This is a genomic window from Isoptericola nanjingensis (assembly GCF_050311635.1).
GTDB lineage: Bacteria > Actinomycetota > Actinomycetes > Actinomycetales > Cellulomonadaceae > Isoptericola > Isoptericola nanjingensis.
The window spans coordinates 283,210-445,564 of the sequence record NZ_JBNOZL010000004.1 but is presented as its reverse complement, the minus strand read 5'-3'; the positions used below and the strand labels follow the sequence as shown (position 1 = coordinate 445,564).

The following is a 162,355-nucleotide window of genomic DNA, read 5'->3' as shown; positions in this document are numbered from 1 at the left end:
TCAGCGTCGACCTCCCGGTCCCGGCCGACACCACCCCCGGTGACCTCACCGTCGTCGCCACCGACTCCTCCGGCGCCACGGCCGAGGCCCCGCTCGAGGTCACCGAGGCGCCGACCATCGTCGTCGACCCGGGCACGGTCCCGGCGGGCGGCACCACCACCGTCACCGGGGAGGGCTTCACCCCCGGCGAGGACATCACCGTCCAGCTCACCGACGCGGACGGCGACCCGGTCGGCGAGCCCGTCACCACCACCGCCGGGGACGACGGCGCCATCAGCGTCGACCTCCCGGTCCCGGCCGACACCACCCCCGGTGACCTCACCGTCGTCGCCACCGACTCCTCCGGCGCCGCCGCCGAGGCCCCGCTCGAGGTCACCGCGGCCCCGACGATCGCCGCCGACCCCGGCACGATCACGGCGGGCGACGCCACCACCGTGTCCGGCGACGGGTTCACGCACGGAGGCGAGGTGAGCGTCCAGCTCACCGACGCCGACGGCGACCCGGTCGGCAGCCCCGTCACCACCACCGCCGACGACGACGGCGCCATCAGCGTCGACCTCCCGGTCCCGGCCGACACCGCCCCAGGTGACCTCACCGTCGTCGCGACCGACTCCTCCGGGGCGGCGGCGGAGGCCCCGCTCGTCGTGCACGCTCCCGAGCGGCCGACGCTCACCGCCGACCCCGGCAGCGTCCCGGCCGGCGGCACGACGACCGTGTCCGGCGGCGGCTTCGTCCCGGGCGACGCGGTCACGGTGCAGCTCGAGGACGCCGCGGGCGCGCCGGTGGGCGACGCGATCGACGTCGTCGTCGGTCCGGACGGCACCTTCACGGTCGTCCTCCCCGTGCCGGACGACGCCACCCCCGGCAACCACACGGTCGTCGCGACGACCTCCGACGGCGGCACGGTGGAGGCGGACCTGATCGTCACCGTGGGCGCGCCGCAGGAGCCGATCATCGACGTCGACCCGGGCTCCGCCGCCCCCGGCGACACCGTGACGGTCACCTGCGACGGGTTCGGCGGCGGCACCGTGAGCGTCCAGCTCGTGGGGCCGGACGGGGAGCCGGTCGGCGACCCCGTCGAGTGCGTGCCCGGTGACGACGGGAGCGGCACGGTCGAGCTGCCGGTGCCGGACGACGCCGAGCCCGGCGACCACACCGTGGTCGGCACGGGCCCCGACGGCACGACCGCCGAGGCGCCGCTGACCGTCACGGATCCCGGGACCGCACCCGGCGAGCGCGAGCTGCGCGCCTGGTTCTCCGAGGACGTGGTCGGCCGTGGCGACGTCCAGACGTTCCAGGCCTCCGGGTTCGACCCGGGCGAGCAGGTACGGGCCGTCGTCGCGTCCGAGCCGGTGAACCTGCCGGTCACGGTGGCGGACGCCGACGGGGTCGCGACCTGGACGTTCGACGTCCCGGCGGACTTCGAGCTCGGCATCCACACCGGCACCGCCACGAGCGTCGAGGCGGGCGACTCCGCCGCGGCGACGTTCCGCGTGGTCCTCACGGACGCCGGGCTCGACCCCGAGTCCGGCGGCGCCCCCGGCGCGCCGGACGCCGGACCCACCACGCCAGGTGCCGGCACCCTGCCCCGCACGGGCCCAGGGGACCTGCTCGCGCTGAGCCTGCTCGCGCTGCTGCTCCTCACTGCGGGTGCGGCGACCGTGGCGACGACGCGGCGACGGGCGACGCCGAAGGGCTGACCGCCCGCGGGCACGACGACGCCCCGTCACCTCCCAGGAGGTGGCGGGGCGTCGTCGTGCGTGTCGTGGGTCCGCTCAGCCCACGCGGTGCAGCCAGCGCACGGGAGCGCCGGCGCCGGCGTAGCGGAAGGGCTCGAGCTCGTCGTCCCAGGCGGTGCCCAGGGCGAGGTCGAGCGCATCGCGCACGCCGCGGCCGTCGTGCGCGGACTCCATCGCGGCCCGGACACGATCCTCCGGGACGACGACGTTGCCGTGCACGTCGGTCATGGCGTGGAAGATGCCGAGGTCGGGCGTGTGCGACCACCGTGCGCCGTCGGCGCCGTGGCTCGCCTCCTCCGTCACCTCGTAGCGCAGGTGGTCCCAGCCCCGCAGGGCAGAGGCCAGCCGGGCACCCGTTCCCTGGGCGCCCTGCCACGAGTACTCGGCACGGTAAAGTCCGCGCCCCGCCGGCTGGGCAGTCCAGTCCAGCGACACGCGTCCCCCGAGCACGTTGCCCGCCGCCCACTCGAGGTGAGGGCAGAGCGCACGGGGTGCCGAGTGCACGAACAGCACACCGCGAGTGATCGCACCAGCCATGTTGTCCTCCCTGGTTCCGAGGTCCGTCTTCCCCTACGTCCTCGAACCGGTGGGCCTGCTGGTCGGCGAACTCTGACGGTGTGTCGTCTTGACACATCCTGCCCGATGGCGGGCGAGGGTGCGAGAGGAAACGCAGACTTCATGCTTCCTCTTGAGCACCCCTTGAGGAACTCAGAGGCGCTCGCGCAGCTCCCGCATGGCCTTCTTGCGCGCCGTGCGCTCGAGGCGGTCCAGGTAGAGCTTGCCGTCCAGGTGGTCGCACTCGTGCTGGAGGCAGCGCGCCATGAGGCCGGTGCCCTCGACCACGAGCTCGTTGCCGTCGACGTCCATGCCGACGACGCGGGCGTACCACGCACGGGTGGTGGGGTACCAGAGCCCCGGCACCGACAGGCAGCCCTCGTCGCCGTCCTGGGTCTCCTCCGAGAGGTCCACGATGCGCGGGTTGAGCACGTAGCCGATCTCGTCGTCGACGTTCCAGGAGAACGCCCGCAGGCTCACGCCGATCTGGTTGGCCGCGAGGCCCGCCCGGCCGTCGGCGTCGACGGTCTCGACGAGGTCCTCCACGAGGGAGCGGACTCGATCGTCCACGGTGGTGATCTCGTCGCAGGGTGTGCGCAGCACGGGGTCGGGCAGCACCCGGATCTCTCGCATCGCCATGGCCCGCATTCTCCCACGTCGTGAGCCGGTGGAGGCGCCGAATATCACGGTTTGATAACGTGCCGAGCGATGCTACGACCGATGACCGAGTCAACCACGCCCCCCGCCCCCGCACCGGGGCGGGCAGCCGCCCCCGCTGCGGGACGCCCGCGCCTCGCCGCCCTCGACGGGATGCGGTTCGTCGCGGCCATGGCCGTGCTCGCCTACCACTATCTCGCCGTCAACCACTCGGCCTGGGGCCCGCGCACCGACGAGGCGTTCCCGAACCTCCAGCCCGTCGCCGTCTTCGGGTCCTTCGGGGTCCAGCTCTTCTTCGTGGTCAGCGGGTTCGTCATCCTCATGTCCGCCTGGGGCCGCGACGTCCGGTCCTTCACCGCCTCGCGCGTGGGCCGCCTCTTCCCGGCGTACTGGCTGTCCGTGGCCGCCGTCGTGCTGCTGCTCGTGGTCGTCGCACCCGGCCACAAGGAGGTCGGCATCCCCGAGACGGCGGCGAACCTCACGATGGTCCAGCGCGCGTTCGGGGTGCAGGACATCGAGACCGTCTACTGGACCCTGTGGGCCGAGCTGCGCTTCTACGTCCTCGTCGGCGTGCTGCTCGCCTTCGGGATGACCCGCAACCGGCTCGTGGCCTTCGCCGCCGTGTGGCCCGTGCTCGCGGCCGTGGCGGTCCAGTCGGGCAGCACGCTCTGGATCACCGTGCTGGTGGGCACCGACGCCCCGCTGTTCGCCGGGGGCATGATGCTCTACCTGCTGACCAAGGAGCGCCGCTCGCTGGTGCTGTGGCTCGTGCTCGCGCTCAACATCGCCCTGGCCGGCGTGATCTCCGGCCACAGCCAGGCGTTGCGGATCGCCCACAGCACCGACGTCACCATCAGCCCCCAGACCTCCTGGGTCGCCATCCTGGTCTGCTTCGCCCTGGTCGCGCTGGTGTCGCTCACCCGCCTCAACCGGCTGTCGTGGAAGTGGCTCACCCTCGTCGGCGCCCTGACGTACCCGCTGTACCTGCTGCACTCCTCGTGGGGCCAGTGGCTCATCGGCAAGGCGAGCCCGCACGCGCCGGCGGCCGTGACGTTCGCCGTCGTCACCGTCGTCATGCTCGCCGCCGCCTACCTCGTGCACCGGTTCGTGGAGCGGCCGTTCGGCCCGCGCCTGAAGCGTGCCGTCGCGCGCGACCTCGAGCGCGCCGGACGCGCCCTCGGCCACGCGCCGGCCAGGACGACCCGCGCTCAGGCCCCCGAGGCGGAACCGGTCTCGTCCAGGTAGGCCTCCAGCACGTCGCGCAGCACCAGCGCCTGGTTGTGCTCCCTGTCGCGCGCCGAGAACACCAGCGTCAGGCGCCGGTCCCCCGCGCCCAGCCCCGCCAGCTCCGGAACCTCCGGGTTGTCCACGAGCTCGGCGCGGTAGCGGCGTTCGAACTCCTCGAACCGGTCCGGGTCGTGGTGGAACCAGGTGCGCAGGTCCGTCGACGGCGCGACCTCCTTGCACCAGCGGTCGAGGTGGGCGTGCTCCTGGGAGATCCCGCGCGGCCAGAGCCGGTCCACGAGGACCCGCGCGCCGTCGTCCGGGGCCGGCTCCTCGTACACGCGCTTGACGGTGATGGTCACTCACCCATGACACCGCGGCACGGGGGCCACCGCACGCCCCGGCCACCGCGCCGGTATGCTCGCCGCGCGCCCCGTTAGCTCAGCTGGTCAGAGCAGTCGACTCATAATCGATCGGTCGCCGGTTCAAGCCCGGCACGGGGCACTCCGAGACGGCGACGCCGGCAACAGAGCGACGAAGGTGGATGTGTGAGTATCAGCTCGGGTGGGGCCACCCTCGAGGACGGTGGCAGCACGTGGATCGTCTGGGGTGAGGTCGACGTCGCCGTCGCCCAGGACGTCGGCGACACGCTCAAGGCGTCCCTGGACGGACGACCCAAGACGATCGACCTCCGCCGGGTCACCTTCCTCGACTCGTCCGGCCTGCGGCTCCTCCTGCTCGGAGGGACCGCCGAGGAGGGGCCGCTGCTCGTCGGCGCCCCGGCCGCCGTCCGCGACGTCATCACCCTCACCGGTCTCGAGCACACGGTCCGGTTCGCCGAGCCCGACAGCACGCCGACCTCCGGCGACGACGACTCCTGACCCATCCCGCCGCCCTCACCCCGGCGGCCGCCTGACCTCGCGCTGACCTCTGGAGGAGAACCCTTGGACGACACCGTCATCCCGTCCGTCGTGTCCGGCGTGCCGATGGCACCGCCGCCACCGGGGTACGCCCCGGTCGCGGAATGGGTCCTCGCCGACTCCGAGGAGCTCAGCCGGCTGCGGTCCGCCCTCGCCCGCATCGTCGGCCCCTCGGGCGACGGTGCCACCGCGATGCACGACACCGCGGAGAAGATCGTCCTGATCGCCTCCGAGCTGGCGACGAACGCCCTTCTGCACGGTCTTCCGCCGACCGTCGTCCGCCTGCTGCGTGACGAGCGCACCTGGCTCCTCGACGTCGTCGACCACGACGTCGCCGGGGTGCCGGCCGTCGACGGCGACCGCCCCCCGGGCCACGGCGGGCTCGGCCTCCTCATCGCCGAGCGCCTGTCGGCGCGCGTGGGGTGGTACACCTCCGGCCCGGCAAAGCACGTGTGGGCGTCCTTCCCGTTGAACCACCCCGGCTGACCTGCGAAGAGGCGGTGACGAGGCGCACTCGAGCCGCTATCCTCCAGGGCCATGCTCCGCGTGCTGCCGATGCTGGCCTACCTCGCGCTCGTCGTCTACGCCCTCGTCGACGTCGTCCAGTCCGACGAGGAGGACGGCGGCGGCATCCAGAAGGGCTTCTGGATCCTCATCGTCCTGCTGCTCCCGTTCGCCGGGTCGATCGCGTGGCTCGTCGTGAGCCGCAGGGTCCGCGCGAACCGCGGGCCCGCGCCGCGGACCGGGTACCCCGCCGGGCCCGTGCCGCCGGCGCAGTACCCGGGGCGTCGGCGCACGTGGGAGACGGACGAGACCGCCGCCGCCGAGCCCGACGACGACCCGGAGATGCGCTGGCTGCTGGAGCAGGCGCGGCTCAAGCACGAGCGCGAGCAGGCCGCGCGGGACGCACCCCGTCCGGTCGACGACGAAGGACGCACCGCAGCGGGCTGATCACACCGGGAGCGGGACGACCGCCCTCGCTCAGCCCGCCCAGCGCTGGAAGGCGTCGTCGAGCATCGGCACGGCCGTCGCCGCCAGGGCCGCCACGTCCGCCTCGGGCGCCGGCCGCGACTCGACGACCACCAGCCACCCCTCGGGGACACCAGGGACCGCGCACCGCACATCCACACCGGGCACCTCCGGCGCGGTCGAGTGGACGTCGCACGGCGACACCTCCGGAGGCAGCGCGATCGACCCGGGCGGGTAGGTGAGCACGGTGACGGAGATCCCGGGCGCCGAGTAGGTCGCCGACGAGTTCTCCTCCCCGACGACGACGTCGTACGGCTCGAGGTCCGGGACGTCGAGCACGTACGGACGGGTCAGCGCAGCCTGCGCCTCCTGCCACGACGCCTGCTCGGCCGCGCGGTGCGAGAGCCACCCGGCGACACCGAGCACGACGAGGACGAGCACGCCCGCGAGCCTCCAGGCCCGTGGCAGCGCCAGTGCGGCCACCGCGCCGGCGAGCAGGGCGGCCACCGCGCCCACGAGGACGGGCGGCGCCGGAGCGAACAGCGACGGAGCGAGCGAGTGCACGGCCCACGCCACGGTCGCGACGACCGGCGCGAGTCCGCCCACTCCCCCGGCGCTCGGGCTCGCCGACCGCATCACGGCCCGGCAGACCCAGGAGGCCAGGCCGACCGGCACCGCCAGCAGCAGGAGGCCCGCTCCCCCGACGCCGGTGCTCAGCGCCGCCACCACGAAGACGTAGTACACGAACGGGAGCGACAGGGCGGTCGTCGCCACGACGACCAGCAGGCGTGTCGCCGGTGCCGGGGGCGACGGGGTCGCCACCGTGCTCCCTGTCCCCGTCTGCGGCCGCGTCGGCGTCATGCGCACATCCTGCCGGGCTGCCGCCACCGCGACCAACGGTTCGGCCGTCGTGGTTCGCCGACGACCCGCGGACGGCGGCCGGATCGATACGGTGGCGCCATGTGGTTCCGCCGCTCCCCTCTGCCCGACGACGTCCGTCGCACGCTCCCCCTGGCCCGGGGGGAGCGCGTCCTCGCGTCCGCGCAGCTCCCCGACGACCGGTGGGCCGTGGCGACGACGGCGGACCTCGTCGTCGTCGGACTGGGCGTCGGCGAGGTCGTGACGCGGCGCCCGTGGTGCGACGTCGACCGCGGCGTGTTCGACCCCGAGCGGTCCGAGCTGGCGATCGAGTGGGTGGACGCCGCCCCGGACACCGTGCTGCGGCTCGTGGACGCGGAGCGCACGTCGTTCCCCCAGGCCCTGCGGGAACGCGTCCAGTGGTCGGTCGTGCTGGCCGAGACGGTGGCGGTGCCCGGCGGCGACGTGAAGGTCGCCGTCCGGCGGACGGCGGACGGCGAGCTCTTCTCGCAGGCGATCGCCGGGCAAGGCGTCGATCTCGACGACCCGCGGGTCGCCCGAGTGGTGGACGCCACGGAGTCCAGGGTCCGGGGAGCGTCCGGACTACCCGTGTGAGCCTGGTAGTGTTCTTCCCGGTTCGAAGGCCACCGGCCGGACGACCACGCGATCCCGCGTAGCTCAGCTGGCAGAGCATCCGACTGTTAATCGGACGGTCGTTGGTTCAAGTCCAACCGCGGGAGCATCGAGAAAGGCCCCTGACCTGCAGTGCAGGACAGGGGCCTTCGTCGTGCCCGGTCAGAGGGTCAGCAGGCGCTCCATCAGGTGCGGGGTGAGCGGCGCGTCGGTGGCGAGGACCACGCGGGTGCGCGCTCCGGGCACGTCGGGGTATCCGGCGTACCGGCCGCGCAGGTCGCACACCGTCTGGCCGCGGCCGGGGCCGGCGGTGGCGTCGACGACGACCGGGACGCGCGGCGCGAGCGTCGGCGTCACGCCGCCGGTCGCGATCGCGGCGGCCAGCGGGTCGTGCAGGGCCGAGCAGCGGCGGCCGAGCGTGTCCACGTGGAACCCGAAGTACAGGTCGAGCACCTCCCCCAGCCACGGGGCCAGCGCCGTGCCCGCCTCGAGCAGCGCCTTGCGGTCGGACTCCTCGAGCACGTCGGCCATCGTGACGTCGAGCGGCACGAGGGTGACGTCCCAGTCGGCCGCGAGCACCTCGGCGGCCGCCTCCGGGTCCTTCGCGATGTTCGCCTCGGCGACCGGCGTCACGTTCCCCGGGTGCAGGGCCGCCCCGCCCATGATCGTCAGGTCCCGGACACGCGCCGGGAGCGTCGGGTCGGCGCGGAGCGCGAGGGCGAGGTTGGTGAGCGGACCGACGGCGACGACGCGCAGGGCGCCGGAGTGCTCGTGCGACAGGCGGAGCAGCAGCTCGACCGCCGACTCCCCCGCGACCTCCCGCCCGGACGGCGGCAGCGCGACGTCACCCACGCCGTTGCGGCCGTGCACCGACGGCGCGCCGCCGTCGTAGCTGCCCGCCAGCGGGTCATGGGCCCCCACGGCGACAGGGACGTCGGGCCGGCCCGCGAGCGCCAGCAGGTCGAGCGTGTTGACGGCGCCCTGCCGGGCGTCGATGTTGCCGCTGACGCTCCCGACACCGACCAGGTCGGCCTCGGGCGAGGCGAGCAGGTAGGCGAGCGCGAGCGAGTCGTCGACACCGGTGTCGCAGTCGAGGTACAGCGGGGTGGCGGAGAGGCCGGGCAGGGTCACGGGGCGTCCTTCGAGATCGTGGGGATACGCCCCCAGTCTCTCGCAGTCGACCGGCGGGTACCGGGAATACCCGCCACGGCCTGCGGGCTTGTGCCTCACGTGCCCACGACCGGTCATGTCTCTGTCGGCCTGCGCTCCGAGCGCGGCCCCATTCTGCTGTCGCTGATGCTCTCGACGGCGCTCGTCGCGCTCGACGCCACGATCATCGCCACGGCGTCGGCGACCATCGCGCGAGAGCTGGGCGGGTTCGACCAGCTGCCCTGGCTGTTCTCCACGTACCTGCTCGCCCAGGCCGTGAGCACCCCGGTGTTCGGGCGGCTGGCCGACGTGCTCGGCCGCAAGCGGCTGATGCTCGTCGGTGTCGCGCTGTTCTTCGCGGGGTCGGTGCTCGCCGGCGCGGCCCCGACGATGGGCGTGCTGATCGCCGGGCGTGTGGTGCAGGGGCTCGGCGCGGGGGCCGTCATGCCGGTGTCGATGACGATCGCCGCGGACATCTACACGCTGGAGGAGCGGGCGAAGACCCAGGGCTACCTCGCGTCCGTGTGGGCGATCTCCGCCGTCGTCGGGCCGACGCTCGGCGGCGTGTTCTCCCAGTTCACGAGCTGGCGCTGGATCTTCTGGGTGAACATCCCGCTGTGCGCGCTCGCCGCCTGGATGCTGGCCCGCCGGTACCACGAGGCCCCGCGCACCGGCGAGCGCGAGCCGATCGACTACCTCGGCGCCGCGCTCCTCGCGGGCGGCAGCACGATGCTGCTGCTCGGCCTCCTCGAGGGCGGCACGCGGTGGGGCTGGGGCTCGCTGCCGTCGGTCGTGGTCTTCTCCGTCGCGGTGCTGCTGCTCGCCGCGTTCGGCGTGCAGGCGCGCCGCACGAGGCACCCGATCGTGGACCTCGCCATCCTGCGCCGCCGGGTGGTGGGCGTGTCGACCGCGGTCTCGCTGCTCGTGGGCGTCGTCGTGCTCGGCCTGTCGACGTACGTGCCGATCTACGCCCAGGGCGTGCTGGGCACCGGACCGCTCGTCGCGGGCTTCGCGCTCGCCGCGATGACCGTGGGCTGGCCGCTCTCCGCGTCCAACGCGGGCCGCCTCTACCTGCGCATCGGCTTCCGGTACACGGCGATGATCGGTACGTCGCTCGTCGTGGTGGGCACGGCGCTCACGCTGCTGCTCGCGTCCGGCTCGTCGGTGGTCGCCGTCGCGGGCGCGTGCTTCGTCATCGGCGCGGGCATGGGCCTGACCGCCGTACCCACGCTCATCGCCGCGCAGTCGCAGGCGTCGTTCACCGAGCGCGGCGCGGTGACGGGCACCAACATGTTCGCGCGCTCTCTCGGCTCCGCCGTGGGCGTCGCCGTCTGCGGCGCGATCGTCAACGCGCGCACGACCCTCGGCCCGGACGGCACGCCGGTGGGCCCGGGCCTGATGTCCGCGATCCACCTCGTCTTCGTGCTCCTGGTGGCCGTGGCCGTGGTGCTGGTGGTGCTCGCCGCGCTCATGCCCGCCGACCTGCAGTCGGCCCGCGAGCGCCGCGCCCGCGCCGAGGCCGCCGCCTGACCCCTCGCGGCAGGGCGGGAGGAGTCCACCCCCGTGCCGCGGACGCCGCGGCCGGAACGGCACCGAAAACGCCTGGAGGGGACGCGGCGGCCGCTGCTAGCCTGCCGGAGGCCGTGCGAGTCGGAGCAAGGAGGTGGTACCGGTGAACGTATCGACACAGGTGCTCCTCCGCGGAGTCATGGTCGGGCGATAGGTCGTCCGGGAGCGCCGTTCGCTCAGCACTCCCGAGAGGCACGACCATGAACGTCACACCCAGCTCGACACCGGGCTCGACACCGGGCGCCGCGCTGGCCTTCACCGCCGAGCAGCAGCTCGACGACGGCGTCCTCGAGCGCCGCTTCACCCTCGACGGCATCCCCGGCATCCTCTGGACGCCGCCGTCCGCCACGTCGTCGGACCCCGCTCCCCTGATCCTGCTCGGCCAGCCCGGCGGACTCGGCACGGACCGGATGTACCCCCGGCTGGTGGGTCGCGCCCGGCACGCCGCGTCCGACGGCATCGCGACGGTCGCCCTGGAGGGACCCGGCAGCGGCGGCCGGCCGCCGCTCCCCGGCGCCGACCAGGCGCGAGCGGACCTGCGGACGGCCCTCACGGCCGGCGAGCCGGTCTCCGACGACGTCGTCGACCGGCTCGTCCTCCCGCTGGTCGACCAGGCTGTCCCGGAATGGCGGCGCGCTCTCGACGCGCTCCTCGCCCTGCCCGAGCTCGGCGGGCCCGTCGGGTACTCGGGCGGCGTGATCGCCGTCGGCGTCCGGCTGGCGGTGGTCGAGCCCCGCGTCGTCGCGGCCGGGCTCTTCGCCGGGAGCTACGTGCCCCGGGCCACGTTCGAGGAGGCGCGACGCGTCACGATCCCCGTGCACGTGCTGCTGCAGTGGGACGACGAGGGCAACGACCGCCAGGCGGCCCTGGACCTGTTCGACGCCTTCGGCTCGACGGAGAAGACGCTGCAGGCCAACCTGGGCGGCCACACCGGCGTCCCGGCGTACGCCGGCGAGGACGCGGGGCGGTTCTTCGCGCGGCACCTGAGGTGATGTCCGGGCTCCCGTCCGCCGGCCGCTACGGTCGGCGGACGGGAGTCCTGTCGGCGCGGAGGCCGCAGACCGTGCTCGAGACCGACCGGCTGCTCCTTCGCCCGTGGCGCGTCGCGGAGGCGATCGTCCAGCGCCAGCTGTGGGAAGAGCGCGTCCCGCCGCACCGACGCCTCGACGAGGCGGGCCGGCCCACGCTCGACCAGATGACGGCGTCGCGACGGAGGCCGCGGGTGCTGGCCGAGGTGGGCTTCGTGGCGTCCGGCCGCGCGGAGCCGGACGCCGTCCACGGCGACTCGCTGTTCCTGACGAGGAGCCTGTGACCGTCCAGGGAGGACGTCAGGACTCGCTGCGCTCCCGCAGCGTGCGTCGCTGCTGCTCGATGGCGAGCAGGTCGGTGAACGCCTGCTGGTAGGCCGCCGGGTCCTTCTCCTGGTCGAGCCGCTGCAGGCGGCTCTTCGCGTCCGCGATCCGGCGCGTGAGGCCGAGGTCCACGAGGGCGCGCACGACGTCGGCCACGTACGCCCCGATGACCGCCTCGCGGTCCTCGGGCACGGGCGCGACCGCGAGCTCCGTGACCAGCGGCACGACCGTCTCGGGCGCCTGCTCGGTCACGGTCTCCACCCACCGGCCACCGCCCACCTCACGGCCGGCCGCGACTCCGCCCGCGGCGCGCACGGCGTCGTGCACCGCGCGCCAGGCGGGGACGCCGAACGCGTCCTCCCCGAGCTCGTCGAACGACGCCGGCACGTGCTGCGGGTACTGCAGGACGACGATCAGCGCCTGTCGCTCCAGCCGGGCCACCGGGTCGCGCGGGTCGGGCGCGGCGAGGACGGGCGTCGCTGGGACCGCCTCGGGCTCGGGGCGCGCGTCCCGGCGCTGGTCCTGGCGCTGGTCCTGGCGCGAGCCGCGCGACGGCGCGGTGGCGGCCCGGGCGACCTCCCGGCGGACGTCCTCCGTGTCGATGCCGATCCAGCGCGCGAGGGAGCGTGAGTACCCGAGCTGCATCGACCGGTCGCGGATCCCGGCGACCAGCGGCGCGGCCGCGCGCAGCGCCCCCACGCGCCCCTCGACCGTGTCGAGGTCGAACGTGTCGAGCGTGGTGCGGATGACGAACTCGAAGAGCGGCTGGCGCCCGTCGACCAGCGCCCGCACGGCCTCGGGGCCGCGGGCCATGCGCAGCTCGCACGGGTCCATGCCGCCGGGCTCGACGGCGACGAAGGTCTGGGCGTGGAACCGCTGGTCCTCGCCGAACGCGCGCACGGCGGCCTTCTGCCCGGCGGCGTCGCCGTCGAACGTGAAGATCACCTCGCCGCCCAGCGAGGCCCCCGACGCGAGCTGCAGGCCGCCGCCGGCCGTGGTGTCACCGAGCAGCCGGCGCACCACCTTGGCGTGGTCGCCGCCGAACGCGGTGCCGCAGGTCGCCACCGCCGAGTCCACCCCGGACAGGTGGGCGGCCATGACGTCCGTGTAGCCCTCGACGATCACGACGCGCTTGCCCTGCGCGATCGACTTCTTGGCCAGGTCGATCCCGTACAGGACCTGGGACTTCTTGTAGAGCGACGTCTCGGGGGTGTTGAGGTACTTCGGCCCCTGGTCGTCGTCGTACAGGCGGCGCGCGCCGAAGCCGATCACCGCTCCCGTGACGTCGCGGATGGGCCACACGAGGCGGCCGCGGAACCGGTCGTAGATGCCGCGCTGGCCCTGGCTGACCAGCCCGGACGCGACGAGCTCCGGCTGCGTGAAGCCCCGTCCCTGCAGGTGGCGCAGCAGCGCGTCCCAGCCGGTCGGGGCGTAGCCCACGCCGAAGTGCTCGGCGTCGGCGCGGTCGAAGCTGCGCTCGGCGAGGAACGCCCGCCCGGCCTGCGCCCCCGGGCCGAAGAGCTGCTCGGAGTAGAACTCTGCGGCCACCTTGTGCGCCTCGATCAGGCGCTGCCGCCTGCCCGGCTCCTCGCGCGGGCCGCGGTCGGCGGCGGCGCCGGTGCGGGAGTCCTCGTAGCGCAGCTGCACGCCCGCGCGGTCGGCGAGGAACTCGACGGCGTCGGTGAACCCCATCCCGTCGATCTTCTGGACGAACGAGATGACGTCGCCGCCCTCGCCGCAGCCGAAGCAGTGCCAGCGCCCGACGCCCGGCCGGACGTGGAACGACGGCGTGCGCTCGTCGTGGAAGGGGCACAGACCCTTGAGGGAGCCGACGCCGGCGGGCTTGAGGGTGACGTGGGCGGAGACGATCTCCTCGATCCGTGCGCGTTCGCGTACAGCCTCCACGTCCTCGCGCTTGATCAGTCCCGCCACGGCCCTGAGTCTATGCGCGCCCGGCGGCGACCAGGTCGGAGATCCCCGGGGCCGGGCGGGCGGCGGGACCGAGGGCCGCCGCGAGCGCTGCGCGGGAGGCGGCGCACCGGCGGGCGTAGGCGGCCGGCGGCGTCCCGAGGGCGCGCGCGAAGTCGGCGCTCAGGTGCGCCTGGTCGTAGTAGCCGACGGCGGCGGCGACCTCGGCGAGAGGGCGGCCGGGGTCGGCGGCGACCAGGTCCGCGGCGAGGTGGACCCGGTGGCGCTGCAGCACCCACTTGGGGCTGACGCCGACCCAGTCGGCGAAGAGCCGCTGCAGCGAGCGGGGCGTGGTGCCCACCAGGTCCGCGAGGTCCGCGACCCCGGCGTCCGGACCCAGCTCCCCCGCGACCACCGCGCCGAGCACGCGGGCGACGCGGTCGAGGGCGAGCGCCGACCGCGGCGTCCGGCACCCGGCGGCCGCGGCCCGCAGCACCGGGGTGACGGCCGCGACCGCCGCGGCGTCGTCGCCCGCCCGCGCGGCGTCCACCGCCCGGCGGCCGGCGGCCTCGACGTCGTGCGCGGTCGGTCCGCGCGTGCCCGACAGCGCGGCGGCGGCCGGCGCGACGAGGCCCGCGCGCAGGACGTCCGGACCTCCGAGCAGCACCCGCAGCGCGCCCGGGCGCAGCTTGGTGCCCAGCACCGCGCCCGATCCCCGCAGCGTCCGCGAGAACAGTCCGCCGGGGATCCCGTGCACGGCGAACCCGTCGACCTCGGCCACCACGTTGGCGTTGGGGTGCGGGATCACGACCTGCGTGAACTCGGCCCCGGGCGGCAGGTCCCAGCGGACCACCCAGTGCCGCTCCACCAGGTCCGCCAGGTCGGGCGCCGGGTCGAGGCGCACGAGCGTGAACCCGCCGCGGGCCGCGGCCGGGTCGACCAGCCCGCGGGTGGTCGCCGTCGGGCGCTGTTCGAACACCTGTCGCATTCCTCCAAGACTGCACCCACCCGCCGACACCAGCATGGGAACGCACGCCGGGACCGCCCGGACGCACGCTGGAGGGAGAGCCATGGACCTGTCACCGCTGCACCCGAACCTCACGGTCGCCGACCCGCGCGCCGCCATCGACTTCTACGTCGCCGGCCTGGGCGCCGAGGTGATCGACACCATCACCGCGGGCGACGCGATCATCCACTCCGACCTGCGGATCTCCACCGCCGCCGGCTCGTCCACGTTCACCGTCGCCGCCGCGTTCCCGGCCGAGGGGGCGGTGGCGCCCGAGCCGGACGGCCCGACCACCGGCTCGTTCACGCTGAACGTGGACGACGCCGACGCCGCGCACGCCCGTGCGGTCGCCGCGGGCGCGACGAGCACGCAGGAGCCCGGCGACTGGTTCCCGGGCTTCCGGCAGGCGGCCGTGCGCTGCCCGGCCGGGCACCGGTGGTTCTTCGCCCAGGTGGCCGACGACGTCACGTCCGAGGACGTCCAGCGCGCCAGCGACGCGTGGATGGCCGAGCAGTCCTGACGACCGACGGAGTCAGTCCTGCCGCACGAGCCGCTCGTGCCACTGCAGGGCCGAGACGTCGGTGAGCGACGCGACCTGGTCGACGACGACGCGCAGCCGCGCATCGTCGTCGGCCGCGGCGCGCCAGTCGGCGGCGAACGGCGTCTCCAGGACGTCGGGGGCGCGGTCGGCCAGGACGTGGACGAGCTCGCCGACGATCTCGCGCTGGGCGCCGTACACCGGCTCGGACTCGCGCGGCGCCATGACGTAGGCGACCGCGACGCCCTTGAGCGCCAGGATCTCGTCCGCCGTCTCCTGCGGCACGACGAGCCGCGCCACGTAGCGGGTGAGCGGGCCGTCGCCGAACACCTCGCGCGTCGCGTCCTGGGCCGCCCCGCTGAACCGGCCGATGAGCTGGCTGGTCGCGTCCTTGAGCCGGGCGAGCGCCCGGCGGGAGCCGTCGAAGTCCGTCACCAGGTAGCCGGTGTCGCGCAGCCGGCACAGCGCCGCGTCGATCGCGTCGGGCTCGTGCCAGCTCCCGTACCAGGCGCGCACGTGCGCGGCGACGCGCGCCCGCTCGTCCGCGTCGTCGAGCACCCGCAGGTCGAGCCGGCCGCCCACGACCGCGTCCTCGACGTCGTGCACCGAATAGCTGATGTCGTCGGCGAGGTCCATGACCTGCGCCTCCATGCACCGCACCCGGCTGCCGAGCGCCCCGCGCCGCAGCCACTTGAAGACCGGCCGGTCGTCCGGGTAGACGCCGAACTTCGGCGTCGGGGCGCCGTCCGGGCGCGCGGGGCCGGTGCCGAACGCCCAGGGATACTTCACGCTGGCGTCCAGGCTCGCGCGCGTGAGGTTGAGGCCCCGCGGCGAGCCGTCGCCGGCGAAGATCTTGGGTTCCAGCCGCGTGAGCAGCCGCAACGTCTGCGCGTTGCCCTCGAAGCCGCCGATGCCCTCCGCGACCTCGGCGAGCGCCCGCTCGCCGTTGTGCCCGAACGGCGGGTGGCCGAGGTCGTGCGTGAGGCACGCGGTGTCCACGAGGTCCGGGTCGCAGCCGAGCGCGCGCCCCATCTCCCGCCCCACCTGGGCCACCTCGAGCGAGTGCGTCAGCCGCGTGCGCACGAAGTCGTCGCTGCCGGGCCCCAGCACCTGCGTCTTCGCACCCAGACGACGCAAACCCGAGGAGTGCACGACGCGGGCGCGGTCGCGCTCGAACGCCGTCCGGTGCTTCGACTTGGGCGGCTCGGGGTACCAGCGCTCGGTGTCCTGGTCCGTGTACGAGCCGAGCCACTCCTCGCCCGTGTCCGGGCGCGCCGCCGGACCCAGCACGTCGGCGTCGAATGCGCCCTGCTCGAACGTCTGCACGGGGGCAGCCTAGCGAGCCCCGCCGACGCCCCGACTCACGACGCCGCGACGACCCGACCGCGGTAGACCGCCGTCCGCAGCTCCTGCTCCCACTCCGCGTACCGGGGCATGCCCCGCTCGCGCGCGACGGCGAGCTCGGTCTCGACGTCGTAGGGCACGCGCACGTGCTGGACGCCGAACGGCGCAGGGTCCGGAGAGTCCGGCACGCCCTCGAGGATCACGTACACCGGGGTCGGGTCGTCCAGCGGGTTGCCCACGCTCCCGGTGTTGAACAGCGTGCGGCCGTGCCGCGTCTGGAGGTACGCGTCGTGCACGTCGCCGTACCCCACGACCGCGGGCTCCGGCCCCGGCCCGGTGAGGTTTGTCGCGGCGAACATGCCTGCGAACTCCTCCGGCGTGTGGTGGAAGTGCACGCGCGTGTGCACGCTCGTGGCCGACGCGTGGAACAGCCGCACGCGGCGTCCCGACAGCAGCAAGTCATGGCTCAAGGGCTTGTCGCCGAGCCACGCGAGCTGGTCCGGTCGCAGCTCGTCGCGCCACCACACCATCTCCGCCGGCGCATCGTCCTCGAGGTGCGGCAGGAAGTCGTCCCAGTTGCCGCGGACGTCCGCCTCGCACACCTCGCGCAGGAGGTCGACGACGGCGCTGCCCCGCGGCCCCTTGCCCGCGTCGTCGCCGAGGTTGACCACCCGGGTGATGCCGCGGGCCCCGACGTCTGCGAGCACGGCCTCCAGCGCGCCGAGGTTGCCGTGGACGTCGGAGATGACGGCGATGCGGTCCAGGTCACGGTCCAGGTCGTGGGGCACGCTCCGATGCTGCCACGACCGCCCGCGCGGACCATGCACCTGTGCACGTTCTGAGCGCTCAGAGGGTGCACAGGTGCATGGTCGCCGTCAGGCGAGGCGGACGACGGCGACGCCCGGCCCGTCGCCGTCGACGGCCAGGCCGTCCGCTGTCGCGCGCACGGGGAGGCCGCCGTACAGCACCTCCGGCTCCGCGCCGGGCGCGAGCAGGTGTCCCGGCAGGCGCACGCCCGGCCACGGCGCCCGGGCCAGCACCACGAGCACGCGCTCGTGAGGCGTCTCGCGCAGGTAGGCCACGGCGTCGTCGTGCACGGCGGCCCAGCGCAGGCCGCCGTCGCGCAGGGCGCCGGACGACGAGCGCAGCGCGGACAGGCTCCGGTAGACGTCCAGCGTCGCGGCGTCCCACCGCGGGCCGCCGCCGCGCGCGGCCTGGTCCCACGCCATCGTGGTGCGGGCGTGCTCCCCGTTCGTGCCGGTGGCGCCCACCTCGTCGCCCGCGAACACGACCGGCGCGCCCGGGTAGGTGAACAGCAGCGTCGCCGCGACCTCGACCAGCTCCCGCGAGCCGACGATCGAGCGCAGCCGCGGCGTGTCGTGCGAGCCCAGCATGTTCCACTGCGTGGCTGCCACCTGCCAGGGCACCAGGGCCGCGACCTCGCGCATCGTCTCCACCATGGCGGCCGCCGGACGGCGCGGCACCGGCACGGGAAGGTCGAGGAAGGACACGTCCGAGCCCTCGGGCACCAGCCACGACCAGGCCGGGCGCGTGAACCCCGCGTAGTTCATGGTCGCGTGCCACCCGTCGCCGGCGAGGTCCCCGGCGGCGTCGTGGAAGTGCTCGGCGACCAGCGCGCCGTCGGGACGCTCCGCGAGGATGCGCTCGCGCAGCGCCCGCGCGACGGCGTGCGTGCGGTCCGCGCTCCCCCGCCGCCCGGTCATGTTGGCCACGTCCACGCGCCACCCGTCGAGGGCGAACGGCTCGCGCAGGTACCGGGCGATCACGGCGTCCTCCCCGGTGACCATGCGCCGCCACGTCTCGTCGGCCGCCCAGTCGAGCTTGGGCAGCGACCCGTGCCCGAGCCAGCCGACGTACGGGTCCCCGCCGTCCGGCCGCACGACGTCGGGCCCGCCGTCGTCCCACAGGTACAGCCCGCGCTCGGGCGAGGCCGGGTCCTCGAGCGCCCGGGCGAACCACTCGTGCCCGTCTCCGGTGTGGTTGGTCGTCACGTCGCCCATGAGGCGCATCCCGCGGTCGTGCACGGCCCGGGCCAGGCGCGCGTACGCGGCGTCGCCGCCGAGCAGCGGGTCGACGTGGTCGAAGGTCGCCGCGTCGTAGCGGTGGTTCGACCGGCCCGGGAAGACCGGCGTCAGGTAGAGGGTGCGCACGCCGAGCGCCTGGAGGTGGTCGAGGTGCAGGGCGACGCCGTCGAGGTCGCCGCCGAAGAGCTGCGTGCCGGCCAGCGGCCCGGAGCCGGCGGGCTCGTCGTCCCACGCGGCGGGCACGGCCCATCCCGGGACGTCCCGGCCGTCGGCCGCTGCGGAGCGCGCGAAGCGGTCGGGGAAGACCTGATAGGCGAGCCCGTCACGCAGCCACCCGGGCGCCGGCGCGTGGGTGGTGAGGCGGAAGCTCGCGGCGTCGGGCACCTCGCGGTCGTGCACCCCGCGCCCGTCGAGCCACCGGTAGCCGCCCGGCACGTCGAGGAAGAAGCGGTACGAGGTCACCGGGTGGTGCACGACGACGTCGGCCGCGTACCAGTCCTCGTGCGCGTCGCCGCCGTCGCGGCGGGCGGGCAGCAGGCGGGGCTCGCCGTCGCGCACGGTCCGGATGCGGACGTCGCGCACGCCCGCCCCCTTCGGCACCCGCACGCGCACGGTGACCTCGTCGCCGAGCGCCGGCGTCGCGGTCGGGGCGAACAGCGCGGAGCCGTCGTGGTGGGGCGCGTCCAGGAGGGCGCGGACGGCGCCCGGGGCGGTGCTCGGAGCGGTGGTCGGGGTGGCGTGCGTGGTCATGTCGTCCTCTCGTCGGTCCGGCGGGCTGCCCGCCCGACCGACGCGGGACGACGGTCAGTGGCGGCGGCGCCCGATCGCCCACCCGGCGGCGAGCGCGATGGCGATCCCGACGACCTGACCGCCGAGGATCACCCTGTTGAGGTCCAGCACCGGCTGGTAGCGCGTTCCCTCGGCCGAGACCACGAAGACGCCCAGCGGCTTGACGCGCAGCCCGTAGCCGCCGCCTCCGCCGCCGCCCTCGCCGTGCCCCTCGCCGTGGGCCTCGCCCTGCAGCTCGCCCTTGGCGTCGCCCTGCGCCTCGCCCGACGCGTCGCCGCGCGCGGACCCGCTGCCGCGCGGCGCGTCGGCGGCCTCCGTCGTGGCGGTGGACTCGTCGGAGGCGGCGTCGGCCCCGCCCGAGCCGACGCTGAACGACCGGCGCCAGCCCGGGGCGCTGCCGTCGCCCTTGCCCTGGCCGGTGCCGCGGCCGGAGCCGCTGCCCGACCCGGTGCCGGCGCCGTTCGCGGACCCGTTGCCCGCGCCGCCGCCGGAGCCGGTGCCGATGCCGCCCCACACCTTGGCGACGGGGATGATCAGCTGGCCCTGGTGCTCGTAGGGCTCGCCGTACGCACGGCGCACGGAGAACGAGTCGTCGGCGGCGTCGGTGAGCCGCGCGAGGTCCGGGGAGTAGGAGCGCGAGTCGTCGGTCATGACGCCCAGGCTAGGACCGTGCTGTGACGGCCGCCACAAGGATCGCGGGTGGATCGCAGGTCGATCCGCGCGAACCTCGCGGCGGCCGCCCGTCAGCCCTTGACGGAGCCCGCCGTCAGGCCGCCCACGATGTACTTCTGCAGGAAGAGGAACAGCGCGAGCACGGGGATCGCCGACAGGACGGCACCCGCCGCGAAGAGGCCCCAGTTGGCCTCGAGCAGCGACGACACCCAGCCGTACAGCCCCACCGCGAGCGTCCAGTTCGACTCCGACTGGAGCACCACCCGGGCGATGATGAACTCGCCGAACGTGCTGATGAAGCTCAGCAGCGCCACGACGGCGAGGATCGGCGTCACGAGGCGCAGGATGATCGTCCAGTACACCTGGGCGTGCGAGGCGCCGTCGATCTTGGCCGCCTCGTCGAGCTCCCGCGGCACGGTGTTGAAGAACCCGTACATGAGGAACGTGTTCACGCCCAGCGCGCCACCGAGGTAGACGCAGATCAGCGCGAGCTTGGAGTTCAGGCCCAGCGCCGGGACGACCTCGCCGAGGGAGATGAGCAGCAGGAAGATCGCGACGAACGCGAGCATCTGCGGGAACATCTGGATGATCAGCAGCGACGTGAGGCCGAGGCGGCGTCCGGCGAACCGGAAGCGCGAGAACGCGTACGCCGCGGCCGCACCCATGAGCACCGTGCCCACGGCCGTCGCGACGCCGATGACGAGCGTGTTGCCCATCCACGTCCAGAACCTGGTGTCGCCCAGCTCGGCGTAGTTCACGCCGCTGACCTGCGCGAACAGCTCGTTCGACCCGGTGAGGGTGCCGGTGGGCGACAGCGAGGCGGACACCACGTAGACGATCGGGAAGACGGCGTACAGCACCGCCAGCACTCCGACGACGTGCCGCCAGCCCAGCTCCCGGGCCCAGCGGCCCGGCTTCATGCGGTGCCGCAGCACCTGCTGCCCCGTGCCCGGCGCCGCGGTCCCACGGCGCGAGCCCGCGCGGTCGGTCGACGTCGTCATCAGCTCAGCTCCTCGAGCTTGCGGGTCTGGCGGAACGCGATGGCGGAGATGACCCCGACCACCACGAAGATCACGATGGACAGCGCGCTCGCGAGGCCGTAGTCGCGCGGCGCCGAGCCGTCGAGCCCGGACACGTTGTAGACCATCGAGATGAGGATGTCCGTGTGCCCGAGCGGCACCGACGCGTCGTCGAACCGCGGCCCGCCGCCCGTCAGCATCTTGATCAGGGTGAAGTTGTTGAAGTTGAAGGCGAAGCTCGAGATGAGCAGCGGGGCCGTGGCCACCAGCAGCAGCGGCATCGTGATCGAGCGCCACGTGCGCCACTTGCCCGCGCCGTCGATGCGGGCCGCCTCGTACACGTCGCCCGGCAGCGACTGCAGCGCCCCCGTGCAGATGAGGAACATGTACGGGAAGCCGAGCCAGAGGTTGACCCCGAGCACCGACAGCTTCGCCAGCCACGGGTCCGTGAGCCACGGGATCGCGGCCCCGCCGAGCAGCACCTGGTTGATCACGCCGAAGCTCTTGTTGAGCATGCCGGACCACAGCAGGGCCGCGAGGAACCCCGGCATCGCGTACGGCAGGATCATCAGGGTCCGGTAGACCTTGCGCCCCCGCAGGCGCGGGTCGTTGAAGACCATCGCGAGGAACATGCCCAGCGCGAACGTCGTCACCACGGACAGCACCGCGAACGCGAACGTCCACAGCAGGATCTTGACGAAGGGGCCCGCGTACCGCTCGTCGCCGAACGCCGTCGCGAAGTTCTCGAAGCCCACCGTGACCCGCCAGCCGACGGGCAGCGTCTCGCCGTCGGCGGACTCGAACTGCCCGTCGTCGTTCGGCGTGTACACCACGCCGGTCGACGTGTCGGTCATCGTGTCGGCGGCCTCGTCGTACTCCAGCACCGGCTGGAAGACGTAGCCCGTCCGGGCGTCCTGGGTGCGCACCGAGCCGTCGGCGGCGTCGTCGGACACCGGCACCCGCAGCGTGGTGACCTCGTCCTGCCGTTGCAGCACGGTCGCGCGGTCGAGCACCGTCCAGCCCGGCACCTCGGTCACCGCGCCGGCGTCGATCGTCGCGTCAGGAGCGGCCACGAGCGGCTCCTCGGCGGTGCCGACCTCCGCGGCGCCGTCCTCGACGACGGCGAAGCCGAGCTCGCCGTCCCCGTCCTCGACGACCGTCAGCGGCAGGGCGGGCGAGCCCTCGACGCGACGCTCGTTCTGCACCAGGAGGGCGTCGACCGCCTGCTCCTTGGTGGAGTTGTGGCCGTCGCCGTAGTTGGTGAACGCCACGTAGCCGGTGTAGCCGACGACGTACACCTGGTAGACGAGCAGGAACGCCAGCCCCGGCAGGATGTACTTCAGCGGCAGCGCGCGCTTGGTGAAGTACACCCAGTTCGCGGCGACGAGCAGCGCCACCATGGCCGCGAGGATCCCCCACGACCCGGCACGCCACGCGGCGAGGACGCCGAAGACGCCGAGCGCGTCCACGAGCGCGATGAGCACGAGCTTGACGGCGAAGCCGGCTCCGGAGAACGTCCCGGAGCCGGCCTCGGCGCCCTTGTAGCGGGCACGCGACATCAGCCGAGCGCACCCTCGATGTCGGAGACCATCTTGTTCCAGGCCTTGACCGGGTCGTCGGCCTTGCCCGAGATGATGCTCGCCTCGGTGACACCCCAGAAGGACCAGACCGAGCCCATCTCCGGGATGGACGGCATCGGCACGGCGGAGGCGCCGACCTCGCGGAAGCCCGCGACCAGCGGGTCCTCGGACGCCGCGTCAGCGGCCTCGACCAGCGCCGGCGGGCGACCGCCGGCCTCGAACAGCGCCGTCTGCGCCTCCGGCGTCGACATGTAGTTGACGAGGAAGTCGTTCGCGAGCAGGGCGTTCTTGCTCTGCGCGCTCACGTAGAAGCCCTGGACGCCGACGAACGGCTGCGCGGGCTGGTCGCCCGGCGCCGGGATCGGGTCGACGGCGAGGTCGAGGTCCTTGAACTGCTCGAGCATCCACGGACCGCCGATGACGAACGGCGACTGGCCCTTGGCGAACGCCTCGACCGCGATGTCGTACGAGATGTCGATGCTGAGGTTGCCCTCGTCGCCCTGCTCGCCGAGCCACGTGGCGAACGCCTCGCCGTTCTCGCCGCCGAGGGCGAGCTCCGGCCGGTACGAGCCGTCGTCGTTCTGCTCGAAGACCGGCGCGCCGAACGACGTCTGGAACGGGTAGTACGTGTAGGGGTCGCCCTTGTCGCCGTCCGACTGGATGAGGAACGGGAACTTGGTGCCGGCCTTCTTCCCCGCGGCGACCATGTCGTCGTAGGTCTTCGGCGCCTCGGGCGCGAGCTCCGTGTTGCGGATGAGCGCGATGTTCTCGATCGCGTACGGCAGGCCGTAGACCTGGCCGTCCTGCGTGAACGCCTGCACCGACACCGGGATGAAGTCGCCCGCCTTGTCGCCGAGCTCGATCGGCGCGACGACGCCGTTCGCGGTGAACTCGCCGAGCCAGTCGTGGGCGCCGACGGTGATGTCGGGGCCCTCGCCCGTGGGGACCTGCGCGAGGAAGTCGGCGCGGATGTCCTCGAAGTTCTTCTGGACGATCTCGACGTCGACGCCGGACTCCGCCTCGTACGCCTCGGCGGCCGTCGTCACCGCGGCCTCGCGTGTCTCGTCGACCCAGACCGTCAGCGAGCCCGAGGCCGAGGGCTTGGCGCTCGCGTCCGCGTCCGCGCTCGAGTCGCCGCTCGGCTCGCCGCTGCCGCACGCCGTCAGGGCCAGGGTGGTGGCCAGGGCCGAGGCGAGAAGGATGCTCCTTCGCATCGTGGTTACTCCCAGCTGTCATCGGTGGACGGCCCACGCGACGCGCTCGTCGCGGGGCCCTTGATGCCCACAACGTACGGACCGTTGCAGCGGTATGCAAGATCTTGCGATAACTTTTCAGCAACGCGCGGCAACAAGGAGGCGACGCGCAGGCGACCGGCGGCCGACCCGCCGGCGTCCCACCCCAGGACGAGGAGGTCCCGTGTCCCCTACGATTCCTCGGGTGCGAACCCGACTGAGCGACCTGGCGGAGCAGGCAGGCGTGTCGACGGCCACCGTGTCCCGCGTGCTCAACGGCAAGCCGGGCGTGGCCAGCTCCACCCGGCAGGCCGTGCTCGCCGCGCTCGACGTCCTCGGGTACGAGCGCCCCTCGGTGCTGCGCGGCCGTTCCGCGGGCCTCGTCGGCCTCATCGTCCCCGAGCTCACCAACCCGGTCTTCCCGGCCTTCGCGCAGGCGATCGAGTCGATCCTCGCGCAGCGCGGTTACACGCCGTTGCTGTGCACGCAGGCGCCGGGCGGCACCACCGAGGACGAGTACGTCAGCACCCTGGTGGACCACTCCGTCGACGGCATCGTCTTCGTCTCCGGCCTGCACGCGGACACCCGCGCGGACCACACCCGCTACTCGATGCTGCGCAGCCAGGGCGTGCCGATCGTGCTGGTCAACGGCTACGCGCCGGGGATCGACGCGCCGTTCGTCTCGCCCGACGACGCCGCGAGCGTGGACGTCGCGGTGCAGCACCTGGTCACCCTGGGCCACCGCACGATCGGCCTCGCGATCGGCCCCGAGCGGTACGTCCCCTCGCGGCGCAAGCTCGCCGCGTTCCTCGCCGCGCTCGTGCGGCACGGCCTGGCCGACGACGAGGCCGCAGCCCGGGAGCACGTGCGTTCCAGCCTGTACACGCTCGAGGGCGGGCAGGCCGCGGCCGCCGAGCTCCTCGACGCCGGGCACACGGCCGTCGTCTGCGCCTCCGACCTCATGGCGCTCGGCGCCGTGCGGGCCGCGCGGTCGCGCGGGCTGTCGGTGCCCGACGACGTCTCGGTCGTCGGGTACGACGACGCGCCGCTCATCGCGTTCACCGAGCCGCCTCTGACCACCGTCCGGCAGCCCGTCGAGGCCATGGCGAGGGCCACCGTGAGCGCGCTCCTCACCGAGATCCAGGGCGAGCGGGCCACGCGCACCGAGCTGCTGTTCGCGCCGGAGCTGGTCGTGCGGGGCTCCACGGGGGCCGCGCCGAAGGGCTGAGGGGTCGCATTTTCGGGGTCGTTGCTGCAACTCTTGCAGCAACGCTTACACTCGACGGTCTGACACGGATCGACCGACCGTGCCGACCCCGACCCCGATCAGGTGAGGAAGCCAGCGATGACCTCCACCCAGCCCGCACCCGTCCCGACGTCGACCGACGACACAGGTGACGACACGGGCGGCCTGCTCCGCACCGGCGCCGTCGTCCACGCCGGGAGCGGCGACGCGCGGCAGTGGTGGCGCGACGCCGTGATCTACCAGGTCTACCCGCGCTCGTTCGCCGACGCGAACGGCGACGGCATCGGCGACATCCCCGGCGTGACGGCGCGGCTGGACCACCTCGAGACGCTCGGCGTCGACGCCGTCTGGCTGTCCCCGTTCTACCGCTCCCCGCAGAACGACGCGGGCTACGACGTCGCCGACTACCGCGACGTCGACCCCCTGTTCGGCACCCTCGCCGACTTCGACGACCTGCTCGCCGGCGCCCACGCCCGCGGCATCCGCGTGATCGTCGACCTCGTGCCGAACCACACCTCCGACCAGCACGCCTGGTTCCAGGAGGCGCTGACCGCCGCCCCCGGCTCCCCCGAGCGCGCGCGGTACATGTTCCGCGACGGCCGCGGCGCCGACGGCTCGCAGGAGCCGAACAACTGGCAGTCGATCTTCGGCGGCCCCGCCTGGACGCGCGTCACCGGGCCCGACGGCGCGCCAGGGCAGTGGTACCTGCACCTGTTCGACTCGACGCAGCCCGACCTCGACTGGACCAACCCCGAGGTGCGCTCCGAGTTCGAGGACGTGCTGCGCTTCTGGCTCGACCGGGGCGTGGACGGGTTCCGCGTCGACGTCGCGCACGGCATGATCAAGGCCGACGGCCTGCCCGACTGGGACGGCCACGTGGAGATGGTCGCCGGCTCGGCCGACGACGCCGCCGACGACGACGCGGCCGTGACCGATCCCGGCGCCCCCGAGGACGGCTCCACGGGCGCCGGCAACCAGGGCCCGATGTTCGACCAGGACGGCGTGCACGAGATCTACCGCGCCTGGCACCGGGTGCTCGCCGAGTACGACGGCGAGCGCTGCCTCGTCGCCGAGGCGTGGGTCGAGCCGCTCAGCCGCCTCGCCCGCTACGTGCGCCCGGACGAGATGCACCAGGCGTTCAACTTCTCGTTCCTCACCACCGGCTGGGACGCCGCCGCCCTGCGCACCGTCGTCGAGGCGTCGTACCGGGCGAACGACGAGGTCGGCGCGCCCACCACCTGGGTGCTGTCCAACCACGACGTCGTGCGGCACCCGTCGCGGCTCGGCTCCGCCGACCCGTCCCTCAAGGTCAACGGCGTCTTCGCCACCGACCCGCAGCCCGACGAGGAGCTCGGCCTGCGCCGCGCCCGCGCCGCCAGCCTGCTCATGCTCGGCCTGCCCGGGTCCGCCTACCTCTTCCAGGGCGAGGAGCTCGGCCTGCCCGAGCACACCTCCCTGCCGAACGAGGTCCGCCAGGACCCGGGGCACTTCCGCACCGGCGGCGCCGAGGCGGGCCGCGACGGCTGCCGCGTGCCGCTGCCGTGGGCGGCCGACGCCCCCGGCTACGGCTTCGGGCCCGCCGGCGAGCCGTGGCTGCCGCAGCCCGCGTCGTTCGCGCGCTACGCCGCCGACGCGCAGTACGGCGTCGCGGGCTCGACGTTCGAGACGTACCGCGCCGCGCTCGCGCTGCGCAAGGCCGAGGGCCTGGGCCAGGGCGCGCTCGCGTGGCTGGACGCCTGGGCCGACTCGACGCACGTCGTCGCGCTGCGCAACCAGGACGTCGTCGTGCTGGCGAACCTCGGCGCCGAGCCGGTGCTCCTGCCCCGCGGCGCCGAGGTGCTGCTCGCCTCCGGCCCGGTCATGACCGACCGCTCCGCCGACCCGCAGACGCGCGTCCCCGCCGACACCACGGTCTGGCTCCGCGCCTGACCGCGAGATAGAGAGCCCTGATCCGCGAGATAGAGAGGTCCCCTCGCCGAGATAGAGAGGGTGCGAACCGCGGCGACCACGGTTCGCACCCTCTCTATCTCGGCGAGGGGACCTCTCTATCTCGCGGGGTCAGCCGCCGCTGACGCTCAGCTCGGCCTCGCGCAGCTTGGCCTCGAACTCGGCGTCGAGCTCGCGGGAGTCGAGCCAGCCGTACGGCAGGTGCGGCTGCTTCGGCGAGCCGGCGCGGCCGCGTGGCCCCTCGGCGTCCTCGCCCGGGTAGCCCTGCTCGAGGTCGAGGGCGTCGAGGCGCTCGCGCAGCTCGGCCAGCGTGGAGACCATCGCGAGCGCGTGCCGCGCCTCTCCCCCGACGACGTAGCCCTTGAGATACCAGGCCATGTGCTTGCGCAGGTCGCGCATCCCCTTGCCCTCGTCGCCGTCGAAGTAGTCGATCATCAGCTCGCCGTGGCGGTAGATCGTGTCGGCGACCTCGCGCAGGCCGGGGCGCACCCGCGTCGTCGTGCCGTGGAACGCGGCGGCGAGGTCGGCGAAGAGCCACGGCCGGCCCTGGCAGCCGCGCCCGACGACGACGCCGTCGGCCCCGGTCTCGCGGACCATGCGCAGCGCGTCCTCGGCGGACCAGATGTCGCCGTTGCCGAGCACGGGGACGCTGCGCACCTCCTCCTTGAGCCGCGCGATCGCGGTCCAGTCGGCGGTGCCCGAGTAGTACTCGGCGGCGGTGCGCGCGTGCAGGGCCACCGCGGCGACGCCGAGCGACTCCGCGATGCGACCGGCCTCGAGGTACGTGAGGTGGTCGTCGTCGATGCCCTTGCGCATCTTCACGGTGACCGGGACGCCGTGCGGCTCCGCCGCCTCGACGGCCGCCCGCACGATGTCGGTGAAGAGCTGCCGCTTCCACGGGAGCGCCGAGCCGCCGCCCTTGCGCGTCACCTTGGGCACGGGGCAGCCGAAGTTGAGGTCGACGTGGTCGGCCCGGTCCTCGCCGGCGATGATCCGCACCGCGGCGCCGACGGTGGCCGGGTCGACGCCGTAGACCTGGGCGGAGCGAGGCGTCTCGTCGTCGCCGAAGGTCACGATCCGCAGCGACTCGACGTTCCGCTCCACGAGGGCGCGGCTGGTCACCATCTCCGCCACGTAGAGCCCAGGGTCGTGGCCCTGCGACGCGCCGGCCTCGCGGCACAGGGTGCGGAACGCGCGGTTGGTGACGCCGGCCATCGGCGCCAGCACCACCGGGGTGTCCACGGTGATCGGCCCGATCTGCAGCGGCGGCAGGACGCGCTCGGCGGCGGGCTCGCCCGTGCCGAGGTCGCCGGACGCGGGCGTGCTGACGGGATCGAGGGTGGAAGTCACGTCCCCCATTGTCGCAAACCACCGCCGCGCCCCCGCGGTCAGGTTCGTCACCCCCCTCGGGGCCGGCCCCGCAGGGGTGGTCAGAGCCAGCCGTTGTCCTGCGCGATCCGCACGGCCTCGGACCGCGTCCGCGCGCCGGTCTTGCCCATCGCCGCCGACAGGTAGTTGCGCACGGTGCCCTCGGAGAGGAACGCCTCCGCCGCCACCTGCGCGACCGTGCCGCCGTCGGCCGCGAGCGCCAGCACGTGCCGCTCGCGCTCGGTGAGCGGGCTCGCCCCCACGGCCAGGGACGCGACGGCGAGGTCGGGGTCGACGGCGCGCAGCCCGGCGTGCACGCGGCGGACGGCGTCGGCGAGCTGGTCGGCGGGCGTGTCCTTGACGACGAACCCGCTCGCGCCGGCGTCGAGCGCGCGGCGCAGGTAGCCGGGCCGGCCGAACGTGGTCACGACGAGCGAGCGGCACTCCGGCAGCTCACGGCGCAGCGCCGCCGCGGCCGCGATGCCGTCGAGGCCGGGCATCTCGACGTCGAGCAGGGCGACGTCGGCGGCGGACGCCCGCGCGGCGTCGAGCACCTCGTCGCCGCGCCCCACCTGGGCCACGACCTCCAGGTCGGTCTCGAGGTCGAGCAGGGCAGCGAGGGCTCCGCGCACGAGTGCCTGGTCGTCGGCGAGCAGCAGTCGGATCACGGGACGATCCTGGCATCGCCCGGCCCTGGTCCGGGACGGACCGTGACGGCGAGACGGAACCCTCCGAGCGGGCTCGGCCCGGTCTCGAGCACGGCGCCGGCGTCCCGAGCCCGCGCCGTGAGTCCCGTCAGCCCGTTCCCGCCGTCCGTGCGGCCCTCCGGACCGCCACCGCCGTCGTCGTCGACGGCCAGGCGGTCCGCCGCGACGGTCACCACGACCCGGGCGGCCCCGGAGTGCCGCAGCACGTTGGTGGTGCCCTCGCGCAGCACCCACGCGAAGAGCTCGCGGTGCTCGGCGGGGACGCCGTCGACGGCGCCCGGGAGGTCCGCCTCGATCCCCGCCGCGTCGAGCGCGGAGCGGGCCGTGGCCAGCTCGCCGGCGAGGGTCACCTGCCGAGACCCGGCGACCATGCCGCGCACGTCCGCGAGCGCCCCGCGTGCCAGGTCCTGGATGTCGGCCACCTCGCTCGTGGCACGTTCCTCGGGCGCCGTGGCCGGACGGTCGGCGGCGGCGGCGCGCAGCAGCTTCGCCGCGAGCTCCGCCTTGACGGAGATGACCGTGAGCGAGTGGCCGAGGACGTCGTGCATGTCCCGGGCGATGCGCTCGCGCTCGCGGGCGACGGCCAGGTCGGCGAGCTCCTGCTGGGCGGCGATCAGCCGTCGGTTGCGGTCGATGACCTGCATGAACCCGTAGACGGCAGCGCTCGCCAGGACGACGGCGAGGGCGTTGCCGTCCTCCGTCGCCCAGCCGGGCAGCACGCGTGGCAGCACGAGCATGACCACGATGCTCGCCGCCACGATCCACAGGGCGGCACGCCCTCCGAGGGAGTAGATCGCGGTGACGCACACGAAGACGAGGCCCACGAGGCCGTGCTCCTGTGCGGCGAGGCACGACAGGCCGACGCACGCGACCTGCACCACGACCAGCACGACGGCGGTGCGGCGTGGCACCCGACCACGGCGCTGCAGCGTGAGGACGGTCCCGGCGAAGATGACGGCCACGCCGAGCACGCCGAGCACGCCGACGACGCGCAGGGCGAGGGGCCCGGCGTCGAGCGCCGCCGTGAACGGCTCCGCCAGGAAGACGACCCAGACGACCGACACGAACAGGCCGACGCGCCGCCTCGTCCAGGGCGGCACGCCCGGGGACGCGGGGCCGGACGCGAGACCGCGCGCGGGCTCGGCGGGCGGCACGGTGGGGGATGTCGAGGTCACGTCCCCCACCGTGCCACGGCCGCCCGGCGCGGCGGCGGAGCGCGTGCTCACACCCGCGCCGTGTCCTTGCGGAACCGCCAGGCGGCGCCGACGGAGAAGATCGCCGCCCAGGCGAGGACGTTCACGACGGCCGTGACGCCGAGGTCGCCGCCGAGGGGCGCGTGCACCAGCTCGGCCAGCCCGTACGTCGGGAAGAACTGCGCCACGGTGGCCCACCAGCCGTCGCCCAGCGGCACGAACAGGCCGCCGGCGAAGGAGAGGAGCGCGAGCAGCGGGCCGAGGATCTGCATGACGTTCTCCGCGGGCAGCAGGTACCCCATGAACAGGCCGAAGGCGGCGAAGACCAGCGAGCCCACCCAGGCGAGCACGGCGCACAGTACCCAGGCGCCTGCCGCCATCTGTGCCCCGGTGAACGCGGCCACCACGAGGGTGAGCAGGACGGAGGCGGCGCCCAGCACCATCGACCCGGCGAGCTTGACCGCGACGTAGGCGGCGGGCCGCAGCGGCGTCAGGCGCAGCTGCCGGGTCCAGCCCTGCGCTCGCTCCACGGACACGCTCGCCCCGCCGCCCGTCGCGGTGACCATCGCCCCGTACAGCGCCATCGACACGGCGATCCAGGCGGTGACGTTGCCGTGGCCCGTGCTCTGGTCCTGGTAGTCGCCCTGCAGCCCGAAGACGAGGAAGAGGACGGGCGGCATGACCATGGAGAAGATGAGGGTGCGCCGGTTGCGCAGCGAGCGCCGCAGCTCGACGGCGAGGTAGGCGCGCACCGCGGTCGAGGTGCGGAGGCGCGGTCGCGACGCCGGGGCGGCAGCGGTGCCCGAGGTCGTGCCCAAGGTCGTGCCCCGGGTCGAGGTGGCGCTCATCGGTGGGCTCCGTCCGTGGTCGTGGCTGCGGTGGCGGTGAGGGCGACGAACGCGTCCTCGAGGTTCTCGGACGCGACCTCGAGGTCGCGCGCGGGGGTCTGCGTCAGCAGGAAGCGGGCGACGACGTCGGAGTCGGGGGTGCGCACCACGAGCCGGGCGCCGCGGTGGTCGATGGCGTCCACGGCGGGCATCGCTCGCAGGCGCGCGGCGACGGCGGCGCGCTCGCCCTCGTCGTCGATCCGCGCGCTCACCGTGCGGCCGGACGCGAGGCTCCGCACCTCGGCGGTGGAGCCGTCGGCGACGACCCGGCCCTGGCTGACCAGCACGACGCGGTCCGCGTACGTGTCGGCCTCCTCCAGGTAGTGGGTGGCGAACACGACGGTGCGGCCGGCGGCCGCGTCGGCGCGGATGGCGGCCCAGAACTCGCGGCGGCCCTCCACGTCCATGCCGGTCGTGGGCTCGTCGAGGAGGAGCAGGTCGGGCTCGCTGACCAGCGCCATCGCGAACCGGAGGCGCTGCTGCTGGCCGCCGGAGCACTTGCCCACCATGCGGTCGGCGAGGTCGGCGCGCTCCAGGTACGGCAGGGGCGAGCCGGTGCGGCCGAACAGCGCGGCGGTGAGGGCGACGGTCTCCCCCACGGTGATGTCGCGCAGCAGCCCGCCGGTCTGCATGACGGCGGCCACGCGCCCGGCGGCGATCGCGTCGGCCGGGTCGGCGCCGAACACCTGCACGGTGCCGGAGGTCGGGGCGCTCAGGCCGAGGACCATGTCGATCGTGCTGGTCTTGCCGGCGCCGTTGGGGCCGAGGAAGGCCACCACCTCGCCGGGGGCGATCTCCAGGTCGATGCCGTCGACCGCCCGGACAGGTCCGGAGGGCGACGGGAACTCCTTGCGCAGCCCGCGCAGGCTCAGCGCGGGGGTGCTCGCGGTGTGCGAGCCGGTCGTCGAGGTCATGCCTCGATCGTCGTCGCGTGGCGCCCTGACCTGCAGGGTCGCGTGTCACGACGTGGCCATGACATCTGTCATGGCCACGTCGCGACGGGAGCGTCAGCCGAAGTTCACGCCCTGGGCCAGGGGCAGCTCGGTGGAGTAGTTCACGGTGTTGGTCACGCGGCGCATGTACTGCTTCCACGAGTCGGAGCCGGACTCGCGGCCGCCGCCGGTGGACTTCTCGCCGCCGAACGCGCCGCCGATCTCCGCCCCGGAGGTGCCGATGTTGACGTTGACGATGCCGCAGTCGGAGCCGACCTCGGACAGGAACGTCTCCGCCTCGCGGACGTCGAGCGTGAAGATCGCGCTGCTCAGCCCCTGCGGGACGTCGTTGTGCAGCGCGATGGCCTCCTCGAGCGTCTCGTAGGTGAGCACGTAGAGGATCGGCGCGAACGTCTCCCGGCGCACGACGCCCGTCTGCCCCGGCATCCGCACCAGCGCGGGGGAGACGTACGCGGCGCCCGGTGCGCCGTCGACGTCCACCGCCGCTCCCCCGACGACGACCGTACCGCCGTCGGCCCGGGCCTCGTCGAGGGCGGCGAGCATCCGGTCGCGGGCGCCCGCGTCGGTGAGCGGCCCGACGAGCGTGCCGTCGGCGCGCGGGTCGCCGATCGGGAGCCCGGCGTAGACGGGCTCGAGGCGGGCGACGAGGTCGTCGACCACCGACGAGTGCACGATGAGCCGCCGCAGGGAGGTGCACCGCTGCCCGGCGGTGCCGGCCGCGGCGAAGACGATGCCGCGCACCGCGAGGTCGAGGTCCGCGGACGGCGCGACGACCGCCGCGTTGTTCCCGCCGAGCTCCAGCAGGTACCGGCCGCCGCGCCCGGCGACGACCGGCGCCACCTGCTGGCCCATGCGCTCCGAGCCGGTGGCCGACAGCAGCGCGACGCGCCGGTCCGCGACGAGCGCCTCGCCCGCGTCCCGGGCACCGAGCACCACCTGGCTCACCGCCTCCGGGAAGCCCGCCTCCGCCAGCGCGCGGCGCAGCAGCGCATTCGACGCGAGCGCGCTCAGCGGCGTCTTCTCGCTCGGCTTCCACACCACGGTGTCGCCGCAGACCAGCGCGACCGCGGTGTTCCACGACCACACCGCGACCGGGAAGTTGAACGCGCTCACGACGCCCACGACGCCGAGCGGGTGCCACTGCTCCATGAGGCGGTGGCCGGGGCGCTCGGACGGCATCGTGCGCCCGCCGAGGGACCGCGACAGGCCCACGGCGTAGTCGCAGACGTCGATCATCTCCTGCACCTCACCGAGCGCCTCGGAGGTGATCTTGCCGGCCTCGATGGTCACGAGCTCGGCCAGGTCCGCCTTGTGCTCGGTGAGCAGCTCGCCGAGTCGCCGCACGACGCCGCCGCGCACCGGGCCGGGCACGGAGCGCCAGGTGCGGAACGCCTCCGCGGCGGCGGTGATCGCGGCATCGACGTCGGCCGCTCCCGCCTCCGGGAGGGTCAGCAGCGCCTCGCCGGCCAGCGGCGAGACGACGGGCAGCCCGCCCCCGGCGGGGGCGGCGGGGACGTCGGCCCCAATGCGGGACAGGGCCGCGAGCGCGGCGTCGCGCAGCTCGGCCGTGAGCGTGCTGGAGGTCTGGGTAGTCATGCCTGGGCTCCCTGCTGGGTGGAGGAGTTCTCACGGTGGGTGGGGTCGACGCCGAGGCGGTGGGCCGCGCGGTCGCGCGACGCCGCCACCTGCGCGGCGTACAGGTCGAAGGGGTCGAACAGCTCGCGGCCGACGGCGCCGGCCATCCAGTCGGCGTCGCGCTCCTCGCCGGCCTGGCTGGCGTCCTTGGAGCCCTCCTCGGTGAGGTTCGACTGGAAGATCCCGGCGGCGGAGCGGGGCAGGAAGTCCTCGTAGACGATCGGCTCGCGGGTCACGGTCCCGCCGTCGCCGACCTCGTAGGTGAAGTACGCCAGGCCCTGCCGGGCGAGCCCGGCCTCGGTGTCCGGGAAGGTGCGGCGCCACACGTCGGGCGTCGCGCCCTCCACGACGGCGGCGTCGTACCGCGCCCGCCCCTCGCGGGTCAGCGCGATCCCGCGCGCCTCGACCTCGCCGAACCGCACGCGCAGGGAGTCCTGCACGACCTCGCCGTCCGGGGTGCGGAACGTCCTCGGCTCCGCCAGCGCGCGGAACGACGTCTGCCGCAGCAGCACGTCCGGCCCCTCCCACAGCGGCGGGCCCTGGATGGCGTCGATCATCGTGATGCCGCGCGCCTCCATGCGGGCGTACAGGTCGTCGATGTCGAGCACGCGCGGCGTGAGGTGGTTGATGTGGGTGGACGGCACGCCGCCGATGTCCGCCGCCACGGCGGACACGGCCTCCAGCTCCCGGTACCAGGCCTGGTCGACCGGCTCGCGCCCCAGCTCGAACGCGGCGGTGGCCAGGCGCAGGAACTCCGCGGCGTCGGCGGCGGACAGGCCGCCGTCGGCCTCCGCCCGGTCCGCGAGCGCCAGCAGCTCGGGCCCGAACAGCGACCGCCTCGTCAGGAAGGTGTCGAGCCGCGCCTGGAGGTCGGCGCTGAAGAACCGCCGGTCGGACGGCACCAGCATGGACGTGAAGACGCGGAACGGGTTGCGGGCCAGCTCGGCGCGGTCGATCGGTCGGAACGCCGTCGAGATGACGGGCACGGAGGACGACGACGCGTCGCGCAGGTCGTAGAACCCCACCGGGTGCATCCCCATCGCGCCGAAGATCCGGGCGACCTGCTGCAGCTCCGCGGGGGTGCCGACGCGGATCGCACCGTGCCGTTCGGCGGTGACGCGGTCGATGGAGCCCAGCCGCTCGGCGTCGGCGCCACGGGCGCGCACGACGTCGGCGTTGACGTCGTGGGACACCTCGAGCAGCGTCGTGTAGGCGGGCACCTCCCGCCCGTACATGTCGGAGAGCGAGCGCGCGAACGCGGCGCGGAGCTGCCACGGCTCGAAGTAGTCGGTCGTCACGGTGCGTGCGTCCTCTCTCAGATGATGTTCGCCTCGGTGCGCGACCGTCGCGCCCCGAACCGCCCGGCGTCGAACGCGGACACGTCGACCCCGCGTGCCGCGGGCGTCCCCGCCCGGCCGAGGTACAGGTCGGTCACGGCCTCGCCCACGGCGGGCGCCTGCAGGAAGCCGTGCCCGGAGAAGCCGCAGGCGTACAGGAGGCGCGCGCCGCCGGGGCCGGTCGGCGCCTCGCCGATCAGCGCGTCGTGGTCGGGGGTGAGCTCGTACAGCCCGGCCCAGCCGCCGGTCAGCGGGGCGTCGGCGAGCGCCGGGGTGGCGCGCGCGGCGAGCCCGCGCAGCCACGGCTCCCACGCCGGGTCGTAGGCGGTGTCGAAGCCGACCGGGGTGTCCGGCTCCGAGGCACCCAGCAGCAGCCTGCCGCGGGCGTCCGCGTTGTGCAGGTAGAACGTGGTGCCGAAATCGATGGTGAACGGCAGCGTCGGCGGCGCCGGCTCGAGGGGCGCGGTGAACGCGATCTGGCGCCGCACGGGCTCGACGGGCAGGTCGGCGTCCACGAGGGCGCCCACCGCACGCGACCAGGCGCCGGCACACACGACGACGGTGGCGGCAGTGACGGATCCGCGCGGCGTCACCGCGGTGAGCCGACCGCCGGGCGCGGGGTCGACGGCGGTCACCGGCGCGCCGCTGACCACGCGCGCCCCGAGCCGTCGGGCGCCGTCCGCGTAGCCGGCGACGACGGCCGCCGGGTGCGCCCAGCCGTCCCGGGGCGCGAACGCGGCGCCCGCGTAGGCGGTCGCGGACAGGTAGGGGTTGAGGCGGCGGGCCTCGGCGACGGTGAGCAGGCGGCTGTCGACGCCGAGGTCGTTCTGCATCGCCACCGACCGGCCGAACAGCGCGACGTCGTCGTCGGTGGGCAGCGCGAACAGGTATCCCGTCTGCCGCAGCCCGATGTCACCGCCGGGCCGGCGCCGGAAGTCCTCGAACGGCTCGAGGCTGCGGTGGCCCAGCGCCACGTTCGCCGGGTCGGAGAACTGCGCGCGCACGCCCCCGATCGGCTTGCCCGAGCTCCCGCCGCCGAGCTCCCCGGACTCGAGGAGCACGACGTGGGATCCCGCCTCCGCGAGGTGGAACGCGACGGACGTCCCCATCACCCCGCCGCCGACCACGACCACGTCCGCGCGCGACGGCACCGCCTGGGACCGCTCCACCCGACCTCCTCGTCGACGCCTCCGGCGCGCGCGTCACCGCGCCGCCGTGCCTGCGCCCATCGTGGACCCCGAGGAGCGTCCAGGACCATCGAAGATTCGTCGTCGGAACCGTCCAGGATCTCTGCACGGTTGTAGCCTGGCCAGATGGACACCGGTGCGGCCGAACCGCCGGGACGCGACCTGCCGTGGTCGGGCCTGCGCGCGCTGCGCGCGCTCGCCGACCACCGCACGATGACCTCCGCCGCGGCGGCGCTGGGCTACACGACCGGCGCCGTCTCGCACCAGCTGGCGGCGCTCGCCCGGGCGGTGGGCACCGAGGTCGTCCGGCCGCACGGCCGCGGGGTCGCGCTCACCGAGGCGGGGCTCGCGCTCGCCGAGCGTGCCGAAGCCCTCCTGGCGGCCCAGCGCGACGCCGTCGACTCGGCCCGCGCGGCGAGCGGCGACGCGTCGGGCACCGTGCGCGTCGGCGCCTTCGCGACGGTGGCGGCCAGCCTCCTGCCCCAGCTCGTCGCGCGCGTGGCCGAGTCGCACCCGCGAATCACCCTGGTCGGGATCGAGCTCACCGTCGACGACGTGGCGGGTGCGGTGCGCCGCGGCGACGTCGACCTCGGACTCGGCCTGGACTATCCCGGCGCACCCATCCCCCGGCTCCCGGGAACCACCCTCCGACCTCTGCGGACCGAGCGTTTCGAGCTCGTGTCCACGCCCTCGTCGGACCTGCCCGCCCGCCTCCACCTCGCCGACCTCGCGGACATGCCCTGGATCCTGCCCCCGCTGCCGACCCACTACGGCGCGGCGGTGCGGGGCGCCTGCCGTGCGGCCGGGTTCGAGCCCCGCGCCGCGCACGAGGTGAACGACACCTCCACGACGTTGGCCCTGGTGGCGCAGGGGCTCGGCGTGACGCTCGCCACGCCGGTCATGCTCACGCTGCGCCCCGCCCACGACCTGCGCACGACCACCCTGTTCGACCTCGTGGAGCGCGAGATCGTGCTGCTCGAGCCGTCGACGGCGCCTCGCCGTCCCGCGGTCGAGGCGGTGGCCCGCACCATCGAGGCCGTGGTGCACGGGACGGGCCGGTTCACGACCGGCTTGTGACGGGCATCACGGGCGAAGCCGACAACGCGCGTGTATCGGGAATGCGTGCCAACATCGTCGCGATCGCGTCGCCGCACGGGTGGCGCGAAGAGACTGGAGGTCCCCATGCCCGCATGGCTCATCCTCGTTCTGGTCGGCGTCGTCCTCGTGATCCTCGGGGTCGCGACGAGCATCGGCCAGTTCCTGATCTGGCTCGGCGTCATCGTCCTGGTCGCGAGCCTCGTGCTCGGGCTGGTGCGGCGAAGCCGTACCTGAGCGAGCAGCGTCAGGGGGACGCACGAAGGGGCTCGGGTCCGCTGCGGCGGACCCGAGCCCCTTCGGACGTTCCGGCGGGCTCCCGTCAGAACGCGGCGAGGTGCTCCGCGAGGTAGGCGGTGACCTTGGCGAGCGCCACGCGCTCCTGCGCCATGGTGTCGCGGTGGCGGATCGTCACGGCGTCGTCGTCGAGCGTGTCGAAGTCGACGGTGACGCAGAACGGCGTGCCGATCTCGTCCTGGCGACGGTAGCGGCGGCCGATGGCGCCGGCGTCGTCGAAGTCGACGTTCCAGTTCTGGCGCAGCTCCGCGGCGAGGTCGCGGGCCTTGGGCGACAGGGCCTCGTTGCGGCTCAGCGGCAGGACGGCGGCCTTGACCGGCGCGAGGCGGGGGTCGAGGCGCAGCACGGTGCGCTTGTCGACGCCGCCCTTGGTGTTCGGCGCCTCGTCCTCGGCGTACGCCTCGACGAGGAACGCCATGAGGGAACGGGTCAGGCCCGCGGCCGGCTCGATGACGTACGGCAGCCAGCGCTCGTTCGTCGACTGGTCGAAGAACGACAGGTCCTTGCCGGAGTGCTCCGAGTGGGTCTTGAGGTCGAAGTCGGTGCGGTTCGCGATGCCCTCGAGCTCGCCCCACTCGCTGCCGGTGAAGCCGAAGCGGTACTCGATGTCCACCGTGCGGGTGGAGTAGTGCGAGAGCTTCTCGGCCGGGTGCTCGTACAGGCGCAGGTTCTCCGGGTCGATGCCCAGGTCCGTGTACCAGGACATGCGCGTGTCGATCCAGTACTGGTGCCACTCGGCGTCGGTGCCCGGAGCGACGAAGAACTCCATCTCCATCTGCTCGAACTCGCGCGTGCGGAAGATGAAGTTGCCCGGCGTGATCTCGTTGCGGAACGACTTGCCGATCTGCGCGATGCCGAACGGCGGCTTCTTGCGCGACGCCGCGGCCACGTTGGAGAAGTTCACGAAGATGCCCTGCGCCGTCTCCGGGCGCAGGTAGTGCACGCCGGACTCGTCCTCGACGGGGCCGAGGTACGTCTTGAGCATCATGTTGAAGTCGCGGGGCTCGGTCCACTGACCGCGGGTGCCGCAGTTCGGGCAGGCGATCTCGGCGAGGCCGCCCTCGGGGGCGCGGCCCTTCTTCTCCTCGAACTCCTCGATCATGTGGTCCTCGCGGAACCGTTTGTGGCACGAGAGGCACTCGGTCAGGGGGTCGTTGAACGCGCCGAGGTGGCCGGACGCGTGCCACACCGGGGTGGGCAGGATGACGGCGGAGTCGAGGCCCACGACGTCGTCGCGGCGCGTCATCGCGCGCCACCACTGCTGCTTGATGTTCTCCTTCAGCTCCACGCCGAGGGGCCCGTAGTCCCACGCGGAGCGCGTACCGCCGTAGATCTCGCCGGACTGGAACACGAAACCTCGCCGCTTGGCGAGGGAGACGACGGCGTCGAGCTTGGCGCTGGGGGACGGTGCTGCCACGGATCACTCCTGGGTGTCGGGCCGCCACGTGGCTCGTGGGGCCGGTGCGGGGAACGCCGCCCGGTCGGCACGTCGGGGCCCGACGTCGACCGGCTGCGGTGGCCCCCAGCCTACCGGGGCCGCTCACCGGCCCCGGGCGCCTCAGGCCCCCGCCTCGTCCACGGAGCGCGGCGGCGCACCCGGACCGGCGGCGACCATCCCGGCCGGCACCAGCCACGCGGTGCACTCGGCGACGAACCGGCCCGCGAGCACACCCGGGTCCCGGGCCCACACCTCCTGCGCCTCCTCGGCGCCGCACCTCATGACCGCGAACCCGCGCACCCGCTCGTCGGCCCCGTCGGCCGGACCCGCCGCGAGCAGCAGGCCGACGGCGTGCAGGTCGGCGACGGCGGCCAGGTGGGCGTCCTGCACCTGCATCTCCTCGTCCGCGGGCAGCGGTGCCCAGTCGTCCGGGCGCACCAGCCGGACCAGCACCAGCTCGTCGAACCGCATCAGACCCTCCCGCCCCGGCCGCCCCGGCGCGGCCGCTGCCGTCAGGGTACGGATCCCGCCGAGGTCGTCGCGAGGGCGAAAGGGACGCCGTCGGGCGCGCGACCTTGAGTTGACAACCGTTCTCAACTTCCTGAGAATCGTTCTCATGCTTCGCCGACGCGCGGCCCTCGCCGCCCTGCCCGTCCTCGCCCTGCCCGCCGTGCTGGCGGGCTGCTCCACCGACGACGGCGCCGCCGACGGCACGCTCGAGGTGCTGGCCTCGTTCTACCCGCTGCAGTACGTGGCCGAGCAGGTGGGCGGCGACCTCGTCACGGTCTCCAACCTCACCCCGCCGGCCGCGGAGCCGCACGACCTCGAGCTCTCCCCCGCCCAGGTGCGGGAGATCGGGACGGCGGACCTCGTCGTGTACTCCTCCGGCTTCCAGACGGCGGTCGACGAGGCCGTCGCGACACAGGCGCCGGAGCACGTCGTCGACACCAGCGACGTCGTGACGCTCGAGAAGCACCCCGGCACGCCGACCGACGAGGACGCCGCGGCGGACCACCTCGAGGAGGAGCTGGACGAGCACGCCGACGAGGGCGGCGACGGGCACGACCACGCCGCCGAGGGCGCCATGGACCCGCACTTCTGGCTCGATCCGACGCGGGTGATCGACGTCGGCCACGCCGTCGCCGCGTCGCTCGGCGAGGCGGACCCGGAGCACGCCGCCACGTACGCCGAGAACGCCCGCGCCCTGGAGAAGTCGCTCAAGGACCTGGACGGCGAGTTCGACGCCGGCCTGCAGGAGTGCGCGTCGCGCACGCTCGTCACGTCGCACGAGGCGTTCGGCTACCTCGCGGAGCGCTACGACCTGCAGCAGGTGGGAATCGTCGGCCTCGACCCGGAGGCGGAGCCCTCCCCCGCGCGCCTGCGCGAGGTCGGTGCCATCGTCGAGGAGAACGACGTCAGCACGATCTTCACCGAGACGCTGACCAGCCCCAAGGTGGCCGAGACCCTGGCGAACGACATCGGCGTCACGACCGCCGTCCTCGACCCGCTCGAGGGGCTGTCGGAGGACGCGGCCGAGGCCGGGGACGACTACGTCTCGGTCATGCAGGACAACCTGGCCGCGCTCACCGAAGGGCTCCAGTGCTCATGACCACGCTCGCCACCGACTCCCCGGGCGCCGCGACTCCCCCGCCGCCGCGCGACGCCGCCGTCCCCGCGATCGAGGCCCGTGACGTGCACGTGCGCCTCGGCGCCAGCCCGGTGCTGCGCGGCGTGGACCTCACGGTCCGGCGCGGCGAGGTCGTCGCCCTGCTGGGGGCGAACGGCTCCGGCAAGTCGACGCTGGTGCGCACGCTGGTCGGCGTCCTGCCGACGACGGCGGGCAGCGTGCACCTCTTCGGCCACGCGCTCGGGGACGACGTGCCGTGGTCGCGCGTCGGGTACGTCCCGCAGCGGGTCAGCGCGGCCGCCGGCGTCCCGTCCACGGCCGCGGAGGTCGTGGCCTCGGGCCTGCTGCACGGCCGGCGCCTGCGGCTGCCGCGCGGCTGGCGCGCCCAGGTCCACGAGGCCCTCGAGCTGGTCGGCCTCGCCGACCGCGCCCGCTACGCCACGCACCAGCTCTCGGGCGGCCAGCAGCAGCGCGTCCTCATCGCCCGCGCCCTGGTCCGCAAGCCCGAGCTGCTCGTGCTCGACGAGCCCGTCGCGGGCGTCGACCGGCCCAGCCAGGAGGCCTTCGCCGCCACCATGACCAGGCTCGTGGCCGACGGCATGACCGTGCTGGTCGTCCTGCACGAGCTCGGCGAGCTCGCGCCGCTCGTGCAGCGCTGCGTCGTGCTGCGGCACGGCCGCGTGGTGCACGACGGCGCCCCGCCGACGCCGCAGCCCGGCCACGGCGGCGAGGCCCACGACCACGTGCACCCGCACGCGCACCCCCGCACCGTGCAGCACCCCGAGAACGTGCGCCTGGCGGAGGGGCCCTTCGACCGGCCCGACGACACCGAGGACGAGGTGGCACCGTGAGCGGCCTGTGGGAGATGATCACCGACCCGTTCATGCAGCGCGCGCTCGTCGCTGCCCTGCTGGTCGGCGTCAGCGCGCCCGTCGTCGGCACCTACCTGGTGCAGAAGCGCCTCGCCCTGCTGGGCGACGGCATCGGGCACGTCGCGCTCACCGGCGTCGCGCTCGGCTGGCTGGTCGGCGCGGCGATGGGCCTGGTGCCCGACGACGTCCTCGCCGTCCCCGGCGCGGTGGTCGCCGCCGTCGCGGGCTCCGTCCTCATCGAGGTGGTGCGCCGCCGCGGCCGCACGTCGGGCGACCTGGCGCTCGCCATCCTGTTCTACGGCGGCATCGCCGGCGGCGTCCTGCTCATCGGCCTCGCCGGCGGCTCGTCCGGCAGCCTCATGGCGTACCTGTTCGGCTCCATCTCGTCGGTCACGCTGTCCGACGTCTGGGTCACCGTGGCCCTGTGCGGCCTCATCCTGCTCATCGGCCTCGGGCTGCGCGCGGCCCTGTTCTCGGTGAGCCACGACGAGGAGTTCGCCCAGTCCTCGGGGCTGCCCGTCTGGGCGCTGAACATGGCGGTGGCCGTCCTCGCCGCGCTGACCGTGACCGTCGCGATGCGCGTCGTCGGGCTGCTGCTCGTCTCGGCGCTGATGATCGTGCCGGTCGCGATCGGCCAGCTCGTCACCCGGTCGTTCCGCCGCACGATGCTGGTCGCGTCCGTCGTCGGCGTGGCCGTGTGCGTGACCGGCCTGTCCATCACCTACTGGCACAACGTCTCGCCCGGCGCGCTGATCGTCGTGCTGGCGATCGGCGTCTACGCGGTGGTCGCGGCGCTGCACCCGGTCCTCGCCCGACGCCAGGCCCCCGTCGACCCGCATCCCGACATCCCCGACGACGTCGCCGTCTCCCCGGCCGGAGCCGGCCGGGCCGCCCCTCAGGAGGAGTGCACGCCGTGAACGACACGACCCCGACCGTCCGCACCGCCGCGCCGCCGCGGATGACGCGGCAGCGGGCGGCCGTCACGGACGCCCTCGGCGACACCGACGAGTTCCGCAGCGCGCAGCAGCTGCACGAGCTGCTGCGCGCCCGCGGCGACGCCGTCGGGCTCGCCACCGTGTACCGGACGCTGCAGGCCCTGGCCGACGGCGGCGACGTCGACGTCCTGCGCAGCGAGGACGGCGAGAGCCTGTACCGCCGCTGCGCCCGCCGCGAGCACCACCACCACCTGGTGTGCCGGTCGTGCGGTCGCGCGGTCGAGATCGACGGGCCGACGGTCGAGCAGTGGGCCGCATCGGTCGGCGCCGCGCACGGCTTCGCCGACATCGAGCACACCGTGGAGCTGTGGGGCACCTGCTCCACCTGCCGGGCGACGGACGACCGGTTGGTCGAATGAGGGCAGGCATACCTCAGTCGGGCACAATGTTCCCGTGCACCTGACCACTCCCACGCTCGCCGCGGCCGCCGAGGAACCCACCGGCGTCTTCACGATCGCCGGGGTGCCGTTCTGGGTCGTGTACGCGGCGGCGTTCGGGATCGTGCTCGTCCGCGCGCAGGCCACCTACTGGGCCGGGCGCGGCGTGGCCCGCGGCACGTCCCGCGGACGGGTCGCCGACGCGCTGGCCCGCCCGGGCGCGGCGGCGGTCATCGAGCGCGTGAACCGCTGGGGCCCGCCCGCGGTGACGCTGTCGTTCTTCACCGTCGGGGTGCAGACCCTCGTCAACCTCGCCGCGGGCTACCTCCGCATGCCTTTCGGGCGCTACCTCGCGGCCCTGCTCGCCGGTTGCGCCGTGTGGGCCGGCATCTGGACGACGGTCGGCACCGCCGCCGTCAACGCCGCGATCGCCGTGGGCCTGCGCCACCCCGTGACGCTCGTCGCGGTCGGCCTCGGCGCGGTGGCCCTGGTCTCCTGGGTGGTCTACCGGCTGACCCGGCGTACCGCCACCGACCAGACGGCCGCCCCCGCGACCGAGGACGCGTCGTGAGCGCGACGACCGCCGCCGTCACGCCCGCCGCCCGGCCCGCGGCGGCTCTCGTCGCCCGCCGTGCCCGCGGCCGTCTGCTGCTGATCGTGGCCGCCCTCGGGGTGCTCGCCCTCGTCGTGCTGGCGAGCCTCGCGCTGGGCGTGCGCGACATCGACGTCGCGACCGTCTGGCAGGCGCTCACCCACCCGGTCGCGGGGAACGTCGACCACGACGTCGTGCGCGACCAGCGCGTGCCCCGGACGCTGATCGGGCTCGCCGCCGGCGCGGCGCTCGGCATCGCGGGCACCCTCGTGCAGGGCGTCACGCGCAACCCGATCGCCGACCCGGGCCTGCTCGGCCTCAACTCGGGGGCGTCGCTCGCCGTCGTGATCGCCGTGTCGATGCTGGGCGTGGCCTCCCCGCTCGGCTTCGTCTGGTTCGCGTTCGCGGGCACCGCCGCCGCCGCGCTGCTGGTCTTCTCCATCGGCGCGGGCCAGCCGGTCAAGCTCGCCCTCGTCGGAGCGACCGTCACCGCGCTCATCACACCCCTGATCACCCTGGTGCTGCTGCGCGACCCCGAGGCCTTCAACATGTACCGCTTCTGGGCGGTGGGCTCCCTCACCGGGCGCGGCACCGAGACGCTGTCGGTGCTGTGGCCCTTCGTCGTCGTCGGCATCGTGCTCGCGGGGGCGCTCGCGCACCGGCTCTCCATGCTCGCGCTCGGCGACGACGTCGCCTCCGCGCTCGGTCAGCGCGTGGGGGTGACGCGGGGCCTCACGGCGGTCGCCGTCATCCTGCTCGCCGGCACGGCGACGGCGCTGGCCGGCCCGATCGCCCTCGTCGGGCTGGCGGTGCCGCATGCCGCCCGCCGCCTGGTCGGCACCGACTACCGCTGGATCGTGCCGCTGACGGCCGTCCTCGGCCCCGTCATGCTGCTGGGGGCCGACGTCATCGGGCGGCTCGTGCTGCCGCACTCCGAGCTCGAGGCCGGCGTCGTCGCCGCCGCGATCGGCGCCCCCGTGCTCGTGGCCGTGGCCCGCGGCCGGACCGTGGCGGGGGTGTGAGATGACCGCCGACCTCGTCGCCCGCCCCGCGGACCCCGACGCCCCCGGCGCCCCCGCCGACCCCGTCGTCGCCCTGCGCCGCCGCCGCCGACGGCGGCTCACCCTCGTGGTCGCGTCGCTCCTCGTCCTGCTCGTGGCGTTCGCGACCCTCGCCCTCACGCTCGGCGAGGCGTCGCTCGCGCCCGGCCGCGCCCTGGCGGCGCTGTTCGGCGTCGGCTCGGACGGCGACCTGTTCGTCGTGCAGCGCCTGCGGCTGCCCCGCATCGAGACCGCGATCCTCGCGGGCGCGTCCTTCGGGCTGGCGGGCGCCATGTTCCAGACGACGCTGCGCAACCCGCTCGCCAGCCCCGACATCCTCGGCATCGCGAGCGGCGCCAGCCTCGGCGCCGTCACGGCGATGCTCGTCCTCGGCCTCACCGGGCTCGCCGTGTCCGGGGCGGCGTTCGTCGGCGCCCTGCTCGTCGCGCTCGCCATCTGGCTGTTCGCGTGGCGCCAGGGCCTGCACTCGATCCGCTTCGTCCTGGTGGGCGTCGGCTTCGCCTACCTGTGCTCGTCGCTGCTCGCCTGGCTGCTGGCGAGCGTCGAGATCCGTGCCGCCCAGTCGGCGCTCGTGTGGACGGTCGGGAGCGTGGCCGACGTGCGCGGCGCGGACCTCGTGACGTTCGCCGCGGCCGCCCTGGTGCTCGGCGCCGGGATCGCCGCCGTCTCGCGGTGGCAGGGGCCGCTCGCGCTCGGCGACGACAACGCGCGCGCCCTCGGCGTCCCCGTCGACGCCGCCCGCGTGACGTCGCTGCTGCTGGCCGTCGGCCTGGTGGGGGTCGCGACGTCGTTCGTCGGCCCGCTCGCCTTCGTGGCCCTCGTGGCCCCCGCGATCGCGCGCCGCCTGCTGTCCGACGGCGGGGCGGCGCTCGCCGTCTCGGTGCTCACCGGCGCCGTCCTCGTGCTCGCGGCGGACGTCGTGGGCCAGCACCTGCTGTTCGGACTCGAGGCGCCCACCGGCATCGTGACCGGCCTCATCGGCGCCCCCTACCTCCTGTGGCTCCTGGCCACCGATCGAAGGAAGAGGCTCGCATGACCGACGTGCACCGGCACCCCGCGCCGCCCGCGCGTCCCGACGCGACGCCGGACCCGTCCCAGGGCACGACGGGGAAGGCGGCGGACGTCACGCTGCGCGCCCACGGCGTGAGCCTCGGCTACGACGGGCGCCGCGTGATCGACGGTCTCGACCTGGAGCTCCCCGCCGGCCGCGTGACGGCGATCGTGGGCCCCAACGCCTGCGGCAAGTCGACGCTGCTGCGCGGCCTGGCCCGGCTGCACCCGCTCGACGGCGGCCGCGTGACGCTGGGTGGCGAGGACGTCGGCGGGCTGTCGCGCAAGGAGCTGGCGAAGCGGGTCGGTGTGCTGCCGCAGTCGTCGATCGCCCCCGACGGCGTCCGCGTCGCGGAGCTCGTGGGCCGCGGCCGGTACCCCCACCAGGGCTGGTTCGGCCGGCACAGCTCCACCGACGACGGCGCGGTGCTGCGCGCCCTCGAGGCCACCGGGGTCGCCGACCTCGCCGACCGGCCCGTCGCCGAGCTGTCGGGGGGCCAGCGCCAACGCGTGTGGATCGCGATGGTGCTGGCGCAGGAGACCGACGTCGTCCTGCTCGACGAGCCCACGACCTACCTCGACCTCGCCCACCAGGTCGACCTGCTCGACCTGCTGACCGAGCTGAACCGCACCCGCGGCACCACCGTCGTCATGGTGCTGCACGAGCTCAACCTCGCCGCCCGCTACGCCGACCACCTGGTGGTGATGAGCGGTGGGCAGGTCGTGGCCGAGGGACGCCCCGGCGACGTCCTCACCGCCGCGTCGGTGCGCGCGGCGTTCGGCCTGCGGGCGCAGGTCGTGCCGGACCCGGTGTCGGGAACGCCACTCGTCGTGCCCCTCGGACGGACGCACGACGGCACCACAAGATAGGTTAGGCTCGCCTCACCTACTGTTCCTCTCGCGCCGCCGGCGCGAGCACACCGAGGAGAACCCGTGCGTCTTCGCCGACCTCTCACCGCTGCCGCCGCCCTCGCGGCGACGGCCGCCCTGACCCTCGCCGGCTGCGCGTCCGACGACGCCCCGGAGAGCGACCAGTCGGCCGCCTCGGGCAACGTCCGGTCCGAGCCCACCGACGAGTTCCCGATCACGATCGAGCACGCGCTCGGCGAGACGGTGATCGAGAAGGCGCCGCAGCGCGTCGCCACCTGGGGCTGGGGCTCCACCGAGGCCGCCATCGCGGCGGGCGTCTACCCGGTCGCGGTCGCCGAGCAGATCTACACCGTCGGCGAGGACGCGCTGCTGCCGTGGGTCGAGGACGCCTACGACGAGGAGGGCGTGGACAAGCCCGCCATCCTGTCCGACCCCGAGGGCGGCGCGACGGTGCCCTACGAGGAGTTCGTCGAGGCGAAGCCCGACCTCATCGTGGCGCCCTACTCCGGGCTCACCCAGGAGCAGTACGACGTGCTGAGCGACATCGCCCCCGTCGTCGCCTACCCCGACGCCCCGTGGACCACGACGTGGCAGGACACGATCACGCTCACGGCCCAGGCGCTCGGTCGCTCGGACGCCGGCACCCAGGTGCTCGGCGACATCGACGACTTCGTCGCCGATAAGGCTGCCGAGCACCCCGAGTTCAACGGCAAGACGTTCGCGGCGATCTACGACGACCCGACGAAGGGCATCGTCTCCGTGTACACGCCGAACGACCCGCGGACCGTGTTCCTCGAGGGCCTGGGCGTGAAGAACGCGCCCTCGGTCACGGAGCTCGACACGTCGAACGGCAGCTTCTACTACGACCTGTCCTACGAGGAGCTCGACAAGCTCGACTCGGACTTCGTCATCTCCTACTCGGCCAGCGAGGAGGCGGCCCAGGCCTTCGACGACAACAAGGACCTCCAGGCGCTCCCCGCGGTCAAGGACGGGAAGGTCGTGAAGGTCGTCGGCACCGCGGAGGTGTCGGCCGTGTCGCCGCCCACCGCCCTGTCGGTGTACTGGGAGAACGGCCTGCCGGCCCTCGTCGACTCCATGGCCGAGGTGCTCGGCGACTGACCGCCGGCCACGCATGCCACGAACCCCCGTCCGGTCCTCGCGACCGGGCGGGGGTTCGTGCTGAGATCAGTCGGCGTCGGGGGTGTCGACGGCGCCGCCGTAGCGACGGTCGCGGCGGGCGAACTCCTCCACCGCGCGCCAGAGGTGCCGCCGGTCGACGTCCGGCCACGGCTCCGGCAGGAAGACCATCTCCGCGTACGCCGCCTGCCAGATCATGAAGTTCGAGGTGCGCTGCTCCCCCGACGAGCGCAGGAACAGGTCGACGTCCGGCAGGTCCGGCTCGTCGAGGTACTTCTGGATCGTCTTCTCGGAGACGCGCGCCGGGTTGAGCTTCCCGGCGGCGGCGTCACGGGCGATCGCCGCCGCGGCGTCGGCGATCTCCGCCCGCCCGCCGTAGTTGACGCACATCGTCAGGGTGCAGCGGTCGTTCTCCTTGGTCATCTCCTCGGCGACCTGCAGCTCCTTGATCACCGACCCCCACAGCTTCGGCCGACGCCCCGCCCAGCGGATGCGCACGCCCCACGACGACATCTCGTCGCGGCGCCGCCGGATGACGTCGCGGTTGAAGTTCATGAGGAACTTGACCTCGTCCGGCGACCGCTTCCAGTTCTCGGTGCTGAACGCGTACGCGGAGACGTGCTTGACGCCGATCTGCACCGCGCCGGCCACGACGTCGAGCAGCGACTTCTCCCCCTGCTTGTGCCCCTCCACGCGAGGCAGCCCGCGCGCGTTGGCCCACCGGCCGTTGCCGTCCATGACGATCGCCACATGGTTCGGCACGAACTGCGCCGGGATTCTCGGCGGCGTCGCCCCCGAGGGGTGCGGGTAGGGCTCGGCGTACTCGCCGGACGAACGGGGCATCGGGCCTCTCTCTCGATCGGTGCGCGGGGGTCGGGCGCGCGGGGTCAGGCGCGCTCGATCATGCGGAGCGAGCGCAGGGTGCGCTCCAGGTAGTACTGGGAGTAGGCCGCGACGAGGCCCGAGGCCTCGGTGCGGTGGCGCGCCTCGGAGGCGTCCGCCGTCTCCCAGTCCCCGCCGAGCAGCGCGCCGAGCAGCGAGAACGTCTCCGGCGCGGGGGCGGTGGAGCCGGGCGGGCGGCAGCGGGAGCACACCGCCCCGCCCTGGCCCACGGAGAACGCGTGGTGCGGCCCCGGCTCGCCGCAGCGGGCGCAGTCGGTGAACGACGGCGCCCAGCCGGCCACGGCGAGCCCGCGCAGCAGGTACGAGTCGAGCACCAGCCCCGGCGCGTGGGCGCGCTCGGCGAGCGCGCGGAGCGCGCCGGCGAGCAGCCAGTACTGCTGCACGGCGGGTTCGTGCTCCGCGGCGACCAGGCGGTCGGCGGCCTCGAGCATCGCCGCGCCGGACGTGTACAGCGCGTAGTCCTCGCAGATCGCGCGGGCGTACGGCCCGATCGTCTCGACCTGCGTCACGGTGTCGAGGTTGCGGCCGGAGTGCAGCTGCACGTCCACGGCCATGAACGGCTCCAGCCGGGCCCCGAAACGCGACGACGTGCGCCGGACCCCGCGACCGACCCCCCGCACCTTGCCGTGCTCGCGGGTGAGGAACGTGACGATCCGGTCGGCCTCGCCCAGCTTGTGGGTGCGCAGCACGATCGCGTCGTCTCGGTACAGGGGCACGGGCTCATTCTCTCAGTCCCCACCCACGAAAGCTGTCAGGACCAGCGCCACGCAGACATGGCGCTGGTCCTGACAGCTCGCGGGACAGGTCAGCCGCGGGCGGCGCGGTTCACGGCCGACACGATCGCCTTGAGGGACGCCGTCGTGATGGACGGGTCGATGCCGACGCCCCACAGGACGTCGTCGCCCACCTGGCACTCGACATAGGCCGCCGCGGTGGCGTCGCCGCCCTCCGACAGCGCGTGCTCCGCGTAGTCGAGCACCCGCACGTCCACGCCGACCTTCGAGATCGCGTCCACGAACGCCGCGAGCGGGCCGTTGCCGGTGCCCTCCAGCGTGTGCTCCACGCCCTGGTCGAGGACGTCGACGGCGAGCGCGGTCGCGCCGCCCTCGGCCGAGGTCGACCGGGTCTCCCGCAGGCGGAGGCGACCCCAGGGCTCGAGACCGCGGGCGTCGTGCTCCTCGACGGGCAGGTACTCGTCGCTGAACATCCGCCAGATGTCGGAGCCCGTGACCTCGCTGCCCTCGGTGTCGGTGTAGTGCTGCACCACGCCGGAGAACTCGATCTGCAGGCGGCGCGGCAGGTCCAGCGAGTGCTCGGTGGACAGCAGATACGCGATACCGCCCTTGCCGGACTGCGAGTTCACGCGGATCACTGCCTCGTACGACCGGCCCACGTCCTTCGGGTCGATCGGCAGGTACGGGACGCCCCAGGTGAGCTCGTCGACCGGCTTGCCCTCCTCCTCCGCGCGGGCACCCATGTGCTCGAAGCCCTTCTTGATCGCGTCCTGGTGGGACCCGGAGAACGCGGTGAAGACCAGGTCGCCCACGTACGGGTGCCGTTCGTGCACCGGGATCTGGTTGCAGTGCTCCACGGTGCGGCGGATGCCGTCGATGTCGGAGAAGTCGATCTGCGGGTCGACGCCCTGGCCGAACAGGTTCATGCCGAGCGTCACCAGGTCGACGTTGCCCGTGCGCTCGCCGTTGCCGAACAGGCAGCCCTCGATGCGGTCGGCGCCGGCCTGGTAGCCGAGCTCGGCGGCGGCGACGGCCGTGCCGCGGTCGTTGTGCGGGTGCAGCGACAGCACGACGTGCTCGCGGAAGGCCAGGTTCCGGTTCATCCACTCGATCGAGTCCGCGTAGACGTTCGGGGTGGCCATCTCGACCGTCGCCGGCAGGTTGATGATCACCGGACGCTCGGCCGTGGGCTCCAGCACCTCCAGCACCTCGTTGCAGATGCGGGCGGCGAACTCGAGCTCGGTGCCGGTGTACGACTCGGGCGAGTACTCGTAGTACACCGTCGTCTCGGGGATGGTCTCCTCGAGCTTGCGGCACAGGCGCGCGCCCTGCAGGGCGATGTCGACGATGCCGTCCATGTCGCTGCGGAAGACGACCTCGCGCTGCAGGATCGACGTCGAGTTGTAGATGTGCACGATCGCCTGCTTGGCGCCCCGGATCGCGTCGTAGGTGCGCTCGATGAGGTGGTCGCGGCACTGCGTCAGCACCTGGATGACCACGTCGTCGGGGATGCGGCCGGTGTCGATGAGCTGGCGCACGAAGTCGAAGTCCGTCTGCGACGCGGACGGGAAGCCGACCTCGATCTCCTTGTAGCCCATCTGCACGAGCAGGTCGAACATCCGCAGCTTGCGCTCGGCGTCCATCGGCTCGATCAGCGCCTGGTTGCCGTCGCGCAGGTCGACGGCGCACCAGCGGGGGGCCTTCGTGATGCGCTTGTCGGGCCACGTCCGGTCCGGCAGGTCGACGACGATCTGCTCGTGGAACGGGAGGTAGCGCGTGTACGGCATCCCGGAGGGGCGCTGGGGGTTGGCGCCGGCGATGCCCTGGGGGTGATGGTTCTGCATGGTGTCGCGTCCTTCGGTGGGGGCTCGGTGACCCACGTCCCGGGTGGGGTCGTCGGTCATGACCTGTCGGCCGGCGCGCCACAACCTCCGCGACGGGGGTCCGGCCTTAGAAGGCCCCGCCGCGGCACCGAAGGAGAAGGCTCACCGTGCGCTGCACGCTGCCACCGTACACCTTCGTCAGAGCGTCGCCTGAGGCGTCCAGGATCCGACCGGACGCCCGCCTTGCCGCAGCGTATTGACCTAGCGCCGGGAGCGCAGCGCGGCGTCCACGGCCGGGTCGCCGAGGGCCCCGAGCCAGTCCAGGAGCGCCGGGTAGGTCGACGGGTTCGCGGCCACGTACGAGCGCAGGTGGGGTGCCTCCGCCGAGATCCGCGCGAGGTCCGCGAGCGGCGTCGACGGGTCCATCGCCTGGGCCACGGACCAGCCCGGCGCCTGGACGGGTGCCGTCCGTGCGGGTGCCGCCTGCACGGGCGGGAGCACCTGCGTGGAGTCCGGCGCCCGGGCGGCCCGCACGGGCGCGATCTGCTGGGTGGCGTCGAGCGGCCGGGCCTCGGGGCGTGTCGCGACCGGGGCGGACCGGGGCGCCCTGCCCACGGGCTCCGCTGCAGGAGCGACCGGGTACGCCCCGGTGCTGGACGACACCTCGGCGGCCTCGGGGCGGCCCGCCGTCGCGGACTCGACCCGGGGCTGGGCCGGGGTCTCGGACACGGCGTCGGACGCAGCGACCGACGGTGCGTCCTCCGACGGCCCGGACGGGGCGGGCTCGGGCGTCTCGGGCTCCGACGCGACGAGCGCGCGGACGGACGGCGGCACGAGCAGGACGGCGAGCGCGACGGCCGGCAGGCCGAACGCCACCAGCAGCTCCTCGACGTTGGACTGCGTGCCGAGGCCGGCGCGCGCGACGACGATCACCAGGCCGAGCACCACGACGACGCACGTGGCGCCGACGGCGGTGGCGTGCCCGGCGCGCGGGTCGCGCGCGAGCGCGCGCCGCGCGGCGACCGCCACCCCGACCATCAGCACGCCCACGACGAGCCTCAGGACGCGCCCCACGCTCACGCCGTCCGCCACGACCAGCAGCAGCGCGACGAGGGCGACGAACGCGGCGACCAGCGCGACGAGGCCCAGCGCCCGCAGCGCGACGGCCACCCAGCGCGCCGCGCGCACGTCGTCGGGCTCGTCGGCCGTGGCCGCGGCGTCGTCGACGATGCGCCGCGCCGTGATCCCCGCGACCACCGGCAGGAGCAGGAGGCCGAGCCGCTGCTCGTGGACGCTCTCGAACCACGGGTCCACGTTGCCCCCGGCGAAGAGCACGAGCTCGAGCGCGACGGCGCCGCCCAGGGCCAGGAGCACGTAGCCGGAGGCGAGGTCGCCCGAGCGCAGGTACGTGCCGACCGTGAACCACAGCACGCCCAGCACCACGAGGGCGTTGAGGAGGCCGACCACGGACACGACCCACGGAGCGCCCTGCACGAGCGCCGCGACCGGGGTCGCGAGCGTGCCGAGCGCGACCACCCCGGCGACGACCGCCGGGGCGTGCGCCCAGCGGGACGCGGCCGCGAGCGCGGCGCCCGCGAGGCCGACCGCGAGCCCCGCTCCGACCCCGCCCGCGGCGTCCGCCGGGGCGAGGGCGTCCAGCACCAGGTACACGACCGCGACGACCGCGTAGGGCACGCAGGCGAGCGCGACCGTGCGCCGTGAGGTCAGGACGTCCCACGACGACGGGCCGACGCCGCCACGCCGCAGGTACGGGGCGGCGATCGCGAGGAGCGCGAGGACGGTCGCGAGCACGATCTCGAGCCGGTCGCTGCCGCGGTGGGCGTGGTCCCACGGCAGCGGGAGGGCGACGAGCAGCGCGAACGCGGCCACCACGTCGCGCACGAGCTCGCGGACCGTCACACCGCCGAACGGTGAGCGCTCCTGCTCGGGTGCGTCGAGGGTGTCGGGATCGGTCATGCGTGCGTCTCCAGGGCTGGGCTCCGAGGGGGACCGGGTCATCGTGCCCCCGCCCCCGTTTCTACCCGACGCCGACGCTCTGCGTCGTCTCCCGCGCGGACGGGTCGGTCACACCGTCACCGTTCCCGCACGCCCTGCTCAGATGCCGAGCTGGTAGACGCCCCAGTACGCGAGGGTGCCCAGGAGGGCGAGCGACCCGGCCAGGGTGCACCAGAACGTCAGCACGGCGGGCCAGCCACGTGCCACGACGACGACGTCGCCCCCCGCGCGGCGCTCCGCCCGCGCGTCGGCCACCCGCCGGATCACCAGCGCGGCCGCGACGGCGGTCGCGACCCCGAGCAGGCGCACGACGATCCAGCCGCCCTGCACGACGAGGTCGTCGCGCTGGTAGTCGAGCGCGAGGCGCGCCACCGCCAGGAGGTACACCACCAGCGCGACCATCGTCGCCACCGACCCGACGCCGAGGCCCAGCAGCGACGACCGGAGACCGCGGGCGAGGCGCGGCGCGGCGAACGACGACCGGCGCAGGACGGCGCGCCGCACCAGGGCGTGGACGCCCCACACCAGGGGGCCGACCAGCAGCAGGCCGGCGCCCGCGATCACGGCGCCCACGACGATGTCCCCGTTGCCCCACCACCGCGGCTGCGGGACGGCCGAGGCGACGTAGAGCTGGTTCGGCGTGTCCCCGGCGACCCGAGGCGGCGCGTCGGCCGTGCCGGGCATGCCCTGGATCCAGGTGGCGACGTCGCGCGCGAAGTCGGGGTGCAGGTGCATCCCGCCGTCGAGCGGCACGTTGATCCCGTGGTTGGCCCCGGCGTAGTAGCGCACCGTCACGGGGGCGTCGTCGCCGTTCACCGCGGTGTCGGCGATGACCTGCCGCGCGCCCTGCTCGACCGGCATCGACGGGTCGGCGGTGCCGTAGACCACGAGGACGGGGGCGGTCTGCTGCTCGAGCCACGGGCGCACGTCGAAGTCGGCGTACTCGAAGCCGCCGCCCGGCAGCTGCATCCCGACCGCGCGCGGGATGGCGCGGAACACCTGCTGGGGCACGCCGGTGTTGCGCAGGTAGCTGTCGACCGCGAACGCGGCCTGCTGCCGCGGCGGCACCACCGGCGCCGAGACGAGGACCGTGTACGCGATGGTCGGGTCCTGCGCCTGCATGACGGGCACGATCCAGGTGCCCTCCGACTCGCCGTAGACGCCGACCTGCTCGGGGTCGACGCCGTCGATCGTGCGCAGCAGGTCGACCGAGTGCTGGTAGTCCGCGGCCATCGCCACGTAGTCGCGGTCCCGGGTGGTGTACGTGTCCAGGCGCTTGTCGGGCACCAGTGTCACGACGCCCGCGCTCGCGAGGGCGGTGGCCGACTCGGTGAAGGCCTCCGTGGACTTGCCCGTGCCCGCGCCGTGCACGTACACGACGCCGGGCCGGTCGGCCAGCAGCTCGCCGTCGTCGCCCAGCGGCTGGCGCAGGAGGCCGCCGACGACGGTGCCGTCGAGCGGGATCGTCACGGCCGTCTCCCGGACCTCGAACTCGCCGACCTCGCCGATGTCCGCGCCGGGGGCGACACCGCCGATCGAGGTGTCGTCCGTCGCCGGGACGAGGTGGTCCGTGACCGGCACCGGGTCCCACTGCGGGCCGGCCACGGCCCCGGTCAGTGCCAGGCCCACCAGGATCGCCGCTGTCGTCGCAATAGTCCGGAACACCACGCAGCGATGCTACTCGGCGCTGTCCCCGCGCACGGCAAGGAATTCCCCCGCGACCTCGGGGGACGTCCCCCGTGAGGCCGGCGGACCCCCGCCCGCGACGTCAGAACCCGAGGCGCTGCAGCTGCTTGGGGTCGCGTTGCCAGTCCTTGGCCACCTTGACGTGCAGGTCGAGGTACACGCGCGTGCCGAGCAGCTTCTCGATGCCCTTGCGGGCGTTGGTGCCGACCTCGCGCAGCCGCGACCCGCCCTTGCCGATGACGATCGCCTTCTGGCTGTCACGCTCCACGAACAGGTTGACGCGGACGTCCAGCAGCGGCGGCTTCCCCTTGTCCGGGTCACCGCTGCCCTCCCGCTCGAGGATCTCCTCGACGACGACGGCCAGCGAGTGCGGCAGCTCGTCGCGGACGCCCTCGAGCGCGGCCTCGCGCACCAGCTCGGCGACCATGACCTGCTCGGGCTCGTCGGTGAGCTCGCCGCCCGGGTAGAGCTCGGGCCCGGCGGGCAGGTGCGCGACGAGGACGTCGGTCAGCTCGTCCACCTGGTAGCCGTCGCGGGCGGACACGGGCACGATCGCCGACCAGTCCCGGTCGACCGACCGCGCGAGCTCGTCGACCGCCAGGAGGTGCTCGGCGAGACGCCCGCGGTCCACGAGGTCGGACTTCGTCACGACGGCGACGACGGGAACCGCCCGGCGGCCCTCCATCAGGGGGGCGAGCTGCGAGGCGATGTACCGGTCGCCGGGGCCGATCTTCTGGTCGGCCGGCAGGCAGAACGCGATGACGTCGACCTCGCCGAGCGTGTCCTGCACGAGCGCGTTGAGCCGCTCGCCGAGGAGCGTGCGCGGACGGTGCAGGCCCGGCGTGTCGACGAGCACGAGCTGCGCGTCGTCGCGGTGCACGATGCCGCGGATCGTGTGCCGCGTGGTCTGGGGACGCGCGGACATGATCGCGACCTTCTCCCCCACCAGCGCGTTGGTCAGCGTCGACTTGCCGACGTTGGGCCGCCCCACGAGGCAGGCGAAGCCGGAGCGGTGGGCGTCCCCCTCGTCGTGCGGGGTGACGACGGAGGGATGGTGGCTCTCGGAGGTCATGCGTGTGCTTCCTTATGGTCTGGCGGCGTGGCGTGCTCGCCACCCGCTGCTGGGTCGTCCTCGTCGTGCGAGGTGGGGGTCGTGCGGCGCACCCGGAGGGTGGCGAGCTGCTTGCGGCGGCCCTCGACGCGGTCGGCCACGAGGTGCAGCCCCCCGACGTCGGCCGTCGCGCCCGTCAGCGGCACCTTGCCGAGGGCCTTGGCGATCAGGCCGCCCGCGGTGTCCACGTCGTCGTCGTCGAGCCGCAGGTCGAACAGCTCGCCGAGCTCGTCGACGGGCATCCGCGCGGAGACGAGGAACGTGCCGTCGCCCAGGTCCTCCGGCTCGAGCTCCGGGGCCGTGTCGTGCTCATCGGTCAGCTCGCCGACGAGCTCCTCGATGACGTCCTCGACGGTGACGAGCCCGGCGATGCCGCCGTACTCGTCGACGACGACGGCGATGTGGGAGCGGGAGGCCTGCATCTCGCGGAGCAGCTCGTCCGCGGGCTTCGACTCCGGCACGAAGACGGCGTCGCGGGCGACCTCGACGACCGGCCGTTCCGCGGCCGCGGACTCGTTCTCGAGCACGCGGGCGACGTCCTTGAGATAGGCGACGCCCAGAAGGTCGTCCACCTCCTCCCCGACGACGGGCACGCGCGAGTACCCCGAGCGGAGGAAGAGGCGCATCGCCTTCCGCAGCGGCGTCGCCGCCGTGACCGTCACCATGTCGGTGCGCGGCACCATGACCTCGCGGGTCAGCGTGCCGCCCAGCTCGACGACCGAGCGGATGAGCTCGCGCTCGGCGTCCTCGATCGCCTCGTTGTCCCGGACCCGCTCGGCGACCTCGCGCAGCGCGTCCTCGCCCGGGTCGTGCTCGCCGTCGCGCTCGGGGGCGCGCCCCGCGGCGCGCTCCGAGGTGCGGTCGGTGAGCCAGGCGGCGGCGCGGTGCACGGCGGACAGCGGGCCGGCGAGCGCGACGAGCACGGACAGCGGCCGGCGCAGGCCGAGAGCGCGCGGGCTGAGCCGCACGAAGACGACGCCGGCCACCAGGCCCACCACGCCGGCGGCGAGGAGCACCTGCCACCAGGTGTCGAACCAGTCGGCGATCATCAGCGTCGCCGCCGCGAGCGCGACGGTCTCGGCGAACACCCGCACCAGCGCGAACGCCGCCACCGCCGCGGGCGGGTCGACGACGAGGCCCTGCACCGCGCGCAGCCGGGTCAACCGTGTGCGGCGGGCCGTGGCCGTGAGGTCCTCCGCCGTCTCCGCCTCGATCACCGCGTCGGCGACCGACGTGCGCGTGATCCGCAGCACCGCGGCCTCGCCGGCGGACAGCATCCCCGCGAGGGCCAGGGCGACCAGCGCCACGAGCGCCAGCAGCAGCTCCGGTCCGTCCATCAGGCCACCGTCCGGTCCGTCGTCGCGCTCACCGGCCGGCGAGGAAGGTGAGCAGGAGGCGGCGCTGCAGCGCGAACATCTCCTTCTCCTCCTCCGGCTCGGCGTGGTCGTAGCCGAGCAGGTGCAGGATGCCGTGCGTGGTGAGCAGCAGCAGCTCCTCGGCCGTGGAGTGCCCCGCGACCTTCGCCTGCTGGGCCGCCACCTCCGGGCAGAGCACGACGTCGCCGAGGGTGCCCGGCGGCGTCTCCTCGCCCTCGCGCCCCGGCCGCAGCTCGTCCATCGGGAAGGAGAGCACGTCGGTGGGGCCCGGCTCGTCCATCCACTGCACGTGCAGCTCGGTCATCACGGTCGTGTCGACGAACATGATCGACAGCTCGCTGCGGGGGTGCACGTGCAGGGTGTCCAGCACGAACCGGCCGAGCGCGGCGAACTCCGCCTCGTCGACCTCGACGCCGGACTCGTTTGCCACTTCGATGCTCACTGTCGGCGTGCCCCTCGCTCGTGCGGGCCGCGGCCCTGCCGTCCCTGTCCCTGCCTGCCCTGGTCCGGGCGCGCCGTCGCGACGTCCCAGCGGGCGTACGCGTCGATGATGTCGCTCACCAGCCGGTGCCGCACGACGTCCGCCGAGGTCAGCCGGCAGAACTCGACGTCGTCGACGCCCGTGAGGATGTCCTCCACCACGCGCAGGCCCGACGTCGTCCCGCCGGGGAGGTCGACCTGCGTGGCGTCGCCCGTGATGACCATCGTGGAGCCGAACCCCAGGCGCGTGAGGAACATCTTCATCTGCTCGGCGGAGGTGTTCTGCGCCTCGTCGAGGATGATGAAGGAGTCGTTGAGCGAGCGGCCCCGCATGTAGGCCAGGGGCGCCACCTCGATCGTCCCGGCCTCGATGAGCCGCGGGATGGCGTCGGGGTCCATCATGTCGTGCAGCGCGTCGTACAGCGGGCGCAGGTACGGGTCGATCTTGTCGCTCAGCGACCCGGGCAGGTAGCCGAGCTTCTCCCCCGCCTCGACGGCCGGGCGCGTGAGCACGATGCGGTTGACGCGCTTGGCCTGCAGCGCCTGCACGGCCTTGGCCATCGCGAGGTAGGTCTTGCCGGTGCCCGCGGGCCCGATGCCGAACGTGATCGTGTTGGCGTCGATCGCCTCGACGTAGCGCTTCTGGCCCACCGTCTTCGGGCGGATCGTGCGACCGCGGTTGGAGAGGATGTTGAAGGTCAGGACCTCGGCCGGGCGCTGCACGGACGCCGCCGTGAGCATCTGCACCGACCGCGCGACAACCTCGGGCGTGAGCGGGGTGCCCGACTCCACCACCTCGACCAGCTCGTCGAGGAGGCGGGAGACCAGGGCGACGTCGCCGGCCGGGCCGCTGACGACGATCTCGTTGCCGCGGGCGTGCACGTCGACGCCGGGGAAGCCGTCCTCGACGGCCCGCAGCACGGAGTCCCTGCTGCCCAGCAGCGCCACCATCGGCACGTGCGGCGGCACCACGATGCGGTGCTCGGTGGACCGTTCGCCGTGCGCGCCAGGCGCGCCGGGGGCGGTGTGGGGTGTCGATGTCATGGGCCGGCTGCCGCCGGGGCCCTCCTTCGGAAGACGGTGCGAGGGACGTGCGAGGAACGGCTGAGGACTCGAGTCTATCGAGCGGCGGTCGACGGGGCAGCCGAATTCAGGCGGGCGTCCAGCCCAGCTGCGCGCCGGCGAGCACGTGGCCGTGCACGTGGAACACGCTCTGCCCGGCGCGCGGGCCGGAGTTGAAGACGAAGCGGTACTGGCCGTCCGCGAGGTCGCCGGCCACCCGGTCGGCCATGGCGACCACCTCGGCCAGCAGCTCGGGGTCCGCCTGGGCGAGCGTCGCGACGTCGCCGTGGTGCTCCCTCGGCACCACCAGCACGTGCACGGGCGCCTTCGGGTCGATGTCGCGGAACGCGATCACACGGTCGGTGGTGGCGACCACGTCCGCCGGCAGGTCGCCGGCGACGATCTTGCAGAACAGGCAGTCGGTGCTGGGCGCGCTCGTCATGCCCCGGACGTTACCGCGCACCGGGTCCGCGTGCCGTCGGTCCGGTCAGACCCAGCGCCCGAGCCGCTCGCTGAGCAGCGCGACGGCGACCGGCCCCGCCGTGGAGGTGCGCAGCACGTGCGGCCCGAGCCGAGCGGTCACGGCGCCCGCCTCCTCGAGCGCGGCGACCTCCGCGTCGGAGATCCCGCCCTCCGGCCCGACGACGACGAGCAGGGCCGGGGTCTCGACCGGCTCGGCAGCCGATGCCGGGAGCGCGACGTCCGCGAGCGCCGTCGTGGCGTCCTCGTGCAGCACGACGGCGGCCCCGCCGCCGGCGACGACCTCGCGCACGCGCGCGGCGAGCTGGCGGGAGGTGACGGGCTCCGCCACCGGCGGCAGGCAGGCGCGCCGCGCCTGCTTCACCGCGGACCGCACGGTCGCCACCCACTTGGCACGCGACTTCGCCGCCCGCTGCCCGCGCCACACGACGACGGACCGGTCGGCCTGCCACGGCACCACCGCGTCGACGCCGACCTCGACCGCGGCCTCGACGGCCAGCTCGTCGCGGTCCCCCTTCGCCAGGGCCTGGACCAGGGTCAGCACGACGCCGGGGGCCGGCTCGGAGACGACCTCGTCGACGCGCAGCCGCACCACGCCGTCCGCGACGGCGTCGACCACGCACCGCAGCCGCGTGCCCGCGCCGTCGACCACGTCCAGCCGCTCGCCCGGGCCGCGCCGCTGGACGACGCCCGCGTGCCGGCCCTCGGCGCCGTCCAGCACGTAGACGTCACCCGGGCCGAGCGCGCCCAGCGCGCCGCCGTCGGCGAGGAACACCGGCGCGCTCACGCCGTCCCGCCTGCCCGCGGGGCCCCCGGTGCAGCGCCCACGTCAGCGACCGCTCAGCTTGTCCCGGAGCCGGGAGAACACGCCCGGGTGGGCGGCGGAGAGGCGGGGCTCGGGCCGCTCCTCGCCGCGCAGCGTGGCCAACGAGCGCAGCAGCTCGGTCTGCTCGTCGTCCAGGGCGGTCGGCACCTGGACCTCGACGTGCACGTTGAGGTCGCCGCGCCCCCCGGCGTGCAGGTGCCCGACGCCCAGGCCCTTGAGGGTGACGACCTGGCCCGGCTGGGTACCCGGCCGCAGGTCGATCTCCTGCTCGCCGTCCAGCGTCTCGAGGTCGAGCACGGTGCCGAGCGCGGCCGCCGTCATCGGCACCTGGAGGGTGCAGTGCAGGTCGTCGCCGCGGCGCACGAACGTGTCGTGCGGCTTCTCGCGGATCTCGACGTACAGGTCGCCGGCGGGGCCGCCACCGGGGCCGACCTCGCCCTGCGCGGTGAGCTTGATGCGCGTGCCGGTGTCGACGCCGGCGGGCACGTTGACCGTCAGCGTGCGGCGCGAGCGCACCCGCCCCTCGCCCGAGCAGTCGGCGCACGGCTCGGGGATGACGGTGCCGAAGCCCTGGCAGGCGGCGCACGGCGCGGTCGTCATGACCTGGCCGAGGAAGGAGCGCGCCACGCGCTGCACGTTGCCGCGCCCGTGGCAGACGTCGCAGGTCTTGAGGTCGGTGCCGGGGCGGCAGCCGTTGCCGCCGCAGGTGCCGCACACGACGGCGGTGTCGACCTGGAGCTCGCGCTTGGCGCCGAACGCCGCCTCGGCCAGGTCGATGTCCATCCGCACGAGGGCGTCCTGGCCACGGCGGGCGCGCGGCACGGGCCCGGCGGGCTGGCCGCCGCCGCCGAAGAACGTCTCGAAGATGTCCTGGAAGCCGAAGCCGTTGCCGAAGCCGGCGCCCGCGCCGCCCGACGGAGAGCTCGGGTCCACGCCCATGTCGTACTGCTGGCGCTTGTCCGGGTTGGACAGCACCTCGTAGGCGCGGGCGACGTCCTTGAAACGTTCCTCGCCGGCCTCGCCGGCGACGTCGGGGTGCAGCTCGCGGGCGAGCTTGCGGTACGACTTCTTGATCTGCTCGGCCGAGGCGTCGCGGGGGACGCCCAGGATCTCGTAGTAGTCGGTCACAGGTCTCTCTTCGGTGACGTGTCGGTGACGTGCACGGTCAGGTCGGCGGGTTCAAGGATGCCGCGGGGCGGTCAGCCTGGCAGCACCCGGGACAGGTAGCGGGCGACGGCGCGGACGGAGGCGATCGTGCCCGGATAGTCCATCCGGGTGGGACCGATGGACCCCAGGATCGCCACGGTGTCGCCGTCGCCGCCGTAGCCGGAGGCGACGACGGAGGTCTCGGCGAGGCCGTCGAGACGGTTCTCGTGCCCGATGCGGACGCCGACCCCGCCGCCGACCCGGGTGACCGGCTCGGCCGCCAGCTCCGTGAGGAGCCCGAGCAGCACGACCTGCTCCTCGAGCGCCTCCAGGACGGGACTCAGCCCCTGCTCGAACCGCATGTCGGCCCGGGCGAGGTTGGCGGTGCCCGCGAGCACGATGCGGTCCTCGCGCTGCGCGCCGAGCGTGTCGACCACGAGGTCGGCGATGCCGCGGGCCAGGGGGGCCAGGGCGGCGTCCACCCCGGACACCACGCGCGCGAAGGCGGTGGGCAGGTCCGCGAGCCCCTTGCCCGCCGCGGCGGCGTTGAGGCGCGCGCGCAGCTCGCTCAGCGTGCCCTCGTCGAGGGCGCCGGGGTCGGGCTCCGGCCCCGCCGGGGCGTCCACGGCGACGACCGCGGGCTCCGCACCGGGGCCCACGCCGACGTCGAGGAAGCGCTGCTCCACCCGGCCGGCGTCGCTGATCACCACGACCAGCAACCGCGCGCCCCCCACGGGGACGAGCTCGAGGTGCCGGAGCCCCGCGAGCCGCAGCGACGGGTACTGGACCACCGCGACCTGCCCCGTGAGCTGGGCGATGAGGCGCCCGGCACGGCCGAGCACGTCGTCCATGTCGATCGCCTCGGACAGGAACGTCTCGATCGCCCGGCGCTGCGGGCTGGTGAGCGGACGCACCTCCGCGAGCCGGTCGACGAAGAGGCGGTACCCCTTGTCGGTCGGGACACGACCGGCCGACGTGTGCGGCTGGGCGATGTACCCGGCCTCCTCCAGCGCCGCCATGTCGTTGCGGATCGTGGCGGGCGAGACCCCGAGGCCGTGCCGCTCCGTGAGCACGCGCGACCCCACGGGCTCGCGCGTGTGGACGTAGTCCTCCACGATCGCGCGGAGCACGGCCAGGCGACGTTCCTCGCTCACGGTCCTCCTCGGGTCGGGTCCTTAGCACTCTCGTGTCCCGAGTGCCATCCTACGCGGGCTCGCCGGAGGTCCGGGGGACCCGGCCCCGACACGCCGGGCCCACGGACGTCGCCCCGGCTGAGGTACCCCGCGGCCGTCTGAGGTACCCCGCCCCCGGAAGATCCGGCACCTGACCGATCCGCGCCGGTACCTCACGAACCGAGGGTGGAACCACCGGAGGCCGCCCGGCCCCGGCGAAGGAGACCGGTGATGAACGAGTTCCTGTACTACGACGAGTTCCGCGCCCGCCAGGTGGACCTCGAGGAGGCGGTGCGTCACGAGGCGGCGGCACGGAGTGCCGCCCGGGAGGCGCGCCGCGCACACCGCCGCACGGCCGTCCGGCGCCGCCGGGCGGCCCGCCGCCCGTGGGAGCTGCCCGCGGGCCTCGTGCGGCCCTGGCCCCAGTGACCGCGACGTCGGGCGCCGAGCCGGCCGTCACGAGCGCGGCGGCACCCCGTCCGGCCTGGCACGATGGCGACGTGCCCACCGGAACCGCCCCCTCGCCGCTCGTCGGCCGCGCCGCCGAGCTGACCTCCCTGCGCGAGGCGTACGCGGACGCCCGCGGCGGCTCCGGCGGCGTGGTCGTCGTCGGCGGCGAGGCGGGCATCGGCAAGACCCGTCTCGTGGCGGAGTTCCTCGCAGAGGTCCGCGACGACGGGGCGGCGCCGCTCGTGCTGCACGGGCAGTGCGCCGACTCCGGCTCGGGCCCCCTCCCCTACGCCGCGCTCACCGGCGTCCTGTCCGACGTCGTCGACACGCTCGGCCCGGAGGCGACCCTCGCCGCGGCCGGTCCCGCCGCGGACGCGCTCGGGCTCCTCGCCCCCCGGCTCGTGGACGTGCGGCGCGACGTCGACACCGGCCGCCTGCCCGAGGTCCTGGCCGACCTCACGACCGCGCTCGCCGTCGAGCGCCCGGTCGTGCTCGTCCTCGAGGACCTGCACTGGTCCGACGACGTGACCCGTACGGTGCTCGCCCGGCTCGCACGCACCGCGCCGACCACCACCCTGCTCGTGATCGCCACCTACCGCAGCGACGACGTCGGGCGACGCCACCCCCTGCGCACCACCCTGGCCGAGCTGGAGCGGGCCCGGCTCGCGACGCGCGTCGACGTGCCGCGCCTCGACGCCGCCGAGGCGACGCGCCTGTTCTCGTCGCTCGTCTCGAGACGCCCCGACGCTCCGGACCTCCCTGGCACGGTGCTCGGCGAGCTCGTCGAGCGCAGCGAGGGCGTGCCGTTCTACGCCGAGGAGCTGGCGGACTTCGCCGGCGATGCCCTGCCCGACTCGCTGCGCGAGCTGCTGCTCCTGCGCTACTCGTCCCTGAGCGACCCCGCCCAGCGCTTCTGCCGCACCGTCGCCGCCGCGGGCCAGCGGGCCCCGCACGAGCTCCTCGTCGCCATGCTCGGCGCGGGAGGCCTGGACGAGGCCGAGCCCGCCGCCCGGGAGGCGGTCGACGCGCACGTGCTCGTGGCGGACGCCGACGGCTACCGCTTCCGCCACGCGCTCATCCAGGAGTCGGTCGACGCCGAGCTGCTGCCCGGCGAGTCGCGCCGGCTGCACGCGGCGTGCGCGAGCGCGCTGGAGGACGGCGAACGCACGCTCGCGCGGGTCGCGGCCGCGGCCGACCACTGGTGGCGGGCCCGCCTGCCCGACCGCGCGCTCGCCTCGGCGGTCGAGGTCATCGCGGTGCCCGAGACCTCCGGGGAGGCCTCCTCCGCCGTGGTCGCCGCCGCGGGCGAGCGAGCGCTCGAGCTCTGGGAGCTGGTGCCCGACGCCGAGGGGGTCGCCGGGCTGCACCGCGCCGCCCTCCTGCGCCACGTGTCCGTCGCCCTCCAGGACTCCGCGCAGATCGAGCGCGCGGCGGGACTGGCCCGCGAGGCGGTGGAGGAGTGGCCCGTGGACGACCCCGCCGGGCGGGCGCAGGCGCTGTCGACCCTCGCCCACATCCTCGGCAAGGCCGGCGACCCGGGTTCGGACCGGATGCTCGACGAGGCGCTCGCGCTCCTGCCGGCGGACGACCCCGCGGGCCGGGCCCCGTTGCTCCGGCTCAAGGCGCGGAACGCGATGATGGACCACCGCCACGACGAGGCGGTCGCGGCCGCCGGCGAGGCGCTCGCCGCCGCGACGTCGGTCGGCGACCGCCAGAACGCCTCGCTCGCCCTCAACCTCCGGGCGATGAGCCGCCTGGACCGCGGGGACCTCGACGCCCTGGACGAGCTCGAGCGGTCCCACGAGGTGGCGGGCGACGACTGGCGGGCCCAGTGCCACTACTACACCAACGCGTCCGACACCCGGCTCAAGCTCGGCCAGTTCGCCGAGGCGGAGCACCTCGCCGAGTCGGGGGCGCAGCTCGCCCGCGCCCTCGGCGCCGGGTGGGCCACCCGCGCGATGCTCGAGGGCAACGTGGCGGAGGCGTGGATCGGGTCCGGCCGGTGGTCCGACGCCGAGGCGTGGTACGCACGCTCCGTCCCGCTCGTCGACCCCAGCGACTACGCCGTGTACCTGGGCGAACGGTGGACGTGGCTCACGATGTGGCGCGGTGACGTCGACACCGCCCAGGCGCGGGCGCGGGTGCACCGCGCGACCTGGCAACGCTTCGGCCGGGTGGAGGAACAGATCCGGGCGCGGGTCTCGGCGACGCTCGCCGAGCTCGCCCTCCTGCGCGACGACCTGGACGACGCGCTCGACCTCGTCCGGATCGCCGTCGACCCCGACGCCCTGGGCCCGTTCTACCGGCTCACGACGCTCGCCGTGGCCGCGCGGGTGCTCGACCGCGCCCGGAGGTCAGGGCGGCAGGTCGACGTCGCGCCGTACCGCGCGGCGCTGGCGACGTGCACCGTGTGGCCGACCTACCCGACGTGGGCGGCGCTGTTCGCCGCCGAGCTCGGCGACGGGTCGTGGGAGGCGGTCGTCGCGGCCGACGGGCCCGCGCACCTGCGGCCGTACGCCCTGTACCGCGACGGCGCGTCCCTGCTCGAGGCCGGCGACCGCACCACCGCGCGCGAGCGGCTGGACGCCGCCGTCGAGGCGGCCGACGCGATCGGCTGCGGCCTCGTGGGCGACCAGGCGCGCGCGCTGCTCGACGGCGCGGGCCTCGCCCGTGGCGCCGCCCGCGCACGGCGGCCCGACCGCGCGCTCACCGACCGCGAGCGCCAGGTGCTCGCTCTCGTCGCCGAGGGCCTCACGAACGGGCAGATCGCCGAGCGGTTGTTCATCAGCCGCAAGACGGCGTCGGTGCACGTCTCCGCCATCCTGCGCAAGCTCGGCGTGTCCAGCCGCACCGAGGCGGCGCTGCTGGCGCGCGAGGACCCCTCCTGACGTCGCCCGACGCACCTGTACACATGCCCTGAGCAGTCGTGTACGCGAGGCCGTGCGCCCTCCTCCCTAGCCGTGACACCACACCCCGGCTGGAGGACATCATGGATCCGCACGTGTACGACATGCTCTTCGAGCGCCGTCAGGAGGAGCTCGAGCGCGAGGTCGCGCTGCGCCGCCTGGCGCACGAGCTCCGCGCCTCGCGCCGCGCGCTCCAGGACGCCGTCGCGGACGCGGAGCCGTCGGGACCGGCCGCGCCGGTGGAGCCCCGGCGTCGTCCCGCGATGGCACCGCTGCACCGACCGCGCCACGCGTGAGCGGAGCACGCAGCAGCGTCACCCGACACGCCCACCCGCACCCCTGCCGCGCGCCGTCCGGTCCCGACCGGGCGGCGCGCGGCGCGTGTCGGGCGCCGCTCCCCCGGGGTCGCGACCGTAGGCTCACGGCCGTGCACGACCGCTACGGCTCCGACGTCCTGTCCTCCTCCGGCTCCCGCTCCCCGGGAGCGCCGGACGGCTCCGCGCACCATCGCCGCCGACCGGTGACCCGGCCCCGCGCGGCAGACCACGGCCTCGTGGTCGAGGAGGTCACGACGGGCTGGGTGGGCGCCGTGGTGCGCGTGGAGAAGTCGGGCGGCATCCACCTCGTGGTGCTGGAGGACCGGCGCGGGCGCACGCGGTCCTTCCCGCTGGGCCCGGGCTTCTGGGTGGACGGGCAGCCGGTGGAGCTGACGGCTCCCGTGACCTCCCGCGCCCCCGCGCGGCCCACCCGGACGGCGTCTGGCTCGGTGGCGGTGCACGACCAGCGCGCGCGGGTGGCCCGCGGGTCGCGCATCTGGGTCGAGGGCAAGCACGACGCCGAGCTGGTCGAGAAGGTGTGGGGCGACGACCTGCGCGTCGAGGGCGTCGTGGTCGAGCTGCTCGACGGCGTGGACAACCTCGCGGACGCCCTCGACGAGTTCGCCCCGACGCCGGAGCGGCGGGTGGGCGTGCTGGTCGACCACCTGGTGCCCGGGTCGAAGGAGCGGCGCCTCGCCGACGACGCCCTCCGGCGGGTGCCGCGCGGGACGGTCCTGGTGCTGGGCCACCCGTACGTCGACGTGTGGCAGGCCGTGAAGGCGGAGCGGCTGGGTCTGACGTCGTGGCCCACCATCGAGCGGGGCACGGAGTGGAAGCGTGGCATCCTGCGCGAGCTGGGCTGGCCGGCGTCGTCGACCGAGGACGTCGGCCGCGCGTGGCAGCGGATCCTCGCGACCGTGCGGGACTACCGCGACCTCGACCCGGCCCTGCTGGGCCGGGTCGAGGAGCTGATCGACTTCGTCACGGCGTGACCGCGGCTCCCGCGGCGCTCAGCGGGTGCGGATGCCGTCCCGCTCCGCGTAGGCGTTGACCTTCTCCGACACCGAGATGACGGCGACGAAGAACTCCAGCGTGATGCGGGCGAGCGCCAGGTACACGAGCGCGATGATCCACCCGAACACGAGGTAGAGGATCCCGCCCCAGATCGACTGGGAGAACGTGGCGACGAGGCCCGACAGCCACGCCAGCGCGACCAGCACCGTCACGATGATGTAGACGACCTTCACCACGCTGGGCGTGATGTACCGGCTGAAGGAGTAGTCGAACAGCGCGCTGAGGAAGCCGCTGCCCTCGCCGTGGGGCGTGATCGGTCCCGCCGACCGGTCCGGCGGGTACTCGGAGCCCGGGTAGAGGCCCGGGTCCGGCATCTGCCCCTCGTACGGCTGCTGCGGCTGCGCGTAGGGCTGGTCGCCGTAGGGCGGCTCACCGCCGTGCGGGGGCGGGCCGGCGGGCGGCTGGTGCCCGTACGGCGGCTGCGGGGCGGGCTGACCGGGCGGCGGCTGGTACCCCGGCTGACGCGGCGGCTCCTGGGGGTCGCCGGGCTGCTGCGGCGTGTTCTCGCTCATCGTTCCTCCTGAGTGGGTCCGGGCGACGCACCCGGCGGGGTCGGCGCCTTCGCCCACTCTGGCCGCCCCCGAACGCCTCCGCCACCGCACGTGACCACCGCAGATGCGCGAAGATGGCTCCATGAGCACCCCGCCGTACGGACCGCCGCCGCAGCAGCCACCGGCGGGTCCGCCCCCGGGCCAGCCGCCCTACGGCGGCCCGCCGCCGGGCCAGCCGCCGTACGGCGGCCAGCCCCCGTACGGGTACGGGCCGCAGCCTCTCTCGCCGTCGGACGAGCGCACCTGGGCGATGGTCGCGCACCTCGGGCCGCCGATCCTGGCGCTCCTGAGCGCGGGGATCCTGCCCTTCCTCGTGCCGCTGCTGATCTGGCTGTTCCTGCGCGACCGGAGCGCCTACGTCGCCGACCAGGCCAAGGAGTCCCTGAACTTCCAGCTCACCCTGCTGATCGCGTACATCGTCGGGCTGATCCTGCTCATCGCCCTGGTCGGGATCGTCATCCTCATCGCGGCGTGGGTCACGTCGATCGTGTTCGCGATCCTCGCCGCCGTCGCCGTGAACCGCCACGAGGCGTACCGCTACCCGCTCAACATCCGCATGATCTCCTGACCCGCCCGGCTCACCGTTGTGGGCGCAACGATCAGGGGGTGAGCTCGCGGACGACGGAGTCCGCGAGGAGGCGGCCGCGGCGGGTGAGGACGACGCGACCGCGCACGGCGGCGACGCCGTCGACCAGGCCGCGCGCGACGAGCCCGGCGACCGCCGAGCGGCGCGACGGGTCGAGTGCCGCGATCTCCAGGCCCTCGCGCACGCGCACGCCGAGCAGCACCCGCTCCAGCCGGGCCTCGGCGGGTGTGAGCAGCTCGCGGCCGGCGCCCGGCGACGCGCCGGACTCCAGGAGGGCGGCGTAGCGACGCGGGTGCTTGACGTTCCACCAGCGCACACCCGCGTGCTCGATCCCCTCGATGCCCTCGATGCCGGCGACGGCATCGGCACCGCCCGCCGGGCCCGCGACGTACGAGTGCGCGCCGGGACCGATCCCCCACCAGTCGTCGCCGCGCCAGTAGGCGAGGTTGTGCCGGCACGCGTGCTCCGGCCCGCGCGCCCAGTTGCTCACCTCGTACCAGCCGAGGCCCGCCTCCGTCAGCAGGTCGTCGGCCAGCTCGTACTTGGCGGCCTGGTCGTCCTCGTCGGGCAGCGCGAGCTCGCCCCGGCGCACCTGGGCGTGCATCTTCGTGCCCGGCTCGACGACGAGCGCGTACGCCGACACGTGGTCGACGCCGGTGGCGAGCACCGCCTCGAGGGACGTCCGCCAGTCGTCGACGGACTCGCCCGGCGTGCCGTAGATGAGGTCGAGGGAGACGTCGAGCCCGGCGTCGCGCGCCCAGGTCACGACGTCGGGCACGCGGCGCGGGTCGTGGGTGCGCTCGAGCGTCGCGAGCACGTGCGGCACCGCGGACTGCATCCCGAACGAGACCCGTGTGAACCCGGCGTCCGCGAGCAGCCGCAGCGACTCGGGCGTCACCGAGTCCGGGTTGGCCTCGGTGGTGACCTCGGCCCCGTCCGCGAGCCCCCACGTGTCGTCGACGCCGCGCAGGATCCGCGCGAGGTCCGCGGCGGGCAGCATGGTGGGCGTGCCGCCGCCGAAGAACACCGTGGACACGGGGCGCGACCCCAGGCCCGCGTCGTCGAGCACGCGGGCCGCGAGGTCGACCTCGCGCAGCGCGGTCGTGGCGTACGCCGCCTGGTTCGCGCCGCCGCCCAGCTCGGACGCCGTGTACGTGTTGAAGTCGCAGTAGCCGCAGCGCACCGAGCAGAACGGCACGTGGACGTACACGCCGAACGGCCGGCCGGCGCCGTCCGGAGCGGATGGCGAGGGCCGCACCCACCCCGGCAGCGCGCCGTCGTCGGGCACGGGCGTGCCCTCAGGCAGCGCGGGCACTACTTCTTCTTGTCCTTGGCGTCCTTGCCGCCGCCGCCGTCGGAGGAGAGCGCGGCGATGAAGGCGTCCTTCGGGACCTCGACGGACCCGATGTTCTTCATGCGCTTCTTGCCCTCCTTCTGCTTCTCCAGCAGCTTGCGCTTACGGCTGATGTCTCCGCCGTAGCACTTGGCGAGCACGTCCTTGCGCATCGCGCGCACCGTCTCGCGGGCGATCACCCGGGCGCCGACGGCGGCCTGGATCGGCACCTCGAACTGCTGGCGCGGGATGATCTCCTTGAGCTTCGCCGTCATCATGACGCCGTAGTCGTAGGCCTTGTCCTTGTGCACGATGGCGCTGAACGCGTCCACCTGCTCGCCCTGCAGCAGGATGTCGACCTTCACGAGGTCGGCCGCCTGGTCGCCCGAGGGCTCGTAGTCCAGCGAGGCGTAGCCGCGGGTGCGGGACTTCAGGTGGTCGAAGAAGTCGAAGACGATCTCCGCGAGCGGCAGCGTGAAGCGCAGCTCGACGCGGTCCTCCGACAGGTAGTCCATGCCGAGCATCTGCCCGCGGCGGTCGTTGCACAGGCCCATGACCGTGCCCACGAACTCGCTCGGAGCGAGGATGGTCGCGCGCACCACCGGCTCGCGGACCTCCTTGATCTTGCCGCCCGGGAACTCCGACGGGTTGGTCACCTTCACCTCGGTGCCGTCGTCGAGCGTCACGTCGTAGACGACGTTCGGGGCGGTGGAGATGAGGTCGAGGTCGAACTCGCGCTCGAGCCGCTCGCGGACGATCTCCAGGTGAAGCAGGCCGAGGAAGCCGACGCGGAAGCCGAAACCGAGCGCGACCGACGTCTCCGGCTCGTAGTTGAGCGCGGCGTCGTTGAGCTTGAGCTTGTCGAGGGCGTCGCGGAGCGCCGGGTAGTCCGTGCCGTCCACCGGGTACAGGCCGGAGAACACCATCGGCTTCGGGTCGCTGTACCCGCCGAGCGCCTCCTCGGCAGGCTTCGCCATGTTCGTGACCGTGTCGCCGACCTTCGACTGGCGCACGTCCTTCACGCCCGTGATGAGGTAGCCGACCTCGCCGACCCCGAGCCCCTTGGTGGGGTTGGCCTCGGGCGAGATGACGCCGATCTCGAGCAGCTCGTGCGTGGCGCGCGTCGACATCATCGCGATGCGCTCGCGCGGGTTGAGGTTGCCGTCCACGACGCGCACGTACGTGACGACGCCGCGGTAGGTGTCGTACACGGAGTCGAAGATCATCGCGCGGGCCGGGGCGTCGGCGTCGCCGACGGGGGCCGGGACCCGCTCGACGATGCGGTCGAGCAGCGCCTCGACGCCCTCGCCGGTCTTGCCGGAGACCTTGAGGACGTCCTCGGGGTCGCCGCCGACCAGGCCCGCGAGCTCCTCGGCGTACTTCTCCGGCTGCGCCGCCGGCAGGTCGATCTTGTTGAGGACCGGGATGATCTCGAGGTCGTTCTCCATCGCCAGGTACAGGTTGGCGAGGGTCTGCGCCTCGATGCCCTGCGCCGCGTCGACCAGCAGGACGGCGCCCTCGCAGGCCGCGAGCGAGCGGGAGACCTCGTAGGTGAAGTCGACGTGCCCCGGCGTGTCGATCATGTTGAGCGCGTGGGGCTGCTCGCCCAGCTGCCACGGCATGCGCACGGCCTGCGACTTGATGGTGATGCCGCGCTCGCGCTCGATGTCCATCCGGTCGAGGTACTGCGCCCGCATGGCCCGCGGCTCGACGACGCCGGTGAGCTGCAGCATGCGGTCGGCGAGCGTCGACTTGCCGTGGTCGATGTGCGCGATGATGCAGAAGTTGCGGATGAGCTCGGGCGCCGTGGCGTTCGGCTCGATGCGCGCACGCAGCGCGGGTCCGGGGATGGGCAACGCGATTCGCTCCGTCAGGGTCGCTGGATGGGTGTCGTCGGTGGTGACGAGGCCCGGCCATTGTCCCATGAGGTTGTCCGCCGCGGTCCCGGGCACGTCCCGCGTGCGGGCGTCGCGCCCCGCTGCGTACGGTCGGGGTCCACCGACCGACGTGACGGGAGGAGCCCCGACATGACCGACACCGCACTGACCGGCAAGCGCGTCCTGGCGATCGTGACGAGCTACGGCGTCGAGCAGGACGAGCTCGTTGTCCCGCTCGAGCACCTGCGCGCCGCGGGCGCGGAGGTGGTGGTCGCCTCGAACGAGCCGGGCGACGTCCGCACCCTCGTCGGCGACAAGGACCCCGGGCGGGCCGTGCGCGCCGACACGACGTACGACGCCGTCGACCCCGACGGCGTCGACCTCCTGCTGGTGCCCGGCGGCACGATCAACGCGGACACCCTGCGCCTGCAGGAGGCCGCGATCGGGCTCGTCACGACGTTCGCGCACTCCGGCAGGCCCGTCGCCGCCATCTGCCACGGCCCGTGGGCGGTGGTCGAGGCCGGGTGCGTCGGCGGCGCGACACTCACCTCCTACCCGTCCCTCGCGACCGACGTGCGCAACGCCGGCGGCCGCTGGGTGGACCGGTCCGTGGTGCGCGACGACGGCGCGGGCTTCCCGCTCGTGACCTCCCGGACCCCCGACGACCTGGACGACTTCCTCGGCGAGGTCGACGCCGTCCTGGGCTCCTGAGACACGCCTCCCGGACTGGCCGGTCCTGGCGCTAGCCTCGCGCCATGCCGACCCTGCCCGCCGCGCAGCCCCGCCCCGACGTCGACCCGCGCACGGGGCGCCGCACCGACGGCGGCCCCGAGCCCGACCGCCTGGCCCTGCTGGCCCGGCTCCAGGACGAGTTCGCCTCCGGGGTGGCCGACGTCGCGCCCGACGCCCTCGTCCCGGCCTGCGGCGACTGGCGCGCGGCCGAGCTGGTGCTGCACCTCGCGGGCGTGCACCACTGGGCGGCAGGCATGGCCGTGGGCGACCCGTCGCGCGACGAGGACCTGGCCGCGCCCGACCTCACGGGCCCGGGCTCGCGCGGGGCTCTCGCCGGGCTCTACGCCCGGCACGCCGCCGACCTGCGTACGACGCTCGACGCCGCCGGCCCGGAGGGTGCCGCGCAGACGCTGCTCGGCGACGGCCCCGCGTCGTTCTGGTGGCGGCGACAGCTGCACGAGACGCTGGTGCACCTGCACGACCTGCGCGCCGCGCGGCGGGGGTCCGGACCGGACGCGCTGGGCGCGGTCGCCGTCGCGCCCGAGGTCTGGGGCGACGGCGTCGACGAGATCGTGGCGATGTTCCAGCCGCGACAGGTGCGGCTCGGCCGGATGGCGCCGCTCGCCGACCGGCTCCGCGTGGTCGCCTCCGACCTCGGCTGGTCCTGGACGCTCGGTGCCTCCGCGGCCTCCGCCGACGACCGGGTGGACGCGACGCTCGCGGCGCCGGCGCAGCGGCTCGACCTGCTGCTGTGGGGTCGGCTCACGCTCGCGGAGGCCGGCGCCGTCGTCGAGGGCGACCTGGACGCGGCGCAGCGCGTGCTCGCCGAGCCGCTCGTGCCCTGACGGTCCCGTCCGATGAGTCGCGGCGGGCCGGTCGGTCCACCCGGCATGACAGACGAGACCGCCACGCCCCCCGCAGCCACCGACCTCACCACGGCCACCGCCACCACCGCGCGCGGCGACCGCGTCACCTACGACCTGCGCGGCTCCGGCCCCGCCGTCGTCTTCGTCGCCGGCGCCGGGCCGTTCCGCGCCGTCGACCCGGTGACGACCCGCACGGCCGAGCTCCTGGCGCAGGCGGGCGTCACGACCGTCGTCTTCGACCGGCTCGGCCGCGGCGACTCCCCCGCCTCCGGGCGTCTCGACCTGGACCGCGAGCTGGACGCCGTCGCGGCCGTGCTCGACGCCGCGGGCGGGGCCGCCGTGCTCTGCGGGCACTCGTCCGGCTGCTCGATCTCGCTGCGCGCCGCCGCCGCGGGCCTGCCTGTCCTGGGGCTCGCGCTGTGGGAGGCGCCGCTGGAGTCCGGCGCCGACGCGACCGCGGCGTGGGCCGGGGAGTTCGTGCGCCGGCTCGACGCCGGCGACCTCGAGGGCGCCACCGAGCAGTACATGAAGGACATGCCGCCGGAGTGGCTCGCCGGGGCGAAGGCCTCGCCGGACTGGCCCGCGATCGCGGCGTCCGCCGTCTCGCAGCGCGCCGACGCGCTGTCGCTCGTCTGGGCGACGCGGGCGCTGGAGGACGGCGGGCTCGCGGGCCTGGCGACGCCCCTGCTGGCCATGACCGGGGAGCGGACGTTCCCCGGGATGCCGGAGGCCGCGCGCGACCTGGCCGCCGCGGTGCCGGACGGGACCGCCGAGACGGTGGCCGGCGCCGACCACTCGTGGGAGCCCGAGGCGATGGCCGACCGGCTGGCGCGGTTCGTGCTCGAGTGACCCGCACGTAGGCTGTCCGCCGTGGCGAACCGATGGCTGAACCTGCTGGTGGACGTGCTGCGCTCGGCGACCCGCCCGTCGTCGCGCGGCTCCGCGCGGCCCACCTCCACCGCCCGTCCCTCGAGCCCCCGCCCCACGTCGACCCGGCGCGGCACGACGACGCCCGCCCGGGCCGCCGGCTACCCCGGCGACTACACGGGCACGGTGCGCCCGGCGTACTCCCCGAACATGGACGGCGAGCCCGACCCGGGCGAGGTCGTCTGGACGTGGGTGCCGTACGAGGAGGACCACAGCCAGGGCAAGGACCGGCCGGTGCTGCTCGTGGGCCGCGACGGCCCGTGGTTGCTGGCCCTGCAGCTCACCAGCAAGGACCACGACCGCGACGCCGCGCAGGAGGCCCGGCACGGGCGCCTCTGGATGGACGTCGGCACCGGGGCGTGGGACTCGCGGAAGCGCCCGAGCGAGGTGCGCCTCAACCGTGTGATCCGCGTGGACCCGCAGGCCGTGCGCCGCGAGGGCGCCGTCATGGACCGCCGGACGTTCGACCGGGTCGCCCGGGCGATGGCGGACGCGCGCCGCTGATCCGGTGTCCGGCCCGACCTGGGCGGATGCCCGGGCGGATCTCACAGACCGGCACCGCGCACGCGGTTCTGCCGGGCTGGACCCCTCTGCTATCGTTGATGTTTGCGTGTCCGCCCAGGTCGGCGGGCACAGCCGCAGTTCCTCTCCACGGGTTCCCCACCCCAGTCCCGGAGCTGTGGCCGCCCTCTACGACCTATCCGCTCGCCGGCAGGCGAACACACCAGGAAGTCCACACGTGGCAAACATCAAGTCCCAGATCAAGCGCATCAAGACGAACGAGAAGGCGCGCCTGCGCAACAAGGCCGTCAAGTCTGAGCTGAAGACCTACGTGCGCAAGGTGCGCGAGGCCGTCGCCGCGGGCGACAAGGAGGCCGCGACCACCGCGCTGCAGGCCGCGTCCCGCAAGCTCGACAAGGCCGTCTCGAAGGGCGTCATCCACGCCAACCAGGCCGCGAACCGCAAGTCGGCCATCGCGAAGCAGGTCGAGGCTCTCTGAGTCGCCTGTAGTCGTCGCGCTCCGTCCGCCTGACGCCTCTCACGTCGGGGCGGACCAGCAAGGCTCCGAAGGGCGCCGCACCCACCGGGTGCGGCGCCCTTCGCGCGTCCCGCGGCCCTGCGGCGGGCCTGCAGGCGCGGTGAGCGGGAGACGGGCCCGCCTCGCACGAGCTCCGGGGCCGAACGCCCGCTCACCGCGGGGCGGGGTCAGCCGCGGCGGGAGCGGGCGATCGTCAGCACGGCCTTCTCGACGGCGTAGACCGGGTCGCGGCCGCCGCCCTTCACGTCGGCATCGGCCTGGGCGACGGCGCCGATGGCGGTCGCGAGCCCCTCGGGGGTCCAGCGGGAGAGGTCCCGCTGGGCGTTGCGCACCTGCCAGTCCTGCAGCCCCAGCTGCCGCGCGGTGGCCGCGCCGCCGCGGATGGCCGCGACCCGCGCCAGGGTGCGCAGGCGCAGCGCGAGGGCGGCGACGATCGGCACCGGGTCGGCGCCCGTCGCGAGGGCGTGGCGCAGGAGGGCGACCGCACCCCCCGTGTCCCCCGCGACCGCCGCGTCCGCGACCTTGAAGCCCGTCGCCTCGACCCGCCCGCCGTAGTACCGGTCGACGACGGCCTCGCTGATGGTGCCGGTCGTGTCCGCGACGAGCTGCGAGCAGGCGGACGCGAGCTCGCGCAGGTCCGTGCCCAGCGCGTCGACGAGCGCCCGGACCGCCGCCGCGTCCGCCCGGCGGCGGGCGGCGCGGAACTCGGCCGTCACGAACTGGACCTTGTCGGCGTCCTTGGAGATCGGCTCGCACTCGAGCACGGGGGCGCCGCTGGCGACGATCGCGTCGAGCATCTTCTTGCCCCGCTGCCCGCCCCCGTGCACCACCACGACGACCGTCTCCGGGTCGGGCGCCGCGACGTACGCGACCACGTCCGCGACGAGGTCCTCGGTGGCCGCCTCGGCACCCCGCACGACGACGACGCTCGGCTCGCCGAACAGCGACGGGCTCGCCGCGACGGCCAGCTGGCCCGCGGCGTACGTGCCGCCGTCGAGCTCGGCCTTCTCGGTGGTGGCGTCGCGCTCGCGCGCCAGGCCGACGACGCCGTCCACCGCCCGCTCGGCGAGCAGTCCCTCCGGCCCGCGCACCAGGAGGACCGGCGCCAGCGTGGGGTCGTCCCACGACCGGCTGTTCGCCGACGGCCTCCCCTTCCGGGCGGGACGGGGCTGTCGGGACGTGGAGGCTGCGGGCACGCCCCCAGCCTGCCACGAACCGCCGACTCCCCTGCTCACCCGCGCACGACCTCCCGTCCCCGTCCCACGCCGTACCCGGTCGGTCTCCGGTGGCCCCCGTCAGCCGCACGCCAGACCGATCTCCTGCCCTCGGACGACGAGCGCCGCGGTGCCGCACTCGTCGGTCCGCACCAGCGCGGACCCCACGGACGCGTAGAGGGCGAGCGCGTCGTCGGTCGGGTGCCCGTAGGTGTTGTCGGCGCCGACGCTCACCAGCGTGACGCGCGGCGACAGGTGACCCGCGAGCGCAGCGGACTGCGACCGCGACCCGTGGTGGGCCATCTTCACCACGTCGACGTCGGCAGCTCTCCCGGTCGCGGCGAGGGCGGCGGCGAGGGCGTCCTGCGCGCCCTCCTCCAGGTCGCCGAGCGCGACGACGTCGAGCCCGCCGGCCGTGCGCAGCTCGAGGGCCACGCTGGCGTCGTTCACGCCGTCGCCCTCGTCCCCGACGCCCGACCCGGCGGCGTGGGAGCCCTCGGCGCGGGGCCCGCCCGACGCCGCCAGCACCCGCCACGTCGCCGAGCCTGCCGTCCCGGCGTCGCCGGCGTCCGCCGCACGGACCGGCACGCCGGCGGCCCCGAGGCTGGACCGCACGGCGGACGCCTGACCCTCCGGCGCGTCCAGCGGCGAGACGAGCGCTGCCGTGACCGAGCGGCCGCGCAGCACGGCGGCGAGCCCGCCCACGTGGTCGGCGTGGAAGTGGCTGAGCACGAGCAGGTCCACGGTCGTGACGCCGAGCCGGTCGAGGCACCGGCCGGCCGCCTCGCCGTCGGGGCCGACGTCCACCACCACCGCCGACGACGGGCCGGTCCGCACCGCGAGCGAGTCGCCCTGTCCGACGTCGCAGGCGGCCACCTGCCAGTCGTCCGGCACGGCATGGCCGGCGCCGGCGAGCCGGGGCACCGCGACCACGAGGACCGCCAGCAGCGCGGCGCCGGCCAGCCCGGCGACCGTGGCCGCCCGCGCGCGGCCGTGCCGCAGCGCGGCCCGCCGGACCTGCCGCCGCGCCCGGCGCACGGCGCGCGGGGCGGCCTCCCGCCACTCGCGCCGCCAGCCCTGGCCGGGCGGCCGACGCAGCACGAGCGCGAGGGCCGCGACCGTGAGGAGCGTCAGCGCCGCCACCCCGAGCGGCCCGGCGGGCCAGGGCAGGCGGCCGCCCGGCACGGCGGCGAAGGACTGGGCCACGCCCGCGATCCACCCCGTCGACAGGCCCGCCAGCCACGCGACGGGCAGGGCGACCCCGGGCGCCCACGGGGCGATCAGCGTGGCCACGAGCCCGAGCACGGTGGCCGGCACCAGGGCGGGGGTCGCGAGCAGGTTCGCCGGCACGGACATCAGCGGCACGTGCGGGTCGAGCAGGAGCAGCACCGGCCCGCACGCGGCCTGGGCGGCCCACGGGACCGCGAGCGCGAACGCGAGCGGACGGCCGGTCCACGGCGCGAGCCGGCGGGCGAGCGGTCCAGCCAGGAGCACGAGGCCGGCCGTCGCCGCGCACGACAGGACGAAGCCGTAGGACCGCGCGAGCCACGGGTCGACGACGAGCAGCACCGTCGCCGCCGCGGCGAGGGCCGGCGCGCCCGAGGACGGCCGTCCCAGCGCCAGCGCGAGGAGCGCGGCTGCGCACGTCCACGCAGCCCGGAGCACGCTGGGTTCGGGCCGGACGAGCAGGACGAACGCCGTCGCGGCGACCGCGACGACGCCGACGCGCACGGCGCGCGGGGCCCGCGCCAGCGCGCACAGGGCGGTGAGCGCGGCGACCACGATCGCGAAGTGCCCCCCGGAGACCGCGGTGACGTGGGTGAGGCTCGTGACCCGCATCGCCTCGTCGACGGCGTCGGGCACGCGGCTCGTGTCGCCGACGGCGACGCCCGGCACCAGCCCACGGGCCTGGGCGGACAGGGGGTCGGTGACGTCCAGGAGCGCCGACCGCATCGTGTGCGTCGCCCGCAGCAGGGCCGTCGGCGGCGCACGCTCGGCCGCGGGCCCCGACGCCGTCAGCCTGGCGAGCGGGCCGTCACCCGCGTCGACGGGGCGCAGCACCCCGGAGACCGCGACGGTCGCCCCGTAGCGTGGGGCCGCTCCGTCCGCGGTGACCTCGACGAGCCCCGCGGCGGACGACGCGATCCCGCGCGCGTTCACCTGCCGCACGGCCACCTGCCAGCGCTCGCCGTCGCCGAACGCGGCGGGCCGCGGCTCCGACACGACGCGACCGACCAGCTCGGCGTGCGCGCCCTGCCCGACCAGCGACCGCAGGGGCGCCTGCCGTGCCACCTGGGCGTGCGCCCCGAGCGACACCGCAGCGAGGCAGGCCAGCGCGACGACGACGTGCAGACCGGCGGACCTCACGCCGCCCCGCCGGCGCCGGCCCGCCCCAGTGGGCTCGGCCTCGCTCCGCCCGGGGCTCCGCGACCGCCACGGGTCCGACGGCGCCCACCGGGCGGGACGCGCCGCGACGACCGCAGCCCCTGCGACGACAGCGGCGAGGGCCGCCCCCACAGCCACCGTCCGGGCCCAGCCCAGCATCGGCCCCGTGAACGCCCAGGCGGCGGCCCACGACACCAGGGCGGCCGGCACGAGACGCAGGTCGACACGCCGCGTCGGTGGCGACGCCAGGTCGGTCCGTCGCGCGGCCGGCCCGGTCGCCGGGACGGATGCCGGCAACGGGACCGCGTCGGCAGACCCGCCGGTGGCGTCCGACCGGACGGGCGGCGTCACAGCGTGACCAGGTCGCGGACCTGTCCGAGGACGGACGGTCCGATCCCGGACACCTCGTCGAGCTCGTCGACGCTGGTGAACGGCCCGTTCTCGTCGCGCCACGCGACGATCCGCTCGGCCAGCGCGGGGCCGATGCCGGGCAGCTCCTCGAGGTCCGCCGCCCCCGCGGAGTTGAGGTTCACGGCACCACCCGCCGACGCGTCGGACCCGCCTCCGGTCCCGTCCTCGCCGGCGCCGTCGGGCGCGCCTCCTGCCGACGCGACCTGCTCCCCTGGCCTCGGCACGCGGATCTGCTCGCCGTCGACGACCGCCCGCGCCAGGTTGAGCGCGGCGGCGTCGGCGCGGCGGGTCGTGCCGCCAGCGGCCGCCACGGCGTCCGCCACCCGGGCGCCCGACGGGACCGTGACCAGGCCGGGCTCGCGCACCTCGCCCACGACGTGGACGACCACGGTGCCCGGCGCCGGCGTCTCGGGAGTCGCGGGCACGCCTCCCCCGTCGAGGTCACCCGACCCTGCTGTGTCGGCTGCCGCGCCTGCTGCCCCGTCGGTCCCGGTGGTCGGGCCGGCGGACGGTTGCGACGGACCGGCGGAGGCGCCGGACGGCGCGCTCGCATCGGCGAGGGTGATCACGTCGTCGGGCCGTGCGGTCGCGACCACCGCGGCGACGACGGCCACGAGCAGGACGGCGACGGAGGCCACGACGGCCGCCCGCAGCCCGATCGACCAGCGGCGCGGACCTCCGCCGTCGTCGTGCCCGTCGACGGGGTGCCCGTGCGCCGCCGTGTACGCGGCGGCGACGTGCCGCGCCGATCGGCGGGCGCGCAGGCGGTCGGCGAGCTCGTCCTCGTCGCCCGTCACGCCCCACGACGCCGGGCCGACCGGAGACTCGCCGACGGGGCCCGCCCACGCGTCGTGACCAGGGTCGTGACCAGCGTCGTGACCGCGGTCACCGCCGGCGCCCTCGCGCAGGGCGTGCCAGGCACGCAGCCGTGCGGCGGCCTCGCCGAGAGCCCGGTCCGGCTCCGGCTCGGAGCTGCCCCGCCAGTCGTCGCCCGCCTCCGGAGCACGGGTGGGAGGCGGCGGGGTGCCAGGCGGCGCGACGGCGGCCGGTGGCGGGGCGTCGGCTCCGTCATTGTCGTGGGGCAGCGTGGTGGTCACGCCGCGACGCTAGGGTCACCGACCTCCAGGCGGCCGCCGCACGCGGTGACCTGTGGACGGCATGCGCCTGGGGGCAGCCTCCTCAGCGCACGGCGCCGCAGGGGCGTCCGCCCAGCTCGGCGACGACGACGGCGAGAGCGCCCGTCCCGACGTGCGCGCCGAGCACCGCGCTCACCGGCGTCACGACCGGCTCGGCCCCGGTCTCCGCGGCCAGCCGCGCCGCGAGCTCGTCGGCCCGGTCGGGCACGCCCAGGTGGTGCACGGCCACGCCCGGTCGCTCGCACGTCTCGGCGCGCCGCACCGCGACCTCCACCAGCCGGTCGGTCGCCGCCCGACGCGTCCGGACGCGCTGCGTCATCTCGATCGCACCGTCGCGCATGCCGAGGATGGGCCGCACGCCGAGGGCCGTACCGAGCGCGGCCGCCGGGGCGGACAGCCGCCCGCCGCGGCGCAAGTGGTCGAGCGAGTCGACGAGGAACACGGTCGTGCTCGACCCCGCGACCTGCCGCGCGCGGGCGGCGACCGTCGCGGCGTCGTGGCCCTCGGCGGCGCACCGTGCCGCCTCCAGCGCCGCGAACCCGAGGGCCATCGCGACCGTCCGGGAGTCGACCGCCTGCACCGGGATCATGGCGCGCTGCCCGGCGCTCGCGGCGACCTCGACGGTGCCGGACAGCGCCCCCGACAGGTGGACGCCCACGACCGCCCGCGCGCCGTCGGCGGCGAGGTCGCGGTAGACGCCGGCGAACTCGGCCGGCGTGGGCTGCGAGGTGCTCAGCCGCTCGCCGGCGGCGATGCGCGCGGCCACCTCCTCGGGTGTGACGTCCACGCCCTCGCGCCACGACTCCTCCCCCGCCACGACGAGCAGCGGGACGACGACGGGCGCGAAGACGCCGTCGTCCGTGGCGGGCAGGCAGGCGGTCGAGTCGGTGACGACGCGGACCGCGCCACGCTCGAGAGGGAGATCGGAGGGCATCGGCGGGAGTCTACCGACGCCGCCCGGGACGACCCGGGCGGCGCGGCCGTCACTCGTGGTCGTGCGCCTCGTCGTCGTGCGCCTCGTGGTCGTGCTCGTCGGTGCCGCTCGCCTCCACGTCGCCCGAGACGCCGGAGATCTCGTTCGGCGCGACGTCCAGCTGGACGGACTTCCAGACCTCGCCGGACTCCACGTCCACCGCGTGCACGGACTTCGTCGCCGGGTCGGTGACGTACACGGACCCGTCCAGCGCGAGCACCGCGGGGCGCGGCTCCTGCCACTCGGCGGGCTCCTCCCAGGCGTCGATCACCGGGATCGAGGTCGTGAGCTTTCCGCTCTCCGGGTCGATGACGTGCAGCGAGCCGTCGGTACCCAGCACGAGCGCCTCGCCGCCGGCACCGCGGGCCAGGGACCGGAACGTGTAGCTCGAGGGCAGGTCGACCAGCGACAGGTCCCCGCTGCGCGTGTCGACGAGCGAGACGCGCGTGGGCCGCTCCAGCTCGGCGTCGGGGTCGGTCTTGTAGTCGCCGAGCACGACGGGCGACTCCTCGGAGCCGGCCTGGTTGCCGATGCGGCCGTAGGCGTCGGGCGCCTGCACCTTGGTGAGCTTGCCGTCCGCGTAGACGAGGACGCCGTCCTCGCAGCCCACGACGACGGCCTCGTCGGCCGCGACCGCCTCGCCGTGCACGCCCGGGCAGTCGTCGCTCGCCGCGATCTCCTGGTCGTCGGCGTCCAGGACGCGCACGCCGGAGCGCGACTCCTCGGTGCCCTCGGTGACGAGGAGCGAGTCGTCCCCGAGCTCGACCGCGACGCCGTGGTGCGCCGACGGCGTCGTGAGCTCCCGCGCGGGGGCCTCGCCCTCGGCGACGTGGGCGGAGTCGAGCACGCGGACCTGGCCGGTCCCGTCGTCGAACAGGACCGTGCGGCCGCCGTGCACGACGACGTGGCCGGGCTCCTCGGCGGCGTAGGTGACGTCGGTGAGGCGCGGCTCGGACGTCCAGTAGTGGTGGTGGTCGCCGTGCGCCTCCGCCCATGCGCCGAGGTCCAGGGCGCGGAACCCGCCGGTGGTGGAGGCCAGCAGGTGGCGGCCGTCGCCGGCGGGGTTGAGGCGCGTGAAGCCCTCGAGCGGCAGGTCGGCGACCTGCTCCAGCGTCTGAGCGTCGAGGACGACCACGCCGCCGTCGTAGGTGAGCGCGATGCGTGCGGTCGCGGCGGCGGCCTCGGTGGCCTGGGCGGTCTCCGCGCTGGAGGGCTCGGCGGAGGACCCCGCCGACCCGGCGCCGTCGGCCGGGTCCGCGGACGCGCAGCCCGCCAGCGCGAGCGGGACCGCGAGGGCGAGGAGGCCCGCGGCGGACTGTCGGCCCCGGCGGGCGGGGCGGGTGGTGCGGGTGAGGGCAGGCATGCGTCTCTCTCCAGGTCGGGGCAGCACGAAGAAGCCACATGAGAACGATTCCCATGTGCCCGAGTAGTGAAGCAGATGTGAGAACCGTTCTCAACCTCGTGCGTGCTCCTCGTCGCGCACCCGCTCCCCTGCCGCGCTAGCGTGCGGGCCATGGCCGAGGGGACACCGCCCACCGACGACGCCGACCTCGCCGCACTGCGAGCGGCCGCGGCGCAGGCCGCCGCCGAGGCGGCGGAGGCGAAGGCAGCGGCCGCCCAGGCGGCGCTCGAAGCGGCGGAGGCCGCCGCCGCACCCGCCCCCGATACGAGTCGCCCGGTCGCGACCGACGCCGAGCCTGCGGGCGACGCCAAGCCTGCGGACGACGCCGAGCCCGCGGCACCGCCGTCGTACGCCGACGAGGTGCGCGCGGGCTACGCCTCCGACGCCCCGACGCTGCCGCTCGGGGCCCTGCTGTCCGGCCCGCTGGGCGGCGACCCGGTGCCGGACGCGACGGTGCAGGTGGGCTTCCCGCTCGCGACGCTCAACCGCCACGGGCTGGTCGCGGGCGCCACGGGCACCGGCAAGACGAAGACCCTGCAGGGCATGGCGGAGGGCCTGTCGGCGCAGGGCGTCCCGGTGTTCCTCGCCGACATCAAGGGCGACCTGTCCGGGCTGGCCGTCGAAGGGCCGGACAGCCCGAAGGTCGCCGAGCGGGCGGCGAGCATCGGCCAGACCTGGGCGCCGACGTCGTACCCCGTGGAGTTCTACTCGCTCGGCGGGCTGGGCACGGGCGTGCCGATCCGCACGACCGTCACCGACTTCGGCCCGCTGCTGCTGAGCAAGGTGCTCGGCCTCAACGCGACGCAGTCCTCCAGCATGGAGCTGATCTTCCACTGGGCCGACACGCAGCAGCTCGCCCTGCTCGACCTCAAGGACCTGCAGGCCACCATCGCCTACCTCACCTCCGACGAGGGCAAGCAGGAGCTCAAGGGCATCGGCGGCGTCTCCGCCGCCACGGCCGGCGTCATCCTGCGCGAGATCGTGGGGCTGCAGGCGCAGGGCGGCGACGTGTTCTTCGGTGAGCCGGCGTTCGAGACCGCCGACCTGCTGCGCACGTCCGCGGACGGGCGCGGGCTGATCTCCGCCCTCGAGCTGCCCGGCGTGCAGGACCGCCCTGCGCTGTTCTCCACGTTCCTCATGTGGCTGCTGGCGGAGCTGTTCCAGGAGCTGCCCGAGGTGGGCGACCCGGACAAGCCGCGCCTCGTCTTCTTCTTCGACGAGGCGCACCTGCTGTTCACGGGCGCCTCCAAGGACTTCCTCCAGCAGGTGGTCCAGACGGTGCGCCTCATCCGCAGCAAGGGCGTCGGCGTCTTCTTCGTCACCCAGTCCCCCAAGGACGTGCCCGCCGACGTGCTCGCCCAGCTCGGCAACCGCGTGCAGCACGCGCTGCGCGCCTTCACGCCCGACGACGCGAAGGCCCTGCGGGCAGCGGCCCGCACCTTCCCCACCTCGCCGTACGACCTCGAGCGGCTGCTGCAGTCGCTCGGCACCGGCGAGGCCGTCGTCACCCTGCTCGACGAGAAGGGCGCCCCCACCCCGGTCGCGTGGACGCGCGTGCGCGCACCCCAGGCCTCGATGGACCCGGCGCCGCAGCAGGTCCTGGACGCGGCCGTCGCGGCGTCGCCCGGGCAGGCGCGCTACGGCGCCGCCGTCGACCGCGAGTCCGCGTACGAGCTGCTGCAGGCCCGCGCCGCGCAGGACGCCGCCACCCGCGAGGCGACCGAGCGCGCCGCCGAGCTCGAGAAGGAGGCCGCACGGTCGCGCAAGCAGGCGGAGGCCGACGCCCGGAAGGCGCAGCAGGCCCCGCGGTCGGGCTCGACGTCGCGCGGCAGCTCGCGCAGCCCGATGGACGCCATCCTCACCACCGTGGGCACGACCCTGGCCCGCGAGATCACCCGCACCGTCTTCGGCACCCGCCGCCGGCGCTGACCGTCCGGGTCGGCGGTCAGTCGGCCGTCAGGGGCGCGGCGTGCCAGATGCGGTCGAGGTAGTCGCGCACGGAGCGGTCCGAGGAGAAGAAGCCCGAGCGCGCCACGTTGAGCACGGCCGACCGGCTCCAGGCGTCCGGGTCCGCGTACGCGCGCTCCACCCGCTCCTGCGCGTCGAGGTACGCCTGGTAGTCCGCGAGCACCATGAAGCGGTCCTCGGTGAGCAGGTTGGACACGATCGGCTCGAAGACCGAGGCGTCGCCGCCGGAGAACGTGCCGCGCGCGACGAGGTCCAGGGCCCGGCGCAGCGACGAGTTCTCCTCGTAGTACGTCGAGGGCCGGTAGCCGGCCTCCGCGACGGCGCTCGCCTCCGGCTCCGTCAGGCCGAACAGGAAGAAGTTCTCGTCGCCGACGAGCTTCCGGATCTCGACGTTCGCGCCGTCGTCGGTGCCGATGGTGAGCGCGCCGTTGAGCGCGAACTTCATGTTCCCGGTGCCGGACGCCTCCTTGCCGGCCAGCGAGATCTGCTCCGACAGGTCGGCCGCCGGGATCAGGGTCTCGGCGACCGTGACGTTGTAGTTCGCCGGGAACGCGATGCGCAGCACCCGGGACACGTCGGGGTGGGCCGCGACCACGGCGCCCACGTGGTTGATGAGCGCGATGATCTCCTTCGCCATCACGTAGCCGGGGGCGGCCTTCGCGCCGAAGACGACGGTGCGCGGCGTCACGTCGCCGAGCTCCAGCTCCCCGGACGTGATGCGGTCGTAGAGCGTCACGACGTGCAGCAGCTTGAGCAGCTGGCGCTTGTACTCGTGCAGCCGCTTGACCATGACGTCGAGCATCGTGCCCGGGTCGATCGTGATGCCGTCGCGCGCCGCGAGGAAGGAGACCAGCCGGTCCTTGTTCGCGGCCTTGACCTCCCGGAACCGGCGGCGGAACTCGGCGTCGTCGGCGAAGGGCTCGAGCTCGCGCAGCCGGTCGAGGTCGGTGACCCAGCCGTCGCCGATGGCCTCCGTGACGAGCCCCGACAGCCCCGGGTTCGCCAGCTTCACGAACCGGCGCGGGGTGACGCCGTTGGTGACGTTCGTGAACTTCTCCGGCCAGAAGTCGGCGAAGTCGGCGAGCACCTTGTCGCGCAGCAGCTGCGAGTGCAGCTCGGCGACCCCGTTCACCTTCGACCCCCCGACCGTCGCGAGGAACGCCATCCGCACCGACCGCTCGGGGTGCTCGGCGATGATCGACATGCGCCGCACCAGCAGCTCGTTCCCGCCCGAGCGCTCGCGCACCTGGGCGAGGAACTCGTCGTTGATGCGGTAGATGATCTCCAGGTGCCGGGGCAGCAGCCGCCCGACCAGCTCGACCGGCCATACCTCCAACGCCTCCGGCAGCAGCGTGTGGCACGTGTAGGCGAAGCAGCGCTGCGTCACCTGCCAGGCGTCGTCCCACTCGAAGCCGCGCTCGTCCACCAGGATCCGCATGAGCTCCGGGATCGCGATGACGGGGTGGGTGTCGTTGAGCTGGAAGACGATGCGCTCGGGCAGGTCGTGCAGGTCGAAGTCCGGCGGCAGCAGCTGGTCGAGGAAGTCGCGGATCGAGCAGGCCACGAAGAAGTACTGCTGCTGCAGCCGCAGCTCCTTGCCCTGCGGCGTGGAGTCCTCCGGGTAGAGCACCTTGGAGATGTTCTCGGCGAACGTCTGGGAGCGCACGGCCTCGGCGTAGTCGCCGTAGTTGAAGATCTTGAGGTCGAACGCGTGGGTGGCGCGCGCGCTCCACAGCCGGAGCGTGTTGACGCGCCCGTTCCGGTAGCCCGGCACCATCGAGTTGTACGGGACGCCCAGCACCTGCCAGCCCGGCACCCAGCGCGAGCGCTCGCGGCCGTCGTCGTCCGTGTACCTCTCCGTGTGCCCGCCGAAGCCGACCGTGACCTCGTGCTCGGGGTGGGCGAACTCCCACGGGTCGCCGTTGTCGAGCCAGGTGTCCGGCTCCTCCACCTGGCGGCCGTCCGAGAACGTCTGCCGGAAGATGCCGTACTCGTACCGGATGCCGTACCCGATCGCGGGCACGCTCATCGTCGCCAGCGAGTCGACGAAGCAGGCCGCCAGCCGGCCGAGCCCGCCGTTGCCGAGGCCGGGCTCCACCTCCACCTCGCGCAGCTCGTCGAGGTCGAGCCCCAGGCTCGCGAGCGCCTCGGCGGCGACCTCCTCCAGCCCGGTCGCGATGAGCGCGTTGTCGAGCTGGCGGCCCAGGAGGTACTCCGCCGACAGGTAGGCCACCGCCTTCGCCTGCGTGCGGTACTGGCTCACCGTGGTCTGCATCCACCGCGACATCAGGTAGTGCCGCACCGTGCGCGCGAGCGCGAGGTACCGGTCGTTGTCCGTCGCCCGTTCCAGGATCGTGCCCTGGCTGAAGTTCAGCTCGTGCAGGTACTCGCGCACGAACCCCTCGACGGTCGGCTCCGGGCTGGTGATCAGAGGCGTGGTCTCGGTCACGTCACGACAGTACACAGCCCGGGTGCGGTCGGCTCGGCCCGACACCGACCCGTCCGTCACTCCCCCACGAGCGTCACCAGCCGCGACCGGCCGGTCGCGTCCTTGATCGCCTGCAGCACGACGTCGGCGTGCGGCTCCAGCGCGCTGACCTTGTCCAGCGGCGCGCCCACGACGAGCTGGAAGCCCAGCCCGCGCCACGCGCCCACGGCACGGCCGGCGAACCGGGCGTCGGCCTTGATGAACGCCTCGTCGAGGAAGACCGGCGCGTACCGGGGGCGCTCCGCCCCGGCGTCGCCGAGCTGGTAGCGCAGGGCGGCGCCGACGATGAACGCGACGAGCTCCTGCGACTCGCCACCGGACTTGCCGGCGATGTGGTCGTAGACGCTCACGTGGTTGCCCTCGAGGTCCACGCACTCGGCGCTGACCCGCACGTGCTCGCGCACGTCCACCAGGCGCCGGCGCTCGGGGCTGTCGGGACGGATGCGGTCGATCAGCCTGCGCATCCGCTCGTACCGACGCTCGTGCTCGGCGAGGGGGACGTCGCCCGCCGGGGCGGTGGCGAGCTCGCGCAGCCGGCGCCGGAACGAGACGACGTCGGAGGCCTCGACCGGGGTCGCGGTGATGCGCAGCCGGTGCGCGTCGTCGCGGAACGGGAGCGTGGCGAGGATCGCGTTGACGGGCTCCATGCGGTCACGGATCTCCGCCACCGCCTGCGCGATGCCGTTGTTGAGCCGCGTGAGCTGGTCGCCGGACATCTGGCGCAGGTGCGCCGACCACCTGTCGCGCAGCCGGTACAGCTGCTGGTACTCCAGCTCCTCGTAGATCCGCAGGAAGTCGGCGTACGCGCCGTCGGGGTCGGCGCTGCGGTTCGGGTCGGGCCAGGTGTCGTTGAACCGCTCGAAGAGGGCGGCGAGGGCCGCGCGTGCGGCACGCTCCGTCTCCTGCGCCGACTCGCGCTGATGGTGCAGCTCGCGCACGACGGCGGCCACGGCCGTGGTGAGGTCCGAAAGGCCGCTGCCCGAGGTGCCCGCCACCCCCGACCAGCCGACCTGCGCCATCAGACCGGCCAGGCGCCGCTCCTGCTCCGGCGTGGGCTCGACGCCCTCGTCGTCGGCGCGCTCGACGGCGTCCGCGACCTGGTCCACCTGGTCGCTGAGCTGCTCCCACGCCGCGCCGAGCTCGGTGACGCGCTGCTGCGCAGCGGCCCGCTCCCGGTACAGCTCGTCGACGCGGGCGCGCAGGGCGTCCTCGTCCGCCTTGAGCGCGCGCAGCACGTCCGAGCCCGCGACCAGCGCCTCGTGCCGCTCCTGCCGCTCGCCGAGCCGGGCCTCCGCCCCGCGCACGTCGAGGTCGTCCCAGGCGGCCCGCAGCGCGTGGCTGTACGCGACGAAGTGGTCGGCCTCGCCCTTCTGCCGCAGCCGGGCGCCAGCGAGCGCCTCCGAGGCCTGGCGCAGCTCCTGGTGCGCCGCGGCGATCTGCTCCGCGAGCTGCTCGAGGCGCCGGTGGTTGCTGAACCCCAGCACGGACGCCCGGCCCTGGCCGCCGTGCGCGCCCCGGCGCCCCTCCGACGTCTGCCCGGACCGGGCGAGCGCCAGGTCGTGCCGGGCGAGCTCCGTGGGGTCGTCCACGCACACGTAGGCGAACCGCTCCGCGAGGCGCCCCGCGAGCCAGCCGCCGAACGGCCCGGCCTTGACCTCCAGCCTCCCCGGGAGGAGGGTCCGGTCAGCTTCCTCGTGCAGCGCCTGCCCGGTGGGCACTCCCTCGAACCGCACGCGCACCGGCGAGCGGACGGCGTCGATCGCGGCGCGGAACGCGTCCAGGCGCGTCTCGTCGACGAGGACCGTGACGGCGAAGCCTCCGAGCGCCAGGCCGATCGCGTCGCGCCACGGCTCGTACTCCCCGCGCACCTCGAGCAGCTCGCCCACGAACGGCACGTCGTCGGGGCGCAGGCCGGCGGCCCGTGCGAGCGCCTCGCGCGCCTCGTGCAGCTCGCGCGGCACGTTGCCGCGGCGCGCCTTGAGGGACGCCTCCTCGCGCTCGAGCTCGGCCAGGGCACGCATCGCCTCCTTCTCGCGCGCGGAGGCCTCGACCACCGCCTCCGACAGCGCGTCCGTGTGGGTGTCGCGCTCGTCGAGGTACCGGCGGGCGTCGGCGTGCAGGGCGTCCAGCTCCCGGCGCGACGAGGCCTCCCGCTCCAGCGGCGCCAGGTGGCCGTCCAGCTCGGCGCGGGCGCGCCGGGTCTCGGCCAGCCGCTGCTCGGCCGCGCGCACGTCGCGCTCCGCGGCCTCGATGGCGTCGCCCCCGTTGCGGCGCTGGTCGGCGCGCACCTGCTCCAGCTCGCCCTGGGCGGCGGCGAGCCGTTCCTCGGCCACGGCGACCCGCTCGGCCGCTGCCTTGTGCTGGGCCCGGTTCTCCGCCTCGCCCGCACGCAGCAGGTCGAGCTGGGTGCGGTCGCGCCACGCCGTGAACGGCGTGACCGCCCCGGGCTCGCCTCCACCAGCGCCGCCGTCGGGCCCGAGGGCGTCCACGAGCCGCGCGGACGCGACGGCGTCGTCGACCGCCGCGCGGTGCTCCAGCATCGGGCGCAGCACGTCCACCTGCCGCTGCGCCGTGTCCATCTCGGCGCGCACCTCGCTGAGCTCGTCGAAGTGCTCGACGGCGCGCTCGGCCACGCGGATCGTCTCGGGCTCCTCGAGCACCATCGCCTTGTAGAGCGAGTCGACCGTGGTGATCTGCTGGCCGGCCTGGATGCGGCCGAGCAGCTGCATCGCCTTCTCGCCGTCGCCCGCCGCGCCGATGCCCAGCGCGGCGTGCAGGCGCGTGGCGAACGCCTTGTCCGTGTCGAACGACGTCAGCCCCGCCGCGGTGAGCCCCGCCTTGCCGAAGCGCTGGGCCGCGAGCGGCTCGAGGTCGCGCAGGCTGAAGTCCGCGTCGACGACGGCGCGCACGGCCACCGTCTCGTCCGTGCGCTGCGCACCGCGCGGCACGTACCAGGCGCGCAGCGCCGTGAACCGCTCGCCCGCCTGGGACGACCAGGTCATCGCGATCGCCGACCAGGTGTCCGACGTCTCGCCGCGCAGCACGCGGTCCTTGGCGCGCGCCGACCCTGCGGTGCGCTCCTCGTCGAGCTTGCCGCGCGCGTAGGAGACGACGTTGCGCTGCTCCTGCCCGCGCGCCCGCCCGCTGGTGGCCGTGTTCGACGCGCCGTTGAACGGCGTCGTGTGGCTCATCATGAGCGCGATGTACGCGTCGAGCAGGGTCGACTTGCCGGAGCCGGACGCGCCCGTGAGCAGCGTCGTCGTGCCCGCGAACCGCACCTCGTGGTAGCCGTGGTAGCCACCCCAGCTCACCAGCTGCATCGAGCGCGCGGTCCACTGCCGACCGTCCGACGCCGTCGGGATCAGCCCGAACAGCGACTGCTGCATGCGGGGCGCGACGACCTGCTCCGCCGGGTCGCTCGTGATCGTCATGCGCGCGACTCCTCGTCCTCGTCGACCGGCTCGGTCTCGTCGTCGTGGTCGGCGGCCGTGGGCGGCTCGGCCGACGGCGAGCGCAACCATGCGGTCAGCTCTCGCAGGCGCTCCACCGGGAGCAGGATCTCCACGACCGGCTGCACGCGGTAGCGGCCCTCGGCGACCTCGTCGAGCACGTGCTCGCGCACGAGGGTGGCGATCGCGTTGTCGACCTCGCGCCGGCGCGCGGCCAGGTTCGTCTCGTCCGCGGCGAGGAAGCCGAGCGCGTAGTCGACCAGCTCCTCGGCGTCGACGTGCGCCGCGCGCTCCCCCGCGCCCTGCTCCTGCCGGAACCGGTTGCGCGCGAACAGCATGAGCAGCGTCTCGACCCGCTTGTACGGCTCGTCCTTGAGGAGCACCGGGATGCTCAGCCCGGCCTCCCGGACCTGCCGTTTGTACGCGATCTCGTAGTCGCGATCGACGACGAGCTCCACGAACAGGTCGTGGCAGCGCGAGGCGAGCACGTTCTGGTGCGCGAGCAGCGCCTTCCACTCGCCTGGGTGCGCGGCCGCCGACAGGTACCGCCGCTGCAGCACCAGCGCCAGCGCGCGACGGGCCTCGTACGGGAGCACGCCCGTGTCACCGGCGAACAGCGCCGCGTCGTCGTCGGCCAGCGCGGGCACCTCGACGAAGGGCGCGCCGCCCGCCGCGGCGTCGGTCTCGGCCGCGTGCTCCGCAGGCGCCGTCGTGGTGTCGGTCATGCGTCCTCCTCGTCAGTCCGGTCGTCGGGCGCGTCGTCGGGCACGTCGTCGGGTACGGCGATGCCCACCCGCGGCAGCACCAGGTCGCGCGTGCTGCCGTCGGCGCGCACGGCCGTCACGCGGCGCAGCCGGGCCGCCGGCACGTCGCCGATGCCGTCGTCGTCACCGAGGGCCTCGTCGAGCGCGTCCGGCGACGCCAGCTCCAGGTAGCCCAGCAGCTCGACGGGGCGGCGCAGCTCGGTCGGTCCGGCGGCGAACACCTCGTCCGCCGTGGCGACCCCGCGCTCGCGCAGCACCCGGGCGGCGTGGGCGCCGGTCTCCTCGTAGCGCGGGCCGCCCATACCGCGCAGTCCGCCCAGGACCTCACCGGGCGCGGCCCCGGCGTCGTGACCCGGGTCGTCGAGATCGGCGAGCGCGTCCGGCGGCGTGTCGGGACGCAGGTCGTGCAGCTGGGCGCGGAAGCGACCGAGGCGCGCCCTCTCCAGCCAGCGCAGCGGCTCCACGCGCGCGGCCCGGCCCGACGTCGGGAACCACTCCGCCATGGCCGCGGTCGCCTCGCGCAGCGCGCCGTCCAGCTCGCGGTCCCGCAGGGGGTTGTGCACCGTGAGCTGCTGCGTGATGGTGCGGGAGGCGCGCGCCTGCGCGTCGAGCACGCCGTCGACGGCGGCCAGGAGCTGGGAGTACAGCGCGCGCACGGACTCCCGGCGGTCGGCCGGCAGGTCTGCCGCGAACGGGTGTGCGAGCACCGCCCGGACCCGCTCGTCGACCTGACCGAGCAGCTGCGGGTCGCGCAGCAGCTCCATCGCCCCGGAGAAGGCGCGCCCCTCGGGCGTGCGCTCCATGAGCGAGTCGGAGGCCTCCAGGTAGGCGCCGAGCACCTCGCCGGTGGTCCGTTCGTCCTGGCGCAGGCTGGTGACGATGCTGCGCTGCAGCTCGGCGATCGACTCCGCCACGCGGGCGAAGTCGGCGGGCAGCTCGCGCACCAGCGCGGCCACGTTGTCGAACTGCTCGACCAGCCGGTCCGTGGGCGCCTGCACCACGGCGCCGCCGGCGTCGAGCCGGGCCAGCTCGGCCTCCGCCTCGGCGATCTCGTCGCGGGCGCGGGCGACCTGCTCCCGCAGCGCCCGCTGCTGCGACTCGCGGTCGGGCCGGGCGTCGCGCGCGAGCCCGTCCAGGGCCACGAGCAGCGTGCGGATGCGCGACTCGCTCACGAGGGCCCGCGCCCCCTGCGTGCGGTCGACGAACGCGAGCGCCTCCGCCGCGTGCGAGCTGACCTGGTACTGCTCGACACCGTCGTCGTCGAGCGCCCGCACCAGCCAGCGGCCCGCCACCCAGCGCGAGCACAGCGCGCGGGCCGCGTCGTCGGGCACCTCGTGGCCGGCGGCCCGCGCCTCGGCGAGCAGGTCCTCGACCTCCACGTGCATCTGCTCGGTCGGCACGGTGGCCCGACCGGGTGTGAAGATCAGCGACAGCAGGGCGACGACCAGCGGCCCCTCCTTGCGGTGCAGGAGGGCGAGCGAGGGCGTGCCGAAGGCGCCCCGGCTGCGTGCCAGGGCGCCCTCGAGGCGGACGGTCGCCAACTCAGACGACGATGTTGACGAGCTTCGGCGCGCGCACGATCACCTTGCGCACCGGCGCGCCGTCGATGGCGCGGACCACGTTCGGCTCCGCCAGGGCGGCGGCCTCCAGATCGGCGTCCGAGATGGACGGCGCCACCTCGAGGCGGCCGCGCACCTTGCCCTTGACCTGCACGACGCACGTCACCGTGTCCTCGACGAGGTACTGCTCGTCGGCGGTCGGGAACGGCTCGCGCGCCAGCGAGCCGTCGTGACCGAGCCGCTGCCACAGCTCCTCCGCGATGTGCGGGGCGATGGGCGCGACCATCAGCACCAGCGGCTCGACCGCCGCGCGCGGCACCCGGTCCAGGGAGGTGAGGTGGTTGTTGTACGTGATGAGCTTCGCGATCGCCGTGTTGGGCCGCATGTGCTCCATCTCGACCCGCACGTCCGCGATCGCCCGGTGCATCGCGCGCAGCGTGGCGGTGTCGGGCTCGTCGTCGGTGGCGACGAGCCCGCCCGTCTCCTCGTCCACGACGTTGCGCCACAGCCGCTGCAGGAAGCGCTGCGAGCCGACGACGGCGCGCGTCTCCCAGGGACGCGACAGGTCCAGCGGGCCCATCGACATCTCGTACACGCGGAACGTGTCGGCGCCGTACTGCTCGTACATCTCGTCCGGCGTGACGACGTTCTTCAGGGACTTGCCCATCTTCCCGTACTCGCGGTTCACGGGCTCGCCGCGGTACGTGAAGCCGGCCTGCTCGTCGCCCTCGACCTCTCCGGCGGGCACGTAGGCGCCGCGGGCGTCGGTGTAGGCGTACGCCTGGATGTACCCCTGGTTGAACAGCTTGCCGAACGGCTCCAGCGAGGACACGTAGCCCAGGTCCAGCAGCACCTTGTGCCAGAAGCGCGCGTACAGCAGGTGCAGCACCGCGTGCTCGACGCCGCCGACGTACAGGTCGACGCCACCGGCGGGACCGGACGTCGCGTTGTGCTTCGGGCCCATCCAGTACGACTCGAGCTCCGGTTCGACGACCGCGGTGCCCTTCGCGGGGCCGTCGGTCGAGTCCGTGGGGTCCAGGTAGCGCAGGTAGTACCAGCACGACCCGGCCCAGTTGGGCATCGTGTTGGTGTCGCGGCGGTACCGCTTCGGCCCGTCGCCCAGGTCCAGGGTGACGTGCACCCACTCGTCGTTGCGACCCAGCGGGGCCTCGGGCGACGAGTCGGCGTCGTCGGGCTCGAAGGTGCGCGGCGCGTAGTCCGGGACGTCGGGCAGGTCGACGGGCAGCAGGTCGGCCGGGATCGCGACCGGTCGGTCGTTCTCGTCCCACAGGATCGGGAACGGCTCGCCCCAGTAGCGCTGCCGGCTGAACAGCCAGTCGCGCAGGCGGTACGTGGTCGTCCCCTCGCCGGCGCCGCGGGCGCTCAGCCACTCGACGATCTTCTCCTTGGCCTCCGCCACACCCAGGCCGTCCAGGCTGATCTCGTCGTTGGACGAGTTCACCGCCACGCCGTCACCCGTGTACGCGCCGGCGAAGTCGTCCGGCAGGCCGTCCGCGGGCTCGACGGTGCGGATGACGGGCAGCTCGAACGCCTCGGCGAAGTCGAAGTCGCGCTGGTCGCCGCCGGGCACCGCCATGATCGCGCCGGTGCCGTAGCCCATCAGCACGTAGTCGGCGGTGAACACCGGGACCGTCGCGCCGCTGACGGGGTTGATCGCCAGGTGCCCGGTGAAGACGCCGGTCTTCTTGCCGGCGTCGGCCTGCCGCTCGACGGCGGTCTTCGCGGCGGCCTCGCGCCGGTACGCGGCGACGGCCTCGACGGGCGTCGCGTGCCCGCCGGTCCAGACGTCGCGCGTGCCGTCGGGCCACGCGGCGGGGACCTCGTCCAGCAGCGGGTGCTCGGGCGCCACGACCATGAAGGTCGCGCCGAACAGCGTGTCCGGGCGGGTGGTGAACACCTCGACCTGCGCGCCCGCGCCGGCCGCGTCGTAGTCGGCGGTGCCGACGACGTCGAACCGGACGTTCGCGCCGGTGGAGCGGCCGATCCAGTTGCGCTGCATCGACTTGACCTTCTCCGGCCAGTCGATGAGCTCCAGGTCGTCGGTCAGACGGTCCGCGTAGGCGGTGATCCGCATCTTCCACTGCCGCAGGGACTTCTGGAAGACGGGCATGTTGCCACGCTCGGAGCGGCCGTCGGCCGTGACCTCCTCGTTGGCGAGCACCGTGCCCAGGCCGGGCGCCCAGTTCACGGGCGACTCGTCGACGTAGGCCAGGCGCTGCGCGTCCAGCACGTCGCGCCGCTCGTCGTCGGACAGCGCGTCCCACGACCTGCCGTCGGGCAGCGCGCGCTCGCCCGACGCGTACTCGGCCTCCAGCTCGGAGATGCGTCGCGCACGGCCCTTGCCGCCGTCGGCCTCGGCGTCGTACCACGAGTCGAAGATCTGCAGGAAGATCCACTGCGTCCAGCGCACGTACTCGGGGTCGATCGTCGCGAACGTGCGCCGCGAGTCGTGCGCCAGGCCCATGCGGCGCAGCTGGCGCTTCATGGTGACGATGTTCTGCTCGGTGGTGGTGCGCGGGTGCTGACCCGTCTGCACCGCGTACTGCTCGGCGGGCAGGCCGAACGCGTCGTAGCCCAGCGCGTGCAGCACGTTGTCGCCGCACATCATGCGGAAGCGGCCGACGACGTCGGTGGCGATGTAGCCCAGCGGGTGCCCGACGTGCAGCCCCGCCCCGGAGGGGTACGGGAACATGTCCATGATGAAGAACGGCTGGCCCGTGCCGTGCGCGCCGTCGCCGTCCGTGAGCGCACCGTTCGGGTTGGCCGCCCAGAAGGTGCCCCGCTCCTCCCAGAGGTCCTGCCAGCGCTCCTCGATCTGCTGCGCGAGGGCCGGCGTGTAGCGGTGGGTGGGCTCGTGGGAAGGCGCGGTCGGCGCCTCGGATCGGGAGGGTGCGGTGTCGGGCGTGCTCACCCGGCGAGTCTACCGGCCGGGGCCGCAGGCCCCGGCCCTGTTTTCACACCCCGAACGACTCGACGAGCGGCCCTCCGACGGCCAGCAGCAGCCAGCCGACGGCGACGACGTACCCGATGATCAGGACCAGTCCGCGGTTGCGCACGACGGCGCGTCGCAGCCCGTCGCTCGCGGGCAGGTGGCGCTCCTGCACGGCGTGCACGACCTGGAACCACAGCAGCGGCCACACGATCGTCCAGACGACCATGCAGGCCGGGCACAGCCGGACCAGCGCGTAGAAGCTCGACCACATGAGGAAGAAGATCAGCAGCTGGGCGAGCACCGTCACCGCGAGCAGCGACCGGTGGTACCACCGCGGCAGCCGGGCGCCCGCGAGCAGCACCACGCCGGTCGTGATCACCACGGGGAACGCCGCGACCCCGATGTAGGGGTTCGGGAAGCCGAGCAGCGTGCCCTGCCAGGACGCCATCGCGACGCCGCAGTCGAGGAAGACGTTGAAGCTGCAGCTCGTCACCCGGTTCGGGTCCAGCAGCTTGAGGTACTCCTCGATCGCCAGCCACGACGCCGCCCCGAAGCCGACCCCGCCCAGCACGGTCAGCAGCACGCCGTACGTGCGGGCGGTCAGGCCGCGCGGGCCGGGCACGAGCGCAGCCTCCCCCGCGGCGTCGTCGGGGGTGTCGTGGGTCTCGTCGCGCACGCTCGGGCTCACGGGCGCGACCGTACCGCACGTTCCTGGGGGCCCGGCCCGCCGGCGGCCGCCGCCACGCAGGTCAGCCCGAGTGCGCCACGCGCTGACGGCCGAACGCCAGCACCATCGCCAGGCCCACCAGGGTGAGCGCGAGCCCCACCCATGCCGGCGCGAGGTACCCGTAGCCGGCGGCGATGACGAGGCCCCCGAAGAAGGCGCCGCTCGCGTTGCCGATGTTGAGGGCGGAGTGGCACAGGGCCGCGCCGAGGGACTGCGCCCGCGGCGAGAGGTCCATCAGTCGCGTCTGCATCGCCAGGCCGAGGGTCTGCGAGGTGACGGCCAGCAGGAACAGCCCGACGACGGCGGGCACGGGCGACGTCCCGACCAGCGCGAACAGCACCAGCGACAGCGCGGTCGCGACGAACCCGCCGATCACGGTGCGCAGCACGTTGCGGTCCACCAGCCTGCCGCCGAGCAGCGTGCCGACGGTCATGCCGACGCCGAAGACCGCGAGCACCCACGGCACCGCGCTCTCGGACATCCCCGCCACCTTGGTGACGGTCGGCGCGACGTAGGTGTAGACGGCGAACAGGCCGCCGAACCCGATGGCGCCGGCCGCGAACGAGATCCACAGCGGGCCGTTGCGCAGGGTGGACAGCTCCTGCCGGACGCTGGAGTCCACCGGCCCGTGCTCGGGGACGAAGCGCCAGACCCCCAGCAGCGTCACGGCGCCCAGGGCCCCCATGACGACGAACGCGACGCGCCAGCCCATGTTCTGCCCCACGGCCGTGGACAGCGGCACCCCGACGACGTTCGCGATCGTCAGGCCGGTCATCATCATCGAGACGGCGTGGCCGCGGCGCCCCGGCCCGGCCACCGCGGCGCCGACCGCCGCCCCGACGCCGAAGAACGCGCCGTGCGGCAACCCGGCGAGGAACCGCCCCACGACGAGGCTCTCGATCCCTGGCGCGGCCGCCGACAGCACGTTGGCCACCGTGTAGAAGCCCATGAGGCACAGCAGCAGCCGCTTGCGGGACATGCGCGCGGCGGCGACGGTCAGCAGTGGCGCGCCGACCACGACGCCGACGGCGTACGCGGTGATCGCGTACCCGACGACCGGGTCGCTGACGCCGAGGTCGGCGCCGATCTGCGGCAGCAGGCCCATCGTGGCGAACTCGGTGGTGCCGATCGTGAACCCGCCGACGGCGAGCGCGAACAGCGCGGCCCCGACGTGCTCGGGGCCGGGTGCGCGGCCGGTGCGGGCCGTGGCGCCGCTCGCGGGCGTGGTCGTCGAGGTCACTCGCCTCTCCTCGGGAGTCGGGTCGGGCACCGGGATGCTCGAATCGTTTCGAGACGAGGCGTCGACGACGGTGCGCCGTCCAGCGCTCACGTCGTCGGGGAACCGGGACAGCCTACGCGCGCACCACCCAGATGCGCGACGCCGCCAGCAGCCCGAGGTCGACGCCGACCTCGCGCCCGTCCGCCTCCCACGCCACGCCGACCGTCCCGGCGAACTCCCGCCGCGACGTCAGCCGCACCGGCAGGTCCAGGTCGATGCCGAGGTCCGCGAGGTACCGCAGCGCCTCGGGGTCGGCGTCGGAGATCCGGGCGACCACTCCCCCGGCCCCGGCCTCGAGGTCCACCAGCGGCACCGCCTCCGGGCGCACCACGCGCCCGTCGGCGAACGGGATCGGGTCGCCGTGCGGGTCGCGCTCCGGGTGGCCGAGCCGCGCGGAGATGCGCTCGACGAGCCGGTCGGACACCGCGTGCTCCAGCACCTCGGCCTCGTCGTGCACCTCGTCCCACGCGTAGCCGAGGTCGCGCACCAGCCACGTCTCCAGCAGCCGGTGCCGCCGCACCATCACGAGCGCGTAGCGCCGCCCCAGCTCGGTGAGCCAGACCCCGCCGTAGGGCTCGTGGCCCAGCAGACCCTGCGTCGTGAGGCGGCGCACCGTCTCGGAAACGGTGGACGGCCCCACGCCCAGCCGGTCCGCCAGCAGCCCCGTGGTGACCTTCTCGTCCGACCACTCCTGCGCCGACCAGACCGCCTTGAGGTAGTCCTGGGCGACGGGGGTGAGCTCGTCCGGGTCGACGGCCTGCGGGGGCGATGCGGGGGTGGGTGAGGTGGGTTCGGGCACGGTCCGAGCCTATCCGGGCGCCCGTCCCTACGGCCCGGGCGCCTCGTCGGCCGGCGGCACGACGTCGGGCACCGGCTCGCGCTCCCCCACCGTCGCCGTGCCGTCGGGCGTGACGCTCACGACCTGCACGTCCATCATCCGCCGCGTCGCGGGGTCGAACCGCAGCACCGTCATCTCGGCCGTGCCGTGCAGCGGCCCGACCGTCGGCTGGTTCGGCGCCGCGCCGGCGGTGGACCCGTTGACGTACCGGACGCCCTGCCCCACCTGCTCCGGCCCGGACCTGCTGTGCGTGTGTCCGGACACCTGGAACGGCACGCACCCCGTCTCGAGGGCGTCGAGGCCCACGGACGGCGTGTGGATCAGCAGCAGGTCGACGCCGTCGCGGTCCTCGCACGCGGTCGCGGCGAGGTCCTCCGACTGCTGCTCCGGCGTCCGCTCCCGCGCGACGTTCGTGCCCACGCCGACGCGCGTCTCGAGCGCGTCCCGGTCTCCGAGGATCCGCACCCCCTCGACGTCGAGCACCTGGCCGTCCAGGATCTTCTGGCCGTGCGCCGCCTCCTGGTCGGACGTGACCTGCGAGTCGTGGTTGCCGTCCGACACCACCATCGGCACGCCGCGCGGCACGGCGGAGGCGAACGAGTCGACGCAGACCTTCTCCACCGAGGTGCCGTTCATGGTGGTGTCGCCCGCGTTGAGCACGACGTCGGCCCCGGAGCGTTCGATCGTCGTGCGGATCAGCGGCGTCATCCCCGTGTTGCAGTGCAGGTCGGAGATGACGACGAAGGTGACCGGCTCGTCCTCCGGACCGCCGCTGGGCAGGGCCCGGGGCGGCGCGACCGGCGCGGTGGGCTCGGCGGGGCCGGGGGACGCGAACTGGGTGCCCGCCGCGGTCGCGGACGCGGCCGCCTCCGACGCGAGCCGGGCGTCCCACGCGGCCGACAGGTCGTCGTCCGCGCTCGCGTAGAACTCCTCGTTGTCCTCGTACAGCTTGACGAGCTGCCCGCCGTACGTGTCGATGACGCCGGCGAGGCGCCCGGTGATCCGCGCGCCCTCGAGCGCCGTCCCGGCGAACACCGGCGACGCGGGCTGACCCTGGGCGGTGCTGCCCGCCGCGCCGGACGACACCGTCGTCACGACGAGGGCCACGACCGCCACCCCCGCCGTGATCTCGCCCGTCCGGGGAGCCATCGCGTCGGCGAGCTCGCGCCGTCGCCCCGGCCCCAGCAGCCAGCGCACCCCGAACCCGACCGCGACCAGCGCCGCGGCGGCGCCCAGCGAGCGCCACAGGGCGTTCTCCACCAGCGCGAGGGCGACGCTGCGTACCGCGACGTCCGGGCTGGAGAAGAACTGCAGGTAGCTCTCGAGATCCTGGCTGAGGGCCGTGAGCGTGTTGGCCGCGCCGACCGTCGTCAGGTCCGCGGGGATCTCCTTGACCACCACGTCCACGCCGAGCCCGAGCGGGAGCGGCGAGTCGATCTCCAGCGTGCCGAGCGGGCCGAGGTCGACCACGACGAGGCTGTCGTTGGTCACGGAGTAGACGGCCTCGTGGGGACCGAAGCCGAGCTCCGCGGTCGCCGTGCTCACCCCGAAGACGAGGCACGCGACGGCTGCGGTGACCCCGGCGAGGGTCCAGCGCACCCAGCGCTGCGGCGTCCTGCGCGCGCGGCGCCCCCGCCCGCCCGGCGGCCTCTCGTCCGTGTCCACGGCCGCGGCGGGCGGGGCGTCCGCGGTGGCAGCGGCCGAGGTGTCCGCAGAGGTGTCCGCAGGGGTGTTCGCCGGGGTGGGCTCGTCGTGCTGGTCGCTCATCGCCTCCACCCTCGCCGAACGACGACGGCGGCGCCACCGTCCTCGCCGGTGGCGCCGCCGTCGCGGGTGTGACGCCGCCCTCACGGACGGCGTCGGGCGTCAGGCGCGCTCGCGCAGCATCGTCAGCGCGATCCCCGCGGCGACGAGGACCGCGACGAAGCCGATCGCGGACGTCACGACGACGCCGCTGCCGAACGCCGCGTGCGCCGAGCCCAGGAGGGCCTGCGCCTGGCCGGCCGGCAGGTCGGCCGCCACGCTCGCCGCGCCACCGAGCGTCTCCGCCGCGGACGCCGCGTCCGCGGCGGGCACGCCCGACGGCACGACGACGTTCGCGTGGTACGACCCGGTGAGGATCCCGCCGAGGACGGCGGTGCCCAGCACCGCGCCGACCTCGTACGCGGTCTCGGAGATCGCCGAGGCCGCGCCCGCCTTGGCCGCGGGGACCGTCGAGACGATGAGGTCGTTCGACACGGTCTCGGCCGAGCCGACGCCGATCGCCAGGACGACGAACGCGAGCCCGAGCCAGCCGGCCTCCCCGCGCCCGGCGACGAGCGCGGTGACGAGGTAGCCGACCGCGGACAGGGCCAACCCGGCGGCGACGACGTGCGAGGGCCGCACGCGACGCACGACCTTCACCACGGCCAGCCCCGCGACGACCATCGCGACGGTGCCCGGCAGGAGCACCAGGCCCGCCTGCACCGGCGAGAGCCCGATGACGAGCTGCAGGTCCTGCGACACGAAGAACAGGAAGCCGACCAGCGAGAACACCGACAGCAGGTTCACCAGCACGCTGCCGGTGAACGCGGGCACGGCGAACAGCCGCACGTCGAGCATCGGGTTCCGGCGGCGCAGCTGGCGCCGCACGAAGAGCACGCCCATGAGCAGCCCGACGGCGACCGCGGCGATCCCGAGGGACGGCAGCGCGCCCTTGGCGAGCGTCTTGATGCCGAACACCACCGGGGTCATCGCGGCCATGACCAGGACGATCGACACCGGGTCGATCGGGCCCGGCGCGGGGTCGCGCGACTCCGGCACGAAGACCGGGGCGAGCACGAGCAGCAGGGCCAGCACCGGCACCGCGAGGAGGAACACGGAGCCCCACCAGAAGTGCTCGAGCAGCAGCCCCCCGACGATCGGCCCCACGGCCGAGCCCGCGGCGAAGCCCGCGGCCCAGATCGCGATGGCGAGGCGACGCTCGTCGCGATCGGTGAACACGTTGCGCAGCAGCGAGAGCGTGGACGGCATGAGCATCGCGCCGAAGAAGCCGAGGCCCGCGCGGGCGGCGATCAGGGCGCCCGCAGTCGGCGCGAAGGCCGCCACCGCGGACACGAGGGCGAAGCCGACGGCCCCGATCAGGAGCAGGCGGCGACGTCCGACGCGGTCCGCGACGGAGCCCATCGGCACGAGGAGCCCCGCGAGCACGAGCGGGTACACGTCGACGATCCACAGCAGCTGCGTGCCGCCGGGGGCCAGCGCCTCCGAGATCTGCGGCAGGGCGAAGCTGAGGACCGTGTTGTCGATCGAGACGAGCAGCACCGGCAGCATCAGCACGGCGAGGGCCGCCCAGCGGCGCGCGGCCCCGGCGGGGCGCGCGGGGGCGAGGCGGCTCGTGTCCGTGGCTGAGGAGGTGGGGTGCGTCGTCACCTGGGTCTGAGCCATGAGGTGCCTTTCACACACTGCGGACGGCCGGGGCGACATGGTGATGCCGAACTTCCGCACCGTCCAGCCGGTACAGTAACACCTCACCACTAGGCTGTCGACATGCCTCCTGCTCCCGCCGCCCGAGCCAAGGTCCTGCGCGCGTTCGCCGAGCTCCTCGTCGAGTCCGGGGAGCGCGCCGCGACGCTCGACGCGGTGGCCGAGCGGGCCGGCGTGTCCAAGGGCGGCCTGCTCTACCACTTCCCCTCCAAGGACGCCCTCGTCGAGGGTCTGCTCGACCACCTGGCCGTCCTCACCGCCGCCGACGTCGACGCCATGCGCACCGCCCCCGAGGGCGCGACGGACTACCTGCTGCGCACCTCGACCGTCATCGGTGGCGAGTTCGAGGTCGTCTACCTCGCCGCGTCGCGCGTCGCGCAGGGCGCGTCCCCGCGCGCCCGCGCCGTCCTCGACGACGCCCAGACCGCCTGGACGGCCGCCGTCCAGGACGAGCTGGGGGACCCCGTCCTCGCGCGCGCCGTCTCCCTGATGGGCGAGGGCCTGTACACCCTCGCCTCCGTCGGCGCGACAGGCCCGGACGACCGCGAGATCGACGAGCTGCTGACCCTCGTGCGCGAGATCGCCGCCGTGCGCGCCCCCGCCGGGGGCGCTCCGGCGTGACCCGGCGGCTCAGCCCGTCCTGCGCTCCGCCGTCTTCTTCGCGGGCGCCTTCTTGGCCGGGGCCTTCTTCGCGGGAGCCTTCTTCGCCGCCGGCTTCTTCGCCGGAGCCTTCTTCGCCGGGGCCTTCTTCGCGGGAGCCTTCTCCTCGGCCTCGCCCTTCGACCCGCCCTTCGACCCCGAGACGCTCCGGCGCAGCGCCTCCATGAGGTCGATGACGTCGGCGTCCTCCTTCTCGGGCTGCTCGCCGAACGTCTCGGACGTGTCGAGCGCGTCGCCCTGCTCGATCTTGGCGTCGATGAGCTGGCGCAGCTGCACCTGGTACTCGTCCTCGTACTCCTCGGGCGCGAAGTCGGCCTCGTAGCTCGCCACGAGCTGGCCGGACATCGCCAGCTCCTTGTCGGACACCGTCACGGACCCGTCCAGCGAGGGGAACGCGGCCTCGCGCACCTCGTCCGCCCACAGCAGGGTCTGCATGACCAGCACCTCGTCGCGCACGCGCATCGCCGCCAGCCGGGTGCGCTGGCGCAGCGCGAACTTCACGATCGCCGTGCGGTCCGTCTCCTCCAGCGTGCGGCGCAGCAGCACGTACGCCTTGGGGCTCTTCGAGTCCGGCTCCAGGTAGTAGGTGCGGTCGAGCATGATCGGGTCGATCTGGTCGCTCGGCACGAACTCGACGACCTCGATCTCCCGGTTCGCCTCCGCCGGCAGCGCCGCGAAGTCGTCCTTGGTGAGCACCACGGTGCGCTCGCCGTCGTCGTAGGCGCGGTCGATGTGCTGGTACGGCACCTCCTCGCCGTCCAGCTCGCACACGCGCCGGTAGCGGATGCGCCCGCCGTCCTCGTCGTGCACCTGGTGCAGCGGCACGTCGTGGTCCTCGGTCGCGCTGTACAGCTTGACCGGCACGTTGACGAGGCCGAACGTCACGGCACCCTTCCAGATCGCCCTCATGTGACCATCGTCACGCGACCTGCGGTGACGCGCCAGGGCACACCGCCCCGCGCCCGGCACCGGCCCTCCCCGCGTGACCGCGCGCCGCCCGGCATAGCGTGGCGAGGAGGACGGCTCGACACGCACCCGAGGCCCAGATCGACGGGGATCGACGGGGATCGACGAGGAATCGAGGACTGACCATGTTCCGGAGACGCCCAGGACGGGCGGCGGCCCTCGCGCTCGCCGCCGCGGCGCTGGTCGCCGTCGCGGCGGCACCCGCGACCGTCGCGACCGCGGCCCCGCCGCACCACCGCACGCTGCCCGACCGGGTCGAGCTGCCCGACGGGTTCCTCCCCGAGGGCATCGCCACCGGCGTCGGCCCGTGGGCCTGGTTCGGGTCCCGCGCCGACGGCGACATCTACCGCGCGAACCTCGTGACGGGCGAGGGCGAGGTCGTGAGCGAGGGCCCCGGCACGCCGTCGGTCGGCCTCAAGATCGACCGGCACGGCCGCCTCTTCGTCGCGGGCGGCCCGTCGGGCTCCGCGCGCATCGTCGACGCCCGCTCGGGCGAGGTCCTCGCCGACTACGCGCTCAGCACCGCGCCCAGCTTCGTCAACGACGTCGTGCTCACCCGCGACGCCGCCTGGTTCACCGACTCGCAGCAGGCCGTGCTGTACCGGCTGCCGCTCGGCCGGCACGGAGCGCTGCCCGAGTCCGCCGAGACCGTGCCGCTCTCCGGCGCGTGGGAGCAGGTCGAGGGGTTCAACGCCAACGGCATCACCGCCACGCCCGACGGCCGCGGGCTGCTCGTGGTGAACTCGACGACCGGCGCCCTCCACCGCGTCGATCCCGCGACGGGTGAGACGACGGTCGTGGACCTCGCGTCGCGGGACGGCCACGCCTCGCTCACGAACGGTGACGGGATGCTGCTGGTGGGCCGCACCCTGTACGTCGTGCGCAACCAGCTGAACCTCGTGGCCGTGGTCCGCCTGGACCGCAGCGGGACGCGCGGCACGGTGACCGGCGAGCTCACGGACGAGGGCTTCGACGTCCCGACCACGGTGGCCGCCTTCGCGGGCGGGCTGTACCTCCCGAACGCCCGGTTCACGACGCCCCAGGAGCCGACGACCGAGTTCTGGGTGACGCGCGTCGAGCCCCGGCAGCACCACGGACGCTGAGCGCCCGCACCGAGCCTTGTCCCCTCCGTGGCCCGGCGGCATCCTGTCCCCATGACGGCAGACGACCTCTCCTCCGGTCTCCCCCATCCTGCGGCGGCCCGGGCGGACATCGCACGGCTCCTCGGCGCCGGTCTCGGGGTCCTGGCCCCGTTCACGTGCCTGACGGTCCTCGGCTCGTGGTCCCTCGCCGTCGGACTGGTGGCACTGGCGGTCGGCCGCGTCGTGATCGGGCGACGGACGACCGCGGCCAGCCCGTTGCGCGCGGGAGCGACCTGGATGCTCGTCTGCTGGGCGGGGGTCGCGGTGGTCCTGACGGCGCTCTTCCTCGCGATCCCGGTCGACCCGGGGAGCGACTGAGCGGCCGTCAGCCGACCAGGCCGAGGACCCCGACGACGCCGACGAGCAGGGCGAGCAGCATCGACACGCCCACCAGCACGGCGTGCACGGTGAAGAACCGGGTGGGCCGGCCGGCGGCGTCGTGGGCGCGGGGGTCCTTCGTCACGCGGCGCCAGAAGGACGGCCACACGGCCAGGTTCCACAGGGCGGCGACGAGCAGGACGACGGACCAGACGACGGGGATCTCCACGGCGTCGAGTATCAGCCACGGTCCGGCCAGCGAAGAAACCGGCGACGAAACCCTCAGGCCAGCAGGCCGCCCTGCAGCGCGAGGAGCACCGCCCGGGTGCGGTCCTTCGCGCCGAGCTTGAGCAGCACGTTCGACACGTGGTTCTTCACGGTGCCCTCCGCCAGGTACAGGGCGTCCGCGATCTCACGGTTCGACCACCCCTGCGCCATGAGGCGCAGCACCTCCCGCTCCCGCCCGGTGAGCTCCGCCGGGACGACGTCGGCCGGCGCCGGCCCCGAGCGGACCGCCCGCAGCAGCCGCGCCGTCACCGCGGGCTGCACCAGGGTGTCGCCCGCGGCCAGGGTCCGCACCGCGTCCGCGAGCTGCTCCAGCGTCACGTCCTTGAGCAGGTAGCCCCGCGCCCCCGCCTGCAGCGCGCGCAGCACGAGCGCGTCGTCGTCGAACGTCGTCAGGACGAGGACGGCGACCTCCGGCCCGTCGTCGCGCAGCGTCTCCAGCGCCCAGATCCCGTCACGGCCGGGCATCCGCAGGTCGAGCAGCAGCACGTCGGGCTCGTGCTCCCGGACCGCGTCGACCGCCGTCGCGCCGTCCTCCGCCTCCGCGACCACGTCGATGCCGCCCGCGATCTCCAGCAGGCTGCGGATGCCGTGCCGCACCAGCGTCTGGTCGTCGGCGAGCACGAGGCGCACGCGGCCTCGTCCCCCGTCGGACGCCGGGTCCGCCGTCACGACGCCACCCGCGCGGCGAGGCGCGCCCGCACCGTGAACCCCGCCGACGCGTCGAAGGTCGCGCCGCCGCCCAGCGCCTCGGCCCGCTCGACGATGCCCGCGAGCCCGTGCCCGATCTTGACCGGCCCCGAGGTGAGGCCGTCGTCGCGGGCGACCAGGGTGAGCGCGCCGTCGTCGTCCGCCGCGACCTCGATCCGCAGCACAGTCGCCATCTCCGCGTGCCGCACGGCGTTGGTCACGACCTCCTGGGTGACGCGGACCAGCGCGGCCGTCTGCTCCTCGTCCGCGACGACGTCGTCGGCGACGTGCACCTCGACCCGGGGCGACGGGACGGCCGCGGCGACGGCGTCCAGGGCGTCGCGCAGGTCGGGCGCGCGACGCCGCAGCTCGCCCACGGTGGCGCGGACGTCGCCGAGCAGCTCGCGTGCCACGGTGCGGGCGCGCTCCACGTGCGCCGCCCCGCGCTCGCCCGGCAGGTGGGCGGCCGACTCCAGCTCGAGGGTGAGCACGGTGAGCTGGTGCCCGATGAGGTCGTGCAGCTCGCGGGAGATGCGCAGCCGCTCGGACGCCCGGGTGGCCTCTTCGCCGAGCACGGCCGCGGCGGCGAGCTCGGCGTGCGCGACGGTGAGCTCGGTGCGCATCCGCTGCTCGCGCTGCAGCGCGACGCTGATCGCCGCGCTCGCCACCTGGAGCAGCAGGTAGAGCCCCAGGGAGAGCAGGATCTCGAATGCGCGGACCTCGCCGGGAACGAGCAGGTACGACAGGAGCAGCGAACCCGTGTTCACGGCGATCACGGCGACCGTCGCGCCCACCGGTGCGACGTACGTGCTCACGGCCGCGCCGAACACCAGCAGGATCGGCAGCCACCCGATCCCCGGCACCGTGACCACGAGCGCGCCGGCCAGGAGCGTCTGGGCCGCGAGCGCCGCGAGGGTGCGTCGGGTGCGCGGAGGGCCGAGGACCGCGACCACCGTGGTGGCGAACCAGGCGGCGGCGAGCAGGACCCAGGCGAGGAGCGGCACGAGCATCCGGTCCGGGTCCGCCACGAAGGGCACGGGCACGACGATCGCCAGGCAGACGACGAGGGTCGTCAGCCCGGACGTCTCCTCGGGTCCCAGCCGGCGCACGGCACCCACGCTATCCGGCGAGGCGGGACGCCGAGGAGTGCCGGAAGTCATGGGCGCGGGTCGTGACCGGCGGCACGCGCGACGGCGCCGGACGCGTCCGTAGCGTCGCCGCCATGACCGCACTCGTGGCGCAGCACCTGCGCAAGACCTACCGCACCCGGGGTCGCGGCCGCCCGCCGGTGGTCGCCCTCGACGACGTGAGCCTGTCCGTGGGGCCCGGCGAGGTGGCCGGCGTGCTCGGCCGCAACGGCGCCGGCAAGTCCACCACCGTGGAGCTCCTGGCCGGCGCCCGGGCCCCGGACTCCGGGCGGGTGCGGGTGCTCGGCCTCGACCCGCGGGCCGACCGGGGGCGGGTGCGCGCCGTCCTCGGCGTCCAGCTCCAGGGGGCGTATCTCCAGGGCGCCCTGACCGTCCGCGAGCTCGTGCGCCTGTACCGGTCCTTCTACCCGCGCGGCCTGGACCCCGACCTGCTCGTCGAGCGCGTCGGCCTGGGCGCCTCGCGCGACGTGCGCTTCGAGAAGCTGTCGGGCGGGCAGCAGCAGCGGGTCTCGGTCGCGCTGGCCCTCGTGGGCGCGCCGCGGGCCGTCGTCCTGGACGAGCTCACCACCGGCCTCGACCCCGAGGCACGGCGCAGCATGTGGTCGCTGGTCGAGGACCTGCGGGCCGACGGCGTCACGGTGCTGCTCGTCAGCCACCTCATGGAGGAGGTGGAGCGGCTGTGCGACCACGTGACGATCCTCGACGCCGGCCGCGTCGTCGCGCGCGGCACCGTGCCCGAGCTGATCGACCGGGCCGGCCTGCGGCCCGCCGTCACCCTGCGCACCGACGACGCCGGCGCCGCCGACCTCGTGGCCCGGCTGCCCGCCGTCGAGCACGTCGAGACGACCGGCCCGCGGCTCGTCGTCGCCGCCGCTGCGGCCGCCGGGGCAGACGACGACCCGGCGCGCGGCGACCTGCTGCAGGAGGTGAGCGCGGCCCTGGCCGCCGCGGGCGTCGTCGCGACCGAGACGCAGCTGCGCCGCCCCACCCTCGACGACGCGTTCCTCGCCCTCACCGGAAGCCCCCTGGAGGCATCATGACCACCGCCCGCCACCCCTCGACCCCCCAGGTGCTGGAGCTGCCCGAGCCGGGCCCTCCGCCACGCGCTGTGCGGCCGGGCGCGGGGGCGTGGCGCGCGCTCACGGTCGCCGAGGCGCGGATGGTGGCCCGCGACACCGCCGGGCTCGTGATCCCGCTCGGCATGCCGCTGCTCATCCTCGTGATGAACGGGCTGATGCCGGGCCTGGACCAGGTCGTCCCCGGGACGGGTGGGCGCACCGCGCTGGACGTCTACGTGATCCCGCTGACGGTGACGATGGTCGTCGCGACCGTCGGGGTGATCAACATGCCGAGCTTCCTCGCCTATTACCGCCGCAGCGGGATCCTCAAGCGGCTCGGCGTCACCCCCGCCTCCCCGGCGATGGTGCTCGGTGCGCAGGCGCTCGTCGGGGTGGCGCAGATCCTGCTGGGCATCGCCATCGCGCTCGCCGTCGCGTTCGTGTGGCTGGGGGCGTCGCCGCCGGCCGACCCGTGGGTGGCGGCGGGCGTCCTGGCGCTGACGATCGCCGCGATGTACGCGGTCGGGATGCTCGTGGCGGCCGTCGCGCCGACGCCGGGTTCCGCGGTGGCGATCGGCCTCGTCGCGTTCTTCGGTCTCGCGGCGCTCGGCGGCATGTTCGGGCCGCGCCAGAACCTGCCCGACGTGCTCACGACGCTCGGCGGCTGGCTCCCCTTCGGGGCTGCCGTGGACGGACTGAGCGCGGCGTGGGCCGGCGCCGGCGTGCCCGCGTCCGCGCTCGTCGGCCTCGGCGTGAGCATGGTCGCGGCGGGGGGTGCCGCAGCCGTGTGGTTCCGCTGGGAGTAAGGCGGGTCGAGCCTGTCAGAGGCCGACGGCGTCCAGCTTCGCCGTGAGCTCGGCGTCGGTGGGCTCGACGAAGAACTCGCCGTCGGGGAAGACGACCACGGGGATGTTCTTGCGGCCGCTGATCGCCTCGGCGTCGTCGGCGCGCAGGGGGTCGGCGACGAGGTCCACGTTCACGTACTCGACGCCGCGGGTGTCGAGCACGCGCTTGGCGCGGCGGCAGTCGCCGCACCACGTGGCCCCGTACATCGTGAGGGTCGCGGGGCGGCGGAGGTCGGTCGTGGTGTCGTCGGTCATGCGCAGCACCATACCCCCATGGGGTTAGTGCACGGAGAATCCGCCGTCCACGAACAGTGACTGACCCGTCACATAGGCGGACGCCGGGCCGGCGAGGAAGACGGCGGCACCGGCGAAGTCGTCGGGCAGCCCGTTGCGGCCGACCATCGTGCGGGCCGCGAGCGCCTCGACCCGCGCCGGGTCGGACTGCAGCCGGGCGTTCAGCGGCGTGAGGACGAAGCCGGGCACCAGCGTGTTGGCGGTGACGCCGCGGGACGACCAGGCCTCGGCCTGCGAGCGGGCCAGCGACTCCAGGCCGCCCTTGGACACCCCGTAGACGCCGGACTGCACGAACGCGCGGTGCGCCTGCTGGGACGACACGTGGATCAGCCGGCCGTACCCGCGCTCGGCCATGCCCGGACCGAACCGTTGTCCGAGCAGGTACGGCGCCTCGAGGTTGACCGCCATGGTCGCGTCCCAGGTCGCGTCGTCCGTCTCGCCGAGCGGCGGGCGCAGGTTGATGCCCGCGGAGCTCACGACGACGTCGGGCTCGCCGAAGACGGCGGCGGCCTCCTCGGCCGCTGCGCGCACGCCGTCGCGGGTGCTCAGGTCGGCGCTCACCCGGTCGGCGGTGCCACCGTCCTCGCGCAGCTCCGCGACGGTGGCGTCCAGCTCCGCCTCCCGGCGCGCCACGACGACGACCCGGGCGCCCGCCCGGGCGAGTGCCCCCGCGATCGCCCGGCCGATACCGGAGCTGCCGCCGGTCACCAGGGCGGTCCGGCCGTCGAGGGAGAACAGGGAGGAGAGGTACGCGTCGCTCACGCGGAGAACCCTGCCACGCGCGTCCCGTCGCTGTGACGGGCGCTCGGGGCGCGCACCGGTGCACGGGTCGGACGGCGGGCTGCGGCACGCGTGGGCCTCGCCCCGCACGGGCACCAGGTCACGTTGCCGATAGCCTCGGGCGATGGTCGACGACGAGGTCCGGGTCGTGGTGCGCAAGTACGACGGCAGCCTGCACTGGCACTACCCCATGACGCGGCTGGGCGAGGACGAGTTCGGGGTCTGGCTCGGCGCGTCGGCAGGAACCGTCTACCGCAGGGGCGAGCCCGGGCACGAGACCGCCGTCGTGGCGGTCGAGGACGACCGGGTCATGCTCGTCCCCCACGACGCGTGGTGGACCGCCGAGTTCCAGGCGGCCCCGGCCCACCTGGACGCGTACTGCGACGTCGCCACGCCCTCCACCTGGACGCGCACGGACGAGACGTCGGGCGAGGTGACCATGGTCGACCTGGACCTCGACGTGTGCCGCGTCCGCGACGACATGTCGGTCTTCGTGGACGACGAGGACGAGTTCGCCGTCCACCAGGTGCGGTACGGCTACCCGGCCGACGTCGTCCGGCGGGCGGAAGCGGCGGCCGCGTGGCTGACCACCGCCCTGCGCGGCGGCGTCGAGCCGTTCGGCGACCACTACCGCACCTGGCTCGACCGGCTCGCCGCGACCAGGCAGCAGGAATCGGGCAGCCCGTCGGCGCTGTGATGAAGCCGCAATTCCGAGGATTCCGCACCGTCGCGCCGAGCTCGTCCAGGAGTCAGTGCGCGCGGGTGGGATCCGAGTCGTCCCACGAGTCCGCCGCAACGCAATTCAGGTGCTCGACGTGGCACACGGCGCGCGTGCCACGTGGCGGCTCCGTCCGGGAACTTGACGTGCGGGAGGAACCGCCCGAGGCGCGCACATCGTCACCTCGCGCGACGATGGCGCCATGGCCCGCACGTCGTCGAGCAAGCCGCAGACCGTCGTGGTCGGCGACCGCCGCCTGCAGCTGACGAACCTGGACAAGGTCTACTACCCCGCCACCGGGACGACGAAGGGCGAGGTGCTGCAGTACCTCGCCCAGGTGGCGCCGGCGCTGCTGCGGCACGCGGCGTACCGCCCGGCGACGCGTAAGCGGTGGCCGGACGGCGTCGCCGGGCAGATGTTCTTCCAGAAGAACCTGGACGCGTCGACGCCGTCGTGGGTGCCGCGGCGCTCGATCAAGCACCGCACGTCGACCAACGACTACGTGCTGGTCAACGACCTCGCCACGCTGACGTGGCTGGGGCAGACGGCGACGCTCGAGATCCACGTGCCGCAGTGGCGGTTCGGGCGTACGGGCACGCCGATGCCGCCCGACCGGCTGGTCCTCGACCTGGACCCCGGGCCGGGCGCGGGCCTCGCCGAGTGCGCGGAGGTGGCGCGGCTGGCGCGCGACGTCCTGCGCGGCATGGACCTCGACCCGCTGCCCGTGACCAGCGGGTCGAAGGGCATCCACCTGTACGCCGCGCTCTTCGGGCACGACGACTCCCTCACCGCGGACGCCGTCTCCGCGGTGGCGCACGAGCTCGCGCGGCACCTGGAGTCCGAGCACCCGGACCTCGTCGTCAGCGACATGAAGAAGTCGCTGCGCGCGGGCAAGGTGCTCGTCGACTGGTCGCAGAACAACGGCGCCAAGACGACCATCGCGCCGTACTCGCTGCGCGGGCGCGACGAGCCCACCGTCGCCGCTCCGCGCACCTGGGACGAGCTCGACGACCCGCGTCTGCGCCACCTCACCTTCACGGAGGTGGTCGAGCGGCTGGAACGCGACGGCGACCTCCTGGAGCCCCTGGCGGCCGGGCACCTGGCCCAGCTCGAGCCGACGCCCGAGCGCATGGCGACGTTCGAGCGCACCCCGGCCGAGCGGCTCGAGACCTACCGCGCCAAGCGCGACCCGGAGAAGACACCGGAGCCCTTCGGCCCCGAGGACCCGGACGCCCACGACGGCGCGCCGACCTTCGTCATCCAGGAGCACCACGCCCGCCGCCTGCACTGGGACTTCCGGCTGGAGCACGAGGGCGTCCTCGTGAGCTGGGCCCTGCCGAAGGGGGAGCCCACCGACCCGAAGCAGAACCACCTGGCTGTGCAGACCGAGGACCACCCGCTCGCGTACGGGTCGTTCGAGGGCAGCATCCCCGCGGGCGAGTACGGCGGCGGGGAGGTGACGATCTGGGACGCCGGCACCTACGACCTGGAGAAGTGGCGCGAGGACGAGGTGATCGCCGTCCTGCACAGCGAGCGCCGCGGCTCCCGCCGGCTCGCCCTCATCCGCACCGGCGGGCGTGGCGGCGACGACCAGAACTCGTGGCTGATCCACCGCACCAAGACGCAGCCCGGCGACGAGGACGCCGGGACCGAGGCTCGCGACGACGACGCCCGCCCGAGCCCGCCGGCGGCCCGGCCTCGCGCGGCTGCCGACGACGCGCCGGCCGAGACGCCGCGCCCGATGCTCGCGACGACGGCGCCGCCGGGCGAGCTGGCCCGGCTCGACCCGGACGACTGGGCGTTCGAGGTGAAGTGGGACGGCTTCCGCGCCGTCGTGGAGGTGCTCGCCGGCGCGGACGGCGACGACGAGCACGCGGTGCGTCTCACGTCCCGCTCCGGCCAGGACCTGACGGTGACGTTCCCGGAGCTGCGGGCGGTCGCCGACATGGTGTCCGACGACGATCTGCCGCTGGCGCTGGACGGCGAGATCGTCGCCCTCGACGGGGACGGGCGCCCGTCGTTCCGCCGCCTGCAGCAGCGAGCCAACCTCACCCGGCCGCGCGACGTCGAGAAGGCGCGCCGCGCGGTCGGGGTCGACCTGGTGCTGTTCGACGCGCTCGTCGTCGGCGGGCGCGCGGTCACCGACCGGCCGTACACCGAGCGCCGCGCGGAGCTGGCGCGGGTCGTGACGCCGCGCCGCCCGGTGCACGTGCCGGACGCCCTGGACGGCACGCTCGACGAGGCACTGGAGACCAGCCGCCTCATGCGGCTCGAGGGGGTGGTGGCCAAGCGACGCCGGTCGCCGTACACGCCGGGCCGCCGCTCGCGCGACTGGCTCAAGATCAAGCACGCCCGCACCCAGGAGGTGGTGGTCGTCGGCTGGCGCCCCCTGCACGCGGGGACGGGCCGCGAGGACGCGCGGGTGGCCGGGTCGCTGCTGCTGGCGGTGCCGGACGACGGCGGGGTGCTGCGCTACGTGGGCAAGGTCGGCACGGGCTTCAAGGAGGCGGAGCGGCGGGAGGTCGTGCGGCACCTGCACCCCGTGGACGACGCGCCGCTCGACGGCGTGCCGCGCACCGAGGCGGTGCACGCGCGGTGGGCCGCGCCCGAGCGCGTGGCCGAGGTGACCTACGGCGACTGGACGAGCGACCCCGCCGACCTCGGAACGCACGGTGGCGACGAGGGCGGCGGCGCGGACGACGAGGGACCGCGGCTGCGGCACTCGGTGTGGCGCGGGTGGCGCGACGACAAGCGCCCGGACGACGTCGGCGTCGAGAGCTGAGCCGTCAGCGCACCGTCTGCCCGCGCAGCGCGTGCGCGACAGCGGCCGCCCGCGACTCGACGCCGAGCTTGGCGTACACGTGCGCGAGGTGGGTCTTCACGGTCGCCTCGGAGATGAACAGCCGGCGCCCGAGCTCCCGGTTGCTCAGCCCCTGCGCGAGCAGCGTGAGCAGCTCCGCCTCCCGCGGGGTGAGCGCGCTGCCGGGGTTCTGCGCCTGCTGCATGAGCCGGGACGCGACCGGCGGGGACAGCACGCTGCGCCCGACGACGGCGCCGCGCACGGCGGAGAAGATCTCGGCCGGCGGGGCGTCCTTGAGGACGTAGCCGATGGCGCCCGCGTCGACGACGCGCACCACGTCGGCGTCGGTGTCGTAGGCGCTGAACACGAGGACGGGCAGGTCGGGGTGGGCGGCCCGGATACGGCGGGTGGCGGCGACGCCGTCCTCCCCCGCGCCCAGCTCGAGGTCCATGACGACGAGCGCGGGCGCGAGGCGCCCTACGGCGTCGAGTGCCTCGTCGGCGGTGCCCGCCTCCCCGACCACGCTGATGTCCGGCTGCGAGTCGAGCAGCGCGCGCAGCCCGGCGCGCACCACGTGGTGGTCGTCCACGAGCAGCACGGTGATCGGGTCGCTCATGCGTCCTCCTGGTCCTTCGGCCAGGCCGTCCCGGCGTCGGCGACGACGGGCAGCTGCACCCCGACGACGGTCCCCTCGCCCGGCGAGCTCTCCACCGTGATCGTGCCACCGAGCTGCGCCACCCGCTGCCGCATGGCGCGGAGCCCGAACCCGCCCTGCCGTCCGGGAGCCCCCGCGCCGGCGGTCCGCGCCAGGACCTGCGCGACGTCGAAGCCGCGGCCGTCGTCGAACACGTCGAGCGCGACGGCGTCGGGAAGGTACGTGAGGGTGAGGCCGAGCCGCGCGGCGCCGGCGTGCCGGTCCACGTTCGCCACGGCGCTCTGGGCGATGCGCGCGAGGGCGTGCGCCGTCTCGGCGCCGACCCGCACGGGCTCGCCCACCACGGTGAGCTCGGCGTCCGGGACGTGGCGGCGCGCCGCCGTCCGGATCGCGGCCGCGACGTCCGCCGGGGCCACGCCGCCCGCCGCCGGGGGCGGGTCCACGAGGTCGTGCACGAGGTCGCGCGTCTGCCCGAGGCTGGCGCGCACGGCGACGGCGGCCTGCCGGGCGTCGTCGCGCGCGGCGCCGGGGTCGGCGTCCCAGCGCTGGTCGGCGGCCTCGAGCCGCAGCACCGCGGAGGACAGGGACTGGGCCACGGTGTCGTGGATCTCGCGCGCCACGCGCTCGCGCTCGGCCAGGACGGCGACCTCGCGCTGCAAGCGGACCCGCTCCCCCGCCTGCCGCACGATCGCGTCGTACGCGAGGCTGAGCAGCACCGCCACCACGAGCGGCGCGACGGCGGCCGCCCAGTCGCTGCGCCCGGACAGGCCGAAGAGCGCGACGCCCGTCACCACGGCGACGGCGCCCACCAGGACGTGCGCGGCGGGCACGGGCACCAGCGTGCGGCAGACGAAGAACAGCGGGATCGCCGACCAGGCGAAGCTCGGCGCCACCAGCACGAGGGCGCCCCACGCCAGGAGCAGGACGCCCAGCACCAGGTCGACCGCGACGCGGCGGGCCGTCGGTCCGGTCTGCCGCGCGAGCACCACCAGCGCCGCGTACGCGGCGGCGACCACCGCGACGAGCACGACGACCAGCCACCACCGGCCGTCGAGGCCGTGGTTGGTGAGGTAGCGCGCGGCGGACGTCGCGACGAGCGCGGCGAACGCGAGGTGCACGCCGCGGGTGAGGGATCCGGGCACGACGAGCACGCTAACCGGGCGGGGTTGATCCGCACCTCATCCGTTCGGATGAGCCGACGCGCCCCGGAAGTGCCGATGCGCCGTCGCGGCGGGGGCGGCGAGCGAGGGCGCATGACCTCGCCCGCGGCCTCGCCCACGGCCTCGTGCCTGGCACGGCCTGCGTCAGGCCCGGCGCTCCTGGGCCGCGGCCCGGCTCGTGCCGAGGTGCGCGCCGGCCAGGCGGGCGGCGGCCTCGCCGTCCCCGTCACGGACGGCGTCGAGGAGCTCGCGGTGCTCGTCGGCGATCGCCTGCAGGTCGAGGTGCTGCCCGAGCAGCCAGCGCACGCGGCTGGCGATCACGAGGTGCAGCTCGAGGAGCACCGGGTTCCCGGCGGCCTCGACGACGCGCTCGTGGAAGTCGGCGCCGGCGCGCCGGGCCGTGGGGCCGTCGCCCGCGCGGGCGGCGGCGTCCTCCCGCTGCCACGCCTCGGTGAGGGCCTCGAGCTGCTCCGGCGACCGGCGCGTCGCCGCGAGCCGGAAGTGCAGGGGATCCGTCGCCTCGCGCACCTCGTGCAGGTGGTCGACGTCGGCGTCGCTGAACTCGCGGACCACGGCCCAGGTGCGCGGGCGCGGGGTGACGAGCCCCTCCGCGACGAGCGTGCGCAGCGCGTCCCGCACGGGGATGCGGCTCACGCCCAGCTCGGCGGCCAGGTCGCGCTCGACCAGGCGGCTCCCCGGCTCCCGGGAGCCGTCCACGATCTGCTCGCGGACGACGCGCGCCACCCGCACGGACTCGGGCTCGAAGGGGGCCGAGAGCTCGGAGGACATGCGCACATCTTGCCAGCCAGCCGGAGGCGAATATGGCATACCATCGCCCCGCTCGACGCGGCGCCCGACGGCTCCGACCAGAGCGACGAGTTCACCATCCCCGGACGGCCGCAGGCGGTCGCCCCCTTCGAGGAGGAAGCCCCATGACCAGCGCCCCCACCACCGTCACCGTGCTGCGCGACGTGCGGCCCTGGGGCGGCGAGCGCTCCGACCTGCACGTGAGGGACGGCGTCATCACCGCCGTCGTGCCGCACGACGCCGCTGCGCCGGCCGCCGGCGAGGCGGACGGGGCGGTCGACGGGGGCGGCCTGCTCGCGCTGCCCGGTCTGGTCAACGCGCACGCGCACGTCGACAAGTCGTGGTGGGGCAAGCCGTGGGTGAGCTACGGCGGCGAGCCGGGCGTCCGGGCGCGCATCGCGCACGAGCGCGCGCACCGCGACGAGCTCGGCATCCCCGGCGTCGACGTCACCCTGGCGGTGCTCCGCGAGTCGGTCCGCACGGGCACGACGGCGGTGCGCACGCACGTGGACGTCGACCTCGGTGTGGGTCTGCGGGGCATCGAGGTGGTGCGCGAGGCTGTCGCGGCGCTGGGCGGCGCCGTCCACGCGGAGATCGTGGCGTTCCCGCAGGACGGCGTGCTGCGTCGCCCCGGAGTCCTGGAGCTGCTGGACCGGGCGGCCGCCGCGGGCGCCGAGCACGTCGGCGGCCTGGACCCCGCGTCGATCGACCGCGACCCGGTGGGCCAGCTCGACGGGCTGTTCGAGATCGCGGAGCGGCGCGGCGTCGGGATCGACGTGCACCTGCACGACGGCGGGGAGCTGGGCGCGTTCCAGGTCGAGCTGATGGTCGACCGCACCCTGCGGGCCGGGCTCCAGGGCAGGGTCAACGTCGCGCACGGCTTCGCGGTCGGTCAGCTGCCCGGGTCGCGCCGGGCCGACCTCCTCGCGGCGATGGCCGAGGCCGGCATCACCATGACGACGGTGGCGCCGATCGGCGCCGCTCCCCTGCCGCTGCTGGCGCTGCGCGAGGCCGGCGTCCCGGTCGGCCTCGGCACCGACGGCATCCGCGACCTGTGGTCCCCGTACGGGACGGGCGACCTGCTCGCGCTCACCACGCAGCTCGCGCGCCTGTCGGGCCTGCGGTACGACGAGGAGCTCGTCACCGCGGCGCGCGTCGCGTCCTCGGACGCCGCCCGGTTCGTCGGCCGCGAGGTGCACGACCTCGTGGTCGGCGCCCCGGCCGACGTGGTGCTCGTCGACGCCGAGAACGTGCCTGACGCCGTGGTGCGCGCGCCGCGCCGGGCGCTCGTCGTCGCGGGCGGCCGGGTGGTCGCCCGCGACGGCGAGGTGCTCGTCTGACCGCCTGCGTCAGGCGGCCGCCGCCTGCCCGGTGAGGTCGTCGGCCGTGGCCACGACCACCCCGTACAGGTCGGCGACGGTCGCGAGGGCCCCGCGGTGCAGCTGCGCCGCGGGGGCCTCGCCCGCCGCGCTCGCCAGCGACCGGGTCGCGCAGGCGTCGGCGACCACGGTGGGCCGCAGGCCGCGCAGGAACGCGCCCTGGGCCGTGAACGTCACGCACATGTGGGTCATGAACCCCACCACCACGACGTCGTCGTGCCCGGCCGCGGCGACGAGGTCGCCCAGCTCGGTGCGGACGAAGGAGTCCGGGGCCGTCTTGGTGACCACCGCCTCCCCGGGCCTCGGGGCGACGCGCGGGTGGATCTGCCCGAGCTCGGTGGCCAGGTCGTAGGGCGATCCCGCGCCGCCGTCGTGCTGCACGTGGACCACCGTGGCGCCCGCCGCGCGGGCGCGGGCCAGGAGGTCCGCGGCGGCGTCGAGCGCGGGCTCCCAGCCCTCCAGCTCCATCGCGCCCCGCGTGTACGTGGTCTGGTAGTCGACGAGGATCACGGTCGACGCGGCGAGCGAGGCCGGGGTCGGGTCGAGGCCGCTGAGGTCGCGGAGCGTGGTGCTGGTCATGAAGGTCCCTCCGGGAGGTCGGTCGGTCGCCGCCGGGCGGCGCCCCTCCACGCTACGAACGGGGTTACCGTGTCGGCAATGACATGCAACCCGCAGATTCGGACATCCCCATGATCGAGCGCCTCGTGGTGGTCACGCTGTTCGACGGCGTCGACCTGCTCGACGTCACCGGGCCCGCCGAGGTCTTCTCGCTCGTACGGCGGGAGACCGACGAGCCGCCGGGCTACGCCGTCGTCCTCGCCGCCGCGACGCTCGACCCCGTGACCACGTCGGCCGGTGTCCGGGTGCTGCCCGACGCCACGTTCGACGACCTCGCCGGGCGCGCCGTCGACACCGTCGTCGTGCCCGGAGCGGTCGAGCTCGACGACGACCGGCGGGTGCGCGCCGTCGTCGACCCCACCGTCGTACGGCGCGTCCGGGAGCTGGCGCCGCGCACCCGGCGCCTCGCGTCCGTCTGCGTGGGCGCGCACGTGCTCGCCGACGCCGGCCTCCTGGACGGCGTGCGCGCCACCACGCACTGGTCCACCGCAGGGCAGCTCGCCGACGAGCACCCCGAGGTGCACGTCGACCCGGACCCGATCTTCGTCCGCGACGGCGGCATCTGGACGGGCGCGGGCCTCACCGCATGCCTCGACCTCACGCTCGCGCTGGTCGCGGACGACCTCGGCCAGGAGGTCGCGATGCGCGTGGCCCGGCAGCTGGTGATGTACCTCAAGCGGCCGGGAGGGCAGAGCCAGTTCTCCGTCGCGACCGACCCCCGCGCGACCACGCGGCGCGTGGACGACCTGCGCCAGCACGTCCTGCGGAACGTGGCGTCCCCGCTGACGGTCGCCGGGCTCGCCGAGCGCGCGCACCTGAGCGAACGGCAGCTGACCCGGCTGTTCAAGAGCGAGCTGGGCACCACGCCCGCGGCCTACGTCGAGTCGATCCGCGTCGAGGCGGCGCGCCAGCGGCTGGAGACCACGGACGACACCCTGGAGCGCGTCGCGACCGCGTGCGGGTTCGGCACGACCGACACCCTGGCCCGCGCGTTCCGGCGCCGGCTCGACACCACGCCCGCGCGGTACCGCGAGCGCTTCCGGGTCACGGCCTGACGCCTCGGGCGGCGGGCGGGAGCGACGAGCGGGCGACATCGGGGCCGGGGCGCGGGAAGTCTCGCGGCCCGTCGTCTGTTGTGCCGGGCATGCGAGCCATCACCTACTCCCGCTTCGGCGGCGCCGACGTCCTCGAGCTCACCGACCAGCCCGACCCGCGCCCCGGGGCGGACGTCGTCGTCGTGCGCGTGCGCGCCGCGTCCGTCAACCCCGTCGACTGGAAGGTCCGCCAGGGCTACCTGGACGGGCTGTTCGACACGCAGTTCCCCGTCGTCCCCGGCTGGGACGTCGCGGGCGTCGTGGAGCAGGTGGGCCTCGACACCCCCGAGTTCGAGGTCGGCGACGAGGTGTACGGGTACGTCCGCAAGGACTGGGTGCACGGCGGCACGTTCGCCGAGCTGGTCGCCGCGCCCGTGCGGACGCTGGCGCGCAAGCCCGCGTCGCTGAGCTTCGAGGAGGCGGCCGCGGTGCCGCTCGCGGGGCTCACGGCCTACCAGACCATCCTGCGGTCCGGGGTGCGGGAGGGCCAGACCGTGCTGGTGCACGCGGCCGCAGGCGGCGTCGGCTCCTTCGCCGTGCAGATCGCGCGCGGCCTCGGCGCCCGCGTGATCGGCACCGCGAGCGAGGCCAACCACGACTTCCTGCGCGGCCTCGGCGCCGAGCCCGTCACCTACGGCGACGGGCTGGCCGACCGCGTCCGCGCCCTCGCCCCGGAGGGCGTCGACGTCGCGCTCGACTACGTGGGTGGCGACGCCGTCGCGACCAGCGCCGCGCTGCTCGCGCCGGGCGGGACGGTCACGTCCATCACGGACGCGACGGCGCGCACGGAGCACGGCGGGCACTACGTGTGGGTGCGCCCGTCGAGCGCCGACCTGGAGGCCCTCGGCGCGCTGATCGACGCCGGCAAGGTCGCCGTGGAGGTGGGCCAGGTCTTCGATCTCGCCGACGCCGCCGACGCCCACCGTGCCAGCGAGAGCGGCCACGGGCGCGGCAAGATCGTGGTGCGCGTCTGACGGCGCCTCCCACCGCGCGTCCTCCCGTCCTCCCTACCGTCCTCCCCACCGTGGTGGTGCAGGCCCGGGCCGCACGCGGCACCCTGGGCACATGACGCCCTTCGCCCCCGCCGTGTACGCCGACCGCCGTCGCCGCGCCGCCGCCCAGGCGGCCGCCGCCGGTCTCGCCGGGGTGCTGGTGACCCCCGGCCCCGACCTGCGCTACTTCCTCGGCTACACCCCCGCCGCGGACACGGAGCGGCTCACGCTGCTCGCCATCCCCGCGTCCGACGACGGCGGGGGCGACGCCGTCGCCGTCGTGCCGAAGCTCGAGGCCCACGACCTCGAGGTCGGCGCCGTCGGCGGCATCGAGGCGGTCACCTGGTCGGACGGCGAGGACGAGCACGAGGTCGCCGGCCGGCTCCTACGCCCGGACGGCCGGTACGCGATCAGCGACGCGGCGTGGGCGCTGCACGTGCTGGGCCTGCAGCGCGCCCTGCCCGCGTCGTCGTACGCCGCCGTCACGAACGCCCTGCCGATGCTGCGCGCCGCCAAGTCGCCCGAGGAGGTGGCCCGGCTCGCCGCTGCGGGCGCCGGGGCGGACGCCGTGTTCGCCGAGATCGTCACCCGCCGGTTCGCCGGCCGCGCCGAGCGCGAGGTGTCCGACGACCTGGACGCCCTGCTGCGCTCCCACGGGCACGAGCAGGTCGACTTCACGCTCGTGTGCGCGGGCGAGAACGGCGCCGACCCGCACCACGAGGCCGGCGACCGGGTGATCCGCGAGGGCGACATGGTGGTCATGGACTTCGGCGGGCTCGCCGACGGCTACGGCTCCGACACCACCCGCACGGTGCACGTCGGCGCGCCCACCGCGCGCGAGCAGGAGGTGCACGACGTCGTGCGCGCGGCGCAGCAGGCGGGCGTCGACGCCGTGCGTCCCGGCGCGACCTGCCAGGACGTCGATCGCGCCTCCCGCACCGTCATCGCCGACGCCGGGTTCGGCGAGTTCTTCGTGCACCGCACGGGTCACGGCATCGGCCTGACGACGCACGAGCCGCCGTACATGGTGGAGGGCGAGAGCACCCCGATCGAGGCCGGGATGTGCTTCTCCGTCGAGCCGGGGATCTACCTGCCGGGCGAGTTCGGCGTGCGCATCGAGGACATCGTCGTCGCGTTCCCCGCCGGGGCGCCCGGTCTGGCCGACACTCCCGATGCCGGCGTGCGGCTCAACACCTCGCCGCACGAGGTGGTCGTCGTCGAGTAGCCGGGTCGACCGGCAGGTCAGCTGGGCGAGGCCTTGCCGTGCCGCCAGTAGCCGACGAAGTCGACCGCCGCGTTCGGCCACTGCCGGTCGTTCACCAGGTGCCGCCGCACGCCGGCCGCGAGCGCCTGCTCGCCGGCGACGAGCGCATACCCGGCGCCCGCCGGCAGGTCGGCCCCGCGGACGACGTCGAGAGCGGCACGGCCGGGCACCTCGCCGAGGGCCGGGTCGTCGGCGGCGGCACGGTCGCGCTCGACCCACCGCAGGTCCACGCCGTCCGGGACGCGGAAGTCCTGCCGGTCGTCGGCGGTGGGCACCTCGACGACGGCGACGCCACGCGCGTCGTCGGGCAGCGCCTCGCAGATACCGGCGACGGCGGGCAGCCCGCTCTCGTCGGCGACGAGCAGCCGCCAGTCGCACGCTGCCTGCCGGTGGTGGTAGGTGCCCTGGTCGAGGATGCCGACCCGGTCCCCCGGGCGGGCGGACAGCGCGAAGCCCGCACCCGGGCCGAGGGGCTCGTGGCCGCCGTCCGGCCCCGCGGGCGCCGCGTCGTCGTGGCCGTGCAGCACGAAGTCGACGTCGATCTCGTGCAGCTCGGGCCGCGCCGCGCGGATCGTGTAGTTGCGCACCAGCGGGCGGCGGGCGCGAGGGGTCGCGAGGTACTGGGCGTACCAGCCGAGGTTCGACGTGCGCGTGGGGAGCTTCAGCGCGTCCTGGCCGGGGCGCGGCAGGAAGAGTCGGAACCACTGGTCATCGCCCACGAGAGTGAGGCGGTCGATGTCGCCGATGCCGAGCGTGACTCGTTGCAGGTGCGGGCTCAGTCGCTTCGTCGTGACGACCTCGGCGACGAGGACGTGCGGGTCGACCGGCTTCGACAGCGTTCGGGTGCTCACGTCGGTAAGGTTAGGCGAACCTCACCTCGTTGACCAGCTTCTGTCCGATGTCGCGGACGGCCTCGTGCCCGAGACTGGGACCGTGCAGCCCCGCCTCCGGTCGCGCGCGCTCCCCGCGCTCCCTGCGCTCGTCACGCTCCTCGCCCTCGCCGCCTGCACGCCGTCGACGCCCGCGCCGACCGCGGCGCCGAGCGCGATGACGAGCGCGGCGCCGTCCGCGACCCCCGAGGAGCCGCTCCGGGTCGAGGTGACGGCCGGCGACGTGACGCTGGAGGTGTCGGTCCCCGACGCGACTCCCGACGACCCGGGCGTGCACGTCACCCCCGACGAGCAGGCCGGCACGGCGACCGTGACCCTCGAACGGCCCGCGGTCGGCGATGCCGACCCGCCGACGATCACGCTGGTCTCGCGCGGCGCGTTCGAGACCCGCGTCGACGGCAGCGTCACGGTGCGCAGCGACGGCACGGCGATCGGCGGGCTGTCCGCCCCGCGGGGCGCTCGCCTGACGGCGGTCGACGGCTCGCGCCTGGAGGTCCGCGCGACGGGCGGCACGGACGACGAGGACGCCGGCGGCGCCGCGACCACCCTGGGCACCTCGGCGGTGGCGAGCACGGACTGGGGCGACCGCGAGGGCGGCCGGTCCCTCGCCGTCGTGCCGACGGGCTGGGCGCGCGAGGCCGGGCAGGCCGGCACGGACCTGGTCTGGGCCGAGCTGGTGGCGGCGGACCCGGAGGTCGACACCGCGACGATGCGCGACCAGCTCGAGTGCCACGCGATCGGCGCGCCGGACAAGGACTCGTGGAACCTGGAGCCGTGGCGGCCGGACGTCGGGCTGGTCGCGACCATGGCCGCGCGCTGCAACCCGACCTCCTGACCCCTTGACATATTCCGATATAGGCATAGGTTGGGCTCATGGCACGCGCAGCGACGACGACGGATGCGTTCAACGCGGTGGCCGAGCCCCGGCGCCGCGAGATCCTCGACGCGCTGGCGCAGCAGGAACGGGGCGTCGGCGAGCTCGCCGAGCTGCTCCACGTCGCCCAGCCCGTGGTCTCCAAGCACCTCAAGGTGCTGCGGGAGGTCGGGCTGGTCGAGGTCCGCGACGACGGCCGTCGTCGCCTCTACCGCGCGGACGCCCGGCCCCTGCAGGAGATCCACGCATGGGTCGGCCGGTACGAGCGGCTGTGGGAGGAGCGGTTCGAGCTCATCGACGAGCTGCTCGACACCCTGGACGACCCGCCGGGCACCCGCCCGGACCAGCCCCCGGAGCCCCGAGGAGATCGATCATGACCAGCACCACCACCGGCACCGCCGTCCTGACGCTGCCGAACGACACCGACATCCAGGTCGTGCGCCGGTTCGCCGCCCCCGCGGCCGACGTCTGGCGCGTGTTCACCGAGCCCGAGCTGATCGCGCGTTGGTGGGCCGGCAAGCGGGGCACCGTGACGAGCATCGAGATCGACCCGCGCCCCGGCGGCACCTACCGCTACGCGATGGAGGCCGACGGCGGGTTCGAGGTCGCGTTCCACGGCGAGTTCACCGAGGTGGTCCCGCCGGAGCGCCTGGTGCACACCGAGGTCTTCGAGGGCATGCCCGACGGCGACGCCGCGGCGACCATGAACACCTACACCTTCACGGAGGAGGACGGCGCCACCACTCTCACGCTCGTCACGCGCGCGCCGAGCAAGGAGGTCCGCGACGCGATCGTCGAGTCCGGCATGGAGGGCGGGCTGCAGGAGGGCTTCGACCTCGTCGACGAGCTCGCCGCGTCCCTCGCCTCCCGCTGACCCGAACGCCGAACAGGCGGTTGCACCGGTATGCGACCGGATCGAGGCCCGTACCGGTGGCAACCGCCTGTTCGACGCGGCGTGAGGTCAGACGGCGGTGTAGCCGCCGTCGATCAGCCAGTACGCGCCCGTGACGAACGACGCGTCGTCCGAGAGCAGGAACCGTACGACGCGCGCGACCTCCTCGGGCTCGCCGAGGCGGCCGAGCGGGTGCTTGGCGACGAGCGCCTCGCGGGCCTCGGCGGGAAGGCTCGACTCGACCAGCGGCGTCTTGATGTACGCCGGGCCGACCGCGTTGATGCGCAGCCCCTGCGGGCCGTACTCGGCGGCGGCGTTCTTCGTGATGCCGACGACGCCGTGCTTGGCGGCCGTGTAGGCGCCGTTGCCGAGCGCAGCGACGGTGCCGTGGATCGACGCCATGTTGACGATCGCGCTCTCGCCGGCGCCCCGCTCGAGCATCGCCGGGATCTGCGCCCGCATCCCGTAGAGCACGCCGTTGAGGTTGATGTCGATGACCCGGTCCCAGTCGTCCAGGTCGGTCTCCCCCGCCGGCGCCTGCTGGCCGCCGATGCCCGCGTTGTTCACGGCGTAGTTGAGCCCGCCGAACGTGGCCTTCGCGAACTCGACGGCCCGGGCGGAGTCCTCCTTCACCGCGGTGTTCTGCTCGAACGCCGCGGCCTCGCCGCCGGCGGCGACGATCTCGTCGGCCACGCGCTGCGCGGCGTCCAACCGGATGTCGGTCACCACGACCCGGGCGCCGTGCGCCGCGAGCTCCTTGCTCACCGCCTCGCCGATGCCCGAACCGCCGCCCGTCACGAGCGCCACCCGACCCGCGAGACTGCTGCCTGCCGCCATGTCCGTACTCCTTCGCACCACGCCCCGACGGGCAGGGACGCGGTCTGCGTGACGACGGCCCGGACGGGACGAACGACCGCCCCGTCACCTTCGTGAGGGAAAGGGCGCTGACCCTTCGACCGTAAGCCCGCGCGCCGGGCGCCGAGGCCCGCTCTCCCCCGAGAGTGACGCACTAGACGCCGGAGGCCTTCCGCGCCGTCCGGCGCACGGCGGCCTCGACGTCGGCGACGACGCCGGCCTCCTCGTCCGCGGTCAGCCCGGTGACGTGCGCGTCGGGCGTCGCGCGGAGCCACGCCAGGGTGTCGCGCGCCGTCTCCTCGACCGGTCGCGGCGCCAGGCCGGCCTCAGTCGCGGGCGCGGCGTCGTGCGCGGGCATCCCCGCGTACTCGGGCCGCGGCAGCCACAGCGGCAGCGACCGCTCCCCCGACCACGGCCGGACGCCCGCCGCCTCCAGGGCGGCGTCGTCCGCCCACACCCAGCGCGGCGCGGCGCCGACACCGCGCGCCACCGCGGCGAGCAGGTCGCCCACCGCGGTCACCGGCCCGACGGCGTCGAAGGTCCCCTCGGCGCGGCGCTCGGCCAGGTCCACCACCCAGGCTGCGAGGTCACGCACGTCGATCACCTGCACGGGGTCCGCGGGGTCGCCCGGCGACAGCACGTCGGCGGCGCCAGCCGGCACCCGACCCAGGCGCGCCGGCCAGTACGCGAACCGTCCGCTCGGGTCGCCCGGGCCCACGATGAGGCCGGGGCGCACGACGACGGCGGTGGCCGCGCCGTCGCGGACGGCGTTCTCGCACGCGACCTTCATCGCGCCGTAGGCCTCCGGGTCCCCCGCCCCGTCGACGTCGTCCGGCTGAGGCTCGCGCAGCCGCCCGACGCCGGGACCGCCCGGATCGGCGTCGTCCGCGTACACGTTGACCGTCGAGACGAACACCCAGTGCGCATCGGGCAGCGCCGCGACCGCGCGTCGCACGTGCGACGGGGTGCGCGACACGTCCACGACGGCGTCGAACCCCTCCGCCGCGAGGTCCTCCCGGAACGGTTCCGCGCGGTCCAGCGGCACATGCCGCACGCCCTCCGGCACCGTCCCAGACCGGCCGCGGTTCGCGGCCACCACCTCGTGCCCGCGCGCCGCGGCGTCCGCCGCGACCGCCCTCGACAGGAACACCGAACCACCCAGCACGAGGAGCTTCATGGCCCCACCCTGGCGCACCCCGACGCCGCCCGCCCCCGCCTTCCGCCCGCGGCAGAACGTCCGGGGACGCCGACGCGCTACCGTCCGTGCCATGACCGACGCGCTGCCCGACGGGCTGCCCCCATCCGTGCCCGTCCGCGCGGCGTTCGACGTGCTCGTGCGCTCCTCCCCCGCGGCGCTCGTGCACCACGCCGTGCGCTCCACCCTGCTGGCGGCCGACCTCGGGCGGCGGCTGGCCCTCCCCCTCGACGACGAGGTGCTCGCCGTCGCGGGTCTCCTGCACGACACCGGCCTGACCGCCGGCTTCGACGCGCACGCCGAGCCGTTCGAGGTCGCGGGCGGGAACGTGGCGTGGGCGGTCGCCGCGGGCGCGGGCTGGTCGGTCGACCGTCGCGACCGCGTGGCGCGCGCGGTCGTCGACCACATGCTCGACGACGACGACGTCCCGGCGGACGAGCGCCCGGAGGGGTACCTGCTCGCCCGGTCCACCGGCGCCGACGTCAGCGGCCGCGGCCTCGAGCACTGGCACGCGACGCTCCGCGCCGACCTGGAGGCCCGCTGGCCGCGGCTCGACTTCCGCGACACGTTCAGCGCCTGCCTCCGGGACCAGGCCGCGCGCAAGCCCGCGTCGGTCGTGGCCGCCTACGTCGCCGCGGGCGGGGCCGACCGGGTGCGCTGAGCGCCGCCGGGCGCCCGCCGCGACCTCACCGTCCGGACGCAGCCGCGGCACCACAGCCCGGCCGCCGGCACCCGCGATCACCAGCGCTGCGCGACGTCCTCCGCCCCACCGTCGAGGCCGTCGACGTCGAGGCGTGCGCCGTCGTCGGTCGTGATCCGGCCCGACCAGGTGCCGGAGCGCTGGTGGGTGGACGACGCCACGATGCCCGGCTGGGTGCGGCTCACGCGGTCGTGGGAGCTCGTCGTGGATCTTGCGGAGACGGCCGTCGACGAGCAGCCCGTTCTCGGTGGTCGCGCCGGCGCGCGTCGACGTCCCGCCGAGCTGAGCGGCGGGCGAGGCTGGCGCCGCCTGCTAGCGTCCGGGCGTGCCCGACTCCCCCGCCCCCGCCGTCACCTTCCGCCTCGCGACCCGCGACGACCTGCCGCGCGTCGTCGAGCTCATCGCCGACGACGCCGTCGCCGCCGCCCGGACCGGCGTGTTCGGCCCCGCGCACGTCGCGGGATTCGAGGCGGTCGACGCCAGCCCGAACGACGAGCTGGTCGTCGCCGAGCTGGACGGCGCGGTGGTGGGCTGCATGCAGCTGACGTTCGTGCCCGGCATCTCGCGCAACGGCGCGACGCGGCTCCTCGTCGAGGCGGTGCGCGTCGACGCCGCGCTGCGGGGTCAGGGCCTCGGCCGGGCGCTCATGGCGCACGCCCACGAGCGTGGCCGCGAGCGCGGCTGCGTCCTGGCCCAGCTCACGTCGGACAAGCAGCGCCCGGACGCACACCGGTTCTACCGGTCGCTCGGCTACGCGCAGTCGCACGAGGGCTTCAAGCTGCCCCTGTGACGTCGGGACCGGCGGCGTCCGCCGCGCCGGACGCCGCCGGGCGGCGCACGTCCCGGATGCCGACCATGCTCACCAGGCCGCCGAGCACGAGCAGCCCCGCGGTGACCAGCAGCGCGCGGTGGAACGACGCGACGTCGAGCACCCCGCCGAGGATGACGCCGGCGAACGCGACGGTCAGCAGCCCGGCCACGCGCGAGACGGCGTTGTTCACCGCGGAGGCGATGCCGGCGTCCGCGGGCGGCGCCGCCCCGAGGATCGCCGCCGTCAGCGGAGCGACCGTGATGGACAGGCCCAGGCCGAACACGAGCAGGCCCGGCAGCACCTGCGTGACGTAGTGCGCGCTCGCGTCCATCGTGAGGAGCAGCAGGTAGCCGGCGCCCGCGACCACCGGCCCGATCGTCATGAACCACCGAGCCCCGTACCGGGCGGCGAGGGTGCCGAAGCGCGTCGACAGCGCGAGCATCGCGAGGGTCGACGGCAGCTGCGCGACCCCGGCGGCGGTGGCCGAGTAGCCCGCCACCTGCTGCAGGAACAGGCCGAGCACGAACCCGCCGAGCGAGAGCGCCCCGTAGACGGCGAACGTCGCGACGTTGCCCCACGCGAAGTTGCGCGCGGCGAACAGGCGGGGCGGCATCATCGGGTCGCGCGCCCGCCGCTCGTAGACCACGAACGCGACCAGGAGCACCGCGCCGACGGCGACGGCGGCCCACGTCCGCTCGATGAGCCCGTACACGCCCGCCGCGAGGCCGGTCGCGGCGAGCACGGCGCCCGGCACGTCGAGCCGGCGCCCGGTGGTCTGGTGCACCTCGGGCACGGGCCGCAGCAGCACCAGCGTGACGACGACGACCGGCAGGTTGATCCAGAACACCCAGCGCCAGGACAACAGGTCGACCAGGCCGCCGCCGACGAACGGGCCCACGATCATCGCCGTCCCGGTCCACGCCGTCCATCGTCCGATGGCGCGGCCCTGCGCCTCACCCTCGAACGTCGAGATGATGAGCGCCAGCGAGCTCGGCACCAGCAGCGCCCCGGCCACCCCCTGCAGCAGGCGGGCGCCCACGAGGACCGGGCCGGTCGGCGCGAGCGCGCACAGCACCGACGCCGCGGCGAACCCCACCAGCCCCGCGACGAGCACCCGGCGCCGCCCGTACAGGTCCGACAGGGACCCCGCGAGCAGGATGAGCGAACCGAGCGTGACGAGGTAGCCGTCCACCACCCACTGCTGCAGGCTGAGCCGCGCCTCCCCCGAGCCGCCGAGCTCGTCGCCGATGGCGGGCAGGGCCACGTTCACGACCGTGCCGTCGAGGAACGACACGAACGAGGCCAGGATCGCGACCACCAGGACGCGGCTGCGCAGCCGCGCCTGCGTCGCGTCGGGCACGGACGGTGTGCTCACCGGTTCACGGTACGGCGCAATGCCGGTGACGCGCCCGCTGCGGCGCGCTACCGTCACCGACGTGAGCAGCGACGCGAGACCAGAGTTCCGGCGCACCGCCATCACCGACGTCCCCGCCTCGCGGCGCCTCGGCGCCGAGGCGTTCGGCGTCCCGTCCACGCCCGCACCCGACCCCGACCCGGCGGCCTGGCCCCTGCCGAACATCCGGCCCTGGGTCGCGACGGACGCGGGAGAGGTCGTCGCCGGGCTGGGCGTCCGGTCGTTCACGTCGTGGTTCCACGGCGCCCGGCTGCCCACCGCAGGCTTCGCGGGCGTCACCGTCGTCGCGGAGCACCGGGGCTCCGGGCTGCTCCGCCCGCTGATGGAGGCCGCGCTCGCCGAGGCCCGCGCGCTCGGCGACGTCGTCTCGACGCTCTACCCGTCGTCGGCGGGCATCTACCGCGGGCTGGGCTACGAGGTGGTCGGCGCCTTCGAGGACGTGCAGATCCCGATGGCGGCGCTCGCGGCCGTGCCCCGGCCCGCCGAGGGCGTGCGTGCCCGGCGCGCCACCGCCGCCGACGTCCCCGCCGTCCGGCGGGTGTACGAGCAGTGGGCGTCCGCGCAGAACGGGCCGCTCTCGCGCGACGAGACGCCGTTCACCATGGAGGCCGACGAGATGGTCGGGCCCGACGCCGAGTACACCGGCGTCAGCCTCGCGGTGCGCGGCGCGGGGGCGGACGAGGAGGTGCTGGGCTTCGCGAGCTGGTCGCGCGGTCAGGGCTACGACCGCACCAACACCATCGAGGTCGACGACCTCGTCGCGCTCGTCCCCGACGCTGCCCGCGTCCTGTGGCGTGTGCTCGCCTCGTTCACGTCGGTCGCGGGCGGGGTGCAGGTCTGCACGTCGGGCGGCTGGTCCGGCATCGACGTGTCGCGTCTCGTGCTGCCCGACCACGCGGCCACCTCCGCGCCGCGCCCGTACATGCTGCGCCTGCTCGACGTGCCCGGCGCGCTCGGCGCCTCCCGCGTGGCCCCGGTGACGGCCCGCGTCCCGTTCGCCGTCGTCGACCCGCGGACGCCGGACCTCGAGGGCGCGTGGACCCTCGAGGCGGCCGACGGCGCGGTGCGCGTCTCGCCCGACGACGCCGCGACCGCCGGCGACCGCCTGACGTTCACGTCCGCCGGGCTGGCCGCGACGTGGGCGGGCGCGCAGTCGACGGCGAACGCCCGGCTCGCGGGCGGCGTCTCGGGACCCGACGCGCACGACGCCCTCTGGGACGCCCTGTGGGGCGGTCGCCAGGTGCACGTGCGCGACTACTTCTGAGGCGCTCTGCCGTGCCCGGCCGCGCTCCCGCCTCCGCCACCGTGGCCCGCGCGCTCGCACCCCGGCTCGCGCTGCTCCTGCTGGCGGTCCTCGTCGCGCGCGTCGGGCGGCTGGCCGAGCACCGGCTCCCGGACCCGGTCGGCGACGCGCTCGGCGGCGTGCTGGCCGCGGCCCTCGTCGCCGTCCTCGTCCTGGTCGTCCGCCCCGGGATGCACCCGCTCGCGGCGGGCCTGACCGGGTTCGGTCTCTGCGCGGCGGTCGAGCTGCTGGGGCTGACCCCGCTGCCCGGGGCGCTCGCCGAGCGGTGGCCCGCCCTCGCCCCGGTGCTCGACCCTGCCTTCTCCCCGACGGCCCTGCTCTGGTCCGCGGTGGGCGCCGCCGTCGGCGGGACGGCGGGCGTCGCCCTCGTGCGCGCCGTCTCCCGGCGCGGGCGCGCGAGGACTAGCCGCCATACCTAGAGGTAGGTATGGTGACCGCATGAGCACGTCGACCGATGCGCGCGACCGCCTCGTCGCCGCCGCGCAGGAGATGTTCGCCGCCCAGGGCGTGGGCGCCACCAGCCCCCGCCAGGTCCTGGCAGCCAGCGGCGTGGGGCAGGGCAGCCTGTACCACCACTTCCCGACGAAGCACGACCTCGCCGCAGCCGCCGTCGGCGCCACCGTCGAGAGCGCGCTCACCGCGGCGCGCCGCGACCTGGAGGGCACGGCGCCGGCCCTCGACCGCGTCGTCGCCTACGTCGAGCGCCCCCGCGACGCCCTGGCCGGCTGCAAGGTCGGCCGTCTCACCAGCGACCAGGCCGTCATGGACGACGACGGCCTGCGCGACGTCGTCACCGCCTACTTCGTCCGCCTGCTCGACGTCGTCGCCACGACCCTGCGCGAGGCGGGCCTGCCCGACGACGCCGCCCGCGACCGCGCGCACGCCGCCGTCGCGATCGTGCAGGGCGGCTACGTGCTCGCCCGCGCCACCGGCGACCCCGACGCGATGCAGGCCGCCGTGCGCGGCTTCGTGACGCTCCTGACCGACCTTCCCGACGACCGGCACACCGACCCCACCCAGGAGACCATGTGACCTTCCGCGAGCGCCTGCGCGCCCTGCCGACCTTCCCGCCCGGGCTGCCGCCGTTCGGCGTCGACCTGGACGACCTCGCCACCGCCCCCGCCACGCCGCAGGAGCTCTTCGCGCAGTGGTTCGACGACGCGCTCGCCGCGGGTGTCGGCGCCCCGCACGCGGCGACCCTGTCGACGGCGGACGCCGAGGGCCACGTGCACGCGCGCACCCTCGTGATCAAGGACGTCACCGCCGACGGCTGGTGGTTCGCCGGCCATGCGACCAGCCCCAAGGGCCGCGACCTGGCCGAGAACGCGCACGCGGCGCTCACGGTGTTCTGGCGCGAGCTCGGCCGGCAGGTCCGCGTCACCGGACACGCCGCCTCCGCCGGCCCCGAGGCAGGAGCGGCGGACTTCCACGCCCGCCCGGACGGCTCGCGCGCGGCCGGGCTCGTCGGCCACCAGAGCGAGCCGCTGGGCTCCCGCCAGGAGTACTGGGACGCCTTCGCCCGCCGCCTCGGGGACACCCGCGAGGACCCGGCCGTCGTCGCCCCCTCCTGGACCGCCTGGGTGCTGGCCCCCGCCACCGTGGAGTTCTGGGCGGCGAGCGACGACAAGGGCCAGTCCCGCCTCCGCTACCGCACCGACCCGAGCACGACGGAGAACGACCCCACCTGGACCAAGGAGCTGTTGTGGCCGTGACGACCCCTGACACCGCCCGCGCGCACGCCCTGGCCGACGCGGACGCCGCGCTCGCCGCCCTGATCGACGTCGTCCGCACCCTGCCCGAGGGCGCGGGCGCCCACCCGTCGCCCCTGGACGGGTGGAGCCGTGGGCACGTGCTCTCGCACGTGGCGAACGTCGGCGCCGCGCTCGCCCGGCAGGCGGAGCACGCCGCGCGCGGCGAGAAGATCGCGCCCTACGACGGCGGACAGGCCGGCCGCGACGCCGCCATCGAGGCGGGCGCGGGCCGCACGGCGGCCGAGCACGCGGCGGCGCTCGAGGCCTCGCGCGCCCGTCTCGCCGCGGCATGGCCCGCGCCGGGCGACGCCCTCTGGTCCGCGCGGGTCGCCTACCGCGACGGGGTGCTGACTGACGCCCTGCTCGCCTGGTGGCGCGAGGCGCGCATCCACTCCGTCGACGCGACCGCCGGCCTCGGCGACCGCGCCCTCGGGTACGACGCGTGGGACGACGCGTTCTGCGCGCACCTGCGGGAGTTCCTCGCGGTGCGGCTCCCGGCGGACGGCGGTGGGCTCGAGCTCGTCGGCGACGCGCGCGACGTCGCCGCGTGGCTCGCCGGGCGCACGCCCGAGGGGGCTGTCTCGGCGCTCCGGGACGGCGTCGCCGTGCCGCTGCCCGCGCTCGGCCCGTGGCCGTCGTCGGCGGCGCCGAAGCCCTGACCTGCGGCGGCGCCCAGCGGTCGGTGTGACCCACGTCACTGCAGGTCAGGGGCTCGTGTGAGGTTGCTCTCATTCTTTGTGACAGTTTTCACGCGCGGCGTATGGTGAGCCGGTGACTTCGAGTGCTACGACTGCTGGGGCCCCCACAGGGGCCGACGTCGACGTCGTCCTCATCGGCGGCGGAATCATGAGCGCCACGCTCGGCACGCTGCTCCAGCAGCTCGAGCCGTCGTGGTCCATCCGGATCTACGAGCGCCTGGACGACGTGGCGCAGGAGTCCTCGAACCCGTGGAACAACGCGGGCACCGGGCACGCCGCGCTCTGCGAGCTCAACTACACGCCCGAGCGCAAGGACGGCTCGATCGACATCACCAAGGCGGTGGCGATCAACGAGCAGTTCGAGATCTCGCGCGAGCTCTGGCAGCACCTGCTCGCCACCGGCCGCCTCAAGGACGACTCGTTCCTCAGCAACACCCCGCACATGACGTTCGTGCGCGGCGAGAAGAACGTGGACTACCTGCGCCGCCGGTACGAGACCCTGCGCGTGCACCCCCTCTTCCGCGACCTCGAGTACAGCACCGACCGCGCGACCGTCGGCCGCTGGGCGCCGCTCCTGACCACCGAGCGCGACGCCGACGAGCCGATCGCCGCGACCCGCGCGACGTCGGGCACCGACGTCGACTTCGGCAACCTCACGCGCCAGCTCGTGGACGGGCTCGTCGCGAACGGGGCCGAGCTCAAGCTGCAGCACGAGGTCAAGAGCCTCAAGCGCACCAAGGACGGCCGCTGGCGCCTGCGCGTCAAGGACCGCTCGTGGAACGCGCGGAACCGCACCAGCACCGTCACCGCGAAGTTCGTCTTCGTCGGCGCCGGCGGTGGCGCGCTCCCCCTGCTCCAGTCGGCCGGCATCCCCGAGATCAAGGGCTTCGGCGGTTTCCCGATCTCGGGCGAGTTCCTGCGCACCGACAACCCGGAGCTCGTCGCCCAGCACCAGGCCAAGGTGTACGGCAAGGCCGACGTCGGCGCCCCGCCGATGTCCGTGCCGCACCTCGACACCCGCGTGGTCGACGGCAAGACGTATCTCATGTTCGGCCCCTACGCCGGCTTCAGCCCCAAGTACCTCAAGAAGGGCAAGTACCTGGGCCTGATCACGTCGCTGCGCGCCAACAACGTCACGTCGATGCTCGGCGCGGGCCTCAAGAACCTCGACCTCACGCAGTACCTCGTCGGCCAGCTCATGGCCGCGCCCGAGACCAAGTTCCAGGCGCTGCAGCAGTTCATGCCGACCGCCCACCCCAAGGACTGGGAGAAGCTGACGGCCGGGCAGCGCGTGCAGGTCATCAAGCGCGACGCCGACGGCAAGGGCGTGCTGCAGTTCGGCACCGAGATCGTCACGGGAGCCGAGGGCTCCATCGCCGGCCTGCTGGGCGCCTCGCCGGGCGCCTCGACCGCGGCCTCCGCGATGGTCGACCTGCTCGAGCGGTGCTTCCCGTTCCGGTTCACCAAGTGGCGTCCCGAGCTCGCCTCGGTCATGCCCAGCCTGGACGGCGTGCCCGCCGACGCCAGCACGATCGACGCGACGCCGGTCCCCGACTCGCCGTCGTACCTGCACGCCGACGGCGTCCTGGACGCCGCGGTCTACGAGTCGCAGGCGGACTCCCGCTTCTGAGCTCGACCCTCCTCGGCGGCGTCAGAGAGCCTGGACGATCTTGTCCACCTGCTCCCTGGCGTCGCCGAAGAGCATCCGGGTGTTCTCGCGGAAGAACAGCGGGTTCTGCACGCCCGCGTAGCCGGTGGCGAGGGACCGCTTGAACACCACGACGTCGCGCGCCTTCCACGCCTCGATGACGGGCATGCCCGCGATGGGTGACGACGGGTCGTCCTGCGCCGCCGGGTTCACCGTGTCGTTCGCGCCGATGACGAGCACGACGTCGGTGCCGGGCAGGTCGGGGTTGACCTCGTCCATCTCGAGCACCAGGTCGTAGGGCACGCGCGTCTCGGCCAGCAGCACGTTCATGTGGCCCGGCAGCCGCCCCGCCACGGGGTGCACGCCGAACCGGACGGTCACGCCGCGCGCCCGCAGCCGCTCGGCGAGGTCCGCCACCGGGTGCTGCGCCTTCGCCACCGCCATGCCGTACCCGGGCACGACGACGACCGAGCGCGCCGCGGTGAGCAGTCCCGCCACCTCGTCCGGCGACGTCTCGCGCACCTCCCCCGCCTCCTGCGTGCCGGTGCCGGGGCCACCGGTCGCGCCCGAGCCGAAGCCGCCGAGCACGACGGACCAGAACGACCGGTTCATCGCCTGGCACATGAGGTAGCTGAGGATCGCGCCGGACGCCCCGACCAGGGCACCCGTGATGATGAGCAGGTCGTTGCCGAGCGTGAAGCCCGCCGCCGCCGCGGCCCAGCCGGAGTACGAGTTGAGCATCGACACGACGACCGGCATGTCCCCGCCGCCGATCGCGGCGACGAGGTGCCAGCCGAGCGCCAGCGCGACGAGCGTCATGAGCAGCAGCGGCAGGACCGCGGCCCCGACGTCGTCCGCGGTGACGAACCAGGCCAGCAGGCCGGCGGACGCGACGAGCGCCAGCAGGTTGAGCGCGTGCCGGCCGGGCAGCGTGAGCGGCGCCGAGGGCAGCCGCCCGGAGAGCTTGCCGAACGCCACGACCGAGCCCGTGAACGTCACCGCGCCGATGAGCACGCCGAGGAACACCTCGACGCGGTGCACGGTGTCGCCGCCCGCCGACACGGCACCCACCGGCTCCGCGAGGAACGAGCCGTAGCCCACCAGCACCGCCGAGAGCCCCACGAACGAGTGCAGCAGGGCGATGAGCTCCGGCATCTGCGTCATCTCGACGCGCCGCGCCCGCCACGACCCCACCGCCGCGCCCACGACCAGCACCAGCAGGATCAGCCCCGCCGTCACGGGCCACGGGCGCTGCGACCGGTCGAGCGCCAGCGCGATCGTCGCGGCGATCGCCAGCCCCATGCCGAGCATCCCGAGCACCGTGCCGCGCCGTGCGGACTCCTGCGCGGACAGCCCCGCCAAGGACAGCACGAACAGCAGCCCCGCGATCACGTACGCGGCCTGCGCGACCGACGTCACCGTCATGACGCCTCCCCGCCCGGGGTCTCACGACGGAACATGCCCAGCATCCTGCGGGTCACGAGGAACCCGCCGAACACGTTGACGCTCGCGAGCGCGGCGGCCACGACGGCGAGCGTCGTGACGAGCGGCGACGGGTCGCCGATCTGCAGCAGCGCGCCGACCATGATGATGCCGCTGATGGCGTTGGTCTGGGCCATGAGCGGCGTGTGCAGCGCGTGCGTGACGTTCGAGATCACGTAGAAGCCCACCACCACCGCGAGCGCGAACACCGTGTAGTGCCCGACGGCGTCCGGCGGCGAGGCGGCGATCAGCAGGCCGGCGGCCACGGCACCGAGCGCGCCCAGCACCGTGCGGCGCATCCCGCGGCGACGGCGCTCGGCCCCGGGGTCGGCGGCAGCAGCCTCGGGCGGCGAGGGCGCCGGGGCCGGTGGCGGCGCCGCGGACACCGCGACGGGCGGGGGCGGCCACGTCACCGCGCCCTCGTGGGTCACCGTCATGCCGCGGACCACCGGGTCGTCGAGGTCGAGCACCACCCGGCCGTCCTTCCCCGGCGTGAGCAGCGTGATCAGGTTGACGACGACCGTGCCGAGCAGCCGCGAGCTGTGCTGCGGCAGCCGCGCGGCCAGGTCCGTGTAGCCGAGCACGACGACCCCGCGGCCGGTGACCACCCGCTCCCCCGGCACCGTGGCCTCGCAGTTGCCGCCACCGGGCGCGGCGAGGTCCACGACCACCGAGCCGGGTCGCATCGCGTCGAGCATCGCGCGGGTGATCGTGGTGGGCGCCGCGCCGCGCACGAGGGCGGTCGTGACGACGACGTCCGCCCGCGCGGACTGCTCCGCGTACGCGCGCAGGGCCGCGGCCTCCTGGTCGGCGCTCTGCGCGCTCGCGTACCCGTCGGCGCTGACCTGCTGGACGGCGTCGTCGGCCCGCACGACGCGCGCGCCGAGCGACTCGATCTGCTCGGCCGCCTCGGGCCGCACGTCGAACGCGTGCACCTCGGCGCCGAGGCTCACCGCGGTGCCGATCGCGGCCAGGCCGGCCACGCCGGCGCCGATGACGAACACCCGCGCGGGCGGGGTGCTGCCCGCGGCCGTCACCTGACCGGTGAACATGCCGCCGAACTCCTCGGCCGCCTCGACCACCGCGCGGTAGCCGGCCACGTTGGACAGCGCCGACAGGACGTCCAGGGCCTGCGCGCGCGAGATGCGCGGCACCGCGTCGAGGGCCAGCGCCGTCACGCCGCGGGCGGCGAGCGCAGCCAGCAGGTCGGGGCTCGTCGGCGGGGCGAGCTGCGCGACGAGCGTCGCGCCCGGCCGCATCAGGTCGAGCTCGGCGAGGCCCGGCGCGTGCAGCGTGACCACGACGTCGGCCGCCCACACGTCGGCGCGGTCCGCGACACGGGCCCCCGCCGCCACGTAGTCGTGCGCGGGCAGGCGTGCGCCGTCCCCGACCCCGGGCTCCACGACGACGTCGTGCCCGAGGTCGACGAGGCGCCGCACCGCGTCCGGGGTGACGGCGACGAGGCGCGGGTCCGCCCCGGCGGTGCGGGGGGCTCCGATGCGCACGGCCGCCTCCCTCAGCGGACCGTGTCGTTCGGGGTGCCGAGCGAGCTGCGCAGGCTGCCCCACGCCGTCCAGCGGTCGACCTCGACCACGGCGGTCACGCGCGCGCGGTCCCGCACGCCGTACGCGTCGCCGGTGTAGAGGCGCGCGATGCGGTCGGTGTCGGCGAGGTCGACGTCGTCGCGCCACGCGGTGACGCGGCCGAGCAGGGTGGCATGCGTGTACCAGTCGTCGTCCAGCACGGTGAGGCTGACGTGCGGGTTCGCGCGCAGGTGCTGCACCCGCTTGCGCGTCGCGTCGAGGTTCACCAGCACGTGCCAGCCGCCCGCGCCGTCCTCCTCGAGCAGGTACCACGTCGCCGCGGTGACGGGGCTGCCGTCAGGGCGGACGACGCCGATCACGGCGGGCTGGGGACGGCGCAGCAGGTCGAGCACGGGGGCCGGGAACGGCGGACGGGGCATCGCTGACTCCTCGCATACTCCGGTGGTGCGTGGCACGTGTCGGTCGCTCGGCGCCGACGCTACGCCCTGGACGTGCGCCGATGCACGCGATCTCGTCGTGTCGCACCCCCGCTAGGGTGATCGGCAAGCGCTTGCCCGATTCCGGCCGTCCGCTCCCTCCGAAAGGACCCGCATGACCCGCACCGTCCATCTCGCCGGCGACTCCACCGCCGGCCCGAAGAGCCGCGCCGCCGCGCCCGAGACCGGCTGGGGCATGGCCCTGCCGTACTACCTCGACGACGCCGTCGCCGTCGCCAACCACGCGCGCAACGGCCGCAGCTCGCGCAGCTTCGTCGCCCAGGGCCGGCTCGACGCCGTGGCCCGCGACCTGCGGGCGGGCGACGTCCTGGTGATCCAGTTCGGCCACAACGACGCGAAGGTCGAGGACCCCGAGCGGTACACCGAGCCGTGGACGTCGTACACCGAGCACCTCGCCCGGTTCGTCGACGTCGCGCGCGCCGCCGGCGCGCGGCCGGTGCTCGCGACGTCGGTCGAACGACGCCGGTTCGACGACGCGGGCCGGGCCGTGCCCGCCCACGGCGAGTACCCCGGCGCGATGCGCGCCCTCGCCGCGCGCGAGGACGTGCCGCTCGTGGACGTCCAGCGCGACTCGCTCGCGCTGTGGCACGACCTCGGGCCGGAGCGCACGCTGCACCTCTTCTTCCACGCCGACGACGGGCGCCGCGACGACACGCACTTCAACCCTCCCGGCGCGGGAGCCGTCGCCCGGCTCGTCGCGACCGGTCTCCTCACCGCGGGCGTCCTCGGGAGCCACGAGGTACGGCGGCTGGACGAGGACGTGCCCGACGCGTGGTTCCGCTGGCTCGACGACGAGCCCGCCTGAGCTCGGGGTTCCCGACAGCCCGGACGGCGGGTAGGGTGTGGAACAGGCTGGAACCGGTTCCAGCCGATCGTCCACCCCCGACGCAGCCCCGGGAGGCCCGCGTGGTCACGCTCCGCGACGTCGCTCGCGCGGCGGGCGTCTCGCTCGCCACCGCGTCGCGCGCGATGAGCGACGCGCCGCACGTGTCGGCGGTCAACCGCGCCCAGGTGGCCCGGGCCGCGGAGTCGCTCGGCTACCGGCCCCACCCCGCAGCCCGCGCGCTGACCACCGGCAGCACGGGCACGGTCGGCCTGGTCGTGCCCGACCTCGCCAACCCGTTCTTCGCGGCTGTCGCCAAGGGCGTGCAGGCGCGGGCCCGGGAGACGGGTCGCGAGGTCCTCGTCGCCGACACCGACGAGGACGTCACCGTCGAGCCCGACGTCATCACCCGGCTCGGCGACCGGGTCGACGGGCTCGTGCTCTGCTCGCCACGCCTGCCCGCCGACCGGCTCGGGCCGCTGCTGGCGGCCGCGGACGGCCCGGTCGCGCTGGTCAACCGCGAGGCGCCCGACGCGCCGTCGGTCTCCTTCGACATCGCCGACGGGGTGCGCCGGGCGCTCGACCACCTGCGCGCCCTGGGGCACGACGTCGTCGCCTATGCCGGCGGCCCGCGCTCCTCGTGGTCGGACGCCGAGCGCCGGACGGCGCTGGCCAGGCTCTCGACGGGCACGACCGGCGACGCCGTGCTGGACCTCGGCAGCTTCCGGCCGACGCACGGGGGCGGCGTCCAGGCCGCGGACCTCGCGCTCGCCGCCGGCGCCACGGCGGTGCTGTGCTTCAACGACCTCGTCGCCCTCGGCGTCCTGGCCCGGCTGCACGCGCGCGGGGTCGCCACGCCCGCCGACGTGTCCGTCGTCGGGTTCGACGACGTCGCCGCCGCGTCGCTCGTGACTCCCGCCCTGACCACCGTCGCCGTCCCGCTGGCCCGGGCCGGACGGGTCGCCGTCGACCTGCTGGCCGGCGGCTCCCCCGAGCCCGAGCACCGCCGGCTGTCCGTCGAGCTCGTCGTGCGCGCGTCCACCGCGCCGGCGTCTCCCGCCCCCGCCGTCACCGACTCCCGTCCCCTCTCCACCGATCCCGAGGTCGCGATCCGATGAGCACCGCCCCGCACCACCCGCTGCTGCCGCTCGCGGCGACCCCCACGCCGGGCGCGCCGGCCGATCCGCCGCTGCCGGACGTCGTCGACCTCGCCGACGTCGCGCTGCTGCTGCGGCCGGCCGACGACGTCGCCGTCACGACGCGCCAGGTGCCCGCAGGCACCACCGTGCGCCTGCCCGACGGCACCGAGGCGACCACCCGCTCCACCCTGCCCCGGGGGCACAAGCTCGCCGTCCGCCCCGTGGCGGCCGGCACGGAGGTGCGCAAGTACGGGCAGTCCATCGGCCGCGCGACGAGGGACGTCGCGCCGGGCGACCACGTGCACACGCACAACCTGGGCATGGACGACGGCGCGCGCGAGTACGAGTTCGGCACCGCGCGCACCACGCTCCCCGAGCCCACGACGCGCCGCACGTTCCAGGGCTACCGCCGCTCGGACGGCCGCTGGGGCACCCGCAACTACGTCGGCATCCTCACGTCCGTGAACTGCTCGGCGTCCACCGCCCGGATGATCGCGGACCAGTTCCGCGGCCCGGTGCTCGACGCCTACCCCCACGTCGACGGCGTCGTCGCGCTCACGCACGACACCGGCTGCGGCCTGGTCCCGACGTCGGAAGGCGCGCAGGTCACCCTGCGCACGCTGCGCGGGTACGCGTCCCACGCGAACATGGCCGGGCTGCTCGTCGTCGGGCTCGGCTGCGAGATGCTGCCCGCCGCCTCCGTGCTCGACGGCCTGGAGCTGCGCGACGACCTGCCCGTGCGCACGCTCACCATCCAGGACACCGGCGGCATCCGCGCCACCGTGCGCGCGGGCGTCGCCGCCGTCACCGAGATGCTGCCCGCGATCGACGCGCTGCGACGCGAGGAGGCCCCCGCGTCCGAGCTCGTGCTGGGCCTCAACTGCGGCGGCTCCGACGGGTTCTCGGGGATCACGGCCAACCCCGCGCTCGGCCACGCCTCCGACCTGCTCGTCGCGCAGGGCGGCACGTCGATCCTCGCCGAGACGCCCGAGGTGTTCGGCGCCGAGCACCTGCTGCTGCGCCGCGCCGTGTCGCGGGAGGTGGGCCAGCGCCTGCTCGACCGGCTCGACTGGTGGCAGGGCTACGCGGCGGCCGGCGGCGGCACGCTCGACAACAACCCGTCCCCCGGCAACAAGGCCGGCGGTCTCACGACCATCCTCGAGAAGTCGCTCGGCGCCGTCGCCAAGGCGGGCGCGGCCGACCTCGTCGCCGTCCACGAGTACGCCGAGCCCGTCACCGAGCGCGGCATGACCTTCATGGACACGCCCGGCTACGACCCGGTGTCCGTGACGGGCATCGTCGCGGGCGGCGCGAACGTCGTCGTCTTCACGACCGGGCGAGGCTCCGTCCTGGGCTGCAAGCCGTCGCCGTCGATCAAGGTCGCGACGAACTCCGACACCTACCGCCGCATGAGCGAGGACATGGACCTCGACGCCGGCCGGATCGTCGAGACCGGGCTGAGCGTCGAGGAGGTGGGCGAGGAGCTGTTCGAGAAGATCCTCGCCGTCGCGTCCGGGGAGCAGACCGTCTCGGAGGAGCTCGACCTGGGCGCCGACGAGTTCGTGCCCTGGCAGCTCGGCGCGGTCACCTGACGGGCACCCGAACCCGGCAGGCCCACCGGGCTCAGGCCTCGATCCCGCGCAGCAGGCGGCGCAGCACGGCCCACGCCTGGTCGAGCGCGCGGTCGCGGTCGGGCGAGGCGGCCACCCAGAGGGCCGCCTCGTTCATGGCTCCGGACAGCAGGGCGGACGTGGCGGGCACGTCGGCGGCGCGCACCCGTCCGGCGTCCGCGAGCTCGCCGAGCACCTCGTCGAGCAACCGCCCCGAGCTCGCGGCGTCGTCCTCGCGCCAGCGCGCCCAGCCGAGCACGGCCGGCCCGTCGACGAGCACGACCTGCCGGGCGTCGTCGGCGACGACCGCCGACAGGAAGGCGCGGCAGCCCGCCTCGAGGCTCTCCCACAGGTCACCGAGGCCGTCGGTCGCGCGCTCGATCTCCGCGCCGACCGCCGCGGTCACGTCTGCGTGCACGGCGGCGAACAGCCCGGCGCGGCTGCCGTAGTGGTGGTACACGGCGCCCCGCGTCACGCCGCACGCCGCGGCGACCTCCTCGACCGCCACGGCGGCGTACCCCCGCTCCGCGTACAGCCCGCGCGCGGCGGCGAGGATCGCGGCCGCCGTCGCCTCGCTCTCCGCCCTCGTTCTCCTCGGCATGGTTGACAGGTTACCGACACCGTGAATGTATAGATACGTACATGCCGTACGTAAACCCTCCGGGAGTCGTCATGATCACCAGCCTGTACCCCGTCCTCGCCGTCTCGGACGTCCCGGGAGCCGCGCGCTTCTACGCCGACCTGCTCGGCATGACGCCGACGTTCTCCTCGGACTGGTACGTCAGCCTGCGCTCCGGCACGGCGGAGCTCGCCGTCGTCGACGCGGACCACGAGACGATCCCCGAGCCCGCCCGCGGCGCCCGCGCGGCCGGCGTCCTCGTCACTGCCGAGGTGGACGACGTCGACGCCGTGCACGCCCGCGTCCTCGCCGCGGGCGCGCACGACGTGCTGCTGCCGCTGCGCGACGAGGAGTTCGGCCAGCGGCACTTCATCGTGGCCGGGCCCGACGGCGTGCTCGTCGACGTCGTCACCCCGATCCCGCCGTCCGCCGAGTTCGCCGCCCTCTACGCCGGGGCCGGCGCCGAGGCCCAGGGCGCCTAGACCCGTTCCCGCACCAGCGCCAGCCCCTCACCCGCCAGCGCGTCGCAGAACACCCTCCGGCCCGCCAGCACCATGACGAGCGCGAGGGTGCTGCCGCGCACCACGGGGCCGTCGCCGTGCGCGAACGGGCCGTCGGTCGCCTCGAGGCGCAGGCCGCGCGCGACGCTCCGGCCGGGGACCGTGAAGTCGCGCGCGGCGAAGAAGCGCGCCACCTCGGTGGTCGCGGCGACCGGCGGCAAGCGCGGGATGCCGAGCGGCGTGCGGACGTCCTGCCCGTGCACGACGACCTCGCCCAGCCACGCGGCCGTGTGCCCGCTCGGCGCGACCGTGCTGGTCGCGACGGCGCGGAAGCGCTCGAGCGTCTCGACGGGCGTCGCGCCGCGGTGCTCCGCCAGGCGCCGCGCATTGTGCAGGTCGGCGTCGAACCGCGCCCCGACGATGCTGCGCAGCCACGCCCACCGGCCGGTGCTCGCGCCCGCCGTGAGATGCGCGACGACGTCCTCCACGGTCCAGTCCCCGCACAGCGAAGGCCCGGCCCACGCCGCGTCGTCGAGCTCCCCGAGCTCGTCCGCGAGCGCCTCGCGCTCGGCACGGATCATGGACCAGGTCCCGGCGCGCGGGGTGCTCGTCGTCACGTGGGCAGCCAACCACGGGACACCGACGGCGCGGTTAGGCTCGACGGTGCCCACGACGACGCCGAAGACCTGGAGGACTGCGCCCGTGTCGGGTTCGATGAGTGACGGGGCGCGCGTGGCGTTCCTGGACGTGGACGGCACCTACGCGGACCACGGCGCGGTGCCGCCCGCGCACGAGGAGGCCGTCCGCGCCGCGCGGCGCGCCGGCCACCGGGTGCTGCTGTGCACGGGCCGCCCGGAGTCGATGCTGCCGCCGTCGCTCCTGGCGGCGGGCTTCGACGGCGTCGTGGCGACGGCGGGCGCGTTCGTCCGGCTCGACGGCGAGGTCGTGGCCGACCTCCGCTTCCCCGACGACCTCGCGACGCGCGTGCGCCACGTGCTCGACGCCCACGACGTCGCGTACCTGCTGGAGACCCCCGACGCGGTGTACGGGCCGGTCGGCCTCGACGCCCGGCTCGCGGTCCGCGGGGACGCGGCACCCCACGAGATCCTCGACGTGCTGCGGATGCCCGGCGACCTCGCGGGCGTCCGGTACGCCAAGATCAGCTACTTCGACTCGCGCGTGCCGATCGCGGCGCTGCGCACCGAGCTCGGCCCCGAGGTCGGCATCCTCCCCTCGTCCTACGCGGACACGGGCGACAACGCCGGGGAGATCCACCTGGCCGGGGTGCACAAGGCCGTCGGGATGGCGGCCGTGATGGAGCACCTGGGGCTCACCGCCGCGCAGGCGGTCGGCGTCGGCGACGGGCACAACGACGTCGAGATGCTCCAGTACGCCGGCACGGCCGTCGCGGTCGAGGGCGCACCGGCCGCCGTCCTGGCCGAGGCGGACTTCGTGGTGCCCGGGCCCGCGCGAGGCGGCGTCGCGGAGGCGTTCGCCCGGCTGGGGATGATCGACGGCGCCGCCTGACGCGCCACGCCCCCGACGCGCGGCGACCGCGGGTACGGTGAGGGCGGCTGGCCCGCGACGACGCGGACCCGCGTGCCGACCGACGGACGGAGCCCCTGATGGCCGACCTGGACGCCCTCACGACGACCCACCTCGACAAGGCCCGCGCCGCCGAGAACGGTCGCAGCGCGGAGATCGTCGTGCACGACGGCCCGCTGCGGCAGACGATCCTGGCGCTGGTCGAGGGGATCGAGCTGGGCGAGCACAACTCGCCGCCCGCGGCCTCGGTCCTGGTGCTGCACGGGCGCGTGCGGGTGACCGCGCTCGACGGGAACGACGAGGTCCACGCCGGGCAGCTGCGCGTGCTGACCCACGAGCGGCACGCCGTCAGCGCGCTGGAGGACTCGGTCTTCCTCCTCACGACGGTGACCAGCATCCCCAAGCCCTGAGCGCCCGCCCTCCCGCGCGTCCCACGTCGTGAGACCCGGGGGTGACGTGAGCAACCGGTTTCTGGCAGCCTCGGTCCCGAACGGTGTGAATCGTCTCAACCGGAACGGAGCAACGATGCTGCCGACACTCCGCACGACCGCAGCCACCACCACGCTCGCCACCGCCGTGGGCGCGCTCTGCGCGCTCGCCCTCGCCTCCCCCGCCGTCGCCGCCGGCGACCCGCCCGCCCCCGCGGTGCCGACGTCCGCCGCGGACGCGTCGCCCGGCGGCCGGGCGGTGATCAGCACACCCACCGCCGACGGCAACCGCGTGAGCTGGCGCCTCCTGGCGTCCGACGGCGGCGACGCCGCGTTCCATGTCTACCGCGACGGCGTCCGGGTGCCCGGGCCCGCCGTGACCGGCGCGACGTCGTTCCTCGACCGCGGCGCGCCCGCCGACGCCCGCTACGCCGTCCTCGCCGTCGGGGACGGGGCCGCGCGTGCCGCGGCCGCACGGTCCGACGACCCCTCCGCCGAGGGAGCCGCCGGGCAGGTCGCCGGCGAGTCCCTCACGCTCGCGCCCGTCGCGGGCGCCGAGGCGAGCTCGCTCGACGTCCCGCTGGACGTGCCGCCCGCCGGCAGCGGCTACACCTACTCCGCGAACGACGCGTCGGTGGGCGACCTCGACGGCGACGGCGAGTACGAGATCGTCCTGAAGTGGGACCCGAGCAACGCCAAGGACAACTCGCAGTCCGGCGTCACGGGCAACGTCTACCTCGACGCCTACGAGCTCGATGGCGAGCGGCTGTGGCGCGTCGACCTCGGCCGCAATATCCGCGCCGGGGCGCACTACACGCAGTTCCAGGTGTACGACTACGACGGCGACGGCGCCGCGGAGGTCGCCGTGAGGACCGGCGACGGCACCGTCTCGGGCACCGGCCAGGTGATCGGGGACGGCGACGCCGACCACCGAAACTCCAGCGGCTACGTGCTGAGCGGGCCCGAGTTCCTCTCGGTCTTCCGGGGCACCGACGGCGCCGAGCTCGACACCGTCGACTTCCGCCCCGCCCGCGGCAACGTCGGCGACTGGGGCGACACGTACGGCAACCGGGTGGACCGCTTCCTCGCGGGCACGGCGTACCTCGACGGGTCCCGGCCGAGCATCGTCATGGGGCGCGGCTACTACGCCAGGACGGCCGTCTCCGCGTGGGACTTCCGCGACGGGGCGCTCACCCGCCGCTGGACGTTCGACTCGAGCTCGTCGACCAACGGGCCCGATTGGACGGGCCGCGGCAACCATCAGCTGTCGATCGCGGACGTGGACGACGACGGCCGCGACGAGATCCTCTACGGGTCGATGGCGATCGACGACAACGGGAACGGGCTGTGGCAGAACGGCACCCACCACGGCGACGCGTACCACGTGAGCGACCTGGTGCCCTCGAACCCCGGGCTGGAGGTGTTCAAGCCGTCGGAGTCGGGCACCGACCCGGCCCACTGGGTGGCCGACGCCGCCACCGGCAGGATCCTCTCCAGCGCCCCCGCCGCCGGGGCCGACAACGGGCGCGGAGTGGCCGCGGACATCACCGCGGACAACCCCGGCGCCGAGGTCTGGTCGTCCAAGGTCTCCGGCCTGCGCAGCGCGACGGACGGCTCGGAGGTCGGCCGCAAGCCAGGCTCCACCAACTTCGTGATCTGGTGGGACGGCGACGGGCAGCGCGAGCTGCTGGACGACACCCACATCGACAAGTACGGCGCCAGCGGCGACACCCGCCTCCTCACGGGCGAGGGGGTCGCCTCGAACAACGGCACCAAGGCGACGCCGGCGCTCCAGGCCGACATCCTCGGCGACTGGCGCGAAGAGGTCGTCTTCCGCACGACCGACTCCAGCGCGCTGCGGATCTACTCCACGGACATCCCGACCGCCATAGCGCACCCGTCCCTCATGGAGGACCGGCAGTACCGGCTGGCCGTCGCGTGGCAGAACACGGCGTACAACCAGCCGCCGCACCCCAGCTTCGCCACGGTGGACTGACGACCGTCCCCGCACGGTCGGCCCGCGCCGGGCTCAGCCCTGGCGCGGGCCGACCCACACCTGCTGCACGTTGACGAACTCCTTGATGCCGTGCGGGCCGAGCTCGCGCCCGTACCCGGAGCGCTTCACCCCGCCGCTGGGCAGCCGGGGGTCGGTCTTGACGATGCCGTTCACCGAGACCTGACCGGCCGCGATGTGGCGGGCCATCGCCTCGCCGCGCTCCGGCGTGGTCCAGACGCTCGCCGCCAGGCCGTACTCGGTCCGGTTCGCGGTCTCGAGCGCCTCGTCGGCGTCGGCGGCCCGCAGCACCGCCATGACCGGACCGAACGTCTCCTCGCAGGCGGCGATCATGTCGTCGGTGACGTCGTCGAGCAGGGTGGGCGGGTAGAAGAAGCCCGGGCCGTCGGGCAGCTCGCCCCCGAGAAGCAGGCGCGCCCCCGCCTGCACCGTCTGCGTGACCTGGCGGTGCAGGTTCTCGCGCAGGTCCGCGCGGGCGATCGGCCCCACCTGCGTGGCGGGGTCGCGCGGGTCGCCCACCTTCAGCGCGGCGAGCCGGTCCCGGAGCCGGTCGACCAGCGCGTCGTGCACGGCGTCCTCGACGATGATCCGCTTCGCGGCGATGCACGACTGGCCCGCGTTGATGATGCGCGACAGGGCGATGGTGTCGGCCGCGGCGTCCAGGTCGGCGTCGGCGAGGACCACGCACGGGTCGGAGCCGCCCAGCTCCAGCACGGCGGGCTTGATCTCGGCGGCCGCGACGCTCGCCACGGCCGACCCCCCGCGCGACGACCCGGTGAACGACACCGCCTGCACGCGCCGGTCGCGGATGACGCCGGCGACGTCCGCGGTCTCCAGCGGCAGGTTGAGGAACACGCCCTGCGGCGCGCCCGACGCCGACAGCGCCCGAGCGAACACGTCGCCGATCGCCTCCGCGCAGCCCGGCACGTGCGGGTCGTGCTTGAGCACGGCCGTGTTGCCCGCCATGAGGGCGGGCGCCGCGAAGCGCAGGGCCAGCCAGAACGGCGCGTTCCACGGCAGCACGCCGAGCACCGTGCCGAGCGGCAGGTGCTGCACGTAGCTGCGCGTCGCGTCGGAGGCGATGTCCTCGGTCGCCAGGTACGCCGCCGCGTGCTCGGCGTAGTGCTCCGCGCACCAGGCCGCCTTCTCCACCTCGCCGAGCGCCTCGGAGATCGGCTTGCCCATCTCCTGCGTCATGAGGGGCGCCAGCTCGTCGGCCCGCGCGCGCAGGTCCGCCGCCACCGCGTGCAGCACCTCGGCGCGCCCGTCGAGCCCCCGGTCCCGCCACGCGGACCGTGCCGCCTCGGCGGCCGCCAGGGTGATGTCCACCTCGCCCGGCGTCGCCGCCGGGACCTCGCGGACCACCTCGCCCGTGCTCGGATCGGTCGCGATCAGCATCATGCGGTCTCCTCCTCGGTGGCGTCCGTGGTCGTGTCCTGCACGAGCGCGAGGGGCTCGGCCTCCGCCCTCCCCGCGGCGTGCTCGGGCTTGCAGGTGAAGTCCTCGGCCAGGGTGAAGAACGACTCGCACCCGTCGGCCGTCACCCGGACCGTGTCGGAGATGCCGACGGTCTTGTCGCCGTCGACGCCCCACATCCACGGGATGATGTGGAACGTCATCCCCTCCCGGAGCACGCGCGGGTCGCCCTGGTTGAGGCTGACGATGTAGCCCTCGTCCCAGCTGGGCGGGAACGCGATGCCGATCGAGTAACCCGACCGGGTCACCAGCCGTGCGCCGACGCCGTTGTCCGAGATGATGTTCCGCACGATGTTGTCGGCGTCGGACACGGTGAGCCCGGGCCGGATGGCCGCCTTGACCTCCGCGAGCGCCAGCTTCATCCGCTCCTGCGCCACCAGCATGCTGCGCGACAGGTCGTCGAGCACCACGGTCCGCATCATCGCCGTGTGGTACCGCCGGAAGCAGCCGCCGACCTCGAGGAAGACGTGCTCCCCGGGCTGCACGGTGCGGCCCTCCCATGTCGCGTGCCCGATCATGCTGCGCGGCCCGGAGGTGACGTACGGCATCACGGCCGGGAACTCCCCGCCCGAGCGGAACATCGCCGACGCGATCTCGGCCGCGATCTCGTTCTCCGTCACCCCCGCGGCGACCGCCTCGATGCCCGCCGCCATCCCGACCTCCGTGGCGCGCGCGGCCCGCCGCATGACGGCGATCTCGGCGACCGACTTGGTCACGCGCCCCTCCTCCACGATGCCGAAGCAGTCGAGCAGGCGGCCGTCGGTGAACGAGTTGTGGATGTAGTCCTGGTGGTAGGCCGGGAAGTAGTAGCTGTTGCGCTCGTACCCGACGTCCTTCGTGTCGAGGCCGAACTCGCGCAGGGACTGCACCAGGCTCTGGATGGCGTCGCCCGTGTCCGGATAGGGACGGGTCAGCTCCACCCACGTGCGGGCGTGCACGTTCGACTCCTCCATGGCGCGCGTGATCATGAACGGCTCGTCCTCGAGCGGCACGACCAGCGCCTGGAAGAAGGAGTACCCCGTGGTCTGGTAGTCCGTGAGGTACATGAGGTTCTCGGGGTCGGTGATGACCACCGCGTCCAGCATCCGCTCCGCCATGCGGCGGCGCAGATCGCCGAGGCGCCTCGCGTACTCCTCGAACGGGAACGTCATGTCGTCGCGCTGCCGCATGCCGGCCTCCTTCAGCTGCTGTCGCACGCCCCCGGGCGGGGCGCTAGAGGGTGTCGCGCACCGCCCCCGCGAGGATCTCCAGGCCCTCGTCGAGGTCGTCGTCGGGGATGGTCAGGGGCGGGATGAGCTTGAGCACGCGGCCGCCGCTGCCGCACGGGCCGATGAGCAGCCCCCGGGCGAAGCACGCGGCCGCGACCGTCTTGGCGAACGCGCCGTCGACGACGTCGAGGCCCTGGATCATGCCGCGGCCGCGCACGGTGAACCCGCGGTCGGGGACCCCGTCGGCGAGCCCGTCCAGCACCGACACCATCCGCTCGGCCTTGGCGTGCACCTGGGTCATGAGCTCGTCGTCGTCGAAGTACGTCAGCGCCTCGCGCCCGGCCACGAACGACAGGCCCTGGCCGCGGAAGGTGCCGGTGTGCTCCCCCGGCGCCCAGTGCGCGTCCAGCTCGGGCCGGTTGAGGTTCATCGCCAGGGGCGTCCCGTAGCCGCCGATCCCCTTGGCGAGGCACACGACGTCGGGGTCGAGCCCCATGCCGTCGAAGCTGAAGTAGCTGCCGGTGCGGCCGCAGCCCACCTGGATCTCGTCGATGACGAACAGCGCCCCGACGTCGCGGGCGAGGCGCTGCACGGCGTGCAGCCACTCGGCGCTCGCCACGTTGACGCCGCCCTCGGCCTGGATCGTCTCGACGACGAACGCCGCCGGGGGCAGCAGCCCGCTCGACACGTCGGCGAGCTGCGCCCGGTAGGCCTCGAGCGACGCGAGACCGCCCCCGGGAGCGGTCTCGAAGGGCAGCCGGTGCACGTTCTCCAGGGGCACTCCGGCGGCCCGGCGGAAGACGTCGTTGCCCGTGAGCGCGAGCGACCCGAGGGTCATGCCGTGGAACCCGTGCGTGAAGGCGACCACCTCGCGCCGCCCGGTGACCTTGCGGGCGAGCTTGAGCGCCGCCTCGACGGCGTTGCTGCCGGTGGGGCCCATGAACTGCAGCCTCATCGTCATGCCGCGCGGCTCCAGCACCGTGGAGACGAACTTCGTGATGAAGTCGCGTTTCGTGGTGGTCGCCATGTCGAGGCTGTGCGCGACGCCGTCGGCCTCGAGGAACTCGATCATCGCGCGTTTCATGCGCGGGTTGTTGTGCCCGAAGTTCAGCACGCCCGCGCCGGCGAAGAAGTCGACGTAGCTACGGCCGACCTCGTCCACCTGCCGCGCGTTCGACGCCGAGGCGAACACCGTGGGGTACGTGCGGCTGTACCCCCGGATCTCGGATTCCCACTTCTCGAAGACCTCCATCAACCAGATGTAGGTGCCCGAGGCCCGCCCCGTCAAGCAACTCGCGGGACGACCTTCGTGACGTTCTGATGTCGCGGGCCCGGGCCGAACGTCGCGCGGTAGGCGGCGGGCGAGACGCCCAGCGCCCGCGCGAAGTGCTGGCGCAGCGACGCCCCGGTGCCGAACCCGGCCCGGCGCGCGACGGCGTCCACGGCGAGATCGGTGCGTTCCAGCAGGTCGCGCGCGCGCAGCAGGCGCTGCTGCAGCAGCCACGCCCCGGGCGAGACGCCGACCTCCCGGCGGAACCGGCGCGTGAAGGTCCGCGTGCTCATCGACGCGTGCCGGGCGAGGTCGTCCAGCGAGAGCGGCTCGTCGAGGTGCTCGAGCGCCCACGACCGCGCGGGGCCGGTGTGGTCGCCTGCCGGCTCGGGCACGGGGGCGTCCACGTACTGCGCCTGGCCGCCGTCGCGGAAGGGCGGCACGACGGTGCGCCGCGCGACGTCGTTCGCGACCGACGCGCCGTGGTCGGAGCGGATCAGGTGCAGGCACAGGTCGATCCCGGCCGCCTCGCCGGCCGACGTGAAGACGCGGCCGTCCTCGGTGAACAGCACGTCCGGGTGCAGGTCCACCCTCGGGAACGCCTGCCGGAACCGGTCCGCCGACAGCCAGTGCGTCGTCGCGCGTCGCCCGTCGAGCAGCCCGGCGCGTGCGAGCGCGAACGCCCCGGTGCAGATGGACGCGACCCGCGCGTCCGGGCGGACGGTCGCCAGCAGGTCGGGGGTGACGCCGTCGTCCTCGTCGACGTCGTCCAGCGCGTGCGACGCCGGCACGACGACGGTGTCGGCGAGCGCGAGCACGTCCGGGCCGTGCGGGACGTCGATCGTGAAGTCCGCGTCGGTCCGCACGGGTCCCCGTGCAGCCGCGCACGTGCGCACGTCGTAGAGCCGCTCGCCGCCGGCGTCGCGCGCGACGCCGAAGAGCTGGTGCACCGCGCCGAGCTCGAGCGGCATCACGCCGTCGCGCACCAGCACCGCGACGAGGTGCCGGCGGGGTGCGCGCGTCCGTCTGGCAGGCATGGCCTGATCCTTGCACATCGTGGCCTCCCGGCCACTGGTCGCCCGGTGGCCTGCCCGGCACCCTGGAGGGACGGGCGGCCGACCGGCGCCCGACCCCGACGGGAAGGACGGTCCGATGCGGGTGTTGTGGGTGCTGGCCCATCCGGAACCGCGGTCGCTCACGGCGCGGCTGCGGGACGAGGGGGTCCGCGCGCTGCGCGGGGCCGGGCACGAGGTGGTCGAGTCCGACCTGTACGCGATGGGCTGGAACCCCGTGGTGACGGCCGCCGACTTCGGCGACGCCGTGGGCGACGGCGACCGGCTCGACGTCGCGGGCGCCTCGGAGCGCGCGCTGCGCGGCGGCACGCTCGCGCCCGACATCCGGGCCGAGCACGACAAGCTCGCCCGGGCCGACACCGTCGTCGTGCAGTTCCCCCTGTGGTGGCACGGCACGCCCGCGATCCTCAAGGGCTGGCTCGACCGGGTGCTGGTGCAGGGCTACGCGTACAACGTGCGCGACCGCGCCGGCCGCACCCGCCGGTACGGCGACGGCGGGCTGGCCGGGCGCCGCGCGCTCGCCGTGGTCACCGTCGGGGCGGGCACCGGGCTCGGCCCGCGCGGCCTGCACGGCGACCTCGCGGAGGTGCTGTTCCCGCTGCTGCACGGCACGTTCTGGTACACGGGCATGCAGGTGGCCGAGCCGGTGCTCGTGCCCGGCGCGAGCCGCCTGGACGACGCCGGCTTCGCCGCGGCCTCGGACGGCCTGCGCCGCCGGCTGCTCGCGCTGCCGGACGGGCCTCTCGTGCCCTACCGGCGCCAGGACGGCGGGGACTACGACGGGCACGGGGAGCTGCGCGACGCGGTGGCGCCCGGCGGCCGCGGGCTGGGCGTGCACCTGCGCGCGTGAGGCGTCGGCTCAGGTCCGCCCGCGCCGGGGCGGCACGAGGTTCGCGAGCGAGGAGTACCGCGGCACCCAGCGCGCGAGGGTGGCCGCGGACGCGCCGCCGAGCATGGCGGTGGCCCACACCCCGGCGGCGAGCGAGCCCAGCGCCGCCCCCGCCGACAGGATCAGCGGGCCGAGCGCGTCGCCCGTGTCCTGGAAGAGCCGCCACACGCTGAGGAACGTGGGCCGCACCGCGGCGGGCGCGACGTCGGCGCCCAGCGTCATGACGATGCCCGAGCCCATGCCGTTGCCCACACCGAGCAGGGCGGCGACCACGGCGAGCGCTCCCGCGGTGTGCGCGAACGGCAGCACCGCCAGCCCCACCGCCATCGTGAGCATGGACGGGACCGCCACCCACAGCCGCCCGAACCGGTCCATCACCTTGCCCGCCGGGTAGAACAGCAGCATGTCCAGGGCGCCCGAGACGCCGAAGACGAGCGACGTCACCTCGGCGTCGAGCCCCAGGTGCTCGCCCCACAGCGGGATGACGGTCTGGCGTGCGCCGCGCACGGCGCTCACCAGCAGGATGGCGACGCCGAGGGTCGCGAACAGCTGCCGGTGCTCGCGCGCGACCGCGGCGATGGACACGCGCTGCCGGCCGGCGGGCCGCGGCAACGGGGCGTCGGCCCGCGGCTCCGGCCGCACCAGGGCGATGACCAGCACCGCCACCAGGGCCGAGCCGGTGCCCAGCCAGAACGCGCCGTGCAGCGACGTCGCGGCGATCACGGCGGCGCCGGCGAACGGCCCCAGGAACAGGCCGATGCGGTGCACCCCGGCGAGCGTCGACATGACGCGCGCCCGCCGCAGCGGCGGCGTGATCTCCGTCAGGTACGCCTGCCGGGCGAGGTTGAACACGGCGTTCGCCGCGCCGAGGGCGAGCACGCCCAGCGCCAGGCCCCACAGCGCCGAGGACAGCGCGATCGTCGTGAACGCCACGACGGCGACGCTGCCGGCGACCAGCATCGCCACCCGGTCGCCGAGGCGCTGGGAGAGGGCGCCGGCCGGCAGGTCGAACGCGATCTTGCCGAGCGGCAGCAGCGCGGCCACGAGCCCGGCGACCGTGAGGGTCGCGCCGCGGCCGGTGGCGGTGACCGCCACGACCGGCAGCAGCGCGCCGATGCCGATCTCCAGCACCAGGGTGGGGAGGAACGCCCCGAGGACGACGCTACGGAAGGGGAAGAGGGGCGGGGACGGCACGCCCCCTTCCTATCGCACGGGACCTGTCCGAGGCCCGTCCGTTCACGGACGTCTCGTCACGCGCGCCGCGTCGTGAGGAGCAGCGCCGGCAGGCTGAGCTCCTCCCCCGCGGTGCGCGCGGCGATCTCGGCGTCCGAGACCACCGTGGCCGACCACGCGGGCCCCTCGAACGCCGCGCGCAGCCGGGCGCCGGTCGTGCCCCAGCCCAGCCCGGCGTCCACGGACATCGCGAGCACGGCGACGAGCGCGTCGGGCCGGCAGATCGCCTCCAGCCCCGCCACGTAGGCCGCGCGCCCGGCGTCGTCCAGGGTGTGCAGCAGCCCCGAGTCGAGGACGGTCCGCGGCCGGAGGTCCAGGCGGTCGAGCCGGCGGGCGTCCGCGACCTCGAAGCGCACCTCGCCCGGCGGGTCGAGGATCGACTCCGCGGCCCGCTCCCGCGCGCGGGAGATCGCGTGCGCCGCGGCGTCCACGCCCACCACCCGGTGGCCCGCCCGAGCGACGGCGAGAGCCAGCACGCCCGTGCCGCACCCGACGTCGAGGACCGGGTCCGCGAGCACCGACCGGCGCACGAGCGCCAGGAGCGCGGGCTGCGGACGGCCGATCTCCCACGGCGGCGGGGCGTCGGCAGCGTACAGGGCGTCGAAATCGTGCACCTGGCGGGCCATGGAGCACCTCCCGCTGCCCATTCTGCGCCCCACGGCTCCTGGGCGGCGCCTCCCGCGCGACCGCTACCCGACGAGGACGGCGAACGGCAACGCCGCGACGAGCGCGCCGCCGGCGAGCACGACGGTGTCGGTGCGGGTCCACGGCGCCGGCTCCGCCCAGGTGCGGTGGTGGGCGGAGGCGAAGCCGCGGGCGTCCATCGCGACGGCCATGGCGGCCGCGTCGCGCAGGGTGGCGGCCAGGACCGCGAACGTCACGGACGCCGCGTGCCGGGCCCGCGAGAGCGGGCCCCGGCCGGGCCCGACGCCGCGCGACCGGCGGGCTCGCGACGCCTGCTCCCACACCGCACCGAGCCGCTCGAACCGCTGCAGCGCCGCGGCGACGCCGACGACGGAGCGCGCCGGCAGGCGCAGCCGCTGGCCGAGCTGGTCGGCCAGCCCGCTCGGGTCGACGAGCGGGGCGAGCGCCACGCCCGGCAGCGCGAGCACCGCGATGCGGGCCCCCGCGACGCCGGCCTCCACCGGGTCGCGGCCGCCGAGCAGCCAGGTGGACCACGCCACCGACGCGATGGCGACGACGACCGCGAGGTACCGGGCCGGCGACCCGGCCCCGCGCGGCAGGAGCAGCAGCCCGAACGCCAGGCAGGCGCCCAGCGCGACGCCGGCGCTCGCGACGTCCCGGACGCCCAGGGAGGCGACCAGCCCGAGCAGCCCGAGCGCCACGAGCACGAGGGCGTTCACGCGCCCCAGCACACCGGTCATGCCGCCACCGCCTGTCGCTCGCGTGCCGGGCCGCCGAGCTGCACCTGGTGCCCGGCGAGGGCGACGAGGTGCGCGTCGTGGGTGCTGGCCGCGACGGTGGCGCCATGCCGGGCGGCGGCGGTGGCCCACCCCGCCACCGCCGCCCAGGTCCCCCGGTCCTGGCCGACGGTCGGCTCGTCCAGCAGCACGAGCCCCGGCCGGTGCGCGAGCGCGGCCGCCAGCGCGAGCCGCCGCTGCTCGCCGCCGGACAGCCGGAACGGGTGCGCGTCGGCGAGATGGTCCAGGCGCAGCAGCGCGAGCACCTCGTCCACGTCCACCCGGACGCCGAGGCGTCGGCCGGTGAGCTCCACCTCGTCCCGCACGCGCAGGGCGAGCAGGCCGTGCTCCGGGTGCTGCGGCACCCAGCCGCACGACCGCGCGAGGTCTCGCGAGCGGGCCGTACGCCCCGGAGCTCCCCGCACCACGCCGGCGGTCGGCCGCAGGTGCCCCGCGAGGGTGGCGACGAGCGTGGACTTCCCCGCCCCCGAGGGCCCCGTGACGGCCGTGAGGAGCCCCGCAGGCAGCCGCGCGGCCACGCCGTCGAGCGCCCGCGTGGTGGTACGGCCGCGCAGGCCGCGCGTCGTCAGGTCGACCTCGAGGGAGTCGACCGAGACCTCCGGCCCGGCGCCGTCCGGCGCGACCAGCGCGGCCGGGACGGGCAGCGGATCGGGCGCCGCCACCCCGGGCAGCCAGACGCCGGCGCGCGTCAGGTCACCGCGCGGGCCGGCCGCGCCGTCGCTCAGCGCGGCGGGCGCGACGTCGTGCGTGACCCGGCCCGCCGGCCCGAGCACCACGACGCGGTCCAGGTGCTCGAGCCACGGCCCGACGTGGTGGTCGACCACCACGAGGGAGGTGCCCGTGCCCTCCAGCGCGCCGACGACGGCGGCGCGGACCTCGGCCGCGGCGGCGGGGTCGAGCATCGCGGTCGGCTCGTCCAGGAGCAGCAGGCCCGGGGCGCTCGCCAGCGCCCCTGCGAGCGCGAGCCGCTGCAGCTCGCCGCCCGAGAGGGCCGAAGTCGGCCTGTCGGGCGGGTACCGCAGCCCGACCCGGTCGAGAGCCTCCCGGGCCCGACGCCAGATCTCGTCCCGCGGCAGGCCGGAGTTCTCGGGGCCGAAGGCGGCGTCCCGGCCGATCCGGGCCGCGACGACCGCGGAGCCCGGGTCCTGCGGCACGAGCCCCACCCCGCCGTCCACGTGGACGGTGCCGGACAGGTCGCCGGGCAGCGGGTCCCCCAGGACCCCCGCGAGGGCGTGCAGCACGGTCGACTTGCCCGCCCCGCTCGGCCCGACCAGGCCGATGCGCTCCCCCGCGCCGACGGTGAGGTCGAGGCCCTCGATCGTCGGGACCCGGCGCCCGGTGGGCCGCCAGCTCAGCCCCCGCACGCGCGCCCGGACGTCGTCGCGCGCCACGCCGTCAGGCCCGGGCGCGATCGGCGGCACGACCGACGCCGCGGTCGGCGAGGTCGCGCCCCGGCCCGAACGCGTCGAGCACGCCGGCCCGCGCGAGGGAGCGCACGAGCGCCGCGCCTCCCAGGCCCGCGAGCAGCGCGCCGGACAGCGCGAAGAGGCCCAGGTACGCCAGCCGGAAGCCCCACGCCCAGTCCGGGTAGTAGGCGAACCACTCGTAGACGGCGCCGCACGCGCCCGCCGCCGCACCCGCCAGGGCCGCGACGGCGGTGCCGAACCGGCGATAGAGGAACAGGGCGAGCACGAGCTCGGCGCCGAACCCCTGGACGACGCCGGAGACGATCGCCGAGAAGCCCCAGCCGGCGCCGAGCAGCGCCTCGACGCTCGCGGCGACGACCTCGGTGAGCAGCGCCGCGCCCGGGCGGCGGACGATGAGGCCGCCCAGCACGCCGCCGAGCAGCCAGCCGCCCCCGAGCAGCCCGGTGGCCGGCGGGAAGGCGACCGCCAGCCCGGCGGAGAGCAGGTGGTAGAGCTGGGTCCAGCCCCAGAAGACGACACCGACGGCCACGCCGAGCATGGCCACGGTGACGAGGTCGACGGTCCGGTACCGCGGGGACGCGCTGCGCAGAGAGATGGGCGCGGACATTCCAGGTAACTCCCTTCGCCGGTGCTAACCGGAGCAGGTTCCAAGGGTCTGCGGCTGTGCCCGCACTCTCAGCGCCCCTTCGACGGCGCTCCCCTGTCATGGGTGTCTTCAGATGTGACGGCCGACGACGCGGCCGCAGGTCCGACCCTAGGCGACGTCGGCGTCCGCGCAAGACCGTCCCGCACCGTGAAACCCCTGGTCACGCAAGAAGGCCCGGAACCATGAGGTTCCGGGCCTTCTCGTCGGGGTGGAGCTGAGGGGACTCGAACCCCTGACCCCCTGCATGCCATGCAGGTGCGCTACCAGCTGCGCCACAGCCCCGAGAACCGACTCTCGCGACCGCGGACGGCCAGGCGATTCGTCTGATTCGGTGTGTTCCTCCGGGCTTGCGCCCCTCGGAACGTCGATATCTTAGGCAGACTTCGGGCCAGGTTCCAAATTCCAGTCCGGTCCCGCCTGCCAGCGGTCCAGGGGGTACCCCGCGCCCACGTTGTGCGCCACGAGGCGCCATGCCGGCACGGCGCCCTCCCCGGCACGGTGCAGGTGCGACCAGTGCACGTTGTGCATGCCCGCCAGCCCGCGCCATGTGGTCGGGTCGAGCCCGAGCAGCGCCGTCACCGCCAGCGAGATGGCGGCCCCGTGCGACACGAGGACGAGCGTCGCGTCGTCGGCCAGGTCCGCGGCGTGCTCGGCCACGGCCTCGGCCATGCGCTGCGCGACCGCCGCCTTCGTCTCGGCCCCCGCCCCCACGGGCTCGGCACCGAGGCGCCAGGCTGCGTACTCCTCGGGCCAGCGCTCCTGCAGCTCGGCGCCCGTGAGGCCCTCCCAGGCGCCGAAGCCGCGCTCGCGCAGGCGCTCGTCCGTCACCAGGGGCTCCCCGCCGAGCGCGTCCGCGTACGCGGACGCCGTCTCGACGGCGCGGCCCAGGTCGGACGACACGATGCGCGTCGCGCGGTGCGACGACGCGAGCGCGGAGCCGCCCTCCGCCGCCTGCCAGCGTCCGACCTCGTCGAGCGGGATGTCGATCTGCCCCTGCAGCCGCAGGGAGGCGTTGTAGGCGGTGCGGGCGTGCCGCAGCAGGACGACGGTGCCGGCCGTCACCGCTCGTCGCCCGCGAGACGGATCGCGCCGTCGCCCCCGCCGTCGCCGTACTCGGCGGCGGCCGCCGCGCCGTCGCCGCCGCGGGCGTCCTCCGGCAGCTCGACCGCCGGGCAGTCCTTCCACAGGCGCTCGAGCGCGTAGTACACGCGGTCCTCGGCGTGCTGCACGTGGACGACGACCTCGCCGAAGTCGAGCAGCACCCATCGCGCCTGCGCCTTGCCCTCGCGGCGGATCGGCTTGGACCCGGCGAGGAACATCGCCTCTTCGACGGCGTCCACGATGGCCGAGACCTGCCGCTCGTTCGTGCCCGAGGCGATGAGGAACACGTCGGTGAGCACCAGCTGGTCGCTCACGTCCAGCGCGATGATCTCCTGCGCCTTGCGGTCCGAGGCGGCCCGAGCGGCGACGATCGCCAGCTCGACGGCGCGGGGGCTGGCGGTCATGCAGCGGCTCCGGGGTGCTCGTACGGGAGGACGACGCTCGCGGGTGCGGCGCCGTCGGTCGTGAAGTCCTGGGCGCCGTTGTCGCCGAGCAGCAGCTTCCAGACCAGGAGCCCCAGCACGAACGCGACGACCACGAGGACGATGTAGTGCAGCCAGGTGTAGGACGCCTCGGGCTCGTCCCAGTCCTCGTCGTCGTCCTCGTCGTCCAGCGGCGCGGCCGAGCGCGCGCGGACGGGCTGCTCCGACGCGACCAGCGCGTCGAACGGGGACGCGGCGGGTCGCTCCGGCGCGGCCGCCGGCAGGGCGGCCCCCGCCGTGGGGCGCGACGGCGGCACGGACGCGGGCCGCTCCGTGGTCGGGCTGGCCCAGGGCAGCGGGGGCGCCGCCGACGTGGGTGCGGCGGTCGGCGCCGGGCTCGGGGCCGCCTGGGCGGGCGGCGCCGACGCCGGGGCCGACGTGGTGCCGAACGGCGAGGAGGTGCCCGTCGTCGCGAACGGGGAACGGCGGGCGGGGCCGTCGGGGCGCGGCGCCACCGTCGCCGGCGGGCTGGCCGCCGGGGCCGCTGGCGCGGCGCTCGACGGGGCGGCCACCGGGGGCAGGCCGTACCCGGTGGCGGAGCCCGCCGGGGCGGCGCCCTGGTCACGGCGGGTCGAGGGGCGCGCGGGCGGCGCGGCCGGGGCGCTGGACGGCGCCGCGGGGCGCACCGGGGGCGTCGGGGCGACGGCGCGGGACATCTCGCCGGTCGGTCGCTGGATCGGGGCCAGCCGACCGGTCTCGTCCAGCCCGCGCACCCCGGCGGAGGTGGACGGCGGCCGCACCATCGGCGCGGGCGCGGGGGCGGGCGCCGGGCTCTGCTCGCGGAGGGAGCGGCGGGACGGCGCCCCGGCCGCCGGCGCGGAGAACCGCGGCGCCGGCGCCGGCCCGGCGGGCGGGGCGAACGGCGACCTCGCCGCGGAGGGCGCGCCGTGCTCGGGCCCGGACGGCGCCGGCGGAACGGCGCTCGCCTGCGCGGCGGCGGCCGCCTGCTCCCGCTCGCGGATCTCGCGGCGGGTCAGCGGGCGGGACGGGTTGTTGTCACTCATCGAGACCTCGATACAGACCGTGCTTGGCGATGTACTGGACCACGCCGTCCGGCACCAGGTACCACACCGGTTGGCCGGCCTGCGCCCTGCGACGGCAGTCGCTCGACGAGATCGCCAGCGCCGGGACCTCCAGCGTCGTGACCCCGTCGTGGGGCAGGCCGTCCACCATGAGCTGGTGCCCCGGCCGCGTGACAGCCACGAAGTGTGCCATCTCCCACAGGAGCGCGGCATCCTTCCAGGTCAGGATCTGCTCGATCGCGTCGGCGCCGCTGATGAAGAACAGGTCGGCGTCGGGGCGTTGCGCGTGCAGGTCCCGCAGCGTGTCGACGGTGTAGGTGAGGCCCGGACGGTCGATGTCGACCCGGCTCACCGTGAACCGGGGGTTCGACGCCGTCGCGATCACCGTCATGAGGTAGCGGTGCTCGGCCGGGGACACCCGCTGGTGCTGCTTGAAGGTCGGCTTGCCCGTGGGCACGAAGACGACCTCGTCGAGGTCGAGCAGCGCCGCCGCCTCGCTGGCGGCGACCAGGTGCCCGTGGTGGATGGGGTCGAAGGTGCCGCCCATCACGCCCAGGCGCGGACGGCGCGGCTGCGACGACGGCTCGTTCACGCTGACCGGACGGGGCCGTCAGTGGTGGCGGTTGGACACGTTGCGGAAGGCGTACGTCACCACGAGCGCGGCGACCAGGCCGCCGAACGCGAGCAGACCCATCGCGATCGGGGAGATGGTCTCGGCGTGCTCGGCGGCCTCCTGGGCCACCTGGACGGCGGTGTGCAGCACGGGTTCCTCCTGTGCGTGGTGTGCGGCGGGTTGCGGTCGGGGGTCAGTCTCTCACGCGGGCCGGACGTGCCCGTCGCCGTGCACGACCCACTTGGTGGTCGTGAGCTCGGCCAGGCCCATGGGCCCGCGCGCGTGCAGCTTCTGCGTGGAGATGCCGATCTCGGCGCCGAGGCCCAGCTCGCCGCCGTCGGTGAAGCGCGTCGAGGCGTTCACCATCACGGCGGCCGAGTCGACCTCGGCGACGAAGCGCTCGGAGGCGGCCAGGTCCCGGGTGAGGATCGCCTCCGTGTGCCCCGACGACCAGGTGCGGATGTGCTCGATCGCGTCGTCGAGCGAGTCGACGACGCGCACGGCGAGCTCCAGGGCGAGGTACTCGGTGGCCCAGTCGGCGTCGGTCGCGGGGAGCACCTCGACCGACTCGGGCGCCAGGGCGACCGTGCGCGCGTCGCCGTGCAGCACCACGCCCGCCCCGCCGAGCGCCGCGAGCGCCGCGGGGAGGAACGCCTCCGCGGCGTCCGCGTGCACCAGCAGCGTCTCCGCCGCGTTGCACACCCCGACCCGCTGCGTCTTGGCGTTCATGACGATCTCGACGGCGTTCGCGACGTCGGCCGTGGCGTCCACGTACACGTGCACGTTGCCGACCCCGGTCTCGATGACCGGCACGGTCGACGACTCGACGACCGTGCGGATGAGGTCGGCCCCGCCGCGCGGGACGAGCACGTCCACGAGCCCGCGGGCCTGCATGAGCGCGACGCCGCCCGGGCGCCCGTAGGCGTCGATGGTCTGCACGAGATCGGCGGGCAGGCCCTGGGCCTCCAGCGCACGACGCAGCACGTCGACGATCACCGCGTTGGACGACGCCGCCGCGCTGCCGCCGCGCAGGATCACGGCGTTGCCGGACTTCAGCGCCAGGCCCGCGGCGTCGACCGTGACGTTCGGCCGCGCCTCGTAGATCATGCCGACCACGCCCATCGGCACGCGCAGCTGGCGCAGGCGCAGCCCGTTCGGCAGCGTCTGGCCGCGCACCACCTCGCCGACCGGGTCGGGCAGTCCGGCGAGCTCGCGCAGCGCGCCGGCGATGGCGCCGATCCGCGCCGGCGTGAGCGCCAGCCGGTCGAGCAGCCCGTCGCTCAGGCCGCGCTCCCGCCCGCGGGCGAGGTCGTCGGCGTTCGCCGTCACGATCTCGTCGGCCGCCGCCTCGAGCGCGTCGGCCAGCGCGTGCAGCGCGGCGTCCTTCGTGGCCCTGGTGGCGGTCGCGAGCGTCCGCGACGCGACCTGGGACCGCCGGGCGACGTCGCGGACGGC

General features: G+C 74.9%; 153 protein-coding genes, 3 tRNA genes, 1 pseudogene and 1 riboswitch (1 of these 158 cut by a window edge). Of the genes and pseudogenes, 66 read left to right on the top strand and 91 right to left on the bottom strand.

The window, feature by feature from the left end:
- Positions 1 to 1,700: hypothetical protein (locus tag ACQP6G_RS10220; RefSeq protein WP_429764194.1), on the top strand; the 1,700-nt coding region annotated here is incomplete at its 5' end.
- A 75-nt stretch (positions 1,701 to 1,775) separates the two neighbouring features.
- Here the strand turns inward: ACQP6G_RS10220 and ACQP6G_RS10215 are convergent.
- On the bottom strand, positions 1,776 to 2,276 hold the full coding sequence (locus ACQP6G_RS10215; protein ID WP_429764193.1) for a DUF3145 domain-containing protein: 501 nt from the start codon (positions 2,274 to 2,276) through the stop codon (positions 1,776 to 1,778).
- A gap of 171 nt (positions 2,277 to 2,447) precedes the next feature.
- Positions 2,448 to 2,933, bottom strand: coding sequence for a peptide deformylase (gene def, locus ACQP6G_RS10210; RefSeq protein WP_429764192.1), 486 nt, complete (start codon positions 2,931 to 2,933; stop codon positions 2,448 to 2,450).
- An 81-nt stretch (positions 2,934 to 3,014) separates the two neighbouring features.
- Between def and ACQP6G_RS10205 the strand changes: the two genes are divergently transcribed.
- Entirely contained in the window at positions 3,015 to 4,196 is a 1,182-nt protein-coding gene (locus ACQP6G_RS10205) for an acyltransferase family protein (RefSeq protein WP_429764191.1), read from the top strand.
- On the opposite strand, the gene ACQP6G_RS10200 is transcribed toward ACQP6G_RS10205, so the two are convergent.
- Positions 4,160 to 4,537, bottom strand: coding sequence for a DUF488 domain-containing protein (locus tag ACQP6G_RS10200; protein ID WP_429764190.1), 378 nt, complete (start codon positions 4,535 to 4,537; stop codon positions 4,160 to 4,162). The genes ACQP6G_RS10205 and ACQP6G_RS10200 overlap by 37 nt on opposite strands.
- Positions 4,538 to 4,605: 68 nt before the next feature.
- Between ACQP6G_RS10200 and ACQP6G_RS10195 the strand changes: the two genes are divergently transcribed.
- The 4 genes from ACQP6G_RS10195 (at position 4,606) to ACQP6G_RS10180 (ending at position 6,046) form a co-directional block, all read left to right on the top strand.
- Positions 4,606 to 4,679, top strand: a tRNA-Ile gene (locus ACQP6G_RS10195).
- A gap of 44 nt (positions 4,680 to 4,723) precedes the next feature.
- The gene (locus tag ACQP6G_RS10190; protein WP_429764189.1) at positions 4,724 to 5,056 is read left to right on the top strand and encodes an STAS domain-containing protein; all 333 of its coding nucleotides are present in this window, start codon (positions 4,724 to 4,726) and stop codon (positions 5,054 to 5,056) included.
- Positions 5,057 to 5,119: 63 nt separating this feature from the next.
- Entirely contained in the window at positions 5,120 to 5,581 is a 462-nt protein-coding gene (locus ACQP6G_RS10185; protein WP_429764188.1) for an ATP-binding protein, read from the top strand.
- 51 nt (positions 5,582 to 5,632) lie between these two features.
- Positions 5,633 to 6,046, top strand: a complete 414-nt coding sequence (locus tag ACQP6G_RS10180) for a PLD nuclease N-terminal domain-containing protein (protein WP_429764187.1) — start codon at positions 5,633 to 5,635, stop codon at positions 6,044 to 6,046.
- A gap of 30 nt (positions 6,047 to 6,076) precedes the next feature.
- Here ACQP6G_RS10180 and ACQP6G_RS10175 read toward each other — a convergent pair whose 3' ends face one another.
- Positions 6,077 to 6,925 carry a hypothetical protein gene (locus ACQP6G_RS10175; RefSeq protein WP_429764186.1) on the bottom strand — a complete coding sequence of 283 codons (849 nt, stop codon included), beginning with the start codon at positions 6,923 to 6,925 and terminating at the stop codon, positions 6,077 to 6,079.
- Positions 6,926 to 7,024: 99 nt separating this feature from the next.
- On the opposite strand from ACQP6G_RS10175, the gene ACQP6G_RS10170 reads away from it, so the two are divergent.
- Positions 7,025 to 7,537: a hypothetical protein gene (locus ACQP6G_RS10170; protein ID WP_429764185.1), complete on the top strand. Its 513-nt coding sequence runs from the start codon at positions 7,025 to 7,027 to the stop codon at positions 7,535 to 7,537.
- A 52-nt stretch (positions 7,538 to 7,589) separates the two neighbouring features.
- Positions 7,590 to 7,662, top strand: a tRNA-Asn gene (locus tag ACQP6G_RS10165).
- A 55-nt stretch (positions 7,663 to 7,717) separates the two neighbouring features.
- Here ACQP6G_RS10165 and ACQP6G_RS10160 read toward each other — a convergent pair.
- Positions 7,718 to 8,686 (bottom strand): nucleoside hydrolase, encoded by a 969-nt coding sequence (locus ACQP6G_RS10160; protein ID WP_429764184.1) that lies wholly within the window; start codon positions 8,684 to 8,686, stop codon positions 7,718 to 7,720.
- A 165-nt stretch (positions 8,687 to 8,851) separates the two neighbouring features.
- On the opposite strand from ACQP6G_RS10160, the gene ACQP6G_RS10155 reads away from it, so the two are divergent.
- The 3 genes from ACQP6G_RS10155 (at position 8,852) to ACQP6G_RS10145 (ending at position 11,585) form a co-directional block, all read left to right on the top strand.
- Positions 8,852 to 10,234: an MDR family MFS transporter gene (locus tag ACQP6G_RS10155; protein ID WP_429764183.1), complete on the top strand. Its 1,383-nt coding sequence runs from the start codon at positions 8,852 to 8,854 to the stop codon at positions 10,232 to 10,234.
- Between the two features lie 239 nt (positions 10,235 to 10,473).
- Positions 10,474 to 11,265, top strand: a complete 792-nt coding sequence (locus ACQP6G_RS10150; protein ID WP_429764182.1) for an alpha/beta hydrolase — start codon at positions 10,474 to 10,476, stop codon at positions 11,263 to 11,265.
- A 71-nt stretch (positions 11,266 to 11,336) separates the two neighbouring features.
- Positions 11,337 to 11,585 (top strand): hypothetical protein, encoded by a 249-nt coding sequence (locus ACQP6G_RS10145; protein ID WP_429764181.1) that lies wholly within the window; start codon positions 11,337 to 11,339, stop codon positions 11,583 to 11,585.
- A 16-nt stretch (positions 11,586 to 11,601) separates the two neighbouring features.
- Here the strand turns inward: ACQP6G_RS10145 and dnaG are convergent, their stop codons facing one another.
- Together dnaG and ACQP6G_RS10135 are read right to left on the bottom strand one after the other, a co-directional pair.
- Entirely contained in the window at positions 11,602 to 13,557 is a 1,956-nt protein-coding gene (gene dnaG / locus ACQP6G_RS10140) for a DNA primase (protein ID WP_429764180.1), read from the bottom strand.
- A 10-nt stretch (positions 13,558 to 13,567) separates the two neighbouring features.
- Positions 13,568 to 14,512: a helix-turn-helix domain-containing protein gene (locus tag ACQP6G_RS10135; RefSeq protein ID WP_429764179.1), complete on the bottom strand. Its 945-nt coding sequence runs from the start codon at positions 14,510 to 14,512 to the stop codon at positions 13,568 to 13,570.
- Positions 14,513 to 14,603: 91 nt separating this feature from the next.
- On the opposite strand from ACQP6G_RS10135, the gene ACQP6G_RS10130 reads away from it, so the two are divergent.
- On the top strand, positions 14,604 to 15,059 hold the full coding sequence (locus tag ACQP6G_RS10130; RefSeq protein WP_429764178.1) for a VOC family protein: 456 nt from the start codon (positions 14,604 to 14,606) through the stop codon (positions 15,057 to 15,059).
- Between the two features lie 12 nt (positions 15,060 to 15,071).
- Here the strand turns inward: ACQP6G_RS10130 and ACQP6G_RS10125 are convergent, their stop codons facing one another.
- The 7 genes from ACQP6G_RS10125 to ACQP6G_RS10095 all read right to left on the bottom strand — a co-directional run bounded on the left by ACQP6G_RS10125 (position 15,072) and on the right by ACQP6G_RS10095 (position 23,740).
- Positions 15,072 to 16,364 (bottom strand): deoxyguanosinetriphosphate triphosphohydrolase, encoded by a 1,293-nt coding sequence (locus ACQP6G_RS10125; RefSeq protein ID WP_429764295.1) that lies wholly within the window; start codon positions 16,362 to 16,364, stop codon positions 15,072 to 15,074.
- Positions 16,365 to 16,438: 74 nt separating this feature from the next.
- Positions 16,439 to 17,209 carry a metallophosphoesterase family protein gene (locus ACQP6G_RS10120; protein ID WP_429764177.1) on the bottom strand — a complete coding sequence of 257 codons (771 nt, stop codon included), beginning with the start codon at positions 17,207 to 17,209 and terminating at the stop codon, positions 16,439 to 16,441.
- A gap of 87 nt (positions 17,210 to 17,296) precedes the next feature.
- Positions 17,297 to 19,216, bottom strand: a complete 1,920-nt coding sequence (locus ACQP6G_RS10115) for a glycoside hydrolase family 13 protein (protein ID WP_429764176.1) — start codon at positions 19,214 to 19,216, stop codon at positions 17,297 to 17,299.
- A 54-nt stretch (positions 19,217 to 19,270) separates the two neighbouring features.
- Positions 19,271 to 19,906, bottom strand: coding sequence for a hypothetical protein (locus tag ACQP6G_RS10110; protein ID WP_429764175.1), 636 nt, complete (start codon positions 19,904 to 19,906; stop codon positions 19,271 to 19,273).
- A gap of 92 nt (positions 19,907 to 19,998) precedes the next feature.
- Positions 19,999 to 20,928, bottom strand: a complete 930-nt coding sequence (locus ACQP6G_RS10105; RefSeq protein ID WP_429764174.1) for a sugar ABC transporter permease — start codon at positions 20,926 to 20,928, stop codon at positions 19,999 to 20,001.
- A complete protein-coding gene (locus ACQP6G_RS10100; RefSeq protein ID WP_429764173.1) occupies positions 20,928 to 22,505 on the bottom strand; it encodes an ABC transporter permease subunit in 1,578 nt (525 codons plus the stop codon). The genes ACQP6G_RS10105 and ACQP6G_RS10100 overlap by 1 nt, the downstream gene beginning before the upstream one ends.
- Positions 22,505 to 23,740: a sugar ABC transporter substrate-binding protein gene (locus ACQP6G_RS10095; protein ID WP_429764172.1), complete on the bottom strand. Its 1,236-nt coding sequence runs from the start codon at positions 23,738 to 23,740 to the stop codon at positions 22,505 to 22,507. Before ACQP6G_RS10095 ends, ACQP6G_RS10100 begins: the two co-directional genes overlap by 1 nt.
- Before the next feature lie 223 nt (positions 23,741 to 23,963).
- Between ACQP6G_RS10095 and ACQP6G_RS10090 the strand changes: the two genes are divergently transcribed.
- Positions 23,964 to 24,986, top strand: coding sequence for a LacI family DNA-binding transcriptional regulator (locus tag ACQP6G_RS10090; RefSeq protein WP_429764171.1), 1,023 nt, complete (start codon positions 23,964 to 23,966; stop codon positions 24,984 to 24,986).
- A 117-nt stretch (positions 24,987 to 25,103) separates the two neighbouring features.
- Positions 25,104 to 26,933: a glycoside hydrolase family 13 protein gene (locus ACQP6G_RS10085; protein ID WP_429764170.1), complete on the top strand. Its 1,830-nt coding sequence runs from the start codon at positions 25,104 to 25,106 to the stop codon at positions 26,931 to 26,933.
- Between the two features lie 129 nt (positions 26,934 to 27,062).
- Here ACQP6G_RS10085 and dusB read toward each other — a convergent pair whose 3' ends face one another.
- The 8 genes from dusB to ACQP6G_RS10045 form a co-directional block, all read right to left on the bottom strand.
- On the bottom strand, positions 27,063 to 28,310 hold the full coding sequence (gene dusB / locus ACQP6G_RS10080; RefSeq protein ID WP_429764169.1) for a tRNA dihydrouridine synthase DusB: 1,248 nt from the start codon (positions 28,308 to 28,310) through the stop codon (positions 27,063 to 27,065).
- A gap of 71 nt (positions 28,311 to 28,381) precedes the next feature.
- Positions 28,382 to 28,987, bottom strand: coding sequence for a response regulator transcription factor (locus tag ACQP6G_RS10075; protein ID WP_429764168.1), 606 nt, complete (start codon positions 28,985 to 28,987; stop codon positions 28,382 to 28,384).
- Positions 28,984 to 30,201: a sensor histidine kinase gene (locus ACQP6G_RS10070; protein ID WP_429764167.1), complete on the bottom strand. Its 1,218-nt coding sequence runs from the start codon at positions 30,199 to 30,201 to the stop codon at positions 28,984 to 28,986. Before ACQP6G_RS10070 ends, ACQP6G_RS10075 begins: the two co-directional genes overlap by 4 nt.
- A gap of 47 nt (positions 30,202 to 30,248) precedes the next feature.
- Entirely contained in the window at positions 30,249 to 31,067 is an 819-nt protein-coding gene (locus ACQP6G_RS10065) for an ABC transporter permease (protein ID WP_429764166.1), read from the bottom strand.
- Positions 31,064 to 32,020: an ABC transporter ATP-binding protein gene (locus ACQP6G_RS10060; RefSeq protein WP_429764165.1), complete on the bottom strand. Its 957-nt coding sequence runs from the start codon at positions 32,018 to 32,020 to the stop codon at positions 31,064 to 31,066. The genes ACQP6G_RS10065 and ACQP6G_RS10060 overlap by 4 nt, the downstream gene beginning before the upstream one ends.
- Positions 32,021 to 32,113: 93 nt before the next feature.
- Positions 32,114 to 33,655, bottom strand: a complete 1,542-nt coding sequence (amaB, locus tag ACQP6G_RS10055; protein WP_429764164.1) for an L-piperidine-6-carboxylate dehydrogenase — start codon at positions 33,653 to 33,655, stop codon at positions 32,114 to 32,116.
- Positions 33,652 to 34,992: a 2-oxoadipate dioxygenase/decarboxylase gene (gene hglS / locus ACQP6G_RS10050; protein ID WP_429764163.1), complete on the bottom strand. Its 1,341-nt coding sequence runs from the start codon at positions 34,990 to 34,992 to the stop codon at positions 33,652 to 33,654. The genes amaB and hglS overlap by 4 nt, the downstream gene beginning before the upstream one ends.
- Before the next feature lie 17 nt (positions 34,993 to 35,009).
- The gene (locus ACQP6G_RS10045; RefSeq protein ID WP_429764162.1) at positions 35,010 to 36,200 is read right to left on the bottom strand and encodes an NAD(P)/FAD-dependent oxidoreductase; all 1,191 of its coding nucleotides are present in this window, start codon (positions 36,198 to 36,200) and stop codon (positions 35,010 to 35,012) included.
- A gap of 144 nt (positions 36,201 to 36,344) precedes the next feature.
- On the opposite strand from ACQP6G_RS10045, the gene ACQP6G_RS10040 reads away from it, so the two are divergent.
- Entirely contained in the window at positions 36,345 to 37,295 is a 951-nt protein-coding gene (locus tag ACQP6G_RS10040) for a LysR family transcriptional regulator (RefSeq protein WP_429764161.1), read from the top strand.
- 105 nt (positions 37,296 to 37,400) lie between these two features.
- Positions 37,401 to 37,550 carry a hypothetical protein gene (locus tag ACQP6G_RS10035; protein ID WP_429764160.1) on the top strand — a complete coding sequence of 50 codons (150 nt, stop codon included), beginning with the start codon at positions 37,401 to 37,403 and terminating at the stop codon, positions 37,548 to 37,550.
- Between the two features lie 85 nt (positions 37,551 to 37,635).
- Here ACQP6G_RS10035 and ACQP6G_RS10030 read toward each other — a convergent pair whose 3' ends face one another.
- A complete protein-coding gene (locus tag ACQP6G_RS10030; RefSeq protein ID WP_429764159.1) occupies positions 37,636 to 39,027 on the bottom strand; it encodes a glycine--tRNA ligase in 1,392 nt (463 codons plus the stop codon).
- A 141-nt stretch (positions 39,028 to 39,168) separates the two neighbouring features.
- Complete coding sequence (locus ACQP6G_RS10025; protein WP_429764158.1) at positions 39,169 to 39,519, bottom strand: YciI family protein; 351 nt, start codon at positions 39,517 to 39,519, stop codon at positions 39,169 to 39,171.
- A 145-nt stretch (positions 39,520 to 39,664) separates the two neighbouring features.
- On the opposite strand from ACQP6G_RS10025, the gene ACQP6G_RS10020 reads away from it, so the two are divergent.
- The 9 genes from ACQP6G_RS10020 to ACQP6G_RS09980 all read left to right on the top strand — a co-directional run bounded on the left by ACQP6G_RS10020 (position 39,665) and on the right by ACQP6G_RS09980 (position 47,611).
- Positions 39,665 to 40,657 carry a metal ABC transporter solute-binding protein, Zn/Mn family gene (locus tag ACQP6G_RS10020; protein WP_429764157.1) on the top strand — a complete coding sequence of 331 codons (993 nt, stop codon included), beginning with the start codon at positions 39,665 to 39,667 and terminating at the stop codon, positions 40,655 to 40,657.
- Positions 40,654 to 41,526, top strand: a complete 873-nt coding sequence (locus tag ACQP6G_RS10015) for a metal ABC transporter ATP-binding protein (RefSeq protein WP_429764156.1) — start codon at positions 40,654 to 40,656, stop codon at positions 41,524 to 41,526. The genes ACQP6G_RS10020 and ACQP6G_RS10015 overlap by 4 nt, the downstream gene beginning before the upstream one ends.
- Before the next feature lie 14 nt (positions 41,527 to 41,540).
- Positions 41,541 to 42,464 carry a metal ABC transporter permease gene (locus ACQP6G_RS10010; protein WP_429764294.1) on the top strand — a complete coding sequence of 308 codons (924 nt, stop codon included), beginning with the start codon at positions 41,541 to 41,543 and terminating at the stop codon, positions 42,462 to 42,464.
- A 41-nt stretch (positions 42,465 to 42,505) separates the two neighbouring features.
- Entirely contained in the window at positions 42,506 to 42,901 is a 396-nt protein-coding gene (locus ACQP6G_RS10005; RefSeq protein ID WP_429764293.1) for a Fur family transcriptional regulator, read from the top strand.
- A 34-nt stretch (positions 42,902 to 42,935) separates the two neighbouring features.
- Positions 42,936 to 43,490: a DedA family protein gene (locus tag ACQP6G_RS10000; protein WP_429764155.1), complete on the top strand. Its 555-nt coding sequence runs from the start codon at positions 42,936 to 42,938 to the stop codon at positions 43,488 to 43,490.
- On the top strand, positions 43,487 to 44,533 hold the full coding sequence (locus tag ACQP6G_RS09995; RefSeq protein WP_429764154.1) for a FecCD family ABC transporter permease: 1,047 nt from the start codon (positions 43,487 to 43,489) through the stop codon (positions 44,531 to 44,533). The genes ACQP6G_RS10000 and ACQP6G_RS09995 overlap by 4 nt, the downstream gene beginning before the upstream one ends.
- A 1-nt stretch (position 44,534) precedes the next feature.
- Positions 44,535 to 45,608 carry a FecCD family ABC transporter permease gene (locus ACQP6G_RS09990; RefSeq protein WP_429764153.1) on the top strand — a complete coding sequence of 358 codons (1,074 nt, stop codon included), beginning with the start codon at positions 44,535 to 44,537 and terminating at the stop codon, positions 45,606 to 45,608.
- Positions 45,605 to 46,492 carry an ABC transporter ATP-binding protein gene (locus tag ACQP6G_RS09985; protein ID WP_429764152.1) on the top strand — a complete coding sequence of 296 codons (888 nt, stop codon included), beginning with the start codon at positions 45,605 to 45,607 and terminating at the stop codon, positions 46,490 to 46,492. Before ACQP6G_RS09990 ends, ACQP6G_RS09985 begins: the two co-directional genes overlap by 4 nt.
- 63 nt (positions 46,493 to 46,555) lie before the next feature.
- On the top strand, positions 46,556 to 47,611 hold the full coding sequence (locus ACQP6G_RS09980) for an iron-siderophore ABC transporter substrate-binding protein (protein ID WP_429764151.1): 1,056 nt from the start codon (positions 46,556 to 46,558) through the stop codon (positions 47,609 to 47,611).
- A gap of 66 nt (positions 47,612 to 47,677) precedes the next feature.
- Here ACQP6G_RS09980 and ACQP6G_RS09975 read toward each other — a convergent pair whose 3' ends face one another.
- The 13 genes from ACQP6G_RS09975 to ACQP6G_RS09915 all read right to left on the bottom strand — a co-directional run bounded on the left by ACQP6G_RS09975 (position 47,678) and on the right by ACQP6G_RS09915 (position 62,426).
- The gene (locus ACQP6G_RS09975; RefSeq protein ID WP_429764150.1) at positions 47,678 to 48,472 is read right to left on the bottom strand and encodes an isoprenyl transferase; all 795 of its coding nucleotides are present in this window, start codon (positions 48,470 to 48,472) and stop codon (positions 47,678 to 47,680) included.
- 44 nt (positions 48,473 to 48,516) lie between these two features.
- Positions 48,517 to 49,248, bottom strand: a complete 732-nt coding sequence (recO, locus tag ACQP6G_RS09970) for a DNA repair protein RecO (protein WP_429764149.1) — start codon at positions 49,246 to 49,248, stop codon at positions 48,517 to 48,519.
- Positions 49,249 to 49,337: 89 nt separating this feature from the next.
- Positions 49,338 to 51,110, bottom strand: a complete 1,773-nt coding sequence (gene leuA, locus ACQP6G_RS09965) for a 2-isopropylmalate synthase (RefSeq protein ID WP_429764148.1) — start codon at positions 51,108 to 51,110, stop codon at positions 49,338 to 49,340.
- 240 nt (positions 51,111 to 51,350) lie between these two features.
- A complete protein-coding gene (locus tag ACQP6G_RS09960; RefSeq protein WP_429764147.1) occupies positions 51,351 to 53,066 on the bottom strand; it encodes a DUF7937 domain-containing protein in 1,716 nt (571 codons plus the stop codon).
- Between the two features lie 138 nt (positions 53,067 to 53,204).
- Positions 53,205 to 54,338 (bottom strand): alpha/beta hydrolase family protein, encoded by a 1,134-nt coding sequence (locus tag ACQP6G_RS09955; protein ID WP_429764292.1) that lies wholly within the window; start codon positions 54,336 to 54,338, stop codon positions 53,205 to 53,207.
- A gap of 535 nt (positions 54,339 to 54,873) precedes the next feature.
- On the bottom strand, positions 54,874 to 55,863 hold the full coding sequence (gene era, locus ACQP6G_RS09950; RefSeq protein WP_429764146.1) for a GTPase Era: 990 nt from the start codon (positions 55,861 to 55,863) through the stop codon (positions 54,874 to 54,876).
- Positions 55,860 to 57,239, bottom strand: coding sequence for a hemolysin family protein (locus ACQP6G_RS09945; RefSeq protein ID WP_429764145.1), 1,380 nt, complete (start codon positions 57,237 to 57,239; stop codon positions 55,860 to 55,862). The genes era and ACQP6G_RS09945 overlap by 4 nt, the downstream gene beginning before the upstream one ends.
- Before the next feature lie 28 nt (positions 57,240 to 57,267).
- On the bottom strand, positions 57,268 to 57,720 hold the full coding sequence (gene ybeY, locus ACQP6G_RS09940; RefSeq protein ID WP_429764144.1) for an rRNA maturation RNase YbeY: 453 nt from the start codon (positions 57,718 to 57,720) through the stop codon (positions 57,268 to 57,270).
- Positions 57,717 to 58,802, bottom strand: a complete 1,086-nt coding sequence (locus ACQP6G_RS09935) for a PhoH family protein (RefSeq protein WP_429764142.1) — start codon at positions 58,800 to 58,802, stop codon at positions 57,717 to 57,719. Before ACQP6G_RS09935 ends, ybeY begins: the two co-directional genes overlap by 4 nt.
- Positions 58,803 to 58,908: 106 nt before the next feature.
- Positions 58,909 to 59,262 (bottom strand): histidine triad nucleotide-binding protein, encoded by a 354-nt coding sequence (locus tag ACQP6G_RS09930; RefSeq protein ID WP_429764140.1) that lies wholly within the window; start codon positions 59,260 to 59,262, stop codon positions 58,909 to 58,911.
- Positions 59,263 to 59,307: 45 nt separating this feature from the next.
- Entirely contained in the window at positions 59,308 to 60,087 is a 780-nt protein-coding gene (locus ACQP6G_RS09925) for a 16S rRNA (uracil(1498)-N(3))-methyltransferase (RefSeq protein ID WP_429764138.1), read from the bottom strand.
- A gap of 42 nt (positions 60,088 to 60,129) precedes the next feature.
- The gene (gene dnaJ, locus ACQP6G_RS09920; protein WP_429764136.1) at positions 60,130 to 61,254 is read right to left on the bottom strand and encodes a molecular chaperone DnaJ; all 1,125 of its coding nucleotides are present in this window, start codon (positions 61,252 to 61,254) and stop codon (positions 60,130 to 60,132) included.
- Positions 61,255 to 61,325: 71 nt separating this feature from the next.
- Positions 61,326 to 62,426: an HrcA family transcriptional regulator gene (locus ACQP6G_RS09915; RefSeq protein ID WP_429764134.1), complete on the bottom strand. Its 1,101-nt coding sequence runs from the start codon at positions 62,424 to 62,426 to the stop codon at positions 61,326 to 61,328.
- A 249-nt stretch (positions 62,427 to 62,675) separates the two neighbouring features.
- Here ACQP6G_RS09915 and ACQP6G_RS09910 point away from each other — a divergent pair, with 249 nt between their 5' ends.
- The 4 genes from ACQP6G_RS09910 (at position 62,676) to ACQP6G_RS09895 (ending at position 67,109) form a co-directional block, all read left to right on the top strand.
- Positions 62,676 to 62,873, top strand: a complete 198-nt coding sequence (locus ACQP6G_RS09910) for a hypothetical protein (RefSeq protein ID WP_429764132.1) — start codon at positions 62,676 to 62,678, stop codon at positions 62,871 to 62,873.
- Positions 62,874 to 62,944: 71 nt separating this feature from the next.
- Positions 62,945 to 65,782, top strand: a complete 2,838-nt coding sequence (locus ACQP6G_RS09905; protein WP_429764130.1) for a helix-turn-helix transcriptional regulator — start codon at positions 62,945 to 62,947, stop codon at positions 65,780 to 65,782.
- A gap of 101 nt (positions 65,783 to 65,883) precedes the next feature.
- Positions 65,884 to 66,096: a hypothetical protein gene (locus ACQP6G_RS09900; protein WP_429764128.1), complete on the top strand. Its 213-nt coding sequence runs from the start codon at positions 65,884 to 65,886 to the stop codon at positions 66,094 to 66,096.
- A gap of 131 nt (positions 66,097 to 66,227) precedes the next feature.
- Complete coding sequence (locus ACQP6G_RS09895) at positions 66,228 to 67,109, top strand: DUF3097 domain-containing protein (protein ID WP_429764126.1); 882 nt, start codon at positions 66,228 to 66,230, stop codon at positions 67,107 to 67,109.
- A gap of 18 nt (positions 67,110 to 67,127) precedes the next feature.
- Here the strand turns inward: ACQP6G_RS09895 and ACQP6G_RS09890 are convergent, their stop codons facing one another.
- A complete protein-coding gene (locus ACQP6G_RS09890) occupies positions 67,128 to 67,703 on the bottom strand; it encodes a DUF4282 domain-containing protein (RefSeq protein WP_429764124.1) in 576 nt (191 codons plus the stop codon).
- 121 nt (positions 67,704 to 67,824) lie between these two features.
- Here ACQP6G_RS09890 and ACQP6G_RS09885 point away from each other — a divergent pair, with 121 nt between their 5' ends.
- Positions 67,825 to 68,310, top strand: a complete 486-nt coding sequence (locus ACQP6G_RS09885; RefSeq protein WP_429764122.1) for a DUF4870 domain-containing protein — start codon at positions 67,825 to 67,827, stop codon at positions 68,308 to 68,310.
- 31 nt (positions 68,311 to 68,341) lie between these two features.
- On the opposite strand, the gene hemW is transcribed toward ACQP6G_RS09885, so the two are convergent.
- Complete coding sequence (gene hemW / locus ACQP6G_RS09880) at positions 68,342 to 69,643, bottom strand: radical SAM family heme chaperone HemW (protein ID WP_429764120.1); 1,302 nt, start codon at positions 69,641 to 69,643, stop codon at positions 68,342 to 68,344.
- Positions 69,643 to 71,517, bottom strand: coding sequence for a translation elongation factor 4 (gene lepA, locus ACQP6G_RS09875; protein WP_429764118.1), 1,875 nt, complete (start codon positions 71,515 to 71,517; stop codon positions 69,643 to 69,645). Before lepA ends, hemW begins: the two co-directional genes overlap by 1 nt.
- A gap of 171 nt (positions 71,518 to 71,688) precedes the next feature.
- Between lepA and ACQP6G_RS09870 the strand changes: the two genes are divergently transcribed.
- The 5 genes from ACQP6G_RS09870 (at position 71,689) to rpsT (ending at position 75,063) form a co-directional block, all read left to right on the top strand.
- A complete protein-coding gene (locus tag ACQP6G_RS09870; RefSeq protein WP_429764116.1) occupies positions 71,689 to 72,249 on the top strand; it encodes a DJ-1/PfpI/YhbO family deglycase/protease in 561 nt (186 codons plus the stop codon).
- Between the two features lie 44 nt (positions 72,250 to 72,293).
- On the top strand, positions 72,294 to 73,115 hold the full coding sequence (locus ACQP6G_RS09865) for a maleylpyruvate isomerase N-terminal domain-containing protein (protein ID WP_429764114.1): 822 nt from the start codon (positions 72,294 to 72,296) through the stop codon (positions 73,113 to 73,115).
- 45 nt (positions 73,116 to 73,160) lie between these two features.
- Positions 73,161 to 73,985, top strand: coding sequence for an alpha/beta fold hydrolase (locus ACQP6G_RS09860; protein ID WP_429764112.1), 825 nt, complete (start codon positions 73,161 to 73,163; stop codon positions 73,983 to 73,985).
- Between the two features lie 21 nt (positions 73,986 to 74,006).
- Complete coding sequence (locus ACQP6G_RS09855) at positions 74,007 to 74,567, top strand: type II toxin-antitoxin system PemK/MazF family toxin (protein WP_429764110.1); 561 nt, start codon at positions 74,007 to 74,009, stop codon at positions 74,565 to 74,567.
- A gap of 235 nt (positions 74,568 to 74,802) precedes the next feature.
- Positions 74,803 to 75,063, top strand: coding sequence for a 30S ribosomal protein S20 (gene rpsT, locus ACQP6G_RS09850; RefSeq protein WP_429732257.1), 261 nt, complete (start codon positions 74,803 to 74,805; stop codon positions 75,061 to 75,063).
- 206 nt (positions 75,064 to 75,269) lie between these two features.
- Here rpsT and holA read toward each other — a convergent pair whose 3' ends face one another.
- From holA to aztD, 5 genes are all read right to left on the bottom strand, one after another.
- Positions 75,270 to 76,298 (bottom strand): DNA polymerase III subunit delta, encoded by a 1,029-nt coding sequence (gene holA, locus ACQP6G_RS09845; RefSeq protein WP_429764108.1) that lies wholly within the window; start codon positions 76,296 to 76,298, stop codon positions 75,270 to 75,272.
- Between the two features lie 99 nt (positions 76,299 to 76,397).
- Entirely contained in the window at positions 76,398 to 78,683 is a 2,286-nt protein-coding gene (locus ACQP6G_RS09840) for a ComEC/Rec2 family competence protein (protein WP_429764107.1), read from the bottom strand.
- A 365-nt stretch (positions 78,684 to 79,048) separates the two neighbouring features.
- Positions 79,049 to 80,209: a ComEA family DNA-binding protein gene (locus tag ACQP6G_RS09835; RefSeq protein WP_429764106.1), complete on the bottom strand. Its 1,161-nt coding sequence runs from the start codon at positions 80,207 to 80,209 to the stop codon at positions 79,049 to 79,051.
- Positions 80,210 to 80,291: 82 nt separating this feature from the next.
- Positions 80,292 to 81,182 carry a DegV family protein gene (locus tag ACQP6G_RS09830; RefSeq protein ID WP_429764105.1) on the bottom strand — a complete coding sequence of 297 codons (891 nt, stop codon included), beginning with the start codon at positions 81,180 to 81,182 and terminating at the stop codon, positions 80,292 to 80,294.
- A 49-nt stretch (positions 81,183 to 81,231) separates the two neighbouring features.
- On the bottom strand, positions 81,232 to 82,584 hold the full coding sequence (gene aztD, locus ACQP6G_RS09825; RefSeq protein WP_429764104.1) for a zinc metallochaperone AztD: 1,353 nt from the start codon (positions 82,582 to 82,584) through the stop codon (positions 81,232 to 81,234).
- A gap of 150 nt (positions 82,585 to 82,734) precedes the next feature.
- Between aztD and ACQP6G_RS09820 the strand changes: the two genes are divergently transcribed.
- Positions 82,735 to 84,552 carry a helicase HerA-like domain-containing protein gene (locus ACQP6G_RS09820; protein WP_429764103.1) on the top strand — a complete coding sequence of 606 codons (1,818 nt, stop codon included), beginning with the start codon at positions 82,735 to 82,737 and terminating at the stop codon, positions 84,550 to 84,552.
- A gap of 16 nt (positions 84,553 to 84,568) precedes the next feature.
- Here ACQP6G_RS09820 and ACQP6G_RS09815 read toward each other — a convergent pair whose 3' ends face one another.
- The 10 genes from ACQP6G_RS09815 to ACQP6G_RS09770 all read right to left on the bottom strand — a co-directional run bounded on the left by ACQP6G_RS09815 (position 84,569) and on the right by ACQP6G_RS09770 (position 102,074).
- A complete protein-coding gene (locus tag ACQP6G_RS09815) occupies positions 84,569 to 87,040 on the bottom strand; it encodes a glycogen/starch/alpha-glucan phosphorylase (protein ID WP_429764102.1) in 2,472 nt (823 codons plus the stop codon).
- Between the two features lie 56 nt (positions 87,041 to 87,096).
- The gene (locus ACQP6G_RS09810) at positions 87,097 to 90,510 is read right to left on the bottom strand and encodes an ATP-binding protein (RefSeq protein ID WP_429764101.1); all 3,414 of its coding nucleotides are present in this window, start codon (positions 90,508 to 90,510) and stop codon (positions 87,097 to 87,099) included.
- Complete coding sequence (locus ACQP6G_RS09805) at positions 90,507 to 91,253, bottom strand: DUF4194 domain-containing protein (RefSeq protein ID WP_429764100.1); 747 nt, start codon at positions 91,251 to 91,253, stop codon at positions 90,507 to 90,509. Before ACQP6G_RS09805 ends, ACQP6G_RS09810 begins: the two co-directional genes overlap by 4 nt.
- Positions 91,250 to 92,833 (bottom strand): DUF3375 family protein, encoded by a 1,584-nt coding sequence (locus ACQP6G_RS09800; protein WP_429764099.1) that lies wholly within the window; start codon positions 92,831 to 92,833, stop codon positions 91,250 to 91,252. The genes ACQP6G_RS09805 and ACQP6G_RS09800 overlap by 4 nt, the downstream gene beginning before the upstream one ends.
- Before the next feature lies 1 nt (position 92,834).
- Positions 92,835 to 95,783 carry a leucine--tRNA ligase gene (gene leuS / locus ACQP6G_RS09795; protein ID WP_429764098.1) on the bottom strand — a complete coding sequence of 983 codons (2,949 nt, stop codon included), beginning with the start codon at positions 95,781 to 95,783 and terminating at the stop codon, positions 92,835 to 92,837.
- A gap of 43 nt (positions 95,784 to 95,826) precedes the next feature.
- Complete coding sequence (locus ACQP6G_RS09790) at positions 95,827 to 96,492, bottom strand: vitamin K epoxide reductase family protein (RefSeq protein ID WP_429764097.1); 666 nt, start codon at positions 96,490 to 96,492, stop codon at positions 95,827 to 95,829.
- Between the two features lie 61 nt (positions 96,493 to 96,553).
- On the bottom strand, positions 96,554 to 97,771 hold the full coding sequence (locus ACQP6G_RS09785) for an MFS transporter (RefSeq protein ID WP_429764096.1): 1,218 nt from the start codon (positions 97,769 to 97,771) through the stop codon (positions 96,554 to 96,556).
- Positions 97,772 to 97,883: 112 nt separating this feature from the next.
- The gene (locus ACQP6G_RS09780; RefSeq protein WP_429764095.1) at positions 97,884 to 98,609 is read right to left on the bottom strand and encodes a metal-dependent transcriptional regulator; all 726 of its coding nucleotides are present in this window, start codon (positions 98,607 to 98,609) and stop codon (positions 97,884 to 97,886) included.
- Positions 98,610 to 98,636: 27 nt separating this feature from the next.
- Positions 98,637 to 100,415 carry a metallophosphoesterase family protein gene (locus ACQP6G_RS09775; protein WP_429764094.1) on the bottom strand — a complete coding sequence of 593 codons (1,779 nt, stop codon included), beginning with the start codon at positions 100,413 to 100,415 and terminating at the stop codon, positions 98,637 to 98,639.
- A 99-nt stretch (positions 100,416 to 100,514) separates the two neighbouring features.
- Entirely contained in the window at positions 100,515 to 102,074 is a 1,560-nt protein-coding gene (locus ACQP6G_RS09770; RefSeq protein ID WP_429764093.1) for an MFS transporter, read from the bottom strand.
- Positions 102,075 to 102,176: 102 nt separating this feature from the next.
- Here ACQP6G_RS09770 and ACQP6G_RS09765 point away from each other — a divergent pair, with 102 nt between their 5' ends.
- Complete coding sequence (locus ACQP6G_RS09765; protein ID WP_429764092.1) at positions 102,177 to 102,734, top strand: TetR/AcrR family transcriptional regulator; 558 nt, start codon at positions 102,177 to 102,179, stop codon at positions 102,732 to 102,734.
- Positions 102,735 to 102,743: 9 nt separating this feature from the next.
- Here the strand turns inward: ACQP6G_RS09765 and ku are convergent, their stop codons facing one another.
- Complete coding sequence (ku, locus tag ACQP6G_RS09760) at positions 102,744 to 103,682, bottom strand: non-homologous end joining protein Ku (protein ID WP_429764091.1); 939 nt, start codon at positions 103,680 to 103,682, stop codon at positions 102,744 to 102,746.
- A gap of 182 nt (positions 103,683 to 103,864) precedes the next feature.
- Between ku and ACQP6G_RS09755 the strand changes: the two genes are divergently transcribed.
- Positions 103,865 to 104,842 (top strand): hypothetical protein, encoded by a 978-nt coding sequence (locus tag ACQP6G_RS09755; RefSeq protein WP_429764090.1) that lies wholly within the window; start codon positions 103,865 to 103,867, stop codon positions 104,840 to 104,842.
- A 51-nt stretch (positions 104,843 to 104,893) separates the two neighbouring features.
- Positions 104,894 to 105,199 (top strand): hypothetical protein, encoded by a 306-nt coding sequence (locus ACQP6G_RS09750; RefSeq protein ID WP_429764089.1) that lies wholly within the window; start codon positions 104,894 to 104,896, stop codon positions 105,197 to 105,199.
- Between the two features lie 7 nt (positions 105,200 to 105,206).
- Here the strand turns inward: ACQP6G_RS09750 and ACQP6G_RS09745 are convergent, their stop codons facing one another.
- Genes ACQP6G_RS09745 through ACQP6G_RS09735 form a run of 3 tightly spaced genes read right to left on the bottom strand, consistent with a single transcriptional unit; the run spans position 105,207 to position 107,283 of the window.
- Entirely contained in the window at positions 105,207 to 105,428 is a 222-nt protein-coding gene (locus tag ACQP6G_RS09745) for an SCO4848 family membrane protein (RefSeq protein WP_429764088.1), read from the bottom strand.
- A 53-nt stretch (positions 105,429 to 105,481) separates the two neighbouring features.
- Complete coding sequence (locus ACQP6G_RS09740) at positions 105,482 to 106,117, bottom strand: response regulator (protein WP_429764087.1); 636 nt, start codon at positions 106,115 to 106,117, stop codon at positions 105,482 to 105,484.
- Between the two features lie 35 nt (positions 106,118 to 106,152).
- The gene (locus ACQP6G_RS09735; protein WP_429764086.1) at positions 106,153 to 107,283 is read right to left on the bottom strand and encodes a sensor histidine kinase; all 1,131 of its coding nucleotides are present in this window, start codon (positions 107,281 to 107,283) and stop codon (positions 106,153 to 106,155) included.
- 113 nt (positions 107,284 to 107,396) lie between these two features.
- Between ACQP6G_RS09735 and ACQP6G_RS09730 the strand changes: the two genes are divergently transcribed.
- Positions 107,397 to 108,362, top strand: a complete 966-nt coding sequence (locus ACQP6G_RS09730) for an ABC transporter ATP-binding protein (protein ID WP_429764085.1) — start codon at positions 107,397 to 107,399, stop codon at positions 108,360 to 108,362.
- Positions 108,359 to 109,186 (top strand): ABC transporter permease, encoded by an 828-nt coding sequence (locus ACQP6G_RS09725; RefSeq protein WP_429764084.1) that lies wholly within the window; start codon positions 108,359 to 108,361, stop codon positions 109,184 to 109,186. The genes ACQP6G_RS09730 and ACQP6G_RS09725 overlap by 4 nt, the downstream gene beginning before the upstream one ends.
- Before the next feature lie 15 nt (positions 109,187 to 109,201).
- Here ACQP6G_RS09725 and ACQP6G_RS09720 read toward each other — a convergent pair whose 3' ends face one another.
- Positions 109,202 to 109,480 (bottom strand): glutaredoxin family protein, encoded by a 279-nt coding sequence (locus ACQP6G_RS09720; protein ID WP_429764083.1) that lies wholly within the window; start codon positions 109,478 to 109,480, stop codon positions 109,202 to 109,204.
- Positions 109,481 to 109,504: 24 nt separating this feature from the next.
- The gene (locus ACQP6G_RS09715) at positions 109,505 to 110,281 is read right to left on the bottom strand and encodes an SDR family NAD(P)-dependent oxidoreductase (protein WP_429764082.1); all 777 of its coding nucleotides are present in this window, start codon (positions 110,279 to 110,281) and stop codon (positions 109,505 to 109,507) included.
- 142 nt (positions 110,282 to 110,423) lie between these two features.
- Between ACQP6G_RS09715 and ACQP6G_RS09710 the strand changes: the two genes are divergently transcribed.
- Both ACQP6G_RS09710 and ACQP6G_RS09705 read left to right on the top strand, forming a co-directional pair.
- Positions 110,424 to 110,996 (top strand): DUF402 domain-containing protein, encoded by a 573-nt coding sequence (locus tag ACQP6G_RS09710; RefSeq protein ID WP_429764081.1) that lies wholly within the window; start codon positions 110,424 to 110,426, stop codon positions 110,994 to 110,996.
- Positions 110,997 to 111,219: 223 nt separating this feature from the next.
- Positions 111,220 to 113,799 carry an ATP-dependent DNA ligase gene (locus ACQP6G_RS09705; protein WP_429764080.1) on the top strand — a complete coding sequence of 860 codons (2,580 nt, stop codon included), beginning with the start codon at positions 111,220 to 111,222 and terminating at the stop codon, positions 113,797 to 113,799.
- Positions 113,800 to 113,803: 4 nt separating this feature from the next.
- Here the strand turns inward: ACQP6G_RS09705 and ACQP6G_RS09700 are convergent, their stop codons facing one another.
- The 3 genes from ACQP6G_RS09700 to ACQP6G_RS09690 all read right to left on the bottom strand — a co-directional run bounded on the left by ACQP6G_RS09700 (position 113,804) and on the right by ACQP6G_RS09690 (position 116,421).
- The gene (locus ACQP6G_RS09700; protein WP_429764079.1) at positions 113,804 to 114,433 is read right to left on the bottom strand and encodes a response regulator; all 630 of its coding nucleotides are present in this window, start codon (positions 114,431 to 114,433) and stop codon (positions 113,804 to 113,806) included.
- Positions 114,430 to 115,614: a sensor histidine kinase gene (locus tag ACQP6G_RS09695; protein ID WP_429764078.1), complete on the bottom strand. Its 1,185-nt coding sequence runs from the start codon at positions 115,612 to 115,614 to the stop codon at positions 114,430 to 114,432. Before ACQP6G_RS09695 ends, ACQP6G_RS09700 begins: the two co-directional genes overlap by 4 nt.
- 162 nt (positions 115,615 to 115,776) lie before the next feature.
- Positions 115,777 to 116,421: a GntR family transcriptional regulator gene (locus ACQP6G_RS09690; RefSeq protein ID WP_429764077.1), complete on the bottom strand. Its 645-nt coding sequence runs from the start codon at positions 116,419 to 116,421 to the stop codon at positions 115,777 to 115,779.
- Positions 116,422 to 116,564: 143 nt separating this feature from the next.
- On the opposite strand from ACQP6G_RS09690, the gene ACQP6G_RS09685 reads away from it, so the two are divergent.
- The gene (locus ACQP6G_RS09685; RefSeq protein ID WP_429764076.1) at positions 116,565 to 117,779 is read left to right on the top strand and encodes an amidohydrolase; all 1,215 of its coding nucleotides are present in this window, start codon (positions 116,565 to 116,567) and stop codon (positions 117,777 to 117,779) included.
- 9 nt (positions 117,780 to 117,788) lie between these two features.
- Here ACQP6G_RS09685 and ACQP6G_RS09680 read toward each other — a convergent pair whose 3' ends face one another.
- Positions 117,789 to 118,397: an isochorismatase family protein gene (locus ACQP6G_RS09680; protein WP_429764075.1), complete on the bottom strand. Its 609-nt coding sequence runs from the start codon at positions 118,395 to 118,397 to the stop codon at positions 117,789 to 117,791.
- Between the two features lie 83 nt (positions 118,398 to 118,480).
- Between ACQP6G_RS09680 and ACQP6G_RS09675 the strand changes: the two genes are divergently transcribed.
- The 3 genes from ACQP6G_RS09675 (at position 118,481) to ACQP6G_RS09665 (ending at position 121,747) form a co-directional block, all read left to right on the top strand.
- Positions 118,481 to 119,491: a GlxA family transcriptional regulator gene (locus tag ACQP6G_RS09675; protein ID WP_429764074.1), complete on the top strand. Its 1,011-nt coding sequence runs from the start codon at positions 118,481 to 118,483 to the stop codon at positions 119,489 to 119,491.
- 89 nt (positions 119,492 to 119,580) lie between these two features.
- Positions 119,581 to 120,504, top strand: coding sequence for an NADP-dependent oxidoreductase (locus tag ACQP6G_RS09670; RefSeq protein ID WP_429764073.1), 924 nt, complete (start codon positions 119,581 to 119,583; stop codon positions 120,502 to 120,504).
- Between the two features lie 91 nt (positions 120,505 to 120,595).
- Positions 120,596 to 121,747, top strand: a complete 1,152-nt coding sequence (locus ACQP6G_RS09665; RefSeq protein WP_429764072.1) for a M24 family metallopeptidase — start codon at positions 120,596 to 120,598, stop codon at positions 121,745 to 121,747.
- A gap of 17 nt (positions 121,748 to 121,764) precedes the next feature.
- Here the strand turns inward: ACQP6G_RS09665 and ACQP6G_RS09660 are convergent, their stop codons facing one another.
- The gene (locus tag ACQP6G_RS09660) at positions 121,765 to 122,637 is read right to left on the bottom strand and encodes a siderophore-interacting protein (RefSeq protein WP_429764071.1); all 873 of its coding nucleotides are present in this window, start codon (positions 122,635 to 122,637) and stop codon (positions 121,765 to 121,767) included.
- Positions 122,638 to 122,719: 82 nt separating this feature from the next.
- On the opposite strand from ACQP6G_RS09660, the gene ACQP6G_RS09655 reads away from it, so the two are divergent.
- The 3 genes from ACQP6G_RS09655 to ACQP6G_RS09645 are packed head-to-tail and all read left to right on the top strand — an operon-like array spanning position 122,720 to position 124,424.
- Positions 122,720 to 123,511, top strand: coding sequence for a DUF2599 domain-containing protein (locus ACQP6G_RS09655; protein WP_429764070.1), 792 nt, complete (start codon positions 122,720 to 122,722; stop codon positions 123,509 to 123,511).
- Positions 123,512 to 123,549: 38 nt separating this feature from the next.
- Positions 123,550 to 123,927, top strand: coding sequence for an ArsR/SmtB family transcription factor (locus tag ACQP6G_RS09650; RefSeq protein ID WP_429764069.1), 378 nt, complete (start codon positions 123,550 to 123,552; stop codon positions 123,925 to 123,927).
- Positions 123,924 to 124,424: an SRPBCC family protein gene (locus ACQP6G_RS09645; protein ID WP_429764068.1), complete on the top strand. Its 501-nt coding sequence runs from the start codon at positions 123,924 to 123,926 to the stop codon at positions 124,422 to 124,424. Before ACQP6G_RS09650 ends, ACQP6G_RS09645 begins: the two co-directional genes overlap by 4 nt.
- An 87-nt stretch (positions 124,425 to 124,511) precedes the next feature.
- Here ACQP6G_RS09645 and ACQP6G_RS09640 read toward each other — a convergent pair whose 3' ends face one another.
- Both ACQP6G_RS09640 and ACQP6G_RS09635 read right to left on the bottom strand, forming a co-directional pair.
- On the bottom strand, positions 124,512 to 125,279 hold the full coding sequence (locus ACQP6G_RS09640; RefSeq protein ID WP_429764067.1) for an SDR family NAD(P)-dependent oxidoreductase: 768 nt from the start codon (positions 125,277 to 125,279) through the stop codon (positions 124,512 to 124,514).
- Between the two features lie 172 nt (positions 125,280 to 125,451).
- A complete protein-coding gene (locus ACQP6G_RS09635) occupies positions 125,452 to 126,474 on the bottom strand; it encodes an NAD-dependent epimerase/dehydratase family protein (protein ID WP_429764066.1) in 1,023 nt (340 codons plus the stop codon).
- A 91-nt stretch (positions 126,475 to 126,565) separates the two neighbouring features.
- On the opposite strand from ACQP6G_RS09635, the gene ACQP6G_RS09630 reads away from it, so the two are divergent.
- The gene (locus tag ACQP6G_RS09630) at positions 126,566 to 127,153 is read left to right on the top strand and encodes an HD domain-containing protein (protein WP_429764065.1); all 588 of its coding nucleotides are present in this window, start codon (positions 126,566 to 126,568) and stop codon (positions 127,151 to 127,153) included.
- A gap of 77 nt (positions 127,154 to 127,230) precedes the next feature.
- Here ACQP6G_RS09630 and ACQP6G_RS09625 read toward each other — a convergent pair whose 3' ends face one another.
- Positions 127,231 to 127,377 carry a DUF2804 family protein gene (locus tag ACQP6G_RS09625; protein WP_486606401.1) on the bottom strand — a complete coding sequence of 49 codons (147 nt, stop codon included), beginning with the start codon at positions 127,375 to 127,377 and terminating at the stop codon, positions 127,231 to 127,233.
- 140 nt (positions 127,378 to 127,517) lie between these two features.
- Here ACQP6G_RS09625 and ACQP6G_RS09620 point away from each other — a divergent pair, with 140 nt between their 5' ends.
- Positions 127,518 to 127,982, top strand: a complete 465-nt coding sequence (locus ACQP6G_RS09620; RefSeq protein WP_429764064.1) for a GNAT family N-acetyltransferase — start codon at positions 127,518 to 127,520, stop codon at positions 127,980 to 127,982.
- On the opposite strand, the gene ACQP6G_RS09615 is transcribed toward ACQP6G_RS09620, so the two are convergent.
- Positions 127,966 to 129,378 carry an MFS transporter gene (locus ACQP6G_RS09615; protein ID WP_429764063.1) on the bottom strand — a complete coding sequence of 471 codons (1,413 nt, stop codon included), beginning with the start codon at positions 129,376 to 129,378 and terminating at the stop codon, positions 127,966 to 127,968. The two genes, ACQP6G_RS09620 and ACQP6G_RS09615, sit on opposite strands and share 17 nt — an antisense overlap.
- Before the next feature lie 61 nt (positions 129,379 to 129,439).
- On the opposite strand from ACQP6G_RS09615, the gene ACQP6G_RS09610 reads away from it, so the two are divergent.
- The 6 genes and pseudogenes from ACQP6G_RS09610 to mqo form a co-directional block, all read left to right on the top strand.
- Positions 129,440 to 130,681: a GNAT family N-acetyltransferase gene (locus ACQP6G_RS09610; RefSeq protein ID WP_429764062.1), complete on the top strand. Its 1,242-nt coding sequence runs from the start codon at positions 129,440 to 129,442 to the stop codon at positions 130,679 to 130,681.
- A gap of 11 nt (positions 130,682 to 130,692) precedes the next feature.
- Positions 130,693 to 131,139, top strand: coding sequence for a hypothetical protein (locus ACQP6G_RS09605; protein WP_429764061.1), 447 nt, complete (start codon positions 130,693 to 130,695; stop codon positions 131,137 to 131,139).
- Between the two features lie 19 nt (positions 131,140 to 131,158).
- Positions 131,159 to 131,752, top strand: coding sequence for a TetR/AcrR family transcriptional regulator (locus tag ACQP6G_RS09600; protein WP_429764060.1), 594 nt, complete (start codon positions 131,159 to 131,161; stop codon positions 131,750 to 131,752).
- A complete protein-coding gene (locus tag ACQP6G_RS09595; RefSeq protein WP_429764059.1) occupies positions 131,749 to 132,432 on the top strand; it encodes a pyridoxine/pyridoxamine 5'-phosphate oxidase in 684 nt (227 codons plus the stop codon). The genes ACQP6G_RS09600 and ACQP6G_RS09595 overlap by 4 nt, the downstream gene beginning before the upstream one ends.
- Positions 132,429 to 133,130, top strand: coding sequence for a maleylpyruvate isomerase family mycothiol-dependent enzyme (locus ACQP6G_RS09590; RefSeq protein WP_429764058.1), 702 nt, complete (start codon positions 132,429 to 132,431; stop codon positions 133,128 to 133,130). Before ACQP6G_RS09595 ends, ACQP6G_RS09590 begins: the two co-directional genes overlap by 4 nt.
- Positions 133,131 to 133,239: 109 nt before the next feature.
- Positions 133,240 to 134,799, top strand: a pseudogene (gene mqo, locus ACQP6G_RS09585) (malate dehydrogenase (quinone)); the annotation flags it as partial.
- A gap of 21 nt (positions 134,800 to 134,820) precedes the next feature.
- Here mqo and pntB read toward each other — a convergent pair.
- Genes pntB through ACQP6G_RS09570 form a run of 3 tightly spaced genes read right to left on the bottom strand, consistent with a single transcriptional unit; the run spans position 134,821 to position 138,262 of the window.
- Positions 134,821 to 136,242: a Re/Si-specific NAD(P)(+) transhydrogenase subunit beta gene (gene pntB, locus ACQP6G_RS09580; RefSeq protein WP_429764057.1), complete on the bottom strand. Its 1,422-nt coding sequence runs from the start codon at positions 136,240 to 136,242 to the stop codon at positions 134,821 to 134,823.
- Positions 136,239 to 137,804, bottom strand: coding sequence for a Re/Si-specific NAD(P)(+) transhydrogenase subunit alpha (locus ACQP6G_RS09575; RefSeq protein WP_429764056.1), 1,566 nt, complete (start codon positions 137,802 to 137,804; stop codon positions 136,239 to 136,241). The genes pntB and ACQP6G_RS09575 overlap by 4 nt, the downstream gene beginning before the upstream one ends.
- 11 nt (positions 137,805 to 137,815) lie before the next feature.
- On the bottom strand, positions 137,816 to 138,262 hold the full coding sequence (locus ACQP6G_RS09570) for a pyridoxamine 5'-phosphate oxidase family protein (RefSeq protein ID WP_429764055.1): 447 nt from the start codon (positions 138,260 to 138,262) through the stop codon (positions 137,816 to 137,818).
- 172 nt (positions 138,263 to 138,434) lie between these two features.
- On the opposite strand from ACQP6G_RS09570, the gene ACQP6G_RS09565 reads away from it, so the two are divergent.
- The 3 genes from ACQP6G_RS09565 (at position 138,435) to ACQP6G_RS09555 (ending at position 141,894) form a co-directional block, all read left to right on the top strand.
- Positions 138,435 to 139,145, top strand: coding sequence for a rhamnogalacturonan acetylesterase (locus ACQP6G_RS09565; protein WP_429764054.1), 711 nt, complete (start codon positions 138,435 to 138,437; stop codon positions 139,143 to 139,145).
- A 101-nt stretch (positions 139,146 to 139,246) separates the two neighbouring features.
- Entirely contained in the window at positions 139,247 to 140,281 is a 1,035-nt protein-coding gene (locus tag ACQP6G_RS09560) for a LacI family DNA-binding transcriptional regulator (protein WP_429764053.1), read from the top strand.
- Complete coding sequence (locus ACQP6G_RS09555; RefSeq protein ID WP_429764052.1) at positions 140,278 to 141,894, top strand: UxaA family hydrolase; 1,617 nt, start codon at positions 140,278 to 140,280, stop codon at positions 141,892 to 141,894. The genes ACQP6G_RS09560 and ACQP6G_RS09555 overlap by 4 nt, the downstream gene beginning before the upstream one ends.
- 31 nt (positions 141,895 to 141,925) lie before the next feature.
- Here the strand turns inward: ACQP6G_RS09555 and ACQP6G_RS09550 are convergent, their stop codons facing one another.
- Positions 141,926 to 142,513: a TetR/AcrR family transcriptional regulator gene (locus ACQP6G_RS09550; RefSeq protein ID WP_429764051.1), complete on the bottom strand. Its 588-nt coding sequence runs from the start codon at positions 142,511 to 142,513 to the stop codon at positions 141,926 to 141,928.
- A gap of 71 nt (positions 142,514 to 142,584) precedes the next feature.
- On the opposite strand from ACQP6G_RS09550, the gene ACQP6G_RS09545 reads away from it, so the two are divergent.
- Positions 142,585 to 143,013 carry a VOC family protein gene (locus tag ACQP6G_RS09545; protein WP_429764050.1) on the top strand — a complete coding sequence of 143 codons (429 nt, stop codon included), beginning with the start codon at positions 142,585 to 142,587 and terminating at the stop codon, positions 143,011 to 143,013.
- Here the strand turns inward: ACQP6G_RS09545 and ACQP6G_RS09540 are convergent.
- The gene (locus ACQP6G_RS09540; protein WP_429764049.1) at positions 143,010 to 143,648 is read right to left on the bottom strand and encodes a maleylpyruvate isomerase family mycothiol-dependent enzyme; all 639 of its coding nucleotides are present in this window, start codon (positions 143,646 to 143,648) and stop codon (positions 143,010 to 143,012) included. The genes ACQP6G_RS09545 and ACQP6G_RS09540 overlap by 4 nt on opposite strands.
- A gap of 115 nt (positions 143,649 to 143,763) precedes the next feature.
- Here ACQP6G_RS09540 and ACQP6G_RS09535 point away from each other — a divergent pair, with 115 nt between their 5' ends.
- From ACQP6G_RS09535 to ACQP6G_RS09525, 3 genes are all read left to right on the top strand, one after another.
- Positions 143,764 to 144,558 (top strand): HAD hydrolase family protein, encoded by a 795-nt coding sequence (locus tag ACQP6G_RS09535; protein WP_429764048.1) that lies wholly within the window; start codon positions 143,764 to 143,766, stop codon positions 144,556 to 144,558.
- Between the two features lie 98 nt (positions 144,559 to 144,656).
- Positions 144,657 to 144,986: a cupin domain-containing protein gene (locus tag ACQP6G_RS09530; protein WP_429764047.1), complete on the top strand. Its 330-nt coding sequence runs from the start codon at positions 144,657 to 144,659 to the stop codon at positions 144,984 to 144,986.
- A gap of 115 nt (positions 144,987 to 145,101) precedes the next feature.
- Positions 145,102 to 147,000, top strand: coding sequence for a rhamnogalacturonan lyase (locus ACQP6G_RS09525; RefSeq protein ID WP_429764046.1), 1,899 nt, complete (start codon positions 145,102 to 145,104; stop codon positions 146,998 to 147,000).
- Positions 147,001 to 147,033: 33 nt separating this feature from the next.
- Here the strand turns inward: ACQP6G_RS09525 and ACQP6G_RS09520 are convergent, their stop codons facing one another.
- The 4 genes from ACQP6G_RS09520 to ACQP6G_RS09505 are packed head-to-tail and all read right to left on the bottom strand — an operon-like array spanning position 147,034 to position 152,009.
- Positions 147,034 to 148,419, bottom strand: a complete 1,386-nt coding sequence (locus ACQP6G_RS09520; RefSeq protein WP_429764045.1) for an aldehyde dehydrogenase family protein — start codon at positions 148,417 to 148,419, stop codon at positions 147,034 to 147,036.
- Entirely contained in the window at positions 148,416 to 149,663 is a 1,248-nt protein-coding gene (doeA, locus tag ACQP6G_RS09515) for an ectoine hydrolase (protein WP_429764044.1), read from the bottom strand. Before doeA ends, ACQP6G_RS09520 begins: the two co-directional genes overlap by 4 nt.
- A 43-nt stretch (positions 149,664 to 149,706) precedes the next feature.
- Entirely contained in the window at positions 149,707 to 150,954 is a 1,248-nt protein-coding gene (locus ACQP6G_RS09510) for an aspartate aminotransferase family protein (protein WP_429764043.1), read from the bottom strand.
- 32 nt (positions 150,955 to 150,986) lie between these two features.
- Entirely contained in the window at positions 150,987 to 152,009 is a 1,023-nt protein-coding gene (locus ACQP6G_RS09505; RefSeq protein ID WP_429764042.1) for a GlxA family transcriptional regulator, read from the bottom strand.
- Between the two features lie 115 nt (positions 152,010 to 152,124).
- Between ACQP6G_RS09505 and ACQP6G_RS09500 the strand changes: the two genes are divergently transcribed.
- Positions 152,125 to 152,895 carry an NAD(P)H-dependent oxidoreductase gene (locus tag ACQP6G_RS09500; protein ID WP_429764041.1) on the top strand — a complete coding sequence of 257 codons (771 nt, stop codon included), beginning with the start codon at positions 152,125 to 152,127 and terminating at the stop codon, positions 152,893 to 152,895.
- Positions 152,896 to 152,904: 9 nt separating this feature from the next.
- Here the strand turns inward: ACQP6G_RS09500 and ACQP6G_RS09495 are convergent, their stop codons facing one another.
- The 12 genes from ACQP6G_RS09495 to ACQP6G_RS09440 form a co-directional block, all read right to left on the bottom strand.
- Positions 152,905 to 154,128: an MFS transporter gene (locus tag ACQP6G_RS09495; RefSeq protein WP_429764040.1), complete on the bottom strand. Its 1,224-nt coding sequence runs from the start codon at positions 154,126 to 154,128 to the stop codon at positions 152,905 to 152,907.
- A 56-nt stretch (positions 154,129 to 154,184) separates the two neighbouring features.
- Positions 154,185 to 154,793 carry a class I SAM-dependent methyltransferase gene (locus ACQP6G_RS09490; RefSeq protein ID WP_429764039.1) on the bottom strand — a complete coding sequence of 203 codons (609 nt, stop codon included), beginning with the start codon at positions 154,791 to 154,793 and terminating at the stop codon, positions 154,185 to 154,187.
- A gap of 63 nt (positions 154,794 to 154,856) precedes the next feature.
- Positions 154,857 to 155,552: a CbiQ family ECF transporter T component gene (locus ACQP6G_RS09485; RefSeq protein WP_429764038.1), complete on the bottom strand. Its 696-nt coding sequence runs from the start codon at positions 155,550 to 155,552 to the stop codon at positions 154,857 to 154,859.
- Positions 155,549 to 157,030, bottom strand: coding sequence for an ATP-binding cassette domain-containing protein (locus ACQP6G_RS09480; protein ID WP_429764037.1), 1,482 nt, complete (start codon positions 157,028 to 157,030; stop codon positions 155,549 to 155,551). The genes ACQP6G_RS09485 and ACQP6G_RS09480 overlap by 4 nt, the downstream gene beginning before the upstream one ends.
- Entirely contained in the window at positions 157,005 to 157,643 is a 639-nt protein-coding gene (locus ACQP6G_RS09475; protein WP_429764036.1) for an ECF transporter S component, read from the bottom strand. Before ACQP6G_RS09475 ends, ACQP6G_RS09480 begins: the two co-directional genes overlap by 26 nt.
- Positions 157,637 to 157,748: riboswitch (TPP riboswitch) on the bottom strand. Its footprint overlaps the gene before it by 7 nt.
- A gap of 143 nt (positions 157,749 to 157,891) precedes the next feature.
- Positions 157,892 to 157,964, bottom strand: a tRNA-Ala gene (locus ACQP6G_RS09470).
- A 90-nt stretch (positions 157,965 to 158,054) separates the two neighbouring features.
- Entirely contained in the window at positions 158,055 to 158,744 is a 690-nt protein-coding gene (locus ACQP6G_RS09465; RefSeq protein ID WP_429764035.1) for a histidine phosphatase family protein, read from the bottom strand.
- On the bottom strand, positions 158,741 to 159,187 hold the full coding sequence (gene rsfS, locus ACQP6G_RS09460) for a ribosome silencing factor (RefSeq protein WP_429764034.1): 447 nt from the start codon (positions 159,185 to 159,187) through the stop codon (positions 158,741 to 158,743). Before rsfS ends, ACQP6G_RS09465 begins: the two co-directional genes overlap by 4 nt.
- Positions 159,184 to 160,269, bottom strand: a complete 1,086-nt coding sequence (locus ACQP6G_RS09455; RefSeq protein ID WP_429764033.1) for a hypothetical protein — start codon at positions 160,267 to 160,269, stop codon at positions 159,184 to 159,186. Before ACQP6G_RS09455 ends, rsfS begins: the two co-directional genes overlap by 4 nt.
- A complete protein-coding gene (nadD, locus tag ACQP6G_RS09450) occupies positions 160,262 to 160,879 on the bottom strand; it encodes a nicotinate-nucleotide adenylyltransferase (protein ID WP_429764032.1) in 618 nt (205 codons plus the stop codon). The genes ACQP6G_RS09455 and nadD overlap by 8 nt, the downstream gene beginning before the upstream one ends.
- A gap of 18 nt (positions 160,880 to 160,897) precedes the next feature.
- The gene (locus ACQP6G_RS09445; protein WP_429764031.1) at positions 160,898 to 161,050 is read right to left on the bottom strand and encodes a hypothetical protein; all 153 of its coding nucleotides are present in this window, start codon (positions 161,048 to 161,050) and stop codon (positions 160,898 to 160,900) included.
- A 51-nt stretch (positions 161,051 to 161,101) separates the two neighbouring features.
- A protein-coding gene (locus ACQP6G_RS09440; RefSeq protein WP_429764030.1) for a glutamate-5-semialdehyde dehydrogenase crosses the window boundary here: on the bottom strand, positions 161,102 to 162,355 show its 3' portion. The gene runs 75 nt beyond the window's last position; 1,254 of the gene's 1,329 nt are visible here — the last part of the coding sequence; its start codon lies beyond the right edge, outside the window; the stop codon is at positions 161,102 to 161,104.

What these genes read in the sequence shown, in the direction of transcription:
- ACQP6G_RS10215 (WP_429764193.1), bottom strand. Translation starts at nt 2,276, where the DNA reads ATGGCTGGTGCGATCACTCGCGGTGTGCTGTTCGTGCACTCGGCACCC.
- def (WP_429764192.1), bottom strand. Translation starts at nt 2,933, where the DNA reads ATGGCGATGCGAGAGATCCGGGTGCTGCCCGACCCCGTGCTGCGCACA.
- ACQP6G_RS10205 (WP_429764191.1), top strand. Translation starts at nt 3,015, where the DNA reads ATGACCGAGTCAACCACGCCCCCCGCCCCCGCACCGGGGCGGGCAGCC.
- ACQP6G_RS10180 (WP_429764187.1), top strand. Translation starts at nt 5,633, where the DNA reads ATGCTCCGCGTGCTGCCGATGCTGGCCTACCTCGCGCTCGTCGTCTAC.
- ACQP6G_RS10175 (WP_429764186.1), bottom strand. Translation starts at nt 6,925, where the DNA reads ATGACGCCGACGCGGCCGCAGACGGGGACAGGGAGCACGGTGGCGACC.
- ACQP6G_RS10170 (WP_429764185.1), top strand. Translation starts at nt 7,025, where the DNA reads ATGTGGTTCCGCCGCTCCCCTCTGCCCGACGACGTCCGTCGCACGCTC.
- ACQP6G_RS10155 (WP_429764183.1), top strand. Translation starts at nt 8,852, where the DNA reads ATGCTCTCGACGGCGCTCGTCGCGCTCGACGCCACGATCATCGCCACG.
- ACQP6G_RS10150 (WP_429764182.1), top strand. Translation starts at nt 10,474, where the DNA reads ATGAACGTCACACCCAGCTCGACACCGGGCTCGACACCGGGCGCCGCG.
- ACQP6G_RS10130 (WP_429764178.1), top strand. Translation starts at nt 14,604, where the DNA reads ATGGACCTGTCACCGCTGCACCCGAACCTCACGGTCGCCGACCCGCGC.
- ACQP6G_RS10115 (WP_429764176.1), bottom strand. Translation starts at nt 19,216, where the DNA reads ATGACCACGCACGCCACCCCGACCACCGCTCCGAGCACCGCCCCGGGC.
- ACQP6G_RS10110 (WP_429764175.1), bottom strand. Translation starts at nt 19,906, where the DNA reads ATGACCGACGACTCGCGCTCCTACTCCCCGGACCTCGCGCGGCTCACC.
- ACQP6G_RS10105 (WP_429764174.1), bottom strand. Translation starts at nt 20,928, where the DNA reads ATGACGACGTCGACCGACCGCGCGGGCTCGCGCCGTGGGACCGCGGCG.
- ACQP6G_RS10100 (WP_429764173.1), bottom strand. Translation starts at nt 22,505, where the DNA reads ATGTCGCGTGCCCGCTACAAGGGCGCCGAGGCCGGCTCCGGGACGTTC.
- ACQP6G_RS10095 (WP_429764172.1), bottom strand. Translation starts at nt 23,740, where the DNA reads ATGCGAAGGAGCATCCTTCTCGCCTCGGCCCTGGCCACCACCCTGGCC.
- ACQP6G_RS10085 (WP_429764170.1), top strand. Translation starts at nt 25,104, where the DNA reads ATGACCTCCACCCAGCCCGCACCCGTCCCGACGTCGACCGACGACACA.
- dusB (WP_429764169.1), bottom strand. Translation starts at nt 28,310, where the DNA reads ATGGGGGACGTGACTTCCACCCTCGATCCCGTCAGCACGCCCGCGTCC.
- ACQP6G_RS10065 (WP_429764166.1), bottom strand. Translation starts at nt 31,067, where the DNA reads ATGAGCGCCACCTCGACCCGGGGCACGACCTTGGGCACGACCTCGGGC.
- ACQP6G_RS10060 (WP_429764165.1), bottom strand. Translation starts at nt 32,020, where the DNA reads ATGACCTCGACGACCGGCTCGCACACCGCGAGCACCCCCGCGCTGAGC.
- amaB (WP_429764164.1), bottom strand. Translation starts at nt 33,655, where the DNA reads ATGACTACCCAGACCTCCAGCACGCTCACGGCCGAGCTGCGCGACGCC.
- ACQP6G_RS10040 (WP_429764161.1), top strand. Translation starts at nt 36,345, where the DNA reads ATGGACACCGGTGCGGCCGAACCGCCGGGACGCGACCTGCCGTGGTCG.
- ACQP6G_RS10035 (WP_429764160.1), top strand. Translation starts at nt 37,401, where the DNA reads ATGCCCGCATGGCTCATCCTCGTTCTGGTCGGCGTCGTCCTCGTGATC.
- ACQP6G_RS10025 (WP_429764158.1), bottom strand. Translation starts at nt 39,519, where the DNA reads ATGCGGTTCGACGAGCTGGTGCTGGTCCGGCTGGTGCGCCCGGACGAC.
- ACQP6G_RS10020 (WP_429764157.1), top strand. Translation starts at nt 39,665, where the DNA reads ATGCTTCGCCGACGCGCGGCCCTCGCCGCCCTGCCCGTCCTCGCCCTG.
- ACQP6G_RS10015 (WP_429764156.1), top strand. Translation starts at nt 40,654, where the DNA reads ATGACCACGCTCGCCACCGACTCCCCGGGCGCCGCGACTCCCCCGCCG.
- ACQP6G_RS10010 (WP_429764294.1), top strand. Translation starts at nt 41,541, where the DNA reads ATGATCACCGACCCGTTCATGCAGCGCGCGCTCGTCGCTGCCCTGCTG.
- ACQP6G_RS10005 (WP_429764293.1), top strand. Translation starts at nt 42,506, where the DNA reads ATGACGCGGCAGCGGGCGGCCGTCACGGACGCCCTCGGCGACACCGAC.
- ACQP6G_RS09990 (WP_429764153.1), top strand. Translation starts at nt 44,535, where the DNA reads ATGACCGCCGACCTCGTCGCCCGCCCCGCGGACCCCGACGCCCCCGGC.
- ACQP6G_RS09985 (WP_429764152.1), top strand. Translation starts at nt 45,605, where the DNA reads ATGACCGACGTGCACCGGCACCCCGCGCCGCCCGCGCGTCCCGACGCG.
- ACQP6G_RS09975 (WP_429764150.1), bottom strand. Translation starts at nt 48,472, where the DNA reads ATGCCCCGTTCGTCCGGCGAGTACGCCGAGCCCTACCCGCACCCCTCG.
- leuA (WP_429764148.1), bottom strand. Translation starts at nt 51,110, where the DNA reads ATGCAGAACCATCACCCCCAGGGCATCGCCGGCGCCAACCCCCAGCGC.
- ACQP6G_RS09960 (WP_429764147.1), bottom strand. Translation starts at nt 53,066, where the DNA reads ATGACCGATCCCGACACCCTCGACGCACCCGAGCAGGAGCGCTCACCG.
- ACQP6G_RS09955 (WP_429764292.1), bottom strand. Translation starts at nt 54,338, where the DNA reads ATGGCCGCGGACTACCAGCACTCGGTCGACCTGCTGCGCACGATCGAC.
- era (WP_429764146.1), bottom strand. Translation starts at nt 55,863, where the DNA reads ATGACCTCCGAGAGCCACCATCCCTCCGTCGTCACCCCGCACGACGAG.
- ACQP6G_RS09945 (WP_429764145.1), bottom strand. Translation starts at nt 57,239, where the DNA reads ATGGACGGACCGGAGCTGCTGCTGGCGCTCGTGGCGCTGGTCGCCCTG.
- ACQP6G_RS09935 (WP_429764142.1), bottom strand. Translation starts at nt 58,802, where the DNA reads ATGACATCGACACCCCACACCGCCCCCGGCGCGCCTGGCGCGCACGGC.
- ACQP6G_RS09930 (WP_429764140.1), bottom strand. Translation starts at nt 59,262, where the DNA reads ATGACGAGCGCGCCCAGCACCGACTGCCTGTTCTGCAAGATCGTCGCC.
- ACQP6G_RS09910 (WP_429764132.1), top strand. Translation starts at nt 62,676, where the DNA reads ATGAACGAGTTCCTGTACTACGACGAGTTCCGCGCCCGCCAGGTGGAC.
- ACQP6G_RS09900 (WP_429764128.1), top strand. Translation starts at nt 65,884, where the DNA reads ATGGATCCGCACGTGTACGACATGCTCTTCGAGCGCCGTCAGGAGGAG.
- ACQP6G_RS09890 (WP_429764124.1), bottom strand. Translation starts at nt 67,703, where the DNA reads ATGAGCGAGAACACGCCGCAGCAGCCCGGCGACCCCCAGGAGCCGCCG.
- ACQP6G_RS09885 (WP_429764122.1), top strand. Translation starts at nt 67,825, where the DNA reads ATGAGCACCCCGCCGTACGGACCGCCGCCGCAGCAGCCACCGGCGGGT.
- ACQP6G_RS09870 (WP_429764116.1), top strand. Translation starts at nt 71,689, where the DNA reads ATGACCGACACCGCACTGACCGGCAAGCGCGTCCTGGCGATCGTGACG.
- ACQP6G_RS09865 (WP_429764114.1), top strand. Translation starts at nt 72,294, where the DNA reads ATGCCGACCCTGCCCGCCGCGCAGCCCCGCCCCGACGTCGACCCGCGC.
- ACQP6G_RS09860 (WP_429764112.1), top strand. Translation starts at nt 73,161, where the DNA reads ATGACAGACGAGACCGCCACGCCCCCCGCAGCCACCGACCTCACCACG.
- ACQP6G_RS09830 (WP_429764105.1), bottom strand. Translation starts at nt 81,182, where the DNA reads ATGCCCTCCGATCTCCCTCTCGAGCGTGGCGCGGTCCGCGTCGTCACC.
- aztD (WP_429764104.1), bottom strand. Translation starts at nt 82,584, where the DNA reads ATGCCTGCCCTCACCCGCACCACCCGCCCCGCCCGCCGGGGCCGACAG.
- ACQP6G_RS09820 (WP_429764103.1), top strand. Translation starts at nt 82,735, where the DNA reads ATGGCCGAGGGGACACCGCCCACCGACGACGCCGACCTCGCCGCACTG.
- ACQP6G_RS09810 (WP_429764101.1), bottom strand. Translation starts at nt 90,510, where the DNA reads ATGACGATCACGAGCGACCCGGCGGAGCAGGTCGTCGCGCCCCGCATG.
- ACQP6G_RS09805 (WP_429764100.1), bottom strand. Translation starts at nt 91,253, where the DNA reads ATGACCGACACCACGACGGCGCCTGCGGAGCACGCGGCCGAGACCGAC.
- ACQP6G_RS09775 (WP_429764094.1), bottom strand. Translation starts at nt 100,415, where the DNA reads ATGAGCGACCAGCACGACGAGCCCACCCCGGCGAACACCCCTGCGGAC.
- ACQP6G_RS09770 (WP_429764093.1), bottom strand. Translation starts at nt 102,074, where the DNA reads ATGGCTCAGACCCAGGTGACGACGCACCCCACCTCCTCAGCCACGGAC.
- ACQP6G_RS09765 (WP_429764092.1), top strand. Translation starts at nt 102,177, where the DNA reads ATGCCTCCTGCTCCCGCCGCCCGAGCCAAGGTCCTGCGCGCGTTCGCC.
- ku (WP_429764091.1), bottom strand. Translation starts at nt 103,682, where the DNA reads ATGAGGGCGATCTGGAAGGGTGCCGTGACGTTCGGCCTCGTCAACGTG.
- ACQP6G_RS09755 (WP_429764090.1), top strand. Translation starts at nt 103,865, where the DNA reads ATGTTCCGGAGACGCCCAGGACGGGCGGCGGCCCTCGCGCTCGCCGCC.
- ACQP6G_RS09750 (WP_429764089.1), top strand. Translation starts at nt 104,894, where the DNA reads ATGACGGCAGACGACCTCTCCTCCGGTCTCCCCCATCCTGCGGCGGCC.
- ACQP6G_RS09730 (WP_429764085.1), top strand. Translation starts at nt 107,397, where the DNA reads ATGACCGCACTCGTGGCGCAGCACCTGCGCAAGACCTACCGCACCCGG.
- ACQP6G_RS09725 (WP_429764084.1), top strand. Translation starts at nt 108,359, where the DNA reads ATGACCACCGCCCGCCACCCCTCGACCCCCCAGGTGCTGGAGCTGCCC.
- ACQP6G_RS09720 (WP_429764083.1), bottom strand. Translation starts at nt 109,480, where the DNA reads ATGACCGACGACACCACGACCGACCTCCGCCGCCCCGCGACCCTCACG.
- ACQP6G_RS09710 (WP_429764081.1), top strand. Translation starts at nt 110,424, where the DNA reads ATGGTCGACGACGAGGTCCGGGTCGTGGTGCGCAAGTACGACGGCAGC.
- ACQP6G_RS09705 (WP_429764080.1), top strand. Translation starts at nt 111,220, where the DNA reads ATGGCCCGCACGTCGTCGAGCAAGCCGCAGACCGTCGTGGTCGGCGAC.
- ACQP6G_RS09700 (WP_429764079.1), bottom strand. Translation starts at nt 114,433, where the DNA reads ATGAGCGACCCGATCACCGTGCTGCTCGTGGACGACCACCACGTGGTG.
- ACQP6G_RS09690 (WP_429764077.1), bottom strand. Translation starts at nt 116,421, where the DNA reads ATGTCCTCCGAGCTCTCGGCCCCCTTCGAGCCCGAGTCCGTGCGGGTG.
- ACQP6G_RS09685 (WP_429764076.1), top strand. Translation starts at nt 116,565, where the DNA reads ATGACCAGCGCCCCCACCACCGTCACCGTGCTGCGCGACGTGCGGCCC.
- ACQP6G_RS09680 (WP_429764075.1), bottom strand. Translation starts at nt 118,397, where the DNA reads ATGACCAGCACCACGCTCCGCGACCTCAGCGGCCTCGACCCGACCCCG.
- ACQP6G_RS09675 (WP_429764074.1), top strand. Translation starts at nt 118,481, where the DNA reads ATGCAACCCGCAGATTCGGACATCCCCATGATCGAGCGCCTCGTGGTG.
- ACQP6G_RS09670 (WP_429764073.1), top strand. Translation starts at nt 119,581, where the DNA reads ATGCGAGCCATCACCTACTCCCGCTTCGGCGGCGCCGACGTCCTCGAG.
- ACQP6G_RS09665 (WP_429764072.1), top strand. Translation starts at nt 120,596, where the DNA reads ATGACGCCCTTCGCCCCCGCCGTGTACGCCGACCGCCGTCGCCGCGCC.
- ACQP6G_RS09650 (WP_429764069.1), top strand. Translation starts at nt 123,550, where the DNA reads ATGGCACGCGCAGCGACGACGACGGATGCGTTCAACGCGGTGGCCGAG.
- ACQP6G_RS09645 (WP_429764068.1), top strand. Translation starts at nt 123,924, where the DNA reads ATGACCAGCACCACCACCGGCACCGCCGTCCTGACGCTGCCGAACGAC.
- ACQP6G_RS09640 (WP_429764067.1), bottom strand. Translation starts at nt 125,279, where the DNA reads ATGGCGGCAGGCAGCAGTCTCGCGGGTCGGGTGGCGCTCGTGACGGGC.
- ACQP6G_RS09635 (WP_429764066.1), bottom strand. Translation starts at nt 126,474, where the DNA reads ATGAAGCTCCTCGTGCTGGGTGGTTCGGTGTTCCTGTCGAGGGCGGTC.
- ACQP6G_RS09630 (WP_429764065.1), top strand. Translation starts at nt 126,566, where the DNA reads ATGACCGACGCGCTGCCCGACGGGCTGCCCCCATCCGTGCCCGTCCGC.
- ACQP6G_RS09600 (WP_429764060.1), top strand. Translation starts at nt 131,159, where the DNA reads ATGAGCACGTCGACCGATGCGCGCGACCGCCTCGTCGCCGCCGCGCAG.
- pntB (WP_429764057.1), bottom strand. Translation starts at nt 136,242, where the DNA reads ATGACGGTGACGTCGGTCGCGCAGGCCGCGTACGTGATCGCGGGGCTG.
- ACQP6G_RS09570 (WP_429764055.1), bottom strand. Translation starts at nt 138,262, where the DNA reads ATGCCCCGTCCGCCGTTCCCGGCCCCCGTGCTCGACCTGCTGCGCCGT.
- ACQP6G_RS09565 (WP_429764054.1), top strand. Translation starts at nt 138,435, where the DNA reads ATGACCCGCACCGTCCATCTCGCCGGCGACTCCACCGCCGGCCCGAAG.
- ACQP6G_RS09555 (WP_429764052.1), top strand. Translation starts at nt 140,278, where the DNA reads ATGAGCACCGCCCCGCACCACCCGCTGCTGCCGCTCGCGGCGACCCCC.
- ACQP6G_RS09550 (WP_429764051.1), bottom strand. Translation starts at nt 142,513, where the DNA reads ATGCCGAGGAGAACGAGGGCGGAGAGCGAGGCGACGGCGGCCGCGATC.
- ACQP6G_RS09545 (WP_429764050.1), top strand. Translation starts at nt 142,585, where the DNA reads ATGATCACCAGCCTGTACCCCGTCCTCGCCGTCTCGGACGTCCCGGGA.
- ACQP6G_RS09530 (WP_429764047.1), top strand. Translation starts at nt 144,657, where the DNA reads ATGGCCGACCTGGACGCCCTCACGACGACCCACCTCGACAAGGCCCGC.
- ACQP6G_RS09525 (WP_429764046.1), top strand. Translation starts at nt 145,102, where the DNA reads ATGCTGCCGACACTCCGCACGACCGCAGCCACCACCACGCTCGCCACC.
- ACQP6G_RS09520 (WP_429764045.1), bottom strand. Translation starts at nt 148,419, where the DNA reads ATGATGCTGATCGCGACCGATCCGAGCACGGGCGAGGTGGTCCGCGAG.
- doeA (WP_429764044.1), bottom strand. Translation starts at nt 149,663, where the DNA reads ATGCGGCAGCGCGACGACATGACGTTCCCGTTCGAGGAGTACGCGAGG.
- ACQP6G_RS09510 (WP_429764043.1), bottom strand. Translation starts at nt 150,954, where the DNA reads ATGGAGGTCTTCGAGAAGTGGGAATCCGAGATCCGGGGGTACAGCCGC.
- ACQP6G_RS09505 (WP_429764042.1), bottom strand. Translation starts at nt 152,009, where the DNA reads ATGCCTGCCAGACGGACGCGCGCACCCCGCCGGCACCTCGTCGCGGTG.
- ACQP6G_RS09500 (WP_429764041.1), top strand. Translation starts at nt 152,125, where the DNA reads ATGCGGGTGTTGTGGGTGCTGGCCCATCCGGAACCGCGGTCGCTCACG.
- ACQP6G_RS09490 (WP_429764039.1), bottom strand. Translation starts at nt 154,793, where the DNA reads ATGGCCCGCCAGGTGCACGATTTCGACGCCCTGTACGCTGCCGACGCC.
- ACQP6G_RS09485 (WP_429764038.1), bottom strand. Translation starts at nt 155,552, where the DNA reads ATGACCGGTGTGCTGGGGCGCGTGAACGCCCTCGTGCTCGTGGCGCTC.
- ACQP6G_RS09475 (WP_429764036.1), bottom strand. Translation starts at nt 157,643, where the DNA reads ATGTCCGCGCCCATCTCTCTGCGCAGCGCGTCCCCGCGGTACCGGACC.
- rsfS (WP_429764034.1), bottom strand. Translation starts at nt 159,187, where the DNA reads ATGACCGCCAGCCCCCGCGCCGTCGAGCTGGCGATCGTCGCCGCTCGG.
- ACQP6G_RS09455 (WP_429764033.1), bottom strand. Translation starts at nt 160,269, where the DNA reads ATGAGTGACAACAACCCGTCCCGCCCGCTGACCCGCCGCGAGATCCGC.